Annotated in this window: 222 protein-coding genes, 4 tRNA genes and 4 pseudogenes (2 of these 230 cut by a window edge); 120 read left to right on the top strand and 110 right to left on the bottom strand. The window is 63.2% G+C overall.

Annotated elements, in window-relative coordinates:
• Positions 1-229, top strand: partial view of a RidA family protein gene (locus P6U23_RS33450; protein WP_407176592.1) — the 3' portion only. It extends 158 nt beyond the left edge of the window; only the last 229 of its 387 coding nucleotides appear in the window; its start codon lies off the left edge, out of view; its stop codon occupies positions 227-229.
• Positions 230-238: 9 nt separating this feature from the next.
• Complete coding sequence (locus P6U23_RS33455) at positions 239-931, top strand: glutathione S-transferase C-terminal domain-containing protein (RefSeq protein WP_407176593.1); 693 nt, start codon at positions 239-241, stop codon at positions 929-931.
• A 47-nt stretch (positions 932-978) separates the two neighbouring features.
• Here the strand turns inward: P6U23_RS33455 and P6U23_RS33460 are convergent, their stop codons facing one another.
• Entirely contained in the window at positions 979-1,464 is a 486-nt protein-coding gene (locus P6U23_RS33460; RefSeq protein WP_407176594.1) for a J domain-containing protein, read from the bottom strand.
• 101 nt (positions 1,465-1,565) lie between these two features.
• Between P6U23_RS33460 and P6U23_RS33465 the strand changes: the two genes are divergently transcribed.
• Complete coding sequence (locus P6U23_RS33465; protein ID WP_407176595.1) at positions 1,566-2,333, top strand: SDR family NAD(P)-dependent oxidoreductase; 768 nt, start codon at positions 1,566-1,568, stop codon at positions 2,331-2,333.
• A 9-nt stretch (positions 2,334-2,342) separates the two neighbouring features.
• Here P6U23_RS33465 and P6U23_RS33470 read toward each other — a convergent pair whose 3' ends face one another.
• A complete protein-coding gene (locus P6U23_RS33470) occupies positions 2,343-2,588 on the bottom strand; it encodes a hypothetical protein (protein WP_407176596.1) in 246 nt (81 codons plus the stop codon).
• A 151-nt stretch (positions 2,589-2,739) separates the two neighbouring features.
• Here P6U23_RS33470 and P6U23_RS33475 point away from each other — a divergent pair, with 151 nt between their 5' ends.
• A complete protein-coding gene (locus P6U23_RS33475; protein ID WP_407176597.1) occupies positions 2,740-3,267 on the top strand; it encodes a collagen-like protein in 528 nt (175 codons plus the stop codon).
• 379 nt (positions 3,268-3,646) lie between these two features.
• On the opposite strand, the gene P6U23_RS33480 is transcribed toward P6U23_RS33475, so the two are convergent.
• Positions 3,647-3,913, bottom strand: coding sequence for a DUF2277 domain-containing protein (locus P6U23_RS33480; protein WP_407176598.1), 267 nt, complete (start codon positions 3,911-3,913; stop codon positions 3,647-3,649).
• Between the two features lie 147 nt (positions 3,914-4,060).
• Here P6U23_RS33480 and P6U23_RS33485 point away from each other — a divergent pair, with 147 nt between their 5' ends.
• Positions 4,061-4,306 carry a DUF2188 domain-containing protein gene (locus tag P6U23_RS33485; protein ID WP_407176599.1) on the top strand — a complete coding sequence of 82 codons (246 nt, stop codon included), beginning with the start codon at positions 4,061-4,063 and terminating at the stop codon, positions 4,304-4,306.
• A gap of 116 nt (positions 4,307-4,422) precedes the next feature.
• Here P6U23_RS33485 and P6U23_RS33490 read toward each other — a convergent pair whose 3' ends face one another.
• Positions 4,423-5,112, bottom strand: a complete 690-nt coding sequence (locus P6U23_RS33490) for an ArsR/SmtB family transcription factor (RefSeq protein ID WP_407176600.1) — start codon at positions 5,110-5,112, stop codon at positions 4,423-4,425.
• 143 nt (positions 5,113-5,255) lie between these two features.
• Between P6U23_RS33490 and P6U23_RS33495 the strand changes: the two genes are divergently transcribed.
• Together P6U23_RS33495 and P6U23_RS33500 are read left to right on the top strand one after the other, a co-directional pair.
• Positions 5,256-5,654 carry a nuclear transport factor 2 family protein gene (locus P6U23_RS33495; RefSeq protein ID WP_407176601.1) on the top strand — a complete coding sequence of 133 codons (399 nt, stop codon included), beginning with the start codon at positions 5,256-5,258 and terminating at the stop codon, positions 5,652-5,654.
• A gap of 297 nt (positions 5,655-5,951) precedes the next feature.
• Positions 5,952-6,557, top strand: a complete 606-nt coding sequence (locus P6U23_RS33500) for a pyridoxamine 5'-phosphate oxidase family protein (RefSeq protein ID WP_407176602.1) — start codon at positions 5,952-5,954, stop codon at positions 6,555-6,557.
• 87 nt (positions 6,558-6,644) lie between these two features.
• On the opposite strand, the gene bfr is transcribed toward P6U23_RS33500, so the two are convergent.
• The 3 genes from bfr to P6U23_RS33515 all read right to left on the bottom strand — a co-directional run bounded on the left by bfr (position 6,645) and on the right by P6U23_RS33515 (position 8,122).
• The gene (gene bfr / locus P6U23_RS33505) at positions 6,645-7,133 is read right to left on the bottom strand and encodes a bacterioferritin (protein ID WP_407176603.1); all 489 of its coding nucleotides are present in this window, start codon (positions 7,131-7,133) and stop codon (positions 6,645-6,647) included.
• A 144-nt stretch (positions 7,134-7,277) separates the two neighbouring features.
• Positions 7,278-7,541 (bottom strand): bacterioferritin-associated ferredoxin, encoded by a 264-nt coding sequence (locus P6U23_RS33510; protein ID WP_407176604.1) that lies wholly within the window; start codon positions 7,539-7,541, stop codon positions 7,278-7,280.
• Positions 7,542-7,717: 176 nt separating this feature from the next.
• Positions 7,718-8,122, bottom strand: coding sequence for a hypothetical protein (locus P6U23_RS33515; RefSeq protein WP_407176605.1), 405 nt, complete (start codon positions 8,120-8,122; stop codon positions 7,718-7,720).
• A gap of 63 nt (positions 8,123-8,185) precedes the next feature.
• On the opposite strand from P6U23_RS33515, the gene P6U23_RS33520 reads away from it, so the two are divergent.
• On the top strand, positions 8,186-8,506 hold the full coding sequence (locus P6U23_RS33520; RefSeq protein ID WP_407176606.1) for a hypothetical protein: 321 nt from the start codon (positions 8,186-8,188) through the stop codon (positions 8,504-8,506).
• 235 nt (positions 8,507-8,741) lie between these two features.
• Positions 8,742-9,026 carry a hypothetical protein gene (locus P6U23_RS33525; RefSeq protein WP_024511071.1) on the top strand — a complete coding sequence of 95 codons (285 nt, stop codon included), beginning with the start codon at positions 8,742-8,744 and terminating at the stop codon, positions 9,024-9,026.
• A 195-nt stretch (positions 9,027-9,221) separates the two neighbouring features.
• On the opposite strand, the gene P6U23_RS33530 is transcribed toward P6U23_RS33525, so the two are convergent.
• From P6U23_RS33530 to ettA, 3 genes are all read right to left on the bottom strand, one after another.
• Complete coding sequence (locus tag P6U23_RS33530; protein WP_407181673.1) at positions 9,222-10,451, bottom strand: lytic murein transglycosylase; 1,230 nt, start codon at positions 10,449-10,451, stop codon at positions 9,222-9,224.
• Positions 10,452-10,627: 176 nt separating this feature from the next.
• The gene (locus tag P6U23_RS33535; RefSeq protein WP_407176607.1) at positions 10,628-11,212 is read right to left on the bottom strand and encodes a TIGR00645 family protein; all 585 of its coding nucleotides are present in this window, start codon (positions 11,210-11,212) and stop codon (positions 10,628-10,630) included.
• Between the two features lie 140 nt (positions 11,213-11,352).
• Entirely contained in the window at positions 11,353-13,005 is a 1,653-nt protein-coding gene (gene ettA, locus P6U23_RS33540) for an energy-dependent translational throttle protein EttA (protein WP_024511068.1), read from the bottom strand.
• Between the two features lie 256 nt (positions 13,006-13,261).
• Between ettA and P6U23_RS33545 the strand changes: the two genes are divergently transcribed.
• Both P6U23_RS33545 and P6U23_RS33550 read left to right on the top strand, forming a co-directional pair.
• A complete protein-coding gene (locus tag P6U23_RS33545; RefSeq protein WP_407176608.1) occupies positions 13,262-13,477 on the top strand; it encodes a hypothetical protein in 216 nt (71 codons plus the stop codon).
• A 123-nt stretch (positions 13,478-13,600) separates the two neighbouring features.
• Entirely contained in the window at positions 13,601-14,560 is a 960-nt protein-coding gene (locus tag P6U23_RS33550) for a D-2-hydroxyacid dehydrogenase family protein (RefSeq protein ID WP_407176609.1), read from the top strand.
• A gap of 4 nt (positions 14,561-14,564) precedes the next feature.
• On the opposite strand, the gene P6U23_RS33555 is transcribed toward P6U23_RS33550, so the two are convergent.
• The gene (locus tag P6U23_RS33555) at positions 14,565-15,530 is read right to left on the bottom strand and encodes an NAD-dependent epimerase/dehydratase family protein (RefSeq protein WP_407176610.1); all 966 of its coding nucleotides are present in this window, start codon (positions 15,528-15,530) and stop codon (positions 14,565-14,567) included.
• A 122-nt stretch (positions 15,531-15,652) separates the two neighbouring features.
• Entirely contained in the window at positions 15,653-16,888 is a 1,236-nt protein-coding gene (locus P6U23_RS33560) for a L,D-transpeptidase family protein (protein WP_407176611.1), read from the bottom strand.
• Between the two features lie 366 nt (positions 16,889-17,254).
• Between P6U23_RS33560 and P6U23_RS33565 the strand changes: the two genes are divergently transcribed.
• The gene (locus tag P6U23_RS33565; RefSeq protein ID WP_407176612.1) at positions 17,255-18,259 is read left to right on the top strand and encodes a hypothetical protein; all 1,005 of its coding nucleotides are present in this window, start codon (positions 17,255-17,257) and stop codon (positions 18,257-18,259) included.
• Positions 18,260-18,269: 10 nt separating this feature from the next.
• On the opposite strand, the gene sseA is transcribed toward P6U23_RS33565, so the two are convergent.
• The 3 genes from sseA to P6U23_RS33580 all read right to left on the bottom strand — a co-directional run bounded on the left by sseA (position 18,270) and on the right by P6U23_RS33580 (position 20,981).
• Complete coding sequence (sseA, locus tag P6U23_RS33570; protein ID WP_407176613.1) at positions 18,270-19,127, bottom strand: 3-mercaptopyruvate sulfurtransferase; 858 nt, start codon at positions 19,125-19,127, stop codon at positions 18,270-18,272.
• A 117-nt stretch (positions 19,128-19,244) separates the two neighbouring features.
• Positions 19,245-19,661, bottom strand: a complete 417-nt coding sequence (locus P6U23_RS33575) for a rhodanese-like domain-containing protein (RefSeq protein WP_407176614.1) — start codon at positions 19,659-19,661, stop codon at positions 19,245-19,247.
• A 144-nt stretch (positions 19,662-19,805) separates the two neighbouring features.
• A complete protein-coding gene (locus P6U23_RS33580) occupies positions 19,806-20,981 on the bottom strand; it encodes a vWA domain-containing protein (protein WP_407176615.1) in 1,176 nt (391 codons plus the stop codon).
• Between the two features lie 120 nt (positions 20,982-21,101).
• Between P6U23_RS33580 and P6U23_RS33585 the strand changes: the two genes are divergently transcribed.
• Both P6U23_RS33585 and P6U23_RS33590 read left to right on the top strand, forming a co-directional pair.
• Positions 21,102-21,347, top strand: coding sequence for a GlsB/YeaQ/YmgE family stress response membrane protein (locus tag P6U23_RS33585; RefSeq protein ID WP_407176616.1), 246 nt, complete (start codon positions 21,102-21,104; stop codon positions 21,345-21,347).
• Between the two features lie 103 nt (positions 21,348-21,450).
• On the top strand, positions 21,451-22,293 hold the full coding sequence (locus P6U23_RS33590; protein WP_407176617.1) for an AAA family ATPase: 843 nt from the start codon (positions 21,451-21,453) through the stop codon (positions 22,291-22,293).
• An 814-nt stretch (positions 22,294-23,107) separates the two neighbouring features.
• On the opposite strand, the gene P6U23_RS33595 is transcribed toward P6U23_RS33590, so the two are convergent.
• Positions 23,108-23,875: a ThuA domain-containing protein gene (locus tag P6U23_RS33595; RefSeq protein ID WP_407176618.1), complete on the bottom strand. Its 768-nt coding sequence runs from the start codon at positions 23,873-23,875 to the stop codon at positions 23,108-23,110.
• A gap of 882 nt (positions 23,876-24,757) precedes the next feature.
• On the opposite strand from P6U23_RS33595, the gene P6U23_RS33600 reads away from it, so the two are divergent.
• Complete coding sequence (locus P6U23_RS33600; protein ID WP_407176619.1) at positions 24,758-26,077, top strand: transglycosylase SLT domain-containing protein; 1,320 nt, start codon at positions 24,758-24,760, stop codon at positions 26,075-26,077.
• 47 nt (positions 26,078-26,124) lie between these two features.
• Here the strand turns inward: P6U23_RS33600 and P6U23_RS33605 are convergent, their stop codons facing one another.
• Complete coding sequence (locus tag P6U23_RS33605) at positions 26,125-26,910, bottom strand: hypothetical protein (protein ID WP_407176620.1); 786 nt, start codon at positions 26,908-26,910, stop codon at positions 26,125-26,127.
• 275 nt (positions 26,911-27,185) lie between these two features.
• Positions 27,186-28,406: a lactonase family protein gene (locus tag P6U23_RS33610; protein ID WP_407176621.1), complete on the bottom strand. Its 1,221-nt coding sequence runs from the start codon at positions 28,404-28,406 to the stop codon at positions 27,186-27,188.
• An 845-nt stretch (positions 28,407-29,251) separates the two neighbouring features.
• On the opposite strand from P6U23_RS33610, the pseudogene P6U23_RS33615 reads away from it, so the two are divergent.
• Positions 29,252-29,395 (top strand): annotated as a pseudogene (locus P6U23_RS33615) (formylglycine-generating enzyme family protein); the annotation flags it as partial.
• A gap of 312 nt (positions 29,396-29,707) precedes the next feature.
• Here P6U23_RS33615 and P6U23_RS33620 read toward each other — a convergent pair.
• Entirely contained in the window at positions 29,708-29,956 is a 249-nt protein-coding gene (locus P6U23_RS33620; RefSeq protein ID WP_407176622.1) for a hypothetical protein, read from the bottom strand.
• Positions 29,957-30,061: 105 nt separating this feature from the next.
• On the opposite strand from P6U23_RS33620, the gene P6U23_RS33625 reads away from it, so the two are divergent.
• From P6U23_RS33625 to P6U23_RS33645, 5 genes are all read left to right on the top strand, one after another.
• The gene (locus P6U23_RS33625; RefSeq protein ID WP_407176623.1) at positions 30,062-31,492 is read left to right on the top strand and encodes a DUF5939 domain-containing protein; all 1,431 of its coding nucleotides are present in this window, start codon (positions 30,062-30,064) and stop codon (positions 31,490-31,492) included.
• A 211-nt stretch (positions 31,493-31,703) separates the two neighbouring features.
• Complete coding sequence (locus P6U23_RS33630; protein ID WP_407176624.1) at positions 31,704-32,933, top strand: TAXI family TRAP transporter solute-binding subunit; 1,230 nt, start codon at positions 31,704-31,706, stop codon at positions 32,931-32,933.
• Positions 32,934-32,965: 32 nt separating this feature from the next.
• Positions 32,966-33,625 (top strand): hypothetical protein, encoded by a 660-nt coding sequence (locus P6U23_RS33635; protein WP_407176625.1) that lies wholly within the window; start codon positions 32,966-32,968, stop codon positions 33,623-33,625.
• A gap of 67 nt (positions 33,626-33,692) precedes the next feature.
• Positions 33,693-34,247, top strand: a complete 555-nt coding sequence (locus P6U23_RS33640) for a thioredoxin family protein (protein WP_407176626.1) — start codon at positions 33,693-33,695, stop codon at positions 34,245-34,247.
• Positions 34,248-34,444: 197 nt separating this feature from the next.
• The gene (locus tag P6U23_RS33645; protein ID WP_407176627.1) at positions 34,445-34,807 is read left to right on the top strand and encodes a GlcG/HbpS family heme-binding protein; all 363 of its coding nucleotides are present in this window, start codon (positions 34,445-34,447) and stop codon (positions 34,805-34,807) included.
• A 146-nt stretch (positions 34,808-34,953) separates the two neighbouring features.
• Here the strand turns inward: P6U23_RS33645 and P6U23_RS33650 are convergent, their stop codons facing one another.
• The 5 genes from P6U23_RS33650 to P6U23_RS33670 all read right to left on the bottom strand — a co-directional run bounded on the left by P6U23_RS33650 (position 34,954) and on the right by P6U23_RS33670 (position 39,928).
• On the bottom strand, positions 34,954-36,600 hold the full coding sequence (locus P6U23_RS33650) for a GMC family oxidoreductase (protein ID WP_407176628.1): 1,647 nt from the start codon (positions 36,598-36,600) through the stop codon (positions 34,954-34,956).
• Between the two features lie 18 nt (positions 36,601-36,618).
• The gene (locus P6U23_RS33655; RefSeq protein ID WP_407176629.1) at positions 36,619-37,212 is read right to left on the bottom strand and encodes a GNAT family N-acetyltransferase; all 594 of its coding nucleotides are present in this window, start codon (positions 37,210-37,212) and stop codon (positions 36,619-36,621) included.
• A gap of 169 nt (positions 37,213-37,381) precedes the next feature.
• Positions 37,382-38,308, bottom strand: coding sequence for an SMP-30/gluconolactonase/LRE family protein (locus P6U23_RS33660; RefSeq protein ID WP_407176630.1), 927 nt, complete (start codon positions 38,306-38,308; stop codon positions 37,382-37,384).
• Between the two features lie 235 nt (positions 38,309-38,543).
• Positions 38,544-39,377 (bottom strand): GyrI-like domain-containing protein, encoded by an 834-nt coding sequence (locus P6U23_RS33665; RefSeq protein ID WP_407176631.1) that lies wholly within the window; start codon positions 39,375-39,377, stop codon positions 38,544-38,546.
• 203 nt (positions 39,378-39,580) lie between these two features.
• Positions 39,581-39,928 (bottom strand): hypothetical protein, encoded by a 348-nt coding sequence (locus P6U23_RS33670; RefSeq protein WP_407181674.1) that lies wholly within the window; start codon positions 39,926-39,928, stop codon positions 39,581-39,583.
• 192 nt (positions 39,929-40,120) lie between these two features.
• On the opposite strand from P6U23_RS33670, the gene P6U23_RS33675 reads away from it, so the two are divergent.
• Positions 40,121-40,351: a hypothetical protein gene (locus P6U23_RS33675; protein WP_024512572.1), complete on the top strand. Its 231-nt coding sequence runs from the start codon at positions 40,121-40,123 to the stop codon at positions 40,349-40,351.
• A 444-nt stretch (positions 40,352-40,795) separates the two neighbouring features.
• On the opposite strand, the gene P6U23_RS33680 is transcribed toward P6U23_RS33675, so the two are convergent.
• Positions 40,796-41,452, bottom strand: coding sequence for a glutathione S-transferase family protein (locus tag P6U23_RS33680; RefSeq protein ID WP_407176632.1), 657 nt, complete (start codon positions 41,450-41,452; stop codon positions 40,796-40,798).
• Positions 41,453-41,621: 169 nt separating this feature from the next.
• On the opposite strand from P6U23_RS33680, the gene P6U23_RS33685 reads away from it, so the two are divergent.
• Both P6U23_RS33685 and P6U23_RS33690 read left to right on the top strand, forming a co-directional pair.
• Entirely contained in the window at positions 41,622-42,845 is a 1,224-nt protein-coding gene (locus P6U23_RS33685) for a polyhydroxyalkanoate depolymerase (protein ID WP_407176633.1), read from the top strand.
• A 214-nt stretch (positions 42,846-43,059) separates the two neighbouring features.
• Positions 43,060-43,860, top strand: coding sequence for an extracellular solute-binding protein (locus tag P6U23_RS33690; RefSeq protein WP_407176634.1), 801 nt, complete (start codon positions 43,060-43,062; stop codon positions 43,858-43,860).
• 136 nt (positions 43,861-43,996) lie between these two features.
• Here the strand turns inward: P6U23_RS33690 and P6U23_RS33695 are convergent, their stop codons facing one another.
• The 5 genes from P6U23_RS33695 to P6U23_RS33715 all read right to left on the bottom strand — a co-directional run bounded on the left by P6U23_RS33695 (position 43,997) and on the right by P6U23_RS33715 (position 47,345).
• Positions 43,997-44,272 (bottom strand): hypothetical protein, encoded by a 276-nt coding sequence (locus P6U23_RS33695; RefSeq protein ID WP_407176635.1) that lies wholly within the window; start codon positions 44,270-44,272, stop codon positions 43,997-43,999.
• Positions 44,273-44,296: 24 nt separating this feature from the next.
• The gene (locus P6U23_RS33700) at positions 44,297-45,058 is read right to left on the bottom strand and encodes a TSUP family transporter (RefSeq protein ID WP_407176636.1); all 762 of its coding nucleotides are present in this window, start codon (positions 45,056-45,058) and stop codon (positions 44,297-44,299) included.
• 232 nt (positions 45,059-45,290) lie between these two features.
• Positions 45,291-46,190: a LysR substrate-binding domain-containing protein gene (locus tag P6U23_RS33705; protein WP_407176637.1), complete on the bottom strand. Its 900-nt coding sequence runs from the start codon at positions 46,188-46,190 to the stop codon at positions 45,291-45,293.
• A 52-nt stretch (positions 46,191-46,242) separates the two neighbouring features.
• Positions 46,243-46,545 (bottom strand): hypothetical protein, encoded by a 303-nt coding sequence (locus tag P6U23_RS33710; RefSeq protein ID WP_407176638.1) that lies wholly within the window; start codon positions 46,543-46,545, stop codon positions 46,243-46,245.
• Positions 46,546-46,595: 50 nt separating this feature from the next.
• Positions 46,596-47,345: an ABC transporter substrate-binding protein gene (locus tag P6U23_RS33715; protein WP_407181675.1), complete on the bottom strand. Its 750-nt coding sequence runs from the start codon at positions 47,343-47,345 to the stop codon at positions 46,596-46,598.
• Between the two features lie 247 nt (positions 47,346-47,592).
• On the opposite strand from P6U23_RS33715, the gene P6U23_RS33720 reads away from it, so the two are divergent.
• Positions 47,593-48,786: an efflux RND transporter periplasmic adaptor subunit gene (locus P6U23_RS33720; protein WP_407181676.1), complete on the top strand. Its 1,194-nt coding sequence runs from the start codon at positions 47,593-47,595 to the stop codon at positions 48,784-48,786.
• Positions 48,787-48,809: 23 nt separating this feature from the next.
• Complete coding sequence (locus tag P6U23_RS33725; protein WP_407176639.1) at positions 48,810-51,968, top strand: efflux RND transporter permease subunit; 3,159 nt, start codon at positions 48,810-48,812, stop codon at positions 51,966-51,968.
• A gap of 12 nt (positions 51,969-51,980) precedes the next feature.
• Here the strand turns inward: P6U23_RS33725 and P6U23_RS33730 are convergent, their stop codons facing one another.
• The gene (locus tag P6U23_RS33730) at positions 51,981-53,159 is read right to left on the bottom strand and encodes an MFS transporter (protein ID WP_407176640.1); all 1,179 of its coding nucleotides are present in this window, start codon (positions 53,157-53,159) and stop codon (positions 51,981-51,983) included.
• A gap of 63 nt (positions 53,160-53,222) precedes the next feature.
• On the opposite strand from P6U23_RS33730, the gene P6U23_RS33735 reads away from it, so the two are divergent.
• The 3 genes from P6U23_RS33735 (at position 53,223) to P6U23_RS33745 (ending at position 56,833) form a co-directional block, all read left to right on the top strand.
• Positions 53,223-54,020 (top strand): AraC family transcriptional regulator, encoded by a 798-nt coding sequence (locus tag P6U23_RS33735; RefSeq protein WP_407176641.1) that lies wholly within the window; start codon positions 53,223-53,225, stop codon positions 54,018-54,020.
• Between the two features lie 113 nt (positions 54,021-54,133).
• Complete coding sequence (locus P6U23_RS33740) at positions 54,134-55,489, top strand: malonyl-CoA decarboxylase (RefSeq protein WP_407176642.1); 1,356 nt, start codon at positions 54,134-54,136, stop codon at positions 55,487-55,489.
• A 1,020-nt stretch (positions 55,490-56,509) separates the two neighbouring features.
• Complete coding sequence (locus P6U23_RS33745) at positions 56,510-56,833, top strand: septal ring lytic transglycosylase RlpA family protein (protein WP_407176643.1); 324 nt, start codon at positions 56,510-56,512, stop codon at positions 56,831-56,833.
• A gap of 58 nt (positions 56,834-56,891) precedes the next feature.
• Here the strand turns inward: P6U23_RS33745 and P6U23_RS33750 are convergent, their stop codons facing one another.
• Complete coding sequence (locus tag P6U23_RS33750; RefSeq protein WP_407176644.1) at positions 56,892-57,326, bottom strand: hypothetical protein; 435 nt, start codon at positions 57,324-57,326, stop codon at positions 56,892-56,894.
• Positions 57,327-57,472: 146 nt separating this feature from the next.
• The gene (locus P6U23_RS33755; RefSeq protein ID WP_024512584.1) at positions 57,473-57,898 is read right to left on the bottom strand and encodes a GFA family protein; all 426 of its coding nucleotides are present in this window, start codon (positions 57,896-57,898) and stop codon (positions 57,473-57,475) included.
• 274 nt (positions 57,899-58,172) lie between these two features.
• On the opposite strand from P6U23_RS33755, the gene P6U23_RS33760 reads away from it, so the two are divergent.
• The 4 genes from P6U23_RS33760 (at position 58,173) to P6U23_RS33775 (ending at position 61,338) form a co-directional block, all read left to right on the top strand.
• Positions 58,173-59,075 (top strand): TetR/AcrR family transcriptional regulator, encoded by a 903-nt coding sequence (locus P6U23_RS33760; RefSeq protein ID WP_407176645.1) that lies wholly within the window; start codon positions 58,173-58,175, stop codon positions 59,073-59,075.
• Positions 59,076-59,116: 41 nt separating this feature from the next.
• On the top strand, positions 59,117-59,434 hold the full coding sequence (locus P6U23_RS33765) for an antibiotic biosynthesis monooxygenase family protein (RefSeq protein ID WP_407176646.1): 318 nt from the start codon (positions 59,117-59,119) through the stop codon (positions 59,432-59,434).
• Positions 59,435-59,536: 102 nt separating this feature from the next.
• Entirely contained in the window at positions 59,537-60,445 is a 909-nt protein-coding gene (locus P6U23_RS33770; RefSeq protein WP_407176647.1) for a threonine/serine dehydratase, read from the top strand.
• The gene (locus P6U23_RS33775; protein WP_407176648.1) at positions 60,445-61,338 is read left to right on the top strand and encodes an alpha/beta hydrolase; all 894 of its coding nucleotides are present in this window, start codon (positions 60,445-60,447) and stop codon (positions 61,336-61,338) included. The genes P6U23_RS33770 and P6U23_RS33775 overlap by 1 nt, the downstream gene beginning before the upstream one ends.
• Positions 61,339-61,392: 54 nt before the next feature.
• Here P6U23_RS33775 and P6U23_RS33780 read toward each other — a convergent pair whose 3' ends face one another.
• The 4 genes from P6U23_RS33780 to fliI form a co-directional block, all read right to left on the bottom strand.
• On the bottom strand, positions 61,393-62,340 hold the full coding sequence (locus P6U23_RS33780) for an anti-sigma factor domain-containing protein (RefSeq protein ID WP_407176649.1): 948 nt from the start codon (positions 62,338-62,340) through the stop codon (positions 61,393-61,395).
• Positions 62,341-62,449: 109 nt separating this feature from the next.
• Positions 62,450-62,995: a sigma-70 family RNA polymerase sigma factor gene (locus tag P6U23_RS33785; RefSeq protein ID WP_407176650.1), complete on the bottom strand. Its 546-nt coding sequence runs from the start codon at positions 62,993-62,995 to the stop codon at positions 62,450-62,452.
• A gap of 243 nt (positions 62,996-63,238) precedes the next feature.
• The gene (gene fliJ / locus P6U23_RS33790; RefSeq protein ID WP_024512591.1) at positions 63,239-63,658 is read right to left on the bottom strand and encodes a flagellar export protein FliJ; all 420 of its coding nucleotides are present in this window, start codon (positions 63,656-63,658) and stop codon (positions 63,239-63,241) included.
• 109 nt (positions 63,659-63,767) lie between these two features.
• The gene (fliI, locus tag P6U23_RS33795; RefSeq protein WP_407176651.1) at positions 63,768-65,093 is read right to left on the bottom strand and encodes a flagellar protein export ATPase FliI; all 1,326 of its coding nucleotides are present in this window, start codon (positions 65,091-65,093) and stop codon (positions 63,768-63,770) included.
• 366 nt (positions 65,094-65,459) lie between these two features.
• Between fliI and ctrA the strand changes: the two genes are divergently transcribed.
• Positions 65,460-66,161 carry a response regulator transcription factor CtrA gene (gene ctrA, locus P6U23_RS33800; RefSeq protein ID WP_024512593.1) on the top strand — a complete coding sequence of 234 codons (702 nt, stop codon included), beginning with the start codon at positions 65,460-65,462 and terminating at the stop codon, positions 66,159-66,161.
• A 239-nt stretch (positions 66,162-66,400) separates the two neighbouring features.
• Here ctrA and P6U23_RS33805 read toward each other — a convergent pair whose 3' ends face one another.
• From P6U23_RS33805 to P6U23_RS33835, 7 genes are all read right to left on the bottom strand, one after another.
• Positions 66,401-67,273: a CheR family methyltransferase gene (locus P6U23_RS33805; RefSeq protein WP_407176652.1), complete on the bottom strand. Its 873-nt coding sequence runs from the start codon at positions 67,271-67,273 to the stop codon at positions 66,401-66,403.
• Positions 67,270-68,445 carry a chemotaxis response regulator protein-glutamate methylesterase gene (locus P6U23_RS33810; RefSeq protein ID WP_407176653.1) on the bottom strand — a complete coding sequence of 392 codons (1,176 nt, stop codon included), beginning with the start codon at positions 68,443-68,445 and terminating at the stop codon, positions 67,270-67,272. Before P6U23_RS33810 ends, P6U23_RS33805 begins: the two co-directional genes overlap by 4 nt.
• A 75-nt stretch (positions 68,446-68,520) precedes the next feature.
• Positions 68,521-68,886, bottom strand: coding sequence for a PleD family two-component system response regulator (locus P6U23_RS33815; RefSeq protein ID WP_407176654.1), 366 nt, complete (start codon positions 68,884-68,886; stop codon positions 68,521-68,523).
• Positions 68,887-68,953: 67 nt separating this feature from the next.
• Positions 68,954-69,424 (bottom strand): chemotaxis protein CheW, encoded by a 471-nt coding sequence (locus P6U23_RS33820; RefSeq protein WP_407176655.1) that lies wholly within the window; start codon positions 69,422-69,424, stop codon positions 68,954-68,956.
• A gap of 12 nt (positions 69,425-69,436) precedes the next feature.
• Entirely contained in the window at positions 69,437-72,214 is a 2,778-nt protein-coding gene (locus P6U23_RS33825) for a chemotaxis protein CheW (RefSeq protein WP_407176656.1), read from the bottom strand.
• A 379-nt stretch (positions 72,215-72,593) separates the two neighbouring features.
• Positions 72,594-73,241 (bottom strand): histidine phosphotransferase ChpT, encoded by a 648-nt coding sequence (gene chpT / locus P6U23_RS33830; protein ID WP_407176657.1) that lies wholly within the window; start codon positions 73,239-73,241, stop codon positions 72,594-72,596.
• Between the two features lie 143 nt (positions 73,242-73,384).
• A complete protein-coding gene (locus P6U23_RS33835; RefSeq protein WP_407176658.1) occupies positions 73,385-73,888 on the bottom strand; it encodes a YHS domain-containing (seleno)protein in 504 nt (167 codons plus the stop codon).
• Positions 73,889-73,998: 110 nt separating this feature from the next.
• Here P6U23_RS33835 and P6U23_RS33840 point away from each other — a divergent pair, with 110 nt between their 5' ends.
• The 3 genes from P6U23_RS33840 (at position 73,999) to P6U23_RS33850 (ending at position 76,359) form a co-directional block, all read left to right on the top strand.
• Entirely contained in the window at positions 73,999-74,604 is a 606-nt protein-coding gene (locus tag P6U23_RS33840) for a DUF1134 domain-containing protein (RefSeq protein ID WP_407176659.1), read from the top strand.
• 269 nt (positions 74,605-74,873) lie between these two features.
• Positions 74,874-76,160, top strand: coding sequence for a hypothetical protein (locus P6U23_RS33845; RefSeq protein ID WP_407176660.1), 1,287 nt, complete (start codon positions 74,874-74,876; stop codon positions 76,158-76,160).
• Positions 76,161-76,284: 124 nt separating this feature from the next.
• A tRNA-Val gene (locus P6U23_RS33850) sits at positions 76,285-76,359 on the top strand.
• A gap of 121 nt (positions 76,360-76,480) precedes the next feature.
• Here P6U23_RS33850 and P6U23_RS33855 read toward each other — a convergent pair.
• A complete protein-coding gene (locus P6U23_RS33855; RefSeq protein WP_407176661.1) occupies positions 76,481-76,621 on the bottom strand; it encodes a hypothetical protein in 141 nt (46 codons plus the stop codon).
• 185 nt (positions 76,622-76,806) lie between these two features.
• Here P6U23_RS33855 and P6U23_RS33860 point away from each other — a divergent pair, with 185 nt between their 5' ends.
• Together P6U23_RS33860 and P6U23_RS33865 are read left to right on the top strand one after the other, a co-directional pair.
• Positions 76,807-77,007 (top strand): hypothetical protein, encoded by a 201-nt coding sequence (locus P6U23_RS33860; protein ID WP_407176662.1) that lies wholly within the window; start codon positions 76,807-76,809, stop codon positions 77,005-77,007.
• A gap of 177 nt (positions 77,008-77,184) precedes the next feature.
• Positions 77,185-78,240 carry a sensor histidine kinase gene (locus P6U23_RS33865; protein ID WP_407176663.1) on the top strand — a complete coding sequence of 352 codons (1,056 nt, stop codon included), beginning with the start codon at positions 77,185-77,187 and terminating at the stop codon, positions 78,238-78,240.
• A 104-nt stretch (positions 78,241-78,344) separates the two neighbouring features.
• On the opposite strand, the gene P6U23_RS33870 is transcribed toward P6U23_RS33865, so the two are convergent.
• Complete coding sequence (locus P6U23_RS33870; protein WP_407176664.1) at positions 78,345-78,860, bottom strand: hypothetical protein; 516 nt, start codon at positions 78,858-78,860, stop codon at positions 78,345-78,347.
• Positions 78,861-79,007: 147 nt separating this feature from the next.
• Positions 79,008-80,555, bottom strand: coding sequence for an acetolactate synthase large subunit (locus tag P6U23_RS33875; RefSeq protein ID WP_407176665.1), 1,548 nt, complete (start codon positions 80,553-80,555; stop codon positions 79,008-79,010).
• A 323-nt stretch (positions 80,556-80,878) separates the two neighbouring features.
• Here P6U23_RS33875 and P6U23_RS33880 point away from each other — a divergent pair, with 323 nt between their 5' ends.
• The 3 genes from P6U23_RS33880 to P6U23_RS33890 all read left to right on the top strand — a co-directional run bounded on the left by P6U23_RS33880 (position 80,879) and on the right by P6U23_RS33890 (position 83,724).
• Positions 80,879-81,445, top strand: a complete 567-nt coding sequence (locus tag P6U23_RS33880; protein WP_407176666.1) for a L,D-transpeptidase — start codon at positions 80,879-80,881, stop codon at positions 81,443-81,445.
• Positions 81,446-81,509: 64 nt separating this feature from the next.
• Positions 81,510-82,316: a DUF2927 domain-containing protein gene (locus P6U23_RS33885; RefSeq protein WP_407176667.1), complete on the top strand. Its 807-nt coding sequence runs from the start codon at positions 81,510-81,512 to the stop codon at positions 82,314-82,316.
• Between the two features lie 277 nt (positions 82,317-82,593).
• On the top strand, positions 82,594-83,724 hold the full coding sequence (locus tag P6U23_RS33890) for a patatin-like phospholipase family protein (RefSeq protein WP_407176668.1): 1,131 nt from the start codon (positions 82,594-82,596) through the stop codon (positions 83,722-83,724).
• A gap of 53 nt (positions 83,725-83,777) precedes the next feature.
• Here P6U23_RS33890 and P6U23_RS33895 read toward each other — a convergent pair whose 3' ends face one another.
• Positions 83,778-84,950: an isovaleryl-CoA dehydrogenase gene (locus P6U23_RS33895; RefSeq protein ID WP_407176669.1), complete on the bottom strand. Its 1,173-nt coding sequence runs from the start codon at positions 84,948-84,950 to the stop codon at positions 83,778-83,780.
• A gap of 227 nt (positions 84,951-85,177) precedes the next feature.
• On the opposite strand from P6U23_RS33895, the gene P6U23_RS33900 reads away from it, so the two are divergent.
• The 4 genes from P6U23_RS33900 (at position 85,178) to P6U23_RS33915 (ending at position 89,108) form a co-directional block, all read left to right on the top strand.
• Positions 85,178-86,449, top strand: coding sequence for a cytochrome P450 (locus P6U23_RS33900; protein ID WP_407176670.1), 1,272 nt, complete (start codon positions 85,178-85,180; stop codon positions 86,447-86,449).
• A 28-nt stretch (positions 86,450-86,477) separates the two neighbouring features.
• Entirely contained in the window at positions 86,478-87,752 is a 1,275-nt protein-coding gene (locus P6U23_RS33905) for a cytochrome P450 (protein ID WP_407176671.1), read from the top strand.
• A gap of 214 nt (positions 87,753-87,966) precedes the next feature.
• Positions 87,967-88,518 (top strand): phosphonopyruvate decarboxylase, encoded by a 552-nt coding sequence (locus P6U23_RS33910; RefSeq protein WP_407181677.1) that lies wholly within the window; start codon positions 87,967-87,969, stop codon positions 88,516-88,518.
• Entirely contained in the window at positions 88,518-89,108 is a 591-nt protein-coding gene (locus P6U23_RS33915; protein WP_407176672.1) for a thiamine pyrophosphate-dependent enzyme, read from the top strand. Before P6U23_RS33910 ends, P6U23_RS33915 begins: the two co-directional genes overlap by 1 nt.
• A gap of 200 nt (positions 89,109-89,308) precedes the next feature.
• Here the strand turns inward: P6U23_RS33915 and P6U23_RS33920 are convergent, their stop codons facing one another.
• A complete protein-coding gene (locus P6U23_RS33920; RefSeq protein ID WP_407176673.1) occupies positions 89,309-90,232 on the bottom strand; it encodes a LysR substrate-binding domain-containing protein in 924 nt (307 codons plus the stop codon).
• Between the two features lie 97 nt (positions 90,233-90,329).
• Here P6U23_RS33920 and P6U23_RS33925 point away from each other — a divergent pair, with 97 nt between their 5' ends.
• The 4 genes from P6U23_RS33925 (at position 90,330) to mdlC (ending at position 95,233) form a co-directional block, all read left to right on the top strand.
• Positions 90,330-91,508 (top strand): acyl-CoA dehydrogenase family protein, encoded by a 1,179-nt coding sequence (locus P6U23_RS33925; protein WP_407176674.1) that lies wholly within the window; start codon positions 90,330-90,332, stop codon positions 91,506-91,508.
• 9 nt (positions 91,509-91,517) lie between these two features.
• On the top strand, positions 91,518-92,648 hold the full coding sequence (locus P6U23_RS33930; RefSeq protein ID WP_407176675.1) for a CaiB/BaiF CoA transferase family protein: 1,131 nt from the start codon (positions 91,518-91,520) through the stop codon (positions 92,646-92,648).
• On the top strand, positions 92,645-93,496 hold the full coding sequence (locus tag P6U23_RS33935; RefSeq protein WP_407176676.1) for a MaoC family dehydratase N-terminal domain-containing protein: 852 nt from the start codon (positions 92,645-92,647) through the stop codon (positions 93,494-93,496). The genes P6U23_RS33930 and P6U23_RS33935 overlap by 4 nt, the downstream gene beginning before the upstream one ends.
• 111 nt (positions 93,497-93,607) lie before the next feature.
• Positions 93,608-95,233, top strand: a complete 1,626-nt coding sequence (mdlC, locus tag P6U23_RS33940) for a benzoylformate decarboxylase (protein ID WP_407176677.1) — start codon at positions 93,608-93,610, stop codon at positions 95,231-95,233.
• Between the two features lie 123 nt (positions 95,234-95,356).
• Here mdlC and P6U23_RS33945 read toward each other — a convergent pair whose 3' ends face one another.
• Positions 95,357-96,103 carry an SDR family NAD(P)-dependent oxidoreductase gene (locus tag P6U23_RS33945; RefSeq protein ID WP_407176678.1) on the bottom strand — a complete coding sequence of 249 codons (747 nt, stop codon included), beginning with the start codon at positions 96,101-96,103 and terminating at the stop codon, positions 95,357-95,359.
• Positions 96,104-96,240: 137 nt separating this feature from the next.
• Here P6U23_RS33945 and P6U23_RS33950 point away from each other — a divergent pair, with 137 nt between their 5' ends.
• Positions 96,241-96,717: a MarR family winged helix-turn-helix transcriptional regulator gene (locus P6U23_RS33950; RefSeq protein WP_407176679.1), complete on the top strand. Its 477-nt coding sequence runs from the start codon at positions 96,241-96,243 to the stop codon at positions 96,715-96,717.
• A gap of 9 nt (positions 96,718-96,726) precedes the next feature.
• Here the strand turns inward: P6U23_RS33950 and P6U23_RS33955 are convergent, their stop codons facing one another.
• Both P6U23_RS33955 and P6U23_RS33960 read right to left on the bottom strand, forming a co-directional pair.
• Positions 96,727-97,521: an SDR family oxidoreductase gene (locus P6U23_RS33955; protein ID WP_407176680.1), complete on the bottom strand. Its 795-nt coding sequence runs from the start codon at positions 97,519-97,521 to the stop codon at positions 96,727-96,729.
• A gap of 24 nt (positions 97,522-97,545) precedes the next feature.
• The gene (locus P6U23_RS33960; protein ID WP_407176681.1) at positions 97,546-98,241 is read right to left on the bottom strand and encodes a hemolysin III family protein; all 696 of its coding nucleotides are present in this window, start codon (positions 98,239-98,241) and stop codon (positions 97,546-97,548) included.
• A 182-nt stretch (positions 98,242-98,423) separates the two neighbouring features.
• Between P6U23_RS33960 and P6U23_RS33965 the strand changes: the two genes are divergently transcribed.
• Together P6U23_RS33965 and P6U23_RS33970 are read left to right on the top strand one after the other, a co-directional pair.
• Positions 98,424-99,893, top strand: a complete 1,470-nt coding sequence (locus tag P6U23_RS33965; RefSeq protein WP_407176682.1) for a YcjX family protein — start codon at positions 98,424-98,426, stop codon at positions 99,891-99,893.
• The gene (locus P6U23_RS33970) at positions 99,890-100,918 is read left to right on the top strand and encodes a YcjF family protein (RefSeq protein WP_407176683.1); all 1,029 of its coding nucleotides are present in this window, start codon (positions 99,890-99,892) and stop codon (positions 100,916-100,918) included. Before P6U23_RS33965 ends, P6U23_RS33970 begins: the two co-directional genes overlap by 4 nt.
• Positions 100,919-100,962: 44 nt before the next feature.
• Here the strand turns inward: P6U23_RS33970 and P6U23_RS33975 are convergent, their stop codons facing one another.
• Positions 100,963-102,564, bottom strand: coding sequence for a glycosyltransferase family 39 protein (locus P6U23_RS33975; protein WP_407181678.1), 1,602 nt, complete (start codon positions 102,562-102,564; stop codon positions 100,963-100,965).
• 214 nt (positions 102,565-102,778) lie between these two features.
• On the opposite strand from P6U23_RS33975, the gene P6U23_RS33980 reads away from it, so the two are divergent.
• The 6 genes from P6U23_RS33980 to P6U23_RS34005 all read left to right on the top strand — a co-directional run bounded on the left by P6U23_RS33980 (position 102,779) and on the right by P6U23_RS34005 (position 111,221).
• Complete coding sequence (locus P6U23_RS33980; protein ID WP_407176684.1) at positions 102,779-104,515, top strand: adenylate/guanylate cyclase domain-containing protein; 1,737 nt, start codon at positions 102,779-102,781, stop codon at positions 104,513-104,515.
• A gap of 140 nt (positions 104,516-104,655) precedes the next feature.
• Positions 104,656-105,855 carry a molybdopterin-dependent oxidoreductase gene (locus P6U23_RS33985; protein WP_407176685.1) on the top strand — a complete coding sequence of 400 codons (1,200 nt, stop codon included), beginning with the start codon at positions 104,656-104,658 and terminating at the stop codon, positions 105,853-105,855.
• Between the two features lie 12 nt (positions 105,856-105,867).
• Entirely contained in the window at positions 105,868-106,179 is a 312-nt protein-coding gene (locus tag P6U23_RS33990) for a cytochrome c (protein WP_407176686.1), read from the top strand.
• Positions 106,180-106,446: 267 nt separating this feature from the next.
• Complete coding sequence (locus P6U23_RS33995) at positions 106,447-106,647, top strand: cold-shock protein (protein ID WP_407176687.1); 201 nt, start codon at positions 106,447-106,449, stop codon at positions 106,645-106,647.
• Positions 106,648-106,787: 140 nt separating this feature from the next.
• Positions 106,788-109,877 carry a bifunctional proline dehydrogenase/L-glutamate gamma-semialdehyde dehydrogenase PutA gene (gene putA / locus P6U23_RS34000; RefSeq protein WP_407176688.1) on the top strand — a complete coding sequence of 1,030 codons (3,090 nt, stop codon included), beginning with the start codon at positions 106,788-106,790 and terminating at the stop codon, positions 109,875-109,877.
• A gap of 138 nt (positions 109,878-110,015) precedes the next feature.
• Positions 110,016-111,221, top strand: coding sequence for a CaiB/BaiF CoA transferase family protein (locus P6U23_RS34005; RefSeq protein ID WP_407176689.1), 1,206 nt, complete (start codon positions 110,016-110,018; stop codon positions 111,219-111,221).
• Between the two features lie 74 nt (positions 111,222-111,295).
• On the opposite strand, the gene P6U23_RS34010 is transcribed toward P6U23_RS34005, so the two are convergent.
• The 3 genes from P6U23_RS34010 to P6U23_RS34020 all read right to left on the bottom strand — a co-directional run bounded on the left by P6U23_RS34010 (position 111,296) and on the right by P6U23_RS34020 (position 114,322).
• Positions 111,296-111,463, bottom strand: a complete 168-nt coding sequence (locus tag P6U23_RS34010; protein WP_407176690.1) for a hypothetical protein — start codon at positions 111,461-111,463, stop codon at positions 111,296-111,298.
• Positions 111,464-111,547: 84 nt separating this feature from the next.
• Positions 111,548-113,119, bottom strand: coding sequence for a hypothetical protein (locus P6U23_RS34015; protein WP_407176691.1), 1,572 nt, complete (start codon positions 113,117-113,119; stop codon positions 111,548-111,550).
• Positions 113,120-113,215: 96 nt separating this feature from the next.
• Complete coding sequence (locus P6U23_RS34020) at positions 113,216-114,322, bottom strand: hypothetical protein (protein ID WP_407176692.1); 1,107 nt, start codon at positions 114,320-114,322, stop codon at positions 113,216-113,218.
• A 275-nt stretch (positions 114,323-114,597) separates the two neighbouring features.
• Here P6U23_RS34020 and P6U23_RS34025 point away from each other — a divergent pair, with 275 nt between their 5' ends.
• The 8 genes from P6U23_RS34025 to P6U23_RS34060 all read left to right on the top strand — a co-directional run bounded on the left by P6U23_RS34025 (position 114,598) and on the right by P6U23_RS34060 (position 120,971).
• Positions 114,598-114,972: a Crp/Fnr family transcriptional regulator gene (locus P6U23_RS34025; protein ID WP_407176693.1), complete on the top strand. Its 375-nt coding sequence runs from the start codon at positions 114,598-114,600 to the stop codon at positions 114,970-114,972.
• Positions 114,969-115,784 carry an MBL fold metallo-hydrolase gene (locus P6U23_RS34030; protein ID WP_407176694.1) on the top strand — a complete coding sequence of 272 codons (816 nt, stop codon included), beginning with the start codon at positions 114,969-114,971 and terminating at the stop codon, positions 115,782-115,784. Before P6U23_RS34025 ends, P6U23_RS34030 begins: the two co-directional genes overlap by 4 nt.
• 288 nt (positions 115,785-116,072) lie before the next feature.
• Positions 116,073-116,327, top strand: a complete 255-nt coding sequence (locus tag P6U23_RS34035) for a hypothetical protein (protein WP_407176695.1) — start codon at positions 116,073-116,075, stop codon at positions 116,325-116,327.
• Between the two features lie 237 nt (positions 116,328-116,564).
• Positions 116,565-116,753 carry a hypothetical protein gene (locus tag P6U23_RS34040; RefSeq protein ID WP_407181788.1) on the top strand — a complete coding sequence of 63 codons (189 nt, stop codon included), beginning with the start codon at positions 116,565-116,567 and terminating at the stop codon, positions 116,751-116,753.
• Positions 116,754-116,811: 58 nt separating this feature from the next.
• The gene (locus P6U23_RS34045; RefSeq protein ID WP_407181679.1) at positions 116,812-117,507 is read left to right on the top strand and encodes a hypothetical protein; all 696 of its coding nucleotides are present in this window, start codon (positions 116,812-116,814) and stop codon (positions 117,505-117,507) included.
• A gap of 590 nt (positions 117,508-118,097) precedes the next feature.
• Complete coding sequence (locus tag P6U23_RS34050; protein ID WP_407176696.1) at positions 118,098-118,892, top strand: acetoacetate decarboxylase family protein; 795 nt, start codon at positions 118,098-118,100, stop codon at positions 118,890-118,892.
• Positions 118,893-118,965: 73 nt separating this feature from the next.
• The gene (locus tag P6U23_RS34055) at positions 118,966-120,210 is read left to right on the top strand and encodes an ABC transporter substrate-binding protein (RefSeq protein ID WP_407176697.1); all 1,245 of its coding nucleotides are present in this window, start codon (positions 118,966-118,968) and stop codon (positions 120,208-120,210) included.
• Positions 120,207-120,971, top strand: a complete 765-nt coding sequence (locus P6U23_RS34060; protein ID WP_407176698.1) for an SDR family NAD(P)-dependent oxidoreductase — start codon at positions 120,207-120,209, stop codon at positions 120,969-120,971. Before P6U23_RS34055 ends, P6U23_RS34060 begins: the two co-directional genes overlap by 4 nt.
• 6 nt (positions 120,972-120,977) lie before the next feature.
• Here P6U23_RS34060 and P6U23_RS34065 read toward each other — a convergent pair whose 3' ends face one another.
• A complete protein-coding gene (locus P6U23_RS34065; protein ID WP_407176699.1) occupies positions 120,978-121,757 on the bottom strand; it encodes an IclR family transcriptional regulator in 780 nt (259 codons plus the stop codon).
• 203 nt (positions 121,758-121,960) lie between these two features.
• Positions 121,961-122,809 (bottom strand): helix-turn-helix domain-containing protein, encoded by an 849-nt coding sequence (locus P6U23_RS34070; protein ID WP_407176700.1) that lies wholly within the window; start codon positions 122,807-122,809, stop codon positions 121,961-121,963.
• A 622-nt stretch (positions 122,810-123,431) separates the two neighbouring features.
• On the opposite strand from P6U23_RS34070, the gene P6U23_RS34075 reads away from it, so the two are divergent.
• From P6U23_RS34075 to P6U23_RS34085, 3 genes are read left to right on the top strand one after another with little or no spacing between them, the layout of a single operon-like run.
• Positions 123,432-123,737 carry a PilZ domain-containing protein gene (locus P6U23_RS34075; protein WP_407176701.1) on the top strand — a complete coding sequence of 102 codons (306 nt, stop codon included), beginning with the start codon at positions 123,432-123,434 and terminating at the stop codon, positions 123,735-123,737.
• 45 nt (positions 123,738-123,782) lie between these two features.
• Positions 123,783-124,007 carry a hypothetical protein gene (locus tag P6U23_RS34080; RefSeq protein ID WP_407176702.1) on the top strand — a complete coding sequence of 75 codons (225 nt, stop codon included), beginning with the start codon at positions 123,783-123,785 and terminating at the stop codon, positions 124,005-124,007.
• A 43-nt stretch (positions 124,008-124,050) separates the two neighbouring features.
• Positions 124,051-125,100: an HD-GYP domain-containing protein gene (locus P6U23_RS34085; protein WP_407176703.1), complete on the top strand. Its 1,050-nt coding sequence runs from the start codon at positions 124,051-124,053 to the stop codon at positions 125,098-125,100.
• A 151-nt stretch (positions 125,101-125,251) separates the two neighbouring features.
• On the opposite strand, the gene P6U23_RS34090 is transcribed toward P6U23_RS34085, so the two are convergent.
• The 4 genes from P6U23_RS34090 to P6U23_RS34105 form a co-directional block, all read right to left on the bottom strand.
• Positions 125,252-127,579: a xanthine dehydrogenase family protein molybdopterin-binding subunit gene (locus tag P6U23_RS34090; protein ID WP_407176704.1), complete on the bottom strand. Its 2,328-nt coding sequence runs from the start codon at positions 127,577-127,579 to the stop codon at positions 125,252-125,254.
• Between the two features lie 206 nt (positions 127,580-127,785).
• A complete protein-coding gene (locus P6U23_RS34095) occupies positions 127,786-128,661 on the bottom strand; it encodes a dihydrodipicolinate synthase family protein (protein WP_407176705.1) in 876 nt (291 codons plus the stop codon).
• Between the two features lie 79 nt (positions 128,662-128,740).
• Entirely contained in the window at positions 128,741-131,449 is a 2,709-nt protein-coding gene (locus tag P6U23_RS34100) for a M1 family metallopeptidase (protein ID WP_407176706.1), read from the bottom strand.
• A 144-nt stretch (positions 131,450-131,593) separates the two neighbouring features.
• On the bottom strand, positions 131,594-133,828 hold the full coding sequence (locus tag P6U23_RS34105) for a carboxypeptidase regulatory-like domain-containing protein (RefSeq protein WP_407176707.1): 2,235 nt from the start codon (positions 133,826-133,828) through the stop codon (positions 131,594-131,596).
• Here P6U23_RS34105 and P6U23_RS34110 point away from each other — a divergent pair.
• The 3 genes from P6U23_RS34110 to P6U23_RS34120 all read left to right on the top strand — a co-directional run bounded on the left by P6U23_RS34110 (position 133,803) and on the right by P6U23_RS34120 (position 135,309).
• Positions 133,803-134,096, top strand: coding sequence for a hypothetical protein (locus P6U23_RS34110; RefSeq protein ID WP_407176708.1), 294 nt, complete (start codon positions 133,803-133,805; stop codon positions 134,094-134,096). The two genes, P6U23_RS34105 and P6U23_RS34110, sit on opposite strands and share 26 nt — an antisense overlap.
• 18 nt (positions 134,097-134,114) lie before the next feature.
• Positions 134,115-134,387, top strand: coding sequence for a hypothetical protein (locus tag P6U23_RS34115; RefSeq protein WP_407176709.1), 273 nt, complete (start codon positions 134,115-134,117; stop codon positions 134,385-134,387).
• Positions 134,388-134,523: 136 nt separating this feature from the next.
• Entirely contained in the window at positions 134,524-135,309 is a 786-nt protein-coding gene (locus tag P6U23_RS34120; RefSeq protein ID WP_407176710.1) for a J domain-containing protein, read from the top strand.
• A 5-nt stretch (positions 135,310-135,314) separates the two neighbouring features.
• Here P6U23_RS34120 and P6U23_RS34125 read toward each other — a convergent pair whose 3' ends face one another.
• The 5 genes from P6U23_RS34125 to P6U23_RS34145 form a co-directional block, all read right to left on the bottom strand.
• Complete coding sequence (locus P6U23_RS34125; protein ID WP_407176711.1) at positions 135,315-136,193, bottom strand: SDR family NAD(P)-dependent oxidoreductase; 879 nt, start codon at positions 136,191-136,193, stop codon at positions 135,315-135,317.
• 77 nt (positions 136,194-136,270) lie between these two features.
• On the bottom strand, positions 136,271-136,699 hold the full coding sequence (locus P6U23_RS34130) for an OsmC family protein (RefSeq protein ID WP_407181680.1): 429 nt from the start codon (positions 136,697-136,699) through the stop codon (positions 136,271-136,273).
• A 439-nt stretch (positions 136,700-137,138) separates the two neighbouring features.
• Entirely contained in the window at positions 137,139-137,609 is a 471-nt protein-coding gene (locus P6U23_RS34135; protein ID WP_407176712.1) for a YbhB/YbcL family Raf kinase inhibitor-like protein, read from the bottom strand.
• A 70-nt stretch (positions 137,610-137,679) separates the two neighbouring features.
• Positions 137,680-138,120 carry a CBS domain-containing protein gene (locus P6U23_RS34140; protein WP_407176713.1) on the bottom strand — a complete coding sequence of 147 codons (441 nt, stop codon included), beginning with the start codon at positions 138,118-138,120 and terminating at the stop codon, positions 137,680-137,682.
• A 110-nt stretch (positions 138,121-138,230) separates the two neighbouring features.
• Positions 138,231-139,199, bottom strand: coding sequence for a class I SAM-dependent methyltransferase (locus tag P6U23_RS34145; RefSeq protein ID WP_407176714.1), 969 nt, complete (start codon positions 139,197-139,199; stop codon positions 138,231-138,233).
• Positions 139,200-139,488: 289 nt separating this feature from the next.
• On the opposite strand from P6U23_RS34145, the gene P6U23_RS34150 reads away from it, so the two are divergent.
• Positions 139,489-140,826, top strand: coding sequence for an erythromycin esterase family protein (locus P6U23_RS34150; RefSeq protein WP_407176715.1), 1,338 nt, complete (start codon positions 139,489-139,491; stop codon positions 140,824-140,826).
• Between the two features lie 51 nt (positions 140,827-140,877).
• Here P6U23_RS34150 and P6U23_RS34155 read toward each other — a convergent pair whose 3' ends face one another.
• Positions 140,878-141,375, bottom strand: a complete 498-nt coding sequence (locus P6U23_RS34155; protein WP_407176716.1) for a ferritin-like domain-containing protein — start codon at positions 141,373-141,375, stop codon at positions 140,878-140,880.
• A gap of 227 nt (positions 141,376-141,602) precedes the next feature.
• On the opposite strand from P6U23_RS34155, the gene P6U23_RS34160 reads away from it, so the two are divergent.
• The 8 genes from P6U23_RS34160 (at position 141,603) to P6U23_RS34195 (ending at position 149,078) form a co-directional block, all read left to right on the top strand.
• On the top strand, positions 141,603-142,631 hold the full coding sequence (locus tag P6U23_RS34160) for an SDR family oxidoreductase (RefSeq protein WP_407176717.1): 1,029 nt from the start codon (positions 141,603-141,605) through the stop codon (positions 142,629-142,631).
• Complete coding sequence (locus P6U23_RS34165; RefSeq protein WP_407176718.1) at positions 142,628-143,614, top strand: hypothetical protein; 987 nt, start codon at positions 142,628-142,630, stop codon at positions 143,612-143,614. Before P6U23_RS34160 ends, P6U23_RS34165 begins: the two co-directional genes overlap by 4 nt.
• Positions 143,607-144,257, top strand: coding sequence for a gluconate 2-dehydrogenase subunit 3 family protein (locus tag P6U23_RS34170; protein ID WP_407176719.1), 651 nt, complete (start codon positions 143,607-143,609; stop codon positions 144,255-144,257). The genes P6U23_RS34165 and P6U23_RS34170 overlap by 8 nt, the downstream gene beginning before the upstream one ends.
• 34 nt (positions 144,258-144,291) lie before the next feature.
• Entirely contained in the window at positions 144,292-145,920 is a 1,629-nt protein-coding gene (locus tag P6U23_RS34175; RefSeq protein ID WP_407181681.1) for a GMC family oxidoreductase, read from the top strand.
• 84 nt (positions 145,921-146,004) lie between these two features.
• Positions 146,005-147,255 carry a DUF763 domain-containing protein gene (locus P6U23_RS34180; RefSeq protein WP_407176720.1) on the top strand — a complete coding sequence of 417 codons (1,251 nt, stop codon included), beginning with the start codon at positions 146,005-146,007 and terminating at the stop codon, positions 147,253-147,255.
• Between the two features lie 9 nt (positions 147,256-147,264).
• A complete protein-coding gene (locus tag P6U23_RS34185; protein WP_407176721.1) occupies positions 147,265-147,735 on the top strand; it encodes an NUDIX domain-containing protein in 471 nt (156 codons plus the stop codon).
• Positions 147,736-147,771: 36 nt separating this feature from the next.
• Complete coding sequence (locus P6U23_RS34190; protein WP_407176722.1) at positions 147,772-148,401, top strand: MarC family protein; 630 nt, start codon at positions 147,772-147,774, stop codon at positions 148,399-148,401.
• 92 nt (positions 148,402-148,493) lie between these two features.
• On the top strand, positions 148,494-149,078 hold the full coding sequence (locus tag P6U23_RS34195) for a DUF6496 domain-containing protein (RefSeq protein ID WP_407176723.1): 585 nt from the start codon (positions 148,494-148,496) through the stop codon (positions 149,076-149,078).
• 40 nt (positions 149,079-149,118) lie between these two features.
• On the opposite strand, the gene P6U23_RS34200 is transcribed toward P6U23_RS34195, so the two are convergent.
• Complete coding sequence (locus tag P6U23_RS34200; RefSeq protein ID WP_407181683.1) at positions 149,119-150,318, bottom strand: serine hydrolase domain-containing protein; 1,200 nt, start codon at positions 150,316-150,318, stop codon at positions 149,119-149,121.
• A 254-nt stretch (positions 150,319-150,572) separates the two neighbouring features.
• On the opposite strand from P6U23_RS34200, the gene P6U23_RS34205 reads away from it, so the two are divergent.
• Complete coding sequence (locus P6U23_RS34205) at positions 150,573-150,842, top strand: hypothetical protein (RefSeq protein WP_407176724.1); 270 nt, start codon at positions 150,573-150,575, stop codon at positions 150,840-150,842.
• 870 nt (positions 150,843-151,712) lie between these two features.
• Here P6U23_RS34205 and P6U23_RS34210 read toward each other — a convergent pair.
• The 5 genes from P6U23_RS34210 to P6U23_RS34230 all read right to left on the bottom strand — a co-directional run bounded on the left by P6U23_RS34210 (position 151,713) and on the right by P6U23_RS34230 (position 154,393).
• Complete coding sequence (locus P6U23_RS34210; RefSeq protein WP_407176725.1) at positions 151,713-152,255, bottom strand: CHAT domain-containing protein; 543 nt, start codon at positions 152,253-152,255, stop codon at positions 151,713-151,715.
• Positions 152,231-152,746, bottom strand: coding sequence for a hypothetical protein (locus P6U23_RS34215; RefSeq protein WP_407176726.1), 516 nt, complete (start codon positions 152,744-152,746; stop codon positions 152,231-152,233). The genes P6U23_RS34210 and P6U23_RS34215 overlap by 25 nt, the downstream gene beginning before the upstream one ends.
• A 4-nt stretch (positions 152,747-152,750) precedes the next feature.
• Positions 152,751-152,924 (bottom strand): helix-turn-helix domain-containing protein, encoded by a 174-nt coding sequence (locus P6U23_RS34220; protein ID WP_407176727.1) that lies wholly within the window; start codon positions 152,922-152,924, stop codon positions 152,751-152,753.
• A gap of 1 nt (position 152,925) precedes the next feature.
• Positions 152,926-153,141 carry a hypothetical protein gene (locus P6U23_RS34225; RefSeq protein WP_407176728.1) on the bottom strand — a complete coding sequence of 72 codons (216 nt, stop codon included), beginning with the start codon at positions 153,139-153,141 and terminating at the stop codon, positions 152,926-152,928.
• A 130-nt stretch (positions 153,142-153,271) separates the two neighbouring features.
• On the bottom strand, positions 153,272-154,393 hold the full coding sequence (locus P6U23_RS34230) for an IS630 family transposase (RefSeq protein WP_407181403.1): 1,122 nt from the start codon (positions 154,391-154,393) through the stop codon (positions 153,272-153,274).
• Between the two features lie 43 nt (positions 154,394-154,436).
• On the opposite strand from P6U23_RS34230, the gene P6U23_RS34235 reads away from it, so the two are divergent.
• Positions 154,437-154,694, top strand: coding sequence for a LexA family protein (locus P6U23_RS34235; protein ID WP_407176729.1), 258 nt, complete (start codon positions 154,437-154,439; stop codon positions 154,692-154,694).
• A 23-nt stretch (positions 154,695-154,717) separates the two neighbouring features.
• Here P6U23_RS34235 and P6U23_RS34240 read toward each other — a convergent pair whose 3' ends face one another.
• The 3 genes from P6U23_RS34240 to P6U23_RS34250 form a co-directional block, all read right to left on the bottom strand.
• Complete coding sequence (locus tag P6U23_RS34240) at positions 154,718-154,858, bottom strand: hypothetical protein (RefSeq protein ID WP_407176730.1); 141 nt, start codon at positions 154,856-154,858, stop codon at positions 154,718-154,720.
• A 104-nt stretch (positions 154,859-154,962) separates the two neighbouring features.
• Complete coding sequence (locus P6U23_RS34245) at positions 154,963-155,178, bottom strand: hypothetical protein (RefSeq protein ID WP_407176731.1); 216 nt, start codon at positions 155,176-155,178, stop codon at positions 154,963-154,965.
• Between the two features lie 450 nt (positions 155,179-155,628).
• The gene (locus P6U23_RS34250) at positions 155,629-156,903 is read right to left on the bottom strand and encodes a diguanylate cyclase (protein ID WP_407176732.1); all 1,275 of its coding nucleotides are present in this window, start codon (positions 156,901-156,903) and stop codon (positions 155,629-155,631) included.
• Between the two features lie 854 nt (positions 156,904-157,757).
• On the opposite strand from P6U23_RS34250, the gene P6U23_RS34255 reads away from it, so the two are divergent.
• The 3 genes and pseudogenes from P6U23_RS34255 to P6U23_RS34265 all read left to right on the top strand — a co-directional run bounded on the left by P6U23_RS34255 (position 157,758) and on the right by P6U23_RS34265 (position 158,768).
• The gene (locus tag P6U23_RS34255; protein ID WP_407176733.1) at positions 157,758-157,955 is read left to right on the top strand and encodes a hypothetical protein; all 198 of its coding nucleotides are present in this window, start codon (positions 157,758-157,760) and stop codon (positions 157,953-157,955) included.
• A pseudogene (locus P6U23_RS34260) lies at positions 157,952-158,059 on the top strand (LysR family transcriptional regulator); the annotation flags it as partial. The gene P6U23_RS34255 and the pseudogene P6U23_RS34260, both read left to right, overlap by 4 nt.
• Before the next feature lie 31 nt (positions 158,060-158,090).
• Complete coding sequence (locus tag P6U23_RS34265; RefSeq protein WP_407176734.1) at positions 158,091-158,768, top strand: NAD(P)-dependent alcohol dehydrogenase; 678 nt, start codon at positions 158,091-158,093, stop codon at positions 158,766-158,768.
• 226 nt (positions 158,769-158,994) lie between these two features.
• Here P6U23_RS34265 and P6U23_RS34270 read toward each other — a convergent pair whose 3' ends face one another.
• From P6U23_RS34270 to P6U23_RS34280, 3 genes are all read right to left on the bottom strand, one after another.
• Positions 158,995-159,867, bottom strand: a complete 873-nt coding sequence (locus P6U23_RS34270) for a sigma-70 family RNA polymerase sigma factor (RefSeq protein ID WP_407181684.1) — start codon at positions 159,865-159,867, stop codon at positions 158,995-158,997.
• An 18-nt stretch (positions 159,868-159,885) separates the two neighbouring features.
• A complete protein-coding gene (locus P6U23_RS34275; RefSeq protein ID WP_407176735.1) occupies positions 159,886-160,227 on the bottom strand; it encodes an antibiotic biosynthesis monooxygenase family protein in 342 nt (113 codons plus the stop codon).
• Between the two features lie 206 nt (positions 160,228-160,433).
• Positions 160,434-160,772, bottom strand: coding sequence for a GIY-YIG nuclease family protein (locus P6U23_RS34280; RefSeq protein ID WP_407176736.1), 339 nt, complete (start codon positions 160,770-160,772; stop codon positions 160,434-160,436).
• Positions 160,773-160,885: 113 nt separating this feature from the next.
• Here P6U23_RS34280 and P6U23_RS34285 point away from each other — a divergent pair, with 113 nt between their 5' ends.
• Both P6U23_RS34285 and P6U23_RS34290 read left to right on the top strand, forming a co-directional pair.
• The gene (locus P6U23_RS34285; RefSeq protein ID WP_407176737.1) at positions 160,886-161,359 is read left to right on the top strand and encodes a DUF1330 domain-containing protein; all 474 of its coding nucleotides are present in this window, start codon (positions 160,886-160,888) and stop codon (positions 161,357-161,359) included.
• Positions 161,360-161,377: 18 nt separating this feature from the next.
• A pseudogene (locus P6U23_RS34290) lies at positions 161,378-161,554 on the top strand (alpha/beta fold hydrolase); the annotation flags it as partial.
• Between the two features lie 142 nt (positions 161,555-161,696).
• Here P6U23_RS34290 and P6U23_RS34295 read toward each other — a convergent pair.
• Both P6U23_RS34295 and P6U23_RS34300 read right to left on the bottom strand, forming a co-directional pair.
• Positions 161,697-162,989: an MFS transporter gene (locus tag P6U23_RS34295; RefSeq protein WP_407176738.1), complete on the bottom strand. Its 1,293-nt coding sequence runs from the start codon at positions 162,987-162,989 to the stop codon at positions 161,697-161,699.
• A gap of 68 nt (positions 162,990-163,057) precedes the next feature.
• Positions 163,058-163,930: an NmrA family NAD(P)-binding protein gene (locus P6U23_RS34300; RefSeq protein ID WP_407176739.1), complete on the bottom strand. Its 873-nt coding sequence runs from the start codon at positions 163,928-163,930 to the stop codon at positions 163,058-163,060.
• A 105-nt stretch (positions 163,931-164,035) separates the two neighbouring features.
• On the opposite strand from P6U23_RS34300, the gene P6U23_RS34305 reads away from it, so the two are divergent.
• Both P6U23_RS34305 and P6U23_RS34310 read left to right on the top strand, forming a co-directional pair.
• On the top strand, positions 164,036-164,920 hold the full coding sequence (locus tag P6U23_RS34305; protein ID WP_407176740.1) for a LysR family transcriptional regulator: 885 nt from the start codon (positions 164,036-164,038) through the stop codon (positions 164,918-164,920).
• A 131-nt stretch (positions 164,921-165,051) separates the two neighbouring features.
• Positions 165,052-165,597, top strand: a complete 546-nt coding sequence (locus P6U23_RS34310; protein WP_407176741.1) for a TetR/AcrR family transcriptional regulator — start codon at positions 165,052-165,054, stop codon at positions 165,595-165,597.
• A gap of 221 nt (positions 165,598-165,818) precedes the next feature.
• On the opposite strand, the gene P6U23_RS34315 is transcribed toward P6U23_RS34310, so the two are convergent.
• Entirely contained in the window at positions 165,819-166,283 is a 465-nt protein-coding gene (locus P6U23_RS34315; protein WP_407176742.1) for a nuclear transport factor 2 family protein, read from the bottom strand.
• Positions 166,284-166,676: 393 nt separating this feature from the next.
• On the opposite strand from P6U23_RS34315, the gene P6U23_RS34320 reads away from it, so the two are divergent.
• The 3 genes from P6U23_RS34320 to P6U23_RS34330 all read left to right on the top strand — a co-directional run bounded on the left by P6U23_RS34320 (position 166,677) and on the right by P6U23_RS34330 (position 168,976).
• Complete coding sequence (locus P6U23_RS34320) at positions 166,677-167,666, top strand: LLM class flavin-dependent oxidoreductase (protein WP_407176743.1); 990 nt, start codon at positions 166,677-166,679, stop codon at positions 167,664-167,666.
• Positions 167,667-167,933: 267 nt separating this feature from the next.
• Complete coding sequence (locus P6U23_RS34325) at positions 167,934-168,650, top strand: nuclear transport factor 2 family protein (RefSeq protein ID WP_407176744.1); 717 nt, start codon at positions 167,934-167,936, stop codon at positions 168,648-168,650.
• Between the two features lie 56 nt (positions 168,651-168,706).
• Positions 168,707-168,976, top strand: a complete 270-nt coding sequence (locus tag P6U23_RS34330) for a hypothetical protein (protein WP_407176745.1) — start codon at positions 168,707-168,709, stop codon at positions 168,974-168,976.
• Between the two features lie 298 nt (positions 168,977-169,274).
• Here the strand turns inward: P6U23_RS34330 and P6U23_RS34335 are convergent.
• Positions 169,275-169,349 (bottom strand) — tRNA-Glu (locus tag P6U23_RS34335).
• Positions 169,350-169,587: 238 nt separating this feature from the next.
• Positions 169,588-169,926, bottom strand: a complete 339-nt coding sequence (locus P6U23_RS34340; protein ID WP_407176746.1) for a hypothetical protein — start codon at positions 169,924-169,926, stop codon at positions 169,588-169,590.
• Here P6U23_RS34340 and P6U23_RS34345 point away from each other — a divergent pair.
• Together P6U23_RS34345 and rpoH are read left to right on the top strand one after the other, a co-directional pair.
• Positions 169,925-170,938: an RluA family pseudouridine synthase gene (locus P6U23_RS34345; protein WP_407176747.1), complete on the top strand. Its 1,014-nt coding sequence runs from the start codon at positions 169,925-169,927 to the stop codon at positions 170,936-170,938. The genes P6U23_RS34340 and P6U23_RS34345 overlap by 2 nt on opposite strands.
• A gap of 216 nt (positions 170,939-171,154) precedes the next feature.
• Entirely contained in the window at positions 171,155-172,054 is a 900-nt protein-coding gene (rpoH, locus tag P6U23_RS34350) for an RNA polymerase sigma factor RpoH (protein WP_024507470.1), read from the top strand.
• Positions 172,055-172,148: 94 nt separating this feature from the next.
• Here the strand turns inward: rpoH and P6U23_RS34355 are convergent, their stop codons facing one another.
• The 7 genes from P6U23_RS34355 to P6U23_RS34385 form a co-directional block, all read right to left on the bottom strand.
• On the bottom strand, positions 172,149-173,369 hold the full coding sequence (locus P6U23_RS34355) for a GGDEF domain-containing protein (protein WP_407176748.1): 1,221 nt from the start codon (positions 173,367-173,369) through the stop codon (positions 172,149-172,151).
• A gap of 773 nt (positions 173,370-174,142) precedes the next feature.
• A complete protein-coding gene (locus P6U23_RS34360) occupies positions 174,143-174,529 on the bottom strand; it encodes a response regulator (RefSeq protein WP_407176749.1) in 387 nt (128 codons plus the stop codon).
• Between the two features lie 295 nt (positions 174,530-174,824).
• A complete protein-coding gene (locus tag P6U23_RS34365; protein ID WP_407176750.1) occupies positions 174,825-175,070 on the bottom strand; it encodes a hypothetical protein in 246 nt (81 codons plus the stop codon).
• 550 nt (positions 175,071-175,620) lie between these two features.
• Positions 175,621-177,756, bottom strand: a complete 2,136-nt coding sequence (rpoD, locus tag P6U23_RS34370) for an RNA polymerase sigma factor RpoD (RefSeq protein WP_407176751.1) — start codon at positions 177,754-177,756, stop codon at positions 175,621-175,623.
• Positions 177,757-178,003: 247 nt separating this feature from the next.
• Positions 178,004-179,992 (bottom strand): DNA primase, encoded by a 1,989-nt coding sequence (gene dnaG / locus P6U23_RS34375; protein ID WP_407176752.1) that lies wholly within the window; start codon positions 179,990-179,992, stop codon positions 178,004-178,006.
• Positions 179,993-180,189: 197 nt separating this feature from the next.
• Positions 180,190-180,588 carry a gamma-glutamylcyclotransferase gene (locus tag P6U23_RS34380; protein WP_407176753.1) on the bottom strand — a complete coding sequence of 133 codons (399 nt, stop codon included), beginning with the start codon at positions 180,586-180,588 and terminating at the stop codon, positions 180,190-180,192.
• Positions 180,589-180,757: 169 nt separating this feature from the next.
• Positions 180,758-181,006: a hypothetical protein gene (locus P6U23_RS34385; RefSeq protein WP_407181789.1), complete on the bottom strand. Its 249-nt coding sequence runs from the start codon at positions 181,004-181,006 to the stop codon at positions 180,758-180,760.
• Here P6U23_RS34385 and P6U23_RS34390 point away from each other — a divergent pair.
• On the top strand, positions 180,979-181,770 hold the full coding sequence (locus P6U23_RS34390; RefSeq protein ID WP_407176754.1) for an N-formylglutamate amidohydrolase: 792 nt from the start codon (positions 180,979-180,981) through the stop codon (positions 181,768-181,770). The genes P6U23_RS34385 and P6U23_RS34390 overlap by 28 nt on opposite strands.
• A gap of 29 nt (positions 181,771-181,799) precedes the next feature.
• Here P6U23_RS34390 and P6U23_RS34395 read toward each other — a convergent pair whose 3' ends face one another.
• From P6U23_RS34395 to P6U23_RS34405, 3 genes are all read right to left on the bottom strand, one after another.
• Complete coding sequence (locus P6U23_RS34395) at positions 181,800-182,417, bottom strand: LysE family translocator (protein WP_407176755.1); 618 nt, start codon at positions 182,415-182,417, stop codon at positions 181,800-181,802.
• Between the two features lie 223 nt (positions 182,418-182,640).
• Positions 182,641-183,192 carry a hypothetical protein gene (locus tag P6U23_RS34400; protein ID WP_407176756.1) on the bottom strand — a complete coding sequence of 184 codons (552 nt, stop codon included), beginning with the start codon at positions 183,190-183,192 and terminating at the stop codon, positions 182,641-182,643.
• 11 nt (positions 183,193-183,203) lie between these two features.
• Positions 183,204-184,658, bottom strand: a complete 1,455-nt coding sequence (locus tag P6U23_RS34405) for an LVIVD repeat-containing protein (RefSeq protein WP_407176757.1) — start codon at positions 184,656-184,658, stop codon at positions 183,204-183,206.
• A 120-nt stretch (positions 184,659-184,778) separates the two neighbouring features.
• On the opposite strand from P6U23_RS34405, the gene P6U23_RS34410 reads away from it, so the two are divergent.
• From P6U23_RS34410 to P6U23_RS34425, 4 genes are read left to right on the top strand one after another with little or no spacing between them, the layout of a single operon-like run.
• On the top strand, positions 184,779-185,093 hold the full coding sequence (locus P6U23_RS34410; RefSeq protein ID WP_407176758.1) for an ArsR/SmtB family transcription factor: 315 nt from the start codon (positions 184,779-184,781) through the stop codon (positions 185,091-185,093).
• The gene (locus P6U23_RS34415; protein WP_407176759.1) at positions 185,086-185,574 is read left to right on the top strand and encodes an SRPBCC family protein; all 489 of its coding nucleotides are present in this window, start codon (positions 185,086-185,088) and stop codon (positions 185,572-185,574) included. The genes P6U23_RS34410 and P6U23_RS34415 overlap by 8 nt, the downstream gene beginning before the upstream one ends.
• Positions 185,571-186,038, top strand: a complete 468-nt coding sequence (locus P6U23_RS34420; RefSeq protein WP_407176760.1) for an SRPBCC family protein — start codon at positions 185,571-185,573, stop codon at positions 186,036-186,038. Before P6U23_RS34415 ends, P6U23_RS34420 begins: the two co-directional genes overlap by 4 nt.
• A gap of 2 nt (positions 186,039-186,040) precedes the next feature.
• Complete coding sequence (locus P6U23_RS34425; protein WP_407181685.1) at positions 186,041-186,553, top strand: SRPBCC family protein; 513 nt, start codon at positions 186,041-186,043, stop codon at positions 186,551-186,553.
• A 170-nt stretch (positions 186,554-186,723) separates the two neighbouring features.
• Here the strand turns inward: P6U23_RS34425 and P6U23_RS34430 are convergent, their stop codons facing one another.
• Positions 186,724-188,331 carry an acyl-CoA synthetase gene (locus P6U23_RS34430; RefSeq protein ID WP_407181686.1) on the bottom strand — a complete coding sequence of 536 codons (1,608 nt, stop codon included), beginning with the start codon at positions 188,329-188,331 and terminating at the stop codon, positions 186,724-186,726.
• Between the two features lie 220 nt (positions 188,332-188,551).
• Between P6U23_RS34430 and P6U23_RS34435 the strand changes: the two genes are divergently transcribed.
• The gene (locus P6U23_RS34435; protein WP_407174502.1) at positions 188,552-189,631 is read left to right on the top strand and encodes an IS630 family transposase; all 1,080 of its coding nucleotides are present in this window, start codon (positions 188,552-188,554) and stop codon (positions 189,629-189,631) included.
• On the opposite strand, the gene P6U23_RS34440 is transcribed toward P6U23_RS34435, so the two are convergent.
• Positions 189,628-190,083, bottom strand: coding sequence for a GatB/YqeY domain-containing protein (locus P6U23_RS34440; RefSeq protein WP_407176761.1), 456 nt, complete (start codon positions 190,081-190,083; stop codon positions 189,628-189,630). The two genes, P6U23_RS34435 and P6U23_RS34440, sit on opposite strands and share 4 nt — an antisense overlap.
• 244 nt (positions 190,084-190,327) lie before the next feature.
• Here P6U23_RS34440 and carA point away from each other — a divergent pair, with 244 nt between their 5' ends.
• The 4 genes and pseudogenes from carA (at position 190,328) to tnpC (ending at position 194,138) form a co-directional block, all read left to right on the top strand.
• Positions 190,328-191,518, top strand: coding sequence for a glutamine-hydrolyzing carbamoyl-phosphate synthase small subunit (gene carA, locus P6U23_RS34445; protein WP_407176762.1), 1,191 nt, complete (start codon positions 190,328-190,330; stop codon positions 191,516-191,518).
• Between the two features lie 142 nt (positions 191,519-191,660).
• Positions 191,661-192,113 carry an IS66-like element accessory protein TnpA gene (gene tnpA, locus P6U23_RS34450; protein ID WP_407175595.1) on the top strand — a complete coding sequence of 151 codons (453 nt, stop codon included), beginning with the start codon at positions 191,661-191,663 and terminating at the stop codon, positions 192,111-192,113.
• Positions 192,110-192,460 carry an IS66 family insertion sequence element accessory protein TnpB gene (tnpB, locus tag P6U23_RS34455; RefSeq protein ID WP_407175594.1) on the top strand — a complete coding sequence of 117 codons (351 nt, stop codon included), beginning with the start codon at positions 192,110-192,112 and terminating at the stop codon, positions 192,458-192,460. The genes tnpA and tnpB overlap by 4 nt, the downstream gene beginning before the upstream one ends.
• 53 nt (positions 192,461-192,513) lie before the next feature.
• Positions 192,514-194,138 (top strand): annotated as a pseudogene (gene tnpC / locus P6U23_RS34460) (IS66 family transposase).
• Here tnpC and P6U23_RS34465 read toward each other — a convergent pair.
• On the bottom strand, positions 194,139-194,522 hold the full coding sequence (locus P6U23_RS34465; protein ID WP_407175592.1) for a hypothetical protein: 384 nt from the start codon (positions 194,520-194,522) through the stop codon (positions 194,139-194,141).
• A 339-nt stretch (positions 194,523-194,861) separates the two neighbouring features.
• Between P6U23_RS34465 and P6U23_RS34470 the strand changes: the two genes are divergently transcribed.
• Positions 194,862-195,383, top strand: coding sequence for a cupin domain-containing protein (locus tag P6U23_RS34470; protein ID WP_407176763.1), 522 nt, complete (start codon positions 194,862-194,864; stop codon positions 195,381-195,383).
• Between the two features lie 178 nt (positions 195,384-195,561).
• Here the strand turns inward: P6U23_RS34470 and P6U23_RS34475 are convergent, their stop codons facing one another.
• Positions 195,562-196,089 carry a Dps family protein gene (locus P6U23_RS34475; protein WP_407176764.1) on the bottom strand — a complete coding sequence of 176 codons (528 nt, stop codon included), beginning with the start codon at positions 196,087-196,089 and terminating at the stop codon, positions 195,562-195,564.
• A gap of 126 nt (positions 196,090-196,215) precedes the next feature.
• Here P6U23_RS34475 and P6U23_RS34480 point away from each other — a divergent pair, with 126 nt between their 5' ends.
• Both P6U23_RS34480 and P6U23_RS34485 read left to right on the top strand, forming a co-directional pair.
• Positions 196,216-196,920, top strand: coding sequence for a class I SAM-dependent methyltransferase (locus tag P6U23_RS34480; protein WP_407176765.1), 705 nt, complete (start codon positions 196,216-196,218; stop codon positions 196,918-196,920).
• 67 nt (positions 196,921-196,987) lie between these two features.
• Positions 196,988-197,064, top strand: a tRNA-His gene (locus tag P6U23_RS34485).
• A 210-nt stretch (positions 197,065-197,274) separates the two neighbouring features.
• Here P6U23_RS34485 and P6U23_RS34490 read toward each other — a convergent pair.
• Entirely contained in the window at positions 197,275-197,643 is a 369-nt protein-coding gene (locus tag P6U23_RS34490) for an ArsR/SmtB family transcription factor (RefSeq protein WP_407181687.1), read from the bottom strand.
• Positions 197,644-197,763: 120 nt separating this feature from the next.
• Here P6U23_RS34490 and P6U23_RS34495 point away from each other — a divergent pair, with 120 nt between their 5' ends.
• The 4 genes from P6U23_RS34495 to P6U23_RS34510 all read left to right on the top strand — a co-directional run bounded on the left by P6U23_RS34495 (position 197,764) and on the right by P6U23_RS34510 (position 203,840).
• A complete protein-coding gene (locus P6U23_RS34495) occupies positions 197,764-198,936 on the top strand; it encodes an MFS transporter (protein ID WP_407176766.1) in 1,173 nt (390 codons plus the stop codon).
• 139 nt (positions 198,937-199,075) lie between these two features.
• On the top strand, positions 199,076-202,540 hold the full coding sequence (gene carB / locus P6U23_RS34500) for a carbamoyl-phosphate synthase large subunit (protein ID WP_407176767.1): 3,465 nt from the start codon (positions 199,076-199,078) through the stop codon (positions 202,538-202,540).
• 202 nt (positions 202,541-202,742) lie between these two features.
• Positions 202,743-203,216, top strand: a complete 474-nt coding sequence (gene greA, locus P6U23_RS34505; RefSeq protein WP_407176768.1) for a transcription elongation factor GreA — start codon at positions 202,743-202,745, stop codon at positions 203,214-203,216.
• A 225-nt stretch (positions 203,217-203,441) separates the two neighbouring features.
• On the top strand, positions 203,442-203,840 hold the full coding sequence (locus P6U23_RS34510; RefSeq protein WP_407176769.1) for a DoxX family protein: 399 nt from the start codon (positions 203,442-203,444) through the stop codon (positions 203,838-203,840).
• Positions 203,841-203,879: 39 nt separating this feature from the next.
• Here P6U23_RS34510 and P6U23_RS34515 read toward each other — a convergent pair whose 3' ends face one another.
• On the bottom strand, positions 203,880-204,359 hold the full coding sequence (locus P6U23_RS34515; protein ID WP_407176770.1) for an Lrp/AsnC family transcriptional regulator: 480 nt from the start codon (positions 204,357-204,359) through the stop codon (positions 203,880-203,882).
• 272 nt (positions 204,360-204,631) lie between these two features.
• Between P6U23_RS34515 and trxB the strand changes: the two genes are divergently transcribed.
• The 5 genes from trxB to P6U23_RS34540 all read left to right on the top strand — a co-directional run bounded on the left by trxB (position 204,632) and on the right by P6U23_RS34540 (position 208,463).
• The gene (gene trxB, locus P6U23_RS34520; RefSeq protein WP_407176771.1) at positions 204,632-205,597 is read left to right on the top strand and encodes a thioredoxin-disulfide reductase; all 966 of its coding nucleotides are present in this window, start codon (positions 204,632-204,634) and stop codon (positions 205,595-205,597) included.
• Between the two features lie 8 nt (positions 205,598-205,605).
• Entirely contained in the window at positions 205,606-206,529 is a 924-nt protein-coding gene (locus P6U23_RS34525) for a LysR family transcriptional regulator (protein ID WP_024507443.1), read from the top strand.
• Between the two features lie 488 nt (positions 206,530-207,017).
• A complete protein-coding gene (locus P6U23_RS34530; protein ID WP_407176772.1) occupies positions 207,018-207,959 on the top strand; it encodes a 4-hydroxy-tetrahydrodipicolinate synthase family protein in 942 nt (313 codons plus the stop codon).
• Between the two features lie 99 nt (positions 207,960-208,058).
• Complete coding sequence (locus tag P6U23_RS34535; protein ID WP_407176773.1) at positions 208,059-208,202, top strand: hypothetical protein; 144 nt, start codon at positions 208,059-208,061, stop codon at positions 208,200-208,202.
• 126 nt (positions 208,203-208,328) lie between these two features.
• Positions 208,329-208,463, top strand: coding sequence for a hypothetical protein (locus P6U23_RS34540; RefSeq protein ID WP_407176774.1), 135 nt, complete (start codon positions 208,329-208,331; stop codon positions 208,461-208,463).
• A gap of 95 nt (positions 208,464-208,558) precedes the next feature.
• Here the strand turns inward: P6U23_RS34540 and P6U23_RS34545 are convergent, their stop codons facing one another.
• From P6U23_RS34545 to P6U23_RS34570, 6 genes are all read right to left on the bottom strand, one after another.
• Complete coding sequence (locus P6U23_RS34545) at positions 208,559-209,236, bottom strand: AAA family ATPase (RefSeq protein WP_407176775.1); 678 nt, start codon at positions 209,234-209,236, stop codon at positions 208,559-208,561.
• Between the two features lie 370 nt (positions 209,237-209,606).
• Positions 209,607-209,921, bottom strand: a complete 315-nt coding sequence (locus P6U23_RS34550; protein WP_407176776.1) for a hypothetical protein — start codon at positions 209,919-209,921, stop codon at positions 209,607-209,609.
• A gap of 470 nt (positions 209,922-210,391) precedes the next feature.
• Positions 210,392-210,640, bottom strand: a complete 249-nt coding sequence (locus P6U23_RS34555) for a porin (protein WP_407176777.1) — start codon at positions 210,638-210,640, stop codon at positions 210,392-210,394.
• Positions 210,641-210,899: 259 nt separating this feature from the next.
• Positions 210,900-210,976, bottom strand: a tRNA-His gene (locus P6U23_RS34560).
• 224 nt (positions 210,977-211,200) lie between these two features.
• Positions 211,201-211,635 (bottom strand): phasin, encoded by a 435-nt coding sequence (locus P6U23_RS34565; RefSeq protein ID WP_407176778.1) that lies wholly within the window; start codon positions 211,633-211,635, stop codon positions 211,201-211,203.
• 265 nt (positions 211,636-211,900) lie between these two features.
• Positions 211,901-212,284, bottom strand: a complete 384-nt coding sequence (locus P6U23_RS34570) for a phasin (RefSeq protein WP_407176779.1) — start codon at positions 212,282-212,284, stop codon at positions 211,901-211,903.
• Between the two features lie 359 nt (positions 212,285-212,643).
• Here P6U23_RS34570 and P6U23_RS34575 point away from each other — a divergent pair, with 359 nt between their 5' ends.
• The gene (locus P6U23_RS34575) at positions 212,644-215,946 is read left to right on the top strand and encodes a PAS domain-containing protein (protein WP_407176780.1); all 3,303 of its coding nucleotides are present in this window, start codon (positions 212,644-212,646) and stop codon (positions 215,944-215,946) included.
• 22 nt (positions 215,947-215,968) lie between these two features.
• Here the strand turns inward: P6U23_RS34575 and P6U23_RS34580 are convergent, their stop codons facing one another.
• Complete coding sequence (locus P6U23_RS34580) at positions 215,969-217,168, bottom strand: NnrS family protein (RefSeq protein WP_407176781.1); 1,200 nt, start codon at positions 217,166-217,168, stop codon at positions 215,969-215,971.
• A gap of 163 nt (positions 217,169-217,331) precedes the next feature.
• On the opposite strand from P6U23_RS34580, the gene P6U23_RS34585 reads away from it, so the two are divergent.
• Complete coding sequence (locus tag P6U23_RS34585) at positions 217,332-218,045, top strand: Crp/Fnr family transcriptional regulator (protein WP_407176782.1); 714 nt, start codon at positions 217,332-217,334, stop codon at positions 218,043-218,045.
• 148 nt (positions 218,046-218,193) lie between these two features.
• Here P6U23_RS34585 and P6U23_RS34590 read toward each other — a convergent pair whose 3' ends face one another.
• Positions 218,194-218,394: a DUF1858 domain-containing protein gene (locus P6U23_RS34590; RefSeq protein ID WP_407176783.1), complete on the bottom strand. Its 201-nt coding sequence runs from the start codon at positions 218,392-218,394 to the stop codon at positions 218,194-218,196.
• A gap of 76 nt (positions 218,395-218,470) precedes the next feature.
• On the bottom strand, positions 218,471-219,079 hold the 3' portion of the coding sequence (gene hemN, locus P6U23_RS34595; RefSeq protein ID WP_407176784.1) for an oxygen-independent coproporphyrinogen III oxidase. 744 nt of this gene lie beyond the right edge of the window; the window shows 609 of its 1,353 coding nt (coding positions 745-1,353); its start codon lies beyond the right edge, outside the window — the gene reads right to left on this strand; its stop codon occupies positions 218,471-218,473.

Consider the following 219,079-nt stretch of genomic DNA (forward strand, 5'->3'; position numbering starts at 1 on the left):
CGCGAAGAACATCAGGCGCGTGCTGGATGAGGCCGGCGCGACGTTTCGCGATCTCGTCAAGGTCAATGTGCTCCTGACCCGCGCGTCCGACGTCGCGGCGATGAATGCGCTCTATGCCGGCGCGTTCGGGCCTGCGCCCTACCCCGCCCGCACCACCTGCGTGGTGCACGCGCTGCCTGACCCTAAAATGCTGATCGAGATCGAGGGCTTGGCATCGCTTGTGAAGTGAGTGATCAGGATGCTGACGCTCTACTCCTATCCCCCGCTGTTCGGCGTCGCCGACAACAACGGCTACGGCTTGAAGGTCTTTGCCTTCCTCAAGCTGGCGGGCGTACCCTTCCGGCACGAACACATCTTCGACGCCGCGAAAGCGCCGCGCAGCCAGCTTCCCTATATCGTCGACGGCGCCGATATCGTGGGCGACAGCGACACCATTCTCACCTTCGTCACGGAAAAATACCGCGTGACGATCGATGCGGCGCTGACGCCACCACAGCGCACGACCAATCTGCTGGTCACCCGTATGCTCGACGACCTCTACTGGGTGATGTCGTATTCGCGCTGGAAGGACGAACGCTATTGGCCCGCCTTTCGCGACGCGCTGCTACGCGAGCACCCGAGCCTGACGGCGGAAGGCCTCGCCAACGCGCAGGCGTTCAACGCGCAGCGCTATTACTATCAGGGCATCGGCCGCTACCAGCCCGATGCCGCCATGGCGCGCGGCCTCGCCGATCTCGCGGCACTGGCCGAACTGATGCCGCAGCGGGGATTTCTGCATGGCGCAAAACCCACCAGCATCGATGCCGGCATCTACGGGTTCATCGCCAACATCTATTACTATGACATCGATACGCCACTGAAGCAGTTCGTCGCTGCGCACGACAATATCGTCCGGCACTGCCGCGCGATCCATGCCGCGGTGCGTCGTTGACATCCGGCCGGCCCTGCTGGGGTCGGCAAGACGGCTGGCGGCCGAGGTCAATCCCTGTGGTTTCCGCGATGCATCAACATCTCCTGCGCCGCGATCAGTTCGAGAAAGGCCTGCTCGGTGCCGCCGACATCGGGATGCACCGACTTTGCGGCGCGGCGGAAAGCGCGACGGATATCGGTCACCGCGAGCTGCTTGCCGAGCGGCAGGTCCAGCAATTTGCGGGCGCGCTCCTCGGCGGTGAGCGACTTCGGCGCGGCGCGGCGCATGCCGAACCGCGGCGCCGTCAACCCTTGCAGGACATCGATGATGATACAGAGCCGCCGCTTGGCGCCGAGGCTGACGCTGTCCTCGGCGGCGCCCTGCGCAGCGTTGCGCAGGATCGGAATCGCCTGGGTTGCCGCCTGCCTTAAGATCACGTCGGGACTGCGGCCGGCGATCTCGACCGCAAGCCGCGCCGCTTCCGGCCAATCGATATTCGTCGCTGAAAGCAGGCGCTCCAGCGACATTCTCCAGGATTTGAACTCTTCAAGCATGACACCGCCACGGTGCCACAAGAAGGTGAATGCATGCCATTTTCGGCCATTCAAATTTGAATTAGCTTACCTGCAAAACTGAAAGACCGGGAGGAAACCGCATGCCGCTTCTTGAGAATCATCTTGCCGTCATCACCGGTGCCGCATCGGGCATTGGCCGCGCCATCGCCACCGGCTTTGCCCGCGAGGGCGCGCGCGTGGTGCTGCTGGACATCAACGAACAGGGTGCCGCGGAAGCCGCCAGGGAGATCCGCGAGGCCGGCGGCAAGGCAGAGAGTTTTGGCCTTGACGTGACGCTGCGTGAGGATTGCAGGGCAGTGGCGAAGACGATCGCCGACCGGGTCGGGCAGGTCTCCGTGCTCGTCAACAATGCCGGCATCAATCGCCGCAACGCCTTCACCGCCGAAGCGGACGCCGTGATCAAGGACTGGCAGGACATCATGGCGATCAATCTGAACGGCGTATTCAACGTTACGCATGCATTCCTCGAGCCGCTCCGTGCCAGCAAAGGCCGCATCGTCAACATCGCCTCGATCCAGTCCTTCGTGCATGTGCGCACGCCGAATTCGCCGGCCTATACGGCGTCCAAGCACGGGGTGCTCGGCTTTACGCGCGCCCTCGCCGCCGAACTCGGCAAGCACGGTGTGCGCGTGAATGCGATCGGCCCCGGCCTGATAGAGACGCCGCTCAACGAGCATGTGCGTAACACCAATCCGCAGCTCGTGCAGATCTTCCTCGATCACACGCCGCTCGGGCGCGCAGGCAAACCGGAGGACATCGTGGGGCCGGCGATCTTTCTCGCCTCGGACCTATCGTCCTATGTCACCGGATCGATCGTGATGGCGGATGGCGGATATCGCGCGATTTGAGCCGCCACCTCAATCCGCGCCGCGCAGTCGGGCTCGCAACCAGGCGCCGCACATCACCGCAAGCGCGATTGCGCCGACCCAGCCGCTCGCGAGTTCGATCGCGCGCAGCACGAAAGCGGTCAGCACAGTCCAGGATGACTGCGGCTCCTCGGCGTAGCCGACCGGCACCACATCCGGAACGACCATGCGCGCCGCGACGAAGGCCGCCGCGCAGATGGCGGCGGCAAGCCAGACCATTTTCCATCCCGCGCGCATCGCCTCGCTCCCTCCACCTGCCTTATTGATGACATGCGCGGCGACGCTGTCGATTGATGTTGATCAATCCCGCAAAGCGGCGGCGCCGCAATTGATGCTCCGCGCGCACGTCTGCTAAGATTCACCATTTCAAAACGTGGAGGAGTGGCGCGTGGCGGACAATTCGGCCCCTCGACAAGGACGACAGGGTCCGCCCGGACCGCGTGGCAAGCCCGGCGAACCAGGGCGCGCCGGCCCGCAAGGCCATCCCGGACGGCGCGGTCCCGACGGCGCGCGCGGCAAGCCAGGGCCGCAGGGCAAACCGGGGCCACAAGGCAAACCGGGTCCGCAAGGCAAAGCGGGCGAACCGGGTCCGCGCGGCGAGCCTGGGCCGCAAGGCAAGCCGGGTCCGCAAGGAGCGCCCGGTCCACGCGGCGAGGCCGGACCGCCCGGTCAATTGCCGTCGATCGAGCAGGTGCTACCGTGGCTGCATCTGATCTTCGAGGCCTGGGAAGATTATCGAAAAAAACGCGAGCAGGAGGCCGCCGAACGCGAGCTGCTCGAAGCGCAGGAGCGCGAAGCCATGCGCGTGTTCGAGAGCGTGGACATGCTCGACGAGCTCCATAACGACGATGCTGATCACGACGGCGATCGCAAGAAGAAGAAAAAGAAGAAGCGTAAGAACAAGAAGGACAAATAGGCGCGCGTGACTGCTCTCTCCATCATGCCCGGGGCTTGGCCGGGGCATCCACGAGTGTCACGCACTCCGCTGGGAATGCGTGGACGAGACGAAGCCCGGCCATGACGAGTTAAACGGAGAGAGTCCACAAGTCGCTCCTCACAGATATGGCAGCGCGTTGCTGCCGATTGGCGAGCCAGCAAGAACATCGCGCTTTCCTTCCAGGCATTCGTAAATAGCTCGCGCCGCGCGCCGGCTACCGGCAACAGTCCCTAGATGCGAAACCAAAACACACCTGAAGCATGATCCGGAAAAGTGTGCAGCGGTTTTCCGAAAAGATCGTGCTCAATCAAAAAGCTAAAGCGCGATAGGGATTCAACCCAATCTCATCGCGCTTTAGTCAGCCGAAGCGCAGCCGCGAGCGCTCCTTTGCCTTCTCCGCCTCGATCATGCGGTCGCGTGGTGGCGCCTGCGTATGCAGCGAGGTGAGCAGCCGCCGTGCCGCGTCGGAGACCTCCTCGACCGCGCGGTCGAACGCGGCCTGGTTGGCCTGTGACGGCTTGTTGAAGCCGGAGAGCTTGCGCACGAACTGCAGCGCGGAGGCGCGGATTTCGTCCTCGCTCGCCGGCGGCTCGAAGTTGAACAGCGTTTTGATGTTGCGGCACATGATTGACCTCGCTGGCGCTGAATATGGCGATGTCGGGCTTAATCTTGATGAACGTTCGAGCTCGCCAAAATGCTACATCGTGCAGGGCTTTTGGCCTAGAATGGTATCATTCACTTTCCGCGGCAGTCCAGGGAGCGGAGTGTTTCGATGCCTCACCTGACCTACAAGATCGTCGAGCATGACGGCGGCTGGGCCTACACCGTCAATGGCGCATTCTCGGAAAGTTTTGCGAGCCGCGCCGAGGCGCTCGCCGCCGCCAAACGCGCCGCTGCCGAGCAGCGTACGCCGGGGCGGACCGAAGTGATCGAGTATGAGACGCCGGACGGCAGGTGGCACACCGAAACCGCCGCTGGGAGCGATCGTCCCGAGACCGACGTCGAGGACAAGCGCTAGAGCATGATCCGGAAAAGTGGAAACCGGTTTTCCGAAAAGATCATGCTCAAACAAAGAGAGAGATCATGATCCGATTCCGTCTAATCGGATAAGGATCTAGCGGCACGGGGCAAGGATCAAAACGGAATGTCGACGCCGAGCCGGTCGAAAAAGGCGCGGCCCTTGCGCGTCAACTGCAACGCCCGCGGCACACGGCGTCTGACAAGGCACCGGCTCTCGAGCAGATGGTGCAGCACCGCGTTGGGCAACGGACCGGACAGATGCGGCACGCGCTCGGTCCAGTCGTTGCAGAGACGAACATGCGGCGCATGCGCCGGAATGAAATCGATATCTTCGGCGTGGCACCAGGCAAGCCCCGCCGCGGTGACATGTCCCGTCCGCCCCTCGAGCGCGACCAGCTTGCGGCGGATCATCGCATCGGACAGCAACACGCCGAGCTTGCCGGCAAGATGATGATAGCAGCTACGCGATTGGCGTAACGGCTCCGGCACTGATGCGAGCCGGCGCGCCGCTCCTTCGGCTTTCGTCGCCAGATTGACCAGGCTTTCGACCAGCGATGCCACCTCGTCGTCGGCGATCCGGTAATAGCGAAACCGGCCCTGCGCCCAGACGGCAAGCACGCGTGCGTCCACGAGCTTCTGCAGGTGCGCGCTGGCGCTTTGCGGCGAGATGCCGGCAATGCCGGCGAGCTCGCCAGCCGGCAGCGCCCGGCCATCGGCGAGCGCGCTGACCATGGCTTCGCGCGCGGGATCGCTGAGCGCCTGCGTGATCTTGGAGAAACCCGACTGCACCGGTTGGTCAAGCATTGACGTTGAAACTCCCGCCGGCGGAACTGTTCATCCGCACAATATACCAGGGGCTGCGCGACATGTTTCAGAATTCGATGAAACGTCGCCGCTCCCGCACCTGCGAGTCTTGCCGCTGTCGAACTCATCCAGAGGGAACAGTCATGCAGGACGCCGAGCGCATCTACAAGCTTTGGGACGACGCACTGGGAAAGCGCGACCTGGAAGCTTCCCTTTCACTCTACGCGGACGATGCGTCGATCGAAAGTCCGCTCGTTCAACACCTGATGAACACGTCCGATGGCGTCGTTCAAGGCAAGGATAATCTGCGCGCTTTCATCGGCCGCGTGTTCCAGACCAATCCGGCGCAGCGCAAGCGCTTCCGGAAAGGCTTTTTCACGGATGGCCGCGTGGTGACGTGGGAATATCCGCGGCAAACGCCCGAGGGCGACCAGATGGAGCTGGTGGAAGTGATGGAAATCGAAAACGGGCTGATCAAGCGCCACCGCGTTTACTGGGGCTGGTACGCGCTGAACGTGCTCAGGACCAGCCATCCCAAGTAAGGCGGCGCACGGCAGGACGGATGCGGTTGGTGCACCGTCATCCCGGGGCACGCGAAGCGTGAACTCCGATGTGCAGTTGCATCCGGGAATCTCGGGATTCCGGGTTCGGTGCTTCGCAGCGCCCTGGAATGACGGAGCGTTAAATCCGCAGCCGTGGGCGGGCAGAAGCGACGTGCCGGCCAGGGCATTTGCGGATGCAGGATGATAGGCAAGCCTGCGCTTTCCCCACTCTACGGGATGACGCGATGGCGGGAGGCTGCTAGTCTTGCCGAGAAAAAGAAAAATCGGAGACCCGCCTTGACCGATATTTCCGCCGCCGACCTCGCCACGATCTATCCCAAGCCGACGCCGCGCGTCATCGCCAAGGCACGGCCTTCGATCGATGCCCACGCGAAAAACTTCATCGCGATGTCCCCGTTCTGCGTGCTCGCGACATCAGGCGCGGACGGCAGCGTCGATGCCTCGCCGCGGGGCGGCCATCCCGGCTTTATCCATGTCGAAGGGCCGAACCTGCTCCTGATGCCCGACCGCTCCGGCAACAACCGGATCGACAGTTTCAAGAACATCGTCGAGGGGAGCGGCTTTCTCCAGCTCATCTTCTTCGTGCCCGGCATTGACGAGACGCTGCGCGTCGGCGGCCGCGGCCGCTTGAGCGCGGATCCGCAGCTCCTGGCGAGCATGGTCGAGTTCGGCAAGCCGCCGCGGGCCGTGCTGCGGATCGAGGTGAGCGAGGCCTATTTCCACTGCGGCAAGGCGTTGATGCGCTCGCGCCTGTGGTCGCAGGAGGCGCAGGTCAAGCGCGCCAGCTTTCCGAGCATCAGCGAGGTCATCCACGATCAGACTACGCTTGGGGAGCCGGAGAGCCAGGCCGCGGTGGAAGCGCGCTACAAGACGCAGTTGTAGGATTCCGAGTAGGATGGGTTGAGCGCGAGCGAAACCCATCGCCTCGCGAATGGTGGGTTTCGCGTTGCTCAACCCACCCTACAAACCTCAATGCCCCTCGTCTTCGAGGCCGCCGATATGGCTCTGGGTGTAGAGCTCAAGGCCGATGCGATTGATCAGGTCGAGCTGGGTTTCGAGGAAATCGATATGGTGCTCCTCGTCCTTCATCAGGCTCTCGAACAGATCGCGCGTGACGTAGTCCTTCACACCGTGGCAATGGGTCGCCGCTTCCTGATAGAGCGCACGCGCGCTCATCTCGGCGGCGAGATCGCATTCGATGATCTCCTTCACGTTCTGGCCGATCCGCAAGGGATCCAGCACCTGCATGTTCGGAAAGCCGTCGAAGAAAATGATGCGGTCGGTGATGCGGTCGGCGTGCTGCATCTCCTCGATGGACTCCTTGCGCCACACCTTGGCCATCTCCAGCAGGCCCCAATTGTTCAGGAAGCGATAATGCAGCCAGTACTGGTTGATGGCGGTGAGCTCGTGGCGCAAAGCCTTGTTGAGATACTCGATGACTTTGGCGTCGCCCTGCATGGTGCACTCCGGAGGTTGAAGGCCGAGATGACTTGAGGCCTGGCCAGTGGCCGGCCTGGAACCGTTCTGAATGAGATTCTACGGCAAGACAACCCTTCCGGCGAAAGCCGGAAAAAGCAAAATTTTGGAGGAACGCCAGATGGCTCAGGAGGCGGCGAGCGCGAATTCGGCTTCGGACGGCGTATCCGCGACGGCGTGGCTGTGCGGACATCCGGTCTGGCAGGATCGCGCGCAGGTGCCGAGCGCCTCGTCGATGATGGTCTTGATGGTCCGCGCGCAGCGGCCGCATTCCATGCTGCAGCCAAGGCACCCATAGACCTGCTTGGCATGGCGCAGCACGTCGTCAGCGCTGCTCACGGCGTTGCGGATATCGTGGTCGGTGATGACGTTGCAGGAACAGACGATCATGAAGGGGTCGGAAGCCTTGGTGATGCGTCATCTTCGATAGAGAAGCGTGCGGCGGGAATCAAAAGGAAAAACCCTGATTTGAAGTGATTCCAAAGTGGCTGCCGCAGGCTGGAATCGCTCTAAGGACAGGCTCTTGCGGCAGATCAAGCGCGCACGCGAAGGCGCAAGATCGCGCCTCAATCGCCGCCGCCCCCGCCGCCGCCACCACCTCCGCCCTCGGAACCGCAGCTACCGCCGTCGCCACTGTCGCCCGGATGGCCCGAGCTGTCGCAGGAGGAATGGTGGCCGCCGAACCAGCTCGAGATGGTCCGGCCGTCGTCGCCAGCGGACGGGCCGGTGTCGCCGCCATCGGAGCCGGAACGGTCGCGCGAGAGCTGGCGATTGGCCCGGCGCCTCTCGTGCCGGTTCACCAGCGCGTAGCAGATCGCCGATATCGCTCCGACGGCAAGGAGGATATTGGTCACGGTGCTAGCCAGGGGGCCTCCGGGTCCGAAGCTTGCGCAGATCACCGCCAATTGCGCATCGCGCCGTGTGCGGGCCTGTTCCGCCGATTTGTCGCCAAATATGGCGGTCTCGTTCATTGAACATTCAAGCGTCCTGTGGAACTTTGCTGCCCGTCTTCGCAGAGTTGGAAAGGTATCACGATGAGGAAGACGTTAGTGGCACTCGCTGCCGTCGCCACTTTGGCCGTAGCGGCGGCCTCGCCGGCTTATGCCTGGCGCGGCGGCTGGGGTCCGGGGCTTGCCGCAGGCCTGATCGGCGGGGCCATCATCGGCGGCGCCATCGCCTCGAGCCCGTATTACGACGGCCCAGGATACTACTACGGACCGGGCTACTACCCCTATTATGGTCCCGCCTATGTCGATGCGCCGGTCGGGGTCCCGGTCGGTCCCTGTCATTGGCAGCGTCAACGCTTCTGGGATGGCTACGGCTGGCGGGTGCGCAGCGTCCGCGTCTGTGGTTGACCCCTCATCCGCATTAAATTTGTGGGCAGCGTCCCGATCTCAGTTTCGCCCGGGACGCCGTTCATCTAGTGGCCTGAAAAACACCGCTTTTTGGCGCCACTTGGAAGGCCGTTTACCCGGGGTTGACCGTTTAGGCGTTTTCTTAAGCGCAACGGCCAGTTCCGGACACGGCGTGAAGAGTTCCCCAAACCCGGCGCGGCCTCCAAGGCGCGCCACCCTCAGGAGAGCCTAAGAAATGAAGAAGACAGTTGCCGCGTTGCTTGCGGTTGCAACGGTCGCAGGATCGTTGGTCTCGGTCGCGCCGGCGGCGCAGGCCCATGACGGTGTCGGCGCTGGCATTGCGGCCGGCCTGCTCGGTGGCGCGATCGTCGGCGGCGCCATCGCCGCGAGCCGTCCTGCCTATGGCGGGCCGGTTTACGTGGCGGAGCCGGCCCCGCCGCCCTATGGCTGCTACTGGCAGCGCCAGCGCTATTGGGACGGCTATGGCTGGGTGATCCGCCCGGTGCGCGTCTGCTACTGAGCTGAGCGAACCCATGTTTCAAAAGCCCGGCTTCGGCCGGGCTTTTTCTTTTGGCCCATGTTCGCGCATGTTCGAGTTGGCCTGAAGGACGACCGCCCGGCTCTCACAGCGGGGCCGCTCGTCCTTCGAGACGGCCGCGGCTCGCGGTCTTCTCAGGGATGACGGTCTGGGAGACGGCTCCTCAATCCTTTTCGTTCACCGCGCCGCATTGATCGCGCGCAGCACCGTCTCGCTGGGCCAGCAGTCGACCTTCAGCCCGGCCGATTTCTGATAGGTGCCGAGCGCCGCGCGGGTTTGCATGCCGGCCTTGCCGTCGATCTTGTCCTTGTAGAGCCCGATGCGGGTGAGACCGCGCTGCATCGCTTCGACATCGGCGGTGCGCAACTGCGTGGACGCCGACCACGGCGTCGCAAACGGCAGCGGACTGGTCATCCGGTCGGCCAGATGGCCCACGAACAGCACGTAGAGATCGGAGAAGTTATATTCCTTGATCACGAAATAATTCTGGGTGGTCAGGAAAGCCGGGCCGTAGATGCCTTCGGGCTGCAACAGCGAGGCCGGCTGCGCCTGCTCGGCGGCGCTGAGCTTCTCTCCACGCACCGGCACAAAACCTTCGCGCAACCACTCGCGGATCGGTTTTGTCACCTCCGGCACACCTTGCGTACAATCGACGTTTGCCGGTGCTTTCACTTCATAGGCCCAGCGCACCCCGCTCTGCCAGCCCTTGTCAAGCAACTGCTTGGCCGCGGAGGCGAGCGCATCCGGCACCGAATGCCAGATGTCGGTGCGGCCGTCGCCGTCCAGGTCGACGCCGTGCTTGTAATATTCCGACGGCAGGAATTGCGTTAAGCCCGTCGCGCCGGCCCACGAGGCCGTCATGTCCTTGCGGCTGACGGCGCCCTCGCCGAGAAGCTTCAGCGCCAGGATGAACTCGTTGCGATAGGTGTCCTTGCGCCGGCCGACATAGGCCTGCGTCGCCAACACGCGCAACCCGTCGTAAGGCAGCTTGTAGCGGCCGTAGTCGGTCTCGCGGCCCCAGATCGCGAGCACGATCGGCGCGGGCACGCCGAAGCGGCTCTCGATCACGTTCAGCGAGGGGCGATATTGCTGCAACAGCTTCTGCCCTTCCGCCGCAAGCCGGGCGATGGAAGCTTCCTTGATGTAGTCCGCCGGAACCTGCACGAACTCAGCCTGCGCCGGCGCGCCGGTCGGCGGACGTCCGGGCAGGATCAGGTCGGGCAGCTTGTAATCGGGCTCCAGCCCGCGCGTCTGCGCATCAAACGTCGCGCGCGACACGCCGGCGGCCTCCGCTTCCGGCCAGAGCGAGTCGATGAATTGGGTGAAAGCGGCATCGGCCGCGCAGGCGGGCGCTGCCAGTTGCAATGTCAGGAGCAGGAGGCCGAAGCCGAGCGCGCGGCGAGACATCAACGCGAACCGTCCGGTCAAGCAGCGATCCGATCGGGACGTCGCGCGATCATTTCGGTACGGGCGTCGATCTCGGTCATCTTGAGAAGCTAGCATGGCCGCATAGGGTTGTGAACCGGAACGCCGAGCGACATGCCGCGCCGTTCCCGGTTCGCGAGCGCGCGCCATGAATCGCGTCAATGTGCCGCCGACTGCCTGGCGCCTTCGATCGAAGCATTGGAAAGCCTGTCGACCACGGCAATCCCGACCGCCGACAGGATGAAAACGGCATGGATGATGGTCTGCCACATCACGCCGGTTTCGGTGTAGGCGGTCTTTCCGGAAGTCAGCGCCCCCGCCTCGATGAAGGTCCGCAGCAGATGGATCGAGGAGATGCCGATGATGGCCATCGCCAATTTGATCTTGAGGACGCTGGCGTTGACATGGCTCAGCCATTCCGGCTCATCAGGATGCCCCTGGAGGTTGAGGCGCGAGACGAACGTCTCGTAGCCGCCCACGATCACCATGACCAGCAGGTTCGAGATCATGACGACGTCGATCAAGCCGAGCACCGCCAGCATGATCTGCTGCTCGCTGAAATCAAAGGCATGGGCGAACAGGTGCCACAGTTCCTTGACGAACAGCACGACGTAGATGCCCTGAGCGATGATCAGGCCGACATAGAGCGGCAATTGCAGCCAACGCGACCCGAAGATCAGCATGGGAACTGGGCGCAGCGACATGCTCTTCGGCGGCACGGTTGCGTCGGAAGTCAGGGACATCTGGAATTGCTCGTGGGATTTGATTGCGGAGCGCTATATCTACGCAATCCCCTCGTGCTGTGAAGCGACACGTGGCCGCAGCGCCCGCCACGCAGGCGCTGCCTTGCAAAGCTTTCAGACCAAGCTACGGCCTCGACGCCTCACCGCGTCAGCTTCTTGTACTTCAGCCGGTGCGGAATGATGCTGTCCTGCCCGAGCCTGCGCATCTTGTCCTTCTCATAATCCTGGAAGTTGCCTTCGAACCATTCGACATGGCTGTCGCCTTCGAAGGACAGGATGTGGGTGGCGATCCGATCGAGGAACCAGCGGTCGTGGCTGATGATCACGGCGCAGCCGGCGAAATCCTCCAGCGCCTCCTCCAGCGCGCGCAAGGTGTCGACGTCGAGATCGTTGGTCGGTTCGTCGAGCAGGAGCACGTTGGCGCCGGATTTGAGCATCTTCGCCAAGTGCACGCGGTTGCGTTCGCCGCCCGAGAGCGAGCCGACCTTCTTCTGCTGGTCGGCGCCCTTGAAGTTGAAGGCTGAGCAATAGCCGCGCGAATTGACCTCGCGCTTACCCAGGAGGATCAGCTCGTTGCCGCCGGAGATCTCTTCCCAGACGGTCTTGTTGCCGTCGAGCGAGTCGCGCGACTGGTCGACATAGCCGAGATGCACGGACTCACCTATCGTGATCGTGCCTTTGTCCGGCTTCTCCTGGCCGGTGATCATCCGGAACAGCGTGGTCTTGCCGGCGCCGTTCGGGCCGATCACGCCGACGATGCCGCCCGGCGGCAGCTTGAAAGTGAGATTGTCGATCAGGAGCCGGTCGCCAAAGCCCTTGGTGAGCCCTTCGAAATCGACGACGTTCTGACCAAGCCGCTCGGCCACCGGAATGATGATCTGCGCAGTCTGCGTCGTCTTCTCGGACGCCTTCTGCAACAGCTCCTCATAGCGCTGATAGCGCGCCTTCGACTTGGCCTGGCGCGCGCGGGGCGAGGCCGCGATCCACTCCTGCTCGCGCGCGAGCGTTCGCTGGCGCGCCGCCTCCTCGCGACCCTCCTGTTCCAGCCGCTTCTGCTTCTGCACCAGCCAGGAGGAGTAATTGCCCTCGTAGGGAATGCCGCGGCCGCGGTCGAGCTCGAGAATCCAGCCCGTGACGTTGTCGAGGAAATAGCGGTCGTGGGTAACGATCAGGATGGCGCCGGGATATTGGCGCAAATGGCCTTCCAGCCATGACACCGACTCGGCATCCAGATGGTTGGTCGGTTCGTCCAGCAGCAAGAGCTCCGGCTGGTCCAGCAGGAGCCGACACAGCGCGACGCGGCGGCGCTCGCCGCCGGAGAGTTTTGTCACATCGGCATCATCAGGCGGGCAGCGCAGCGCGTCCATCGCCTGGTCGACCTTGCTGTCGAGATCCCAAAGGCCCTGGGCCTCGATCTCGTCCTGCAGTTTTGTCATCTCCTCGGCGGTCTCGTCGGAGTAGTTGACCGCCAATTCGTTGTAACGATCGAGAATGGCCTTCTGCTTGGCCACGCCCTGCATGACGTTCTCGCGGACCGACAGTTTGGGATCGAGCTGCGGCTCCTGCTCGAGATAACCGACCCGCGCGCCCTCGGCGACCCAGGCTTCGCCGGTGTAGTCCTTGTCGATCCCGGCCATGATCCGCAGCAGCGTCGATTTGCCGGCGCCGTTGACGCCGAGCACGCCGATTTTGGCGTCCGGGTAGAACGAGAGGTGGATGTTCTCGAGCACCTTGCGGTTGCCCGGATAGGTCTTGGACAGACCTTGCATGAAATAGACGAATTGACGCGCCATCGGCGATCCCTGGAAATCCTTCAGATTTGTCGGAAATTTGCTGCGGCTGATGTAGCCGTGGGACCGGCAAAGGGCAACCGCAACCCATGCGTTTTCCGTCTATTCACCACGGGCGAATACGGGGTGCTCACCATCTGTGCGGCGAATCACGACATTTGAAACTATCTTTTAATAAATCGGGCCAAAGCTGGTCTTCGACGTGGAAAACCGCGTCGTACGCGGCCAAAGCCGCCAACGAAAACAGTGAGCCTGCGTCATGGCCATCACAACTTCTGATCGCATCACCCCGGCGGCGAGCCGCAACGGACGTACCGGCCCCTTGGCCGGCCTGAAGAGCTTCTGGCATGAATTCGTGGCCAAGGCCTTCCACCCCTACCGGCCGGAACTGCATTACATGCGCGGTCCCGGCCCGGCATGGCGCGCCAAGCACGGCGAACTGGCCGCCTTCCGGCTGAAGACGACCGATTTCTGAGGCGGATGCCTGTTCAGCGCGTTTTGAAGCCGAGGACCGCTTGCGCGCGTCGAGATTGCGCGCAAGCATGGCACCCCTCCCGGACGGCCCGCGCCGTCACTCTCGCCATGAACGGACCCTCTCATGACGCGGCTGCGCTGTGCAATTCTCGACGATTATCTCAATCTCGCGCTTGATGTCGCCGACTGGTCGAAAATCTCCGATCGCGCCGACGTCACGGTATTCAACCATCACTTTGCATCGCTGGAAGCGGCAAGCTCCGCGCTGAAGGACTTTGAGATCATCTGCGCGATGCGCGAACGCTCGGCGTTTCCGCGCGCGCTATTTGCCGAACTGCCCAAGCTGAAGCTGTTGCTCACGTCGGGCATGCGCAATGCGGCCATCGACATGGAGGCCGCCAAGGAGCGCGGGGTCGTGGTCTGCGGCACGCAGTGGAGCCAGGACCCGACCGCGGCCTTGACGATGGGGCTGATCCTGGAATTGACCCGCGGCATCGGGAGGGAGAACGCACGGATGCACGCGGGCGAACTCTGGCAGACCTTTGCCGGCATCGAAATCGAGGGCAAGACGCTGGGCGTCGTGGGCCTCGGCAAACTCGGCACCAAGGTCGCCGGCCTCGCCAAGGCTTTCGGCATGAACGTGATGGCCTGGAGCCCGAACCTCACGCCGGAGCGCTGCAAGGAGGTCGGCGTCGCTTATGCCGGCAAGGAGGAATTGTTTGCGAACGCCGATATCATCACCATCCATGTGGTGCTGAGCCAGCGCTCGCGCGGGCTGGTCGGCCGCGATGACCTCGCCCGCATGAAGCCGACCGCCTTTCTCGTCAACACCTCGCGCGGGCCGATCGTCGACGAGCAGGCGCTACTGGAGATCTTGCAACAGAAAAAGATCGCCGGCGCGGCCGTCGACGTATTCTCGGTCGAGCCGCTGCCCGTCGATCATCCCTTCCGCAAGCTCGACAACATGGTCATCACGCCGCATCTCGGCTACGTCTCGGTCGATGCCCTGCGCGCCCACTATGGCCAGATGGTCGAGGCAATTGACGCCTGGTTCAACGGCGAGCCGCCCCGCAGGTTGGCCTGATCGCTCAGGCCGCCGATTTCGGCGCTCGCTGGCGCAGCACCTGCGCAAAACCCTCCCGCCAGGACGGATACGCCGGGCGCCACCCGAGTTCACGCCTGGCCTTGTCATTGGCGCCGCCGCGCACCTGCGTCATCATCGCAACCATATGCTCGCCCGCAAGCAGCCGGCCGAGCCAGGCCGGCACGTGCCGCGGCGGCTTCGCGCCCATGATCTGCGCAAGTGTCGGCAGCCAATCCTTCATCTGGGCGGGCTCGTCGTCGACGACGTTGTAGATCTGGCCAGGCTTGCCGCGCTCGATCGCGGCAATCGTTGCGGCCGCGGCATCCGCCACATGAATGAACGACCACCAGCCGCTGCCGTCGCCAATGATCGGCATGCGGCGACGGCGCAATTGATCGACCATCGCCGGCGCAAGCGTCCCGGTGTCCTCGCCGTAGAATGATCCATAGCGCAGCACGATGCCCTCAGGCTGCGATGAGGCCGTTACCGTGCGCTCGAGATATCGGATGGCCTCCAGCGTGCCGCGCAGTTCGCTCGGCGGATTCGGATCGAGCTGATCGGCTTCGGTCTTGATGGCACCGCCGGTGCGGCTGAAAGTCCAGCCGCAAAAGCTTTGTGCGACGAATAGCCTTGCGCCGACGGCACGCGCCGCGGCCAGCAGGATATCGGTGCCTTCGGTGCGCAGCCGGTTGGTGACGGCGAAAGCACGATCGAAATGCCGGAGATCCGTCAAGGCGCCGAGGTCCGTCAGCTCGTGAACAACGACCTCAGCTTCAGCGGCACGAAGGGCGCTCATCATCGCTGCGGCATCGAGCGCGTCGGCAACGACCGGCTGGCCGCCCATGCGCCTGATGGTTTCAGCTTTGGCCGGGCTGCGGGTCAGCCCGGTGACCTGGTGGCCCTTGGAAGCGAGCGCAGGAACGAGTTCGCGACCGATGGCGCCGGTTGCGCCTGCAACAAAGATCCGCATGTTCCAGATCTCCATCCCGTTGCGACGACCGGCACGTAGTCGGATAGCGCGCAAATTCAAGCGCAAAAAAATCGGGCGATGCCTTGGCAATCGCCCGATTCGAAAGAAAATTCGGGATGCGCTTAGCGCACGGTCACCGGGGCCGGCAGCGGCGGCACCACGGTGGGTGACGTGCCAGGCGCACTGGACATCTGCACCGGCTGCTGCGCCGGAGCCTGTCCAGCGGTCGCCGAGGACGATCCCGGCACCTGTTGCGCGGAGGCAGTTGCGGCGGGCGGCGGACCGCCTGGCAGCACCACCACGCGAGTGCCGACCTTCACGCGATCGAACAGATCGGAGACGTCTTCATTGAGCATGCCGATGCAGCCCGAGGAGACGAACTTGCCAATGGTCGACGGTTGGTTGGTGCCGTGGATGCGATAGACGGTGTTGCCGAGATACATGGCGCGCGCACCGAGCGGATTACCCGGACCGCCGGCCATAAAGCGCGGCAGATAAGGCTGACGATCAATCATCTCGCTCGGCGGGTACCAGTCCGGCCATTCCTTCTTGCGCGTGATCTTCTGCACGCCAGTCCAGGTAAAGCCGTCGCGCCCGACGCGGACGCCGTAGCGGATCGCGCGACCATTGCCGAGCACGTAATAGAGGTAGGTGTTGGGCGTATCGACGACGATCGTTCCCGGCGGTTCCTTGGTGACGAAGGAAACCTCCTGCCGGCGCAGATTCGGCGGCAGTTGCGCGGGTGCGGTCTCCGGTTGCTCTTCCGGGGGCAGCGACGCAACCGTCATCGGCCTGCCGTCAGGGCCTGTCGGCGGCTGCAGCGCGCCGGTTACATTGCCATGAGTTCCCACGCCCTCAGGCGGACGCGGTGTGTTGGGATCGGCGCTCGCATAGGGCTGCGGCGCCGCGCCGGCCGGACGATCCGCATAGATCACCGGCGGTGGTCCGGAAGGGCGGCCGTAACGGGGGTCGTCGGGCGAGAGGATCGGACCGGTGGGCTCGCCGCCCCGTTCCGAATAGACCGGCGGTGCGCCAGCCGGACGCCCATAGCGGGGGTCGTCGGGCGACATGACCGGGCCCGTCGGCACGCCACGGTCCGAATAGAGCGGACGGCCATAGCGCGGGTCATCCGGCGACATGACGGGACCGGGCGGCGGCAGCGGCCTCACGGTGGGCTGCGCCTCGTCGTCGTCCAGGGAGTCGAAATTGGGCGCAGAACCAGGCGAATAGGGCTGCGGGGCCGCCGAGTAGACCGGCCCAGGCGACGCGGGATAGGCCTGCTGGGCCTGTGCAAGCGGGATCGTCGCCGCGCCAGCCGTAACAGCGGCGCAAATGGTCAGAATGCGTTTGATCATCATCGCTCTTGTATAGACCCCAAGCCGACAGCGGACCGTTAACGGGCTGATGACCGAAGATAGCGGCGCATTCAAGACAATTCCGCGAAATCAGAGCCCGATTGGCGCGATTTGTGACGATCTTTCAACGGCGTTGCTGGGAAGCCGCAGGTTCCGGAAATAATTCTCTCGCTAGCAGCGGCTCGATCGCGGCGCCCATTTTTTAACAAACGGCGCGAGACGGCTTGCGGTATTCTGGATCGAGCCTGATTCGCTCCGCATCGGCGCCTATCCAGACGCGGAGCGAACGTGGCCGATCCTGTGGTCACCGCGTTCCTGATGGCTCAAAGGCCTTCGCAAGCTTTCTTGCAAGGTGGAATTGCCCTTTCCATGCTTCCCGGCTTTCGTTTCCTGTTCGCGGCGATCGTCGTCTCCACGTCGGTACTGGTGTTCGGACTGGGGGCCGCGGCAATCATGCGGGCCGCGCATGAGGAATTCGCCTCAAGCGGATCGTGGCGGCCCGCGCCCGAAGCTTCCGTTGCGCAGCAGGCCGAGACCGCCAAGCCGGTGATCGCGATGCTGCGGATCGAGCCGACTGGGGCTGAGTCGAAGGAAGCGGATGTTTCCCTTGTTGCCGCCCCCACGCCGGCCGCGGCAAACCCTTCGCCGCAAGCCGCGCCCGAAAAGACCGCCGCGCTTGATCCGCAGGCATCGACACCGAATCCGGTCCAGGCCGAAGCCGCCCAAAGCAGTGACGCGGTAAAGCAGGAGACGGTGACGCCCGAAGTGACCGCCAAGCCTGCAATGGCCGAGGCCAGTGCGCCGGCCGCCGCGTCGATTGCGGTACCGCAAGCCGTGCCAGGACAGCCGGTGCAGGAAACGGTCCCCACGCAAGCCGCGGCGCCCTCTCCCTCCGAAACCAAGACCGCGAGCATCGAGCAGGCCACCACGGCGGCTTCCGCAGCATCGCCCGATATCGCGACTGCAGCGCCGGCGGCGGTGACCCCGGCATCGTCGACCGCAAGCGAGCCGCCGCTCCAAGACACGCTTACGCCGGCCGATGCATCAGCCACCGGCAGGCCTGATCCGACTGCCGGCAACGTCGCGACGCTGGGCGGTGCGCCCGTCGCCATCGACCAGCCCGCGACCGAGACAAAACTCAAGGCCGAGCCGGACCGCAGCGATGCCAAGAAGGACGCCGAGGCCAAGAAGGAAAAGGAGCGCGCGCGGCGTCGCCGCTTGGCGGCCCGGCGCGCGCGGCTGGCTCGGGAGGCCGCCATGGCGCAACAACGACAACAGGCGCTCTATCCGTTTGGACAGCCCAGTCAGCCGATGCCGTTCGCCCAGCCTGCGCAGCCCACGCAATTCGCCCAGCCAGCCGCGGCGACGCGCTGACTTTGCCTCGTCACGCGGGCCCAGTCGCGACCGGTGGCCCCTCGGAGAGGCCCCATTCGGACCAGGAACCGTCGTACAGCGCCGGATTTTCGACGCCGAGGCGATAGAGCGCGAGCGTCAGCACCGCAGCCGATACGCCCGAACCGCAGCTCGTCACGACCGGCGCATCCAATTTGACGCCTGCGGCCGAGAAGGCGGCGCGCAGTTCGGAAAGTGGCTTCATCGTGCCGGTCGCGGCATCGAACAGGTTGTTGTAGGGAAGATTGCGGCTGCGCGGGATGTGGCCCGATCTCAAACCCGGCCGCGGTTCTTGCACGCGCCCCTCGAAACGCTCGCTCGCGCGTGCATCGACCACCTGCTCGGCCTGGCTTTCGAGGTTCGCGACCATCTGCTGCATGGTGCGGACGCGCCTTGCATCGAAGTTCGCCTTAAAGGTCGCCCGCCGAGGCGTCACCGCGCCACTCTCGACGGGACGCCCCTCGGCGCGCCACTTCTTCAAGCCGCCATCGAGCACGCGAACCTTGTCGTGACCGTAAGCGAGGAACATCCACCAGGCGCGCGGACCGGCCACCCAGCCGCCGGCATCATAGACAACGACGGTGTCGTCATTGCCGATGCCGAGCGCACCGACGTCGCGGCCGAACTGCTCCGCGTTCGGAAACATATGCGGCAGCGGATTGGAATGATCCGACACCGCGTCGACATCGAAGAACACCGCGCCGGGAATATGCGCGGCGAGATAGTCGTCCTTGGGCAGCGGCAGCACGCCGGGCATCTTGAACGATGCGTCCAGGATCTTGACGTGGGAGTCGTCGAGATGCGCGGCGAGCCAGTCGGTGGTAACGAGCGTATCTGCGGTGGTGGTCATGCGTGTTCCTTGTTCGGCATTCCGGGCTGCGCGCTTGCGGGCAGACCGGAATCCGGAGGTTGTCTTGCGAGATTCCGGCTTCGCGCGTTTCACACGCGCCCCGGAGTGACGAAGAAGTCATTCATCCTTCTTCTTCGGCTCCCACTTCTCCGTGGGCCCGCCGGCGTCACGCCAGGCAGCAAAGCCACCGGCAATATGGGCGACCGGCTTCAGCCCCATGTCCTGCGCGGTCTTGGCAGCCAGAGCCGAGCGCAGGCCGCCGGCACAGTGGAAGATGAATTTCTTGTCCTGCTGGAAGATCGGCTTGGCGTACGGGCTTGCCGGGTCGATCCAGAACTCCAGCATGCCGCGGGTGCAGGAGAAGGCGCCGGGAATCCGCCCCTCGCGCTCGATCTCGCGGGGATCTCTGATGTCGACGATCACGACCTCCTCGCTCTGCGCCGCCTTGATCGCATCCGCAGCGCTCAAGGTTTCGATCTCGGCATTGGCTTCATCGACCAACGCCTTGATGCCGCGATGAATGGTCTGGGGCATTGCCTTTCCCTCTTGTATGGTCGTTGTCTTGCTCCGTCATTCCGGGGCGATGCGAAGCATCGAACCCGGAATCCCGATCCGCACACGCCATTTCGAGATTCCGGATCAGCGGCTTCGCCGCTGTCCGGAATGACGGTGCCACGCCTATCGCACCAACTCCTTCATCGCCGCTTCCAGCCCCTCGATGGTGATCGGAAACATGCGCCCCTCGAAGATGCGGCGGATGATGGTGGTGGATTCCGAATAGTCCCAGTGTTTCTGTTGCACCGGGTTGAGCCACACCGCGTGCGGATAGGTGCGCGTCACCCGCTCCAGCCACACCGAACCCGCCTCCTCATTGACATGCTCGACCGAGCCGCCGGGCACCATGATCTCGTAAGGCGACATCGAGGCGTCGCCGACGAACACGACCTTATAGTCGTGCGGGTATTTGTGCAGGATATCCCAGGTCGGCGTGCGATCGGTGAAGCGGCGCCGGTTCTCCTTCCACACGCCTTCATAGAGGCAGTTGTGGAAGTAGAAATATTCCATGTGCTTGAATTCGCTCTTCGCCGCCGAGAACAGCTCTTCGACCTGCTCGACATGGGAGTCCATCGACCCGCCGATATCGAAGAACACGAGCACCTTTACCGCATTGCGCCGCTCGGGGCGCATGTGCACGTCGAGATAGCCGTGGTTGGCGGTTTCCTTGATGGTGGTGTCGAGGTCGAGCTCGTCCGGCGCGCCGGTACGGGCGAATTTGCGCAGGCGCCTCAACGCAATCTTGATGTTGCGGATGCCGAGCTCGACATTGCCGTCGAGATCCTTGAACTCGCGGCGGTCCCACACTTTCACCGCGCGGAAATTGCGGTTCTTCTCCTGCCCGATGCGCACGCCTTCCGGGTTATAGCCATACGCGCCGAACGGCGAGGTGCCGGCGGTGCCGATCCATTTGTTGCCGCCCTGATGACGCTCTTTCTGCTCCTTCAGGCGCTGGCGCAAGGTTTCCATGAGCTTGTCCCAGCCCATGGCTTCGATCTGCCTCTTTTCTTCCTCGGTGAGGTACTTTTCGGCCAGCTTCTTCAGCCATTCCGCCGGAATGTCCGCCTTCTCCATCGCGTCCAGCAGGCTTTCGAGCCCCTTGAACACCGTGCCGAAGACGCGATCGAACTTGTCGAGATTGCGCTCGTCCTTCACCAGCGCGGCGCGCGACAGGTAATAGAAGTTCTCCACGGAGTGCTCGGCGAGGTCGGCGTCGAGCGCCTCCATCAGCGTCAGATATTCGCGCAAGGTCACCGGGACCTGGGCATCGCGGAGCGAGGTGAAGAACTGCAGGAACATGGCTTACAGATTGCCCGTCATATCATGCACGTCAAGGGCTTCGCCCGTCGTGACCACGCTGGACCGGTCGGCTTTTTCATCTAGAATTGATCTGGACGAGGTTTTGGCAAGGGCTTTTCAATGGGTATCTTGGCGGCACTGATCATCGGCGCGATTGCGGGCTGGCTCGCGGGACTGATCGTGCACGGCGCCGGTTTCGGGCTGATCGGCAATATCGTGATCGGCATCATCGGTGCGCTGGTGGCAAGCTGGGTGCTGCCGCAATTGCACGTCGAACTCGCCACCGGGACGCTCGGCGCCATCGTCGACGCCACCATCGGCGCGGTCATCGTCCTCGTCATTCTGTCATTGGTCAGGCGCGCCTGACGCATCCCCTTATTCCCTCAATCCATGCTGTTTCCGCAGCGTTTTCCTGCTAAGGCAGGATTGTTCAGCTTGCGCTGCAGCAGAAGGTAAAAGGCAAAGCTCGATGAAATTTACCGGCACCAAAGACTATGTTGCCACCGACGATCTCAAGGTCGCCGTCAACGCCGCGATCGTGCTCGAGCGCCCGCTGCTCGTGAAGGGCGAGCCCGGCACCGGCAAGACCGTGCTGGCCGAGGAAGTGGCCAAGGCGGTGGGCGCGCCGCTCCTGACCTGGCACATCAAGTCCACCACCAAGGCGCAGCAGGGCCTCTACGAATATGACGCGGTTTCGCGCCTGCGCGACAGCCAGCTCGGCGATGCCAGGGTGTCCGACATCAGGAACTACATCAAGCGCGGCAAATTGTGGGAGGCCTTCACCTCCGAGCGGCGCCCGGTGCTTTTGATCGACGAAATCGACAAGGCCGACATCGAGTTTCCGAACGACCTGTTGCTCGAACTCGATCGCATGGAGTTCCACGTCTACGAGACCGGCGAGACGATCAAGGCGAAGCTCCGCCCGATCGTGATGATCACCTCCAACAACGAAAAGGAGCTGCCGGACGCCTTCCTGCGCCGCTGCTTCTTCCACTACATCAAGTTTCCGGATGCGGAGACGATGAGCAAGATCGTCGAGGTTCACTTCCCAGATATCAAGAAGCGCCTGGTGGAGGAAGCCTTGCGGATCTTCTTCGAGGTGCGCGAGGTGCCGGGTTTGAAGAAGAAGCCGTCGACGAGCGAGCTTCTGGACTGGCTCAAGCTGCTGCTGAACGAAGACATCACGCCGGAGATGCTGCGCGAGCGCGATCCGCGCAAGCTGATCCCGCCGCTGCACGGCGCGCTGCTCAAGAACGAGCAGGACGTGCACCTGTTCGAGCGGCTGGCATTCCTGAGCCGGCGCGAGGTTTGAGCGGACGGCCGGGTGCTGTCCCATAGCACCTCGATCGTGGATGAAAACGTCGCCTGAGCTTTCGCAAGCCAACATCTCGCCTTCTCGCGGCGCGCCTGGCGTCCGAGCTTTGCATTGGTCGTAGCCCTCCAGCAGCAGAGGGCGCAGGGAAGGCCGGATGGCTGCATGCACCCGGGGTCCCCGCGCGAAGAAGAGTTGCGCGAGGCGCGTTGACCACAGGTACAGGCGGTAACAACCGGCCTCCCCTGCGCGATGGTTTTACGGCTTACTCCGCGCTCTCCCCGGTGAACCAGCTTGTTGCCACCGTCGCCGGCGCGAGCGTTACGCATCGTCGCCAACTTGGCGCCTGCATGGGCGCGCCAGGACCACACGACTTCGCCGTCCGCAAGTGCACCGCTCGTCTGTCGGCCACTCACGTCCACCGCATTCCGCGCCACGTTCGTGACGATCGCGATACGCCCCTTTCATCGGCGCGGAACGGCACGGTTAAATCATAGATTCGGAAAAAACGAAATCGGATTATTTTTACGCGGAAGTCTTGAACTCCCGATCGCCTTGAAGCGGCTCCTGGAATCCGATTTCTGCCGCGTCAGTTCTCGGACAAGAGAAAGTAGGGATGAGCGGGTCACCGGAGAGATAACGCGACCGATTCGCCCGACGGGCGGTGAATTTTCGTGGCTGCCGGAATCATCCCGTCAACAGAGCCCCGCGCCGGTTCGCTGTCACAGGCAACCGGACCTCTCTCCCCCGATCCTCGACCGCGGCTTGTGACCCGGAGCCGAACATCACGATCGCCGAGTGCCGGTGGTTCGGGCTATCTCGACTCCGAGAGCGGCCTTCGCATGGACCAGAGAATGGCGCCGGTGAGGATTCGCTGGTACCGCGCGTCCTGCCATACCGATGCCTCGTGCCCAAGCGCAGAATAGAATACGCGCCCCTGGCCGTAAGATCGGGTCCAGGCGAGAGGCCAACCATAAAATCGTTGATGCACCCCCGGCTTGCCGAGGTCCACCGAGCTTTGGTCGAGGCGCAACAACACGTGTGATCCACGATAGTCGAAGTCGCTGATTTGGTAGATTTCGTCCTCGACTTGCAACGAATTCCCGAGAAACGCGACAAGTGGATCGCCGGGATCAACCACCTCGATGCTCACGGTCTGATGCCAAGGATGACCATTAAAGTAGCCGCCGATCAGATCAAGATAATCTGACCAAGTATAGAACGTGTCCGTGGCCGAATGAACGCCGAGGAATCCACCGCCCGACCGTACAAAGTCGAGAAGAGCGGCCTTTTCAGCGCCGCTCATCGGAAGTTCTCCGCTTGTGTAGAACATCACTGCGGCGTAGCGCTTGAGCGCTTCGGGCGAAAATTCAGACGTGTCCTCCATGGCAATAACTTCAAAAGCACCCGAATTCCTTCCAAGCTCCGTCATGATGGCCTTGGAAAGAGGTATGACTTCATGCCGGTACCTAGCCGAGCGTGTGCAATAGAGGAGTCGTTCTGGCGAGCGCTCTGCACGCGCGCCAAGCGGCCGGATTGTCGCCGCGCTCCCGAGGAGCGCGATGAACTCGCGTCGCGTCATACTCCTCTCCCGCCTGACCAACCGCATCCTGAAAGAGCCTAGCACACATCGATCGAGTGCTGTTCCTTCGGTCCTACCAAAATGGCTGGTGCAAACATGCTTCTATTTTCGAGTGAATAGCTGGTCCGACTTCGTTCTGGTTGAAAACGTGCGCGAAGCTCGCCACTCAATTGATCGTCTTCGCACATCCGCAAAACCACATTCATTTCGTCGTCGCGAGCGCAACCGCTGGCGCAGTATTAGGTGGAATCTTCGGCTTCTGCTTTCGGAGATTTGACGTGGCATATCTGGCAAGAGGAACCGAAGCAGCCGCTTAGCCGGAATGGTGGAGCGGTACACGCAACCGCAGTCAGAGCCGGAAGGCTGAGCGGCGGCCTCACTACCGTCACCTTCTGGCCCCAAAGCCGACTTCGCGCTTTTGCGAGTCAAGCGTCCGGCAGCTCGGAGGGGTGAGAGTTCCATTTGTCACCTCGCCATGCGGAGCTTCGCGTCGATCCTGGCGGCGGCGAGATCGGCGCCGGCTTGACCTCGCCGCCGCGGGCGAGTGATTGAACGGCTTATGCAGCGACGAGCTTCGCCGGTTGCTTGAGTGAGACAGCGGCGGGGTAGCTGCCCGCTCGTGAAAAAGGCACCTCAGACTGGTAGCGTGATAACTCAACGCCAGCGTGATCGCGCGTCCGAAACTCCCCCTGCATGCTTCCGTCCGAGGATGCGCAACAGCTCGCTCGCGGTTGCGAGTTGCATTCAAGCAACACCGCTTGAAAAAATCGATGACCTGCAGTTTTCCGCCCTTGGACGGTCATATCGTGATCGCAGGGTTCAGCGGCGCCGCATGCTTGGCGGTTCAATCCGGCTCAGGCGGAGCGTGGGGAGGCTACGATCATGAACCCGCGGCGATTGGCGATAGTGCCAGCGCTAACCGTAGTTCTCGCGGGTTGCGCTGTCGCCTGGGTCGCTGCCTTCGGTTCGGGCGGCATCGAAGACACCGCTGCAGCGCCAATCGTCGACCGTGCCCCGCCATCTCTCACTGCCGACGCCGAGGTCGCGGAGCCCCCGCAGACAACCGTGTTGGCCAACGTCGCTGTCGATAGCGCCGATACGGCGGCGCCCGCCGCAGTGGTGACGACAACCGACCCGAGGGCGGTGTCAGAGCCGGAACCAATCGCCGAGTCCGCCGCGACTTCGCTTGCCGCGATCGATCAGATCGCGTCATCGCGCCCGAGCATCACAACGCCGAATGCGAGGGTTGCCGATGCATTCAGCGCTATCCCGCTGAACGGGACCACGGCCCAGACGAGCGTCCGCGCAGCATCGCCGGCCGCGGTCATCGAGGCGAAATTCGATACAAGATCATCGGCTAACGCGATTGTTGCGGCAGAATTCAGCGACGCGGCGCCGGACGCGGTGATGCCGTCCGATGTGACCCGTTCGCTGCAACAAGGGCGAATGTTGCAGCCCCCTGGCAGCGTTGACGCTGCGCCACCCGAGAACGAAGCAAGGTCACAGCAGGACGCTCCGCCCGCTGTTTCGCTCAATCCGGACGAAGGCGAACTGCGATACCTGAAATACTACGTCTACTCGGAAACTCCGCCGCCGGAGAAACCCGCGAAGATCGCCTTGGCCGCCTTGCGCGACGTTCCGCTCGGAACGCCCGTCCAGGAGATCGAACGTGCGGCCAAAGCGTTCGGTGTCGATGCCAACTTCATGAAGGCGGTCGCCAAAATCGAATCCGATTTCAACCCTAAGGACCGCACCGGCTCCTATATCGGTCTGTTCCAGCTCAGCAGGTCTGAGTTCAGCCAATACGGGTCGGGCGACATCCTCAATCCTCGCGACAACGCGATCGCTGCCGCCTACAAGTTCATCAGCGAGGCTGCGCTATTCGAGGCAATAACGCATATGGAGCTGACGTTCGCCAATCTCTATCTGATCCACCAGCAGGGCTGGGAGGGAGCCGCTGAACACCTCAGCCATCCGCAGCAGATTGCCTGGAAGTCGATGTGCGCGACCCGCGAGGGCATGGCGAAGGGCGAGCGATGGTGCAAGCGCGCCATCTGGGGCAACACGCTGCCGGCGGTCAAACGCGAATGGAAATCGGTCGATCGCCTGACCTCGGGCGCGTTCGTGGCGATGTGGCGGGACCGCGTCGACACGCTCTATGCCCGCTACCCGGCGTCAACGCCGCGGCGGCCGGAGGCTTGAGATCGATCGAAGCGCGTCTTTTCGAAATCGCGGTTGCTGCGCCCGCATCAACCACCCGCCAGGCCGGGCATGACCTGGAGCAGCGGCTGAGGCCCGACCGAGACCTGCCCTATAAATGGTTCGTCGTGGGCCAAGATCAGAAGGACGGATGCGGCAACGCCAGTCGCGAAAGCTCCCATACTGATCGCCGAGGCGAGCCGGTTGTCGCTGTGGACGACCGCAATCGCGAGCAGCGCGCAGGCCGCCTGCAGGAAAAGACAAGCCCATTTTGTCAGATTGACATGAGATCGGCTGACCAGAATGCGCTGGCGGCGCGCTTCCAATGCATTTTCAAGCGACATCGCGATCTCGCGTTGTGCAATTTGCTGACCTGGGTTGTTCGGCGACAAGGCAAGTGTTTGCTGGAGGGCTTCGGTGAGCGGTGCAGGGCTGATGCTCAGTGTAGCCACATGCCGAACCATCATCGGCCATTCCTTGTTGGCGGTCTCTTCAATGTGACGCTGAATGAGGCTTCGCAGGTGCGCCTCCGGCTCTCCCGGAAAGACAGCCGCAAGAACCAAAGCTGATTTCAGGGCGCTGGCCTCGCGATTCACTGCAGCACTTGCGTGATCGTTGTCACTCCAGACCTGCGCCGCTGTAAACGCCACAAAGAGGCCGAAGATGATGCCCAGCGGCGGGAGCATTCCCGGCGAGACAGCCTTGAAGGCGCGCACACGTTCGCCGGTCGCCAGCATCCCGACGATTGTCTGTACCAGGACCGCAAGGAGATAGGTGGCGCCGAAGACAACGAGTGCCATCCATATCACTGGAAGATTGTGAAGCCAGTCGCTCATAGTCTGTCTCCCGCCCGCATTTTGGCGCCGTGGATCCATCTAGGCTCCGTCTATCAATTTAGGATCAGGCGACCTGACGAACATAGATCGGAAAAACTGTATCCGCGGACAAAGTCTGGATTGCCTCGCGGAGCCTGTCATCGGGCCGCGCTTCGCGCGGACCCATTGGCTCGCAGTGACTGCGGAGCCCGCGCGCCCTCCGATTCGCTCAGCTCGGCGACTGCTCTAAGCCGCGCTTTTGGCCCAAAAGCGGACTTGGGGCGGCACGCTCGGGGCTACGCGACGGCGAAGACGATCGTGCACGGGCTGCTGGTCTTGATGACCTGGCCGGTTGGCGTCAGCGTCCCGTCCGCCTGGTTGATCCTGAACGCCACGATGGTGTCGGTGTTCTGCTCAACGCTGAAGCCCTCGTCGGCGTTGGCTGCATAGAGGATTTCGCCTGCCGGATCGAGGCAAAAAAAGCGGGGGGATTTCGCGTGGGTCGGCGCCCAGCCCACCGGTGTCAGGGTCCCCTCGCGCCGATCGACCGCAAAAATCGCGATGCTGTCGTATCCGCGGTTCGAAGCGTACACGATGCGGCCGGAGGGCGCGACGACGATCTCGGCGCCGGTGTTGTTGCCGGTGTAGCTCGCCGGCAGCGACGGCAGGATCTGGATCGGCTGCAAGGCACCCCGCTGCGGATCGAAGCGGTAGGTGACGACGCTCGAACTGAGTTCGTTGATGACATATGCAAATGGCATCTGCGGATGAAACGCGATGTGCCTGGGGCCCGCGCCAGCGCGCGTGGCGACGAAGGGTGGGTCGGCCGTTACGAGTTTTCCACTCGTCGCGTCGAGGCGAAAGACAAAGATCCGGTCAAGCCCCTTGTCGGGCACGGCGATGAACCGGCCGCTCGGATCAAAAACAACATCGTGGGGATGCGAGCTGGCCTGCTGTTTGCGATCCGGACCTGGTTCGCCGAGCAGGTTCACCAGATCGCTGCGCGGCCCCAAACTTCCGTCCTTCTCGATCGGCACCACGCCGACGGACCCGGCGCCGTAATTGGCGGTGACGATCCAGCGGCCCGTTGGATCGATCGACAGGTGCACCGGGTTCTTTCCACCGCAGGACTGCCGGTTCAGCGCCGTTATGCGCCCGCTTTGCTTGTCGATCGCGTACGCGCTGACCTCGTCGAGGTCGGCATGCACCGCATAAAGAAAACGCTGCGCCCGATCGAGCGTCAGGAACGAGGGATTGACGGTCTCAAGGAGCTGTTCGTGGGTCCAGACGCCCGAGGTCGGGTCCACCCGATAGACGTTGATGCCGCCACCATGCCCCTTGCGTTCCGCCGTGGTGAAGGCGCCGACATAGGCGAACAGCGCCGTTTTACGGTCGGCTCGCGGCTGCGCTTCGGCATGTCCCCTGCGCAAAAGTGCCGGACCTGCCGCGGCAAGCGCCGTCCCGGCCTTCAAGATGATACGCCTGTTGATGCGCTTGTCTGGTGATGCTTTGGCCATTTCCCACCCCACCTCGCTTTGAGATCGCGCTTGTCGTTTTGGGGCCCAATGTCGCGTTTCGTACGCCTACTCGCAGTCGCACCGAAGCATCGAAAAGGGCCTATGTCGGGCGATCCACCAAATATGCCAGCAAAATGGTGTGCCCGGAAGGCGTGTCACAAGCCGACGTTTGCTTTCGGCGATAGCGGAAGCAGCCGGACGATCTTTCGAACGGCGGGTTTGACCCGTTGCAGATATCGGCTGGCCTTCCGGAGCGACGTCGGTCGATGCGTAGCAAGTTCGAGGCCGCGTGCATTTGAGCTTATTTTTCTGGGTGTCGGCGACGCCTTGCCGCAACCGCACCGGGTCTCGCGATACTTGCCAATTCTCAATTTTCTACCTAACGTAATCGCCCTGTCAGACGGATCAAACGTCGAGTGGAACGTTTCCTTCAAAGCGATCGAGTGATCGCGGAAAGTGAAGGTGATCATGCGACAAGCCGGAATATCGGCTGAGTTGATCCGCCGCGCGTAAGCGCCGATCGCAAGAACGGATCCGACGGACCGAACTCCAGAGACTGTAGAAAGGCCCAAACTATTGCCTGCCTGATTTCTCGGGCCGGCTTGAGCGCCTTGAGGGCACGCGTTTTTCGTGGGCCGGACGAGCGCGGCTATTCAAAACAACACTTGCTAAGAACCGGAGCAACCGAAATGCCTGATTTCGTCCCCCCAAAGCGTCCTGCCGCGATAGCCATTAATTACTCCCCGCAATAGCGACGCAACGCGCGGGGGCCAAATCACGATGTCGCAGCGGGAGACCGAGCGGGTCGAACAGGACAGTGAGGCCGACACCTCCGAAATGGCTTGGGCGGCACGTTCCGCATCGGCTCCGACCATCATTATCCCGAGGAAGCCCCTTGCCATCGCGTTTCGGTCGACGGTTTCTGGATCGACCGGACGCCCGTGACAAACCGACAGTTTAAGGCCTTCGTCAAGGCGACGGGCTATGTCATGAAGGAGCGGAAGGAATTGGCTGGAAGCATCGACGTCGAACGCATCCGCGGGAAGTTGAATGAGATGATCCAGCAGCAGATTGAGCAGAGAGCCAGGTAGGATGCCCCGCGCCGGCCGGTCGCGACTGCCGCTTGCGCGGGGGTGTTGGGCGAGCTTCATCCATGTCCGTCTCCGAACGTCTTCAGGGGGCGGCCAGGATGACAACCATCGCGGGCGATCAAGACCGGAAGCGCGGGTAGCGGCCGGAAGTCGGGCGCCAGCGCTTCTCCGCCTTTGGTGCAACCCATCCGGCCGCGAGGCACGAGGTCGTTACCGGAAGAGCGGAGGATCTTGAAATTTATAGTAGCGCAGCCGGGCCAGGCTCGCTCGGGCCATGTCGGCCTTGATATGATTTTTGAGGGTGTCGAGCCGGATGCCCCCACCTTCCAAAGATCTAGTCAACTGTTCCGGCGCAACGTGCATTCGAGAGCACATCTCTGCGAAGGCGTTGTCGACCTTAGCGTTTGTCAGATCAACACCGGATTTCTCAGCCTCCTTGATCCTGTCCTTGTCGTCCACGAGCTCCTTTATCACGTCCTGCCGCGCGGACTGCTTGTGAGTGCGAGCTCATGAATTGTGTATTTGGGTTTGACGGAGCGCGGAGTAATGCGATGATGTAAGGCGATGATCGACGAAAAAAAGCTCGAAGAGCGCTTGGTCGCGCTCGAAGCCGCCAGATCCTGGAGTCCGCGCGTCGTCTCGCGGCTGGAGATGCTGCTGCGCTCGGGCACGGACGAGGCACTTTACCGCATCAATCCGATCCAGTTCGCCACGGAGAAATCGATTGCCGAAGCTGAAGCGATCGATCTTTTCCTCCACGCCTGTGTGGTGGGCCTATTCGACATGGACTGGCTGCTCGTTTGTCCGATGTGCTCCGACGTTGTCGAGAGCTTCCGATCCTTACGCAAACTGCACACGCATTTCCACTGCCACCTCTGTCAAAGCGACTACGACGCCGCGCTCGACGATTACATCACGGTGACGTTTACGGTTTCGCCCGCCGTGCGCAGCATCCGCTTCCATAAGCCGGAGGCGCTTTCGGCCTGGGATTACGTCTTCAATTATAAAATGACGCCGGGCGGCGTCATGCCCGACGGCGTGCCATGGAGCGAGGCTGCCAAAGGGCTGGTGAAGGCACTCACCCGCATCGAGCCAGGTTCTGCGGCCAATCTCGAGGTTGATGCCGCCGAAGGCGCGCTCCTGGGCCAGGATTTCGACAGCGACGCCCAATTTCTTTTCCCCGTCGCAAGGGGGGCGGCTGTGCCACCACACGAGCCGGTCATACTCGACTGCGGCAAGTGCGTGGCCGCCACGGCAGATATCGCACCCGGCAAGGTCGTGTTCGAAGTTCGCAACGCCGGCGAGCTGCCGGCGGTATTCGGAATCCTGCAGCTTCCGACCGCGACGTTTCAGCGCCCGAAGCTTCACTTCGCGCCATCCTTATCCGGCAAGCGACTGCTGATGACGCAGACCTTTCGCGACTTCTTCCGCTCAGAGGTGATCAGCGCGACGGAGGGCATTGCGGTTCTAGACGTCACTCTCGTATTCACCGATCTCAAGGGCTCGACAGCGCTCTACGAGCGGATCGGCGACCTTAACGCCTACATTCAGGTGCAGCGGCACTTCCAGCATCTTCTCGATGCCACTGTTCGGCACAATGGCGCCGTCACCAAGACGATTGGTGACGCCGTGATGGCGGCGTTTTCGACTTCGGCCGATGCGGTGCAGGCGGCGCTTGATATGCGCGAGGCCGTGGATCAGCTCAATCGGGACCGCCCGCAGCGGGATTTCATTCTAAAAATCGGCGTGCATCGGGGAGCCTCGATCGCGGTCACGCTCAACGAGCGGCTCGATTATTTTGGCCAGACGGTGAATATCGCGGCGCGGGTGCAAAGCCTTGCCGATGGCGATGAGATTTGTATCACCGAAGAGGTTCACGGCGCGCCGGCTGTGGCGGAAATCATTGCGCCATACCCGGTGGCAAAGAGCGAGGCGCAACTCAAGGGCGTCAGCAAGGCCATGCCGATCTATCATCTGGCCCGAATGGCATTCTAGCCGGCGCAACTGGCTGCACGATCAAGCCCGCTTCGAGAGCCCATTCCTGCCGCGACCGGTCTTCCCGAATGGGGTCAAGTTCGCCACCCATATGGAACATCCTCCCTCCGGGTACGTTGGAGGGGGCGCGACGATTTCATTCCGCCCGGTCGTGCCTCGGCTACGGCGGATCACGACCAGTCGGCTCAAGCATTCCCCTGACGGTGAGAGCATGTCACGCCAGGAAAGGGCCGGTTGCCGGCGCAGCTTTGAAACGGGAAGATGCGGACCGGCTCGGGTCGGCTTCTTCGCTGTGGTCGTTGCCGCGGTCTTGTTCGGCGCAGAAATCGGGGCGCCCGCGCAATCGGGGCCATCCTACTCGGTGGGCGGACGGGCGAATGTGCGCGCGCCTTTGCACGACCTGGGCGTTCCAAGTAAGCAGACGTCCGAGAATCGGTATGCGGCCGGTTTCGTCACCGGACCGCCCTACAGCACCGAATTCACTATGGTGCAAGACATCGCAACCGTGCTGGCCAGTGGGCAGGAGACCGGTCCTCACGGCGAGATGGCGTTGCGGGTGCTGCCCATGGTGGGGACCGGCGGGACCCGCAACATAACGGACGTACTCTCCCTGGCGGGTGCGGACATGGCAATCGCGCCGGTGGTTCTGGCTGAACGGCTCCGCGACGCAAAGACCTTTGGGGACATCCGCCGCAGACTTGTCTACATCGCCCTCCTTCACACCGAGGAGTTCCACCTTCTCGTTCGGCCGGAGATCGGAAGCCCCGCGGATCTCGCAGGCAAGACGGTCAGTCTGGGCGAGGACGGCAGCGCCGCAGACACGCTGGGGCGCGAGGTGCTCGACGCCCTGGGCGCGAAGATCAACGCCGTGAATCTGGGCCTCAACGCTGCACTGGACGGCATGAAGCGCGGGCAGATATCGGCCGCGCTGCTATTGTCGGGGAAACCGCTCAAGCCCCTGCTGGACCTCAACGCGCGGCTCGAGGGCATCCGTTTCCTGTCGATCCCCTATTCGCAGGCGCTCCAGCGCGATTACCTGCCGTCGACGCTGCGTTACGCAGACTATCCCAACATCATCGCGGACGGCGAAAGCGTCGACACGGTCGCGATCCAATCCGCTCTTTTCGCCTACAACTGGCCGGCGCGAAGCGAGCGGTTCGAACTGCTGGAGTCCTTCACCCAGAGCTTGTTTTCGCGCTTCTCCGAATTTCTTGGAGACGCCCATCATCCGAAATGGCACGAGGTGAACCTGGCGGCTAAACTGCCGGGCTGGCAGCGATTCCGGCCCGCGGAGCGCTGGCTCGACCGCCGACCGGCCGGAGAGGCCACCGCCGACAGCGGCACCGGCAACCAGCGGAATCCCACCCGCGTTTCGCCCGGCCAGGAAGAGAGGCTCTTCAAGGAGTTCCTCAGATGGCGAGAACGGCAGCAGGGCAAGTGAGCGCAAACGGACGCATCTTCGCGCGCGCCCGGATGCTGGGCGCGGCGTTGATCGTCGCGCTGGCGCCGGTCGCCGACGTGCTTCCGGCTGCTGCGCAATCCGCTCCTGCGGGGGGCGCGCAGCAGGCGCCGTTCTCCCCTTTCGCGCCGTTTCCATCCCCCACGCCGTCTCCGGCTCCGGCCGCGAGGCCCGCGACCCGCCCGGTGGAGCGCGCCCATGTGAAACCTCACGTTGCTCGGCCGCATCCGAGTCGGCGAAAGGTCGTCGAGAAAAAGAAGGTGGTCGAGAAAAAGAAGCTTGCCGAGAGAAAGGAGAGCCGGAAGAAGCTCGCCGAGAGCAAGGAAAACCAGCGGGAGATCGCCGAGAGCAAGGGGTACAAGCGGGTCAGCGACCTCGTGAACTTTCCCAAGTTCTTTCCTGGACTGGGTATCATTTTCGTCAGGCCGGACACCTTGCCCACGGGGCCGTTCCTGTGTTTCGACCGGAAGGACCACCTGGTCGCGACGGTGTACATGATCCCGACGAAGGACATCGACGACCACAAGACGCTTGAAGCCGCGGGGTCTAGCGGCGGACCGGTCGATCACGTCAGCTTCTACTTCAACCCGGGCCATCCCGGAGTGGACGTGCCGCACTACCATTTCGTGATCTGGCACGTGCCCAAGAAGGAGGAGGCGCGCGTCGCCCAGTGACGCGCCAGGATGCCGTCGTGCGCCGGCAGGCGGTCTCGGCATATGTTTGGGCCCAAGGAGGTGCGATATGGCCGCAATAGCTACACAAGTCGTTCTCGATACGCAGGCGCCGGAATTTCGGCTTCCGGCCACCGACGGCAGGACTTACGCACTGGGCGACGTTGCGGGCGAAAAAGGCACGGTCGTCGTCTTCATCTGCAACCATTGCCCCTATGTCAAAGCGGTGATCGACCGCATGGTTGCGGACGCCCGTGTGCTGATGTCGGAGGGCGTAGGCTTTGCGGCGATTTGCTCGAACGATGCGGCGAGCTATCCCGAAGACTCGTTTGAGAACATGAAGCGTTTCGCGAAGGCTCACGATTTCCCGTTTCCCTATCTTCACGATGAGTCGCAGACAGTCGCACGGGCGTATGGGGCGGTCTGTACGCCTGATTTCTTCGGTTACAATGCCGACCGCAAGCTCAAATATCGCGGCCGGCTCGACGAAGGCCGCACAAGCCCGCCTCGCGCGGGGGCGCCCCGCGAGCTTGTCGAGGCGATGCGTGCGATTGCGAGCACCGGTGTGGCGCCGGCTGACCAAAAGGCGTCTATCGGCTGCTCGATCAAATGGAAAGACGCATAAGACCAAGCCGTTGTGCAATTCGTTCAGCGGCGAGGTTCAAGGAGGACAACAACATGAGGACGCAGGGCAAGACGCTAGCCACCTCCATCTTGGTAGCAGTGATGCTCACGGCAACAGCCAGCGCGCAACAAGCGCCGTCCCCACCTCCGATAACACCTTATGGAGCACCACTAAGCCTCGAGGCATCCAAGAAAATCATGGCTGCCGCCGAAGCGGAGGCCGTAAAGAACAACTGGGCGATGGCCATCGTCATCCTCGACAGCACGGGCCACATGGTGATGCTGCACAAGCTCGACAACACCCAATACGGCTCTCTCATGGCTGCCGAGGACAAGGCACTCAGCGCGATCAACTACAGGCGTCCTACCAAGGTGTTCGAGGATCTGGTGGCGCAGGGCGGCATCGGTTTGCGTTCATTGGCGCTCCGTGGGGCATCACCGCTGGAAGGCGGCATTCCCATCAATGTGGATGGTAAGATTGTCGGGGCGATCGGCGTCTCTGGCGGGACGTCAGTTCAGGATGGCCAAGTCGCGAAGGCAGGTGCCGACGCAGCGAAGTGAGGTGCTCGCGCAAGCGAGCCTCGAAGGGCGACGGCCCCGCTGCAGTTCCCGGGCCATTCATCCTTCGAGGCCGCCGCTTCGCGTCGGCGCCTTAGGATGACGGAGCGACATGGGAGCTCGCGTCAGCCCAAACCAAACCACCGGACTTAGCCAGCCGCGCTGCTCATCATTGGAGCCCCTGCCGCGCTCCTGCCGCGGATCAGGTCGCTCGCCTTGTCGGCGATCATCATCGTTGAGGCGTTGAGGTTGGCCGAGATCATGCGCGGCATGACCGAGGCATCGATCACGCGCAGGCCTTGCAGGCCGTGAACGCGAAGCTGGTCGTCGACCACCGCCCAGGTGCTGTCGGCCGGTCCCATGCGGCAGGTGCAGCCGGGATGAAAGGTCGTGGTGCCGCGCGCGATGGCGGCCGCCAGGAACTCGTCGTCGCTCTGCACTTGCGGTCCCGGGTAATCCTCGTAAGCGTAATAGGGCGCGAGCGGCTCGGATTTGAGCAGACGCCGCGCGAGCTTCATGCCGGCGACGATGACGCGACGATCGAGCTCGGCTGCGAGATAGTTGGTCTGGATGATCGGCGGATCGAAGGGATCGGCCGAACGCACACGGACATAGCCGCGGCTCTCCGGGCGCTGCTGCCAGGAGGCGACCGTCATGCCGGGCTCATCCTCGAGCTGGCCCTGCACGCCCTCCTTGTAACTCGCCGGCGTGAAGGTGAGCTGCAGGTCCGAGCTCTCGGTGGTCTCGCCGGAGTGCCAGAAGCAATAGACCATGGTGGGCGACAGGGAGAGCAGGCCCTTCCTTGTGGTGACCCATTTCAATGCTTCGGCCCAGAGATGCCAGCCGCGGCGCAGTTCATTGATGGTCCTGATGTTCTTCACCCGCGCGACCGAGCGCGGCGCGTAGTGGTCCTGCAGCCCCTCCCCGACGCCCGGCAGCGCGTGGCGCACCGGAATGCCGAGCGACTGCAGGAGTTCGGGCGCGCCGACGCCGGACAATTGCAGAAGCTGCGGCGAGTTGTAGGCGCCGCCCGCAAGGATCACTTCCTTGTTCGCGCGCACCTCGCAAGCCGCCCCGCCCCGGCCGCCCTTCACATAGCGAACGCCGACCGCGCGCTTGCCCTCGAAGATGATCTCCGTCGCATGCGCATGGGTGCGCACATGAACGTTCGGCCGCTTGCGTGCGGGATGCAGAAACGCCGTCGCCGCGCTGACGCGGCGGCCTTTGAAAATCGTGCGTTGGGCGTAGGAGACGCCTTCCTGGATCGCGCCGTTGTAATCCGCGTTGCGCGGGATGCCGAGACTGATCGCGCCCGCCATGAACGCCTCGCACAGCGTGTCCTTCCAGTCCATGGTGGTGACGGTGAGATTGCCCTCGCGTCCGCGATATTCGTCCTCGCCCTCGCCGACCCGTTTCTCGAGCCGCTTGAAATAAGGCAGGACGTCCGAATAGCTCCAGCCGCGGTTGCCCATCTGCGCCCAGGTGTCGAAGTCCTGGCGCTGGCCGCGGTTGTAGATATGGCCGTTGATGGAGGACGAGCCGCCCAGCGTCTTGCCGCGCGGCGCGTAGATGCTACGGCCGCCGGTATAGGGCCCGGGCTCCTGCTGATAGGCCCAATTGACGCTTCGCATGTGAAACGTCTTGATGAAGCCGGCCGGCAGATGGATGTAGGGATGCCAGTCCCGCGGACCTGCCTCCAGCACGCAGACGGATGTGTTTGGATCTTCGCTGAGCCGGTAAGCGAGCACGCAGCCGGCGGAGCCCGCGCCCACGATCACATAATCGAACGTTTCCATCGCCTTGCTTTCACCGCGTTAACGCGGCTTGTCATTGAGTTGATACGTCAAATGAGCCTTCACCGTCGGCCATTCGGACGCGATGATGCTGAAGACCACAGTGTCGCGCAGCGTGCCGTTCGGCGCAACCTGGTGGCTGCGCAAAATACCGTCCTGCTTGGCGCCCAATCGTTCGATCGCGCGGCGGCTCTGATGATTGAAGAAGTGCGTCCGGAACTCTACCGCAATGCAATCAAGGCTCTCAAAGGCATGCGTCAACAGCAGCAATTTGCAGTTGGTATTGAGAGGTGTGCGCTGCACGCGCTTGGCGTACCAGGTGGAACCGATCTCGACCCGGCGGTTGGCGGCATCGACGTTCATGTAGGTGCTCATGCCGGCGATGCGGCCATCCGCGTCGAAGACCGTGAACGGGAGCATCGAGCCGGCAGCCTGCAGGCCGAGACGGCGATCGATCTCCTTCGCCATGTCCTCGGGCTTCGGCACCGAGGTGTACCAGAGCTTCCAGAGTTCGCCATCTCGCACGGCCTCGACAAGTCCCTCGCGGTGCGCCGGTGACAACGGCTCAAGGCGCGCATGCTCGCCACGTAAGGTGACCGGTTCAAGCCAGGGCATTCGTCGTTCCTTTCACTCTGCTTGGCAGCGAGGCAATTGCGTAGTCGGGACCCCGTCATTCCGGGGCGCGCTAACACGCGAACCCGGAATCTCGAGATTCTCAGATGTGCAATTGCACATCAGAGTTCGATGCTTGGCATCGCCCCGGAATGACGGCGGCAAGCAACTTTCACTTATTCAAAAAATTCAGCGGCAGGCCGGGACGCGGCCAGTCCATCGCGATCAGCTCGCCCTTGCCTGAGAGCGTGATGTAGGCGGTCTTCAGCTCCGGCCCGCCGAAGCAGATATTCGTCGTCACGCGATCACCGGTCGGCACCTGCTCAACCAGCGACCCGTCGGGCGCGATCACCGAAATGCAGCCCGAGACCAGGGTGGCGACGCAGACATTGCCGTTCGCCTCCACCGCGAGCGAGTCGAACATCTGATAGCCGCCGAGCCCCGCGATCGGTTTGCCCCGCTCACCACGATAGATCACATCGCGCGGGCGAACCGTGCCCGGCTCCGACAGATCATAGGCCCACAGCCGCGCCGTCGGCGTCTCCGCGATGTAAGCGGTGTTCTCGTCCGGCGACAGGCCGATGCCATTGGCCGGCAGCATGCCGAACACGCCTTCGACGATCTCTTTCATGCCGGGCTTGATGTAATAGAAGGCTCCGACATCCATCTCGCGCGCGCGTCGCTTGCCGAGATCCGAGAACCACAGGCCGCCATGCCTGTCGAACACCAGGTCGTTCGGCCCCCGCAGCGGATGCTCGCCGCATCTGTCGACGACCGTCTCGACCGTGCCGCTCTGCAGGTCCACACGCTGGATCGAACCGCCGATGTAGTCGTCCGGCTGCGGCCCCGGCATGATGGTGTTGCGGGTGGGAATCCAGGAGAAGCCGCCATTGTTGCAGATGTAGCACTTGCCGTCGGGCCCGATCGCCGCGCCATTGGGGCCGCCGGGAATCTTCGCAACGATCTCCTTGCGCCCGTCCGGCCAAACCCTGGTCAACCTCTGGCCGCGGATTTCAACGAGCAGCACGCTGCCGTCCGGCATCGCCACCGGCCCTTCCGGAAATTCGAGATCGGTGGCCAGTACACGGATATTCGACATCGGAAAACCTCCCGCTTGATATTTGAGCTGCAGGCGGATTCCAAAGCTTGATCCCGCACGCGCAACATTCGTTGCGCAACGTTATGGCAAAGTCATCAGCGCTTGCCAAGCAAGCGCGGCCCACGGCCGGCGCACGGCAGCGCTGCAGCGCGGCTTGAGGTCCGGGCCGTTTTCTTGACGCGAACCGCTGCTCGCCCGGATCAAGTCCGCGTCAGAGTTCACGCAAGGCGCCTGGTCAGGCCTCGATCGGCAGCCAGATCTCGAAGCCGCCATTTCCGGTCGACGGATCGAATTTCTCGTCATAGCGCTCGAAGACGGGCGCATCGGCAATCCTGAAGCCCGATTGTGGCAGCCATTGATTCCAGATGGTGTTGAACGTACGGCGGACCGAGGCGACGTGGTCGCGGTGGGTGAACACGGCATATTTATGCTCGGGGATCCGTACACGGCTGAACGCGCGCGGCAGGTCGGAAAAGTCGGCCACTTCGGCGCCGGCGATGTAATCGAAATTTCCGGCATCGTCGCCATTGCAGCAGACGCCGTAAGCGACCTGCCCCACCCGGTTGGGGATGTCCTCGACCTCGCGGTGATAGCGTTGCCAGAGCAGCGGAATGCCGGCACCATTTTCGTGGGTGAAGCGGTCGCCGACGCCGGCGACGAGAAAGGCCCTGGCTGTTTCAAAGCGCGGCGGGGCGAGCGTGTCGAGCGCGGTGGAATCCATGAGGATCGGCTCCTGAAGCTTGAGATGGTCGAGGCACGTCGCCGCTCTGACCGCTTCCGGCGTCACACCGAAATGGTCGCGGAACGCGCGGGTGAACGCTTCGTGAGAGCCGTAGTCCGCGTCCAGCGCGAGGGTGAGAATGTCAGGCGCGCCGCGGGCGAGCGCACGCGCCGCCTCGCTGAGGCGCCTGGCACGCACATAGCGCATCACCGAAAAGCCGGTTGCGGCGGCAAACGCCCGCACCATGTGGAAGCGCGAGACCCCCGCCACGGAAGCAATCTCCTCCAGCGTCAGCGGCGCTGAAAGGTGGCTCTCGATGTACCAGAGCGCCTTTTGCGCGGGATTCATGGATTAACGACCCTCATCCGAAGCACGCCCATGATGTGCCGTTTGCGCGCGGTGCGTTTGATCGTGGTTGCGCTTCGCAAGGGCGAGACCGTCATTTCGGGGCGATGCGAAGCATCGAACTCTGATATCCAATTGCACATCTGAGAATCTCGAGATTCCGGGTTCGCCTCCTTCGAGCCGCCCCGGAATGACGGCGGGTTTGCTCACTTCCCGCCCCCCTTCGGCGCAGATGCGCCTTCCTTGGCCGCCGGTGCATCAACCTTCTTCTTCAGATCTTCGGCCATCTGCTTTTGCGCAGTCTGCAGGTCAGCCACGACCTTCTCGAGGCCCGCAACCGTTGCCTTCAGGCTTTCAATCTGACGATTAGCCGCATCCAGCTTCAGTTGGTGATCGGCGGAAAGCTTTGTGATCGTCTTCTGCAGGAAATCGACATTGCTCTGCAGGCAGCTCGTTCGCCGCTCCATGGTCTTTTCGACCGTGCAGATTTCGATGCCTGGAATGTCTTGGGCGCGAAGTTCCACCGAAATCGGCAGCAACATGGCACCCGCCATGCATGTGGCAATGGCAATCTTTACCTTCATCGAACCCTCACCTCGCATCACGTCAAATTGCTTTGAGAGCTCGGCGACGCATACCACACTGATACCTCATTCCGGCGCTCTTGATTTGCGGAGGCTGGGTGCATCAAGCGGGCGGGGATCCACGAACGGCGCGTCCGCGCCGCTGAAAGCGGGGAAGATGACATGGCAACACGCGAGCGACGACTGGCTGAATTCGATGGCGCGGGCGAACCGCCACCGGGGTTGCCGGTCCAGGTGCTGTGCGAAGACCAAAGCGGGACCTACCAGCTACCGTTTCCCTGTTATTATCTCGACGGCCAATGGCGTAACCACGAATCCGGCGGTGCACTCGAAGCAACCGTAATCGGCTGGCGCCTGCCGAAATTCGCCAATGGCCACAAGTCGTTTCGTTAAGCGTCCTCCTGCCGCGAATGCGGCTGGGATGGAAGATTGAGCATCGTGATAGGGCCAGCAAGAACCTACGGATGCCGATCGCAGGAATCGCCACAGGCCAACTCCACCGCGCCGTCTCGGACGGCGCGGTAAATCCTGGGTGCGCCCCCATCTGTCTCAAAACGCGACGCAAGGCAGAGGCCATCTTAACGTCTTGAACGCGGGGCGAACGAACAGCGTCCGAATCAGCGCTTGCGCCGGGTGAGCAGTTTGTTCACGGCTAGATATCGGCGCGGCTCCGGCGCGGCGCACCATATCCAGACACCTCACCGCGCCACAATGAGGGCCAGCGACTGGCAAAGGTTAATCTTGCCGCTCGGCGCACCGCCCGACGCAATCCACTGATATGAAATTGTGCAACCTGCCTACTAACTGAGCCGATAGGCGGCCACCGCGGGCGGCTGGCTAATATTCGACCTCCAGCTCCTCAATCTCGGCGGGCTCGGCCTTCGCCGCCGCGATCCATTCGACCATCTCCGGCATGGACATGATCACCTCGGCATAGGCCTCAAGCCGCGGCGGCAGCTTGACGTCGTAGGTCCGAAAGCGCGTCACCACCGGCGCATACATGGCATCCGCCATGGTCCGTTGCGCGCCGAACAGATACGGCCCGCCGGACTTCTCCAGACACTCGCTCCAGATGATGCAGACCCGGTCGATGTCGGCTTGCGCGCGAGTCCAGATCTTAAAACCCGGGAAATGACCTTTCAGATTGACGGGCAGCGACGCGCGCAGCGTAGCGAAGCCGGAATGAATCTCGCCGCAGATCGAGCGACAATGCGCGCGCTCGATCCGGTCGGCGGGCAAGAGCTGCGCCTGCGGCACGGTCTCATTGAGGTATTCGCCGATCGCAAGCGTATCCCATATGGTCGCTCCCTCATGGCGCAGGCACGGCACCAGGATGGTCGGCGACAGCAACAGGATTTCAGCCCGCGCCGACGGATCCTCCGGCGCGACGACGATTTCCTCGAACTCCAGCCCGGAGAACTTGGCGAGCAGCCAGCCGCGCAGCGACCAGGAGGAGTAATTCTTGCTGCTGATGGTCAGCGTCGCCTTTGCCATGTGGCCTACCTCACGCCTCTTTTGCACTCTGCCAGCGCGGAGCCCGGCCGCGCCCCATTTGCCCATGCTTTTCCGCGAATTACGCAGCAAGCGACGTGCCAATTGCTGAGTTATCTGACCCCCGCCTTGGCTTCGATATTGCATGTCGATACAGCCAAGGGCGGATGTAATGATGTCGATGCTGTATCAGGCCTTCCAGAACCAGATGGACCTGACTGAGCCATGGCGGGCGGGAGCTGCGTCCGCGCTCAAAGTTCTCAATCTCGTTCCGCAGGGAATGTCAGACAAGGTGGTCGGGCGCTTGGCTGCCGCACTCGAGCTGATCACACGCGCCCGGCTGACCTATACACGCCCGCCTTATGGCATCCACAGCGTTCAGGTGGGAAACCGCGAATTCAAGATCACCGAAGAGGTCACCTACGCGACGCCCTTCGGCTCGCTGCTGCACTTTAGGAAGGACGATGGGCCGGAACAGCCGCGCATGCTGCTGGTCGCGCCGATGTCGGGCCATTTCGCCACGCTGCTGCGCGGCACGGTGAAAACGCTGCTGCAGGATCACGACGTCTACATCACCGACTGGCATAACCCGCGCGATATCCCGCTTCAGCACGGCCGCTTCGGCCTCGACGATTACACCGACCACCTGATCCGCTTCCTCGGGCAATTGGGGCCGCGCCCGCACATGGTCGCGATCTGCCAGCCCTCGGTGTCGGCGCTCGCCGCCGCCGCCATCATGTGCGAGGACAACCACCCGTCGCGCCCCGCGACACTGACCTTGATGGCAGGGCCGATCGACACGCGGATCCAGCCGACCAAGGTCAATGAATTTGCGAAAAGCCGGCCCCTGAAATGGTTCGAGACCCATCTGATCAACTACGTGCCGGTTCAATGCAAGGGCGCGTTCCGAAAAGTCTATCCCGGATTCGTGCAGCTCACGGCTTTCGTCTCGATGAATCTCGAGCGCCATATCAAGCAGCACATGGACCTGCACAACCATCTCATGAAGGGCGAGAAGGAAAAGGCCGACCTCATCAAGACGTTCTACGATGAATATTTCGCGGTAATGGATTTGACCGCGGAGTTCTACATCGAGACCGTGCGCGACGTGTTTCAGGAGCATTTGTTGCCGCTCGGCAGGATGAAATTTCGCGGCCGCAGCGTGAACCCGGCGGCGATCCGGCGGATGGGGCTGATGACGGTCGAAGGCGAGCGCGACGATATCTGCTCCATCGGCCAGACGCTGGCGGCGCAGGAGCTCTGCACCAATGTGCGTGCCTATCGCCGCGTGCATCACATGCAGGCCGGCGTCGGTCATTACGGCGTGTTCAGCGGCAAGAAGTGGAACAATGAGATCTATCCGCTGTTGCGCGATTTCGTGCACGTCAATTCGTAGCCCCCGTTATTCGGGGCGCTCGCGAGAGCGAGCGAACCCGGAATCCGAAGGAACGAGTCCCGATCCGTTTCGAGATTTTCGGATCTGTCCGCGTTGCCGACTGAAATTCCCTGCCGCGCGATTTCGTTGCATCCTGACCCACCCCTCCCGTTTGCTTTGTACGCTCGTACAAGATAAGAGGAGCGCACAATACGCATGCTCGGGAGAAACGACCATGAGACCGCGATCCGCCGCATTCCGCAGCCTGTTTGCCGGCTTGGCAGTCCTGCTGCTGTTCACGGGCGCGGCGACCGCGGCCGAAGTTCGGGTCATGATTTCCGGCGGACTGACGGCTGCCTTCAACGCGCTGGCGCCCGAGTTCGAGCGGCAGACGGGCAACAAGGTTATGGTCGCCTACGGCCCTTCGATGGGCACCACCGCCAACGCTATCCCTGTGCGGCTCGAGCGTGGCGAGCCGGCCGACGTGTTGATCATGGTCGGCTATGCGCTCGGCGACCTTATCAAGAAGGGCAAGGTGGTCGAGGCCAGCCGCGTCGATCTCGTCAAATCGCCGATCGGCATTGCGGTGAAGGCCGGCGCGCCGAGGCCGGACATCAGCTCGGCCGATGCGGTCAAGCGCGCGCTGCTTGCGGCCAAGTCGGTCGCATACTCCGATAGCGCCAGCGGCGTCTATATCTCCACCGAGATGTTCGGCAAGCTCGGCATCGCCGACCAGATGAAGGACAAGGCCAGGATGATCCCGGCCACGCCGGTCGGCGAGATCGTCGCCAAAGGCGAGGCCGAACTCGGCTTTCAGCAGATCAGCGAACTGAAGCCGGTGAAGGGCATCGACATCGTCGGCCCGCTCCCTCCCGAATTGCAGAAGATCACGGTCTTCTCCGCCGGCGTCGTCACGAGCGCAAGAGAACCCGAGGCCGGCAAAGCGCTGATCAAATTTCTGACGACATCGCCGGTCGCCAAGGATGAGATCATCAAGAGCGGCCTGGATCCCATCCCGGGAGGCACGACGAACTAGCTCGATGACCCGAAGGCGGCTCGGCTGCAAGCAACTGCGCGCTCCAACACGGGATAAGCGGCCGAGCACTTCGGCAGCGGCCATCTCCGCCACGCGCACCTGCGTGGCGTTCGGCAAGCGCTTCTTCTCCAATCGCTTAGGCACGTGCGTCGACCGGTTTGGCTTCTCCTGGACGGAGAACTGCCCCGCAACGGGCGCCCTGACCAGACCGATCGATAAGGTTGCCATCGAACAGACCCGGTTGCGTCGGCGTCACGCCGTCCCACCACAAAAGTGATTTGATAGCGCTTGCATCTAACCGACGTACTTCAGCCATCATGCCTAGTTGCACGAGAAAATAAATGACCATGAGCTGTGCGACTGTCCTAGTTTCGCTAGTCATTCTTGCCTCGATTTTTCTATCCTTGATCATCGTATGGTCCTTAGGTCCCGTGACTTATCTTCCGCCGCCGCAGGCCTGAATCACGAGCAATGCTCCCCCAAGGACGACTACGCCGTCGAGAATGCTGGTGTGTACGTGGATCGGCAGACCGGCGGTAAGCCTTCTTGCGAGGAACGCGCCTGGTGTGGCGCAACAACCGATCACTATCGCCATGATCCAGGCGGACGCTGGAAGCGCGCCGGCGGTCTGAAAGACAGCCGTCTTCGCCAGCCCGAGAAGCAATGAGATGCCAGCGTCGGTCGCAATGACCGCCGCACCTCGAAGACCGGCAGCGAGAAGGATTGAAAGCAGGACGATGCCGGATCCTGAGGTTGCTCCAACGAGAAGCCCATATCCACTTCCCGCCACTGCCAGTCCGGACGTCGGCAACGTCCATTGAGCCCTGCTCGCTATTCGGCGTAAAGGAACCAGGACGATAAGCGCCAGACCAGTGACAATCGTTACGGCCTTTCCGCTGAGTGCTGTGTAGATGTAAGCGCCCGCAACACAGGTAGGTAGCGCACAGCCTGCCAACATGACGGCATGTCGGACGTCGAATTTGTCTCTGAAAACAATCAGCCGGCTTGCATTCGTCATAAGCGCGGAAAGGCTGATGACGGGAACTAGCGCGGCCGGACCCACGATGGGCAGGAGGACAGGCGGAAGGATTAACCCCGTGCCGTATCCCGTGATACCACCGACAATGGCTGCGATGAATGAGAGCGCGGCCACAAGGCAGTATTGTTTGAACGTTACGAGATGAACGGCCACATCCATCAGTGCTGCCTCCAACGCTGCTTCTAGCGTTGGTAAGCCTTTCTCGATGTCACCACCAACAGAAGAGACTGATGGCGTTATCCGTAATTTTTGTAAGCCGGCGGTTGTTCACGCCGATGTTCGCCTGCAGCCGTGTCAGCGCGCATGTTGCCGAGCAAATCAAGGACAACCGGCTTATCCGCCCGAAAGCGAAATATGTGGGGCCTGAGTATCGACGCCTTGGGTAGTGTCGTTAGGCTATCGATCCCTGTACGATCGATACGAACTCATTAAGCATAGGGGCCGCGGACCCATTTTGCGGCCTCACAACATAAAAGTCGCGGGTCAGATCAAAGCCATCGATTCTCTTCAGCACCAAATCGTGCGAGGAAATGCCGTGGCGAGCGCGGAGGTTGGAGAGTATCCCCACTCCCACGCCAGCTTGAGCCGCCATCTTTACAGCCTCCGGGCTACCGACGACGAGCGCGATTTTCAGGTGATTGAACGACAAGCCCGCAACAGAAAGCCGGCGCTCGAGGATCGCTCGCGTTCCGGACCCTTTCTCCCGCATGATGACCGGGGTGGCCAATAGGTCATCTATCGAAAGTTCTTTTCGAAATGCCCAGGGATGTTCATGCGAGACGACGAATGCGATCTGCTCCCGCCAAAGCGGCGTTACGCGGTAATTCGAAGAAAACGGCACGCCATCGCTAACTAGCGCGGCATCGACGACACCTTGATTGAGATATTCAATGACGCACGTGCTATTCCCGATCTCAAGCACGATCTGAATTTTCGGATGTCTGCTTTGAAAGGTCCGAATTGCCGCGGGCATTGCATATTTTGAGATGGAATTTGTCGCGGCTATTCGCAGACGCAGGGTGCTCTCTTCCCGGAGCTCCGCCAATGAGCGGGAGGCTTCTCCATAAAGCTCGAGGATTTTTTCCGCGTGTGCAAACAGGATTGTTCCTGCTTTTGTTAGTTGCACTGAATGATGGTTGCGGTTGAAAAGCGGAATGCCGAGCTCCTGTTCAAGGGAGCGAATGTGGAAAGAGATTGCTTGTTGGGTGAGGTTAAGATCGTGACCGGCATCGGTGAAGCTTTTCCTCAAAGCTACCGCGTGGAACGCCCGCAACCTCTGGTCACGTATCAACGACATTGCTTCGTACAGGTTTTAACCACAGTAACAACACCAGGAACTGGCGTCAAACACAGGTCCTTGTGGCGATCATGCCGCAGTTTGCTCGTCGTCGTTCGGTAGCGCAATGGGCGGAAACTGTCCTTCGGGTGTTGGGAAGAACATCGCACCGGCCGGCGATCTCCTCATCAGCGAGAACAACAAATTGGGGCCACCCTTCTTTGGTGTTGCTCAAAACACAAAGTCGCATTTTCTGAAGTGGAGGCGCTTCTAAAAACGAAAGGACTTTCTGCTCCCGAACAACCGCATCCAGCGTTGCGCGGGAAACCGGAACATGATGCTCGGCGATCGGCCTGATTTCATAGGTCATGATGACCTCGCTCCCCGACGTGCCAATCTTCTTCATCAGATACGACCTAGCTACTCGTTGCGGATCGGCGCGCCCTTCAGGCCATTGTGGTCATACGCCTGCCGCAACACGCCGTTCGTTCTGGCCTCCGTCATGAACTTGGTGACGAACGCGAGCGACAGCGGATGATCGAGTGGCACCGCGACGGCCGTGACGGTCTTCTTGAATGTCTCGTCCAGCACCCTTGTCCCTGGAATCTTTTTGGCCATGGCATTGAGCTGGTCGCGGGAGAGCGCAAAGGCGTCGACCTCGCCGTTGTTCAAGAGGCCGAAGATCTCGTCATAGGTCTGGTAGCCGATCACCGTGGCGTTCTTCAGGTGCGCCTGTGCGCCACGCATGGTCGTGGTGTTGTTGACGGCCGCGACCTTGACGCCCGGCTGATCGAGGCTTGCGAAGCTCGTGACGGTCGAGCCCGGCTTGACGATGTAGGTCGCGTCCGCAACCTCATAAATCGGGCCGAACGACATCTTGGTCTCGCGCGCCGCATCCTTGGGCAGAAAGGTGATGTCCCAGGTGCCCTTGCCCGCCGCATCCGTGATCTGTCCCGAATTCTGATGCACGACATACTCCACCGGCACGCCTAGTTGCGCTGCCATGGCCTTGCCGAGATCGACGGGGACCCCGGCGTAGCCGCGCTCGGTCCTGGTGCACCAGAACGCGCCGCCCGCCGGGCTGATCGCGATCGCCACCCGCAGTTTGCCGGTGGGTGCGATCTCGTCCTTCAGGCCGTCGGCAAAGATCGGCATCGTCATCATGGTCATCCCGAGGGCAAGCGCCGCCAAGCACGGCAGGAGTGGATTGAACACTGATTTCATTCCCGAGGGCTCCAGGCTGGATGCTTGAAAGCTCGCTCCCCTTGAGCAGGCAATGAATCAAATTGTCACTACCATAATCTTGTTGCGTCGCAACGGATCGTGAAAGTGTTGACCGGTTTCAGGTTTCGCTCAAGACGGAATATTGCTATGCAAGGCGCGACGAGAGGCCTGCTCGCAGAGCATTAGACGAATGGTGACTGCCATGAAGCCTGCGCGTCCGTTTCACTTCAGGCCGATTGATGGTGGGCATCTTGGACGCGCGGCGGCTGCTCTCCTGGCGGTGATCGCGCTTGCAGGCTGCGAGCAGAATACCTTCGTCGCGCCGCCGCCGCCCAAGGTGGATGTCGCGCTTGCCGTGCAGCGCCCGATCACCCGCTATCTCGAGGCCACCGGCAATACCGCGCCGATCAAGCAGGTCGACCTGGTGGCACGGGTGCAGGGGTTCCTGCAATCGATCGACTACACCGACGGCGCCTTCGTCAAAGAAGGTACGACGCTGTTCACCATCGAGCCGGAGACCTACAAGCTGAAGCTCGATCAGGCGCAGGCGGCGCAAGCCGGCGCGCAGGCCACGCTCAAGCAGGCGGAGCTCGATTTTCAGCGGCAGAGCGATCTGGTCGCGCGGCAGGCGGTGTCGCAGGCCACTCTCGATACATCCACCGCCAACCGCGACAACGCCCGGGCCAGTCTGCAGCAGGCGCAGGCCAATACCAGGATCGCCGAGGTCAATTACGGCTATACCAAGGTCGCAGCTCCCTTTGACGGCGTCGTCAGCGCGCATCTCGTCTCGGTCGGCGAGCTCGTGGGCGTCTCTTCCCCGACCCAGCTTGCGACCATCGTGGCGCAGGATCCGATCTATGTGAATTTCACGGTCAACGAGCAGGACGTGCTGCGCATCCGCGCGGAAGCCCGGCGCAGGGGGCTCACGTCGGCCGACCTCAAGCAAACGCCGGTCGAGCTCGGCTTGCAGACCGAGCAGGGCTATCCGCACGCCGGCAAGCTCGACTACGTGGCGCCCACCGTCAATCAATCGACCGGAACGCTCGCCGTTCGCGGCATCATACCCAATGTGGACCGCGTGCTGCTGCCCGGCCTCTTCGTCCGCGTCCGCGTTCCCGTCGAGAAGCAGGACAACGCCCTGCTCGTTCCCGACACCGCGCTCGGCAGCGACCAGAGCGGCCGCTATTTGCTCGTGGTGACCGGCGACAACATGGTCGAGCAGCGCAAGGTGACAACAGGGCCGCTCGATAACGGGCTGCGCGTGATCGAAACCGGCCTGAAGCCGGAGGACCGTATTGTGATCGCGGGCCTGCTCAGGGTCATTCCCGGGCAGAAGGTCGATCCGCAGGTGCAGAAGATCGTCGAGCCTCAAGCATCGGCCAAATAAGCGTCCCTCAACTGGAGCGGGCCATGATCTCCAAGTTCTTCATCGAGCGGCCGGTCCTTTCCAACGTCATCGCGCTGTTGATGATCCTGATCGGCGCGGTGGCCCTGCTCAACCTTCCGATCGCGCAATATCCGGACGTGGTGCCGCCGACCGTGCAGGTCACGACGCGCTATCCCGGCGCCAGCGCCAAGACCGTCGTCGATACGGTAGCGCTGCCAATCGAGCAGCAGGTCAATGGCGTCGAGGACATGCTCTATATGCAGTCCTATAACGGCGCCGACGGCACCTATACGCTCACGGTCACGTTCAAGATCGGCACCGACCTGAACTTCGCGCAGGTGCTGGTGCAGAACCGCGTCTCGAGCGCCTTGTCGCAATTACCGCAGGCGGTGCAGAACCAGGGCGTCACCGTGCAGAAGCGATCGACATCGATCCTACTGTTCGTGACGCTGACCTCGCCCGACAAGACATACGACAGCCTGTTCCTCAGCAACTACGCGACCATCAATCTGCGGGACGAGCTGTCGCGCCTGCCCGGCGTCGGCAATGTCACGGTATTCGGCGCCGGCCAGTATTCCATGCGGGTCTGGCTCGATCCCAACAAGCTGCAGGCGCGCGATCTGGTGCCGCAGGACGTGATCCAGGCGATCCAGCAGCAGAGCCAGCAGGTCTCCGCCGGCCAGATCGGCAGTCCGCCGACGCCGCCGGGCCAGGCCTTCCAATACACCCTCAACGTCAACGGCCGGCTCGATGACGCCAGCCAGTTCGAGAACATCATCGTCAAGACCGGCGACAATGGCGACGTGACGCGGGTGCACGATGTCGGCTGGGTCGAGCTCGGTGCGCAAACCTACAGCCAGATCTTCTCGCTCAACAACCAGCCCGCCACCGGCATCGGCGTGTTCCAGTCGCCCGGCGCCAACGCGCTGCAGGTCGAGCAGGCGGTCGAGAAGAAGATGGCGGAACTGGCGCACGCCTTCCCGCCCGGGATCAAGTACGACACGCCCTTCGATACCACCAAATTCGTCTCCGCCTCGGTCCACGAGGTCTACAAGACGCTGATCGAAGCCGGCCTATTGGTGTTGATCGTGATCCTCCTGTTCCTGCAGGACTGGCGCGCCATGCTGGTACCGGCGACCACGGTGCCGGTCACCATCATCGGCGCGTTCGCTGCAATGGCGGCGCTCGGTTTCACCATCAATCTCTCGACGCTGTTTGCCATCGTGCTCGCCATCGGCATCGTGGTCGACGACGCCATCGTCGTGGTCGAGGGCGCCGCCCACAATATCGAGCAGGGCATGAACGGCCACGACGCCGCGATCAAGGCGATGGACCAGCTCTTCGCGCCGATCGTCGGCATCACGCTGGTGCTGATTTCCGTGTTTCTGCCGGCGTCATTTCTGCCGGGCCTGACGGGGCGCATCTACGCGCAATTCGCGCTGGTGATCGCGGCAACCGCGCTGCTCAGCGCGATCAATGCCGCGACCCTGAAGCCGACGCAATGCGCGCTGTGGCTGCGACCCGCCGTGCCAATGGAACGGCGCAACTGGTTCTATCGCGGATTCAACAACCTCTACAACCGCCTGGAAGGTCGCTATGCCGCGCTGATCGGCGGTATCGTCCGGCATGCCGGCCTCTCCGCCATCATCGCACTGATCCTGATCGGCATCGGCTTTTATGGGCTAGCCCGCGTGCCGACAGGTTTCCTGCCGATCGAAGATCAGGGCTATCTGATCGCCGCGGTCCAATTACCTGACGGCGCTGCGCTCGACCGGACGCAGAATGTTCTGGAGAAGGTCGCCGATATCGCCGGCAAGACGCCGGGCGTCGCGCAGGTCACCACGATCGCCGGCATCTCGGCGCTCGACAACAGCGCGAGCCTTGCCAATGCCGGCGTCGCCTACATCGTCCTGAAAGACTGGGACTCCCGTGGCCCGGGCGAGGATCTGCGCTCGCTGGTCTATGGGCTGAACGACAAGCTTGCGACGATCATGGAGGCGCGGGCGCTGGTGTTGCCGCCGCCGCCCATTCAGGGCATCGGCAATGCCGCCGGCTTTGCCATGCAGATCGAACTGCGCGACGGCAACAACGATTACGCCAAGCTGCAGGCGATCACCAATGCCATGGTGGAGAACGCGCAGAGCCAAAGCGCACTGCAGCGCGTTCAATCACCCTTCCGCGCCAACGTGCCGCAGTTCGACGTCGAGATCGATCGCATCAAGACCCAGACGCTGCACGTCACCACCGACCAGGTGTTCTCCGCGCTCTCCACCTATCTCGGCTCCTCCTTCGTCAACCAGTTCAATAAATTCGGCCGCGTGTTCCAGGTCTACACGCAAGCGGAATCGCAATCCCGCCTGACGCAACGTGATATCGAGAACATGATGGTGCGCAACCAGAACGGCGACATGGTCCCGATCGGCACGGTCGCCAAGATCACGCCCTCAGTCGGCCCCTCCCTGATCAGCCTGTACAATCTCTATCCCTCCTCGACCATCGTTGGAATCCCGGCGCAGGGCTACAGCTCCGGCCAGTCATTGAGCTTGATGGAGCAGATCGCGGCCAAGACCTTGCCGCCCGGCACCGGCTATGACTGGACGGCGATGTCGTACCAGGAGAAGGCCGTCAGCAATCAGATCTACTACACCTTCGGCCTTGCGATGCTGCTCGTCTATCTCGTGCTCGCGGGACAGTATGAGAGCTGGTACACGCCGCTCTCGGTGATCCTGGCCGTGCCGCTGTCGCTGCTCGGGCCGATGATCGTCCTTCAAGCCCTGAAGATCGACAACAATCTCTACGTCCAGATCGGCCTGATCCTCCTGATCGCGCTCTCGGCCAAGAACGCGATCCTGATCGTCGAGGTCGCGGTCGAGCTGCACCGCGAAGGCAGGTCGCTGATCGAATCCGCCATTGACGCGGCGCGTGCGCGATTCCGCCCGATCCTGATGACCTCGTTCGCTTTCATCCTCGGCGTCGTACCGCTGGTGCTGGCGACCGGCGCCGGCGCCAGCGCGCGCAAGTCGATCGGCATCACCGTGTTCTCGGGCATGCTGGCCTCGACCTGCCTCGCCGTGCTGTTCGTGCCGGCCTTCTTCGTCGTGGTGCAACGGTTCGAGAATTGGCGCGGTGCGCGAAAGAAGGTGATGCCGGCGGCGACAAGCGCGCCGCAGGCCGGAGGCTGAAACGCGGCGGCCTCACGCGGCGTCGGCCGCCTTTGTCCTGATCTCGTGCGGCAGGATGAGCGCGGCCGCGATCACCAGCAGGCACAGGCCGGCAAAGGCGTGCAGCATCGTCGCAAAGCCGCCATGCTGATAGAGCCAGGCCACGAGGCCGACGGACGCGCCGGCCGCGGTGAAGCCGACGAAATAGCGCACCGCATAGGCGCGCGAGCGCCATTCCTCGGCCGTGTATTTGCCGACCATGGCGTCGTTCACCGTGACCTGGCCGAACGCGCCCATCACCATGCCGATCGAGACCACGATCAACGGCAGGTTGGACAGATTGGCCGCGAGATAGAGGAACGGCGCCAGCATGAAAGACAGCGGCAGGGCCACCGTTTTCAGCGAATGGCGGTCCAGCAATTGGCCGATGGTATATTGCGTCATGGCGCCGAACACATAGACGCCGGCCGCGATCAGGCCGAGCAGCGCCGGGCTGCTGGTGAGGCCGGCGAGCCGCTCGGCGAACAGTTTTGGCAGCGCGACGGTCACCGCATTGAATGTCGTCGAGATCGCAATCACGACGATCAGGAGCGCGACGATCACCCGCCACATATCCTGTTTCGCGACGCGCGCCTGCGCCGCCGCCTGCTTGGAGCCTTTGCGGTCCTCATGCACCACCGTCAATGCGAAGGCCGCACCGAGCAGGATGGTGGCGATGCCTGGGATGATGAAGGCGAAGCGCCAGCCGAGATATTGCGCGATCACGCCGGTGACCAGCGCCGACGAGGCAACCCCGAGATTGCCCCAGACGCCGTTGAGCCCCATCTCGCGGCCGAGCCTGTCGGCATAGGACACGATCATCGCGGTGCCGACCGGATGATAGATCGAGGCGAACACGCCGATCGCGAGCAGCGCCGCCGCTAGCTGCAACGGCGTCTGCACGAAGCCGACGGCGATCATCGAGGCACCGATGCCGACAAAGAAGATCACCATCATATGACGGCGGCTCCAGCGGTCCCCTAACCAGCCGGTCAACAGCGAGCCCGCGCCGAAAGCGACGAAACCGGGCGTCGCATAGGGCAACAGTTCCGAATAGGCCATGCCCAGCGCCGGCCCCATGACGATGACGGCGGCGGCAAAGATCAGCATGGAATAGTGATCGATGAAATGAGCGGCATTGACGAAGCCGATCACCCGTCCTGGATTATTCATCCGTCGTATCCTCTTCCTCCCCGAAAATGCGTTATAGGTTGTTGCTGTGACGGGATGCCGCCAATGACTATCGTCGAAACGCCAATCCACACCATCCCCGACGATCGCCGCAGCGCGCAAGACGGCGTGCATCTGGTCGCGCGCCATTACAAGAAAGGCGTGCGGCTGCACCCTCACATGCACCGCGAGGGGCAGCTCGTTTATGCCGCCAAGGGGACGATGCAGGTCACCACACCCAAGGGGCGCTGGCTGGTGCCGCCGGACCGCGCGGTCTGGGTCCCTGCCCGGCTGGAGCACGCGATCGACGTGCTCGCGGATATCCAGATGCGCACACTGTATTTCGACGTGGCCTGGCTGCAGCGCGAACCGCGCGCCGAGAGCCTGCAACGGGAATTCGTGGTGCGGGTCTCGCCCTTGCTGCACCAGGCGATTCTGGCGCTGTTCGACGGCGGCGACCGGGAGCGCACCGCGCTCTTGGTCAGGCTCACCATCCTCGAACTGCGGCGGGCCGATGACTCCGCGACCTACATCCCCCTGCCCCAGGAGCCACGCTGCCGGCGCGCGGCCGAACTCGTGCTCGGCGATCCCGCCGGCTCCCACGAGATCGATACGCTGGCCGAGAGGGTCGGGACCTCGGCCCGAACGCTGTCGCGGCTGTTTTCGGCGCAGACGCAGCTCAGCTTCAAGAGCTGGTGCCAGCGTGCGCGAATTGCCGCAGCCGTCGAAAGACTCTCGACCGACGCCAATGTGTCGATCAAGCAGCTCGCCGCCGAACTCGGCTATGCCAGCATGCCTGCATTTTCGCATGCTTTCAGGCAGGTTACGGGCAGGACGCCAACCGAGTTTGCAGAAAAGGAGTAACTGCTGACGCAAATCGCCGGCCAGCGTGACGAATTGTTGTGCTTGATTGTGGCTCACTTCGCCTTAAATCCATGTAAGATTCCGCCGACCCACACGGATTCGACCCGGTACAGATGGCCAACGCGTTCTTTACGGACCTGCTTTCCACCATTTCCGAGCGCGGGCGCACCTTGCTGCGGCGCGCCAAACCGGCTGACGGCAAGGAAGACGCCGCCGGCCTGATCGAACTATGCGAAGCGCTGTTGTCCGGGCGCGGCGAGGCCTCCGGTACCGCCATGGCGCGCGAGGTGCTGGACCGCTATCACGACCTTGACCCCGCCGAGCGGCGCGCCTTCTTCGAGGCTTTGGCGCGCAATTTCGGCCCCGACCGGGAGAGGGTCGCCAAGGCTATCGAGGCTTGGCAGAAGGAGCCGGGCGACGGCAATGGAGGCCTGCTCCATTTCGCCTCCGAGCCGCGACGCCAAGAACTGATTCGCCGGCTGAACCGCGCGCCCGGCGGAACGGAAGATCTGGTGGCGATGCGCGCGGACCTGCTTTCGCTTTTGAACGGCCACAAAGATCTGGCGTCGCTCGACCGCGACATCGTCCATCTCTTGGGTTCGTGGTTCAACAGGGGGTTTCTCGTGCTGCGCAGGATCGACTGGTCGACGCCGGCCAATATCCTGGAACAGATCATCCGCTACGAGGCGGTGCATGAGATACATGATTGGGATGATCTGCGCCGCCGCATCGATCCGGTCGACCGCCGCTGCTACGCGTTCTTCCATCCCGCCATGGCGGACGCGCCCTTGATCTTCGTCGAGGTGGCGCTGACGGAAAACATTCCGCCTGCGATCGCGCCGCTGCTCGCCGTGAACCGCCAGCCGGTAGGAATCGAGCGCGCGCGCACCGCGGTGTTCTATTCAATCTCCAACACGCAGCGCGGGCTGGGCGGCATTTCCTTCGGCAACTTCCTGATCAAGCAGGTGGTCGAGGAATTGCGCCGCGAGCTGCCCAAGCTCGACACCTTTGTCACGCTGTCGCCGGTGCCCGGCTTCATGTCGTGGCTGAAGCAAGGCAAGGACCTGCCGCTCTCCGATGAGGACCGCGCGCTGCTCAAGCATCTCGACGAACCCAACTGGTTCGAGGACACCGAACTCGCCTTGCAGCTCCGCCCGGTAATCGAGCCGCTCTCGGCCTATTATTTCCTCAAGGCGCGCACGCCCAAGGGCAAGCTCATCGATTCGGTCGCGCGCTTCCATCTCGGTAATGGCGCGCGGCTGGAGCGGATCAACTGGCTCGGCGATCTCTCGCCAAAGGGCATGCGCGAATCCGCCGGCATCATGGTCAACTATCTCTATCGCCTCGACGACATCGAGAAGAACCACGAGGCCTATGCCAATGAAGGCGAGGTCGTCGCATCGAGCGCGGTGAAGAAGCTGTTGAAGAACAACGAAGGCCGCAGGCTTTTGGACATGCGGCTGTCGTAGGGATCGACAGCTATCGTCAGCACGATATCATCCTGGCGAAAAGCCGCGCCCCATACCGCAGAATTGTCCGCAGCGTCGGCTGGCAGCGTTGTGACTCTGACAATCCATTCCGTCATTCCGGGGCAGCCCGCAGGGCTGAACCCGGAATCTAGAGGTTGTGGCGCGAGATTCCGGGTTCTCGCTTCGCGAGCCCCGGAATGACACCGAGTGAACAGATGTCAGAGACACAACACTAGACGTCGTCGTTCGCAGTCACCAATCCGTTGTGGGTCCGGATCTACGCTCGCTATCGTGAGCTTGTCGGGGACGACATGCGGTCGCTTAGGATTCAACTGTCAAACCGCATACGCCGTCATTTCGACCGCAGGCGAAGCAATGCGGACTTTTCTCCACAGATGCAGTCTGGATTGCGTCGTCGCTTCCGCTCCTCGCAATGACGTCGAAGAAACATCCGTTCGCATTCCCGCGGCGCCTTTTCCAAGCTTCCACCACGAGCTGCAAAGCAGAAGCGCACTCCTTAGCAAGTTACCAGCAAAGAAAGTTCCATGCATTGTTGCATGTCCAAACGGGCAGCTAGGAGGAACGCTGCCCCGAACAGGGTCGTTTGTAGCCTGCAAAAGAGGGACGACGACCATGAAGACATTGTCGGGCGTTCATGCCGAACGCCGCAACTCTGAGCGAAGACCTTGCCGCCCTGGAAAAGCAAATTCAGCGCAATCCCAACGACAACCGATCTTATCAACAGATACGACGTGCAGCGAAACGAAATAAGCGTTTTTGACCCTGTAGCAGCAGCGCCAGAGCATGATCCGGAAAAGTGTGAAGCGGTTGTCCAAAAAGATCATGCTCAAACAAGAATCTAAAGCGCGATGGCGATTCGACCCAATCCCATCGCGCTTTAGACACAAGCGGTCCGATATGACTTGCGCGGCTCCGCAGCGGCGGCCGCTGGCCATCCGTTCATGATGTTCTCGTCCGGTGCCGGAAAAATTCGATGTTCAGGTTCTTGGGAGTGGGAGAATGGTAGGTCCGCTATGTGCCGCCTTAGCCGTCGCTTGTTTAGCCACTCCTGCCTTCGCTGAAACTTGTATCGCTTCCCGTTACGGTTACAGCGGGGGCCGAACCTCATCTGGCGAACGGATGAACCCAAGCGCGATGACCGCAGCGCACCGTTCCAGACCATTCGGCTCTCACGTCACGGTCACCTCACAATCAACCGGGAGAAGCGTTACGGTTCGGATCAATGACCGTGGCCCATTCGTGAAGGGACGCTGCATAGATCTATCGGATGGAGCGGCCCGTGTGCTCGGCATGGACGGGACTGCAACGGTCTCACTCCGCTGACGCAGGAAATGAGCATAGGCGCGCGAAGTCATTGTGCGCGGTACCCGCCTCGGATGTGCTAACGCAGGCCGTGAGCGTGACGCTCGGTTGCGAGCCGATGAAGGGCGTGCGCGAACATCGGAGCGTGAGCGGCGCCGGCGCGTGCTTGTTTCCGCCTCAAGGCCCGTTCGATCACGGCGAGGTGCTTTTGATATCTCCTTCCCCTGTCCTCATGATCGAAGCCTCGCCGACAAGCACCCGCATGCGCCCTCGAGAAGAAGCGATCGAGCACCCGGTCCGTGTGTTGCCTGCGTTGCTCCATCGGTTTCTCAAAGGGAACGCGCATCAGCGCATCGACCGCCGTATCGACGAGCCACTCGGTGAGCGCGTTATCCGCATCGAATTCGGCTTCGAGAAACAACTTGGCCGACGCCTTGACGAGATCGCCCGCGCGTGAGCGCAGTGAAGGGACGAAATATGGGACGAGGATCGCGGCCAGGCCGAAGCCCGCCAATGGGAGCGTGCCTGTTTCGCCGATTTCAAGGAGGTCTTTCACGCGCATCGAAGAACTCCGGCAACAGACATGGATTGATCGTGATCGCCGGCGGGGGCAAACGGTGCGCCTCCGCCGTATCTTCCGCTAAGCCACAGGCCTCCCCGCTACTCCGAAGCCATCTCGCCCGATCCGCCGAATTCCTTCGGAAAATCCTTGAACTTCGGCAAGCCGTCCTTGATGGGTAGAACGGTCTCGCCATAGTTCACATGCACGCCCGGCTTGAAATCGAGGGTCGGGATCGTCGCTGCAAAGACGTCGATCAGCCCCAAAGGCGGATGATTGGTCATGACGTGGCCGCCGCATGTCTTGCAGTATTGGCGCTGACTGACCGGCGTTTTCTGATACATCGCGAGTTGGTCGGAGCCGGCCGTCACGCGGACAGCGTCCGGCTTCCACAGCGAGAAGGCATTCACCGGGCCGCCCGACCACGACCGGCATGAGCGGCAATGGCAATAGCCCATGCCTTCCGGATCGCCTGATACCTCGATCTTCACGGCGCCGCAGAAGCATTCCCCGTGATGTGTTGCCATCCGAACCTCCCTGTTTTCGTCGTCGTTCACGCCATGCCCGCATTGTGGCGAGCGCGGTCCACCAAGTGTCGCCGAAGCGGTAGCCAATTAAACTGACTTCCACGTCCGGAGTCGAGGGCGAGTAGTATGCATGAACAACGCGACGTGTGGGGCTGAGGGTGCGATCAAGTGCCGGATTTCGCAACGCCCATCCCCGCTGCGCTTGCCGACGGCCAACTCCGGCAGGAACGGCTCTTCGCTTGACAGAGTAATACTCTGGAGTAATGCTCTTGTGATGAGCGGCCGTGATCCGAAACAGGTGATCCTGGACGCAGCGCTGGCGGTGTTTGCGAAAGTCGGCTTCGATCGCGCGACGACGGCGCAAATCCAGGCGCGGGCCGGCATCAGCAATGGGGCTCTGTTCCATCACTTCCCGAGCAAGGAGGCGATTGCGGAAGCGCTCTATCTGCGCGGGATCGCCGCGTATCAGAGCGGGCTGGTCAAGGCGCTGGAGCAGCACTCCGGAGCCAAGGCGGCGCGCGCCACCATCCACGCGGCGGTGCAGCATCACCTCGCCTGGGTCGAAGCGAACCCGGATCTCGCCTGGTTCATGTACGAGCGCGGCCGACCGGACTGGCAGCCGTCGCACGGGAGCGAAGTGCGAAAGCTCAATCGCGCGACCGCGGGTCATATTCGCGACTGGATGGCGCCGCTGGTGAAGGCCGGCATCGTGCGCGACCTGCCGCTCACGGCGCTGGCGGCACTGGTCAACGGCCCGGCCCATTTCGTCGCAAGACGCTGGCTGTCGGGACTGACCACGCAGCGGCCGACATCCTTCGCGGAGATTCTCACTGATGCGGCCTGGGTTGCCATTGCGCCGCATAGAAGACGTCCCTCGCCAACGCCGCTGCCGCAGCTTTCCCTATCGGGCTTGATCGAGACCGCGGCGCTCGATGCGGTCAGCTCAATTTCGCCGCCTTCGCCGCGCGGCGCCTGGTCGGTCGTTCAGCTAACGATGAACAGCACCGCGCAGACGGTGCCGGTCCGCGCCAAAGCGGCCGCGGTGCGATCGACCCGAAGCCACGGCGATGGACGCCTCGTCACCATCGAAATCGATGTCGTTGACACCGACGCAAGCGTGACCGCGCACGGAACCGTGATCTGCCTGTGGCGCGACAGCGAGACCAGCACGGAGTGAGATGCCAGGCGGAGGCAATATCAGGAAATGGGAGGAAAATCGTGATCGCACGCATTTGGCGCGGAGAGACGACAGCGGAGAACGCACCTCACTATCAGGACCATGCGACGCACCGCGTGTTCCCCTCGCTGGCCTCGTTGCCCGGTCATCGCGGGGCCTACCTCTTGAAGCGAAACGCCGGCGGTGACGTCGAATTCCTGGCAGTGACGTTGTGGGACAGCATCGAGGCGGTCAAGGCATTTGCCGGGGCGGCCCCGGAGGTCGCCGTGGTCGACCCCGAGGCGCGCGCGGTATTGTCGCGTTTCGACGAGTTCGTGTGCCACTACGACGTGCTCGCCCCGTCGTGGCCGGCGCGCTGAGCCCTGCTGGGGAGACGTGCGGTGACCGGTACAAGGGAAACTCCTATCCCAGAGGCCGCGGCCGAGCCGCTCGATCGGACAAGGATTTGCGCGGTCGAGCGAATGATCCGACCGTATATCCGGACGACGCCGGTCGTGACGGCCGATCTCGCCGATTTCGGGCTTGGCTCCGGACCGCTGCACTTCAAGCTGGAGTTCCTGCAGCATGCAGGCTCGTTCAAGACGCGTGGCGCCTTTGCCAATCTGCTGTCGCGCAACGTGCCTTCCACAGGTGTGGTCGCCGCTTCCGGCGGAAATCACGGCGCCGCGGTCGCCTATGCCGCGCGCAGCTTGCGCGTGCGTGCGAAAATCTTCGTGCCGAGCGTCGCCTCGCCAGCAAAGCTCGCGCGCATCCGTACCTACGGCGCGGATCTCCGCGTCGTCGGCGAGCGCTATGCCGACGCTTTGGCGGCGAGCCAGGCCTGGGCGGCGCAGTCGGGCGCGATGACGATCCATGCCTTCGACCAGGCGGAAACCATGCTGGGCCAGGGGACCATCGGTCTCGAGCTGGAGGCGCAGGTGCCGCAACTCGACACGCTCCTGGTGTCGGTCGGAGGCGGCGGGCTGATCGGCGGAATCGCTGCCTGGTACGCGGGGCGGGCGGCCGTGATCGGCGTCGAGCCGGAGTCGGCGCCGACCCTGACATACGCGCTGCGCGCAGGCGCGCCGGTGGATGCGCCGGCGGGCGGGATCGCGGCGGACTCGCTGGCGCCGCGGCGGGTCGGCGAGCGGGTATTCCCGATCGCGCGCCGCCATGTCCGGTCGGTCATATTGGTCAGCGACGAGGCGATCGGAGAGGCGCAGCGGCGGCTCTGGGAGATTTTACGCGTTGCCATCGAGCCGGGCGGAGCCGCTGCGGCCGCGGCAGTCCTTTGCGGCGCATATCGGCCGCGTCCCGGCGACCAGCTCGGCATCGTCTTGAGCGGCGCGAATACGGATGCTGTCGCGTTCGCAGCACAGGAGCCGCGATAATGTTCGACCAATTCTCCCGTGAACACGTGTCCGTCGGCGAGGTCGCGATCGATTGCGTGATCGGCGGCAGCGGTCCGCCGGTGCTTCTGCTGCACGGCTTTCCGCAAAACAAAGCCATGTGGGCGCGGGTCGCCCCGCAGCTTGCCGAGCATTTTACGGTCGTCTGTGCCGATCTGCGCGGCTATGGCTATTCCGACAAGCCGCGCTGTCTGCCTGATCGCTCGAATTATGCGTTCCGGACAATGGCGGAGGATCAGCTCCGCCTGATGCGACATTTCGGGTACGAGCGCTTCCACCTGATCGGACATGATCGCGGCGGCCGCACCTCGCATCGCATGGCGCTCGACCATCCCGAGGCCGTTCTCTCACTGACGGTGATGGACATCGTGCCGACCTACGCCATGTTCATGGATACCAACCGCAAGGTCGCCGGCAGCTATTGGCACTGGTACTTGCTCTCGCAACCGGAGCCCTTTCCGGAGCGGCTGATCGGCAGCGATCCCGATTTCTTTTACGAGACCTGCCTTGTCGGCTGGGGAGCCACCAAGACGTCGGACTTCGATCCGGACATGCTCGCGGCGTATCGCCGCTCCTGGCGCGAGCCCGCCATGATTCACGGCTCGTGCTCCGACTATCGGGCGGCTGCCAGCATCGACCTCGGGCACGATGCAGCCGACATCGACCGCAAGGTCAGTTGCCCGACGCTGGTCTTCTACGGCGCCTCCGGTGTGATCGCAAAACTGTTCGATATTCCGGCGGAGTGGCGCAAACGGTGCGCGACGGTGACCGAGGCCTCCTTGCCAGGCGGCCATTTCTTCGTCGATCAGTTTCCGGACGAGACGGCGCGCATTCTGATCGCGTTCTTGCGGAATGGCCGATTGCCGGGCGGATAAGCATCGGCCCCTTGCAGGATTTGATGCCGCTCACGGCGGCCGGTCGCACCTGCGCTACCGTTTCTGCGACTGCCCTTCCGCCGCCGCCCCCGCCGGCACCGTCTCGATCAGCTTGCCGGAGTACACCGGGTCCGAATGCGGCGTGCCGTCGGGCGAGCCGCCGGCCTGCTCCACCGTCACCGCGTAGGTCGCGTTGTTGATGACGTCGGCATCATAGGACGACGGCAGCGGACGCGTGGTGAACTCATCGCTGCCGATGACGCCGAGCGAGCGCGGCCGATCGAGCTTGTCCGAGATCAGCCAGAGTTCATAGGACTTGCCGGCTTCGACGTCGCCGGCGCCGACTTTACGCACGGTGAAATTCCTGGTCGCAGCATCGACCGTCAAAATGAAAGCGGGGCCGCCGCCCTGCCCTTGCAGCAGCGCGACGTATTGCGCAGCCGGTTGCGGCGCGGCGGCGGAAGGCTTCGCCTCGACGACTTTCGTTTGCGGCGGCGGGCGCAGCGCGTCAGGCAACAGGCCCGGCGCAAAGACTTGCAGGCAGAGAAGCGCAACCAGCGCGGCTGCGATCGCCGTGACCGCGCTCGCGATGCCGCGCCAGCGCCGTGCCTGGCGGGCGAGGCGGATGACATTGGAATCGTCGGCGGCCGGCGTGACGGTTGCCGCCGGCGGTGTGCTGCTCGCCTGAGGTGGCGGAGCACCGGCCTCAGCCGCCGGCTCGGCCGGCGCAGGCTGAACCTGCGGCGCTTCGGGCAGGATCAGCGGCGCCTGCGGCTCGGCATGGCGGAGGGCATTTCTGATGTTCTCCCACACCACCGGGCGCGGCTCGACCAGGCCGACCATCTGGTTCAGCGCGCCAAGCCGCAACCGCCAGGCCTCGACCAGCGCCGCGAAATCCTTGTCCACGGCCATCATGGTCTCGACCTGCACGCGCTCGTCGGCGTCGAGCGTCCCGAGCGCATATTCCGCGGCGAGCGCGATATGGTCCTCGCTATAGGGCATCAGCGCCGGTTGTTCGCGTTCGGTTCAATGGGTTGCCGCAGATCACCTCTCCACGCTGGGGGCAGGTCGACCTCCGATCCCGTGAGAACTGCGGCTGATTTCATCGTAGTCAAAGTCCAAGGCACTCGCGGATATCCAGGAGGCTGCGGCGCAGCCAGGTCTTGATCGTGTTCACAGGCGCTTCGAATTTCGCCGCCAACTGCTCCCGGCTCCAGCCGTTGTAATAAGCGAGCAGGACGAGCCGCTGACGGTCCGGCTGCAGGCGGCCGATGCATTCTAACAGACGCTTCAGCTCCTCGGTCATGTCCCGGCGGGCCAGCGGATCCGGGGTCTCCGCGGCGACCTCCAGCGCCCCCTGCTCCTCCTCGATCGCGATTTCGCCCTTTCTTCGCACGATGTCGATGGCGCGGTTGCGGGCGATCGAGGCCATCCACGTGATCGGCGAGGCGCGCGCCGGATCGAATTGGCCGGCGCCGTTCCAGATCCTGACGTAAGTATCCTGAATGACGTCCTCCGCGAGATCCTGCCGTCGCAAGATACGCAGCACGACGCCGTAAAGTTTCGCCCGCGTCGCGGCATAGAGGCGCTCGAACGCCTCCTCATCGCCCTTGGCCACCGCGGCGATCAGCCAGACCAGCTCAGGTGGCGTCAGCATCTGGCGTCCCCCAAAACGCGGCCCTCTTGCGCTCATCGGGCCACTCTTCGCGCGGACCCGGCGGCTCGCGCCCCGGGATGACGGTTCGAGAGCGCGCCCTAATCAAAAAACGATAGTAACATGGTCCCCGACCACGCTGTCCACCAACCGCTTCGCTCGCCGCCGTCGCCAGCAACAGCAGAACGCCCGGGGCCGCGCGCTCCGGGTCGGTTGGCGACCAAACGCCCGTACGCCGAGCGGCGATCAGGCGATGACGCCGAGACGCGCGCGCATCAATCCGATGCTGTCGAGATCGGCCTGTTCGCGCGCGTTTTCCTCGGCGCGCTCGCGCGCCTGGTCGCGCTCGTCCAAGAGCTCGACCTTCTTCAATTCTTCGAAGGCTTCGGCTAGATGTCCCTTGGCGTCTTCGAGCTGGCCCTTCAATTCTTCCGCCGAGCGCAGCAGGTTCTCGCGGCGCTGGATCGCGGCTTTGGCGTAGGTCGGATAGGCGAAATGCGAGGGATCGTTGATCCCGGCGCGCTCCTGCTCGCTTTGAATTTCGCGCTCGAGCTCGGCCGACATACGCTGGAAGTCGGCAATCATGCCTTCGATCTGGGCGACTCTCCGGCGCTTCTCGTCGACCTGAAATTTCTTCAGGCGGATCAGCGTTTCGCGTGACTTCATCGACTCATACTCCCCAGAAGTCCCGTTTCAGATGCGGGACCGAGCGGGCATGCCTTTGGGGGACCCGCCGGTGTCGTTAATAGCTGGAGCGGATGATGGCCCGACAAAGTTAGCTTTCCGTTGCCAAATCCTTTAGGATTTGTTCAAGCGCCCGGTAGCCGTCGGCGAGGCTCGATGCCTCGTCCTTGCGCTGGCGCAGGAATGCCTCCAGCGGTTCATGCAGCCGGATCGCAAGGTCGACCTCGGCGCTCGAGCCCGGCCGGTAGGCCCCGAGGCGGATCAGTTCCTCCATGTCGGCGTAGGTCGCCATCACCTGGCGCGCCCTGGTGATGACAGGCAGAAATGCCGGATCGGCCGATTTCGGCATCGTGCGCGAGACCGATTTGAGGATGTTGATGGCGGGATAGCGGCCGCGCTCGGCGATCGACCGCTCCATCACGATGTGGCCATCGAGGATGCCGCGGACCGCGTCCGCGATCGGCTCGTTGTGATCGTCGCCGTCGACCAGCACGGTGAAAATCGCGGTAATGCTGCCCTCCCCGGTGCCCGGCCCCGCACGCTCCAGGAGCTTCGGCAGCTCCGTGAATACGGTCGGCGTGTAGCCCTTGGCGGTCGGCGGCTCGCCGGCGGACAGCCCGATCTCGCGCTGCGCCATGGCAAAGCGCGTCACCGAATCCATCAGGCAGAGCACGTCCTTGTTCTCGTCGCGGAAGTACTCGGCGATCGCGAGCGTGAGATAAGCGGCCTGGCGCCGCATCAAGGCCGGCTCGTCCGAGGTCGCCACCACCACCACCGACCGTGCCAGGCCCTCCTCACCCAGGTCGTCCTGCAGGAATTCCTGCACCTCGCGGCCGCGCTCGCCGACGAGGCCGATGACAGAAATGTCCGCATCGACATTGCGGGCCAGCATCGACAGCAGCACCGACTTGCCGACGCCGGAGCCGGCGAAAATGCCGAGCCGCTGGCCGCGACAACAGGTGAGAAAGGTATTGAGCGCCCGCACGCCGAGATCGAGCGGGGCGCCCACGCGCTTGCGCGAATGCGCCGGCGGCGGGTTGTTGCGAAACGGCATGGGGGACGTGCCCTGCGGCAGCGGCCCCTTACCGTCGATCGGCTCGCCCATCGCGTTGATGACCCGGCCGAGCCAGGCAGCCGTGGGCCGCACCTGGTTGCCCGCGTTGGCAATGACGGCGCGGCAGCCGCGCCGCACGCCCTCCAGCCCTGCGAACGGCATCACCACCGCATTGTTGCCGGAAAAGCCGATTACCTCGCAGGGGATGAAACGATTGCCGCCGGTCTCGACCACGATGCGGGCGCCGACCGACATCGCGTGAATGGGCCCGGCGATCTCGACCATGAGCCCGCGAACGCCCACAACTCGGCCATAAATATTGACGCCGTCGATGTCGCCGATCTGTTCGGCCAATGCTTTCATCGGCGAAACCTTAAGTTTCGGCGAAGGGAGTTGCAGAGCTTAACTTCGTGTTTACCCGCATCATTAATCATTGCGTCACTGTCTTTGGTGACTGGAGACGCTCGCCTGCTCAGAAGAACAGCGAGTCGAGAGAGTCGGTTAACCCCGTCTCTTAAACTGGAACTTGAACGAGGACGGAGACGAAAAGCTGCTTCGACGCAATATCTTAGGGCGATTCGACAAAAATTGCACCGTGGGACCTTGCGGATCAGAATCAGTTTTTGTTAACCATGAGTCGTCAGGATCCGAATCAGTTGTTCAAAGGCGTTTTGTGTGCCGCAAGTGCGGCCGACCTGACGCCCGGAGGGGCGACTATGGGGAACTGGCATGCGCGTTTTGCTGATTGAAGATGACAGCGCCGTCGCGCAGTCGATCGAATTGATGCTCAAATCCGAGAGCTTCAACGTCTATACGACGGATCTCGGAGAGGAGGGCGTCGATCTCGGCAAACTTTACGACTACGACATCATCCTGCTCGACCTGAACCTGCCCGACATGTCCGGTTACGACGTGCTCAAGCAGCTCAGGGTCTCCAAGATCAAGACTCCCATCCTGATCCTGTCGGGGCTGGCCGGCATCGAAGACAAGGTCAAGGGTCTCGGCGTCGGCGCCGACGACTACATGACCAAGCCCTTCCACAAGGACGAGCTGGTCGCCCGCATTCACGCCATCGTACGCCGCTCCAAGGGCCACGCCCAGTCGGTGATCCAGACCGGCGATCTCGTCGTCAATCTCGACACCAAGACCGTCGAAGTCGGCGGCCAGCGCGTGCATCTGACCGGCAAGGAATATCAGATGCTGGAGCTGCTTTCCTTGCGCAAGGGCACCACGCTCACCAAGGAAATGTTCCTGAATCATCTCTATGGCGGCATGGATGAACCGGAGCTGAAGATCATCGACGTCTTCATCTGCAAGCTGCGCAAGAAGCTCGCCAATGCCTCCGAGGGACGCAACTTCATCGAGACCGTCTGGGGCCGCGGCTATGTGCTGCGCGAGCCGCACGATCTGGACGAGCGCATCCCCGCCTGATCCGCTTCTTCCGTGAGCCGGACGTCCGGCTCGTCCTCCCGGACTGGACCCCGCCGCCAATGGCGGGGTTTTTTATTGGGGATTGATCCGGTAGCGAAAACCCGATCACCGGCAACGGTTCACCCCTCCGGCCGCGCGCGATTGTACAGCAAGAGCAATATCGTCCAGGACCGACGTGGCTTCGAACTCTCACCGTCTGAGGATGATGGGCAGAGAGTATCGCGTGCTTTGACCGCAGCTCAGCGTGCGGCTGCGAGCTTCATCACCTGCGGCATCGCACCGAACGCCGGCGGCACGCCGCGCAGCGGGTTCGGCTGGTAGAGGCCGCGGCGGTCCGGATAGGGCCTGAACGCGTCGGTGATGCCGACCACGGATTCGGCCGCGCCGAGCATCAGCATGCCGTCGGGCTCGATCACCTTCAGCAGCCGCTCGAAGATCGACGCCTTGGTCTCCTGATCGAAATAGATCAGGACGTTGCGGCAGAAGATCGCGTCGAACTTGCCGAGATGGGAAAAGTCCTGCAGCAGGTTCAATTGCCGGTGCTGCACCATGGCGCGGATGTCGGGATTGACCTGCCACATCTCGCCCATTTGCGTGAAATACTTGACCAGGAGCTGGATGGGCAACCCGCGTTGCACTTCGAACTGGCTGTAGATGCCCGATCTCGCTTTTTCGAGCACCTCCTGCGACAGGTCGGTCGCGACGATCTCGATGCGCCAGTTCGAGAGGAGATGCGCCATCTCCTTCAGGCACATCGCGATCGAATAGGGCTCCTGCCCGGTCGAGCAGGCGGCGGACCAGATGCGAATCGACTTGCGGGCGGCGCGCGACTGCAGCAAGGCGGGCACAATGGTGTCGCGCAGATGGTCGAAGGGAATCCTGTCGCGAAAGAAGAAGGTCTCGTTGGTGGTCATCGCCTCGACCACGTTCACGATCAGCGCCTCGGCTCCGCCCCTCATCTTCACGACCAGATCGGGAATGTCGGAAAGTCCCGCGCGTCGCGCCAGCGGAATCAACCGGCTCTCCACCAGGTATTGCTTGTCGGCGGAGAGGTCGAGGCCGGAGCGCTCCTTTAAGAGCTTGCGCAGGAACTCGTAGTCTGCCGGCGTCACGATCGATCCCCCGCAAACAAGCGAACCAGCTTCGGTGCGATCTGGTTGAGCGGCAGCACGGCGGCGCAGATTCCGGCATTGGCCGCGGCACCCGGCATGCCCCAAACCACGCTGCTCGCCTCATCCTGCGCGATCACGCTGCCGCCGGCCGCGACGACGTCCTTGCCGCCGCGCATGCCGTCCGAGCCCATGCCGGTCAGGACCACCGCGAGCGTGCCGCCCTGCCAGAACTCGGTCGCGGACGTGAACAGCGGATCGACGGCGGGCTTGCAGAAATTCACCGGCGGGCCATCGTCGAGCGCGATCACGGCATCCACTCCGTGACGCACCACGCGCATGTGGCGGCCGCCCGGCGCCAGATAAATCCGGCCGGCCCTGATGACCTCGCCGTCGATCGCTTCATGCGCCGGCCTTTTGCTCGAACGCGCCAGATGTTCGGCCAGGATCGTGGTGAAGGTCGGCGGCATGTGCTGGGTGATCAGCACCGGAAAGCGGTCGATCACCGGGGTGAGATCGGTGACGACCGACATCAGCGCCTGCGGACCGCCGGTGGACGATCCGATCAGCAGCACACGCGGCTGATGCAGGCTGAAAGCGCGAGTCTTCAACGGCGGATGCGCCACCGCCGGCCGCGCCGTCGCGTCGTGGAGCTTGTCGAGCGCCGGCGCCAGCGGCGCGGGGTGAACGAGCGGGCGCACCGGCGAAGCCGCCGCCCGGCGAACCTTGGCCCCAAAGGTGCGGATCTTCTGGATCAGGTCGTGATGAAAGATCTCGGCGGCGGCCGGCTCGCGGGTCGTCTCGGGCTTCGGAATGTAATCGGACGCACCGAGCGAGAGCGCCTTGAAGCTGATCTCCGCGTTGCGACGGGTGAGCGTCGAGGCCATGATGACGATGAGATCGCGCTTCTTCGCAAGCAACTGCGGCAGCGCGGAAATGCCGTCGAGCTCCGGCATCTCGATGTCGAGCACGGCAACGTCGGGCTTGACCTTATCGAGCTGGTTGACCGCCTCTAACCCGGTGCGCAGGGATGCCGCGACCACCATGTCGGGCTCGGCGCCGATCCAGCGGGAAATCAGACCTCTGATAACGACGGAATCATCAACCACCATGACCCGCAACGGCTCTTGCTTGGCCGAACTCAGGGTCGAAATACTCGCTAACGCAACACTCATTCATCACCAGCTATGACTGACGGCACAACACAAACGCGACGCCGAAGGCCGTACAGCCGCCGGATCGAAGCAAAATCAGATGAGGCCGACTTCCTGGAACTTCGCCGTGACGATGTCCTTGTCGAAGGGCTTCATAATGTATTCATTGGCGCCCGCATGCAGGGCGCGCGCAATGTGGGCAACATCGTTCTCGGTGGTGCAGAACACCACCTTGGGCGCATCGCCACCGGGCATGCGGCGCAGATTGCCGAGGAACTCGTAGCCGTCCATGATCGGCATGTTCCAATCGAGCAGCACCGCGTCCGGCATGCTGCGCTTGCAGGCCTCGAGCGCCTTCTCGCCGTCCTCGGCTTCGACGATCTGGAAGTCCAGCCCTTCCAGGATGCGGCGCGCGACCTTTCGGATGACGCTCGAGTCATCGACGACCAGGCATGTTCTCATGTGAGCCTCCTACTTCCGGTGCCCTCAAAGCATATTTGTTTCGCAACGATATGCGATGCCATCTTCGCTACGCCGCCTTTGCGTCGGGCGCCATTTCGAGGACGCGGTCGACGTCGAGGACGACCATGAGCTGGCCGTCGAGGCGATGGACGCCGCCGGCGAGCTTGGCGAGGCGCGGATCGAGGTTGACGGGGTTGTCCTCGCGGCCGTCCTCGGGCAGGCGCAGCACCTCGCCGATCTGGTCGATCAAAAGCCCGTAGGACTCGCCGCGCAGGTCGACGCCGACCGCCATCGGCGGCTTGCCGTCGGAGGCCCTGGGCAGGCCGAGCCGGGCGCGCATGTCGATCACGGTGACGATGCGGCCGCGCAGGTTGAGCACGCCGGCGATCTCGACCGCCGCCAGGGGCACCCGCGTCAGCCGCTCCGGCATGAACACGTCCTGCACGCGGGAGATCGGCAGCCCGAAGAGCTGGCCGCCGATCACGGCGGTGACATATTCGGCCATCGCGCCTTCGCTCGTTTCCGTCTTGCTGGTCATCTCGCTCATCCTTTACGCCGCCCGGCTCATCTCGTTGTGGCTGGCATGGGCGGTCTGCTCCTTCAGCGCCGCGATCAGGCCGGGCCGGTCGAACTTGGCGACATAATCGTGGAAGCCGGCGAGCTTGCCGCGCTCGATCGCCGCCGGCGACACCAGCGAGGACAGCGCGATGATCGGCATCTGCGCGAGGTGCTGGTCGCCGCGGATCACCTCGGCGAACTCGAACCCGTTCATGTCCGGCATCTCGATGTCGGTCAGCACCACGTCGAAGCTCTGGCCCGAGCGCAGCGTCGCGAGCGCCTCCTGCGCGTTCGGCGCGGTCCGCACCTTGTAGCCGGCGGCCTTCAAGACCGGCGCCAGCATGTTGCGGAAGAAGGCGCTGTCGTCGACCAGCAGCACCGATTGGGTGGCCATCGACGGGCGCATCTCCTTGCGGGTGAACCAGTCGGCAAACGCCATCGGCAGGAAATGGCCGACGTCGATCACCTCGGTGGCCTGGCCCTTGATCACCGCCGAGCCCAGAATGCCCGAGCTCGAGCCGGCGACCTCGATGTGCAACCGCTCCTCGACGATGTCGATGATCTCGTCGACCACGAGCCCCATCGAGCGGCCGTCGTCGGCGAACACCAGGATCGGCTGCGCGCCGCTCCCGCGCACCTCCACCCCCTCCATCTGCACCAACGGCATGAGCTGGTCGCGGTACTGCACCATGTAGCGGCCGTTGCTCAGCTCGATCTTGTCGGCGGCGATCTCCTCGAGCCGGGTGACGAGGCCGAGCGGCACCGCCTTGGGCTGGCTGGTGCCGGCGCGGAACACCAGCAGCGAGGTCATCTGCTCGCCGCTTGCCGCATGATGGCCGGCGCTGTCGTCGGCGAGCTCGCGGCTGGCATTGCCGGCGGCGCCGAGCGCTTTGGCGATGCCGTTGGGGTCGATGATCATGATCACCGCGCCGTCGCCCAAGATGGTGTTGCCGGAGAACATGTCGATGTGGCGCAGCTTGGTCGACATCGGCTTGACCACGATCTCCTCGGTGTGGAACACGCCGTCGACCACGATGCCGAAGGTCTGGCTGCCGACTTGCGTGACCACGATGAAGCCGTTCTCGGGATCGGATGAAGAGCCGTCGTCGATCATCAAGAGCTTCTTCAAGTGCATCAGCGGCAGCAGCTTGTTGCGCAGCCGCAGCACCGCGGTGTCCTTGATGCGCTCGATGCGGTGCTCGGAATTGGCCCGCGCCCGCACCAGCTCCACCACCGAGAGCTGGGGAATGGCGAAGCGGTCGCCGCCGGCCTCGACGATCAGCGCCGAGACGATGGCGAGCGTCAGCGGGATCTTGATGGTGACCGCGGTGCCCTCGCCGGCGACCGACTTGATGTCGATGGTGCCGCCGATCTGGTCGATGTTGGTGCGCACCACGTCCATGCCCACCCCGCGGCCCGACACCGAGGTGATCTGCGCGGCGGTGGAGAAGCCGGGGGCGAAGATGAACTTGTGGATCTGCGGCTCGGTCATCTTCTCGAGCTCGGCCTCGGTGACGAGGCCGTTCGCGAGCGCTTTGGCCTTGATCCGCTCGGTGTTGAGGCCGCGCCCGTTGTCGGCGATGCAGATGATGATGTGGCCGCCCTCGTGATAGGCGGACAGGCGGATGGTGCCGGTCTCCGGCTTGCCGGCGGCTTGCCGCTCGGCCACCGTCTCCAGGCCGTGGTCGGCGGAGTTGCGCACCATATGGGTGAGCGGGTCCTTGATGAGGTCGAGCACCTGGCGGTCGAGCTCGGTGTCGGCGCCGTGCATCTCGAGCTCGATCTGCTTGGACAGTTCGCTCGAGAGGTCGCGCACGATGCGCGGCAGCTTCTGCCAGGCGTTGCCGATCGGCTGCATGCGCGTCTTCATGACGCCCTCCTGCAGCTCGGCGGTGACGTTGGAGAGCCGCTGCAGCGGCACCTTGAACTCGGTGTCCTCGTTGCGGCGGGAGATCTCCAGGAGCTGGTTGCGGGTCAAGACCAGCTCGGAGACCATGGTCATGAGATGTTCGAGGGTGTCGACATTGACCCGGATCGACTGGTTGGCGACGCGCTCGCTCTCGGACGCCTCCTCGCCGGCGGCGGCCGCCCGCTTGGCCGGCTTGGCCGCCTCCTTCGGCTTGGCGGCCGGTGCGCGCGGGGCGGCTTTCGCCGCGGGCGGCGGCGGCGCCGCTGCGGGCGGGGCCTCCTCGACCGCGGTCTCGCGGAAGGCGCGCTCGAGCTCGTCCAGCGACACCTCGCCCGGACGCAGCGGCCGCTCCAGGGTCTGCGCCACCAGCGTGCCCGCGGTGACGCCGGCAGCGGCGGCCGGCGCGGCGTCCGGCGGCGGCGCTGACGGCAGCGGCGACGCTGCGCCGGCCGCGATCAGCGGAGCTGACGCTGACATCGCCGCCATGCCCTGCTCGACCATCGCCTCGAGCTGATCGATCAGGTCGCGGTCATTGCCCTCCGGCTCGGCCTCGGTGGCCTCGAGCCCGGCGAGGATTTCCTTGATGCGGTCGATCGAGGACAGGATCACCGTCACCGCCTCGGCCCGCACCGGCATGCCGTCGCGGAACTTGCCCATCAAGGTCTCGCCGGCATGCGCCAGCGCTTCCAGCCGCGGCAGCCCCAAAAAGCCGCAGGTCCCCTTGATGGTGTGCACCAGGCGGAAGATGTTATCCAGGATCTTGGCGTTGTTCGGCTCCTGCTCGAACTTCACCAACTGATTGTCGACGGTGTCCAGGCTCTCGCTGGTCTCCGTCAAAAACTCCCGCAACAGATCATCCATGAAACTGGCCTTTGTACGCGACGGCGCGCGAACTCGGCGCGCCACTCAGGAATGCGGCCAGCTTCTCCGCAAAGCGTTTAATATTGGTTGAGTAACCGGAAACGAATGGGCTCAATAAAGAGATAAGATCGCCGCAGCAAATCTGCGGGGATTTCTCAACCTCTGATTAACCCTTTCCCGGCGTTCCGGACTCGGCGACCTCCCGAAGTGAGAGGTCGATTTGGTCCTGGCGATGCGAAGCATCGTCCAGCGCAAATCGGGTAAGGGGCTAAGGTCTCTCGATAGAGCTGAGGCCCTCACCCGGATTGCATCTACCGATGCAATTCGACTTCTCCCCCGTTGGGGAGAGGTGAAACACCGCCTTTTGCGCGCAGTGATCCTAAGAGGCGGTGACCGCCACCGCCTCGCCCTCCGGCGCGAGCTTGACGCTCAAGCCGCAAGCCTGCGCCAGCAGTCGCGTGTAATAGGGCTGCACCGCGTGCGCGTCAGCGGCCGGCGCTTGGCTCGCGCTCAAGAGTTCAGCGATGTTGTGCGGCAGTCGCGCGTTGAGGCCCGACGCGGTCACGCGAAAGCTCATCGTATCGCCCTCGCCGATCGGATCGACGGTGAGCGTGCCGCCCCGCGGTATGGTCTGCTGCGCGATGATCAGCATGTTGAGCAGGAGCTTGACCCTGTTCTTGGGAAGCAACAGCCGCGGCAGGTTCCAGACGATGCTGGTCTTGCCGTCCTCGATGTGACCACGAGCCATCGCCTGGGCATCGCCGAGATCGATCTGGGCGCCGGCGGATCCGGCCGCGCCGAACGCCAGGCGACAGAACTGCAGCCGCGCCGAAGCCGTCTTGGCGCTCTTGCGAATCAGATCCAGCGCGAAGTCGCGATCCTCGGGCTTGGGGTCGTCATCCAGCACCTCCAGCCCGTTGACGATGGCGCCCACCGGGCTGATCAGGTCGTGGCAAACCCGCGAGCACAACAGTGCGGCGAGTTCGAGCGCGTCGGGAGCGGGACCGGGTGTCGAAGGGCCAGACATGAGATTCCCCAAAGCTTTTCCCAAGAGATCCGCGAGCGAGATCCGCGGGCGACGAATCGCGCGAAGCTTCGGGCTTGATACACTGGGGCCGCGCGGGCTGCCAACCCGCCCCGATCATCGAATCGGCCGATTCTGCCGGCGCGCTACTGCGCGAGTTGCCGCTTGAGCGAGGGCCAGCGCGCTTGCGCTCTGCCGATGAAACCTTTCGGGTCGGCGGCGAAGGCCGCGCGGTTGGCCTCAAAACCGAACAGGTAGAGTCGTTCACCCGCGATCAGCCAAAACCGCGGATTGCCGGCCACCGCAACACCGCGCGCGACGTCGACGGGATCGTAGCCGCCGAACTGGGGCCCGTAGATTTCCGGATGAGCGAGGAAGGAGGCGCGGTTGCCTTCGTTATGAAAACGCCAAACCACGCCCTCTTCCCAAGCTTCGAACTCCGGCAGGCCGAGCACGGAACGGCCGTCGACGAAATAGGCGACAGGATCGAAGCCCTCGATGGCGAGCCCGCTGAAGCGATTGGTGATGATGCGCTCGGTGGTTGCTGCGCCGCTTGCGACGTCGTTGTATGCAGCACAGAAGAGCGCCAAAAGCGTGATAACGGCGATTCCGGGGCGCCAGACGTATCTTTCTTGCCGTTGTGCCGTCATAGTTCGTGCCGATAAAGTCTTGTCGTCTAGGGGAGACCGTGTCGCAAGCTAGAGCCTTGCTGTTGGCGTCAGGTTAAGGCGGCGACCGGTATTTCAATGGGGTCTTCTTCATGAGCTTGGTTTCACGCCTGGCCGCGGTGACGCTCGCGGCGTTGATGTGCTGGGTGGCGCCCGCATCTGCCCAGCAAACGGCGCCGTCCGACCTGCCACCGCCTCAACGCACGCCGGGTCCGAACACTTATGGCCCGGACGAACTGGTCTCCGCCGGCCATCGATTCTTCGGCAATGTCTCGCGGGGACTGGCATCCGTCATCGAGCGTGCGGTCAGCCAGTGGGGTCTGCCGAACGGCTATGTGCTGGGTGAGGAAGGCTCGGGCGCCTTCGTCGCGGGCTTAAGGTATGGCGAGGGCACCCTCTACACCAAGAATGCCGGCGACCTGAAGGTCTATTGGCAAGGGCCGTCGGTCGGCTTCGACTGGGGCGGTGACGGCGCCCGCACGATGACGCTGGTCTATAACCTGCCTTCGACCGGTGCGATCTACCAGCGCTTCGTCGGCATCGACGGCTCCGCCTACATCGTCGGCGGCTTCGGCATGACCGCGCTTACCGCGAACGGCATCGTGCTGGTGCCGATCCGCTCGGGCATCGGCCTGCGCCTGGGCGCCAATGTCGGCTATCTCAAATATACCCCGCGCGCGACCTGGAACCCGTTCTGACCGGGCTTCGGCCCAACGCGTATTTGGCGGGCGATCAGGCTGAAGCGCCGCTGCGCTCCGGCTGTTGACCGGACATCATCCGTGCACGCACGCTTCCGCGTTTGTCGTGACGGAAAGCTGTTTGCATCTTTGCGGCTTCACGCGACGAGGGCCAAGAATCCTGCCGAGAACCCTGGTCGGACGTTCACGTTAATGCGCCAACGGGCTGGCGTTTTGCGCCTCGCTTGTGCATTGTGATTTCGTAAATCTCCTTTTGCGAGGACGTGTTCATGATCGAACCGATCATGTATGGCGCGATCGGTTTCCTGATCTCGATGCTGTGCGGGCTGATGATCGTGCCGCTGGTGCACAACCGCGCGGTGCGGCTGACCACGCGCCGGCTCGAGGCGGCCACTCCCCTGTCGATGGCGGAAATCCAGGCGGACAAGGACCAGTTGCGCGCGGAATTTGCGATGTCGGCGCGGCGGCTGGAACTGAGCGTCGAGCAGCTCAAACACAAGACGACCAGCCAGCTTGCCGAACTCGGCAAGAAGACCGATGCGATCAACCGCATGAAGATCGAACTCGGCGAGAAGAACGCCATGATCTTCGCCCTCGAAGCGCGCGAGAAGGCGCTGAAGGATCAGTTGCGCGCGACGGAAGAGGAATTTGCGGGGCGCAGCGAGGCGCTGCGCCAGGCCGAGAAGGCCCTCGCCGACAAGCAGAACGAACTCGCCAAGCTCACCACCGAATTGAGCGATCGTTCGATGGTGGCGGATACCCGCCAGGTCGAGCTGGTCGCGGTACGGGCACAGATCGAGGAATTGAAGAGCCGCGTCGGCGACGCCGAGAAGGAGTTTGCCGCAACGCAAGCGCGGCTCACGCGGGAGCGTTCCGATTCGGAAACGGCGACGCGGGAACTGGTCGAGGCGCGCGGCCGTGTCGAGAATTTGAGCCAGCGCGTCACCGACCTCGACCGCCAACTGGTCGCCCAGGTCAAGGAAGCCGAGATGCTCTCCAATCGCGTCAACGATCTGGAGACCCGCCTCGCCGCGCAAGGCAAGCTGCTCGCCGAACGCGATTATGAGAACAACCAGTTGCGCAAGGCCAACGAGATCGCCGAACGCAGCCTGGCCGAGCTGCGCGAGCAGGTCAGCCAGAGCGGCAGCGGCCAAGGGCCGGCCCTGGAAAAGCTGAAGACGGAAAAGGCCGCCCTCGAGGAGCAGTTGCGCATCGCCCGCGACGAGCGCGCCAAGTTGCAGCGCGACATCAACACCATTCAGCAGCAGGCCGAAAGCTCATGGGCGACCGAGCGCATGGAAAATGCGCTGCTGCGCGAGCGCATCAACGACATCGCCGCGGAAGTCGCCAAGCTCGCGATGCAGCTCGAGGGGCCGAACTCGCCGATCGAGGCCATGCTGGCCGCCGAGCCGGCCAAGCAGCCCAAGCAGACCAATGGGACGGCTGTCGCCAACGGCGCGGCCCCCGGCGCCGGCGCACCGCAGGGCGGCACACTGGCCGAGCGCATCCGTGCGCTGCAGGCCCACGCCTCCCGCGCCCGCCAGCAGGGCGCGTGAGGCAGCTTTGGGCGTATTTGCCTTGACACTGACGGGTCGGGCTTCGTAAATCGCGGGCTCTGATTGTTGCCGTGCATGGTTTGCCGGCCTGTCTGCCAGGCCTTTGACAATGCACAACATTCCCGGGCGCATAGCTCAGCGGGAGAGCGTTCCCTTCACACGGGAGAGGTCCAAGGTTCGATCCCTTGTGCGCCCACCAGCCTTCGCTCGCTTCGCGAGCTATGGCTGGGCAAGCCACGCCCTGCTCTGCCTAGCGAAGTGAGCGAAGGCTGCCCCGCCGAAGCCTTTGGCGTAGGCGGGCTGGCGGTCGCGCCGCCCCCTCAGAGCGCAAACAGCCAGACCACGATGATGGTGCCTAGCGTTGCCAGACCGCTGATCGTCCAGCCGGCGGCATAGGCCATGTCATCCTCATGCGTGGTCGGCGGCGGATCGGTGCGGACCATTGCCGGTCGCCAATCCATGGCAATCCTCTCGGGGCCCTGCCCGCAAAGGTAATTCCGTCAGGGCTGGCCGGTTCCCAAGTGGCTCCAAATCAAATGCACGGCAAATCATCTCACAAATATCTGATTGCGTGATTGGAACTCTTCCGCTTCGGGTTCCATTAAGGTTCGCCGGCGCGAAACTGAAACCCACGGAGGAATTTTGTATGCGCAAACTGATCATCGTCGCGGCCGCCCTCGCTTTCGTCTCCTCGACGTCTCTCGCGCCCTCGATTGCGTTCGCCCAGGGTGCTGCGACGAGCACCGACACCACCAAGAGCGATACGACCAAGATGAGCAAGAAGAAGACGACGAAATCAAAGAAGTCGGCCAAGAAGTCCGGCGAAGATACCATGCAGAAGCAGTGACCAAGACCAGGTCTCGACGACGCGGCCGCCTCTCCAGGCGGCCTTTTCGTTTGGGCCTGTTCGTTTGGCCTTGGTCCGGACCGCCGGACCCGTAACTGTCCGCCCCGTCCAAAGTCTGGAGGAACCAGAAACAATCCCGCGGATTTCCATTCTGGTGCCGACGATTCGAGGAAGCGGATGCTGGACCTATTTGGGCGCGCGGACGACGCCGATGTTGAACGAATCCTTGCCCAGCATGCCGAGCTCGCGCAGCACGCAGCGGACGCAACCGCAGCCTCTCGCGAAAAGCAGTTTCGCGATCTGCTCGAGGCACTGCCCGCGGCCATCTACACGACCGACGCCCAGGGCCGCGTCACCTTTTTCAATCATGCCTGCATCGAATTCGCCGGCCGCACGCCGAAAATCGGCGACATGTGGTGCGTCACCTGGAAGCTCTACCATCCGGACGGGCGGCCGCTTCCCCACGAAGAATGCCCGATGGCGATTGCGCTCAAGGAGAACCGGCCCGTTCGCGACACCGAGGCGATCGCGGAGCGGCCGGACGGATCGCGCATCTGCTTCATGCCCTATCCGACGCCGCTGCGCGACCATCGGGGCAAGCTGATCGGCGCCGTGAACATGCTGGTCGACATCACAAGCCGCAAACAGGCCGAAGAGCGCATGATGCTCCTGACCCGGGAGGTCGACCATCGTTCGAACAACCTGCTCGCGGTGATCCAGGCCATGCTGCGCCTCACCAAGGCGAGTACGGCGGAGGAATTTCAACGGGCTTTCGAGGGGCGCTTGAGCGCGCTTGCCAATGTGCAGCGACTGTTTTCGGTCTCGCGCTGGACAGGCGCGAGCATCCGGACCATCGTCGAAGAAGAGCTTCGCCCCTATGCCGCCGGCGAAACCAGGCGGATCAGGATCGCCGGCGACGACATCCGGCTGCCCTCGACGCTGGCGCAGGCCATCGCGGTGACCGTGCACGAGCTTGCGACCAATGCAGCAAAATACGGCTCGCTTTCACGCCCCTCCGGCAGGATCGACGTCCGTTGGCAAACGGACAAGGCCGACAATCTGTCGCTGCTTTGGAGGGAATCGAACGGGCCAACGATCGCCCCGCCCACGCGACGGGGATTTGGCGTCGGCGCGATCGATGGTCTGGTGCGCACCTTGAGCGGCACGATCCGGCGCGAGTGGCGATCCGACGGGCTGATCTGCGAATTGTCGTTTCCGAGCACCGCGATTTAGATGATTTAGATCATGATCCGATTAGACGGAATCGGATCATGACTCATCTCTTTGTTTGAGCATGATCTTTTCGGCAAAGCATGCTCTGGCCCCGACGGGCGTGATCACGACGCGCCCAAACCTTGATCCTTCAGCCGCCCGGCCAGCCAAGCCGTCAACGCGCGGTCGATCTCGCCGCCGACATAAACCTCGCTGGCCATGACGTTTCGCCTGGCCAGGATCAGGAGCACGCCGAACCAATAAGCGAACCACAGATGTGGATCGGTCAACGCCTTCAGCTTGTGCTGGTCGTGCGCGAGCGACTGGTGGTTGGAGGCTTTGCGGACCTCTATCGCGAGCAGGTTTTCCGGAACCTCGCGCTGATGCACGACGATATCGGGGTAGATCGACTTGCCAAGCGTGTCGTCGGTGGAGATGATCGTGCCGTGTGGCAGCAACAGGGTTCGCTCACCCAGCCGGTTGTAGTCGCAATCGATTTGCCAGGTCGGGTATTGCCTCTCGAGATACACGGCGAGCCGATGCGTCAGCGCGCGCTCGCCCGCATCCTTTTCCAGCAGAAATCTCTCCTGCGCGTAAAATTCCTCGAGCGCGGCGACGAGCTTGTCCAGTTCGGGCTGCATTCAGGCTCCGACCAAATGCACCCTCGTCATTGCTGGGCGTAAAAGCTCCGAAGCAATCCGGGGTTTTCCGGTCAGACTCTGAATTGCTTCGCTTGGGCTCGCAATGACGTTCTCGTCGTTGTCGACCGCAATTCGCGGCCGGCATCGCTACATCTGCACTTCGATCAGACGCGGTCCGGGCTCGCGGACCGCTTCCTCCAACGCCTTGTTGAACTCGTCCGCCGTCGTCACCGCGCGGGCCGGAACGCCCATGCCCTTGGCGAGTGCGACGAAATCCAGCGCCGGCCTGTCGAGCTTGAGCATGTCCTGCGCCCGCTTGCCGGGCTCGCCGGCGCCGACGCCGTCGAACTCGCCGCGGAGGATCTGGTAGATCTTGTTGGCAAAGACGACGGTGACGACATCCAGTCCTTCGCGCGCCTGGGTCCACAGGGACTGGATGGTGTACATGGCGCTGCCGTCGCCGACCATGCAGATCACCTTGCGGTCCGGGCAGGCCACCGCGGCCCCCGTGGCGACCGGCGTCGAAAAGCCGATCGAGCCGCCCATGTTCTGCAGCCAGTCGTGCGGGGCGGACGCCGCGGTCGGCGGGAAGAAGCCGCGCCCGGTGGTGATGGATTCGTCGACCACGATGGCGTTTTCGGGAATCGCGCAGGCGATCGCCTGGGCGATCGAGGTCAGCGTCAACGCGCCGCTCGGCTTGATGAGGTCGGTGAGCTTCTGCGGCTTGACGTCATGGGGGCTGGCGTGAAGCGCGGCGGCAAGCGCTTCCAGTGCCGCAACCGAATTCTCGCCCCACGCCGTCATGCGATGCGCCTCGCAACCCTCGGGCTTGAGCATGCTCGGCTTGTTCGGATAGGCGAAGAAGGCGACGGGGTCGTTCGCCTCGACCAGCACGATGTGCTTGAAATCCTTTAAGATCGGCAGCGCGCTCTCGATCACATAAGGGATGCGGTCGATCGAGAAGCGGCCTCGGCCGCGCGCCATGCGCGGGTGATAGGTCTGGCCCATCACCTTGCAGCCGGTCTTGCCCGAGATCTGCTGGGCGAGCGCGAGGCCATGCTCGGTGAGCGCGCTGCCGGTCATGAGCAGAAGCGTGTGGGCGCCGTCCCCGTGCAGGATCCTGGCCGCCTGCTCCACCGCCTGCGGCGAATAGCTGACGCGCTGATTGCTCTCGGGCACCTGCGCGATACCCTCGGCCTCGTTCCAGGCGGTGTCGGCGGGCAGGATCAGGGTCGCGATCTGCGGCGGCGAGCTCTTGGCGGCGGCAATCGCCGCGGCGCCGTCGGCCGCCACCGATTTCGCGTCCGGCGAGGTGCGCACCCAGGCCGACATCGGCCGCGCCAGCCCCTCGATGTCGGAGGTCAGCGGCGCGTTGTAGCCGATGTGATAGGTCGCATGCTGGCCGACGATGTTGACGATGCCGGAATGGGCCTTCTTGGCGTTGTGCAGATTGGCAAGGCCGTTGGCGAGGCCGGGCCCGAGATGGAGCAGCGTCGAGGCCGGCTTGCCCTTCATCCGGAAATAGCCGTCGGCCGCGCCGGTCACCACGCCCTCGAACAGGCCGAGCACGCAGCGCATGCCCTCGACCCGGTCGAGCGCGGCGACGAAGTGCATTTCGGAGGTGCCCGGGTTGGTGAAACAGACGTCGACCCCGCCTGCCACCAGGGTTCTGACCAGACTTTCCGCACCGTTCATTCGTTCCACTCCCGTTCGCGAGGCGCTTGCCGACTTCGCCGACGATCAACCACTGTTCGCAGCTTTCGTCAAAGGGGGCGCGGGCATTGCAGCCCAACGGCGGCGAACTGCTTCTCATTTTAGCTAACGCAATCTGGGAGAAACTGGTCAGGCGGAGAAGAGCTCACCGCGCCGTGCAAGCGCGGGATGCGCGTGCACGCCGACGCGTTGTCGGCGCGAATTAACGGCAATCTGCGAAATTTTCGTTCTCACGCGGCCGTGGCTTGCGGACGGCGCGCGATTATGGCCTTTTTTTCCGCACCGGAGTTTTCAAGGGGCGAGTGATGCGGATTCATGTCGGAATCGTTGCGGCGCTGCTCTTGGCGGCGACCAGTCATGCTCAGGCTCAGTGGGTCGACTCACGCGATATCATGGGCGGCGGCCCGAATTTCTTCGGCGGAGGCGCGAGCGCAATCCCGCGCGAGACCGTGTACTACCCGACGCACTACGCGCCGGGCACGATTATCATCAACACCCCCGAACGGCGGCTTTACCTGATACTGGGCGACGGCCAGGCGCTGCGCTACGGCATCGGTGTCGGCCGCGACGGTTTCCGTTGGGGCGGGGTGCATCGCATCTCCGCGAAAAAGGAGTGGCCGAGCTGGACGCCGCCGCGGCAGATGCTGGCGCGCCGGCCCGACCTGCCGCGTCACATGGTCGGCGGCATCGAGAACCCGCTCGGCGCACGCGCGCTCTATCTCGGCTCGACGCTCTACCGCATTCATGGCTCCAACGAGCCGGAAACCATCGGCCAGGCGGTCTCCTCCGGCTGCTTCCGAATGACCAATGAGGACGTGGTTGATCTCTATAGCCGCGTCTCCGTCGGCGCCACGGTCATCGTCAAGAACTGACCGCGCTGCGATGCGCGAGGCCTGCCTTGCGTGCAGACCTCGCTTGCGGCAGCGTGGCCGGGCTATGAGCGTTTCCTCCCCCAGCCTGCGCCGCCTCGCCACCGCCCTGACCGCGATCGCTTTCGTCGCCGCAGCGGATTTGCCGGCGCGTTCAGCCGAGAACGCCACCGTCGCCGCGAAAAAGCGTGCTGAGCGAACGAGCTTCAGCGATGTTGAGATCGTCGAGGGATTTTTCAGGACGGCCTTCGGCGCCGAATTCCACATCGCCGGCCGCGTCGATCGCATCCGCAGATATGCCGGGCCCGTGCGGGTGTTCGCGGAAGGCGCCAGCACCGAGCGCAAGGCGGAGCTGGCCAGAGTCGTCGCCGACATCGCCGCCCACGTTCAACATCTCGATATCGCGATGGCCGCGAGCCGCGCGAGCGCGACGGTCGAGGTGCGCCTGGTGCGTGACCGCGACCTTTATCGCACCCTCGCAAGCCTCTACGGCAATGAGCGGGCGCACGAGATCAAGACCTCGCTCGATCCGCAATGCCTCTCCGGATTCCGCAAGAATGAGAACTACGAAATCGAGCATTCGGACGTGATCCTGACCGTCGACAACGGCGACTTCGTCTTTCTCGACTGCGCCTATGAGGAGCTGTTGCAGGCGCTGGGACCGATCAACGACACCGGCTCGGTGCCCTGGACCATGTTCAACGACAAGGTGTCGATGGGCTTCTTCGACGTCTACGACCAGTACATCCTCAATCTGCTTTACGATCCGCGCATCAAGCCCGGCATGACGATCGCAGAGGTCAAGGCGGTGCTGCCGGACGCGCTCACGGACGTGCGCGCCTTTGTGAGCAGGGTTAACAACCGGCCTGAATGATACTGACCGGAAATTGCCTGCAGATCGGGTTGAGCGCAGGGCGGCAAACGCCTCCGCAATAAAACGTCCTCGCCGCCAACGACAATGTGGCCGAGATAAGGCGCGCAGCCCTCTTGCCTTCTTAATCAAAACGAAACAGTATAGTTCTATTAGTCCCGCATCTGCCGGACTCGAATCTGCCCCGGCCCCCGTCAGAGCTGATTCGAGTCCGGAATCTTTTCGGCAGCGCCGGTCCCGATGGGTCGTGGCGCCTGCCCCGCAGAGATACGCAACGACAATGAGTTTTCGCCTGGTTCGGCCGGCTGCGTTGGCCTCTGTCCTTGCACTCACCCTGACGGGCTGCGCATCACTGCCCAGGACTCCCTACACAGCCTCCGAGGCGGCCGTCTCCCATGTGCTCGATGTCGACGGCCTGCGCCGCTACACCGATGAACCGGTCTCAAAGTTCATCCCGGACAAAGAGAATCCCGCCGTCACCGAAACCTATCTGGCACTCTCCGGCGGTGGCGCCGACGGCGCCTACGGCGCAGGTGTCCTCGCCGGCTGGACGGCCGCCGGCACCCGCCCGACCTTTACCATCGTCTCCGGTGTCAGCACGGGCGCCCTGATCGCACCCTTCGCCTTCCTCGGCCCGCAATATGATGACACCCTGCGCGAGGTCTACACCAGCGGCATCGCCGAAACCCTTCTCGAAAGCCCCAAGATCTTCCAGGCCCTGTTCGGATCGGGCCTGTTCGGCAATGCGCGCTTGCGCGAGCTGATTGCCCGTTATGTCGGGCCGGACATGCTCGCCGCCGTCGCGCGCGAATACGCGAGGGGCAGACGGTTGCTCGTCGTGACCACAGATCTCGATACGCAGCGAACCGCGATCTGGGACATGGGGAAAATCGCCGAGATCGGCTCGCCCGAGGCGCTGAACCTGTTTCGGGACGTGATGGCGGCATCCGCGAGCATCCCGCTGATGTTTCCGCCGATTCTCATCGAGGCCGAGGCGCAAGGCAGGCGCTTTCAGGAGATGCATGTCGACGGCGGCGTCACGGCCCCGGTCCTGACGCTGCCTGACGCGCTGCTGTTTCAGGGCCACGCCTTGCCCAGAAGCCGTCGTCTCAAAATCTACATCCTCGTGAACAACAAGATCGAGCGCGATTTTGCCGTTGTCCCTGACGGCACGCTCGATGTCGCCTCGCGCAGCATCGGCCTGATCACCAAGTCACAAACGCGCTCGATCGTCTTTTCGACTTACGAATTCGCCCGGCGCAATCGCGTCGGCTTCAATCTGTCTTATATTGAGCGCGACTACCCGACGTCCAATTCGTCGGGATTTGATACGGCCTATATGCGCGCGCTTTATCAGTATGGTTATGAAAAGGCTGCAACCGGGCACGCCTGGACCGCGACGCCGCCGTAGGGCAGTCGCCGGTCTGAGCGAACCGAGGGGCGCGCGCCCAACCTCCGGCACGCTCACGCCGTCTTTTCGAACAGTTCGCGCCCGATCAGCATGCGCCTGATTTCGCTGGTGCCGGCGCCGATCTCGTAGAGCTTGGCGTCGCGCAGCAGCCGTCCCGTGGGATAATCGTTGATGTAGCCGTTGCCGCCGAGCAACTGAATCGCATCGAGCGCGCATTGAGTGGCCTTTTCCGCGGCATAGAGAATGGCGCCGGCGGCGTCCTCGCGCGTGGTCTCGCCGCGGTCGCAGGCCTTTGCCACCGCATAGACATAGGCGCGCGAAGCATTCATCGTGGTGTACATATCGGCAAGCTTGCCTTGCACGAGCTGGAAGGCGCCGATCGGCTGGCCGAACTGCTTGCGCTCGTGCACGTAAGGCAGCACCACGTCCATGCAGGCCTGCATGATGCCGATCGGCCCGGCGGCGAGCACCGCGCGTTCATAGTCGAGGCCCGACATAAGCACATTGACGCCGCGACCGACCTCGCCGAGCACGTTCTCCTCCGGCACCTCGCAATCGTCGAACACCAATTCGCCGGTGTCGGAGCCGCGCATGCCGAGCTTGTCGAGCTTCTGCGCGGTGGAAAATCCCTTCATGCCCTTCTCGATAATGAAGGCGGTGATGCCGCGCGGCCCGGCATTGGGATCGGTTTTGGCATAGACAACCAGCGTCTCCGCGATCGGACCGTTGGTGATCCACATCTTGGAGCCGTTCAGCACGTAGCGGTCGCCCTTCTTCTCGGCGCGCGTGGCCATCGACACCACGTCCGAGCCGGCATTCGGCTCCGACATCGCGAGCGATCCGACATGCTCGCCGGAAATCAGCTTCGGCAGATATTTGCGCTTCTGCGCCTCGCTGCCGTTGCGGCGGATCTGGTTGACGCAGAGGTTGGAATGCGCGCCGTAGGAAAGTCCCACCGCGGCGGACGCGCGCGAAATCTCCTCCAGCGCGACGCAGTGCTCGAGATAGCCGAGCCCTGACCCGCCATATTCCTCTTCAACCGTGATGCCGTGCAGGCCGAGCGCCCCCAATTTCGGCCAGAGATCGCGGGGAAACTCGTTGGTCCTGTCGATCTCGGCCGCGCGCGGGGCGATCTCGTTGCTCGCGAAATCGTGCACGGTCTCGCGGATGGCGTCCGCGGTTTCGCCGAGATCGAAGTTGAAGGTCCGATAGGCGTTGGGGATCATGGTCGGCCTGCCTCCCAGCAAAATTCGTCAAGCGTTGCCACAGGCTTATTCCCTCCATCGGCGCTTGTCACGGGTGGAAATTCCGTGGCCTGGGAGCACCGATAAGCAGCGCCTAAACACAACCCGAATGCGGCCAAATGCAGCTTGCCCCAAGGCCCGCAACGGGCTGTAATTCGCTCAAAATACCGCCCCTTGAATCGGCGGTCGACAAAGTGAGGGAGGCGGCCATGCAGGGGATGATCGATCTCGCGCATAAGACGCGGCTGGAGGCGGCGCGCGAGCGCGCGCTTTCGCTGCCGCTGGACAAATTCGATCCCGGCGACCCCGAACTGTTCCGGACCGACACCCACTGGCCCTATTTCGACCGGCTGCGCCGCGAAGATCCGGTGCATTACTGCAACGACAGCATGTTCGGCCCGTACTGGTCGGTGACCAGGTACAACGACATCATGGACATCGAGACCAATCACGCGGTGTTCTCCTCCGCATCTGCGCTCGGCGGCATCACCATCCGCGACGTCGCGCCCGATCTGCGCCGCGAAAGCTTTATCGCGATGGACCCGCCCCGCCACAGCGCGCAGCGCAAGACCGTGGCGCCGATGTTCACGCCGACCCATCTGGACGAGCTTGCCATCAATATCCGCAAGCGCTCCGCCGAATGCCTGGACAATCTGCCGGTCGGCGAGGCGTTCGACTGGGTCGACCGGGTCTCGATCGAACTGACCACGCAGATGCTGGCGGTGCTGTTCGATTTCCCGTGGGCCGACCGCCGCAAATTGACGCGCTGGTCCGACATCGCGACCACCATTCCCGGGCCGGGCGGACTGGTCGAGACCGAGGACGCCCGCCAGGCCGAGCTGATGGAATGCGCAAACTATTTTTCGGAGCTGTGGAAGGAGCGCATCAAGCAGCCGCCGAGGAGCGACCTGCTATCGATGATGGCCCACAGCGAGGCTACGCGCGACATGGATCCGAAAAATTTCCTCGGCAACCTCGTGCTCTTGATCGTGGGCGGCAACGACACCACGCGCAACACCATGTCGGGCTCGATCTATGCGCTGAACCAGTATCCGCAGCAGTATCGCAAGCTGCGCGACAACCCGGCGCTGATCGACAGTTTCGTCTCCGAGGTGATCCGCTGGCAGACGCCGCTCGCTCATATGCGGCGAACAGCGCTCGAGAACATCGAATTCCACGGCAGGAAGATCAAAAAGGGTGACAAGGTCGTGATGTGGTACGTATCAGGCAATCGCGACGACGGTGCGATCGACCGCCCGTACGACTTCATCATCGACCGCGCGCGGCCACGGCAGCATCTGTCGTTCGGATTCGGTATTCATCGCTGCGTCGGCTTGAGGCTTGCCGAATTGCAGCTCAAGATTATCTGGGAGGAAATTCTCAAGCGCTTCGAGAATATCGAAGTGGTGGACGAACCCAAGCGGGTCTATTCGAGTTTTGTGAAGGGCTATGAGACCCTTCCGGTCCGCATCGCGGCGTGATCGGACTGACGAACAACGGGAGTTGAAGATGAACGTGCAGGCTCCCATCAACGTCGACAAGGCCGAGCGCCTTCGCCTGGCGCGCGAAGAGGCTTATTCGACGCCCTTGAAAGACTTTCATCCCGGCGCGCCGCGTCTGTTCCAGAACGACACGCTGTGGCCGTGGTTCGAGCGCCTGCGCAAGGAAGAGCCGGTGCATTACTGCACCAATGCCCCGATCGAGCCCTATTGGTCGGTAGTCAAATATCACGACATCATGCATGTCGATACCAATCACGGCATCTTCTCCTCCGATGCCAGGCTGGGCGGCATTTCGATCAAGGACGCTCCGCCCGGCTATGACTGGCCGAGCTTCATCGCGATGGACCAGCCGAAGCATGCCGAACAGCGCAAGACCGTGTCGCCGATGTTCACGCCTGGGCATCTCGACGAGCTTGCGGGTCTGATCCGGCAGCGCTCGGCCAAGGTGCTGGATAGCCTGCCGCGCAACGAGACCTTCAACTGGGTCGAAAAGGTCTCGATCGAGCTGACCACCCAGATGCTGGCCACGCTGTTCGATTTCCCGTTCGAGGAGCGCCGCAAGCTGACGCGCTGGTCGGACGTCTCCACTGCGCTGCCCAAGAGCGGCATCGTCGAAACGCCCGAGCAGCGGCGCAAGGAGATGGACGAGTGCCGCGCGTACTTCGCGAAGCTCTGGAATGAACGCGTGAACAGTGAGCCACGCAACGACCTGCTCTCGATGATGGCGCACAGCGATGCAACGCGGTACATGGATCCCGACAATCTGATGGGCAACATCATCCTGCTCATCGTCGGGGGCAACGACACCACACGTAACACCATGAGCGCTTCGGTGCTGGCGCTGAACGAGAACCCCGGCGAATACGAGAAGCTGCGCGCGAATCCTGAGCTGATCGACTCCATGGTGCCGGAGGTGATCCGGTGGCAAACGCCGCTCGCGCATATGCGCCGCACCGCGCTCGAAGATACCGAGCTTGGCGGCAAGACGATCAAGAAAGGCGATCGCGTCGTGATGTGGTACGTCTCGGGCAACCGCGACGACGAGGTGATCGACCGGCCCAATGAGTTCATCATCGACCGCCCGCGCCCGCGCACGCACCTGTCGTTCGGCTTCGGCATTCATCGCTGCGTCGGCATGCGGCTCGCCGAGCTGCAACTCCGCATCGTCTGGGAAGAGATCCTCAAGCGCTTCGAACGCATCGAGGTCGTCGGCGAGCCCAAGCGCGTCTACTCCAGCTTCGTGCGCGGGATCGAATGGCTACCGGTGCGCATCCCGGGCTGAGCGAACGGCAAGGCAGCCGCAAACTCCGTTCACCTCTCCCCGCTGGGGCGAGGTGGACCGAATTCGCAGATGGACTGACTCGTCAACAAACCATGTCCTTCAGCCTATAGAATTCCGGCATGGCTGGGTGAACCAGATGCGAAGGGAAGCGGGCTGGCTTTTCCTCTAAAGGCCTCGAGGCGCGCGCCAGGCGCGAACGAACCCCGGGGAGATGATGGTCGATCTTGCGACAACGGACAATGTAACAAGCCGCGACTGGCCGCTGGATATCTACAAGGCGCTGAAGGCGGCCGGTGTGTCGCAGGTCTGCTACGTCCCCGATGCCGGGCATTCACGGCTGATCCACTTGTCGCATGGCGATAGCGCCATCAAGACCACGGTGCTGACCACCGAGGAAGAAGGCGTGGCGCTCTGTGCCGGCGCCTGGCTCGGAGGGAATCGCGCCGTGCTGTTGATGCAGTCGAGCGGGGTGGGCAATTGCGTCAACATGCTCTCCCTGCCCGCGAGCTGCCGCCTGCCGTTTCTCACCTTCGTTACCATGCGCGGCGAATGGGCCGAGTTCAACCCCTGGCAGGTCCCCATGGGAAAAGCGACGCCAGAGGCGCTGGAGATCATGGGCGTGACCGTGTTGCGGCTGGAGCGGCCCGAAGATGCCGAGGAGGTGACCTCCGCCGCTGCCTCCCTTGCCTTTGACAGCGATCAGCAGATCGCCGTGTTGATCTCGCAGCGCATGATCGGCCGCAAGAAGTGGACGGAGACGAAGTAATGACGACCAATTCCCACCTCCTGGATCGCCGCGAGGCGGTGAAGGCGCTGCTCGAGGAGCGCGGCGATCTCCTGGTCGTCACCGGCCTCGGCTCCTCGTCTTACGACGTGTTCGATGCCGGCGAGAGCCCCGCCAATTTCTATCTGTGGGGCGCGATGGGCGGAGCCGCGATGATCGGGCTCGGGCTTGCGCTGGCGCAGCCCAGGCGGCCCGTTGCCGTGATCACCGGCGACGGTGAGCAGTTGATAGGGATCGGCAGCCTTTTGACGATCGCGGCGAAGAAGCCCGGCAATCTCGCAATCATCGTGCTCGATAATGGCCATTTCGGCGAAACCGGCATGCAGATGAGCCATTCCGGCCTCGGTTCCCGGCTCGAGGTGATCGCCGGCGGCGCCGGCTTTCACTCGGTCAGCGACATTGCCGATTTCGAAGGCATCGCCGCATTGCGTCGCAAGCTGCAGAACTTCGACGGTCCGCACTTCGCGCGCATCCGCATCAGTACGGCGCATGTCGCGCGTGCATTGCCGCCGCGAGATGGCGTGTTCCTGAAGAACCGCTTTCGCGGGCATTTGGGGCTGCCGGTGAATTAGGAACGCAATCATGTTTCAAAGCGCTCCAAAGTACCCCGTCTCGAAGGGCCCGGCTGCTGCAGCGGGGCCGTTCATGCTTCGAGGCTCGCGGAGCCCGTCGTCGGGCCGCGTCTTGCGGACTCGGTGGCTCGCACCTCCGGCGACAAACGGCGAAGCCGTTTGCGCTGGGGATGACGGGGTGAGATGGGCGCTCACTTTAGTCAGGCCAGCTTGATGTCCCACAAGCCTTCATCGCGGCACGCCTCCGTTTCACTGCGCAACAGCGCGGTGACGGCAGCGATCGCGGCGGAGCCGGGATGGTCGATTGGGGATGCGATGATCAATTCGCGCATCGGACCGAGCTTGGCAATCGCCGCGGTTTCGAGCTTGCCGCCCGCAACCTCATCCCGCACAGACGATGGCGGCAGCAGCGCAAGACCGAGTCCCTCCTCGACCAGGCTGGTGAGCACGCGAAAGGAATCCGCCTCCACCTGGATGTCGAGCTTCAGCTTCTTCTTTGCAGCGGCATGCTCGATCAGGGTGCGGAGCCCGTGCGAATGACTGGGCAGCACGAGCTTCTGGCGCAGCAGCCAATCCATGTCGACCTGCTTCTTGCGCGACAACCCGGAGCCGCGCGGCCCCACTGCCACCACCGCGTCGCGCCCGAGATTTTGCACCGAGAGGTGCAGGTCGGCCGAGGGACCGTAGATCACGGCAAGGTCCATCTCGCCGCGATGCAGCCACTCGATGAGATGACCGCTGTAGCTCTCCACGATGCAGAGGGAAATGCCGGGGTAGCGTTCCACCGTGCGGCGCGCGAGCCGCGCCGACAGCACGCAGCTCACGGTTGGAACAAGCCCCAGCACGACCCGGCCCGACGGCGCGCCGGCCTGCGACTGGATGTCATCGCGGATCTGGTCGATCTGCCTCACAATCCCCGCGGTGCGCGCCAGCAGCAGGCGGCCGGCTTCGGTCAGCACCATGCCCCGGCCATTTCGGGTGAACAGCTCTGCGCGCAGCTCATGCTCCAGAAGCTTGATCTGGCGGCTGAGCGCCGGCTGCGCTATCCGCAGCGTGTCGGACGCCTTGGACAGGCTGCCGAGCTCGGCCACGCAACTGAAGGTCTTGAGCTGGCGGAAATCCATACTTGCCAATCTTGGAATGCTACTTCATAGGCTATAGCAATTCAGCATAGGGAGCTCGCGGCGGTTTCACAACCAAAAGCCCGCCGCCATCAATCGAATGACGCAAGAACAAGCCCACGAACAACAAGACGAATATGCTGACATCCGCGAGCAGGTGGCGAAACTCTGCGCGCAGTTTCCCGGCGAATATTGGCGCAAGCTCGATCGCGAGATGGCCTACCCTTCCGCCTTCGTCGATGCACTGACGCAGGCGGGCTATCTCTCGGTGCTGATCCCGGAAGAATATGGCGGAGCGGGTTTGAAATTGTCGGCGGCGGCGGCAATCTTGGAGGAGATCCAGCGCGCGGGCTGCAACGGCGGCGGCTGCCACGCCCAGATGTACACCATGGGCACTTTGCTGCGGCACGGCAGCGCCGAGCAGAAGGCAAAATGGCTGCCGAAGATCGCCAGCGGCGAATTGCGCCTGCAGGCGTTCGGCGTCACCGAACCGACCAGCGGCACCGACACTTCGTCGCTGAAGACCTTCGCACGGCGCGAGGGTAACGACAGCTACATCGTCAACGGCCAGAAGATCTGGACCAGCCGCGCCGAACATTCCGACCTGATGATCCTGTTGGCGCGAACCACGCCGAAGGACCAGGTGAAGAAGCGCACCGACGGACTGTCGGTGTTCATCGTCGACATGCGGGAAGCCAAGAAGGCGGGGCTCACCATCCGCCCGATCCGCACCATGATGAACCACTCCACGACGGAAGTGTTCTTCACCGACATGAAAGTGCCGGCGGAGAATCTGATCGGCGAGGAAGGCAAGGGCTTTCGCTACATCCTCTCCGGCATGAATGCCGAGCGCATCCTGATTGCTTCAGAATGCATCGGCGACGCCAAATGGTTCATCGCGAAGGCGACCAACTATGCCAAGGAGCGGGCCGTGTTCGGCCGGCCCATCGGCCAGAATCAAGGCATCCAGTTTCCGATCGCGAAGGCCTATGCGTCGATGCGCGCGGCGGAGCTGATGGTCAAGGAAGCCACGCGCAAATATGAGGCCGGGCTCGATTGCGGCGCCGAGGCCAACATGGCCAAGATGTTGGCGGCCGATGCCTCCTGGGAAGCGGCGAATGCGGCCATCCAGACCCATGGCGGCTTCGGCTTTGCGGAGGAATATGACGTGGAGCGCAAATTCCGCGAGACGCGGCTCTACCAGGTGGCGCCGATCTCGACCAATCTCATTCTCTCCTACATTGCCGAGCATGTGCTCGGCATGCCCCGCTCTTACTGAGGCCTACTGATGCTGCCGCTCCAAGGAATCAAAGTCATCGCGGTCGAACAGGCGGTCGCCGCGCCGTTCTGCTCGTCACGCCTGGCGGATGCCGGCGCGGAGGTGATCAAGGTCGAAAGACCTGAGGGCGATTTCGCTCGCGGCTATGACGCGGCAGCGAAGGGCCAGAGCAGCTATTTCGTCTGGCTCAACCGCGGCAAGCAGTCCATGGTGGTCGATCTCGCCACCAAGGAGGGACGCGAACAGCTCGAGGAGTTGATCGCCGGCGCCGATATCCTGTTGCAGAACCTGAAGCCTGGCTCGATGGACAAGCTCGGCTTTTCGCTTGAGCGCCTGCGCAAGGATTATCCAAAGCTGATTTGCTGCACCATCACCGGCTATGGCGACAGCGGACCATATGCGCACCGCAAGGCCTATGATCTCCTGATCCAAGCCGAAAGCGGGCTTGCCTCGATCACCGGCGGCGCGGATGGCCCCTCGCGCGTGGGCTTATCCATCGTCGACATCGCAACCGGCGCCACCGCGCACGCCGCGATCCTGGAGGCGCTGATTGGGCGCGGACGCACCGGACAAGGCGCCGACATCAGGATTTCGATGTTCGACGTCATGGCCGATTGGCTCACGGTGCCGCTGCTCAATTCGGAAGCCGGCAATCCGCCCAAGCGCATGGGCCTCGCCCATCCCTCGATCGCGCCTTACGGCGTGTTCCGCTCCAAGGACGGCAAGGACATCCTGATCTCGATCCAGAGCGAGCGCGAATGGAAGAAGCTTTGCGCCGAGGTGCTGGGACAGCCTGACCTGCCCAACGATCCGCGCTTCGCCAACATGGTCGAGCGCGTGCGCAATCGCGCGCTCACCGACAAGATCGTCGGCGACAGCTTTGCCACGATGACGCGGGACGAGTTGCTCAAGCGCCTGTCCCACGCCGACATCGCCTTTGCCGAGGTCAACACCATGGCCGACCTCACCGTGCATCCGCATCTGCGCCGCATCGAGGTCGACACGCCCAAGGGCGTCGTCACCTATCCCGCGCCAGCCGCGATTGTCGTCGGTGAAGAGCGGCATTACGGGGCCGTGCCGGCCATCGGCGAACATAAAGATACATCCGAAGCTCCTCGCGCCCGGGCAAAATCGTCATGACGGAAAAGCTCGATCTCGATCATCTGCGGCAATGGATCGGCCGCACTCAGGAGGCGTCCGACATCGTCACCGCGCAGCTCGTGAAGGGCCTGCGCGCGACGCTGTTCCAGGAGATCGGCGAGCCGAAGCTTGGCGACGCCGCACCGTTCACGGTGCATTGGTGCCTGGCGCAGCCGGTGTTTCCAATGTCGCAGCTCGGCCCCGACGGCCACCCCGCCCGCGGCGGCTTTCTGCCGCCGGTGCTGCTGCCGCGCCGGATGTGGGCCGGCGGCGAACTCGCGTTTCTTGATAGTTTGCGCGTCGGCGACGAGGCGACACGCACGTCGCGGATCGCGGACGTCACATTGAAGAGCGGATCGACCGGCCAATTGTGTTTCGTCTCGGTCGAACACACGGTGACGACGCCGCGCGGCGTTGCCATCCGCGAGCGGCAGGACATCGTCTATCGCGAGATGAGCGGCGCACCCGCGGCAGCCCCCGCGAAACCCGCGCCGCCGCCGCCGACGCAACATCGAGAGACCCATGTCTCCGATCCGGTGCTGCTGTTCCGCTATTCGGCACTCACCTTCAACGGCCACCGCATCCATTACGATCGCGACTACGTCACCAAGGTCGAGGGCTATCCCGGGCTGATCTTCCATGGGCCGCTCCAGGCAGCGCTGATCGTGGAAATGGCGGCGAAGCTGCGGGGCGGCCGGCCGCCGAAAAAGTTCGTCTATCGCGGGGTGCAGCCGCTGTTCGAAGGCAGCGAGTTTTCCATCAATGCCAACGAGAACGGGTCGGCCATGGAGCTGTGGACCGCGAACGCCGCCGGCCAGCCCACGATGAAGGGCACGGCGACGTGGTGATGTGTCAGCCGTCATTGCGAGGAGCGAAGCGACGAAGCAATCCAGAACCTCGCGCCTGGCTCTGGATTGCTTCGCTTCGCTCGCAATGACGGCGAGAGGATGGAGCCGCCAGTGCCCCCCAAATCCGCCAAACCCACCTCCCTCACCGTCAAGCACGCCACGCTCGACCTGCTCCGCGCCTTCGGCATCAAGAAAGTGTTCGGCAATCCCGGCTCGACCGAGCTGCCGTTCCTGAGCGACTGGCCCGACGATATCGATTATGTGCTGGCGCTGCAGGAGGCGAGCGCGGTCGGCATGGCGGATGGTTATGCGCAGGCAACGCGCAATGCCGGCTTCGTCAATCTGCATTCCGCGGCCGGCCTCGGCAATGCGCTCGGAAACATCTACACCGCCCATCGCAACCAGACGCCGCTCGTGATCACCGCGGGCCAGCAGGCGCGCTCGATCCTGCCGCTGCAGGCGTTCCTCTATGCCGAGCGCGCCTCCGAATTTCCGCGGCCCTACGTGAAATTCAGCGTCGAGCCGGCGCGCGCCGAAGACGTTCCGGCCGCGATCGCCCGCGCCTATTACGTCGCGATGCAGCCGCCCTGCGGCCCGACCTTCGTCTCGATCCCGATCGACGACTGGACGCATCCGGCAGAGCCGGTGCAGGCCCGCAGCGTCAGCCGCGAGATCGGGCCCGAGCTTGATGCGATGCGCGCGCTTGCTGCGGCGCTGGCGAACAGCGAGCGGCCCGCCCTCGTCGTCGGCCCCGCGGTCGACCGCGCGGAAGCCGTTGCGCTGATGGTTCAGGTGGCGGAAAAGGCCAAGGCACCGGTCTGGGTCAGCCCATTCTCTGCGCGCTGCTCCTTTCCGGAGCGGCATCCGCAATTCGCGGGCTTCCTGCCGGCTTCGCCCGGCCAATTGTCGGAAGCGTTGCGCGGCTACGATCTGGTCGTCGTCATCGGCGCGCCGGTCTTCACCTTCCATGTCGAGGGTCACGCCTCGATCTTCGACGGTGCGACCACGCTGTTCCAGATCACCGATGATCCCGATGCGGCCACGGTGACGCCGGTCGGCAGCAGCATCATCGCGACCATGAAGCCGGCGCTATCGATGCTGCTCGAACTGCTGCCGGACACAAAACGCGCGGCGCCCGAGGGGCGCAAACTGCCGCCAGCCCCGGCGGCGGCCGATCCGATTCCGGTGGAATTCCTGCTCCACACGCTGCGGACCGCGATGGGCGAGGATGCCGCACTGGTCGAGGAAGTGCCGTCGCATCGACCGGCCATGCACCAGCACATGCCGATGCGTGGACAGGACAGTTTTTATACCATGGCGAGCGGTGGGCTCGGCTACAGCCTGCCGGCATCGGTCGGCATGGCGCTCGGCCGCCCCGAGCGGCGCACCGTCTGCCTGATCGGCGACGGCTCCGCCATGTATTCGATCCAGGCGCTGTGGACCGCCGCACAGCGCAAGCTGCCGCTCACCGTGGTCGTCATCAACAATGCGGGCTACGGCGCGATGCGCTCGTTCAGCCAGGTGATGCAGGTGCGCAACGTGCCCGGCCTCGATCTGCCCGGGATCGACTTCGTCAAGATCGCGGAAGGGCACGGCTGCGACGCGGTGCGCGTCACCAAGGCCGCCGACCTTGCGCCGGCGCTCAAACGCGCGCTCGCGCATGGTGGCGCGAGCCTGGTCGAGGTGATCGTAGATTCGTCCGTGCCGCTGCTCTATGCGCAGAGGGGGCGGAGTTAAGGCACCTTCGTCGTTCCGGGGCGATGCGACAGCATCGAACCTCAGATACGCAATTGCGCATCGGGGGGACCTCGAGATTCCGGGTTCGCGCTCGCGCGCGCCCCGGAATGACGGTGCCTCGATCTACGACGCCAGAAAACCGCCATCGGCGGCGAGCACATGGCCCACCACATAGGACGCCGCATCCGAGAGCAGCCAGACCACGGCTTCGGCGACTTCCGCGGGCTCACCCATCCGCCGCAGCGGCAGCCCTGCCGCGACGGTCGCTACGTCGCCGACGCCCGCGCGCAGCATCATGTCGGTGACGACGCGGCCCGGCGCGATGGCGTTGATTCTCACCCCGCGCGGCGCGGCCTCCATCGCGGCAGAACGCGTCAACGAGATCACCGCCGCCTTTGAGGCGGAATAGAGCGAAAACCCGGCATTTGGATTGCGCACGCCGCTGACCGAAGCGTTGATGACGATGCGTCCCGCGCCGCGGGCGAACATCGCCGGTAGCTGATGGCGCAGGCACAGATAGACCGAGCGCACATTGCCGTCGAAGACCTGATCATAGACGGTGCTGTCTTGCGTCTCGAGCACAGCGCGACGCTCCTGGAAACCGGCATTGTTGAAGGCGACGTCCAGCCGCCCGTAGCACTCAAGCGCCGTCGCGACCAGGCGCGCGACATCGTCCTCGCGCGTGACGTCGGTTCTTAGTGCGAGCGCCCGGCTGCCGAAACGCTCGCACGTCGCTGCTGTGTCCTCAATTTCGGCTTCACGGCGGCCGGCGATCACGACGGCCTCGGCACCCTCTTCCGCCATCTTGAGCGCGGTCGCGCGGCCGATCCCGCTGCCGCCGCCGGTCACCAGGCAGACCTTTCCGCGCATGCGGCCTGCAGCCCTCTCCAGTACTCCTTCAGTCGGCAATGCTTCACTCACAACACCGGACATCAGACCACCATCGCCGCCGCCTGCACCGTTGCAGGGCATACAGTTGTATGATACAACTATTTTCCGGAGTCAAGATGAACCCGCTCGACCTCATTCTGATCGACGATATTCGTGCTGCCTCCCGGCAGATGGTGCGCGAGCTCGGCTTCATGGACGCCACCGTGGCGGCGACGGACTATCCGCCCTCGGCGGTGCATACGATCCTGGAGATCGGCATCCGTGGACCAATGACCGCGGGGCAGCTCGCGGATTTCCTGCATCTGGAGAAATCGAGCGTCAGCCGCATGGTACGCAAGCTGATCGTGTCAGGTGAGCTCAAGGAAATGAACGATCCTGATGACGCGCGCTTCAAGCCGCTGGCGCTGACGGCCAAGGGGCATCGCACACTCGCCGCGCTGCATGCGTTCGGCCGTCGCCAGGTGTCCGGCGCCCTGGCGCGGCTGAGCGAGGCCGAGCAGCGGACCGTGCGCGAGGGATTGATGCTTTATGCCCGCGCCTTGAAGGCCGATCGCGCGGCCAATGCCGCAGCGGCGCTGCAGTCGGTCGCCTGAAAGGGCGACTTACTTCCCGTACTCTTCCCGCATCTTGGCCTGGATCTTGGCCATGCCGGCGATCCAACGGTCGTAATTCTCGGTCTTCTTGCGCATGTAGCCGAGCACCTGCGGATGCGGGAGGATCAGGAATATCTCCTGCTCGATCCCGGCGAGCGCGTCCCGGGCCACCTGTTCCGGCGAGAGATCGCCGTCGCCGGATTGCGGTCCCTTCGGGATCGAACGCAGCATGTTGGTGTCGACGCCCTGCGGGCAGAGGATCGAGACCTTGATGCCGTCGGCCCGGTGCGAGATTGCGAGATTTTCGGCAAAGCCGACCGCGGCATGTTTGGTGGTGGAATAAGCGGGGCTGCCAACCTGCGACAACAGGCCGGCGGCGGAAATCGTGTTGAGAAAGTAGCCGCCGCCGCGCGCCTTGTAGCGTGGGATCAGGTGCCGGGCGGCATAGACATGGGCCATGACATGGATCGCCCAGCTTCGCATGAACGGCTCGTCCGACGTGCCGCCGGCGTTGACGGAGAGCGGATCGAAGCCGCCGCCGATGCCGGCATTGGAACAGAACAGCGCGATCGGGCCGAATTGCCGCTCGGTCTCTTCGATGACGTGCAGGATGTCCTTTTCTTTCGCGACATCGCATTGGAACGCCGCACCGCCGATCGCCGCTGCAACCGTCCGCGCGCCACCGCCATCAACGTCGGTGACCACCACCTTGGCCGCGCCGGCACCGTGAAAGGCCTCGCACAACGCCTTGCCGATGCCGTTGGCGCCGCCTGTCACAACCACGACCTTGCCCGCCACCTGCATCGACAGACCCCTTTTTGAAAACCGTCAGGCCAGAACCACATCGAGCACCGCGGAATAATGGCAGGCCGCGCCGAGCAACACGAAACAATGCCAGATCGCGTTCTGGAAGCGCAGCCGCCGCCACGCGTGAAAGATCACGCCGAAACTATAGAGCGCGCCGCCGGCGAGCACCAGCCACAGCGCGAGCGTCGGCAGGGCCGCGACCACCCAATCGTAGAGCATCGCCCCGCTCCAGCCGAGCGCGAGATAGAGGCCGATCGAGAGCCGGTCGAACCGGCCGGGCCAGCCGAGCTTGAGCACGATGCCGAAGATCGCCACGCACCAGACGCCGACGAGAAGCGCTACCGAGAACACGCTCGGCTCCAGTTCCATGATGAACGGCGTGTAGGTCGCCGCGATCAGCACGTAAATCGCCGAGTGATCGAAGCGCCGCAGCACCCACTTGGCGCGCGACACCGGCCAGAGATTGTACGTCGCCGACAGCACCAGCATGGTGAGAAGCCCGGCGACATAGATCGACACGCCGACGATATCGAGCGCGGTGGCATAGACGGCGGTCAACACCACCAGCGCGGTGGCGGCGATCAGCCCTAGGATGATGCCAATGGCATGGACGATGCCGTCGGCGATCAGTTCCGCGCGATCATAATCCCAGCCGACCGCCCCCGCCGCCGCATGGACGGAGGTCGAGGCCAGTTGTTTCAGCTTGAAGATCGTCATGGCTTGGTCCGAAAAACCTTCTGCTAGAGCGGTAGAATTAGGTGTCGACTGGTGAACGAAGGGTTCAAGCCACCTTAACCCTGGTTCACCTGCGGCAGTGTGAAGCTTGATTTCGGCTATGCAATGGCCACCTTTGCCCTAGCGTTCCCGCCCGTGCTCCTGCCCCGAGTTTCCGTTTCCTTATGGCCCTCAGCCTGTCCGATATCGTCGAGGAAGCCCGCCTCTCGGCGCGGGCGCTGCTGGACTATGGAGAGCACTTCTTCAACCCGACCGTACGGCTCGGCGTTACCGGCCTGTCACGTGCCGGAAAGACTGTGTTCATCACCGCGCTGATCCATGGGCTCACACGCAGCGGCCGCTTTCCGGTGTTCGAGGCCTATGCCTCCGGGCGGATCGCCCGCGCCCAGCTCGCGCCGCAGCCTGATGATGCCGTGCCGCGCTTTGCCTATGAGAGCCATTTGCAGACCTTGATCGAGAAGCGCGGCTGGCCGAACTCGACCGTCGACATCAGCGAGCTCCGCCTGGTGATCGACTACCAGCGACAAAACAGCGCAGAGCGGACACTGACGCTCGATATCGTCGATTATCCCGGCGAATGGCTTTTGGATCTGCCGCTCCTCAACAAGAGCTACGAGCAATGGGCGCGAGAGAGCCTTGAGCTATCCCGGGAAAAGCCGCGGGCGCGGCTCGCGGCCGCCTGGCATGCGCAGCTCGCCACGCTCGAGCCCAGCGGCCGGGAAGACGAGCAGGCGACGCTCGTGGCGGCGAAACTCTTCACCGACTATTTGCGCGCCTGTCGCGATGAGCAGTTTGCCATGAGCCTGTTGCCGCCAGGACGCTTCCTGATGCCGGGCAATCTTGCGGGTTCGCCGGCGCTCACCTTTGCGCCGCTGGACGTGCCGCCAGAGGGCGCGGCGCCCGAAGGCTCGCTGTGGGCGATGATGGTCCGCCGCTACGAGGCCTACAAGGACGTGGTGGTGCGTCCCTTCTTCCGCGATCATTTTGCAAGGCTCGATCGCCAGATCGTGCTGGTCGATGCGCTCGCTGCCTTCAATTCCGGCCCCGAGGCGCTGCACGATCTCGAGGCGGCACTGGCCGGAATCCTCGACTGCTTCAGGGTCGGCCGCTCGACGCTCTTGTCCGCGCTGTTCCGGCCGCGCATCGACCGCATTCTGTTCGCCGCCACCAAGGCCGACCATCTGCATCACTCGAGCCATGATCGACTTGAGGCCATCTTGCGCCGCTCGGTCGCCAAAGCGGTCGCGAAGGCCGAGAGCACCGGCGCCACCATCGACGTCGTGGCGCTGGCGGCAGTCCGCGCCACGCGCGAAGCCATGGTCTCGCGCGGCCACGACAAACTGCCCTCGATCCTCGGCACCCCGTCGCCCGGCGAGACGGATGGCGGCGAAACCTTTGACGGCGAGACGGAAGTCGCGACCTTTCCCGGCGACCTGCCCGCCGATGCCGAGGCGCTGTTCAATGGCGAAGCGTCCTTTCGCGGACTTTCCAGCACGGCGGCCGAAACATCGGACTTCCGTTTCCTGCGTTTCCGCCCGCCGCCGCTGGAGCGCGATGGCGACGGCGCGCCCGCGCTGCCTCACATCCGCCTTGACCGCGCGCTGCAGTTCCTGATCGGAGATCGATTGCAATGAGCGAGCGCCAGCAACCGCGCAAGCCGCAAACCTTCCGACTCGACGATCCCGGCGTTGTCGTGGTCGATGAAAAGGACGCGCCTCGACCGTCGCGCGGCACCATCCAGATCGCTCCGGAAGCCGAGCCGGCGTCGCTGCCGGTGCCGATCGAAGCACCAGTCTTGGAGCGGCGCGGCTTCCGCTGGGGCACGCTGTTCTGGGCCGCAATCGCCGGACTCGTACTGCTCGGGCTTGGGCTCGGCGTCACGCAGTTGGTGCAGGATCTGTTCGCGCGCAGCGAGAGCCTCGGCATCCTCGGCCTCGTCCTTGCCTTCGCGGCGGCACTCGCGCTTGCTGCCGTCACCGCGCGCGAAACGGTCGGCCTGATGCGGCTCGCCGCGATCGAAAGGCTGCAGGCCCGCGCGGCCTCAGTGCTGCTCAGCGACGACCGCGCCGAGAGCCGCGACGTCGTGCGGCAGCTTCTGAAGCTCGCACACCAGAACCCGCAACTCGCCCGCGCCCGCCTGGCGCTGCAAGGCCATGTCGACGACATCATCGACGGCGCCGACATGATCCGGCTGGCCGAACGCGAATTGATGACGCCGCTGGACCGCGAGGCGCGCCGCCTGGTGTCCTCGGCCGCGCAACGCGTATCGATCGTCACCGCCGTCAGCCCGCGCGCCATGGTCGACGTGCTGTTCGTGTTCGTGGCCTCCTTGCGGCTGATCCGGCAACTGGCGCGGCTCTATGGCGGACGGCCGGGCGCGCTCGGCATGATCAAACTCTTGCGTCATGTCATCGCACATCTTGCGATCACCGGCGGCATGGCGGCGAGCGACAGCCTGGTGCAACAAGTGCTCGGCCATGGCATCGCCGCAAGGCTGTCGCAGCGGCTTGGCGAAGGCGTGCTCAACGGCCTGCTCACCGCGCGTCTGGGTCTTGCCGCGATCGAGGTGACACGTCCGCTACCTTTTGCGGCGCTGCCGCAGCCCGTGTTGGCCGATCTCGCCAAGGATCTCGTACGCAAGCGAGACGGCGAGGAGTAATTGCAACGAGCATGCAATGTTGAACCGTCACCTTCAGGTGCTCGCTACGCTCGCGCCTCAGGATGACGGTTTGACATGGGAGCGTCGAAGCGGAAATTCCCCGCCAGCACGCGCCAGCGGAAGAAGGGCGAGTCAGGCGGCGGATTAAGCTGTGGCGTCCAGCCGGTGAGCTTTTCGAGCGAATAGGTATCCATCACGCTGCCACGCCAAATGCGATCAACGCGCTCCAGCGGCTCGCGCTTGGCCGTGGTCAGGTCCCAGAGCGGCAGCCTGTTGTCGGGCTCGCGCGCGACATAGAGACCGGTATGCCCCTCGATCCTGTCCATGCCCGGATCGGCAAAACCCTGGAAGCGGCCGCGCTCGTTGATCTGGATCACCGGCACCCGGCCGTTGAAATACCAGCGCATCATTGCATAGGTGCGGTAGTCCGTGGTCGCGATCCAGCTCGCGCCGGTCTTGTCCAGTTGCGCTTGCACCCGCGCCGCCACCGGTCCATAGCCTGCTTCGCCGCCGATCGGATCGGCGCGGCCGATCAGATTCCAGGGGCTCGCGACGGCGTAGAGAAAGACCAGAACGACCGTCACGAGACCCGACACGACCGCCGTATTCGCCCACCAGATCGTCGATCTGATCATCCAGGCCGGCCAGCCTTCGCGCGGCAGCATCGCGATGTTGATCGCGGCAGCGGCAAAGCCGACCGGCCACATGAACATCGGCCAGGTATCGCCGACACGAAGCGTGAGCGACTTCCAGAGAAAATACAGGAACGGCACGATTACCGCGGTCGACAGCAGGATCGCGACCGGCTCGCGCCCGAGATAGCCGCGCCGCGCCGTCAGAATGAGGCCCGACAGCACCACCGGCAGCACCACGAAACCGACCTGCCCGAATTGCAGGCCGATATAGTCGGCAACTGTGCGGAGCGTGATGTCGTGGTTGGCCGTCGCCCGCACCAACTGGAAGCGGAACGAGGCGAAGTCATGCTGCACGTTCCAGATCAGGACGGGCGAAAACAGCGCGAGCGCGATCAGCGCCGCAAGCAACGGATATGGGCTCTTCAGCCAACGCGCCCGCCAGTCCGGCACCAGCATGAAGGCGACGATGGCCGGCACGAACATCACCACGGTGAACTTCGATAGCAGCGACAGGCCGCCGAAGGCCCCCGCGGCGAGCCACCAGCGCGGATCATTGCTCTCCACCAGCCGCACCAGTGCCCAGACCATCGCGACCGAGAACGGGATCAGCGCCACGTCGGGCGCAACCTTTGCCATCAACAGCCCATAATAGACCGTGGCCTCCGGCAGCAGCAGCGCGAGCACGATCGCGCGAATGTCATGCGTCACGCGTCTTGCGATATCGGCGAGCAAAAGCTGCGTCACCAGCATCGCCAGGATGCCGCCGAAGCGGACGCCCAAATTGGTGTCGCCGAACATCGCGGTGCCCAGCCGGATGAACCATGCGATCATCGGCGGGTGATCGAGAAAGCACAGCACATTTTCCTTTGACCAGGTCCAGTAATAGGCCTCGTCGGTGCGCGGATCGATCAGGCAGGCATAGGCGACGCGCAAGGCGGTCATCGCGGCGATCACGACGACGGCGACCAGCAATGGCCGATGGGAAACGGGATCCGGCTTGCCGCGGATCATCTCGGGCGGGGCAGTTGTCACGGCGCGCTTTTCCACGACTGGAACGGGGGTGTCAACGCCGGCAGGCGCAGCGCCGCGACTATGCACTATCCCCTCGCCCCGAGGTGCTCGGGAGGTGTAAAGTTCCGTCGGCCGGCTTGCCGGGATGACCCGCGAAGCGGTATCCACGCGAGGAATAAACGTCGCGCCGGCGGGTCATGCTTCCATGGATCACATGGCCATCAGCTATCGAGAAAGGCTGCAGGACTGGTCGCGCGGCATCGGCGCACGCCAGGTCCGTCTCGTTTGCGGGCTGATCCTGTTCGCCTATCTGATCAGCCATTTCCTCAACCACGCGCTCGGCAACATCTCGGTCGAGGCGATGCAGACCGGCGTCTATTATCACACGCTGTTCTGGCGGTTCCTCCCCGTCGCCGTGGTGTTCTATACGGCAGCGCTGCTGCACATGGGTCTCGGCATCTGGGCACTATACCAGCGTCGGGAATTCCGCTGGAAGGCGATGGAGCCGCTGCAGCTCGCGCTCGGCTTGAGCATTCCGCTCCTGGTCATGAGCCATATCATCGGCGTGCGGCTCGGCCAGACCCTGTTCGATCACCAGAAGCTCTATCCGCAGGAGCTTTACGCCTTCTGGGTTGGCCACCCGGGCAAAGGCTTGCAGATCACGGTGGTTCTTATCGTCGCCTGGACGCACGCGTCCATCGGACTGCACTTCTGGCTGCGCATGAAACGATTCTACGCATGGGCGGCACCGTTCCTGCTCGCCGCCGCCGTGCTGATTCCCGCGCTTGCCCTGCTCGGATTCTACCAGGGCGGTCGGACCATCGTCGCAGAGAGTGCAAGCCCGCAATGGCGGGACGATAATCTCTCCGCGCAGAAGGTGGGGACGCCGGCGCAGGGGGATGTGCTGGACGCCATCACCGATTACGCGCTGCTCGCCTATCTCGGCCTGATCGGGCTTGCCGTGCTGGCAAGGGGCGCCCGCGAGTTGCACGAGCGACGCGGCGGCATGATCACGCTGTCCTACGGTAACGGCAAGACTGTCCGCGTGCCGAAAGGCCTCAGCGTGCTGGAAGCGAGCCTGCGCCACAACGTGCCGCATGCGAGCGTCTGCGGCGGCCGAGCGCGCTGCTCGACCTGCCGCATCCGCGTGATCGGCGATTGCAGCACCCTGCCTGAGCCTTCGCAGCGCGAAGCCTTCGTGCTGAGCCGGGTCGGTACGGCCGACCCTTCGATCCGCCTGGCCTGCCAGCTCCGCCCCACCGCCGACCTCTCCTTCTTTCAGTTGTTCACCCCGAGCACGATCTCGGCGAACGCTCATGCCGCCCATCCTGCGCGGATCGGCCAGGAGCGTTATCTCGTCAGCCTGTTCGTGGACATGCGCGGCTCGACCCAGCTTGCCGAGCACCGATTGCCTTTCGACACCGTCTTTATCGTCAATCGCTTTCTTGCCGCGGTATCGCAAGCCGTGATCAGTTGCGGCGGGCAGCCGAACCAGTTCGTCGGCGACGGCATGCTGGCCCTGTTCGGGCTTACCACCGATGCTGGAACGGCGAGCCGCCAGGCGCTGCGCGCGGCAGCAGCGGTCGCCGCCAATGTCGAGGAATTGAACCAGTTTCTCGCGCACGATCTGCGCGAGCCGATCCGCTTCGGCATCGGCATTCATGGCGGTGAAGTGATCGTTGGGGATATCGGCTATCGCGATCACATGGTGTTCACGGCGCTTGGCGATGCCGTCAATGTCGCCGCACGGCTGCAGGACATGACCAAGAGCCTCGCCTGCGAGGCCCTCGTCTCGGAGGAAGTGTGCGCCACCGCGAGCGTGACCGCCGACGACCTGCCGCGGCAGGACGTGGCCATTCGCGGACGCGCCGAGCCGATGACGGTCCATGTCGTTGCAAATGCGAAGACGCTGCTCGACCTCGTCGATCGCCTGGACGCCGTTGCGGCGTGAGCGGCATCACGCGACCGCGTTGCAGCGCAGCAGCAGCCGGGCGCTGCCAAAGCATGAATTGACTTCGCCCGAGGCGACCGCGAAACATGATGCACCGGTGATGACCGGCGACAGAAAATGCTTCGGAGGAAGCCAACAAAATGCTCGACAGACGAGAATTGATGAAGCGCGCCGGCCTCGCCGCCCTTGCGACAGGATTGGGCGTGGCGAAAGCCTTCGCGCTCGATACGGTGACCCTGCCCTTCGAGAATGGCGAACGGCCGCTGTTGAAATATCCGCAGAAGCGGCCAATGATCGTCCTGACCAGCCGGCCGCCGCAGTTGGAGACTCCGTTCTCGGTTTTCAATGATGGCCCGATCACGCCGAACAACGCGTTCTTCGTGCGTTATCATCTGGCCGGCCTGCCGCTCGACCTCGACCCGGACAAGTTCACCTTGCAGGTGAAGGGCAAGGTCGACAGGCCGCTCAGCCTCTCGCTCAAGGACATCAGGAAGCTCAAGGCGGTCGAGATCGTCGCCGTCAATCAATGCTCTGGCAACAGCCGCGGCTTTTTCGATCCGCGCGTCCCCGGCGGGCAACTCGCCAACGGCGCCATGGGCAATGCGCGCTGGCGAGGCGTGCCGCTCAAGACGGTCCTGGATATGGCCGGAGTGCAGCAGGGCGCCAAACAGATCACCTTGAACGGCATGGACGGGCCGGCCAGCGACAAGACCCCCGACTTCGTCAAGGCGCTCGACATCGAGCACGCCCGCGACGGCGAGGTGATGCTGGCCTATGGCATGAACGGCGATGACCTGCCGTTCCTCAACGGCTTTCCGCTGCGGCTGGTCGTGCCCGGCTACTACGGCACCTACTGGGTCAAGCACCTCAACGAGATCACCGTCATCGATAACGAATTCGACGGCTTCTGGATGAAGACCGCTTATCGCATCCCGGACACGCCCTGCGCCTGCGTCGAGCCGGGCACCGCGCCGAAGGCGACGATCCCGATCAACCGCTTTGACGTGCGCTCCTTCATCACGAACATCAGTGACGGCGCCAGGCTGAAAGCCGGCACCACAAGGCTGAAGGGCATCGCCTTCGATGGCGGCAAGGGCATCAAGGAGGTCGCAGTCTCGACCGACGGCGGCAAGAACTGGACTCCGGCCAAGCTGGGCAAGGATCTCGGCAAATATTCCTTCCGCGAATGGAAGCTGCCGATCAAACTCGACGCCGGCAGCTATGAACTGAAGGTGCGCGCCACCAACACTGCAGGCGAAACCCAGCCAATGGAGCCGCGCTGGAATCCGGCCGGCTACATGCGCAACGTCGTCGAAACCGTTCGCGTCAATGTGGCTTGAGGAGCGATGAACATGATGCGCTCTTTTCTCCTCACGCTCGCTTCGATTGCGGCGCTTGGCCTGATCGACTCTTTTGCGGCGCCGATCGCCTATCAGTTGCCGGAAGAGACCGCGGCCTTCAAACCGGGGCCAAACCTCGATGTGGTCAAGAACAACTGCACCGGCTGCCACTCCGCCGATTATGTCGCCGTTCAGCCGCGCAACGTGAAATCGAAGAAGGACTTCTGGCAGGCCGAAGTGACCAAGATGATCAAGCTCTATGGCGCCCCGATCGACGATGCCGATATCGGCAAGATCCTCGACTATCTTGTGGCGACCTATTGAGGGCAGGCGAAGCGCATCCGCCTCCTCTAGGCGGGCGCGCTTTGCTTGATCGACGGCAGTTCAGCGCGGCCGATACGGTCCATGAAATGACCGCGAAACAGGCAAAATGCTTAAAATGCGCCTCGATATCGAACCTTTCCGGCAACAATCTCGCCGTTGTTTACGCTACCATGAAACCTATAATCCGCGTATTCTTGCAGGTCCGAGACGATGGCCTGCGGGGGCCGTCGGCTTATTTGATTTTTTTGATCCCGCGGAGACGACGTAATGGCTAAAGGTACGGTCAAGTGGTTCAACCCGACTAAGGGCTACGGATTTATCCAGCCCTCGACTGGCGGAAAGGACGTGTTCGTTCACATTTCGGCGGTGCACAAGGCTGGACTGACCACGCTCAATGAAGGGCAGAACATTGAATACGAAGAGATTGCCAATCGCGGCAAAACCTCGGCCGAGAACCTGAAGGTTTAGCTCCCCGGCCGCGCACTCCAGCCGAGCTGCGCGGGCGATTTTCCGATTTTCAACATTGCATTTGGCGGGAACGGATCGCGTTCCTGCGCTAAAGCGGTTTTTCCTGCGAAGTCCGGTTGCGTGCTAAAATTGCGCACGCCATGACCGATTCCGCACCTCTAGCGCCGTTCACCGCCGCTTACACGGCGGACGATGTCCCGATTGCGAGACAACTGCTCGCAATCGCGCGCCTGGATTCGGAGCAGGAGCGACGGATCGATGGCCTCGCCACGCGCCTGATCGAGGCCGTCAGGACCAAGGACGATCGGCTGGGCGGCGTCGAGGACCTGCTGCGCGAGTTCGCGCTTTCCACCAAGGAGGGTCTGGCACTGATGGTGCTGGCCGAGGCATTGCTGCGCGTGCCTGACGCACGCACCGCCGATCAGTTCCTCGAAGACAAGCTGGGCGAAGGCGACTTCATCCATCATGAAACCAAATCCAGCGCCTTCCTCGTCAATGCCTCGGCCTGGGCGCTCGGCATGTCGGCGCGCGTGATCCAGCCGGGCGAGACGCCGCAAGGAACGATCGGGCGCCTGGCGAAGCGACTGGGGCTGCCTGCCGTCCGCGCCGCCACGCGGCAGGCGATGCGGCTGATGGGCAGCCATTTTGTGTTGGGCGAAACCATCGAAGCGGCGCTGGCGCGGACGCAACCGCATTCGGAGCGGCCCTCGCGCTATTCCTTCGATATGCTGGGTGAAGGCGCACGCACCGCGACCGACGCGGAGCGCTATTTCAACGCCTATCGAAGCGCCATCGATGCCATTGGTCACACCGCGCGCAACCGCCCCCTGCCCGACCGCCCGGGCATTTCGGTCAAGCTATCGGCGCTGCATCCGCGTTTCGAGGCCATCAGCCGCGCACGCGTGATGGACGAACTGGTGCCGCGGCTGATCGGTCTGGCACGCCAGGCCAAGGCCTATGATCTGAATTTTACCGTCGACGCCGAAGAAGCCGACCGGCTGGAATTGTCGCTCGACGTGATCGACGCGACCTTTTCCGATCCCTCGCTTGCCGGTTGGGACGGTTTTGGGCTCGCGATCCAGGCCTATCAAAAGCGCGCCGCCGACGTCATCGAGCATATCGATGCACTGGCGCGTGCGCTTGGCCGACGCATGATGGTGCGGCTCGTCAAAGGCGCCTATTGGGACACCGAAATCAAGCGCGCGCAGGAGCGCGGCCTGTCCGGCTATCCCGTCTTTACGCGCAAGGCGATGACCGATCTCAACTACATCGCCTGTGTGCGAAAGCTGCTCGATCTGCGGCCGCGGCTATTCCCGCAATTTGCCACGCATAACGCGCTGACCGTCGCGACCGTTCTCGAGCTCGCCGGCGCGAGCCGCGATTTCGAATTCCAGCGCCTGCATGGCATGGGCGAAGCGCTGTACGAGCGCTTGAGCGAGGAACGCCCCGACATCGCCTGCCGCACCTATGCGCCGGTCGGCAGCCACCGCGACCTGCTCGCTTATCTGGTGCGGCGTCTTCTGGAGAACGGCGCCAACTCCTCATTCGTGGCGCTGGCGGCCGACGACGCGGTCCCGCTGAAAATGCTGCTACGCCGGCCCGCCGACATCATCGGCGCGCCCGAGAAAGCGCGGCATCCGAACATTCCCTTGCCGCGCGACCTGCTGTTGCCGCAGCGGAAGAATTCGCGCGGGATCGAATTTGGCGAGCGCGCGGCCCTGCGGGGACTGCTCACCGCGATCGCTGGCGAAGCCGCGCCGGTCAACGCGGCGCCGCTGATCAATGGCACGGCGGCCACAGGTCCGGCGCGGTCGCTGGTGAGCCCTATCGATCTGCAGACATCGATCGGGAGCGTCATTGAAGCCTCACCCGAAGAGGTCGACCAGGCAGTCGCGGCCGCCCGCACAGGTTTTGCACGCTGGAACGCGACCCCGGCGCAGGCGCGTGCCGCAATCCTTCAGAAGGCCGCCGATCTCCTGGAGCGCCGGGCCGCTCATTTCATCGCGCTGTTGCAGCGCGAGGGCGGCAAGACGCTCGACGATGCCCTCTCCGAAGTGCGCGAGGCCGCCGATTTCTGCCGCTACTATGCGAGCGAGGGTCGCAGGCTGTTTGGCGAAGACCAGCCGATGCCGGGCCCGACCGGCGAGAGCAATGTGCTGCGTCTGCGCGGCCGTGGCGTGTTCGTCGCGATCTCGCCCTGGAATTTTCCGCTCGCGATCTTCACCGGCCAAATCGCGGCGGCGCTGATGGCCGGCAACAGCGTGGTCGCAAAACCGGCCGAGCAAACCCCGCTGATTGCGGTAGAGATGATCCGCTTGCTCTTTGAGGCCGGCGTTCCTCCGTCCGCCCTGCAGCTCTTGCCCGGCGACGGCGCAATCGGCGCCAAGCTCGTGGGCCACCCTGACATTGCCGGCGTCGTCTTTACCGGCTCGACCGAGGTCGCGCGCGCCATCAATCGGGCACTCGCCGCAAAAGATGGACCGATCGTGCCGCTGATCGCCGAGACCGGTGGCATCAACGCGATGATTGCCGATGCGACCGCGCTGCCCGAGCAGGTCGCTGACGACGTCGTCACATCCGCATTCCGTTCCGCCGGCCAGCGCTGCTCGGCCTTGCGGCTGTTGTTCCTGCAGGACGACGTCGCCGATCGCATGATCGAGATGATTGCCGGCGCGGCGCGAGAGCTGAAAGTCGGTGACGTCCGCGACGTCGCGACCCATGTCGGCCCGGTCATCGATGCGGAAGCCAAGCAGCGGTTGGATGCGCATATCGCGCGCATGAAGAGGCAGGCGCGGCTCCATTTTGCAGGAACGGCGCCGCCTGGCAATTACGTTGCGCCGCATATTTTCGAACTGTCCGATGCCTCGGAGCTCACGGAGGAGGTGTTCGGGCCGATCCTGCATGTGGTCCGCTTTGGCGCCGACCGGCTTCAGAATGTGCTGCGCGCGATCCAGGCGAGCGGCTATGGGCTGACGCTCGGCATTCACTCCCGCATCGACGACACCGTGGAAGCCATGATCGATGCGCTCTCGGTGGGCAACGTCTATGTCAACCGCAACATGATCGGCGCCGTCGTTGGCGTGCAACCATTCGGCGGTTTCGGCTTGTCCGGCACCGGACCCAAGGCAGGCGGGCCGCATTATCTCGCGCGCTTCGCAACCGAGCAGACGGTGACGATCAACACCGCCGCTGCCGGAGGCAACGCCGCGCTGCTTTCCGGCGAGGAATAGTTCACCCTCTCTCCGCAGAGGGTGAAAGCGCCGTTGCATCCCCGGGCAAACTCGGTCAAATGACATCTGATCTGCGCTATCCAGCATCGATATTCCATCGCGCGGGAACAACAGCAAGAAACGGGAGCGACGCCAGACATGGAAAAAGGCATCTTCGAAGGGCTGAAGGTTTTGGATTGCGCGAGCTTTATCGCGGCGCCCGCGGCCGCGACCGTGTTGTCGGATTTCGGTGCCGATGTGATCAAGATCGAACCCCCAGGCTCGGGCGATCCCTATCGCAACCTGCCGAACCTGCCCGGCTATCCCCACAGCGAGCACAATTTCGCTTGGATGCTCGAGGCCCGCAACAAGAAGAGCATCGCGCTCGATCTCAGCAAGGCGGAGGCGCAGGCGGTGCTGTATCGCCTTGTCGCGGAAGCCGATGTCTTCATCACCAACTTTCCGCCCAATGTGCGCGAAAAGCTCGGGCTGACCTACGACAAGCTCGCGCCGCTCAATGATCGGCTGATCTACGCGTCCTTCACCGGCTATGGCGAGAAAGGCGAGGAGGCCAACAAGCCCGGCTTCGACAGCAATGCCTATTGGGCGCGCTCGGGCCTGATGGATCTCGTCCGCGCCGATGAAGAGACCACGCCGGCGCGCTCCGTCGCGGGCATGGGCGACCACCCCTGCGCGATGGCGTTCTATAGCGCGATCGTCACCGCGCTCTACCGGCGCGAACGCACCGGCAAGGGCGGACATGTCAGCACCAATCTGATGGCGAACGGCGTCTGGGCCAACGGCGTGCTGGCGCAGGCCAAGCTTTGCGGCGCCAAATTCTCGCGCCGGCGGCCGCGCGAACAGGCGCTCAACGCCGTGACCAATCACTACAAATGCAAGGACGGCCGCTGGATCATTCTCTCGCTCTTGAACGAGGAGCGGCAATGGCCAACGCTCGCGCGCTGTCTCGGCCGCGAGGAACTCATCACGGACGAGAGATTTGCGACCAAGGCCGATCGCCATGCGCGCTCGGTCGAGTTGATCCGGATTTTTGATGAAGTGTTCGCGACCAAGACGCTGGCCGAGTGGCGCAAGCTGCTCGACGGCAGCGGCCTGGTGTTTGGCGTGGTCGGCATCCTCGACGACATTCCGAACGATCGGCAGATGCTGGACAATGGCGTGCTGGTGCCGTTCGAGAACGACACCATGCTCACCGTGAGCAGCCCGATCTGGATCGACGGCGAGAAGAAAGTGCAGCCGCGCAAACCGCCGGGAGTCGGCGAGCACAGCACGGAGATCCTGCGCAAGGCCGGCTACGATGAAGCGGCGATCGAAAACCTGCGGGCGTCGGGTGCCGTGGGATGAGGGTCGTCATCGCGAGGCAGACGGGCTTGGTTGAAGGCGCTCGCCCCGGCCCCGCAACTTGATCGGTGGATGCGCTAGCGATTGAGCCAGGCCCACACGATCAAGAGCGCGATCACGCCGATGATGATGGCAAAAGCGATGGCCCAGCCGCTCACCCTGATATCGCCGATGGTCTGGCGCTCGGCCTCGTTCTTTGCGATCACACGATTACGCTCTCTGTCATCCTTGCCGACATCGTTCATCGCTTGCCCCTGAGCTAAGCTCCCGACTTCCGTCGCTCCTGAGCTTAGCGCCAAATGATGTCGGCTGCTCAACGATGTCGGCGCTTACCGGTTTTTGACGAAGCACATGCCCATCCGGCTTGCCGGCGTCATCGCCTGGCAGGCGAGGCCTTCGGCGCAGTTCCAGGAGCGGAAGCTGGGGTCGTTCTCGCTCGCCTTGGAGGACTGCGCATAACAATGCGCACCCCAGCCGTCTTCATATTCGGTGCCGGCGAGCTCGGTCGAGCCGCGCAGTTGCGGGCGGCTGGAGAAGCCGCGGGAGAAATCGGGCTCTCTGCCGTCGCGGAACGCGGCGAGAATATCGCGCCGCCTGACCTGGTCGCCAAAGAAATGCGGTGATGCCGGGACGACGATGGTGTTGGAGGGCTTTGCCGCCATCCAGTCGACGCCGGGGAAATGGAAGCCGCCGATGCCACGCGTCTGGTGACAGCCGGCGCAGGTGATGTCGTTCAGCCGGCGCTCGAACCCCGCGACCGAGCGAATGTTCTGCAGCTTTATGTCGCGCTCGGCGGCCTCTCGCAACGCGCCGACGACATCGCCCTCGCTGAAGATCGGATCGCTCGTGCCGTCCTCGCCCGCGACCAGTCCGAAGGCCGGCTGCAGCTCCGAGACCACAAAGCCGACCGGTGTCGGCGCGATTGCACCCTTGGCCAGGAACTTGTCCGGGATCAGCAGCGTGCCGCGGTCGAGCTCGCCGAAATGCGCGGGGTTCAGCAGCCAGTCCTTGAACTCGCGTCGCAGATCCTTGTCGGCCAGGAGCCGCGCGCGGTCGATCTCGTCCTCCAGCGGGGCCTCCTCGAAGGCGCGCGTATTGGCGTCGTAATCGAACACCTTCATCAGGTAGTCGGTACGAAAATCGCGCACCGCCGATTTCGGCGCATGCGCGATCTGCAGATTGGTCTCGATGCGCAGGATGTTTTCCGGCATGACGGAATCGAGCGCGCCGCCCTTTGCCGTGAGTGCCGCCGCAAGTTCGGCGCCCGTGATCCGGAGATCAGCGGTGGCAAGCCAGCGGCGGGCGATCTCGCCGCAGGTCATCGCGGCACCATTGGCATCGGCCTGGCCGTCGCGCTTCGCCTTGAGCACGAGGTTCAGCGTCATCGGCAGGCGAGGTGAAACGGAGGCTTCACCGATCTCGGCCGCTTTCGTCTGCGTCAAGCGGTAGATCAGCCTGATCTCGCCGCAGCCGGCAGGATCGACATAGGCGCGGTCCATCCGGTTGACGATGCCCGACAACACGAAGCGGGTATCTGGCGAGGTCAGTGCCGCGCGATCGAACAATTGAAAATCGAACGATGGTCCGACGCCGATGCTCTCATTGGGAAGCTCGGCCTTGTGACGCGCGATGTAGCGATCGAACTCGTCATCCAAGGCCTTGCGCAGCGGTCCCATTGCGGGCAGCGCGAACAGTTCAGCATTGGTGAGCGGGCCGGTTTCGGCGCGCGCCGGCGCTAGCATCCGCGCAAGGCCAAAGCGGCCGCCATCGAGCGCACGCAAGGCGAAGGGATCGATGATCGCGGCCCCGCGCTCGAGCGGAGGATTGTCGGCCGCGCGCGAGGCAGGCGTGCCGCCAAGCAGAAGGGCGAGAAGCAGCAGCGAGCGGATGAGGTGGCCCATGCCCGCAGTAACACCGCAACAAGGGGCCTATTCAAGGACGAAGGCGCTTCACGTTGGAGTGAAGCGCCTTCGCAACAGCAATTTGTGAAGTGCGGATTACCTCGCCACGATCAGGCCGCGCGAGGTGACCACAACCCAGCGACCGTCCTGGCGGCGGATTGCATCGATGCGCCCGAGCCCCGGCACCGGATCGCCGGCATAGACCTCATAGAGGCCACTCCGCCCCTCGATCAGCGCGCCGCCATGGCCGACCTCGCGCAGCACCCAGCCGTCAACTGTCGGCAGCCGGGCGACCTCGGTCTTCGGGGCGGCGGCGTTGGCGGAGGCTTGCGGCATCGGCAGCGATTGCGCGCCCGCGGGCGCCGTCACCGAGCCGGTGGTCTCCTTCGCAGCGGCCGGGGTCGCGGAGGCCACCACCTGACCGGCGGCGGGAGCCGCGCGCAGCTTATCGATGGCTTCGCTGAGTTTGGCGAGCTTTGCAGTCGGCTCAGCCTGTGCCTTCTCGATACGGTCGAGCCGATCGTTCGTCTTGTTGAACTGGCTCTGGCTCGCCTTGGAGGTCTGCTCCAGGCCGGCTTTGAGCGACGCAATATCGGAATCGATCCGTGCCACCGAAGCCTCGAGCGCCGCATTTGGCGACGGCGCCGGGGCCGCTTGCGTAAAGTGCGCCACGCCGACGGTGGCCAGAGCTCCGCCGGCCGCGCCGGCAATCACCCCCAGCACCAGCATCGCGGCCATCGCCGCGAAGCGGCCGCTGCCCGATGTTTTGGAGGGCGTTTCAGCATCGCGCTTGGGTTCGGCCGTTTGGCTCTCCCAGGAATGCTCGCTCCGCTCCCAATTACGCTCACGGGGCGACATGATCAGAAGCTCGCGCGAGACGCGCGGCGCTTCCACCGCAGTGGTGGCCTTTGAAGAATCAGTCCCGAGACCTTCGACCTTGAACGGTTCGGCCTTCGGCATTTCAGATTTTGCCGCCTCGACTTTCGCCGGCTCGACCTTGGTCTCGTCGGTCTTGGGTGGATCGATCTTGGGCTGATCGATCTTGGGCAGATCGATCTTGGCGTCCGCCTTCGGCGCCTCGTGATCGGGCGCAATCAGCGGGGAGTCGATCGTGGCGGGCTCTTGGGGAGTAGCGGACTCATGACTCCCCGCGCCGAGGGAGCCGGATTCGTCGCCGTTCTGCCGCGCTTCAATTTCGCTCACGTCAAAAATCTCCCGCAAAGATTGACCATTTGCTAACTTTCATTGCTTGCCAATTCGTTACCGCCGCTCCAACGGCGGCCGCCTTACTGAAATTTTAGGGAATTATCCGGGGCGGATTTGGGTCCAGACCATGGAGGCGCTGTGGCGGCGCCTGCCTCAATCTCGGCCATGTTGCTCTGCGGTAAAGGGATCGCCCCGCTCAGGGCGTCGTTTGCGCGCCTCTGATTCCGGACTAACATGGCCTTGCAGGACGGGAGCCAGGAGGCCGGCGAGCCATGGCGATCGAGAAATGCATCCACGAGTTCGGCGTCGGCGACGTCATCTTTGAGGAAGGCTCCACGGGCCGCGAATTGTTCGTGGTGCTCGACGGTCAGGTCGAGATCGCCAAGATCAGGGGCGATACCAAGACCGTGATCGTCACCCTCGGCAAGGGCGAGTTCTTCGGCGAGATGGCCGTCATCGACGGCTCGGCCCGTTCGGCAAGTGCGATCGTCGCGGCGCCGAGCACGCGCGTGATGCGCATCAATCATGCCCGCTTCGTCTATCTGGTCAGCCAGCAGCCGGCCTTTGCGCTGATGGTGATGGATGCACTCAGCAAGCGCTTGCGTGCCTCCAACGATCGCACCTACCGGGCCGCGGCAAACGCATGAGCGACCGCCGGCCCAGCCCGTTCAAGACCCTGCTCGAAGACGAGGTCTGCGCGCTGATTCTGGCCGCGCCTGACGTCTACCAGGTCCGCTTCAAGAACCGCGCAGCCAACAGCTACCTCGTCGTCGGCAGCAAGCGGACTATCATGATCGATGTCGGGCTGTCCTCGAACTATCCGCATCTCCTGGCCTGCCTCGACCATGTCGGCGTAACACCTGACAAGATCGACATGGTGGTGCTGAGCCACGAACACCTCGATCACATCGGCGCGGCCTACCATTTCAACAACAGCCGCACCTACATCGCCGCGCACCGGCTGGCCGCGAACAAGATCATGCTGCGCGATGATTTCTCGATGCTGCGCAAGATGTTCAACGAGCCGAACGTGCCGATCGATATCGACATCTGGCTCGAAGAAGGCAACATGATCGATCTCGGCAATTTCCGTCTCGACGTCATGTATACGCCGGGCCACACCTCGGCCTGCATATCCCTGTTCGATCCCGACAAGGGCCTTCTGTTCGCCGCCGACACTCTCATGCCCGGCGGCGTGATGGGCGGCGTATTCGGCTCGGGCTCGATCTCCGACTACATCCAGTCGCTGGAGCGACTCAAGGGCCTGAACTCGAAGATCCTGCTGTCCGGCCACGGCCGGCTCTCCGACACGCCGCAGGAGGATGTGCGCATCGCGATCCAGCGCAGCCATGGACTCTTGTCCGATACCGCGCAACTGTTCGATGCCCTCGACGCACGCGCCAATTTCGAACCGATCATGCAGTCGGTGCGCGACCTCAACAAGCTGGATGATAGCTGAGGCTTTTGGCAGGCCTGCCTTGTCATCGATTGTCGCTTTCGTTTCTCGCAACGACAACCCGCGCGGCGATGAAAAAAACACGGCCCCGTCTCGCATCACTAAGACGGGACCGTGTCTGGGCCACGGGGCAGGGGGGAATGTGGCCCGTCGCGTAACTGCGGGCGCATGCAGATGGTTCCATCGGGCCTCGTCCACAATCTGCTCGCCAGGAAATATCGCAGGTTAACGCGCGCGCCGAAAAACTGGGTCACGCTTAATGAAGTTCGATTCCCGGCGAAGGGTTCGGTCATGCCCTTGCAGTTCAACCGTACCATCGAGCGCATTGAACTATGGAGCGCCAACAGCGATGGCTTTTCCTTTGTGATCAGCCATGACGAAGCGGCTGGCCCCGGATTTCGGGGACGCTCCGGCTATACGGCCTCATGGCGTCCGCTCGACTTCAACAGAGGCGCAATCAGGATCGGCGGCTCGCCGTTCAATACCTTCGCGAGCGCGGAGGAAGCCTGCAACACGATGCTTGGACATCTAAAGGACTATCGCTGAATGCGTGCGGAGGGGCGAAACAGCCACAACAGAACCGCCGCAGTCGCCACCTCGGCTTCACCGATTGAATAGCGTCGTCTCCCACCTGTGTCATATCTGCCGCACTACAGACCTATTGCTCGACCGCGTCACATTTGCCGCACTCTGGACGTATTCCGGCGGTCATGGTTACGGCGGTATCGACGGGAAAACTCAGCAGCTAACTGCTTGTTTCTTCTAACCTAAAGGAGAAGTGCCGTGGTGAAAGTCATGATTGTCGCGGGTGCAACGCTTGCTATGGTGAGTGCCGCTTGCGCTGCCGACCTCCCGCACCCGCAGCCCATCCCGCCTCAGCCTGCTCCCATCGGCAAGATGCCCATCGGCAAAGGCCCGGTCGGCAAGGGCCCGATCGGCAAGGCCCCGGGCCCCGTCGTGTCACGCTACTGATACGCGATTTGGCCTAAGGTCTCGCCGAATCTTGTTGCCGAGAGTTGAGGGGCGAAGCGTGGCAAATAAAGCGAAGACGTTAGGCCTGCTTGCGGGATTGATGCTCGCTGTCCTGCTCCCCTGCAACATCCAATCAGCTTCGGCGCACGAGGCTGATGCGCGTGCCGGTTCGGAACGCCTCAATTCCCAGAGCCGGGAGGTCCCCAAGCGCACCGCTGACGCGAATGCGCTTGCTTCCGGTGAGGCAGCCCTTCAGTCGAAACCGGCGCCACGCTCTGCTCGACGAATGGGCTCGGCAAAGGGCCCGTATTACGTGGACTTCAGAGCCCGAACCGCAGCGAGTTGGGGACACGCTTTCGTCTGGTATGGAAAGACGAGCCAGCGAGAGGTTGAAGTCGCGGGTCTGACCCCTGCGGGAGATACGCTCGCTTACATGCTCGGTTACGTGATGTGGGTCCCGTCCGAAACCGGCGCGAGCTACGGCGATCTTGATCCACAATATCTGACTGCCAGTTACCGGGTCTACTTGAACGAGGCGGACGCCAAAAAGGTTTTCGCCTATATCAAGCAATTGCAGGCGAACTCACCGGTCTGGAGCGCCGAAATATCCAATTGCACTGCGTTTATCGGCAGCATCGCAGAATACATGGGATTGAAAACGCCTGTTCGCTGGACGCGTCCCGAGGAGTACGTCAACCAGCTCAAGGAAATGAATGGCGGCCGACAGTTCGTCCGGCTCACGCCGGAGCAATAGCCGGCGTTCGATCAATACCGCGGGGCGGCAGCCCCGAGAACTTGCGCCTGCCCTGTCATTGCTGAGCCGATCTCCATCGTCAGGATGACGCTGCGGATACGTGCGCTTCGCGTTCCGCGTGGCCGCGATCGGTCTTAGGCGGGCGGGTATTCCGCGCCGCTGGAGTTGATCAGCAACGCCTGCAATGCGGCAGAGAGCGGCCGCGCCTTTGCGCTAGTGGATTGCCCGCGTAGGCAAATCGAGCTCGACCGCACGGACGCAACTCGCGTGAGCGCAGCGAGCGAATGGGGCCCGGCCGGTTAGACGAGGCTCGCAACGATCCCCCAACGGCCGGACGCAAGCGTCTGGCGAGCTTGGGACGACCGCGAGGCACTTCTACCTTCGGCGGCCCGCGCGCCGTCTCGCTTCCTCCGAGATCCGAACGAGTAAAAATCCATCGACCTACGCCGGCAGCGAGGCCGGGCCGCTTGACTCGTGCCTGGAATCTGATTTCATAGATGCAATTCTAACATCATATATGAAATCACGCGCCAACGCGCGAGCCGGCGTGATCCACCGAGCGTCCCCGAGGACCAAGAGAAAGAGTTGCAATGACGGAGTTCGACGATCCCAAGACATACATGTTCGGCAAGTACCGGCTGAAGCCGAACAGCGGCGTCAATCCGCCCTATTCGCCGGCCTATCCGGTGGAATGGGGCTGCACGCTGCGCACCGTCGAGATCATGACGCGCGTCGCGCCGTCGAAGGTGCAGGCTCTGCTTTCGGATACGCCGTTCGAGATCGTCAACGACCGCGTCGCCTTCCGCTTCATGATCTCGCCCGGCCATTCCCTGGCGCTGCATGCCGGGCAGATGTTCGACCTGATGATCTCCGTTCCGGTCCGCTACAAGGGGCTGTTCACCGAGACGCACATCTTCATGTATTGCAGCGACCCCATGGGCATCTGCGCCGGTCGCGAAGTCTTCGGCTACACCAAGAAGGATGCGAACTACACGTTCGACGAGCGACCCGACGGCTCGATCGTCGGATCGGTCACGCGGCGCGGCATCTCGCTGGCCGCGTTCAGCTTCACGCCCGATCCCGCGGCGCCGGTCGTGCGCATCGTCGACGGCGCGGAGCAGCCCGGCGGCGAGATCCACGTGCGCCGTTTGCCGCACCCCGAGCGGCTGGAGACCGCCTACGCCGACATCGCCTATCGCCGCACGCCGCTGAAATATTCACCGCCAAAGCCGGGCCACGCGGCGATGGCGTTGCATCATTCCGACTACGATCCGATCGCCGATCTGAAGCCGGAGATTTTGGGCGCGCAATTCATGGTGTCGGATGTCTATGGCGGCGGCTTCGAGGTCGAGGATCGCCGGCTGATCGAACGCTTGATTCCGTAGCGGTCCGCGCGAGCGAAGTGCGGGCAAAAGGATCGGCCATGCGAAGGTCGGGCCGAACAACAGGGAGGAGTTGATGAAGGATGCGGTTTTCCCGCTGAGCCGCCGGCATTTTCTGGCCGGCGCCGGCGGACTTGCACTGTCGATGGGCGGCCTCACCGCGCGGGCGGATGATACCATCCCGCTGCGGCTCGGTGTGCTCACGGACATGTCGAGCCTTTATGCCGACGTGAGCGGCCCGGGTTCGCTGGCGGCGGCGAAGATGGCGGTCGAGGATTTTCTCGCCGGCCCGCACAAGATCAAGCGGCCGATCGAGGTGATCAGCGGCGATCACATGAACAAGGCCGACCTCGCCGCGAACATCGCCCGCGAATGGATCGATCGCAACAATGTGGACGTGATCATCGACGTGCCGAACTCCGCGGTCGCGCTCGCCGTGCGCAACGTGGCGCAGCAAAAGAACAAGGCGATCCTTGTCACCGGCGCCTCCTCTTCGGATCTCACCGGCAAGGCCTGCTCGCCCAATCTGGTGCACTGGACCTACGACACCTACGCGCTCTCGACCGGTGCGGCGCGCGCGATCGTCGCCGAGGGCGGCAAGACTTGGTTCACGCTGACGGCCGATTACGCTTTCGGCCACGCCATGGAGCAGGACATCAAGACTGTGGTGCAGAAGCTCGGTGGCAGCGTTGTCGGCGGCGTGCGCACGCCGATCAACACCCAGGACTTCTCGTCCTTCCTGCTGCAGGCGCAAGCCTCCAAGGCGGAAATCATCGCGCTGATCAACGCCGGCGGCGACACCATCAATTCGATCAAGCAGTCGGTCGAATTCGGCATTTCGCGCGGCGGCCAGCGCGTGGTCGCCACCGTGCTCTATCTGAGCGATGTGCATTCCCTCGGCCTGAACACGGCGCAAGGGCTGCAGTTCACCGAATCCTTCTATTGGGATCTGAACGAAGGGACGCGCGCATGGACCAAGCGCTTTGTCCCGCGCAACAACGACAAATATCCGACGGCGCTGCATGCGGGTGCTTACGCGGCCACGCTCCATTACCTGAAAGCGGTCGATGAACTCGGCGCATCCGCCGACGGCAAGGCGGTCGTGGAGCAGATGAAGAAACTGCCGACGGACGATCCGCTGTTCGGCAAGGGCACGATTCGTGCCGACGGCCGCAAATTGCACAACATGTATCTGTTCGAGGTGAAGAAACCGCAGGACTCGAAATATCCTTGGGACTACTACAAGCTGGTCAAGACGATCGCGCCTGACGAGGCTTGGCGGCCTCTCGAGGAAGGCGGCTGCGATTTCCTCAAATCATGAGCCCGTCGGCTGACGTGGATCGGCCGGTGGCGCTCGTCACCGGAGGCGGCGGCGACATCGGCCGCGCGATCGCGCTACGCCTGGCGGAGAGCTGCAGCGCGGTTGCGATCGTCGATATCGACGAGACAGCCGCCGCGCGCACGGCGGGCCTTGTGGAAAACAAGAGCTGCAAGGCGATGGCGCTGGCTGCGGATGTCTCCAGCGCGATGGAGACCGCAGGCTTTGTCGATGCGGTCGAGGCGCGGCTCGGACCGATCGGCGTCTTTGCCAACAATGCCGGCATCGAAGGCGTGGTCGCGCCGCTGCACGTGTATCCCGACGAAACGTTCGATCGCCTGCTTCAGGTCAACGTCAAAGGTGTGTTCCTTGGCCTGAAGCATGTGCTGGCGCGGATGATTCCGCGCGGGCGCGGTGCCATCGTCAACACCGCCTCCACCTCGGCGATCCGCGGCCGCGCCAACCTTGCCGGCTATGTCGCCTCCAAGCACGCCGTGCTCGGGCTGACGCGGACGGCGGCGCTGGAGGTGGTGGGCACGCAAATCCGGGTGAATGCCGTCCTCCCCGGCCCGACCGAATCGCGGATGATCCGCGAGCTCGATCGCCAAAGCAACGCCACATCTGACGGCTTGCGCCGGGCGGGATCGGCGCCCCTTGGGCGGCCGGAGGACGTCGCGGAGGCCGTCGCTTTTTTGGCTTCCGATGCGGCTGCGCATGTCAACGGCGCGGCATGGGTCGTCGATGGAGGAATGACAGTCGGTTAGCCCAAATCACGCCTTCGGGCTGCCGCCGATTTTTTCCGAAACGATCCGCGCGGCCTCGCGCAGCTCGCCAGCGATCGTCGCGGCCTCGCTCGCCGGGATCTTGTCTTGCCGCACCAAGGGTACGGTCAGCGCCGCCACCGCGCGGCCGGAGGCCTCGACGATAGGGCAGCTATAGGCCAGGATGCGGGTATAGCCGTCGTCTATGGAGAAATTCCCGCCCTCCTCCGATATGCGATCCAGTGCCGCCAGCGCCTTCCTGGCGCTGATGTGATCATTGGCGGCGATGACCTCGGCCAGCTCCTCGCGCCGCCCCTCCAACTGGAAGGCGGCCAGCACCTTGGCCGAGGCATATTGCTGGGTGAGTGGAAAGACCGCGCCCGCTTTCACCGACCAGCCCATCAGCCATTCCGGCTCGATCCGCGCGATCACCATGAACTGCTCGCCATGCAGAACGGCCAGATGACATGAGAGCTGCACGCGGCCGGCCAATCGCTCCATGACGGGAAGCGCCGCCTTCAAAAGCCGCTCGGTCGGCGGATATTGCGAGGCGATCCGAAACAGCTTGAGCGTCAGCGTGTATTCCGCCGTCGACGGATCACGCGCGACATAGCCGCGGCGCTCAAGGGCCGCCAGCATGCGAAAAATCTCGCCGACCGAGCGGCCGACCCGTTCGGCAAGCTGCTTCTGGGTCAAACCCTTCGCCTCGGCGGCAAGGGCCTCCAACAGGTCGAGACCCTTCTCCAGCGCCGGAGCTCCCGGCTGGGCGATCTTGCTTGCTCTTTTCATCTCTGTCGTGTGCATCGGCAACTCTGGAGCGGCGCTGCGCATCGCGCAGCCCTGCTCTCGCCTTTACCCGATGCGCCGCCCGATTTGAATATACGCCGGATGCGCTCGACGAGCCCCGCTTCCATCGGCTTTCACGTTCGCCACCCGGCGCGGCCGATCGACCTCGTCCTGCACAAGCTGATTTCCCGCCTGGGAGATGCCGCTCAAGCGCTGCGGGCTCGTGCGAGTGTTTCCGAAGGTGTTTCGCCGAACTGGACGCGGTAGCTGTGTGAGAAATCGCCGAGGTGCCAGAAGCCCAGGGCGAGCGCGGCGGCCTTGACGCTATGGGTGCCGGCGCGGAGCCGCTGCCGCACCAGCCACAACCGTCGCAAGCGCAGGTAACGATGCAGGCTCATGCCCCGATACCTCAAGACCGCATCATGGATCGTGCGCACGGATACGCCGAGTTGTCTTGCAAGGTCCCGGCTGTAGATCGGGCCCGCAATATTGGCCGATAAGGCCTCCCGCACCGCCTGAAAGGTCTTGAACTGGCGGACCGAGTTCGCCCGCGATGCCCAGCGTGCCGGTACCACGTCCGCGAATGCGGCATCGATGCTGCCGACCAAGGACTCCCGCATGCCGGGCGCGGCATCAGCCAGTTCGGCCTCCGAGAAGCGGCAAGCTACGGCGAGGATTTCCGCCACCAGCGTGCGCAAACGCCGCTGGGCCGGGGCGCTGGTTTCGAAGATCCTGAAGTTTGGACCGGCCTCCGGCCAGCCGCGCCCCTCGATCTGCGGTGTGAAGACGATCAGCGCGAATTGTCGCTCCACACGTTCGACCGCATTGTAGGCAGCCCCATTGTTGCCGATCATGATGAAGGGCTGATCCTGCTCGACACCGTTGAAGCGAGTCGGAATGCCCTCATCCATCGTCACGCCGATGGCGGTGCAGTTGGGGGCGAGCCGCGCGTCGACGATACGTGGAAAGGATTTGATGAAGTTGATGGACCAGCCGGGCAGATTGAGGATCACCTGCTCGGCGGAGATTTTTCGCACCAGCGGCGTGAAATCCACATCGACGTTTCGAATCCAACTGCGAAACTCATCGATATCGGAAAACCGGAAAACCTTTGGTGCCAGGCTTGGCGACTGCGAAATATTGCTCGTTGGCAATGCGGCGGTGTCCCCTTGACTGCCGGTAATGAAATACTCTTCGGCTTCCCAATCTCCTGAAATGCGCTCGTCTATGGTCACGAACGATGGCCGTGAATCTTGCCCATCCTTTGGACGGGCTCCGGCGCGTTGCATGCGACGAGGGTGCGCTCGAAACTTCCTCTGCCAAATTTCGATATACTTTTAGGCGATTCCAGAGGTAGCCCGCAACCTGGATGCAGTAGGTTTAATAAATTCCATTAATATTTGCATCGTGAAATTCCGTTGCTGAGACCTGATGTTTCACAATGGAATTTGCGGGCCATGGCTGCCGTCGCTTCCGCCGAACTCGTTGCCGAGGTTGCGTCCGCCGCTCGAGGCGGTTCGCCCGAACGGCGCGTGCGCATGTTGGAGCCCGGCAGGACGCTCTTCAAGACGCTCTCCGTGCCGGCGGCGCAATACACCATGCGCTTTGAGCCGCCGATGCCCTCCTCAGCCCGGACATTCAAACTCGAGACACCCTCCCGACCGAGGAGGTCAAGCGATGAAGGGTGAAAATCGAAAGTCGAGTCGCGTGCGCCTGGAGCACAAGCATCCCGTCAACCTGATGGGCGTGGACGGCACATGGCGGCGCAGTTGTGTCCTGCTCGACGTCTCCGCGACCGGCGCGAAAGTCGAGGTCGAAGGCTCGATCGACGTGCTGCGGGCCCGCGAGTTCTTCCTGCTCCTCTCGTCCACTGGCCTCGCATTCCGCCGCTGCGAACTGGTGTGGATCGACGGCGCCATGGCCGGCGTTCGGTTCGTCAAGGCCAAGCCCCTCAAACACGGCCAGCAGGCGGCGAAAGTGTAATGATTTATTCCAATGGTTTGATTGTTAGATCCAAGAGCGATTTCGATGCAACTGATCTCTTCACGGACAATTGCCGGACCTGAGGGCGAAGCCCTCTCCACAAGCCAGGCTCGCGAGGCCTTGTTTCGAGACGATCGCGGCGACTTCATCCTTTATCGCGGCGATGGCGATGCAGCTCTTGCAGGGGAGGAGAGAATAGTCCGCCTCAGATTGCGCGAGGCGCTGATCTGGCTGAACGAACCGGACGACTGTGGCTCGTGGTGGGAGTGAGGCGATGGCTTTCGTACGCCGCTAGCGAGAGGCTGCGACACTGATGCCAGTTCACCTGCTCGCCGACAGCCCGGCCAAGCTCACCGCCCTCCGCACCATGCTGGAGCCGAAGTTTGCCGTGACCTCGGAAATGCTCGGCGGCGCAACTGTCCAGCGCGGCGACGTGCAGGCGCTTGTGGTCAGAGCCGACCTGCGCACCATCGAAAACATCTGCGCGCTCAAGAAAATCCTCAAGACCTTGAGCAAGGTGCGCAGGCGCATCTTTCTTGTCGACGAGACGGCGCATTTGCACGTCTCGCAAGCCTACGCGCTCGGCGCGACACGCGTCTTGCTCGGGCCGGTCAATCAGGCAAGGCTGCTCGCGGAATTGGCCGAGCATGCGCCATGCGGGTCCGCACCGAGCGCGGATGCGCGCGGCGTGCAGGCCGCTGCTTCCATTGGCGAAGCGGCGCTGGCTTCGATGTTCACGGCGGTGGCGACCGGCATGCCGATCGACGCCGCGAGCGCCAAGAGCGCCGGAAGCGCGATCGCAGACTCGATCGCCGAACACGGCCTGAGCGACTGGCTGGCAGCGGTGCGGCGTCACCATGAGGGCACCTATCAGCATTGCCTCCTGGTCACCGGCGTCGCCGTCGACTTCGGGCTGAGCCTTGGCGTGCCCAAGGCCGACATCGAGCGGCTGTCCTCGGCCGCCATGTTTCACGATGTCGGCAAGGCCAAAATCCCGCTCGCAGTGCTCGACAAGCCCGGGCGTCTCGACGCTTCCGAACGCGCGCTGGTCGAAACGCACGCGGTGGCCGGCTACGACGTGCTCAAGGGCAACAGCCTGATCTCGGCCGAGATTCTCGACGCGGTGCGGCACCACCACGAATTTCTCGACGGCAGCGGCTATCCCGATGGTCTCTGCGCCGAAACTATTTGCGACCTCGTCCGCATCCTCACCATTTCAGATATCTTTTCCGCGCTGATCGAGCACCGCCCCTACAAGGCGCCGATATCGCGCGAGGACGCCTTCGCCATTCTTCAGGGCTTGCACGGCAAGCTGGAGAAGCCGCTCGTCGCCGCCTTCCGCGACGTGGCGCTGAACAGGTGATCATCTTCGGGGGCGCACCTCGCGCTCGCGCGGGTTCAACAGGGCACCGTCATCCGGGGCGCTCGCGAAGCGAGCGAACCCGGGATCTCGCGCCGTAACCTCTGGATTTCCGGGTTCGCGCTCACGCGCGCCCCGGAATGACGGGGCAATATCAAGCGCTCGCCGCCCTGGCGTCTTGAATGGCCTTCCAGATCTTTTGCGGCGTCAGCGGCGTGTTAAGCTGGGTGATACCGAGTTCGCTCAAGGCATCCATCACCCCGTTGGTGACACAGGGCGGCCCGCCGATCGCCCCCGATTCGCCGCAGCCTTTCGAGCCGAGCGGATTGGTGCGGCACGGCGCGGAATCATCCAGCGTTACCGTAATCGGCGGAATGTCCGCCGCGCGCGGGATGCAATAGTCCTGATAACTCGCGGTCAGGATCTGCCCTTCGGCATCGTAGGCTACGCCCTCATAAAGCGCCTGGCCGATCCCTTGCGCGACGCCGCCATGGATCTGGCCCGTCACCAGCATCGGATTGACGGCGACGCCGACGTCGTCGACCGTGGTGTAGCGCACGACGCGGCTCTCGCCGGTCTCAGGGTCGATCTCGACCTCGCAAATATGCGTACCGTTCGGCCAGCTCGGACCGTCGACCTCGCCCTCGCTGTCGACCGAGAGCCGCGCGCCGCCCTCCTTCTTGGCGATATCGAACAGGCTGATGCGGCGGTCGGTGCCGACCACCGTGAGAAAGCCGTCGCGATACTCGATGTCCTCGACCGAGGTCTCGAGCAGGTTGGAAGCTTTCTCGCGCGCCTTGGTGATCATGTCATTGGCCGAGACCGCGACCGCCGTGCCACCGACGAACAGCGAGCGCGAGCCGACGCTGCCGAAGCCGGTGGCAAGATCGGTGTCGCCCTGCACGACATCGATCTTGTCGAGAGGAATGCCGAGCGACTCCGAGATCATCTGGGTGTAGGTGGTCTGCAGCCCCTGCCCCATCGCCATGGTGCCGGAATGCAGGATCACGCGTCCTTCCGCCGTCGCATGCAGCGAAACCTTTTCGGTGTGCGCCCGGCCACCGGTCCATTCGATATAGCTGGTCAGCCCGCGGCCGTAGAGCAGGCCCTTTTTCTTCGCCGCCCGCTTGCGCGCATTGAATCCGTCCCAGTCGGCGAGCTTGGCGGCGCGGTCGAGCATATGGGCGAAAGCGCCGGAATCGTAGACCTGGCCGACCGCGTTGGTGTAGGGCAGTTGCGACGGCTTGATGTAGTTCGCTTTCCGGATCGCGCGCGGGTCCATGCCGATTTTTCGCGCGGCCGCGTCGAACAATCGCTCGACAATGAAGACCGCTTCCGGCCGGCCGGCGCCGCGATAGGCGCCGACGGGCGCGGTGTTGGTGATGACGGTCTTCACCTCGAAGTGCACCAGCGGCAGGTCGTAAACGCCGGTCTGCACGAACGGTCCGAGCACCAGCGGAATGATGTTCGCCGTACCCGACATATAGGCGCCGGTGCCGCCGACCGAGCGCACGCGATAGGCGAGCACCCTGCCCTTTTCGTCGAGCGCGAACTCGCCGGTCGAGGTGAGGTCGCGGCCATGAGTGCCGCCGACGAAATCGTCGGTGCGATCGCCACGCCAGCGGATCTTCCTGGCAAGCTTCACAGCGGCGTAAGCGACGATGCCGTCCTCGGGGTAGACATTGGTCTTCTGGCCGAAGCCGCCGCCGATATCGCCGACCAGCACACGCACCGAATCCTTCGGCCGCTTCAACACGGCTTCCGCGAGCACGTCGCGGGTCGAACCCGGCGTCTGCGATTGCACGTAGAGCGTCAGCCGGCCCGATTTCTTGTCGACCTCGGCAATGGTCGAGCGCGGCTCCATGGCGGAGGGCACCAGGCGCTGGCTGACGAGATCAAGCGAGACCGTATGCGCCGCCTTCGCGAAAGCTTCCTCGACCTTGGCCGCGTCGCCATAGCTCATGCTGGCGACGACATTGTCCGGCGCCTGCGGCCACACCACGGGCGCGCCGGGCTTTAGCGCCTCCAGCGGATCGACCACGGCCGGCAGGACCTCGTACTCGACCGCGATCGCTTCCGCAGCTTCCTGGGCCAGCGCGCGCGAGCTCGCGATGACGGCGGCGATCGGCTCGCCGGCGAAGCGTACCACCTCATGCGCGAGGAGCCGCCGCGGTGGGACGGTCATCGGCGAGCCGTCCGGCCGCTTGAAAATGGCAAGCGTCGGGATGGTGCCGACATCGTCCTTGATCAGGTCTTCGCCGGTGAACACGGCCTCGACGCCGGGCATGTCGGTCGCCGGCTTGGTGTCGATCGAAACGATCTTGGCGTGGGCGTGCGGGGAGCGCAGCACATGCAGCCACAGCGCGCCCTCGGCGGGCTTGTCGTCGATGAACTGTCCCTTCCCGGTGAGCAGTCTCTGGTCTTCCAAACGCTTGATCGGCTGGCCCGCGCCAAAACGTAAATTGCCGGGAAGAATATTCATCAGTTCGACCTCAAGTCTTTTTAGGTTGCGGGGGTTTTAGCGGATCGAGGTTCCAAAGGCCAACCCGCGTTTTGCGCGGGTGCCGCACAGGAAATCGTCATCATGCCCGGGCTTGACCCGGGCATCCACGCTTAATGGCGCTGACAGTTGAGACGTGGATGGCCGGGTCAAGCCCGGCCATGGCGACCGTCGAAAGATCTGACGCCTTACCCCAACTCACGCAGCACCGCCTCGACGACCTTGCGCGCATCCGCGGTGAGCGGGGCCTGCGGCGGGACGGGGTCGCCGACGTCGTAGCCCTGGATCGCGAGCCCCGCCTTGATGCAGGCGGCGAGATTGTAGCGCGCAAAGGCCTCGTTGACGCGCCACAGCTTGCGCTGGAGCGCCATCGCGTCATCCCAGCGTTGGGCCTTACAGAGGTTATAGAGCTCGACGCTGTGCCGCGGGATGATGCAAGCCGGCCCCGCCATCCACCCCACGCCGCCGATCAGCATCACCGCGGCAGGAATATGGGCGGACGCTGAGAACACGCGGATGTTATCGCCGCAACGGTTGATGATCGACAACAGCCGCCCGGTATTGGTGGAGGCATCTTTGATGTAGCCGATGCGCGGATGGGTCGACAGCCGCGCGATCACGTCGAGCGACAGATCAGAGCGCTGGAATTGTGGATTGGTGTAGATCACGACCGGGATGTCGACGGCATCCGCAATGCTGCGAAAATAGGATTCGACCTGCGCATCGCCCAAGGGGAAATAGGCTTCCAGGATCGCCAGGATGCCGTCGGCCCCACACTCCTGATAGCTGCGCGCCTGCGCCACCGCATCCGCGATTGCGGTCGAGACCACGCCGGCAACGACCGGCACGCGGCCCTGCGCGGCCTCGATCGTGGCCTGCACCACCACCCTGCGCTGCGCATTGTCGAGATAGGCAAACTCCCCGGTCGAGCCGAGCGGCGTCAGCCCATGCACGCCCGCCTTGATGAGATCGTCGCAGAGTTGGCCAAGCACGCCGCTGCGGATCCTGCCGTCGGCATCGATCGGTGAGACGAGATAGGGAAAGACACCGTGGAAGTCGGGCATGGCGGGATGGAGCCTTAACTTGAGAGCGCCGGCGTCTCTTCGCCCGCGGCGCCATCGAAGTCAATCGCGGCCCGCTGCCTCATGGTCGCGCGTTCGCCTGCTCCTTGATCCACGCGTCCATCGCCGGCAGCGCGCGGGCCTTCAGATCGGCGGAGATCGCGATCGTCTCGACGGCGCGAGCGGTGGTCACCTTTCCGCCGTTGGTCGCCTGCGCCGGCGCGAATTGCAGAAGTTCGGCGGCATAGGCGCCGTCGCTGAAATTGGTCATCAGATGCGCAATGAACTCGTCGCGAAAGGAAGGGCCTAGCTTGGCGAACAGAGGATCGTAATGCTTCTGCACGAAATGCCAGGCAAGCTCGGGCTGCTCGCCGAAAGAAGCCACCGTGTTGATCATGCCGGGAATGATGGTGATCGGCAGCTCGCCATTCAGCGCCAATTTGAGCGTATCGCGTGCGAGCACCGGATCGTGCGCGCTCGCCGCGGCGTAATAATAGCGCAGACGCTCGTCGGTCGAGGTCGCCTTGCGCGCAAGCGACAGCAGCGTGTCGTAGGTCGGCCGATCGGCCGATATGCCGACCACATGGGCGACCGGCTCGCGTAGCGCAACCGGCAGCGAGGCGGGATCCTGCAGGAAGCGCTCGAACCTGCGCTTGGCTTCCGCGATGATATCCGCATCACCGAATTCGCCGAGCGTCTTGATCAGGCTGGCGCGCAACAGCGTATCGTCATCGTCGGCCGAGCCCGACCCCTCCCAACCGAGGCGGTCGAACACGGGACGCAAGATCGTTCGGGCAAAGGCCTGCAACGCCGGCCGCTCGGCGCGATCGCGCGCAAGGCGATTAAGGTGCGCCAGCGCCCCGAGCACCTGGTCCCAGATCGCGCGCTGGTCGTTGGTCGCGATCCTGCCAAGCAAGGAGAGATAGCTCGGCGGCTCGGCGCGACCGGCCTGGACGAGCGCCCAGTCATCGGCGAGAAAGTTGAGGCGATCCTCCGGAGCCATCGCATTGAGCGCTTTCGTCAACGCGGATAGGTCCTTCGATCCATACTCGGTGCGGTAATAGCCGATATCGCCGAGATTGACCTTGATCGGCGTTCCGCATTTGCCGGCGGCGATCTCGGCATTGCCGTCGAGCAGGAGATTGCTGCGCGGCCCTCGGCCGATCGGACCGACCGCGACCGGAATCTGCCAATGCCGCGGCGGCAGAGCCGCGGTGTCGCTGCCGGCGGATCGCGTCGGCACGATCACGAAGCGCTCCTGCCGCAGTGTGAGCCGTTGGGCCCTGCCGTTGCAGTTTGTCTCGGCGATCACCAGCGGCACGCCGTCCTGCTCCGTAAACGATGCGGCAACCGTCGACACCGCCTTGCCGGCGGCGAGCTCGAGCGCCTGCCAGAGATCCGCGGTGGTCGCATTGCCGTAGGCGTGCGCGGCCATGTATCGCCGGATGCCGTCGCGAAACGTGGTCTCGCCGAGCCAGTTCTCCAGCATGCGGATGAAGGCCTGGCCCTTGCTGTAGGTGATGCCGTCGAAGGCGGTCATCGCCTCGCTCTCGTCGCCGACCTTTTGCTGGATCGGATGCGAAGTGCGGCGCGCGTCGAGCGCCATCGCATATTGCTTCTGGCCGTAGCCGTTGAACCAGGCCTTCCACTGCGGATAGAAATGCTCGGCCGCCTTTTCCTGCATCCAGCTCGCAAAGCCCTCATTGAGCCAGAGATTGTCCCACCAGCCCATGGTGACGAGATCGCCGAACCATTGGTGCGCCATTTCATGCGCCAGGATGCTGAAGATGCCGCGGCGAAGGCTGTCGGCGCTGGTTGCGGGATCGAACAGCAGCCGGCTTTCGAAAAAGGTGATGCCGCCCCAATTTTCCATGGCGCCGCCGAAGCCGCCGGGCACCGCGATCAGGTCGAGCTTGGGGAGCGGATATTTAATGCCGAAATAATCGTTGTAAAAGGAAAGCAGTTTTGTCGCGTTCTCCAGCGCAAATCGCCCCTGCTCGCTTTTTCCCGATGTCGTCACCACGCCGACCGTGACGCCCTCGACAACCGCCGTGATCCGCTCAAGCTCGCCCGCTGCGAACACGAACAGATAGCTCGACATCTTTGGCGTCGGCGCAAAATCGACGCGTTTCAGCTCCGTCGAGACAGCTTGTTCGCGCATGACCGGCATATTGCCGACGGCGAGAAATTTCTGCGGGACGGTCGCCGTGAGCGTGAACGTCGCCTTGAAGGCGGGCTCGTCCCAGCACGGGAAAATGCGCCTCGCGTCAGCCGGCTCGAGCTGAGTTGCGATCATCCGCTTGACACCTTGGCCGGTTGGATAATCCGCGTAATAAAGCCCGCGCGCGAACGGATTGATCTTCGCGGAAAAGGCGATGTGCAGATGATGCACGCCGGCGGCAAGCGGCTCGCGCAAGGACAGCGTCGCGGTCTCGGCGCCGGCATCGAGGCTGACGTCGGGACGCAGCTTGTCGTCGATGCTCACCTCGCTCAGGCTCATATTGACCGCATTCAGAACGACCCGTGTCGTGGGCTCGCGCACCTCGATGTCGACGAGTTCAGTGCCTGACAGCGTCAGCTTCTGCGGATCGGGGTTCAGGTCGATGCCGTAGTGCGTGGGAACGACGGTCTTTGGCAGCTTGCCCGGCGTCGTCTCAAAGGAATACGTCGCCTCGGCGCGCGCCGCGGAGACCAGCGCAAGCGGCAACGCGAATGCCAGGACCGCCACGGCGGCGGCATGACGCATATTGAGCATATTGAAAGGGATTTTCTGCGAAAGCACTGTGGTCATCAGCCGAGAGCCCCAACGTTACCAGCATCTCAGGCTGGGCCGTTTGCGACAATAGCCGATGTTGCGTCGCGCCAACAGGCGCACGATTCCGGCCGAAAGCATCAACTCCCGGCTGACCAAATAGTGTCACATTTAGTGAGTCAGCTAGTGAGACAGCGGATCGGGGCGGAGCTGAAAATGAACGACCAGCGGGCTGGACAGGCTACGCGCGGTCTTGCCGGGCGCACCGGGTGCTGCTGCGTCAATGCTCTCGATGTGAAACGGCGTGCGATTGCCTGACGTCACCCAGAGCCCGCGCCCTTTCCAGCCCGCATTCGGATCATCGATGCGACCGTCGATCCCCTTGGCAAAAAAGCCCATGGGATAGGGAACGCGCAATTCGACGATACGGCCGCCGACCAGCGCATGCAGAGAATCCGACTGATTGCCGGTCGCGATCGGCGTATCCGCACCCAAGCCCAGAATGTTGTGCTGATCGACCCAGAGATAATACGGATTCTCCGCCGCGCCCGACGAGCCCTGGAAGGCCGGCCCCAGCAATGGATAGAAGTCCCAGCCTTCCGGGCATTTGTTGCCCTGCTCGGCGCCGGGTCCATTGAGCGGTGCACGGCATTTGCGCCGATCGAAACTTGCGATATGCCCGCTGTCGAGCGGTACCCAGACCACGCCCTTGCGGTCGATATCCATGCCGCGGATACCGTAGCCGGGCATCGGCACTTTGTAGACCTCGGCAAGCGCGGTCGCGGGCGGATCGGATCCGGGATCGAGCCGGATGATATAGCCGGGATGTTGCAGGCTCGATCCCCAGATCGAGCCATCGAGCGGGCTCCAGGAAATGCCGTAGATGCCGAACGGCACGCGCGTGTCCTTCTTCGGGTCCACGGGTTGACCGGGCTCGTTGTAGCCTTCGTCGCGCCTGCCGTTGCCGTTGGTATCGACAATCAGCGGCGTCCAGCCCTGCGCCGCGCCGGCATCGCCGGTCTGCCAGTATGTCTTGGTGTCGACCCAGCCGATGACCGCAAGCTTGCCCGACGTGTTGGTTCCCATCCACAACGTCTCTTCGGCATCTTCCGCGAAATTCAAATGCTGCGTGCCGAAGCAGGTATCGATGAAGGAGAATTTCTGCGTTTTGGGATCGTAAACCGTGAGCTGCCTTGCGTTCTGGAAAAAGCCCTCGTGCTGTACGGTGAGAGGATAAAGCTGCGCGGAAGCCAATGCAGACTCCTTGCCGCAATAGCGAGGCTGATTGTTGGGCGCGCGCATCTGCGCTGTGAAATAGACGCGTCCCTCGTGATCCATGGTCGGGGTGTGCGCATTGGCGCGGCTGTCCCAGACCTGCTCGGTGCCCCAATAGGGTGACGGCGCGAACACCGGATTGGCCTCCGCCGAGCTTGGCGTGTCCTCGGGATCGCGCACCGGCATCTTGATCTCGGATTTCGTGTTGTGAACCGGATCGAGGATCGGACTCTGGTCGACCGAAAGCTCCGTCGCGCCATAGAGCGGGCCGAACGTATTGACGGTCGGATCGCGTTTGTCGGTGGCCGAAAGGTCGTGCAGATAATGCTTCGGATCGAGCCAATCGCGCACGGTGACCACGAGATTGCGTTCGACGCCGACGGGACGCGGCGGGCTTTGGCTCGGCAGTTCGCCTTTCTTGATGCGATCCGACCAGTCCGCCAGCGCCGCGAGATGTCCGCCATCCGGCGTCAACAGGCGGCCCATGGTGCGCACCATCGTGGTGCCGCCCGGCCCGGATTGCAGGCGCTGCGCCCAAGCCGCGATCGCGTTCTCCGAGTGGCTGAACAGCTCCGGCATGGTACGCGTCGCGTAGTTGCCGATCTGGTGGCAATTGCCGCAGCCATTGGTCTTGATCACGTCCAGCCACTGATCCTGGGTTTTGAACTCCACCGGAATGCCGTTGCCGTTGGCGCCCGTACCCGGGAATTTGCTGGTGTCGGGAATCCGCAACAGCGAGAACCAATAGATTGCCGGGTAATATTGCGCGGCGGCGGCGAGATTGGGCGCGATGTCGGCTGCGAGGCTGTGCCGGCTGCCGGGATCGGCCGCGATCTTCTTGGAATCCACCAGGCCATAGCCGCGCACCCAGAGCTGGTAATGCGCCTTCGGCAAGTCCGGAATGAGGAAGCGACCGGCATCATCGGTGACCACGATCTTCGCAAAACGCGTGCCGAGGTCCCGCGTTTCAGCAATGACCCAGACGCCGGCTTCCGCGCCAAAGCGGCTGGTGACAACACCGCCGATGTCGTTGGCGCCGATCTCGATGCCGGTCGGATTGGGCTGCGAATGCAGGCGTGCGCCGGCAATGGCGGCGACCAACGCAACCGCGAAGCAGATGACGACCGTCGAACGCAAGCGCATCCGCGCCTCACTTTTGGCTGGCGAGATAAGCAATGATGTCGTCGCTGTCCCGGTCGGCCACGCCCTGGAATACGCCCATGGCGGTGCCGGGCACCATATGAGCCGGTCCAAGATCCAGGCCTTGAGCGTCTCGGCATTCCAGTCCCACTGTGCCGTCGACCGGAATGCCTGCGAATATTTGAAGCCAGGGACGCTGCCCGCCCTGCGGTTCAGGATGCCGAACAGATTCGGCCCGAAGCGGTTGGAGTCGTCTTTGGCGACCGTGTGACAGAGCACGCATTGGCGCGTGAAAGCGGCCTCCCCTTTCCTGAAGTCAGAGCCGCGGCTGTCCTTTGTGCCGATGGCGAGCAATGCAGCAGCCGTCACGGTGAAAAATTTCGCCGCGCGGGCCGCGCTGCGCCGCACAGATGAAGGCTGCAATGGGACCCGCAGTGTTCGCTCGGTCATCGGGCCAGCCTCGGCTGGACACGGGCTCGGTTTTTCGCAACGCGAATTGATTCGATCGGTTCCAACGCGGCGCACGGCATACACGGCAAAAGCGGGCGATGATGCGGCATGAATGGTTCGGCTTCCGCACAATTCAGTCATTCTTTTGCCGGGCTGGAAAAACACTATCGCGACACTGGCGCCTGTCCCTGCTTAGGACGAATTCGCGGCGCCAATTCGAGCAGGAGAAGACCGACCGCGAGCGAAGGATGGAGACGCTTTACGATCTGCTCGGCGCACTTCCGAACGACGATGCCGAAGAATTGAGGTCCGCTTTCCGTCGCGCCGTCAAGGGAGCTCATCCCGACCTCAATCCGGGCGATCCGGACGCCGGCTTGAAATTCCGGACGATCGTGCGCGCCAACCAGATTCTCAGCGACGGCGAGCAGCGCGCGGTTTACGACCATTTGCTCGAGCTCGCGCGGCGCGAGCAGCGCGAAGCCGCAAGGCATGCCGCGGCGAGCCGGACGTACAAGATCGCCTCCGTCGTGATGGCGCTGACCACGCTCCCGGCGGCGGCGCTGGGCGGCTATGCGCTGCTCCTGCATCTGTCGGCGCAGGCCGCTGCGCCGGCGAGCAATGCGGCGACCGAAACCGCCCTTGCAACCGCCGCACCCGCGGCAACGACCCCTGGAGCAGGATCACCCAATACGTCTGCGCAGGCCGAGCTTGCCGCCCTGACAGTCGCGGCTGCGGCCGCAACCGAGCCCGCCGCAGCCGCGGATGCGCCGGCCGCAAGCATCGGGCCGCCGCTCGATATCACGCCCACCGGCGTGAAATCCCGCCGCGCGACGGCGGAGGCAGTCAACCGCAACGGCAGTCCGAACGGCGCCGTCGCAAGCTTGCGCCAGTTCGGGCGCGCCTTTGCCGGCATCGGCCGCGAAACGAACCGCCCCGTACATGGCCCGGCCACCGCAAGGAAGAAGCCCCCGCGCCAAGCGGCCGAAGCGGATCTGTCGCGGCAGGAGGGCTTCTCCTCCTCCGCGCAGCCATAGTGGGCTCAGTGCATTCGGTTGGCGACCGGCTTGCCTTTCAAGCCGTCATGCGAATGCCGGAGGTCAAGGGTCGGCGGCGGCTGCTCCTTGACGAAGTCTTGCGTCATCTCGCCGGGGCCGCCCTTGGCAATGGTGGTGCCGCCGTCAGCAAACAGCAACGCGCCGGTCACAAAACTCGCCTCGTCGGATGCGGCGAATGCGAACACGTTGGCCATCTCTTCCGGCGTGCCGCGCCGGCCGAGCACGGTGCCGGCCAAGGTCTGCTTTTCCATGCGCGCATCCATCGGACCGGTTTCCTTGCGAGTCCAGGCGGTGTCGATGGGTCCGGGGCAGACGCAGAGCGCGCGGATGCCGTATTTGCCCTGCTCGTAGGCCACGCCGCGCATGAACGCGTGCAGGAATCCCTTGGAACCGCCATAGGCCGCCGCAGTGGGCTCGCCGACCTCGCCAGCTTCCGAGCCGGTTGAGATCACCACCCCGCGCGATTGCTGCAGATGGGGCAGCGCGAATTTGGTCATCAGGAACGCCGACCTGATGTTGTTGCGGATGATGTAATCGAAGCTCTCGATCGAGTGGTCCTGACACTCGGCGATTTCAGGAAATACGCCGGCATTGTTGATCAGGATGTCCAACCTGCCGAATACGTCGACCGCCATGGTGACGCAGGCCTTGGCATCGGTCTCGTCCGCGAGGTCGCCGAGGAACGGCTCGGCTTGGCCGCCACGCATCTTGATGTGATGCACCACATCCTCGATCGGATCGTCGGGCAATCCCGCGACGACGAGTTTCGCGCCTTCGTTGGCAAATTTGTGCGCGATCGCTTCACCGATGCCGGTGCCCGCGCCCGTGACAATGGCAACTTTTCCCTCGAGCCGACCGGCCATGACAAGTCTCCGCAGTGCATGGGTTGAGATGCGCGCCCGGGCAAGCTCTGCTCCGTCGCGCTTTGACGACAAGTCCCCTAAACGTGCCGTGCGTTCACGGTGATCTTCGTGCCCGCAAGCGCGCGCGACACCGGACAGTTGCGCTTGGCGTTTTCGACCTCCTCGCGGAATCTCGCCTTGTCGATGCCGCGCACGTCGACATCGGTTTCAAGCGCGACCTCCGTGATGGCAAATCCTTCGCCTACCTTCTCGAGCAAAGCCTTCGCGTGCGTGCGGATGCTTTCAGGTTTGAAGCCGGCACGCTCCAGCCCGGCCGACAGCGCCATGGAGAAGCAACCGGCATGCGCCGCCGCGATGAGTTCTTCCGGATTCGTGCCTTCGCCCGTCTCGAAGCGCGAGCCGAAGCAATAGCCGCCTTCGAAGGCGCGGCTGCCAAGCTTGACGGAGCCGCGGCCATCGCGCAGCCCTCCTGTCCACTCCGCATCTGCCGTTCGCTCCGCAACCATGGAACGCGTCCCATCATGACGCGCGGGCTCACTCTGCCGTTTCAGTTCCTGGTCGATGATCTCGCGCGAGCCTTCGGCCGGATCCATGTGGGTCGGAAAATGCGCCATCGTTTGCTCCTGCGGGTCCTGGAGGAGGCGGCTTTCGAAAAATGGCGTGACGCGCCGATGTGCCGCAGGTCGGGCCAAACAAGGACCCCGTCAGTTACCGAAGTAATCTGACGGGGCTTGTAAGCTGATCGATGGCGTGGCTCGCCATTAAAACTTTCGGTTTTGGCTCGCTCTTCCATTGACCGCTTACTGACCGGCAAAACCCCGCATGACCGCTAACGTTCCATTGCCATGTGGTTTTAATCTTTGTGCGGACGCACGTCCCGACCGCTCCGGCGCAACGCTGGACGGAACCCGCCCCGTGCGAAGCTGATGGCTCCGGAGCCCCGCCTCAGCGGCTGTAGATGCCGACGAGTTCGGCCTGCCCGAGCATGTGCTTCTCGGCCTCCTTCCAGATGTCGGTGACAGCCAGCTTGGGCGCTCGCGAAAGCGCTTCCACATCCAGGGCCGCCAGCTTGAAATGATAATGGTGCGTCCCGTGTCCCCTCGGCGGTGCGGGTCCGCAATAGCGCGGCTCGCCGAAATCGTTGACGCCCTTGCCAAGACGTTCCGTCTTGGCACCGCTGCCACGGTCGACACCCTCCGGCAACAAGGTCCGTTCGCCCATGATGTTGTAGAGCCCCCAATGGCGGAACGTACCCGAGGGGGCATCCGGATCTTCCACAATCAAGGCAAAGCTCTTGGTGCCTTCCGGCGGATCCGACCATTGCAACGGCGGCGAGAGGTTTTCGCCATCCGCTGTGTATTTTGAGGGAATGGGATCGCCATCCTGAAATGCGGAACTCTTCAAACTGAAGGTCATATCCAACCTCCTAATCATTGCTGATATCGGCCGCGGTCTCGCCCCGCGCCGCGGCCGCGTACGAGGCACGCTAGCCGCGACCGGAACGGCGTTCCCCGTCGGTGGGCTCGGAGATACCCTGCAGAGCATCCTGCGCTGCGCGCCCTTCCGACCGGCCGAGATCGGCGAGCGCGATCACAGCGACAAGCCGCCTGTCGCGGTTGAGCACCGGCAAGCGGCGGATCTGGTCCCTGGCCATGATCTGGGCCGCCGCTTCGGCATCATCATCCTCGAAGCAATAGCTCACGCCTTCCGACATCACGTCGCGGACGACCGTGTTGCCGGGCGTGCGGTTGTCGGCGACGGCCCGCATCACGATGTCGCGGTCGGTGACCACGCCGACCAATCGATCATTCTCTCCGACAGGCAGTGCACCAATGTTGTCGGCGCGCATTTTGCGCGCCACGTCGCGTATGGTCATGTTCGGATCGGCGATGGCCACTTTCCGCTGCATAATGTCCTGGACCTGCATCTGTCTGCTCCTGAAACCTGCATCGCGCGATTTCGCCCTGGCAGACCAACGGCGAGTGGGCCGACCGGTTTCTATGGAAAGCCGCCTAAGCGGAACAGGGTAGCCGCCGCTCAGACGCTCTGCACGAGCCCGTAGATGACGTTCCGGTTCGCATCCCTAAACAGCCGCCGCGAGGCAATCGCCTGCCCCGGCAAGTCCGACCAGATTTCCTCGATCTCACCCTCGTCACGGAAAAGCAGCCGCCAATCCATGAAAGTCTCCATGTATCCGGCATCATGGATGCCGCGCGCAAAGTTCGCAAACAGGAGCTCGCCTCCGGGATGGAGCATCGCGAAAGCGGTTTCGGTCAGTCGTTTGGCCACGCGCTCGGAGACATGATCGTAGACGCCCGCCGCATAGATGACATCGAAGCTGCCAAGCTCGTGCTGGCCGGCGATCAGGCTTGTGACCGACCCCCCAACCGGTCGGATCGGTGACTCGGAAAACGTCCGCGCCAGGTATGCGAGGGCCTCCTTGTCCTGATCCACCGCCATCCAGCGCGCGACATTGCCTTCGGCCAATGCTCGAGATCGCGCCGCCTCGCGCAGATGTCCGGCGCCGATGGAGAGGACCGAGATCTGGCGTCCACGTTCGTGGGCTACGCGATCGACCAGCTTCGCGACGATGCCGCGGCGCTCACGAATAGCGGCTGCGCACGCCATTTCGGAGGTGAAGCCGTAGATCTCGCGGCCGAGCCTTGTCGCGCTGGAGACCTGCGCCGCGATGTTGGTCTCGCCATAGATAAAATCCAGCAGCCGCGCGTCGCCCGGATAACCCCGCGGCTTCCGGTAAGACCAGCTCGTTAGGGGATCCTGATGAACGACCCGCGCCAGCGGATGATGCATCCACTCGCTTCTGAGCAGCCTCCACTCGTGCCCATCCAGCCGCTCTCGCAGGTCGCAAAGACCCGATACCAGGCACGACATCGCGTCTGCCGCCGGCTGGGTCGAGAACATTTGCGAGACTTCGTCCAGCAAGGCGAGCGCATCATCGTAGCGACTGCGGCGATGCGAAAAAGGCGTGACTTGCGTGTCCATCATCGCGTTTCCAACCCTGGCCGCCCGAGCGACCCCTCCGTCCATTTCGAGGACGCAGAGGCTAGCCAGGCCGAATGAAACCGGCATCACCCAAATGGGCTATGAGCCAGGCCATGTCTATGAAATCACGATCAAACTCACCGACCGGGGCGGTTCACCATCGAAACCGTTACGGAGCCATCAGCCCGTTGTTGGGGGGACTGACGCGGCCGACGGCGGTAGCCTGGAACGTCGGGATGCCGAACGAGTTTGCGTCGCTGCGGACGTCGTCCGAGAGCAAGGAGCCCGCCCAATGGCTCTATCCCCCGAGGCCGAGCGCGCTCGCGCGCAGGCAAACCACGAGTTGATCGCCTTGTTGCGTGGCGCCGGCGAACATCTGCCCGCGCCGGAGCGGGACGATTTTGGTGCCTATTTCGACCGCTTCGCCGCCGCGAAGCTCGTGCTGCTCGGCGAAGCAACCCATGGCACGTCGGAGTTCTACCGGGCGCGCGCCGCCATCACGCGCCAATTGATCGAACATCATGGCTTCAACATGGTCGCCGTCGAGGCCGATTGGCCTGACGCCGCGGCGATCGATCGCCATGTCCGGCAACTGCCGGCCGCGTCCGGCGCCGAGCCGCCGTTTGAGCGTTTCCCGACCTGGATGTGGCGCAACGTCGAAGTGCGCGAGTTCGTGGATTTCCTGCGTCAGCACAATGACGCTTTTGCGATGGACAAGCGGGTCGAATTTCGCGGCCTGGATGTCTACAGCCTGCGCCGCTCCATTGCCGCCGTCATTGCCTATCTCGAAAAGGTCGACCCCGAACGCGCCCGCGCGGCGCGCCAGCGTTACGGCTGCCTCACGCCCTGGCAGGCCGATCTCACCGCTTACGGCCTCGCCATGCTATCCGGCCGCGACACCTGCGAGGATGACGTCGCCGCGCAACTGCATGATCTGCTCAAGCATCGCCTGGCCTATGTCGCGCGCGACCCGGAAGCGTTCTTCAGCGCCGCTCAGAACGCGCGCGTCGTCCGCGCCGCCGAGCGCTATTACCGATTGATGTATCGCGGCTCGACCGAGTCGTGGAACCTGCGCGACCGGCACATGTTCGAGACGCTGCAATACGCGATGCAGCGGCGCGGTGCGGACGCAAAGGCCGTGGTCTGGGCGCACAATTCCCATATCGGCAATGCATCGGCGACATCGATGGGCTGGGCCGGCGAGTTCAACATCGGCGAGCTTGTCCGCGACGCCTATGGCGAGGATGCACGCCTGATCGGCTTCGGCACGGACCGCGGCACGGTGGCGGCGGCATCCGATTGGGACGGCGAGATGGAGATCAAATCGGTGCGGCCCGCGCGTGAGGATTCCTACGAATCGCTGTTTCGTCACAGCGGGCTTGCGCGATCTCTCACCGATCTGCGGCCGCCCGGTCGGCACGACCTGCGCGAGGCGCTGACCGGCCCGCGGCTCGAACGAGCGATCGGCGTCGTCTATCGCCCGGAGACCGAATTGCTCAGCCATTATTTCGAAGCGGTGTTGCCGGACCAGTTCGACGCCTTCATCTGGTTCGAGGAAACGCGCGCGGTGACGCCCCTCGAAGCGCCGAAGGTCGCCGCAAGCGCAGACACCTATCCGTTCGGATTGTGACCTTCATGCGCGTCATTGCAATGGTCAAGATTGCAATGACCAGCACCTGCCCTACGCCGCGGCCAGCGCATCCTGGTTGATCTCGCCCTTGGCGAGCGAGGTCAGAAGTTCATCGGTGCGCTTCTCTTCTTCGAGACTCTCGTGCAGCAGACGCTGATCGTCGCGCAGCTCAAGCTGGCCCGCGAGCGCCGCCACGCTGCCGTAAGCGGCGATCTCGTAATGCTCGAGCTTCTGCGCCGAAGCCAGCAGCCCGGCATCACGCAGGTCGTCGCCCTTGAGCATACCGATCATCTTCTCGGTTTCCTTGATCATCGCCTGGAGCGCCTGATCGGTGTGCGCATCCGCCTCCGCCTTGTGCTTTTGCAGGATCGAGCCGAGACGATCACATTGCGTCGCGGTCTGCCGCCGGTGCTTCTCGAAGGCATCCTTCAATGACGGATGCGACGCCACGCCGGCCATCCGCCCTAGGGCTTTGCCCAGTTGCTGTTCCACGCTGACCAGTTCCTGAAGCTCCGCGATGTACATGTCTTTGAAGTTGGTGATCTGCATGGCGATTACCTTTCGTTTGCTGGCACCGTCGTTCCCGCGTAGGCCAAGGCGACATCCGTACGGCCTCCGCTCTTCAACGATGCGAGGACGACCGCGTTCCCGACGCGACCGCGCCGGCTGTGCTTCGCAGAAAATACCGGGAACGAAGGTGGCGCGTTTGCGATTGTCCGAATGACCGAGCCACTTGACCGCGAAACCAGCGCGTCATGTCCTTCGGAAAGGCGTGAATGCCCAACATCGTCGTAACAGGTGCAAGCGCAGGGGTTGGCCGTGCGATCGCGCTCGAATTCGCACGGCAAGGCGCCGATGTCGCGCTGCTGGCGCGGGGGCGGAAGCGGCTCGACAGCGCAGCCGGCGAAATCGGGCAGCTCGGCCGAAGGGCTCTTGCGATCTGCGTCGATGTCGCCGACCCAGCCGCAGTCGAACAGGCGGCCGATCAGATCGAGCGTGAACTGGGCCCCATCGATATCTGGATCAATAACGCGATGGTGACGATCTTTGCGCCGGTGCACGAGATCACACCGGAGGAATTTCGTCGCGTCACCGAGGTCACCTATCTCGGACAGGTCCATGGAACTCTTGCCGCCTTGAGGCGGATGCGCCGACGCGACCGCGGAACAATCGTCCAGGTCGGCTCAGCGCTCGGCTACCGCGCCATTCCGCTGCAGTCCGCCTATTGCGCCGCGAAATTCGCGGTGCGCGGTTTCACCGATTCCCTGCGCACCGAACTCATCCATGAGGGCAGCAGCATCAGGCTCACCATGGTCCAGCTCCCGGCGGTCAATACACCGCAGTTCGACTGGGCACGCAGCCGCATGAGCAGGAAAGCCCAGCCGCTGCCGCCGATCTTTCAACCCGAGGGAATCGCGCGCGAGATCGTGCGCGCGGCCCATCTGGCGCCGCGCGAGCTGTGGATCGGCGCACCCACGTTGAAGGCGATCGCCGGGAACATGATCGCGCCGCATGTCGTCGACGACATTCTCGCGCGCAAAGGCTATTCGGGCCAGCTCGCCGACGAACCGCGCGATCCAGATACATCCGATAACATGTTTGCGCCGCCGCCCGGCGATACCGGCGCGCACGGCCGCTTCGATGCGCAAGCCAGCGAGGAGGTCAGTAGTTTCGATCCGCATTGGTTGCGGGCCGCCGCCCTGCTTGGAATTGCAGCTCTGGGACTTGCGACCTTGCTGGGCAGCCAGCGCGGCCGCGATCTGCGGGATTTGGAGCGAGTACGGCGATTGAGCAGGAACGCATGACCATCACCTCAGGGCGCCAGATCGGCAGCGATATGGTTGCCGCGGGGGTTGGCGCGGCGCTCACGGCCGTTTGCGGGGCCGCCTTGCTGGCCCCGCGGAGGCGACCGGCATTGTCCCGCAGGGCTCGTCCCGGGCGAGGGACCATTTTTCGCCGAAAGGAAAAGCCGGCCGTCACGGCGGCGCGGCGGCTGAACTGCGCGGCCGGCGTGCTGGCGTTTTCGGTGCTCGCCGACAGCGCGATCGAACATTACCGCGGCTCGTTCTGCAATCCGGCGATGTATGTGCCGCTGGCCGTATCAAGCCTCGCGCTCATGACGAGCGGCCACGGCATCATGGACCGACGCGCCACAGCCCATCGCATCCGCGACGCGAGCTATGGCGCGGCGCTGTTGACGGGGGCGGTCGGCACCGGCTTTCATCTCTACAACGTTCTCAAACGTCCGGGCGGGTGGCGCTGGGAGAATCTTTTCTATGGCGCGCCGCTCGGTGCGCCCAGCGCACTGCTGTTGTCCGGCCTGTTCGGCTTCATGGCCGAGCGCGTACGCGATGCGCGCTCGGGTCAGCGGCCGCGTTTTCTCAAGCTTCCGATCGGCCGGCTGACCGCCGCACTCACCGCTGCAGGTCTGCTGGGCACCGTGGGCGAAGCCGGTCTCCTGCATTTTCGCGGCGCCTACCACAATCCATTCATGTTCGTTCCGGTGACGCTGCCGCCGGGAGCAGCGCTGGTGATGAGCGAAGTCGCGCTCGGTCCAAAGCGCCCCCGCCGCGCCTTCTCGCGCTGGTGGCTGCGGCTGACCGCCGCGATCGGTTTTGCCGGCGTCGCCTTTCATGCCTACGGCGTTCACCGCAACATGGGCGGCTGGCGCAACTGGCGACAGAACATACTCAACGGCCCCCCACTGCCGGCACCACCGAGCTTCGCCGGCCTGGCGCTCGCGGGACTGGCCGCCCTCTCCTTGCGCGAGGAGGCAAGAGATGCGTGATCTCTATCCCGGCTATGACGTGCTCGCCAAACGCAACACGCCGTCCTGGAACGACATGACGCGCCGGGTGATCGACGAGCGGCTTGGCATCGATCCGGCGGCGCACAGCTTCTTCTCCGACGCGGAATGGACGACGCTGTTGGCCCTCTGTGATCGCATCATCCCGCAACCGCCCGAGCGATCCCGGCCCGTTCCGATTGCCGCCCTGCTCGATCGCAAGCTCTCGCGCGGTTTGCATGATGGCTATCGCCATGCGCAATTGCCGCCGGCGCAAGAAGCCTGGAAGCGCGGGTTGTTCGCGATCGACAGGGAAGCCGCCGCTCTCCATGACGTCCTGTTTGCCAAGCTCGCCGCGGATCAGCAGGACGCACTCCTGCGCCAGATGCAGGACGGCGAACTCGATGACGCCGCTTGGCGCGACATGCCCTGTGCACTGTTCTTCAAGGCGCGGCTCCTGCCCGACATCGTCAAGACCTATTACGCTCATCCGACCGCCTGGAACGAAATCGGCTGGGGCGGACCGGCCAGCCCACGCGGCTATGTGCGGCTGCGCGCCGATTTCCGCGATCCCTGGGAGGCCGCGGAGTCAAAGCCAGGTCGCGCGGCGCAAGCTTTGCGGGAGAACCGTCGTGTCGGCCGGTGAGCCCCGCGTCAACGCCCTGGCTCCTGATGACCCGATGACCACGCCGCGGGCGCGCAACGGCCACGCGCCCGATGTGTTTCGCATCAGTGCCTGGATGCCGATGCGGCAATATGCCGATAGTGACGCGGTGGATTTTGCCATTGTCGGCACCGGCGCGGGCGGCGGCACGCTTGCCTGCAAACTCGCGGAGGCCGGCTTTTCGGTGGTCGGCTTCGATGCCGGACCGTTCTGGCGGCCGCTGGAAGATTTCGCCTCCGACGAGGAAGCACAGACCAAGCTTTACTGGACCGACGAGCGCATCGTCGACGGCGAAAATCCGCTGCAGCTCGGCTCGAACAATTCCGGCCAATCCGTCGGCGGCTCGACCGTGCATTTCGCGATGGTCTCGCTGCGGTTTCGGCCCGAATGGTTCAAGTCGCGCTCGCTGCTCGGCTACGGCGCGGACTGGCCGGTCGATTGGCGCGAGATGTGGGACTATTACGAGCAGGTCGAACAGGCGCTGAAGATCGCAGGTCCCGTGAGCTATCCCTGGGGACCGGAGCGGCCGCGCTATCCCTATCGCGCCCATGAACTCAACGCGCCGGCACTTTTGTTGGCGCGCGGCGCCGAAGCACTCGGCATTCAATGGACGCCGACGCCGATCGCCACGCTCTCCGCGCCGCGCGGCGCCTCGCCGCCTTGCGTCTATCGCGGCTTCTGCGTGATCGGCTGTTCCACCAACGCCAAGCAGAGCGCGCTCTTGGTCTGGATACCCAGGGCCATCCAGGCGGGCGCCGAAATCCGCGATCTCGCCATGGTCGGCCGCATCGAGGTCAACGGCGATCGCGTCAGCGGCGTGCACTATTATCGCGAGGGGGAGTGGCGTTTTCAGAGGGCAAGGAACGTGGTCGTGGCGGGCTACGCGATCGAAACACCGCGCCTGCTCCTGATGTCGGCCACACCGCGCTTTCCGGATGGGCTTGCCAATTCCTCCGGGCTGGTCGGCAAGAACCTCATGGTGCAGGCGAACCAGGCGGTGTGGGGCGTGGTCGATGAAGAGGTCCGCTCCTACAAGGCGCCGCCGTCGCTCGCCCTCACCGAGCACTGGAATTATGAAGACCGCGGCAAGGATTTTTTCGGCGGCTACGCCTATATGAGCCAGGGTCCGCTGCCCGTGCTCTGGAGCAACACGCTCGCCACCGCGCGCGGGCTGTGGGGCCAGGCGCTGGTCGACGAGATGCAGCGCTACAACCACACGGTCGGGCTCAAGATCGTCGGCGAATATATGCCGCAGGAGCGCAACCGCGTGACGCTGACGGACGAGAAGGACCGTTTTGGCCTGCCGGTTCCACGCGTCACCTACTCCTGGTGCGACAACGACAAAAAGCTCAATCGCCATGCGCTCGCCTTCATGCGCCAGGCGCTTGAGGCCGTCGGCGCGCGCGAGATCTGGGACCAGGAGGATGACACCGCCCATCTCAACGGCACCGCGCGCATGGGCGACAATCCCAGGACCAGCGTCGTCGACGCCGACTGCCGAAGCTGGGACATCCGCAATCTGTGGATCTGCGACGGCTCGGTGTTCCCGACGGTCGGCGGAGTCAATCCCTCGCTGACAATTCAGGCGATCGCCTGCCGCACCGGCGATCGGATCAAGGAGATGGCACGGCGCGGCGAGCTGTGAGCGCCGCAAAACAGTTGCCCCGCCCACCGCGAAGGGCGATGAATGGCACTCGAACAGAATCGTCCAACGCAGCTCGGCAAACCCATGGCCAGACGCACCGGCAGCGCCGACCTTCCGCTCCACACCGGGCGCGTTCCGCCCTGGCTGGCCAGCCGCATGGCGCAGCTCGGTGCCATCGTCACCCAGGCGATCGTGCATCACTACGGGCGGGACGAGTTCCTGCAGCGGCTTGCACATCCCTTCTGGTTCCAGTCGTTCGGCGCCGTCATGGGCATGGACTGGCACTCCTCGGGCATCACCACCAGCGTGATCGGGGCGCTGAAGCGCGGGCTGAAGCCGCTCGAAAGCGAGCTCGGCATCCATGTCTGCGGCGGGCGCGGCCAGCACTCGCGCAAAACGCCGGACGAACTGCGTCAGCTCGGCGAGCGCGTCGGCTTCGACGGCGCCAGGCTGACCCGCGCCAGCCGCCTGGTAGCGAAGGTCGACAGCGCGGCGGTTCAGGACGGCTTTGACCTCTACCTGCACGGCTTCTTCGTCACCGATGACGGCAAATGGACCGTGGTGCAGCAGGGCATGAACGGCGACAAGCGGCAGGCGCGCCGCTACCACTGGCATTCGCAAGCGCTGCAGGATTTTGTCGACGAGCCGCACAGCGCGATCGATGGTCCGCGCCAAGGCGAGATCGTCAATCTCACCGATCACCGTGCGAAAATGTCGCGCGGCGCGCAGCTCGAGCTGCTCAGCGAACTCGGCCCCGACCGCATCGTCTCCGAGTTCGAGGCGCTGACCGACACTACCCCGAAGCAAGCACTGCTGCCGCATCTGATCATGCCGGCACATCACGATGTGCGACCGAAGGACGTGTTCGCGCGGCGCCTGCATGCGACCCTGACCGCCGCGGAGCAGCAAGGGCCGCAGGATTTCGCCGAGCTGTTGCTGACGCCCGGAGTCGGCGCGCGCACCGTGCGCTCGCTTGCGATGGTGGCGGAAGTCGTGCACGGCGCGCCCTACCGCTTCCAGGATCCGGCGCGCTTCTCGCTCGCTCATGGCGGCAAGGACCGGCATCCCTACCCCGTGCCGATCAAGGTCTATGACGAGACCATCCGCGTGCTGAAATCCGCGGTACAGGGCGCGAGGCTCGGCCGCGAGGAGGAACTTACTGCCATCAAGCGCCTTGACGATCAGGCGCGCCGGCTCGAGCGCCATGCAAGGGGCCCCTCCCTCGAGACCTTCATCGCAACTGAACGCGCCGCATCGGCTGAGCTCGACGGCCGCTCCGTGTTCGGTTGGGAGCGCGACATCGCCGCCGCTGCGAAGGCCGAACGGTCCCGGTGAGCGGCGGTCGTGCCGGCGAAAAGCGCAGGGGTGCTCGCCTTCAGGACCAAGGGCCGCCGGCTGGAAGTGCTGCTGGTGCATCCGGGCGGACCGTTCTGGCGCAACAAGGATCTTGGTGCGTGGTCGATCCCCAAAGGCGAATTCGGCGCGCACGAGCAGCCCGAACAGGTGGCGCGCCGGGAGTTCTGCGAGGAACTCGGCATCGAGCTTTCCGTGCCGCTGGTCTCCTTGGGCGAGATCCGCCAGCGCGGCGGCAAAGTCGTCACGGCCTTTGCCGCGGATTGCGATGTGGATGTCGATGCCATCCGCAGCAACACGTTCGACATCGAATGGCCACCGCGCAGCGGCAGGCGGCAGACATTTCCGGAAGTCGACCGCGCCGAATGGTTCGACCTGCCGACCGCGCGCGCCAAGATCAACGAGGCCCAGCGCGAATTGCTGGACCGGCTCGAAACCAAATCCAACGAAGCGAAGCGCTAGGCGACTTTGCCCTGATGTCACTGGGGGTGCCGATCCATGCTCAATTATGTGACGTCCTCCGTCGTGACACTGGCCCTGGTCATCGATCCGATCGGACTTGCGCCCGCCTTCATCGCCATCACCCAAGGTCTCGATTTCGCGCAGAAGCGCGTGCTGGCGGTCCGCGCCTCGTTCATTGCCGGCGTCATCCTGATCGTGACGGCGCTGCTCGGAAACTGGTTCCTGGCCCAGCTTCGGATCGGGCTGTCGGCATTCCAGATTTCCGGCGGCATATTGCTGTTCAGCGTCGCCACGCGGATGATCTTTGGCGAACGCATGCGGCAGGAGAGCCGTGATGCCGAGACCGCGGCGCGCGAGAAGGTTGCCGATCTCGCGGCCTTCCCGCTCGCCATTCCGCTGATCGCAGGCCCTGGGGCGATCACCGCGACGCTCCTGCTCGCAAGCCGCACCGGCGGCGATCCGCTATGGCTGCTCGCCTTGGTGCTCATCATCCTTGTTGTTGCGATCGCCTCGGCCATCTCCTTTCTGCTGGCCGGCCAGCTTGCCCGGATCTTGGGGCGCACGGGCAACATCGTGCTTGCCCGGCTGCTCGGGATTTTGCTTGCCGCCTTCGCGACGCAGTTCGTGGTGGACGGCATCAAGGACGCCTTTCATTTCGGCGACTGAACGAGCCCGAGCTTGCCGCTGCCGGGATCATTTGGCGAGTCAATGCGTTCCTTAAGGACAATCGTCTCGCTGAGATCGAAAGGAGCAGCGCGATGCCACGAAAGCAGACCATCAGGAAGGCCCAGCAGGACAAGCGCCAGGGCAAATCGGCGACGACGCAGGCCGGCGAGTTCGTGCGCGAGGAGATGGACAAGATTCGCGAAGGCGAGCATGGCGCGAGGTCGCCGCAGCAGGCGATCGCCATCGGCCTCTCCGAAGCGCGCCGCGCCGGCGTCGACCTGCCGCCGCCACGCAAGGGCAAGGCGAAGGCCAGCACCCGCCGCAGCGCCAAATACGCCTATGAGGCCGGCCAGGGACGGCGCAAGACCAAACGCCAGCCACGCGTGTCGCGCGCAGTGAAGGGCGTGCTGAAGCGCGAGCCGCGGAGCTCCGCATCGCGCAGCGCGCTGTCGAAGCAGGCCAAGCGCGCAGCCGGCCGCCGCAGCGCCGCCTCACGCTCGGCCGCAGCGCGAAAGGCTGCGCGGACCAAGGGCGCACGCGGCCGCTCGGAAGCCGCTCGCAAGGCCGCCCGCACCAAGGGCGCGAAGGGCCGTTCGGCGGCGGCCAGGAAGGCTGCGCAGACGCGGACGAGACGGACACGCACACGCAAGGCGGCGCGGCGCACGCGGCGGAAGTAGGAATCTGGTCGCGCGGGCGCGGCGTCCCATTCACCGTCCGTCAGGCCTGCCCGAAGTCGCGATAAATGCCGCGCTCGAAGTGTCGATAGGCCACGAGCGCATGCGTATCGGCGAAGGGCAGGATCTGCATCATGATCACGCCCGCGATCCGCATCGTCGGGTCGATCCAGTAATAGGTATTGAACAGGCCGGCCCAGGTGAGACTGCCCGCCCGGCGGCCCTCGCGCACGGGATCGAGATTGATCATGTGCCCGAGGCCCCAGCGCAGACGCGTGCCGGGGAAGAAATCGACGTCGTTGGACAGCGCCGGATTGGTGGTCTTGAGCACGCCCGCCTGCAGATTGCCGATCTGGTTGACCGACATCAGGGCCACGGTTTCGGGGCGCAGGATGCGTGCACCGCCGAGGCTTCCGCCGGCAAGCAGCGCTTGCGTGAGCGTCAGATAATCCGGCGCCGTGGAATAGATGCCTCCGCCCCCTGAAAACGTCGTCGGCATCGCCTGCCTTTCCAGGGGCTGCGGCACCAGCGCGCCATCCGCCTCGCGCACATGCAGGCTGGCCTCACGCGCGCGCTGCTTCTCGCTCAGCGAGAACGCCGTGTCGTCCATGCCAAGCGGGCCCGTGATGTGGTCGCGGAAATAGCGATCGAGGCTTTGGCCGCTGGCGATTTCCACCATGCGGCCGACATGGTCGATGCTGTTGCCATAGGCCCATCGCGTGCCGGGCTCGAACATCAGCGGCTTGCGCGGCAGATGCGGATGATGGCGCGCGGCCTTCAGATAGCGCACCACGTTCGGATCCCACAGCACATAGCTGAAGCCAGAGGTGTGCGACAGGAGCTGGCGCAGCGTGATCGGCTTTTGCGCGAGGCGCAGCCGCGGGACGCCTTTCGCGTCGAACCCGGCGAGCACCTGCTCGGCGGCGAGCGAGGGGTCGACGGCGGCGGCCGGCTCATCGAGCCGAAGCTTGCCTTGCTCGACGAGCTGCAGCGCCGCGACTGAGGTCAGGAGCTTCACCATGGAGGCGATGCGGAACACCGTGTCAGTCGACATGCGCGCGCCATCGGCCATGTTACGGAAGCCGAACGCGCCCTGATAAAGCACCGAGCGCTCGTTCGCGGCCATGGCAACGATGCCAGGTATCTCTCCGGCGGCGACCTTCGCCTGCAGGATGCGATCGATGTCGGCGCGCTCTGCCGCCTCGGGCGGCGGCGCGGCAAGGCTGGATCGACGCGGAAGCATGCCTGCTGCCGCAAGCCCGGCTGTCCCGAGCAGCGCGTCACGCCGTGTGAGCAAGCCCATGCGATCCCCCTGCAGGCCGACTCCGTGCGGGTCGCAGTCTAGACCTCCGCGCCCAGCCCTTGAAGTCCCTTGTGCATAGCGTGGCGGAACGGTGGACAGCGAGGGGCTCCGCCACTTGCGAATCCCTGCCCCGTGCTAGCAGCCGGAACAAGCGAAGGGGACGGCGGATTCGTCCGGGCGCGGGAGCGATCTTGATGCTGGTGATGAAAGGGCGGCGGCAGGCGATCCGGACGCTGCAGGGCTGGGTAATCTCGGTGCTGCTCGAGGCCGGCGCCATCTGCGAATGCGAGGCGCACGGCTGGCTACAGGATCGCGCCGATCCAGAGGCCCGCGCCCGCGCGCTTCTCATGGCGCGCGAGCGGCCGCCGGCGGGCGTCTCGGCGGAGGAAGCAGTCGCCGCGATGATGGAGGTCTTGGAGGGCATCGGCGATGCCTGCCCCGAGTGCGCGGCGGAAGGCGCGTAAGCCACGCAGTCCGCCACCACGGCCGGTACCGGTTCAACCAAAAATTCATCTCGCTCTGGATTGTCGCATCGCCCGCGCGCCTCGCGCTGGCGGTAGCAAAAAAACTTCGGATTCAATTTTCAAAAAAGCCATGCGATATGCGTCCGCATTCTCGCGGCGCGCCGGCGCCCGAGTTGTGTCGCGAACCTTGACCCTCCAAGAGCAGAGGGCGCAGGGAAGGCCGGGTGCCCGCCGCACCCGCGGCCCCGTGTGCAAGAATTGCGCGAGAAGCGCACACGGGAGTAACCACAGGCAAGGCGGAATCACACCGGCCTTCCCTGCGCAATGGTTTTACGGCTTACTCCGCGCTCTCCCCGGTGAGCCAGACTTTGTTGTCACCGTCGCCTTGCGACGTCAGCGCTTCACAGCCCGGTCGGACTCCGCGCGACATCCGCAAACCTTAGCGCCAGCCTTGGGGCGCCGGGACCACACGACTTCGCCGTCCGCAGCGCATCGCTCGCCTTGCGCGCATCGATCGCTCACGAAAAACAGCCCTGCAATCGAAAAGCGCGCGCGATGTTGCCGCGTCCATCGCATTCCGTCTCACGTTTCGTGACGATGGCGACACGCCCCTCTGCTTGAGGCGGAACGCGGGAGAACATACACCGGAATTCAGTTCGGAAAAACAGAAATATTTTTGACGCGGGGGATTGACGGAAATTTGCGGAGCGCGCTCGTCGGGCAAATCACTTTCGAGGAAAGAAGTAGTCGGCATACACGGTGAGTAGCCGCGTGAGCGCAGCGACACGCGGGACCAAAGCCCGACCAATCGCCGAATCTCGCTTCGCTCATCCGGGCTACGCTCGGTGCTAGTGAGTGAGGTTACTTCTCTCAAGTCAGAATCATTTTTTTTGGATTGATGTCTTTAGCGACGATGAGTTGTGGCGTCGCGGCCTCGTTGATGGACGCTTCTGCAACGGCGACCGCGCCTTGGTTGAAAGCGGCCTGCAGCGACTGACCCGCCGCGATGGCCGCATAAAATTTGACCGCAAAACTCGTGGCCGCGATATCGCTGATGGAATCTTGCATCACAACAATGGCCTGAGCCGGGGGCAGCAGAGCGCTGCGTGCTCTGGCGCTTTCGCAAGCGTTGAGCACGATGACGTTAGGCGGAGTGTCTGTCGCGGCAAGTGCCTTCGAGAGAATATTGAAGGTCATCACGCGTCCACTTTTCGGACGCTTGACTTGGGGGTGGTCCACGGCGACACCGCCCCTATAGCCGTGCCCTGAGAAGTGCACGATGCGCGGCCTGTGGTCGTTCAGCCCCTCGATGAGCGAGTCCAGATCCGCCGCAGGCGATTGATGGATGGTGATGTTGTCGCGCAGTTTCGAACCGCGTACTGCGTTCATCACCTGCCGGACCTCGACGTCCACGCGCAGCGCGTGCCGCTTGTCTGGGTTTGCGGTGAGATACAGAACATTAAGGTGGTCCCGTTTTCGCAGGGCGCGGACCGTGACTTGTTTAGCGCTCGTGACTTTAACTGCAGGCCTGCGTTTAGTCGGTACTCTCGCGGCCAGTTTTGGATTGTCGGCATATTCAGGATGATTTTGCGGTGAGCACGGACGTTCGGGTCTTTGCTATACAGGTAGCGGCTACCATCGTTAACGGTCCCGTCGTTATCCTGCCGGCGGATCAACCCATATCGTGCCAGATGATCAAGCTCGTTCTGAGCCTGCTGTTCGTCGCCCGGACGCAGCCCGGCGGCAACGCGCATCTGTTTGCGGGACCGCGGCGTTGATACCCGTCCGTAGATGGCGTCGAAAAGTCTACGTCGAATTTTGCTGTTGCCGAGATGCTTGGCCAACTGCAGGCACGTTTCTTCGTAGTTGCCGGACCAGTCGACGACCGACGTTCTCTCCTTCATCGGGCTAGCCTTTCTTGAGCGCGATCTTCGGCATCATCCGGCTGACGGTCGGCTGGCTAACACCCAGAACCTGCGCGAGCTGGCCCTGCGAGTACCCTTTCTCGAACATCTCAAGCATTTTTAGCTTGCGCAGCATCTCTAACTCATTGAGGATCTGATCCGCCTGTTCGTCGGTCATTTCATGCCTCCGTTTCGGAGCTGAACCGACGTTCGGCGATCTTCGCGATTTCCTTGCCGAAGCCTTTTGGGAACATGCGCGAGAGCGTCGCATCGCTGACGCCCAGGGCGGCCGCGACGTGTTTCTGCTGACACCCGAGTGCCATTGCCTGAAGGATGAGGAGCGACTTCACGGCGCGCATCTCTTCGAGGAGTTCGTTTTCGGTATCGCCGGGCATCTGATGATCACCTGCTTGCTTTGGATTTGTCGGACTTCGTGGGTTTGCGCCCCTTGGACAAGGCGACCCTGACATGGTTCGAGGTCGTTCCGAGGATGTCGGCGATCAGGCTAGTACCTCTGCACAGAGATTATGACTCTTTGGAAGTGTCTGGGTAGGCTCGCCCCATTTTTGCGCGGGCCTTTTCCGTCGTGAACATCCATTTGATGCGGGAGCGGGCAGCATTTCTTTGCCGTTCCCAAGCGGTGATTTCGCGACGCAGTCGCTTTGGGTCGTCGATCCTGCGAGCGAGGCACTGACCGCGCAGGACGCCGATCTCGATCTCAACCATGTTGAGCCAGCTTGCGTGCTTTGGGGTGTAGTGGAACTCGATCCGCCGCAAGATCCGTCTGGCTTCGGTGGGCGGGAACGTTTGATACAGGGCGCCGGCGGAGTGGGTCGATAAGTTATCCTGCACAACGCGGATGGTCTCGGCATCGGGATAATGGATGTCGACGAGGTCGCGGATGCATTGGGCGTAATCTTCTGCCGCTCGCCGCTCAGTGACTTTGACCTTGCGCCAGGGACGATGCACGTCGAGGAGAACGAAGAGATTGATCGTACCATTGCGACGATACTCGTAATCGTAACGTTCGAGCTGACCCGGCCTGGCCGGGATGGACTGACGGACCTCGCCGATGAGTTGCACCGGGCTTTCGTCGAAGCACACGACCGGCCGCTTGGGATCGGGCGCTTCGGCATAGAGATCAAGCACGTCCTCCATCCTGGCGACGTATTCGCCATCGACCTGCGGAATGCACCACATGTCTTTGCGCCAGGGTTTGAGGTCATTTTCGGCCAAGCGCCGCCGAACCGTCTCCTGCGACAGGCTCTTGTGTTCGGTGAGTTTGACCATCGCGCCTGCCAGCAGCTTGAGCGTCCAGCGGGCACGGCCCTTTGGGGGGCTGGCACAGGCGGTCGCCACCAGCAAGGCTTCTTCCTTGCCAGTGAGTTTGCGCTCCGCTCCGGGACGCGGCTCTTCGCTCAGCGCCCGCTCCAGATTGCCTTCCACGAAGCGTCGCTTGGTCCGATACACGGTCGAGCCGCTCACGCCAACGCTCCTGGCGATCTCTTCGTCGCCGGCCCCGGCATCTGCAGCCAGCAAAATCTGCGCTCGCTTGAGCTTGCGGGACGCATGCTTGCCGCCGCTGAGTAGCGCCCTCAGTTCGGTGCGCTCGATTTGGCTGAGTTCGACCCGATAGCGTACATTCATGGCGTGCCTCCTCGTTCGAGGCACGCACGAACAACTGAATCGGATGGCCGGCGTGAGTCCTTCGACAAAACCCTTCACGCCCACGCAGGGGCAGTATCTGGCTTTTATCCACCTCTATACCCGGCTGCATCGCAGGCCCCCGGCCGAAACCGACATGCAAGAATATTTCCGCGTCAGCCCGCCTTCGGTCCACCAGATGGTGCTGACGCTCGAACGCGCCGGCCTCATCAGACGGCAGCCAAGGACCCCTCGCAGCATCGAGGTCCTCGTTGATCCGAAAGACCTGCCGGAGCTAATTTGACCGCCGCACCCAACCCGTCAAAATCACTGTGCTGAGCCACTAGGGCGAAGGCCCGCCTTGGACAGGAATTCGATTTTGTCCTTTGTTGCATTCATCGAGGCGGTCAGAGCGGCGGCCTGAAGCCTGATCAAGATGTCGAGTTTTGCGGACAGATCTTCGCTCATAATTTCCTCATACCGGCTGCGGCCCTGCCATTGGTAGGCGCCGGCGGGTACACGTGGACAGGCAGGCGTTCGCTACGGACACGGATGACTACACCGGGCCCAACTCAACGCGCCAAGGCGCGGCTGAAATTGCCTTTGCCAAGCTTGGACGTTTTGCAGATTTCCGCCTGTGGGGTTTCGCCGTCGCAGAGATTGCAGGCACCGAGCTGCTTTTCGCTTCCGGCAGTAGGCGCAACAATCTTCAGCAGAACGTCGAGCGGAAAGGCCGAACGGGCAACGATTGCGAGGGCGCCCTTCAGCAAGGCTTCGGTGGTGTTCATAGCTCCTCCCCCTGAATAACAGGAGCTAAATAGGTGCAATTTTCTCGAGGAAACAAGAGACGAGATCTACGCAGGAGCACACAACGGTAAGATTTCCTATTTTAAAAAAGCAGAACAAGTCCTTGTTTTATAGGGCATAAATTTCATGCTGCGCATTTGGCATTACCCCATCCTGTGAAAATGTGTGGAAAATGCAGGGATGCAGCCCCCGATAGTTCGGTACCGCGGGGAAGCGATTCTCTAAGTCGCTTGCCACCTTCGCTCGTTGAGCTATGGCGGCGTTGCCTAAACCGCTTTTGCTCGGTTAGCCTATCACCGACAAACGTTGCATGAGCTGCCTTCTTCCCTTGAGAAGCTTTTCAGCCTCGACTTGAAAGGCGAACGACTCGGCATCGCGAGCGCGAGCGACGCAATCCAAGGCCTCCCAAGGAGCCCGCCGGCCCTTAACCCTCACGCCGCCATCTCGACGCGATTGCGGCCGTTCTCCTTGGCGCGATAGAGCGCATCGTCCGCTCGCTTCAGGACGCCGGCCAAATCCGTCCCCTGCTCGCCCGTGGTCGCCACGCCGATGCTCACCGTCAGCGGCTTGCCGCCGATTGCGGGGACGGGTAGCGCCTGGACCATCGCCCTCACCTCCTCGGCGAAGTCTCGCGCCTCAGTGGAGGACGCGCCTTCGAGCACGAACACGAACTCTTCGCCGCCTATTCTTGCCAGGAGCTGATCGGGCGGGACCGCCGAACGGAGCAATCTCGCCAGGCTCCTCAACACCTCGTCCCCGACATCATGACCGAAGCGGTCGTTGATCGACTTGAAGTGATCGATGTCCACCAGCAGCGCGGCATAGGATCGCCTCAAGCAATCCAGCTCCTCGACGAAGGCGCCGAGCTGGCGACGGTTCGGAAGCCCGGTCAGTTCGTCGGTGGTCGCCTGCTCCTCGAGCAGCTCCGTCAGGCGCACCTGCTCGGATATGTCCCGCACGATCGCCGTGAACTCGACCAGTCCCCCGTTGTTGATCTTCGATATCGCGATCTGCAGCGGTACGGTGCTTCCGTCGCGGCGTCGCCCATAGACCCGATTTCGCTCCTCCATCTGCCGCGATTGGATGGGCGAGGTGGCGAAGCGATTGACGTGGGTCCTGTGACGTGCGCGGTTCGCTTCAGGGATCAGGATCTCGATCGACTGTCCCAGTATTTCCTCCCGGCTGTAACCGAACAGGATTTCGGCGGAACGATTGAACAGCACGATGCGCTGCTCGTGATCGATCGATATGATTGCATCATATGCGGCATCGACGACGAGGCGGAAGCGGGAGGTGCTGACTTCGAGATCCTTCAAGAGGCGCATCTTCGTGGTGATGTCGATCCCGCTCAGAAGCACCTGATGTTGGCCTTGCGCGATGGCATCGACCCTGAATGGCTTCAACGACAGCCGCCACCAATGCGTCTGGTCCGAGAAATCGTACGCCTGCTCCAGCTCCATGGGCTCGAGCGTGGCGAAGCACTGTTCGATTTTCGAAACCAGTTCGCGCCGGGCGTAGGTCGGAAACAAGGTCTCGACGTATGGCGGCCCGACCCGGCCGAGCCGCGGCCGCCCGACCATCTCGATGAAGTTTGGATTCCACGCCGTGATCGGAAATCCCCGATCCGTCGCGGGCGCAATGACCGCTACGCTTGATGAGATACCGTCAACAAACTGTTGAAGGCTCCCTACCCACTCATTGTTCATTGACCATACCAACGGCAATTGCACCAAACGCAAGCAGAGCGAAATGCCGTTCACCGGCCGATGCCTCGAATTGCCCTCGAACGCTCGAGTTGGGCGCCCGGCAGGAGCTGCATCTGCAATGTCTCGGCATGACGAATTAGGATCGTTTCGCGAACCTGCACTGAAATCGGGGATCGTCGCCGCAGCGACTTAGGAACTATCCTGCCGAGTTTTCGTAAAGCTTTGCTTTATCGGCCAAGCGGGCATGCTGTCCGCCCGCTCGAGCAATGCGAGCACCGCAGTCGATTTGCGCGTTGAATGCCGGCCGCTGTCGCGGGTCTGTTGCAGGCGGCCGTAAGTGTCGCGGTTCTGAGCGTGATCATCCAGCTTTTTTCGCAGCGTGAGCCACGCAAGCAAGACGATGGCAGGCTTGATCTTCGGTTGGTGCTTCTAGCCGCGGGCAAGTGTGCATCGAGTGCACGGCGGTCGCCGTCGTCCATGCGGGTCGCACGGGAATTCGATCACGCCATCCTGGTTGTAGGAGCATTTGCCGATCGACATCCGCAATCGGCGAAGATTCAAGGACGTGATCAGTGAAACGCGGGCACCTTGCCCATGAGCTAGTCGAATAGAATTGACATGTCGGCTTTTGGCCCATCGACACCTGCGCAACAGGTCTATGTTGTACAGGTATTAAGGGAATGGAGGACATCAGACTGAACGCTGCTTGTGTGCAAGAGGCGCTGCCGTTCTGCGCGGGCACTGCGGAACACGTGGACAAGCCCTTGTCCTGCCGATTGCGAATCTCTGACCCGTGCTAACCGCCCGGACCGAAAAAATGGGCAGAAGGATTCGTCCCGGCAGGAGTGATCTCAATGCTGATGAAGGGAACGACGGCCAGCGCTACAGGCGTTTCGGGAATGGGCGCACCGATTTTGCGGATCGATCTCGAAGTGCTGATGCAAGCCTTCGCCAACCGGACAGCTATTTGTCTATATTGGTGCATTACGATCATCGTAAGCGGAGTTTGCTCGATTGACAGAGTAGTTTTTGTCACCAATATCCAGGCATGATCTCAGATGGGCTACTCAACGGCATTCGCACCTTCGTCTCCGCGGCAGATGCCGGGAGCTTTGCAATCGCATCGGAGCGGCTCGGCTTATCGCGTTCGGCAGTCAGCAAGAGCATTGCCAGGCTCGAGGAGCGACTTGGCGTGCAGCTATTCAACCGCACCAGTCTTCCGCGCACAAGAAGTGATGAGGATCCCCGATGCCCTCAGTTTCGCCGAAGCATCAACCTTGCCGATTGCCGGGCTGACGGCCTGGAATGCGCTCGCTTATGGCGGACTTAAGGCTGGCGACACAGTTCTTCTCCACGGTACGGGCGGCGTTTCGATCTTCGCGCTTCAGTTTGCCAAAGCATCGGGTGCAAAAGCCATCATCACGTCGAGTGATGATGCCAAGCTCGCACGTGCGACAGGGCTTGGCGCTGATGCTGTGATCAATTATCGGACCAGCTCTAGTATCAGCGAAGAAGTGGCGCGATTGACTGGCCATCAGGGTGTCGACCTTGTCGTCGAAACAGTCGGAGGCTCCAACGTGGAGGAAAGCCTGAAGGCACTGCGACCCCAAGGAAGCATATCGATTGTCGGCTTCCTGGATGGCGTGGAAGCGAAGATCAACCTGATCACTCTGAATCTGAGGCGCGTCGCGATTCGGGGCGTGTCCGTGGGCAATACGGACGACTTCGAGGATATGCTCGCATGCATCGCCGAAAACGAGATCAAGCCGGTGATCGACGCCCAATTCGACCTTGCGGAGGTCGGCGATGCCTTCAGGTATCTTGAGGCCGGAAAGCATTTCGGGAAGGTTGTCATTAGCCTTTGATGAGACTCCGCGGAGTTCGAATGCTTATGCGGGCATGAACCAGGCTACGTATCTGCATCGAAATGGCACTTGTTCACAGAAAGCGGAGGTGGAATTCGGTTAAGAGGCTGCGAAAGTCATCCCAGACTCGGCATGGAGCGTCGTCGTGTCGAATACGGGGACATCGAGATCTGCGGTCCAATGGAGGGTCACGGGGCGGTTAACCAGCAAGATTCACGCGCCCTCGTCAATGGATCGGATCAGTCATCACACGTTGCAGCTTGTCTGGGTTGCGCGTGACATAGATGCCGATAATTTTACCGTCGCCGATATGTAGCGCTGTCGTCTGCACCACATTGCCACTCTCGATCGTGACGAAACCGGGCAAGCCATCGATGAGCACATAGCGAACCAGTCGCGAAGGATGCTCGATAAAGGTCGCAGCCATTTCGGCGTGGCGGGCGATCACGGCTTCGATCCCCACTAGAGGTTCGGGTGTCGCTGGAACCTTGCCCCCGCCATCGGCATAAGCAACGACATCTTTCGCCAACATCGCCCTTAGCGCCGTCATGTCTCCGGTTCTCGACGCCGTGAAGAACGCTTCGGCGAACCGAAGTCCCTCTTCCTTCCCGAGCGCAAAACGGGGGCGCGCCTCGTGAATATGCGTGCGAGCCCGGCTGGCGAGCTTACGGCAGGTCGCAGGCTCGCGCCCAATCGCCTCAGCGACCATGTCGAAGGTCATGCCGAACACATCGTGTAAAAGGAATGCCGCTCGTTCGAGCGGCGAGAGGCGTTCTAGTGCCACCATCAGTGGCAACGTCACGTCATCGGCAGCATCTGCATCGTCCGGATCGAAGATCGGCTCCGGCAGCCATGGGCCGATGTAGGTCTCGCGGCGACGCCGCGCCGACTTGAGTTGGTTGAGGCAGAGCCGCGTGACGATGGTGCGCAAAAAGGCCGTCGGCTCGCGCACCGTTTCCTTGTCGGCGGCGAGCCAGCGAAGCCAGGCATCCTGAACCACGTCTTCCGCATCCGCGACCGATCCCAACATGCGGTAGGCGAGCCGAACGAGGCGTGGACAAAGATCTGAGAAGAGTGGTTCGGATTGCTCGTCAATCATCACGTTGGCAGCGCCCCCTCATCCTACAGTGTGAACTGCATCGACTTTGTAGAGTGCCGGTGAAACCGACTTGGCCAGCGCAGCGAAGCGTTTCAACTGGTCCTGCGTTCCAGGCGCCTTCATGAAATTCTCGAAGTCCGCCTTTGAGGCCCATTGGGCGTAGTTAACGACATGCTTGCCGTCGAAGCTGCTGTGGACACTGACCGAGATGAATCCCGGCCGGTTGCGGATTGCGGCCTCCGTGACTTCGGAAAGCAGCCGTGCCAGTTCGGCCTGTCTCTCTGGGTCCACCTCATAGATGTTGATGAGCGTAATGGCGTCAGCACCCGCCTCGATCTTTGCGACATCATGCCTTTTCATCGTCGTCTCTCCTCTGGAGTTTCTCTGACGAAGAGCATGACAGGGCGGACTGCCGAAATGTGACATGGCGCCCGAGTTAAACCGTGTGTTATCGCGAGCTGGTATGTCAGTTTGGACGGTTGCACGCACGCGCGAGGCTCTCAAATTGCCTCCGCAGCGTCGACGCGAATGTCGGCACGTTTGGCCGAGCCGAACAGGCTCGCCGCCTAAACAGCTTCCGCGTCCAGCTCTTTTTCCCAGTATGCGAGGCGCTCCTTCAGGGCACGATCTCGTGCATACGAAAGGCTTTCGTCCTCCTCGAACGTTTCGACGGCGGCGAACGAAAAGGCCTCGGCACCGTGCTCGTGCCAGGCCGCCTGTAAAGAGCGATGCGGACTGCTGCCCTGCCGCAGCATGAACCACAATCGGGTCTGGATGGTCGCCAGGTTCAGCGCGCGGCCGACCCAACACTGCCCCGTCGCTGCGCAGCGAACGACATAGATCCCGACCGCCGGCTTTCTTTCCTTGTAGGCCCGAACAGCAGCCTTTCTTTCCTCGTATTTCACGCAAATCGCCCCCGGCAAAGTCGCAGTGACAACTCATGTGCAGATTTATACCCGGATAGTATTGACGGCGCAAATTTTGTCCGGGTAATAATGATGCGCAAGATATCCGTCCCATGCCCACCAGCTTGCCTTCGGCACGTCCAGCAAAACGGGAGAAACGAGTGACCAACTACTTAGAACCGACGCAGCAGGCTGGCCGCGCCTTCATGAGGCGCGATCTCCGCGGCCCGATCGTGATGCTCAATCTCCTGCGCTTCCGCAACGTTGCCGACTATTCGGCCAACCCTGAACTGGCACCCTCCATGCCAATCAGCGGCGCGGAAGCGTTTGAGCGCTACATCACGCATACGCTGCCCCATCTGCGCGAGAGTGGCGGCGATCTGCTGTTTCTTGGCACTGGTGGCCCGTTCCTGATCGGTCCAGAAAGTGAGAAGTGGGACATGGCGATGCTGGTTCGTCAAAGCAGCGCCGCGTCCTTCATCGCCTTCGCCGGCCATGAGCCTTATCTCGCGGGCATTGGACACCGTACGGCGGCGGTCGAGGACTCGCGCCTTCTTCCCCTGGTTGAACTCCAGCCTCCAGCTTGATCCGGACGAGCCACACCCATGAACACCGTGCAAGCCAATGGCATTGAGCTGGCCTATGACAGCTTCGGCGGGGAAACCAACGAAGCGATCCTGCTGATCGCCGGGTTAGGCACGCAGATGATCCGATGGACGAGCCCGTTCTGCGAAGAACTGGCCGCGCGCGGCGACCGCGTGATCCGTTTCGACAACCGCGATGCGGCGATCTGGATTCCGCCACGCCCGACACTGCTTGATGCCGCGATCATGATGATGCTGCCGTTCATCACAGGCTTCCTATATCTCGCGTCTCGTCGATTGTTCGCTTTGCGCCGTCAGACGGGCGCATGAGCCGCTTGAGCTATTGACGTTGGATTGATCTGAAAGTGCTGAGCAGGAATGCCGCAATGGAAAAGGCCAATCCAAGAGCGCTGACGTCCGCCCACCCACCCCGCATCCACGCCGTCCCGGCAAGGGCTGCGCCCGCCGATCCACCAACAAAGAAGACGCCGGTATAGAGCGCGTTGATACGCCCGCGCGCTTCGGGCCGCACTGTATTGATGGCGATGCGTCCGAGTACCTGGTCGGTGACAACGCCGAGATCCAGAAGCACTGCACCTAGCAGCAATACCGCGAGCGATGCTTGTGTGTGACTTGCGGTTGCCCAGATCGACCAGCCACCGTCGGCCGCAAGTCCGATCAGCACAAAACCGAGAATGGCCGAAGCGTGCGCCAGCAATGTTACGCGGTTAGTCCATCCGCGATCGCCGATTCGGCCGGCGAAAGGTGCTATCAGCGCGCCGGAGATCCCTGCAAATGCAAACAGCGCTATCCCGAGCTGCCCAAGGTTGAAGAGTGCAGCAGAAAGACGAAGCGCCGCGGCTGTCCAAAAGACGCTGAACCCGCCCATCAACAGAAACTGGTAGGCGGCATGTCTGCGCAACGAAGACTCCTGAATGAAGAGTCTGCACATCGAACCGATGAGTGCGCCGTAGCTTGTTTCCGTTGTTGGCCGCTTTTCCTTGATTACGCTCGACAGGATGAAGGTGATAAATGCGATTAGGACTGCGATGGCGCCATAGTGGATACGCCAGTCAAAAAACTGCGAGACGGTGCTGGCCAAAGGACGGGAGACAAGCACGCCCACGATGATGCCACTTTGCACCGTCCCCACGATGCGCCCACGATCGTGGTCCGATGCAAGGCCGGCGACGATAGACACAAGCATTTGCACGACGGTGGATGTGAAGCCGACCAGCGCCGAGGCGACGAAGAGGAGTGTTGGCGTCGGCGCCAGCGCCACGCCCGTAAGGGCGATCGTCATGAATGCCATTGTAGTGATCACGAGGCGTCGATTCGGAAGAAGGTCAATGGGAGGGACGAGGAACATCAGGCCAACTGCATAACCAAGAAGCGTGACGGTCGGAACGAGGGCCGCCGTGGAAGGAGGGAGGTGGAAAGAAAGGCTGATCAAACCGATCAGCGGCTGCGACGCATAGAGACTGAGGACCACGATGGCGATTGTGGTCGCAAAGAACAGGACGCGGGCTCTCCCAATGCGGGCGCCCGGCGGATTAGCTGCTGGAGTGACGATAGCCGGCACGGAAGCGGCAACGTTATCGCCGGATCTGAAATGTTCGGTTGTTGTCGACATGGACCGCTCCGCGGCAAAGCGCAGCCGGCCCGATCGGGCCGGACGCTGTCGCCTACGTGTTGGGGTTTTCAGGCGTTGGCCACAGCCAATTGTTGGAAATATTCTTTCAGGGCCCTCGGCTCTCGGCCGAGTATGGCCCGCAGCGTCAGGCTGTTGCCGGGCGAGCCGTAGAGCGAATAGGACTCGTAGACCCGTTCGAGCTCTCTCAACTGACGCTCGTCGAAGGGAAGTTGCGCCTGCGCAGCCCAGCTTTGAAAGCTCGGGACTGCGACAGAGATCAGCTTGCCCAACACCTCTGACATCAGCCGCGCGATCTCGCCCCTATCGGGCATGCCATCGGCGGCGAGCTCAAATGAGCCATGGGAGAGACGTCTGTCCAGGAACGCGATGGCAACGACTTCTGCGACATCACGATAATCGACGCGAGCGAGGCGCACCTCTTTGCCATAGGGCTCGGCGAACACGCCCGTTTGGGCGATGGTTTTCCAGCCGGCGGCGAAATTCTGGAACAGGGTTGCGGGATAGAGGATCGTAAAGTCGAGCCCAGACTTCAGGATGGCGGCCTCGACCGGCAATTTGCTGGTGTGGTTTGCGAGGCCATTGGCGGGATGGATGACGCTCGAGAAGACAAATTTGCCGACTTTCGCCCGCCTTGCGGCCTCCACCATAGCGACGCCGAGCTCTGCCTCATCGGCGACGAAGGGGGGCCCGACATGATAGACGCCGTAAACACCATCCAGCGCCTTATCGAGCGTGGCCGAGTTGCGCAGGTCGCCGATGGCGACCTCTGTCGCCCCATTCGCCCGCGCCCTATGTTCACCCGCGTGATCCCGAACGAGCGCCTTAACCGTGAAGTCCCGCTTGGCGAGTTCCTGTGCGACCAAACCACCGCTGCGCCCGCTCGCACCGACGACGAGTATGGATTTCCCGAGTCCAGTCATTGCTCCGCTTCTCGATAGCTTCGATAGGCGCACTATCGGTCTTCCGCTGTGCGGAGTATAGGTGCGGAGACCGGCATAGGATCTATCGAGATTCGAGAGACCGTAATGGAGCGTATTCGAGACATCGAGGCCTTTCTTGCGATCGTTGAGCGCGGCAACCTGTCGGCCGCGGCGCGGCATCTGCATCGGTCGCTGCAATCGATCAGCCGGTCACTTGCCTCGTTGGAGCTGGATATCGGAGTTGAGCTCATCACGCGTACTACCCACCTCGCCCATCCAACGGACGCTGGCCTGGAGTTTTATCGGCGTACGAAGCCGGCACTATCGGAAATACGTTCGGCGAAGGACGACGCCCGGGCGAACGCGGTAGAGCCATCCGGAACGATCAGGATCGGTGCTCCCGTTCAACTTGGGCCCGACCATCTCGTCCCCGCTCTCGCACGTTTCATGGAGCAGTATCAAAAGATCGACATCGAGCTGGAGCTGGAGGATCGCTTCGTCGATATCGTCGGCGCGGGTCTTGATCTTGCGGTCCGTATCGGCGAGATACCCGCGTCGGACTTGAAGGCAAAACGTTTGGGAATGGCCAGACGGGTCGTGATCGGCGCGCCGAGCTATTTCGCGAGGCACGGACGACCTGATCACCCGAATGATCTTGTGAGACACCAATGCGTCTTCCGCAGTACGGACACCAACGCTGGCGTGTGGCGCTTTCGGGTCAATGGCAAGGCGCATAAGGTCAGGGTACAAGGGCGGTTAGGCGTTCAAAACGCTGCCACAAGTCACGCGGCGGTCGCGGAGGGGATGGGAATTGGATGGGTGCCGCTCTGGCAGGTCCAGCGGCTTGTGGAGAGTGGCAGGGTTCAGATTATTCTGGCGTCCTTCGAGGAGGCCCCCGTCCCGATACAGATTGTCCGGCCGATGTCACGGTTTTTGCCGGCAAGAACCCGCCTGCTTATCGACCATCTGGCCGAACGCTTGTTGTTCTAGGTCAACTTGAAATCGTACGACCGAACGTATAGTTAGTTGAACCTATGACGGAAGCAGCTATCAAAAATCCGAAGCCGGATGGTCGGCGAGCTAGGGGAGATCGGACCCGAGCGGCAATTCTTGAACAGGCCATGCATATAGCGGGGGTCGAAGGGCTCGAAGGCCTAACTTTTGGTCGCGTGGCGCTTGCCGCTGCCGTACCCAAGAGCACGTTGGCTGCGCTGTTCAAGGATCGTGAAGAGCTTCAGTTGCAAACCTTGCGTTATGGCGCGGAGGCGTTTGCCGATGCTTTGCGGGGGCGTTTACGCACTCGTTCGGGCGCGCTGGGGCGACTACGAGGGCTGTGCGATGCCTGGTTCGAGCTACTCGAAGAAGATCAGTTCCCAGGAGGATGCCTCGTAACCGCCGTATCCGCAGAGTATCGGGCACGCCCCGGTGCCATCCAGCAACTCGTTGCTGGATATCGAGAGGCCTGGCGGAAAACGCTCTTTTCTGCTGCTCAAGAGGCGCAGAAGGAAGGTGGTCTTGAGCCACACGTTGATCTGAGGCAGCTCACCTTCGAAATACTCGCCTTCCAAGAGGCTGCGCATGTAAATGCGGCCGATCGTCGGCGAGCCGGGCGGGCTATCGATATGTTACTGGATCGCGTGCAGCGAAAACCTTCAAGGAGAGCCTAGGCATTCGATAGCCGGCATTCGATAGCGTAGGCGCTTCGTCGTCCTGAATGCTATTTCAGCCAAGGTATTGCACGTTTCTCAGATGTTCCTTTAAGCACGCCTCCCAATCGATACTGAGTGGAAGCCTTCATCTAGGCACGCTCCTCGGAGGATGCGCTTGTCCGCTGACGCGGCAAGTCGGTATGCGATTTAACATCGAGATAACGAAAGTGCCGGAATGCCTATGCCGACGCGGCAGGCCCCGCCTTCTGAGCAGCAGCTATCGCCATGCGCTCAGCGAGACCGCGCGTGTCCCAGTACACCCTGGCTTCGTACATGCGGTCTCCCCGGACATTGAAGCGGTCCACACCTGTCCACGAAAGCGGCTGACCGGCTACGGTTGCTGTTGCCTTCCATTCGATCATAACGGCGTCGCCCGTCGGAGCCCAACGAACGACCTGAATGCGAAGATCAGGAAGCATCTTTAGAACACCCCTGAAGTGCTCAACGACTGCTTCGCGATCGCCCGGGTGCGCCATCGGCGGAATGAGGTTTTGGGTGTCGGGATGCATAAGGTCGCGGAGCGAGTCGGCGTCAGGCTTGTCCCAGCGCTGGGCGAAGCGACCCACAATATCCTTTGCGCGTGCGAGCTGCTCTGCGTTTGGCGCTACATATGCGTTCTCAGCGTGAAGACGAACTTCAGACACTGGGCTCTCCTTTTGCCAACAATATATACGATCGTACGTATATATTTGTAGGCAGTCAAGGGAGTACGTACGATCGGTCACTTTTTGAATAACGAGACTTCGCGGGCCAAAATGGGTAAAGCTGGAAAAGCGCGTCGGCGCGCGTCAAATCTTCAGAGATCCAATCGCCGCGAGCACACTCCATTCAAGCCGCGCCTCGGTAGGGTGCCGGACCGCCCGTTACCCCATCTACGCGCTACGCCGTGGTGTCAAAGCCGCCGATCGCATTGACCCGACGCAGATGGTCTCCATATAGCATCGAGGGAGGTGGAGAACGTCTCCGCTTTCCTTAGGGGTGCGCGGCTGACTTCCTCAATCGCTTCGCCCATGCAGGGCTTCTTCCGGGAGTACGCCATGACACCTCTGTCGATCCTCGACCTCGTCCGCGTTACCGAGGACACGGATGCGCGCGGCGCGCTCGACAATGCCCGCGATCTCGCCGTTCATGCCGAGGCCTGGGGCTATCGCCGCATCTGGGTCGCGGAGCATCACAACATGCCGGGTATTGCCAGCGCCGCGACGTCGGTCGTGCTTGCCCATATCGGAGGCGGGACAACCAAAATTCGGATCGGTGCCGGCGGCATCATGCTGCCCAACCACGCGCCCTACGTCATCGCTGAGCAGTTCGGCACGCTGGCACGGCTGTTTCCGGGCCGCGTCGATCTGGGTCTCGGACGCGCACCGGGCACCGACCAGCTCACGCTGCGCGCCTTGCGCCGCACGCCGGAAGCGGCCGAGAACTTTCCGCAGGACGTTCTGGAAGTGCAGGCTTTCCTGGCACCCGTCGGTCCCAGCCAGCGCATCCAGGCCGTGCCGGCGGCGGGAACGGAAGTACCGCTCTGGATTCTCGGATCAAGCCATTTCGGCGCAATGCTGGCCGCCGAACTCGGCCTCCCATATGCCTTCGCGTCGCATTTCGCGCCGGACGAACTCATTCCGGCGCTTAAGATCTATCGCAGCCGCTTCAAACCCTCCGAACAGCTTGACCGGCCCTATGCCATGGTCGGCGTCAACATCATTGCCGCCGGCAGCGACACCGAGGCACGCCGCCTCGCCACGACTCAGCAGATGTCGTTTACGAACATCTTTCGCGGCGCGCGCGGCTTGAGCCGGCCGCCGATCGACGACATCGAAACCTACTGGTCGCCCATGGAAAAGGCGCAGGCGATGCGCATGCTCGCACGCTCCATCGTCGGATCTCCCGATACGGTTCGTGCAGGGATCGACGCGCTCGTCAAGGAAACCGGCGCCGACGAGCTCATTGTCGTGTCCGATGTCTACGACCATGCCACGCGGCTGCGCTCCTTCGAACTGATCGCCGAGGTCGCCGGGATTCGGTCGTAGTCGCCTATTGCGCCGCCGAGACCGCGCTGCATGTTCTCAAGCAGTGGCCTCACTTGCACTTTTGCGCCGCCATGATTTCGCGGACGGCTTTTGTCGAGGAAGTTTCGGTATATGTCCAGAACGAGTCGTCTATTTGAACTGATCAGCGTGCTGCGCGCACGCAGGATGCCCGTTACGGCCCTTGGTGGCTTTATCGATCTCGGTTTCTGCACAAGCAGCTCCGGATCCGACTAAAAGAGGAACATCAGTTATGACTAATCACGAAGCTTGGAAAATATACGAGAAAATCTAAGCGCATGGAATACAACCTCGATTGAGCAGCGCTTGGAAATCGCCAACGAAGTTTTGAGTGAGAACATAGAGTATCAGACCGCTAGACATGATTTGTGCACTGGTCGAGCGCAAGTCATTGAAGATATGGCCACGTTTCATGAGAGATTCCCGGGACGCCATTTTGAAATAGGCGGTGTCTCTTCGCACCACAACGTGGCCTTATTAACTTGGGTTATCATTCAGGCCGATGGCAAGGAGTTTGCTCGCGGACGTGACCAAATCACCGTCGATCGCAACGGAAGGATTTCGAAAATTACTACCTTTGCGCCATCTGCAAATTTGCGTTTGGAGCTCACTTCGGTGAGCTCCTTTTTTTTGCACACTACACTGGAATCCGCTCTTGTCCGGCAAGCACGTGACTTCGAGCTAGGGACAAACGGCCCGATTGGAGCCGACGCGCTCGCGTGGCTCAAGACTTATCCGGCCGCGAATGAATACAGCTTCGGCACGAGCCCCCGATCGATGCACGCTTGGGTAATCTCGGATGCAGAAGGAAAAGACCTACAGCCACCCTTCTGGATTTGGTTGCGCCCGAAGATCGACCGAGTCCACACAGCACAGCCGGGGCGACGAGACAGCACGATCTGCCAAAAATGGATGCGTCGAACCTTCAGACTGTTCACCGAGGACATGGTCACGCAAACGAAATGAAGGTAGCTCCCCAACCGGAGGAGGCGCGTGCTCGCCTTTACCCCAGATTCGCCGAGATGCGCGCCGACGGCGTGTCCTGGGTGCTGGTCTACTGCGCCGACTACCGCGGCAGCCACTGGACGCGCCTGGACGCCAGCCGGTACGCCGATGATGTTCGGCTGTCCGACATCGAGCCGCGGTTTGTCTGCGAGGCATGCGGCCATCGCGGCGCCGACGTCCGGCAGGATTGGCAGACCGTCAGAAAAAGCCCCGCCGCAGTTGTGGGGGCGAGCGGGGCCAAAGTTGCGTCGCTCTGGGACTCGAACCCCCGATTCCTGGTTGTCTGATGTGACTAACGCCAAGTGGGGTATTCGCTTGTGCTCGGCTCGTCCAGCGCGCGCCGTGCATCAAGGATTCTGTTGCCCCGCTTCGGGCCTTCTGCCGAAGTGAAGCAGAGCCCCCCATCTAGCGCTGAGCCGGATCGGGTGATTGACCTTGGGGTCCTGCCACGGACACGATCGCAACCGGAGAAGACTAATGCTCACCAACCGCTCCATAGCCACGGCCGAAGGGGCAACGAGACGCGGTGGACGAGTCACCAACTGGACACCGCTTGGCTTCCCCGCACCTAAGTCGTTGAAATGGTGGCGCTCCCAAGGGGAATCGAACCCCTGTTTTGGCCTTGAGAGGGCCACGTCCTAACCGCTAGACGATGGGAGCGGAGGGCTCAGGGAATAGCCTTGAAATGCGTCGGCCGCAAGGTCGGCGAGGATCAAACCGGGCGGGAATGGGAGGCGGCGGGGCCGTTCATCCTTCGAGGCCCGGCTTGACGAGCACCTCCGGCGACAAGCGGCAAAGCCGCTCGCGCGGGGACGACGGAACTGGCGGCTGATCAGACCGCAGGGGCAAAGGCTTGCCGGAGGTTTCTCTGACTCGCCAAGTCCAGGCTCACTCGTCCCTACGGCTCATTGGCAAATTTCAGCCGGCCTGTCGGTTTCAGCGTCCGCGCGTCGAAGGTGCGGATTTCGGTCGTCCCGCCCACGTCGAGCGTGACCACGAGCTGGTCGCCGGCGACCGCCGTGGAGGTGATTCGGGCGCCCTTGGGCAGGACGGCGGTCACATCGGACGTCGTGGTGACGCTTCCCCCGCCGCGGAAAAGGCGGTAGCCGATGGCGATCAGAACGGCTGATATCGCGATGGCCGTGGTCAGGCCCGCGATCAGCATCATCCGCCTGACCCGTGCGACCAGCGCGGCCTGTTCGGGGGTCTGTCCGGGGAGTTCAGTCGTATCGGTCATGCAAGGCTCAATCGCTCACACCGCGCAAAAACTAGAGGTCACCGTCGCAGGCGACGAAGGATCGGCCCGGCTCGATCGCGTGCTGGCGCAGCGCGTGCCGGACCTGTCGCGGTCCCGGCTGAAGGCGCTGATCCAGCAGGGGCAAGTCGCGATCGGGGCCGTCCCCATCCGCGACCCCGCTTATCACGTGAAAGAGGGCGATACGATCACAATCGACGTGCCGGAGGCCACCGATCCCACGCCCAAGGGCGAGATCATCGCGCTTCGCATCGCCTACGAGGACGACGACATCATCGTCATCGACAAGCCGGCCGGGCTCGTCGTGCACCCGGCCGCCGGCCACGAGACCGGCACGCTGGTGAACGCGCTGATCGCCCATTGCGGGGCAAGCCTCTCGGGCATCGGCGGGGTGCGCCGGCCCGGCATCGTGCACCGGCTGGACAAGGACACCTCCGGCCTGATGGTCGTGGCCAAGAACGACCTCGCCCATCAGTCGCTGACGGCACAATTCGCCGATCACGGCCGCACCAACGAAATGGAGCGCGGCTATCTCGCCTTCGCCTGGGGCGTGCCCAACCGCGCGCGTGGCACCATCGAGGCGGCGATCGACCGCCATCCGTACGCGCGGGAGAAGATGGCGGTCCGCGCCGGCGGCCGCGCTGCGGTCACCCACTATGAGGTGCGCAAGACCTTTGCAGGCCGCGACGGCAAGCCGGTGGCCTCGCTGCTGGCCTGCCAGCTCGAGACCGGACGGACCCATCAGATCCGGGTGCATCTTGCCCATATCGGCCATCCCCTGCTGGGCGATGCCGTCTATGGCCCGCATTTCAAGACCAAGGCGAGCCAGCTCGGACCGGAGGCGCAGGCCGCCTTGGCCGGCCTTGGCCGTCAGGCACTCCATGCATACCTCTTGGTATTGGAGCACCCCCGCACGGGGCAAGTTTTGCACTGGGAAGCGCCGCTGCCGGAGGATTTGCTTCTCCTGGAGCGTACGCTGGAGGCGGCGAGATGACGCAGGGCCTTTAGAAAACGTAAGCTATCCCAATATGTTATATCTGCCACACGGGGACGTGACCCCCACTATCCTTCCCTGAGGGGGTCGTTTCGTTGTAATGTTGCAATGCGTTGAATGAGCAACGCGGAACATCGCAAGATGACTGGCTTTAACCAAGCGGTCACCTGCCTGGCCCGCCGCTATCGGGGGCCTGAACAATCTGGAGGGCGCTAGATGGCCCGTGCAGCTACATTACCGGTTCTCAACGGAGAATCCGGACTTTCACGATACCTCGCCGAGATCCGTCGGTTCCCCATGCTGGAGCCGCAAGAGGAATATATGCTCGCCAAGCGTTGGCGCGAGCATGACGATCGCGACGCGGCACATAAACTCGTCACCAGCCACCTCAGGCTCGTGGCCAAGATCGCCATGGGCTATCGCGGCTACGGCTTGCCGATATCCGAGGTCGTCTCGGAAGGCAATGTGGGCCTGATGCAGGCGGTGAAGCGGTTCGAGCCCGAGAAGGGCTTCCGCCTCGCCACCTACGCAATGTGGTGGATCAAGGCGTCGATACAAGAGTACATCCTGCGTTCCTGGTCGCTCGTGAAAATGGGCACCACCGCGAACCAGAAGAAGCTGTTCTTCAACCTGCGCAAGGCGAAGAGCAGGATTTCCGCCCTGGACGAGGGTGATCTGCACCCCGACCAGGTCAAGACTATCGCCAAGCGCCTCGGCGTGACCGATCAGGACGTGATCGACATGAACCGCAGGCTGGGCGGCGATGCCTCGCTGAACGCGCCGATCCGCGACGACGGCGAGGCCGGCGAATGGCAGGACTGGCTGGTCGACACCACGCCCAACCAGGAAGCCATGATGGCCGAGCACGAAGAATATGACCACCGCCGCGAGGCGCTGAACGGCGCAATCGGCGTGCTCAACCCGCGCGAACGCCGCATCTTCGAGGCGCGGCGGCTCGCGGACGAGCCGATGACGCTGGAAGACCTCGCCGCCGAGTTCGGCGTATCGCGTGAGCGCGTGCGCCAGATCGAGGTGCGCGCCTTCGAGAAGGTGCAATCGGCGGTGAAGGGCGCGATCGCCCGCCAGGAGGCGGCCGCGCTCGAGGCCGCGCACTGACGCGAAAGTCAAAGGGCTCGTCGCACCTTCGGGTGCGAAACATGGCGGATCGAAACGAGACGAAAAAGCCGGCGGCAACGCCGGCTTTTTTGGTTTAGGCCGGCTTGCGCACGGCCTTCGCGTCCGCCGGCTCGGGCTCCGGCACCAGGCTCGGGGCGAGCGCGCTGGCCGCGTAGCGGTTCTTGCCCTCCTTCTTGGCCGCATAGAGCGCCTCGTCCGCGGCCGCGATCAAGCGGTCGGGGAAGTTGCCGATCTCGCGCGTCCATTGTGCGACCCCGATCGAGACCGCGATCGGAATGTCGGCGCCGACACAGCCTTCGGCATCCTGGCGGCAGACGTCGAGCACCCGACGCGCGATCATGATGCCTTCGCGCAAGCTGGATGACGGCAGCACGATGCAGAACTCGTCGCCGCCGGTGCGGGCCAAGAGGTCGCCCGGCCGCAACCGGGTCTGCGCCATCAGGGTGAAGTGCTGCAGGCAGGCATCGCCCGCGGCATGGCCGTGGGTGTCGTTGATGGATTTGAAGCCGTCGAGATCGATCACCAGAAGCGCGAAGGGCTCGCCGCTGCGCTCGGAGCGCGCGCATTCCTCGGATAACCGCTGCACCAGATGCCGCCGGTTGGCGACGCCGGTCAGATCGTCGATCAGCGCGAGGTCGGCGACCTCGTTGCGCAAGCGATCCATCGCCATCAGCAGGTAACCAAAATTCAGCGCCATCGCCAGGAACACCTGGACCAGGATCAGCGCGGCCTGAGGTGCGTTGAAATTGATCACCGTCAACGTGCCGGCAACCGGCGAGAGCGCCCAGATCGAACGGATGACATGGACGCCGATGATGAGGCAGCCGATGATGCCGGCCAGACGCGCGCCGGGATTGTCGCGCGCCTCCCGACGCATCAACAGCAATGGCAGCGTCGTGGCGAGCGGGATCGACTGTCCGAGCGAATAGACGGCGATGCGCATCGCCATGTTGTCGTCGACGACAAGAAAGAAGGTAAGGCACGCGCAGCTCGCCACCAGAACCAGCACCGCGGCAAGCCAATTGACGCTGAGGTCGTAAAACCGCCTGACGCCCATCACGGCAAGAGACATGGCGAAGATCATCAATCCGCCGCCTCCGACCAAAGGAAGCAGCGGGTCCATCGTGCCCCGCAGCATGCTCACGGCGGCGCCGAGAGTGGCCGAGAGCGAGGCCCCAGCCCAAAACCTCGCCGCGGTGAATTTGGGATAGCTTCTCGCCACGTAGGTCCAGACCAGGGCCATGGCGAGGAAATTGAGAACGATGGTCACCCACAGCGTCGGAACACTCAACATCGCGGCAGCAGAACGCGCATCGCTCTGTCCCCTGTGTACGCAAACAGCCCCATGGTTTACCCCGTTATCTTGCGGGCAAGATGCGACGGGCTGGCTTAACGGACCCTCAATCGCCAGGGCCGAATGCATCCTGTGGTTTTGAATTGATGAAGAGCGGATTGGTGCAGCATTAACCCTGACGAGGCCTTGCATCGCCTCGCCCGCCTCTCGCGATCACGAGAAAGCGCCGGCACGCTTCGGCGAAGAACTCTCGCAAAAAGCACGTCGCTTTGCATATGAACTGTGGATAACGCGATGACAGCGGCGTGACAGCGCGGGGCAGCGGCCCGCGAATCTGTTGAGCTTGGTTTTCGAGGATGATGCGAGGCTGGCCCTCCGCCGAGCATGCCTCTCGTATCGCGTTTCAACCATTCTAACCCTTACGAGGATACTATGGCTAAGAAAGCGAAGAAGGCGAAGAAGGCGAAGAAGGCCAAAAAAGCCAAGAAGAAGTAACCTTCAACGCCCGGGTGGAGCCGCGGCTCTGCCCGGGCGTCCGGGACGATTTTTGCGATGACTGTTTGAGAGGACGTCGGCGGGCTTGGCCCGCTGTTTTCATATCTCGAGTTGTCGTCGCCCGCGAAGACGGCCGACCCAGCATTCGACGGACGCAATTGGGACGCAGAGTCTCACGCCGGCCGCGCGTTACTGGATGCCCCGCCTGCGCGGAGCACAACGTTCGAGTCGACCCCGCTCGTGAACGCCGCGAAACCCGGCTTCAATATGCACTGACCCTATTCCCTCCCCGCAAGCACTTGCGCCATGGTCGCCTCGCGCAGCACGTCGAGCGGAGCCCAGGGTTTGGGCCAGAACTTGGTGCCTTCGGGAAGCGGCTGCGGCAGCGGCCTGCCTGAGGTGACGACCACGTCGAGCCCCGGATGATGCTGCTTGGCAATATGGGCGAGCTCGACGCCGCTCATGTGGCCGGCAAGGCTGACATCCGTCATCATCAGCGCCAGATCGCCGGCCGCCTTTTGCAACACCCGCTCGGCCGCTTCGGCGCTCTCGCATTGAATGACGTCGTAGTCGCATTCTTCCAGCAACACGCAAAGCATCTCCCGCTGCATGGCATCATCCTCGACGACGAGCGCGGTTGAACGAAGCGGTTTGGATTGTCCCACGTTGCGCCTCCCGGAAATTTGCAGTTCAAAAGTAATTCACGTTAAGGCCGGAGGCTGCTGGATGGTTCGGTTCCATCCGAAAAATTGCTGAAAAATCGCAAGTTCGGAACTCCTGCATCATCGTTGCTCGGATGGAGGCGCCGTCATTTCCGGGATGTGGCTGCAGACACTTCGCTTCGCCGGCGACCCTCGCGCGCCTCCGCGCCACAAACACCAGCGGCCCATCGACCAGGCTGACCAGCGTGTAGCTCGCGAAAAAAATGGCCCCTCTGCGGGGCCATTCTCAATTTAGGAGTTAGTACTCATCCGAGTAGTAATGGCGCCGGATGATGACGTCGCGGTCGCGATCGTGGTGGTACCAGCCGCGATGCCAGCCGCGGTCATGTTCATAGAACTCAGCACGCGGCCCTCGGTAATCTCGATCGCCGTAGTAGTCTCGGTCGCCACCGATGTGAACGCCAAACTCCGTAGCACTGGCTATGGTCGGCGCTCCAACCGCAATCGTCGCCAATGCGGCCAGCACGTAAGACAGTTTCTTCATGTTCCTCCTCCGTCAGTTGCGCAGGGGAAACGAATTCCGATGGCACCAGTTGCAGAAACCAACGAGGAACTTTTTTGAATATATGTTCACCATCATTGCTTAGTTCATTGGCGCACGACAATGGTGGGCGCAAATCGAAACTGCGAAAAGAAGCGGTTGCCGTCGCGGCGAGATTCGCGGCTTCATAGTTTACGGCTCTTGCTTCGATAGATGGTGATACGACGCGCGTAGGGCGCGATCTGACTCGGCCGAAACAGGCTTCTCGACCCGTTGCCGTCGCCCTGAGGAGGCCGCGAAGCGGCCGTCTCGAAGGGCGACGGCCCGCCTCTCACAGCGGGGCCGTTCATCCTTCGAGGCTCGCTTGCGCGAGCACCTCCAGCGACAAACGGCAAAGCCGTTTGCGCGGGGATGACAGATTGAGATCGGCGGCGGGCCTGGTTGGGGACGGCTCCCGGCATAAAAACGGCGGGCTTTCGCCCGCCGCTTCGGTTTGGATGGTTTGCCGAGTCCCGCCTTCGCTAAAGCTACGGCGGGAATGCGAGCCGGGCGATCAATTATCCAAAAAGCTCCGCAGCTTCCGCGACCTCGACGGATGCTTCAGCTTGCGCAGTGCCTTTGCTTCGATCTGGCGGATGCGTTCGCGGGTGACCGAGAACTGCTGGCCGACTTCTTCCAGCGTGTGATCGGTGTTCATGCCGATGCCGAAGCGCATGCGGAGCACGCGTTCTTCACGCGGGGTGAGCGAGGCCAAAACGCGCGTGGTGGTTTCGCGCAGGTTGGACTGGATCGCGGCGTCGATCGGTAGGATCGCGTTCTTGTCCTCGATGAAATCGCCGAGATGGGAGTCCTCCTCGTCACCGACGGGCGTCTCCAGCGACAAGGGCTCCTTGGCGATCTTCAGGACCTTGCGCACCTTTTCGAGCGGCATGCCGAGCTTTTCGGCGAGCTCTTCCGGGGTCGGCTCGCGGCCGATCTCGTTGAGCATCTGGCGCGAGGTGCGCACGATCTTGTTGATCGTCTCGATCATGTGCACGGGGATGCGGATGGTGCGCGCCTGGTCGGCGATCGAGCGGGTGATCGCCTGCCGGATCCACCACGTCGCGTAGGTCGAGAACTTGTAGCCGCGGCGGTATTCGAACTTGTCGACCGCCTTCATCAGGCCGATGTTGCCTTCCTGGATCAGGTCGAGGAACTGCAGGCCGCGGTTGGTGTATTTCTTCGCGATCGAGATCACGAGGCGAAGGTTGGCTTCCACCATCTCCTTCTTGGCCTGGCGCGCCTCGCGCTCGCCCTTCTGCACGCCGTGCACGATCTTGCGGAACTCGCCGATCTCGAGCCCGGTGAGCGCGGCCAGCGACTGGATCTCGTGGCGCAGGTCCTTGATGCGGTCCTTCTCGTGGTGGACGAAATTCTTCCAGCCCTTGGCGGAGAGCTTCGAGACGCGGTTGAGCCAGCGCGGATCGAGCTCCGAGCCCTGGTAGTTGCGCAGGAAGTCGTCGCGCGCCACGCCATGGCTGTCGGCGAGCCGCATCAGCCGGCTCTCGAAGGAGACCAGCTTCTTGTTGATGTCATAGAGCTGCTCGACGAGGGAATCGATGCGCGCCTGGTTCAGCCGCAGCGACTTCACCTCGACGATGATCTCGTCCTTCAGCTTCTTGTACTTGCGCTCCTGCGAGGGCGTCAGCGAGTCGTTCTGAAGCTGGTTGGCAATGTCCTGCTCCTGCAGCTTGCGCAGCTTCTTGTAGTTGTCGGCGATCTTGTCGAAGGTCTCCACCACCTTGGGCTTCAGCTCGGCCTCGATCGCGGCGAGCGACATCTGGTTTTCGAACTCGTCGTCGTCCATGTCGGCTTCGGCCGCGGCCTCCGCCGGATCCTTTTCCTCATCGCCCTCGCCGGCGCCGCTAGGTGCGGCACGGAACGGCGTCGGCGCGGGCGGAGCCGCGGGCGGCGCGACATGGGCCGGCGCAGCCTCGCCGTTCACCGCAGCGCCCTCGGCCTCGACCACCGGCTGGCCGTCAGGCCCGACCGGCGCGCCGACGATGCCGGGATTGCTCTTGGCGTCGGGACCGGCATAGGTCGCTTCGAGATCGATAATGTCGCGGAGGAAGATCTTGCCTTCGTTGAGCTCGTCGCGCCAGATGATGATGGCCTGGAAGGTGAGCGGGCTTTCGCACAGGCCCGCGATCATCGCCTCGCGGCCGGCCTCGATGCGTTTTGCGATGGCGATTTCGCCTTCGCGCGAGAGCAGCTCGACGGTGCCCATCTCGCGCAGATACATGCGCACGGGATCGTCGGTGCGCTCGCCGGGCTCTGATTTCTTGACCTCGGTGACGGCCTTCTGCGTGACCTCGACGAGCTCGTTGTCGGTCTCGTCTTCGCCCTCGTCCTTGTCCTCCTCGCCCTCGACGTCTTCCGCCTCGGTGACGTTGATGCCCATGTCCGAGAGCATCGACATGATGTCCTCGATCTGTTCGGGCGAGGTGGTGTCGGAGGGCAGCACTTCGTTGAGCTGATCAAAGGTCACGAAGCCGCGCTTCTTGGCCTGCTTGATCATCTTCTTGACCGCCGCGTCGGAAAGATCGAGCAACGGCGAGGGCGCGTCGGCTGTATCCTTTTCAGGAGTATCCGCTGCCTTGTCCTCTTTTTCCTTGTCCTTCACTTGCAGCGTCTTTGCCTTCGTGGCCATTCATTGCTCTCCAACGGCGCATCACGTAAATGCGTGAGCGGCGCCAGTCCTGATTCCGTTAAAAACAATCTTGACGCAGAAAGGGCGGCGCAAACGCTGTCGCCACCCCTGCGGTCCTCTTTTCTGGCTCGTCCGTTCTGGCGTTACAGCCGTTAAACTTCGCTTAACCCTGTTTATTGCCGCCAAACCTTGGATTTGGCGAGTCTTTTTGCGGGTTCCGGCCCCGGCCGTCCGCAACCAATTTCGATCAAACGCTTCGCTGGAACCGGCCCGAGAGCTGCCCGAACCCTTCGATCAGGGCCTCGGTCCCGTCCACCTCCGCCATCCGCGCCTTGACGTCACGCAGCCACGCCAGATTGGCCTCGGAGGCCTCCTCGCCTAACGCCAGCTCGGCGTCCTTCAGCTCCCTAAGTAGTGAATGCCACTGCCGATGCAAGGAGACGAGCTGGTGCCAGGTGGAAAGAACGTCGTCCCGCGCGGCCCCCTCGCGAGCGCCCCACACCGCAGCCGTTGTGATCGCCCGCTCAACCCTCTGAAGAAGCGCCAAAAATCCAGCCGCTTCCAGGTCCGAGCGCATCTTCTCGGCCTGCTCGTCAGGGTCAGGCGAATGGTGGTGATCGTTGGCGAATGCCGCAATGATGCCGGCGCGCAATTTGTGCGCTTCGGGGTGGGCCATTTCCAGCGCCGCCACCTCTTCGAGATGATCGTGCAAAAGCCAGGGGTGGTTAATGAGGCATTGCAGGATCAAGGCCTCCCTCCGGGACAGGCTCGCGCGTTGGCCGCGCAGCAAGGGACTGACCGCGAGCTGGGGGCTGGCCGGCTGGTAGGGTCCACGAGGGAGGGCCGCCCCGGGAGCCGGCCCGCGGCCGAAACGACCGCCACCACCCCCCGAACGGGGCCCGAAACTGCGGGGTGATTCGCGCCCCGGCCGGCCTCGCCCGCCCCCGCCGAAGCCGCGGATGGTTTCGGGCGCAAAGGCGCGCGCGATCCGCTCCGACAGATCCTGCCGATAGTAGCGCCGCACCACCTCGTCGCGGATGCCATTCGTGAGTTCGCCGATCCGCGCCTCCAGCGCAGCGCGGCGCTCGGGCGTTGAAAAGCTGCCGCCCTCGATCTCGCGCGACCAGATGACATCGGCGAGCGGGCGCGCCACGGAGATCACCTCCTCGATCGCCGCCCGGCCGCCGGCGCGGGCGAGATCGTCGGGGTCCTGCCCCTCCGGCAAGAGCGCAAAGCGCAGGCTCTTTCCGGGCTTTAAGTGCGGCATCGCCAGATCGGCGGCGCGCCAGGCCGCCTTCTGCCCGGCCCTGTCGCCGTCGAAGCAGAGGATCGGCTCGTCCGCCATCTTCCAGAGCAGCGCGAGCTGGTTTTCGGTGAGCGCGGTACCAAGCGGCGCGACAGTGCCCGCGAAACCTGAGGTGACCATGGCGATGACATCGACATAGCCCTCGACCACGACCAGCGGCGCGCCCTTGTGCGCGGCCGCGCGCGCGGTGGCCAGATTGTAGAGATTGTTGCCCTTGTGAAACAGTGGGGTTTCCGGCGAGTTCAGATATTTTGCCGGAACGTCCTTCTCCAGCGCGCGCCCACCGAAGGCGATCACGCGGCCGCGCAAGTCCGTGATCGGAAACATCACGCGGTCGCGGAAGCGGTCGTAAGGAACGGGAATGTCCTCGCCACCGATCAAAAGACCCGCTTCGACCATGTCCTCGACGGGAATGCCGTGGCCGCCCAGATGCTCCTTCAGCGCGAAGCGATCGGGCGACGCGTAGCCCAGGCGAAACTGCACTTGCGTGCCCGGAGAGATGCCGCGGTCGGCGAGATAGCCGCGCGCCTTGGCGCCGTTTCGCGAGGCTAGCGTGTCTGCGAAAAATTTCGCCGCCAGCTCCATGACGTCGTAGAGCGTCTTGCGGCGCTGCTCATGGCGCTCGGCATCAGGCGTTGCCGCGGGCAACGGCACGCCGGCCATCGCGGCCAGCCGCTCCACCGCTTCGATGAAGCCGACGCCCTCGGTCTCCATCACGAAATCAAAGATGTTGCCGTGCTTGCCGGAGGAGAAGTCGTGGTAAAATCCCTTTTGGTCGTTGACCGTGAAGGAGGGCGTCTTCTCCTGCTGGAACGGCGATAGCCCCTTCCATTCCCGCCCCGCTCGCTTCAGCTTGACGCGCTTGCCCACGACCTCCGACACCGGAAGCCGGGCGCGGATCTCGTCAAGGAATTGGGGGGTGAAGCGCATGAGCGGGATTAGAATCGAGTCGCGGCCAATCGGCTAGGCATATCGGGGTGAGGCGCGAAAATACGGGGATTGTCGGTGTTTTCCCGCTTATCCGCACGATTCACAGCCCTCACTGCGTCATGGCCAGGCTTGTCCCGGCGCGAAGAAAGCCGTAGTCATGCCCGGGACAAGCCCGGGCATGATGAATTTGCGGGGGGCTAGTGCTCCAGAAAGCGCCCCGACGCGATCCGCGGCAAGTCGGTGACCGGCCAGTTGTAGACATATGTCCACGCCTCGCTCGCGGTGCCGTCTGCGAGCGTCAGCGGAATCATCTGCCGCAGATATTCGGTGGGCTCGGGAAAACCTTCGCCGCAGGCTTCGTACATATCGAACTCGCGCAACAGCGCCTCGCGCTCGCGCAAGCGGAAGAGTTCGCCGTGCACGATGTCGGCGGCATCGTCCGAGAGCACCAGCCCCGGATAATGCTTCACGAGGTAAAGCCGACCCTGGCATTTTGCCTCGCCGAGAAAGTCGGCATTGGCGCCGAGCAGCCTTGCCATCGGGTGCTCGAAGCCGCGCATCAAGGTGCCGTAGACGAAGAGATGATCTGAGGGCATGGGATCTTGTTCGCACCTGTCATTCCCGGGCGCTCACATCCAGCGAGTGAACCCGGAACCTCGAAAAAGATGTGCAATTGCACGTCAGAGCTCGATGCTTCGCATCGCCTCAGAACGACGGCAAGAGAAATCGCGGAGGGAAATCGAGGAGACAAATCGCGGAGAGAAATCAACGCGCGCCGTTGAATACGCGCCGATCGTGGCCATCGTGCGGGCCACGCATGATGTTGTGTGCTCCAAAAGCGTCGGGGCGGCAATGCCGATATTCAGCCTTGTGATGAATCGTCAGTAACGGCATCGTCAAATCAACCACCATGATTTGGGCGATCTCATTTCGTGGGATAACCGCCCATTTCCACCTCGATCTGCTGCTTCGATAGGCAACAAACAATGGCTTCTGACGTTGCGGGCGCAACATCCTTGCTCCTCGAAAGTGGGGACCTGCCGCCGGTGCACGAATATAACCCCGCGGGCGCCTCGCCGTTTCTGCTCACCTGTGACCATTACGGACGGCTGTTGCCGAAGCGGCTTGGCGATCTCGGCCTGCCCGAGAGCGAGCTTGTCCGCCACATCGCCTGGGACATCGGCATTGCCGGCGTGGCCGAGCGGCTCGCGACGCTGATCGATGCGCATCTCGTCGCGCAACGCTATTCGCGGCTGGTGATCGACTGCAACCGCCCGCCAAGCGTCGCGAGCTCGATCCCGCGCCTGTCCGAGGCCACCCTCATTCCCGGCAATGAGGCGCTGCCGTCCGAGGCGATAAGGATGCGGCGGCGCGAGATTTTCGATCCCTATCACCAGCGCATCGATGCCATCATCGATCGGCGGCTGCATCAACACCGGCCGACGGTGCTGGTGTCGCTGCACAGCTTCACGCCCATCTATGCCGGCGTGGCGCGGCCCTGGCACATCGGCACGCTCTATCACCGCGACCGCACGCTGCCGCCGCTGCTCTTGAAAGCCTTGCGCGCCGAAGGCGATCTCGTGGTCGGCGACAACGAGCCCTACGCGGTCTCCGACCTGACCGACTACACCATCCCGGTACATGGCGAAGCGCGGGGCCTCGTCAACACCGGCATCGAGATCCGCCAGGATCTGATCGCCGATCAATCCGGCCAGCGTGAGTGGGCCGAACGGCTGGCGCGGATTCTCTCGGCAATAGAGGCGCAGTTGACGGGCTGAGATCGGCGCCCGCTATGCGATAGACTCTCTCACCTCGCGCGCGTCAGCGCGAGCCAGATGCCGCCGCCGATCATGAAGCCGCCGGAGACGCGCGAGAGCAGGCGCGTGCGGCGGGCGGAAAAGAACTTGCGGGCCCGGCCGGCCAGCAGCGCATAGGTCGCATCCGTCATCGCCGCGGTCACCATGAAGGTGACGCCAAGCAGTGCGACCTGCGAGACGTGGTCGCCGTTCATGTCCATGAATTGCGGAATGAAGGCGCCGAAAAAGATCAGCACCTTCGGGTTCGAGAGCAGCACCAGAAGGCCCTGCAGGAAGAAGCCGCCGCGCGGCGGGGGCGGCGCCTCCTCGGCGTGAATGCCTTCGACGGGAGAGCGGACCAGCTTGATGCCGAGCCAGACGAGATAGGCGGCGCCAGCAAAACGCACCCAATCGAACCAATAGCCCATGGTCGCCATCAGCGAGGTGAGCCCGACGGCGACGATGCCGATCACGATTGCAAGTCCCGCCTGCGCACCGAGGATGTTGATCAGCGCCGCACGGGTGCCGTGGCGAAGGCCGTTGGCGATGATCAGCGTGACGATCGGACCCGGCAGCAGCGCAAGCGCGATGCAGGCGGCGACGAAAGCGAGATAGGCTTGGAGGGACATGGGAGGGCTCGCGAAGCAGGTGAAGCGTCCATTATGCACGACAGAGAAGGAACCGGAAGCGGAGCCGCAAAACTGCCGTCGTCGGCCAGGCGATGCGCTGAGCCGGGGCCCGGCTTGCTGCGAAGAAAGCGCAACGACCACCTCGCGTCGCAACTCAGGCCTGTGGTTATGGGTCCTGACTTTCGTCGGGACGACGGTGGGGACCATGGCGCGATGAACCCATCTAACGTCCGCCCAGCGCAGCCATCATCCAGTGCTTCATGTCGCCGGTCTGAAGGAACTGCAACGCCGCGCGCTGCAGTTCGTCCGTACGCGCCCTCCCCTGCACCACCGCAACCAACACGTCGCAGCGATGCGACACGGCGATGCCGACCGCGCGATGCCGCACCCCACCGGCCATATCGAGATCATAGGCGCGCGAGCGCCCGGACATGTCGGCGACGCGGATGACCTTGCCCGGCGCGAGCGGCGCGAAACGTTCGCTGATCAGATCGAGATCGGCGACGCGGTCGACCTCGTCATCGTCGGCCACCCCGGTGTCGCAATTGCAGAAGCCGATCTTCGGCCGGACGTAGAGCTCGATGTGATTGCCGCAATCATCGCAGCGGAAGGCGCGGCCCGCCGGCCAGCCGTCGCGCGGATACGGCCAGGCGATTTCCTGCCAATGATCCCCGCCGGCGCCGGCCGCTTGCGGCCGCATCTTCTGGTAGGCGGCAACGCCTGACAATGCGCCAAACGCCAGGGCCGCGATCACAATGGCAGAGAAGCGCCGCATGGCCTTTGCCTTCACGGCAGGCCGGCGATCGCGCGCGCTTCGCCGGTCAATTCCAGAATGTGCAGGCCGGTGTTGGCGCGATCCACCGCGTAGACATAGCCGCGGTCATCGGTTTCGACATTGTTGGTCTGGATCGCGACCTTGCAGCGCTCGCCGCCCTCGACGGTGACGCAGCGCTTGTCGGTGGCCGGCGTAATCGAGGGGATGAAATAGCCGACCTCCTTGGGGTGATAGGGATCGCGGATGTCGAGCGCGCGCACCCCGGCATTGAAGAAGGCGATGAAGGCGAGCTTCTTGTAATAGACGCCTGCCATGCTCTCATTGGAGGAATGTGAGCCGAAGCGGCCGCCGCGTTCGCAGAAATTGCCGCTCGCCTCCGGCACTGTGTAGCTCGAGATCATCATCGGCCGCGTCTCGGTGGTGACGTCGGCAAACCAGACCATCTGCCGCGGCTCGCCGCATTCGTTCTGGATCGCCTCATCCACGATCATGACAATGTCGCGCTTCTGACCGTCGTTGTCGTGCGCGAATTCGCCGATCGACATGCCCGGCATCGGAAACGTCGTGTGCGCGCCGTTGAAGGCACTCATCGTGAGGCGCGAAATCTCGGGATAGCGCAGGTTCTCCGGCGTCGGCTCCTTCGGCCCATGCAGAAGCTTGTCGCGGTCGACGATTTGCATGATGCCGCCCTTATCGGTGCCGTAGCCGAAATAGACACGGTTGCCTTGCGGCCCGGTCGAGATCGGGCCGTGCAACTCGGTCGGCACCGGGCCGGTCGAACCCGGCTCCTGCCCGACCAGGCCAAAATCCCTGATCTTCACGGGGTGCGCCGGATCGGAGAGATCATAGACCTGCGTCATGCGGCGCACGCGCCAGCCCGGCGCGCCCGAAACCAGATAGGCAATGCCGGTGTCGCATTCCCACCAGTTCTTGTGCGTGTCCTTCAGGTCTTCGCCGATCCGGCTCACCAGCACGGGATTGGCGGGATCGGCGACGTTCCAGATCTCATGGCCTTCGCTGCCGACCGCGCGCAGCATGTAGACCGCGTTCGGATCGCCTTTCGGCAGCGTCTTGCCGTCGCACACCCGCACCATCTGCGCCCCGCCGGATTCGTATTTGCCCTCCTGCCCCGGAATATGATGCAGATATTTCGGATGGGCGGGATCGGTGACGTCGACGATCGAGGTGCCGTTGGGCTCGGCCTTGCCGGTCATCGGATTGACGGGATCGGGCACAGCGTCGGTGCCGCCGTGATGGCCGATATAGGCGATCCAGCGCTCGCCCTGATGATGAATGGTCGGCTGATAGGCGCTGCGCGCCTGCAGATCGTTGTACCCGACCAGGCGCATGTTGGAGGCTTCCGGCGGCGCGCCGATCACCTGCTGCTGCGCCGCCGCGACACCGGCGTCCAAGAAGGCAATCAAGAAGGAAACGGCGAAACACAATGCGACGGCAACGCGAGGCATCTTTCCACCCACCCTTTGCGAACCAATCTTCGTTGGCTGACGTGGAACCTAACACGGTCATATGCATGCCCAAAGACACGCTATTGACATGCAACCATTTGGTTGCCTATTATCCAAGCCATGGATGAGGTCTTCAAAGCGCTGGCCGACGCTTCGAGACGGTCGCTGCTCGACAGGCTTCACGCCAGAAACGGACAGACGCTGAACGAACTCTGCGAAGGGCTCGACATGACGCGCCAGGCCGTGACCAAGCACCTTGCGATTCTCGAAGAGGCAAACCTCGTGACCACGCTGCGGCATGGGCGGGAGAAGCTGCACTACCTCAACCCGGTCCCGATCCATCAGATCGGCGAACGCTGGATCAAGAAGTTCGAGCGCGCCAAGCTCGTCGCGCTCAGCGAATTAAAAAAGCAACTGGAGAAACGCGATGAGTAAACCGCAATTCGTCTATGTCATCTATATCGCGTCGACGCCGGAGAAGGTGTTTGAAGCGCTGACCAGCACCGAAGCATCGCGGCGCTATTGGCACGGAAATTTTGTCGAGTCGGACTGGAAGGTCGGCTCTCCATTCGCGCTTCGGCTGGTACGGCATGAAAAAGACGACATCACCGGCGAGGTCCTCGAATGCGATCCTCCAAGGCGCCTGTCTTACTCGTTTCGTGCGCAAGACAATTTGGACGGCGGGAAGCCTTCGCGCGTGACCTTCGAATTGGAGCCCCAGCGGGATCAGGTCAGACTGACGATGATACACGACCAGTTCGAGCCCGGAAGCGAAGTGCTCGAAAAGGTCAGCCAGGGCTGGCCGCTGGTTTTGTCCAGTCTGAAGAGCTATGTCGAATGCGGCAAGGTGCTGTACGCGCCCTGGTATGAGGACCAGCCGGTTGTGCCGGAGAAGGTGGCGGGAGCGGTACGATGAGCAGGCCGGAATTCGTCTACGTCACCTATATCGAGACCACGCCGGAAGATTTGTGGGACGCGCTGACCTCCAGCGAGTTCACGCGGCGTTACTGGTTCGGCGCGGAAGTACGCTCCGACTGGAAGGTGGGCTCCTCCTTCGCGCTGATCATGGATGGACAGACAACCGATGAGGGCGAGATCCTCGAGGCCGATCGGCCGCGCCGGCTGGCCTACACGTTCAAACATGTTCTGAAGGAAGACCTGCGCAAGGAGCCGGCATCGAAAGTCGTCTTTACGATCGAGCCCCACGGCAAGGTAACGAAGCTGACGCTCACGCATGACGGCTTCACCGAAGGCAGCAAATTCCTTGACGGCACCTCCAAGGGATGGCCGGCCATTCTGTCCAACCTCAAGAGCCTGCTGGAGCAGGGCGAAGCGCTGACGATTCCACTGTCCGCGCTTGGCATCGAGGGAGTCGGCTGATGATCGATATCACCCAGTTCAAACCGGCGATCGTCTACACGATCTATATCGCCTCCACGCCAGAGAAGGTGTGGGAGGCGCTGACGAGCGCCGAGTTCAGCCGCCAATATTTTAGCGGCAATGCGGTCGAGGTGGACCCGCGGATCGGCGGCGCCTTCATCGTGCGCGCGCCCGACGGCTCGCTGCATATCTCGGGCGAGGTGATCGAATGCGTGCCCTACCGCAAGCTGACCGTCACCTTCAACGTCAACTGGCCGGCGCTGATCGAAAAGCTGGGACCGACGCTCGTGACTTACGAGATCGAACCGGCCGACGATGTGGTGAAGCTCACCATGCTGCAGTCGCACGACCGTCCGCTGAGCGACGACATCCTGTCCGGCGGCCGCCAGGGCTGGCCCGCGATCCTCTCCAGCCTCAAGAGCGTGCTGGAGACCGGCAAGCCGCTGGTGATCAAGATGGCCCCACCGCAACGCATGCTGGACGCGCTGAAAGCGCTGGGGATTGCGACGCCGTAGTTCGCACCGTCGTTCCGGCCAGGCGAAGCGCGAGCCGCGACCTATAATCACAGGAGGCGATGGAGCGGGACATCGCCAACCCCGGGCATGACGGTGGAGAGAGCTTCGCGATACCGCAAGGCTGTGGTTATGGGCCCCGGCTTTCGCCGGGGCGACGGCCGGATTTGTTGCTACCCCCTCGCCCGCAACTCCCGCCGCAGCACCTTGCCTGTCGCGGTCATCGGCAGGCTGTCGGCGAACTGCACGTGGCGCGGATATTCGTGCGCGGCGAGTTTGACCTTGACGAAATCCTGGATCTCGCGCGCGAGCTGCTCGCTCGGCGCAAAGCCCGGCCGCAGCACGATCCAGGCCTTGACCGCTTCGGTGCGGATCGGGTCGGGAACGCCGACCACGGCCGAGAGCGCCACCGCCGGATGCTTGAGCAGCGTGTCCTCGATCTCCGAGGGCCCGATGCGATAGCCGGCACTGGTGATGACGTCGTCTTCGCGGCTCATGTACCAGAAGTAGCCGTCCTCATCCTGGCGGCCGAGATCGCCGGTGAGCAAGAATCCACCGGCATATTTTTTCGCCGTCGCTTCCGGATTGCGCCAATATTCGATCATCGTCACCGGGTTTGGCTGGCGTACTCCGATGATGCCGCGTTCGCCGCGCGGCAGCTCGTTGCCCTTCTCGTCGATGATGCGGACCTCGAAGCCGGGCGTCGCCTTGCCCATCGAGCCCGGCCTGATCGGAAACAGCTTTGCATTGTTGCCGATGACGAGATTGCATTCGGTCTGGCCGTAGATCTCATGGGCTTCGACAGCGAAAGTCGCGCGGACCCAGTCCAGAAGCTCGGCCCCTAGCGACTCGCCGCCGGAAAAAATGCTGCGCAGCTTCACGCCGGCGTGCTTCACGTCCGCCTGCCGCAGCAATTTCAATGCAGTCGGCGGCAGGAACACGTTGCGGATCGCATAGCGGGACATCAGCTCCATGGCCGCCTCCGGCTCGAACTTCTTGGCGCGATGGCCGACCACGGGCACGCCGTGATAGAGCGCCGGAAACAGCGCATCGAACAGGCCGCCGATCCACGCCCAGTCGGCCGGCGTCCACATCACGTCGCCTGGCTTGGGAAAGAAATCATGTGCCATTTCGACGTTCGGCAGATGTCCCAGCAGCACGCGATGGGCGTGCAGCGCGCCCTTCGGATTTCCCGTCGTGCCGGAGGTGTAGATGATGATGGCGGGATCGTCGGCCGCGGTGTCGACAGTGGGGAAATGGTCGGAGGCGCGCTCGATCTCGGCCCAGAACGATTTCGCACCGGCTGAGCCACGGCCGGCGACATAGACGCTTTTCAGCTCGGGCAGGCGATCGCGAATCCCGGCGATCTTCTGCAAGCCGGCTTCGTCGGTCACCACCACTTTGGCGCCGGAATTCTGCAGCCGAAATTGCAGTGCGTCTTCGCCGAACAGCGAGAACAGCGGCACCGAGATCAGCCCGGCGCGAAACGCCGCGAGATGGACGACCGGCAGCTCCAGCGATTGCGACAGAAACACCGCGATGCGATCGCCACGGGCAAGGCCATCGGCTTTGAGGACATTGGCGAAGCGGCTTGAAAGGCCGCGCAGTTCGTCAAACGACGTTCGCTGCGCAATGCCGTCCTCGTCGACATAGATCAGCGCGAGGCGGCCGGAGCCGTCGGCGTAGCGGTCGCAGCAGGCAGTGGCGATATTGAACCGCGCGGGAATGTCCCAGCGGAAGTTGCGATAGAGTTCGTCGTAGCTCGATGTTTCCGTCAGCATGGCGAGCTTTTCCTCCGTCATGGCCGGGCTTCGTCCGGGCCATCCACGTCTTTCTTGATTACCGCCAGTTTTAAAGCCGTGGGTGCCCGGGACAAGCCCGGGCATGACGATGCGGATAGAGAGTGCCTCTATCCAGCGGTGCGCACGAGCAACGTGGCCCCTAGTGTTCCGTCACTGACAGACGATTCACAAATCGGCGCGAACCTGCAAGTCTGCGCCGATGAGGAAGATCGAACAGATTGCGGTCGGCGCGACCGATCGTGAGCGACTGGAGCGGCTGGTCCGGGGCCGGAACACGCCGCAGAAGGTGGTTTGGAGAGCACGGATCGTGTTGCTGGCAAGCGATGGACTGACGGCGGAGGCGATTGCGGCGGCGGTTGGCAAGAGCCTGCTGACCGTGCGCCGCTGGCGTCAGCGCTACTTGGCGAAAGGCGTGGACGGGCTGCTGAAGGACGCGACCCGGCCATCGCGCGTCAAACCGTTGTCGCCCGAAAAGATCAAGCAGGTTGTGCACATGACGCTGCACGAGAAGCCGCCAAATGCGACCCATTGGAGCGTGCGCAGCATGGCGAAGGCGGTGGGCCTCTCCTACAGCAGCGTCCAGCGTATCTGGCATGCGCACGAACTGAAACCGCATCTCGTCGACACCTTCAAAGTCTCGCGCGACAGGAACTTCGCTGCCAAGGTGGAAGACGTGGTCGGGCTCTATCTCAATCCGCCGGACAAGGCGCTGGTCCTCTGCGTCGATGAAAAGAGCCAAATCCAGGCTCTCGATCGTACCCAGCCCGGTCTGCCCATGAAGAAGGGCCGCGCCGGCACCATGACCCACGACTACAAGCGCAACGGCACTACGACCTTGTTCGCGGCACTCAGCATGCTGGACGGCAAGGTGATCGGGACGTGCATGCCACGCCATCGGCATCGTGAGTTCCTTCGCTTTCTCAGGCTGATCGACCAGCAGACCCCGCCCGGCCTCGACCTGCATCTGGTCGTTGACAACTATGCGACCCACAAAACGCCGGCCGTAAAGCGTTGGCTCAAGGCGCATCCACGCTTCCATTTGCACTTCACTCCGACCTCGGCCTCTTGGCTCAACATGGTGGAGCGCTTCTTTGCCGAGATCACTCGAAACCGCATCCGCCGCGGCACCTTCGAGAATGTCGCCGAACTGAAAAGCGCGATCATGGAATACCTGGAAAACCACAATGCCGATCCAAAGCCCTTCATCTGGACCAAGTCCGCAGGCGAAATCCTCGAAAAAGTCGCCCGTGCGAAACAAGCGTTAGAGTCACAACACTAGCCCGTCAATGCGGCCTTCACCAGGCCGCTTGCCTTGGCAAAATCCATCTGCCCGGCATATTTCGCCTTCAGCGCGCCGATCACCTTGCCCATGTCCTTGACGCCGGCCGCATGGGTCTCGGCGATGATGGCGGCAATCGCCGCTTTCACCTCCTCCTCCGACATCTGCTTGGGCAAATAGGCCGAGATGACCGCGATCTCCTCGCGCTCTTGCGCGGCGAGCTCCGCGCGCCCGCCCTTGTCGTAAAGCTCGACCGCCTCCTGGCGCTGCTTGATCATCTTCTGCAGCACCGAGAGCAGCTCGGCGTCCGACAATGGCGGCTTGCCCTGGCCGCGCGCCTCGATATCGGCATTCTTGATGGTGGAATTGACCATGCGCAACGTGCCGAGCTTGCGCTCGTCCTTGGCCTTCATGGCCTCCTTCACCGCGTTATTGATGTCGTCGCGCAGCATCGGCTTGTCCTCTTCAGGCTTTTCGAGTGAGCGGGATCTTTTCGGAAAACCGGTATCCACTTCTCCGGATCATGCTCCAGGGTCCCTGATCTAGGCCGTTCGCCTTCCCGAAACAACCAAGTTCCATGGCCGGCGGCCCGCTCGCAAAACCCCGCCATTGGGCCCTCCAATATGCGGAAAACGCATGTGAATCGGCACCCTTTGCTTTGACGCCGGCGGAAGCGGGGACTATGTAGGGTGCATCATGACCCCGATCGATAACGATGCCGCCTGGCCGGACCACAAGCCGACCGCGCTGTTAGTGCTCGCCGATGGCACGGTCCTGGAGGGCTTTGGCCTTGGCGCCGAGGGCCACGCCGTGGGCGAGGTCTGCTTCAACACCGCCATGACCGGCTATGAGGAGATTCTCACCGATCCCTCCTATGCCGGGCAAATCATCACCTTCACCTTCCCGCATATCGGCAATGTCGGCACCAACGAGGACGACATCGAGACGGTGAACATGGCGGCGACGCCCGGTGCGCGCGGCGTGATCCTGCGCACCGCAATCACCGATCCGTCCAACTACCGCGCCACCCGCCATCTCGACCAGTGGCTGAAGGCACGCGGCATCATTGGCCTGTCCGGGATCGATACCCGTGCGCTGACCTCGCTGATCCGCAGCAAGGGCATGCCCAACGCCGTAATCGCGCATGCAAAGGACGGCAAGTTCGACCTGCACGGGCTCAAGGAAGAAGCACGGGAATGGCCGGGGCTCGAGGGCATGGACCTGGTGCCGATGGTCACCTGCGGCCAGCGTTTCACCTGGGACGAGACGCCCTGGGTGTGGAATGAAGGCTTTGGCCGGCAGGAGAATCCCGAGTTCAACGTCGTCGCCGTCGATTACGGCATCAAGCGCAACATCCTGCGGCTGCTTGCGGGCGTCGGCTGCAAGGTCACCGTGGTGCCGGCCACCACATCGGCCGAAGACATTCTGGCGATGAAGCCGGATGGCGTGTTCCTCTCCAACGGCCCCGGCGATCCCGCCGCGACCGGCAAATATGCGGTGCCGGTGATCCAGAAGGTGATCGAGTCGGGCACGCCCACTTTCGGCATTTGCCTAGGCCATCAGATGCTGGGCCTCGCCGTGGGTGCCAAGACCAAGAAGATGCATCAGGGGCATCATGGCGCCAACCACCCAGTGAAGGACGAGACCACCGGCAAGGTCGAGATCACCTCGATGAACCACGGCTTTGCCGTGGACCAGGCGACGCTGCCCGCCGGCGCCACGCAGACCCACATCTCGCTGTTCGACGGCTCCAATTGCGGCATCGCGCTCGAGGGCAAGCCGGTGTTTTCCGTGCAGTATCACCCGGAGGCCTCGCCGGGCCCGCGGGACTCGCATTACCTGTTCCGGCGTTTTGCCGATCTGATGCGGGAAAAGAAGCGGGCGTAACGGACGCTCCTGGCTTTCGCTCGACTTGGGGCGGACCGAACCCGGAACCTCGAGATTCGTGAGCGTCATCCAGGGACCACGGGCTGAGGGCTGATCTGGTCGGCTAGGAAGATCTCGTGGAATGATTTGTCACGAGGTCACCATGTCAAAGGATAGTCGTAAGGATGGCGATAAGGATAGGCATACGCCTATCCTCGAGGACGGCTCCGACACACTGCAGCGTGTCGAGATCATCACCGGGACCGGCCGGCGCCGGCGCTGGTCGACCGATGCGAAGGCGGCGATTGTCGCGGAGAGTTTTGCGCCGGGTGCAAGCGTGTCCGCGGTGGCACGACGACACGACATCAGCCCAAGCCTGTTGTTTCTGTGGCGTCGTCAGACAACGCGGGCGAAGGTCGCGGCGTGCGGGGACGGAGCCGTGCCACCTGGCTTTGTGCCGGTCGCGATCACCGGCTGCGGAGGCAAATTGCCGTCGTGCGAGGAGCAGGCGGCGATCGAGATCGAGGTCGGCGCGGTTCGCATCCGCGTCAGGGGGAGGGTCGACCGGCGGGCGCTGTGCGAGGTGCTGGCGGCAGTCGGGACGGTTGGCCGATGATCGGGCTGCGACCCGGGTTGTCGATCTGGATCGCGACGCAGCCGGTCGATTTCCGTCGCGGCATGGACTCGCTTGCGATGCTGGTGAGCGAGGCGTTTGGAGCCGATCCGTTCGACGGCGGACTTTACATCTTCCGCTCCAAGCGCCGAGATCGCGTGAAGATCCTGACCTGGGACGGAAGCGGCCTTGTCCTTTACTACAAGAGAATCGAGGGGCAGTTCACCTGGCCGCCGATCAAGCAAGGCGTCATGCCGCTATCTCATGCTCAGCTCTCGGTGCTGCTCGATGGCTCAGACTGGAAGCGTGTGCCGATGCGGGTTGTGGATCAGCCAGCACGAGCTGGTTGATCCGTATCAAAGTAGTTCGTCACTCATGCGGAGCTGTTGTAGAACCACTCTGCATGAGTGATTTGCCTTCCGATCCAGCATTGCTTCGACAAACCGTGACGACGCTGTCGTCACGGCTTGCGGCGTTGTCGGCGGAATGCAGCACGCTTTCGGCCGAGCGTGATGCGGCGATCGCCCAACGCGACGCTGCAGTCCAGGAGAACGACAAGCTTCTGATGATCCTGTCCCAGTACCAGCGCACGATCTTCGGTCCCCGCTCCGAGACACTGGATCCCGGACAACTGTCTCTCTTCACCATCACGGCACAGGTGGCTCGTGCCGCCAACGACGACGTGACCGGAGGCAGGCTGCCTGACGGAGCGGAGGGCCGTGGAAAGCGACCGGCGCGACGCAACCGGGGACGCTCCCGGAGCATTTGCCGCGCATCGATGTCGTGATCGATATCGAGAGCCACATCTGCCCCTGCTGCGGCGAGCGGCTGCACAAGATCGCGGAGACCGTCAAGGAAGCCTTCGACGTCATTCCGATGCAGTACCGGGTCAAGCGCATTGTGCGTCCGCGGTACGGCTGCCGGGGATGCCGCCAGGGTGTGCTGCAGGCACCCGCGCCGGCCCAGGCGATCGATGGCGGGATGGTGACGGAAGCCTTGCTGGCCCACATCGCGGTGATGAAATACGGCTACCAGCTGCCGCTGTATCGGCAGGAACAGATGTTCGCCGCGCAAGGCATCACGCTCGACCGGCAGACGCTGGCCTCGTGGATGGGCCGCGTTGCCTGGTGGCTGAAGCCGCTTCACGCGCTGTTGCGCGACACGATGATGTCCTATCCACGGCTGTTTGCCGATGAGACGCCGCTGCCGGTTCTCGATCCCGGCCGTGGCAGGACCAAAGTCTGCCAGTTCTGGGCAATCGCCATCGATGACCGGTCGTGGGGCGGCCCGGCACCGCCGGCGGTGGTCTACGTGTTTGCCGAGGATCGCAAGGCGATCCGCGCCAAGCAGCTGTTCGGGGACTACCACGGCATCCTGCAGGTCGATGGCTATGCCGCCTACAAGGGCCTGATCAAGAGCGGCGGCCGTCTGATGCAGCTGGCGTTCTGCTTCGCGCATGCGCGGCGGAAGTTCTGGGACGTTCACGTCGCGACCAAGTCGCCGATTGCCGCGGAAGCGCTGCAACGGATCGCGATGTTCTACGCTATCGAGGATCGCATCCGCGGTCTGCCGGCGGCGCATCGGGCTGCAGTGCGGCAAAGCGATACCAGGCCGTTGATCGAGGACTTCAAACCCTGGCTCGAGGCGCGGCTGCTGGAAGTCTCGAAGAAATCCGGTCTGGGCAAAGCCATCCGCTACACCCTCAACCACTGGGACGGCCTGACGCGCTTCATCGATGACGGACGCATTGAAATAGACAACAATACGGTCGAGCGCAGCATCAAGCCGATAGGGCTTGGAAAGAAGAACTATTTGTTCGCGGGCAGCGAAGGCGGCGCCGAGACATGGGCCATTCTCGCGTCGCTCATCAACTCGGCAAAGCTGCAAGATATCGACCCACGGCACTATCTGACCGACGTTCTTGAGCGCATCGTCTCTGGACGCACAAAGATCAATCAGCTGCACACGCTGCTGCCGTGGAATTGGAAGGCCGAGCGCGATGGTTCGGAGACAAAGCTCGCCGCCTGATCAGTTCGACGGCAGAGCATCTGGAACTTCCTGCGCGTCGCTGGTGTCGTCATAGATTTCCTCGCGGATCACGCGCAGCGTCACCTCGTGTAGATAGACTTGCAGCGCCCTCTCCAGCTCGGTGAACTCCGGCAACAGAATCTTGTCGACGAAGCCCCGCGACGCGCGGACCATCACCGTGTTGCGTCGCTGGCGGTGGTAACGAAACGGCCGTAGCCCGTACCGGCGGCAAAGCGCCAGAAACAGATGCCGCGACCATTGGTCAGGAAGTGAGAATTGCTGCTCGATCGGCGGATCGTGACGCGCCAGCTCCTCGACCCGGGCGCGCACCCGCTGCAGCGCAGCTTCCGCCGCAAGGCGCTCACCAGCAGTTCCAGCACCCACGAACAACGCCTCGATCTTCCGAAGCGCTTCTCGCGCAGCTGAGAATCGCTGGTCATTCTGATGCCCCGTTGCCCGCTCCAACCCGGGATCACCCCATCACCGCGCAACGGTAGCGTCAATCACCCTGACTGCGCTATCCAGAGCATTCCGCGCTAGTCAAGGCCGGACACGGCGATCCTCCCATGACGCTCACCGAGATTCCGGGTTCGATGCCGTTGGCATCGCCCCGGAATGACGGTGCAAGAGAATCGGCATTCTGAAACCTACGACTGGTCCGGTGGAACATCGGCACCCGACTTCGGGTTGACGCCGCGAATGGTCTTTCGCTGGAGCCGAGCCATGGCAGTCAAGGAAAAGATCGAGCCACTCACAATCGCCTTTCAGGACGACGGGCTCGTTCCGAACAATCGCCTGCCGTTCCTGATCTACAAGCATGCCGTCGACGTGGTCAAAGCGGAGCCCGAGCGCGCCATCGAGGAACTGTTCGGCGCCAATCGCTGGGGCGACATGTGGCGCAACGGCATCTTCGGCTATCTGCACTATCACTCGACGGCGCATGAGGCGCTGGGCGTTGCGCAGGGACATGCGCGGGTGCGCTTCGGCGGCGACCGCGGCAAGGAGATCGAGGTCTCCGCCGGCGACGTCGTGGTCCTTCCGGCCGGTACGGGCCATCAATGTATCCTGGCGAGCCGCGACTTTTCCGTGGTCGGCGCCTATCCGCCCGGACAGAAGATGGAGATCACCCGTCCCACACCGGAGAATCACGCCAAAGCCTTGAAGACGATCCCGCAAGTGGGCGTACCGGAGACGGATCCGGTGATGGGTAAAGACGGACCACTGGTGCGGCTGTGGAGGCGCTAAAGCGCGATGGGATTAGGTCAAATCGCCATCGCGCTTCAGATTCTGGTTTAAGCATGATCTTTTCGGAAAACCGCTTCACACTTTTCCGGATCATGCTCTCGCAAGACCGCCGTCGTCCCGGCTCCGCGCTTGCTTGGCCGGGACGAGGGAGGCTTCTGTTTCGCTAAGACACCCTGCCCTAGGCCGCGTTGCTGCCTTCCTGGCGGCTGGCCTCGAACAGGAACCAGGTGCGCCGCTCGGTCTCGTCGATGAAGGTCTCAAGCAGGCCAGCGGTGCCGGAATCCTCGTTTTCGTCGCATAGCTGGTGCGCCTTGCGCATCGCGGCCGCGATGTGTTTGTTGTCCTCCATCAATTCGCGCAGCATCTCGCGCGGCGGCACGTAATCGTCGTTGTTGTCCTTGATGGTCTGCAGCCTCGACACCTGACCGATCGAGCGTAGCGTGATGCCGCCGAGCTTGCGCACGCGCTCGGCGAGTTGGTCGGTGGTCGCGAAGATCGCGTCCGACTGCTCATCCAGCATCACGTGATAGTCGTGGAAATGTCGGCCACTGATATGCCAGTGGAAATTCTTGGTCTTGAGGTAAAGCGCGAAGGCGTCGGCCAGCAGCGTGTTGAGGGCTGCCGAAATCTTCTCAACCGCTTCCTTCGGCATGTCGGTGGGGGTGTCGAGATCGGGCGATATTTTATCTTGCTTGGCTTTGCTCACGTTACACCTTCCTGTTAGGACCTGCTGTTGGGACCTGGCGATGGACACGGGTGGGCGAACCCGTTAACGCATCATGCATACGCCGGTTCCGTGACAGGAACTCACATTCCCGAACTTCGAGACGCCATGGAAGATTGGATCGATTATTACGATTCCACGCATACGATTTATGCAAGCAAGCGGCATCGCGACCTGCATTTCAAACTGATTGCGCGTGACATCATCGGCTACATCACCGCGAAGGATCAGGTGGTGCTGGACTATTCCTGCGGCGAGGCCTTGTTCGCCGCCAAGGTGGCGGAAGCCTGTGGCCTCTTGATCCTCGCCGAGCCGGCGCCGGGCGTGCGTGGCCGGCTGATCGCGCGCTTTGCCCCAAACACCAAGATCCGGGTGCGCTCGCTGGAAGACGTGCGCAAAATGCCGGAAAACTCCGTCGATCTGGTGGTGATGAATTCCGTGGTCCAGTACATGACGCCGGAGGAGCTGGATTCCGCGTTCGACGTCGTTCGCAAGCTGCTCAGACCATCAGGGCGGCTGGTCATCGGCGATGTGCTCCGTCCCGAGGTCGGCATGCCCATGGATGTCTACGCGCTGCTGCGCTTTGCGGCGAGGCACGGCTTCTTGAAGGATGCTCTGATCGGGCTGCTGGCGACGGCGTTGTCGGACTATCGGCAATTGCGCTCACGCGTCGGGCTGCAGCGCTACAGCGAGGCCGACATGATCGCCAAACTCGCCAAACGCGGATTTTCCGCTACGCGCGCCGGCCACAATATCGGCCACAACCCCTGGCGCATGACGTTCGTCGCGCACCACGCCTTGGCGCGGACCTGATCACGCCCATTAGGGTTAATGTCCGGTTAGGGTAGCGGGCTCCGGCTGGATCGGCGATGATCGCTGCGGCCCGGTGGCGGAACGCGTCAACGCGAGGGCGGTGCATCGTCCTTTATCCTGGTTCAAATCCAGGCCGGGCCTCCAGCCTTCGCTCGCTTCGCGAGCTTCGGCTGGGCAAGCCAGCCCCTACTCTGTCGTAGCGAAGTGAGCGAAGGCTGCCTCGCCATAGCCCGAAGGGCGGAGGCGGGCTCCATCCGTAAATCTCGATTTCTCGTTCGCTTCGCGAGCTACGGCTGGGCGAGCCAGCCCTACTCCGTCGTAACGAAGTGAGCGAAGGCTGCCTCTTGCTGGCGCTCAGTCGGCGGCGACCAGCTCGCATTCAGGGAATTGCAGTCGCTCGGCATCGCGGGCGGCGGACGTGATGATCGCATCGATCAACCCGGGGAAACGCGCGTCCAGATCCTTACGGCGCAGCCGCATATAGCGCGTGGTTCCTACGATGCGGGTCTGTACCAGTCCCGCTTCGCGCAGCTTCGCGAAATGATAGGCGAGGTTCGATTTGCCGCTGAAGGCATTGAAGTCGCCGCAGCGCAGTTCCTGCGCGCTCTCATCGTGCTTGGCGAGATTGTAGACGATCGCGAGCCGGGTGGGATCGCCGAGGCAATCCAGCACAATCGGCAGCTCGATCTGTTCGCGCGTGGGGTGCAGCGGGGCCCGGCTCATGCCCCAGACATAAACAATATTGGCCGCAATGTTCAATGGTTATTGAACCAATTGACAACATCAGAGGCGTCCAGTAGTTCAACAATCATTGAACTTCGAATCCACTTATCCGGGGGCGACATGAGCGTGTTTTGGCTGGCGTTGGCGGCTTTCGCGATCGGCACCGAGGCCTTTGTGATCGCCGGGCTGTTGCCGGCCATCGCCGCCGACCTGCAGATTTCTGCCCCCGCCGCGGGGCAACTGATGACTGCCTACGCGCTCGCTTATGCCTTGGGCTCGCCGATCCTTGCGGTGACGTTCAATAACGTCGACCGCAAGACGGTGCTGACACTGGCGCTCTGCTGCTTCATCCTGAGCAACCTTCTTGCCGTCGTCGCGCCCAGCTTTCCTGTCCTGATGGCATCCCGCATTCTGATGGCGCTCGGCGCTGGGCTATGCACGCCGACCGCACTCGGCGTCGCTGTTGCGATCGCGCCGCCCGAACGGCGCGGCCGCGCGGTGGCGCTGGTCACCTCTGGCCTGACGGTCGCGACTGTTGTTGGCGTGCCGATCGGTACCATGATTGGCAACCAGATCGCCTGGCGCGCCACTTTCGTCATGGTCGCCGCGCTAGGTGCGATTGCGCTCGCAGGCCTCCTGCTGCGCCTGCCGCGCGGACTGCCCACGGGCACGGGGACGCTGGCCGAACGCCTTGCGGTGGCGCGGCACCCCGACATGCTCTATGCGCTGGCGACCACCACGCTCTGGGCTATCGGCGGTCTCACCGTGTTCACCTATCTGGCAATCCCGCTGCGCGGGATCGGCTTCGCCGCGTCGGAAATCGGTCTGGCTCTCTTTGTCTTCGGCTCGGCGGCTGCGATCGGCAACATCATGGGCGGCCATCTCGCCGACCGGCTTGGCAACGAGCCAACCGCCACGCTCGGTCTCGCCGGCATGGCGACGGCACTGATTCTGCTCTCGGCCGCGCTGAAATTCGCGAGTCCCGACCATGCCCGCATCATCGTGCTCCTGATGATGTTCTGCTGGGGCATCTGCGGCTGGGGATTCTATCCGGCCCAGATCGCAAGCATCATCCGGATCGAGCCGAAGGCTGCCAGCATCGTCGTGTCGCTCAACGCCTCCTTCATGTACCTCGGCTTTGCGATCGGCGGGGCGTTGGGCGGTGTCGCGCTCTCCAGCCTTGGCCCAACCGATCTGGGCTTCGTCGGAGGCGCCAGCGTTGCCGCTTCGCTGGCGGTGCTTTTGCTTCGCAGGCGGCGGGAACGGCTCAAACTTTATAAAATTGCCGGTTGACGGGCGGCTCAAAGCCCTTTCGCGGCTGCAGAAACTGGTCTAAAGACCAGCCGCGCGCGACGACCACGCGCCTTGGCTGTAAGGGACGCGCGACAGGCGCGCCCTTTTTTTGTGCCTATCCAAAGCCTCGCGAGACTTGATGCCCAAACGAACCGACATCTCCACCATCCTGATCATTGGCGCCGGCCCGATCGTGATCGGCCAGGCCTGCGAATTCGACTATTCGGGTACACAGGCGGTCAAGGCGCTGAAGGAGGAAGGCTATCGGATCGTCCTCGTCAATTCCAATCCGGCCACGATCATGACGGATCCGGAACTGGCGGACGCGACCTATATCGAGCCGATTACGCCCGACATCGTCGCGAGGATCATCGAGAAGGAGCGCCACGTCATTCCCGGCGGCTTCGCGCTCCTGCCGACGATGGGCGGTCAGACCGCGCTCAACTGCGCGCTGTCGCTGCGCCGCCAAGGCACGCTCGCCAAATTCGATGTCGAGATGATCGGCGCCACCGCCGATGCCATCGACAAGGCGGAGGACCGCCAGCTCTTCCGCAACGCGATGGAAAAGATCGGCCTGCAGACACCGAAATCGCGGCTGGCCAACGCCTCCGCTCTCAAGAAGGCAGATCGCGACAAATATCTGGCCGACCGCGCCAAGCTCTCGGGGGCGGAACTTGAAGAGTTCGAGCGGCAATGGACGCTCGGCGAGGGCGAACGGCGCAAGCGCTACCAGCAGCAGGCGCTGGCCGAGGCGCTGATGGCGCTCAACGACGTCGGCCTGCCCGCGATCATCCGCCCCTCCTTCACCATGGGCGGCACCGGCGGCGGCATCGCCTACAACAAGGAAGAGTTTCTCGACATCATCGAGCGCGGCCTCGATGCCTCGCCCACCAATGAGGTTCTGATCGAGGAATCCGTTCTCGGCTGGAAAGAGTTCGAGATGGAGGTGGTGCGCGACAAGAAGGACAATTGCATCATCGTCTGTTCGATCGAGAACTTCGATCCGATGGGCGTGCACACCGGCGACTCCATCACGGTGGCGCCCGCGCTGACGCTCACCGACAAGGAATACCAGATCATGCGCGATGCCGCGATCGCGGTGCTGCGCGAGATCGGCGTCGAGACCGGCGGCTCCAACGTGCAGTTCGGCGTCAATCCGGTCGACGGGCGCATGGTCGTGATCGAGATGAACCCACGGGTGTCGCGCTCCTCCGCGCTCGCCTCGAAGGCGACGGGCTTTCCGATCGCCAAGGTCGCCGCGAAACTTGCGGTCGGCTACACGCTCGACGAGATCGCCAACGACATCACCGGCGGGGCAACGCCGGCCTCGTTCGAGCCGACCATCGATTACGTGGTCACCAAGATTCCGCGCTTTGCGTTCGAGAAATTTCCGGGTGCCTCGACCACGCTGACGACCTCGATGAAATCGGTCGGCGAGGTGATGGCGATCGGCCGCACCTTTCAGGAGAGCCTGCAGAAGGCGCTCCGCGGCCTGGAGACCGGCCTCACCGGCCTCGACGAGATCGAGATCGGGGGCTTGGGGCGCGGCGACGACAAGAACGCGATCCGCGCCGCGCTCGGCACGCCGACGCCGAACCGTATCCTGCAGGTGGCGCAGGCGATGCGGCTCGGATGGTCCAACGAGGACATCTTCAATTCCTGCAAGATCGATCCATGGTTCCTCTCGGAGATGCGCGGCATCGTCGAGATGGAGCAGAAGATCCGCAAGCACGGCCTGCCTGATAACGCTCATGCGATGCGCATGCTGAAGGCGATGGGCTTTTCCGATGCGCGCCTTGCGGTCTTGAGCGAGACCACCGAGGCCGAGGTCAGGGCAAAACGTCACGCACTCGACGTTCGCCCCGTTTTCAAGCGCATCGACACCTGCGCGGCCGAGTTCGCCTCGCCGACCGCCTATATGTATTCGACCTATGAGGCGCCTTTCGCGGGCCAGCCGAGCGACGAAAGCGCGCCGTCGGACAAGAAGAAGGTCGTCATTCTCGGCGGCGGTCCGAACCGGATCGGCCAGGGCATCGAGTTCGACTATTGCTGCTGCCATGCCTGCTTCGCGCTGCATGACGTGGGCTTCGAGTCGATCATGATCAACTGCAATCCGGAAACGGTCTCGACCGACTACGACACCGCCGACCGCCTGTATTTCGAGCCTCTGACCTCGGAAGACGTGCTCGAGATCATCGCGACCGAGCGCAAGAGCGGCACGCTTGCCGGCGTGATCGTGCAGTTCGGCGGCCAGACGCCGCTCAAGCTCGCACGGGCGCTGGAAGCCGCCGAAGTGCCGATCCTCGGCACCTCGCCGGATGCGATCGACCTCGCCGAGGACCGCGACCGCTTCAAGCGCGTGCTCGACAAGCTGCATCTGAAACAGCCGAAGAACGGCATCGCCTATTCGGTCGAACAGGCGCGCCTCGTCGCCGCCGATCTCGGCTTTCCCTTAGTGGTGCGCCCCTCCTACGTGCTCGGCGGCCGCGCCATGCAGATCATCCGCGACGAGGGCCAGCTCTCCGATTATCTGCTCGGCACGCTGCCGGAACTCGTGCCGGCCGATGTTCAGGCGCGCTATCCGAACGACAAGACCGGGCAGATCAACACCGTTCTCGGCAAGAACCCGCTGCTGTTCGACCGTTATCTGTCCGACGCCACCGAGATCGACGTCGATTGCCTCTGCGACGGCAAGGATACCTTTGTCGTCGGCATCATGGAGCACATCGAGGAGGCCGGCATTCACTCCGGCGACTCCGCCTGCTCGCTGCCGCCGCACTCGCTCGATGCCAAGACCCTCACTGAGCTCGAGCGGCAGACCCGCGAACTCGCGCTTGGGCTGGACGTGGTCGGCCTGATGAACGTGCAATATGCGATCAAGGACGGCGAGATCTATGTGCTGGAGGTCAACCCGCGCGCCTCGCGCACGGTGCCCTTTGTCGCCAAGGTGATCGGCACGCCGGTGGCGAAGATCGCGGCCAGGATCATGGCCGGCGAGAAGCTCGCCGACTTCAAACTGAGGAAGCGCGAGCTCAAGCATGTCGGCGTCAAGGAATCCGTCTTCCCCTTCGCCCGCTTCCCCGGCGTCGATACCGTGCTCGGGCCGGAGATGCGCTCCACCGGCGAAGTGATGGGCCTCGATCGCTCCTTCGAGGTGGCCTTCGCCAAGAGCCAGCTCGGCGGCGGAACCCGCGTGCCGCGCAAGGGCACCGTGTTCGTCTCGGTGCGCGACAGCGACAAGCACCGAATCACGGATGCGGTGGGGCTGCTGCACTCGCTCGGCTTCAAGGTGATGGCGACCTCCGGAACCCAGCGTTACCTTTCGGACCGCGGCGTTCCGGCCGAAAAGGTGAACAAGGTGCTGGAGGGGCGGCCGCATATCGTGGACGCCATTACCAACGGCGACATCCAGCTCGTCTTCAACACCACGGAGGGCCCGCAGGCGCTGGCCGACAGCCGCTCGCTGCGGCGCGCTGCCCTCTTGCATAAAGTGCCTTATTACACCACTCTCTCAGGCGCCGTTGCGGCGGCCCAGGGCGTCCGAGCCTACCGCGATGGGGACCTTGAGGTCCGTACGCTGCAGAGCTATTTTTCCGAAACCTGATTGCTGGCCGGGTCGGGCGCCCCGCTAAGTGATTGGTAGCAAAGGCGAAGTTGGCCGGAACCTCCCGGCCACGCGGCTGTTTTGTTTCGGCTCCGAGTGGGGAAGGGTCCGGCGCCGCGTCGCAGGTACGGGCCATTCTGATGAAAATGCGTCTCATGCGGGCCTGCGATGGTTCCCGCATGACTGAAGGACAGAAAAGACGATGGAAAAGGTTCCAATGACTTCGGTCGGCTATGCCGCGCTGTCGAACGAGTTGAAGCAACGCCAGTCGGTGGACCGTCCGCGCATCATCCAACATATCGCCGAAGCCCGTTCGCATGGCGACTTGTCGGAGAATGCGGAGTATCACGCCGCGAAGGAAGAGCAGTCGCACAACGAGGGCCGCATCGCTGAGCTCGAGGACAAGCTCGCGCGCGCCGATGTGATCGACATTTCAAAACTCTCCGGCGACACCATCAAATTCGGCGCCACGGTCACCTTGGTGGACGAGGACACCGAGAAGAAGCAGGTGTGGCAGATCGTCGGCGAAGTCGAAGCCGATGCCAAGAAGGGCAAAATCTCCATCACCTCGCCGCTCGCGCGCGCGCTGATCGGCAAGGCGAAAGGTGCTTCCGTCGAGGTGAACACGCCTGGCGGCGCCAAGGCCTATGAGATCACCAAGGTCGAGTGGCGGTAACCGGGCGTCATCGCGCATCATCGCCACGCTCTCCTGCAAAGGCCGCGTCTCAACGCGGCTTTTTTGCTGCGCCGCAATCAGCAACTGCCTCACTTGGCAAGTGTCGTGGCCGACGCAGTGGTCGGAACGGTTGAATTTGCAGGCCTCGACGGGGGCAGACCGATGACCGGCAGCCGCGATTGCGCTACTGCTTAGCTCGCACATGTCAAACAGGGGATGACCGACATGGACCAGATCTTTTCAAAATGGCAGCCGCAGGCGCTCAGCCTGTTGCGTTTCATCACCGGACTGTTGCTGTTTCAGTACGGGGTTGCCAAGCTTCTCAAATTCCCGCCGGACTCGCCTTTTGCGAAGGTCCAGCTCGTGTCGTTGTTTGGAGCCGCCGGCACGATCGAGCTGATCTTGGGCGGCCTGCTGCTGCTTGGCCTGTTCACGCGACCGGTCGCATTCATTCTGGCGGGTGAGATGGCCTTCGCCTATTTCATCGAACATTTCCCGAGGAGCTTCTTCCCCGTCATCAATGGCGGCTCGCTCGCAATTGCGCTCTGCTTCACCTGTCTGTTTCTGGCAACCGCGGGCGGCGGCCCGATCAGCCTCGACGCAATGATGGGCAGGAAAAGCTGACGCACTCGGATCGAGGCCGGCGCCTTGAGCGACAGGCCGTCACCCGCGCGTCTTGAGCTCCAGCGGCACGGCGGCGTCGTACTTGGAATTGTGCAGCACCAAGGAGGTCCTGACGTTGCGGACATGCGGCGCCGCCGTCAGGTGCGTGACGAAATTCTGAAACGTCGCCATGTCCGGGGCGACGCATTTCAGGATGAAATCGACCTCGCCTGACAGCATCCAGCATTCCCGAACCAGGGGCTCGGCGCGCACGAACTCCTCGAACGCCCTCAGATCGGCATCGGCCTGGCTCGACAGGTGCACCGATGCAAACACGGTGACGTCGAAGCCGAGCTTGCCCGGATCCAATAGCCCGCGATAGCCTTGGATATAGCCCTCCTCCTCGAGCGTGCGCACGCGGCGCAAGCAGGGCGGCGGCGAAATACCTACGCGCTTGGCCAGTTCGACATTGGTGATTCGGCCATCGGCCTGGATCTCGCTCAGGATTTTGAGGTCGATCTCGTCTAAATTCTTCGACACGGGATTTAGGGTTCCTGGAACTCGCAAAGCCGGCCTTGCCGGCGGCAACACTCTGTAGCGCAGCTTCGGCCCTTTGCGCAATTTTATTGCGCGTGCACTGCGCAATCTCGGGCTCGTGAAGGGAAAATTCGCCGAGTTGGATTGCAATTCTTGCATAGCTTGCCAGATGTCCTAGACTTGGATTTGACACTTTCGGCGCTGCCGCGACGCCGTTCCTGGCGCTCTTCCGCTCAAGTGCTGATCAACCCCGCATCGCAAGAGATATCCGCCTCATGTCCGCGCCCATTCATGCCAAGGTCGTCATCATCGGGTCCGGTCCGGCCGGCTACACGGCGGCGATCTACGCGGCGCGCGCCATGCTGGAACCGGTGCTGATCCAGGGCATTCAGCCGGGCGGGCAGCTCACCATCACCACCGATGTCGAGAACTATCCGGGCTTCGCCGACGTCATCCAGGGCCCCTGGCTGATGGAGCAGATGGAGAAGCAGGCGCGCCATGTGGGCACAAAGGTCGTCACCGATCTTGTTACCAAGCTGGAGACGACCCGGCGGCCATTCCGCCTGACCTGCGACAGCGGCGACGTCTATCTCGCCGAGACCGTGGTGCTGGCCACCGGCGCGCAAGCCCGCTGGCTCGGCCTGCCGTCGGAGGAGAAGTTCAAGGGCTTTGGCGTCTCGGCCTGTGCGACCTGCGATGGTTTCTTCTATCGCGGCAAGGACGTGGTGGTGGTCGGCGGCGGCAATACCGCGGTCGAAGAAGCGCTGTTCCTCACCAATTTCGCCTCCACGGTCACGATCGTGCACCGGCGCGATCACTTCCGCGCCGAGCGCATCCTGCAGGAGCGGTTGTTCAAGCATCCCAAGATCAAGGTGGTCTGGGATAGCGTCATCGACGAGATCTGCGGCGAGGAAAACCCCGCCAAGGTCACGCATATCAGGTTGAAAAACGTGAAAACCGGCGCGCTCAAAGAATTGCGCGCGGATGGCGTGTTCATCGCCATCGGCCACGCGCCCGCGACCGAACTCGTCCAGGGCCAGGTCAAGCTGAAACCGTCAGGTTACGTTGAAGTGGCGCCGAACTCGACCGCCACGTCCGTGCCGGGCCTGTTCGCCGCCGGCGACGTGGCCGACGAAACCTATCGGCAGGCGGTCACGGCCGCCGGCCTCGGCTGTATGGCCGCCCTTGAAGCCGAGCGCTTTCTGGCCTTGCGGGCCAGTGAGCGCGCCGCGGCGGAATGAAGACGAACATGGCGAAGACACGAGACGGATTTAGCGATATGGACTGGGATAAGCTGAAGGTGTTTCACGCAGCGGCGGAAGCGGGCAGCTTCACGCATGCCGGCGAACAGCTCGGACTGTCGCAGTCGGCTGTATCGCGCCAAGTCAGTGCGCTGGAGCAGGAGCTCTCGGTCTCACTGTTCCATCGCCATGCACGCGGCCTCATCCTAACCGAGCAGGGCGATCTTCTGTTCCGCACCGCGCATGATGTTTTCATGCAGTTGCAGGCGGCGCGCGCCAAGCTCACCGACAGCCGCGAGCGCCCGAGCGGCGATCTGAAGATCACGACCACGCCGGGCGTCGGCATCAACTGGCTGATCCCGCGGCTCGGCGAGTTCACCGCGCTCTATCCGGAGATCCGGATCCAGCTCATCGTGACCGACGAGGAGCTGGATCTCTCCATGCGCGAGGCGGATGTCGCGATCCGCACCCGCAAGCCGACGCAGCCGGACCTGATCCAGCGCAAGCTGTTCTCGATCGGCTTCCATGCCTATTGCTCGCCCGAATATGTGAAGCGCTTCGGCACGCCGCGCACGCTCGATGATCTCGACTCGCACCGGATCATCACGCTCTCCGACGGCCAGGTCGCGCCGCATCTGCAGAACCGCAACTGGCTCGTGGAAGCAGGTCGCAACGGAAGCGGGCCGCGCGAGGCCTTCTTCAAGGTGAACAACATTCTCGGCCTGGTCCGCGCCTGTCAGCAGGGGCTCGGGATCGCTGCGCTGCCGGATTATCTGGTCGAAGACAATAATCGGCTCGTACAACTGTTTGGCGAGTCCGATTCCATCCAGCTCGACACCTATTTTGTCTATCCGGAAGAGCTGAAGACAGTGGCGCGGGTGCAGGTGTTCCGTGACTTTGTCGTGAGCAAAGCGCAGCGCTGGCCGTCCTGATTTTGCGCATGTCTGACATGCGACCTCAATGCTTGCTGGCAGGCGGTGGCGGGGACCATAATGTTTCTACGCTGAGCATTCGCGTTGCGCATTTGTCCCCCTCCTCCAGTGGCGCGAACGCTCAGTAATCCCTCTTGGAAGGTGATTGTGTCGGCCTCACGTGGCCAATACCTCAAGCCGGGCTCGCTCGAGCCCGGCTTCTTTTCATTTACTCATCTGCACAAGATTTCGTGACAGACGATTTCAGGTGACACGACAATGTCGGTGACGCAATTGGCCGCCGTTGACAGTTGGACACGTCGCCTTCATCATTCGTGCATGGTCGCAAATTCGTGCAGAAATATGCAGTCGAAAAAAGCTCCCCATCCGGGGAGCTCCGATCGACGCGCGCGCTAGACCGTAACGCCACACCGATCCGACAACCCCGCCGCGAGCTGCGGGGTTTTTTATTGCTCCGTCTCCGGCACTCAACCTCAAGGAGATGGACTATGAACGACCTTGGAAGCCGCTTAGAGGGCCTTTGGCTGCCCCTGATCACGCCGTTCCGCGATGGCGGGATCGACCAGGCTTCGCTCTTCCGGATGGTGCGGCACTACGCTGCAGGACCGGTCGACGGACTCATCCTGGCGGCGACCTCGGGCGAAGGCCTGCTGCTCTCGCCAAACGAACTCGAGCAGCTCGTGCACCAGGTGCGGACGGCGCTGGAGCAGACGGGACGCTATCTCCCCATCTGCCTCGGCCTCGCCGGCGCATCGACGGCCGAGATGCTGGACAGGCTCGACGAGACGGCAGCATGGCCGATCGACGGTTATCTGATCTCGAGTCCCTATTACCTGCGCCCGTCGCAGCGCGGGCTGCAGCAGCATTTTGCCGCGCTCGCCGATCACGCCTCGTGGCCCGTCGTGCTCTACAACATTCCCTACCGAACCGCGGTCGGCCTTGCCAACGAGACGCTGCTCGCGCTTGCCGAACACCCCAACATCGTCGGCCTCAAGGATTGTTGCGCCGAGCGCGCGCAATCGATCGCACTGCTGCGCGACAGGCCCGCCGGATTTCGGGTGCTGACCGGCGACGATGCGCAATATTACGACGCGCTGTGCGATGGCGCCGATGGCGCGATCCTGCTCTCTGCCCATGTCGAAACCGAGACCTTTGCAGCCGTGCGCACGGAACTGAAGGCGGGCCGGCACGAGGCGGCGAACGCGGCCTGGGAGCATGTGGCCGGCTTGACCCGGCTGCTGTTTGCAGAGCCCAGTCCCGCGCCTGCCAAGTATTGGCTGTGGCGAACGGGACTGATCGACAGCGCGCAGGTGCGCTCGCCCATCGTGGAGGTCAGCGGCGAACTCGCAGTGCGCCTCGAACGTGAAATCGCCCGCCGCGTCCTCGCAAGCGCAAGCACAAGCGCAAAGGGTCTGGTTAATGTGAGGTGAGCAGCACGGCGGCAAGGCGATCGAGCGCGCTGCGGCCTGCTTAAAATCTCGCGTGTATGAATCTCCCGGCCAAAACAAAAACCAAAGGCCGGGGGAAACATGAGCACTGACACGTTCTCGCGAAAATTCATCGCGCGCCAGGAAACGGTTCGAGACCTTGTGGTGGTGGCAACGTTCGGCTTCTGGGCGCTGCTGCTCGGCCTCGCGCCCGTGCTCGCGCTTACCACCCTGCTCAGGTCGTGAACGCGCACGGCGTGCAGTTGGTTAAACCGCGGTAGCGACCGCGCCGAAATCGAAAACGAAGGCACATCCGTTTTTTAACGCCTGTCGCATATGACGAACCCATAAAGACAAAAACGCGGGGGCGTTATGAACAGGCAGGACAACCCGGTTCGCGAGCCGAAGGCTTTCACGACCGAAGACATTCTTTGGGCGCTTGGGATCTGGTCGGCGATCATTTGTCTCTCGCCGGTGATCGTTTTCTACATGCTGATGGTGGCGTAGGCCTGCCCCGTTTTGGGGATGCGAGCCGGCACTCAACAAGCTAAACGCGCGGGGACCGCGCGTTCTCTGTAACTCGTCAGGGCGAGGCGGCGAAATTACGCCGCCTGCTTGTGCATGGTGCCGTTGGCGGACGCGCTGCCGCGGATGGCCTTCACCGAGCGCTCGATCGCAGCCCAGAGCCGTGCGATCTCCGCCGCTGCACGCCCTTCCGCATAATATTCGCGCACGCCTTCGCCATGGCCGAGCGCCATCAGCAAGTCGGCGCGGTTGGTGATCTGGCCGCCCCACACCGGCGCGCGAAATTTGGCGAGCGCTTCGCGTGCGATGGTCACGATCGGGCTTTCGGCATCGTCGCGGCGGGCCGGCGCGCCGTTCAGCACCACGGCGTAGGGCTTGCGCGCGGCGCGGCAGGTCTGGATCGTTTCCTGCACCGCGTTGACGTCGAACACGCCCGGCCGCGCCGGGATGATCACCATGGTGGCGTTCTTGATGGCATCTTCGACAACAGCCGAGGTGTTCGGCGGCGTGTCGATGAGAACCCATTCGACTCCGTCGCGCCTTGCGGCAGCAACGATACCCGTCACAGAATTGATGGCCGCCTTGATCGGCGGCTCGTTGGTGCCGCGCAGCTTGTGCCACAACGTCAAGGAGCCTTGCGGATCCGCATCGATCAACAGACAGGGCTTGCTCGCCTTAATTTGCGCGGCGAGATGTGCGGCCAGGGTACTCTTTCCCGAGCCGCCTTTACGTGATGCAAAAACAATAACGTTCATACCCTTGGCCTCCAGATTGACCCCAGAAGCCAAAAATGAATCAGCGCGTTGATTCGCGAAAGAAAAATATGGCACCATTTAAGGCGAAACCACTCATTGCCGAAACGATTGGCTTTTGAGTCACACCGGCTGGAAGCAGCGATCAACAGGCCATTCGCACACGCACTGGTTGTCGCGGACCAAGAGGCGCTCCTGCACCGCCCGCACGGGATTTCGCAAGCGATGTCGCGGCCTTGCAAAACCGGCAGGCGCCGCTCTTTCGAACAAAACGAGTCCGCGCTCTTGCGAGACGTGGCGTGACAAGGGCAACAGGATACCAGGAGTTATCTCGCGCCCGCGCAAGATCGATCGTCGATCGCGCTGAGCGGGTTTAGCTCGCGTCCGCCCTTGACCTCTTGATCCTGTGTAACCTCGGCCTGCTGGACGGATCGACTTCGCCGGCTTCGCGACCGTGCTTGAAGAACACCCGGCATTCCGGCGAAAGCTGCGATCTGTTGCGGATCATGCAGGCTGTGATGCGCTCGACATCGGGAATCTCGGAGCTACACAAACGAAACGCGTCAGGGGTGCAGGCCTGCTGCTGCTCCAGCGAGTAAGCGTAGCCGCTCGTCGGTGCCATCGAAGCCACAAGCCCGGCGGCAAGCAGCATGGCGAGTTGAAGCCTCGGGTGCGAAATAACGGACATGGAATTTCCCCTGAGAGCGCGCAACAGAAATTGTGGGTGAAGCCCGAAGGCTTCGCAAGCGCGCCTGCAGGTTCCTCGCGCGAACTTCAACGTTCGTGGCTTTGCTACAACAATCGGTGGAACTCGCACCGCTCGCATTCGACGTTGGCTCGCACGCTTGCGCGTCGATGTCTCGAGCGAGAAACGATCGGACGCACCATGCCTGCCATAACGGCTACAAGCGAGGCGGCGTGAAATCGAACGCCGCTCGAGCAGAGCGGATCGGGTCGAGCAATCACGCAACACATGCGGCCGACAAGGCGCCCGTGAGCCTTTGCCCGAATGCCGCCACAGTTGGCGGAACGCACCTGTAAAGCGCGATGAGATTCAACTCAATCTCATCGCGCTTTAGAGCGGGCATAAGGGCACCCACGCAGGCCCATCGGAGTTCTGTCCGCTGCGCTGAGGACGGTGGCAACGCGTTCGAGGACTCATCGCGCCCTGGCGGCGCCGCCGACATCAACGCTAAACGCACCTCCGACCTTCACGCAGGTATCGGTGCCCGCCACTCTCACAAAGCCAGCACCGAACGCGGCACAGGGATTGGCGGCAGCGCTCTTCAAGGGCGGAAGCCGATCACGAGGTGTGGCGTAGTTCAGCTTCGTGCGGTTGGCCGGATCAGCCAGAGCCGCTGAACCCGACAGGGCGGCGATGATCATGGCGAGGAAGAAGGTCTGCATCCTCGTTTTTTATCGGCCACCGGCTCATTTGGCTAGGCGGCCCGTGCGCGCAGTTTGGGCTCCCTTTTGGATGGACCTACCGTTCTCCGCAGGCCGGCCACCCCGATTTCAAATATCGCGCTTACCCCTACGGGCGAACCACCGACCGGCCTTAGCTCGACCCAACGCGACCATGCGTAACGCCTTTTGTATTTTTAGGCGCGCAAATAGGTCTGGTCTATCGGTAAGTTGCTGAAGATGTGGGGTAATTCAGATGCCGTGGTACAGTTGGGTGGATTCGAACCACCGACCTCCTGATCCACAGTCAGGCGCTCTAACCAACTGAGCTACAACTGCATCCTTGTCCTGGCCTCCGGGGGCCGGACGGGGCGGAAACTAGGTGCAACGGCCTATTTTGGCAAGGCCGTAACGAGGGCAGATTTGACCTGCCGACACTTGTTCGCCGAAAGCAAAACCCGGGCGGATCGCCCGGGTTTTTCTCCAAATCAAAAAGCCGTCGCCGGTCTCGGATACGCACACCCTAAACAATTCAAGTCCGAGGCCAGCAGCCCGCGTAGGAATCAGGCGGCGGGCTTATAATATTTCGCGGCGTTCTGCTTGATCGGCTCGGCGGTTTCTGCCGCAACCTTCTGCGTCAGCTCGACGAGCTCCTTGGTTTGGGCCGACAGGGTCTCGAACGCCTTGCGGGCGTGGGAGGTCCAGAGCTCCATCGCCTCCGAGGGCGACTTGATGGCGAGCAGATCCTGGGCGAAGTCCAGGTTGGCGGTGGTATTGGCCTTCACGAACTCCATCAGCTTGGCGGTGTAGGCGCTTACGCCCTTGCTCGCGCTGGTGAATACAGCCTCGATCGTGCTGTTGTGGGTCTCGGCTGCATCCTTGAACTTGGCGTAATTGTCGCGGGCCTGCGACACGCCCTTTTCGGCGAACGCACGTACCTGCTCGGGAACTTCAAACGGAATGATTGAGGCGGAGAACGGATCGGTGGCGTTGGTCATGGCATGCTTCCTTCGCGGCGGAGATGAAGCGAGTGACCCTCTTAAGCGCGCCCGGCGGCCAAGACGCCGGGTACGTCGAATTGGATCACGCGGTGGAGATCCCTCAACGGGCTTGCCCAATGAAGCGCCATATAATGTCAATTTTGTGCATCGCAATGCAATTTAAGGTGCGACGCCAAATTTTAAGACCCGACGCTGATGCGCCGGGCCTTTGAAAACACTCGGTTTTTTAATGCCCTAGGAACCGCGCGAGATATCGCGGGCCTTAGACTTTAGGTTTAGCGGCATCCATCGCGGCGCGGCTGACGATCTGGCCCATCTCGCTCGCCTGCTCCGTCAGCGCCCGCATCTGGGCCTGAACATATTCGCTGTGCAGCCGCATCACCTCGGCGAGATCCTTGGCGTGCAGGAGCGACTGCGCGTAGTCGAGCGAGGCCTGCATATTCTTTTCCGCATAGGCGATGGCCTTGGCGCCGATGTCCTTGGCCCCGGCCCTCACCGTGGCGCCGCGCTCTTCCAGCGAACCCGCGGTCGCCTGCGCGCTTTCCAGAAATCTCTCAAAGGTCTTACGGGCCTGCTCGACGCTGGCTTCGGCCATGGCGCGCATTTCCTTGGGGATTTCGAATCGCTCGCGTACCTGTTCGTCCATGAACCCTCTCCTTTGCGTGCTAAGAACTCGTATTTTCCGCCCATTGCCCCGGCGGCAATCCAGTATCGGCGAAACACTTCGGCGATGTGACGCAAGAACACGGCCCGCCCGCCTTTCTCGCGCGGAACCTTTGATTGTGTTCTGCAACACCCTCAACGCCAGAGGCGCAGCCGGGGTTCGACGAGACCGATGAATTAAGGTTATCGCCGCTTGGCGCAGGGGGCGGAGGCGACCGGCCGTGGACCTGACATTCCCGCCGGGCGATACTAACCTTGCGTTAAGGCTGTCACGCGCGCGGCCGATTCACCATTGCTTCCCACCAAGGCCAAAGCCGCAGATCAGCCGGTCCAGTCGTCACGATGAACACTACGGAATTCCAGTTGCAGGGCCTCAGCGATCCCCGGCTCGCTGTGCATGCGACCAGCCCGCTGCCGGCCTGGCTGTGGTCGACGGACGGCACGCGGGTTCTCTGGGCCAATCCCGTCGGCGCACAACTGTTCGGAGCGGCCAACGGAGTTGAACTTGCAAAGAAGCCGTTTGGACCGGCGAATGTGCACCGCCGCCAGATCGTCCAACTCGTGGGCAAGCTGCCGCCGAATGGCGCGACTCGGCTGCAGCGGTTGCGCGGTTTTGGCGCGCGCCCGGGCATGCTCGTCACTTGCGCCTGCAGGCGGATCGATTTCTTCGACGGCAGCCATGGCGTGCTGATCGCGCCCGTCGAGTCGCACCAGCGCACAATGCCGCTGCTCGATCGGCTACAGCGCCTGATCGGGGGTATCGACACGCCGATCGCCGTGTTCGCACGCGACGGCATGCTGGTCGCGGCGAGCGCGGCGGCGCAGGCGCTGAGCATTTTCCGCAATCTTGCCGAGGCCGGGCTCGAGCAGGCCGGCGGCGCCGCACTCGCCGCGGGCCGCTTTGAGACAGTGACCGCGATCGGCCATATTGTGCTGCAGCGAGTCGGCTTCGGCACCGATGCCGCCCTTGTGGCGTTGATGACATCATCACGCGTAGCCGCGCCAGCCGAGCCAAGCGAACCGGTCGAGCCGCCAATGCAGACACCGCCCTATGAACAGCCGGCCCTGTCCGGCGAAGCGCCCGCAGAATTTGCCTTGATCGAGGCCGCCGCAGACACCCAAGGCGCGGACACCGCTCCCGCGCCAAATCCGGCGACGGAGCCCGCGGGAACGGATCCCGAGCCTTCGCCTTACGTCGCGGCCGTTGCCGATGAGCCGGCAGACGAAAGCGATGCACCATCGCCCGACCAAGCCGCGGCGGCGCCGAGTGGGCCCGAGGCGGCGGCCGCCGCATGGCTCGATCACCCCGCGGTGGAGCCGCGCGCGCATCCGCTGCGCTTTGTCTGGCAGATGGATGCCGAGGCCCATTTCACGGTGACCTCGGAGGAATTCATCGCGCTCGCGGGTGCCCCGACTGCGGCCGTGCTCGGCCAGAGCTGGCCGGAGATCGCACGCACGCTGGGCCTCGATCCGGACGGCCGGGTCATGACGGCATTTGCGACGCGCGACACCTGGAGCGGCATCATCCTGAGCTGGCCGGTCGAGGGCGGCGGCAGCCTGCCGGTCGAGCTCGCAGGTCTTGCCACGTTCAATCGCAACCGGGATTTTGCCGGCTTCCGCGGCTTTGGCGTCTGCCGCGATCTCGATGCGCTCGCGCGCCTGGCGGCGTTTCGCCACTACGAACGCGAGCATCCCGCGCAAACCGCCAAGCCGCTTTCGGCCGACATCGTCCCGACCAATTCAGGGCACGCCAGCGCCGCAGTTCCGCCCGCCGAACGCGATGTGATGTCCGAATCATCGATCGAATCCGCGACGGCCGCCACCGACGAGACTTCACCACCAACCGATCTGGATGAGCCTGTGGAAACCCCGCCAAACGTCGTGCCGTTCCGCCCCTTGGGAGGCGAGCCGAAGTCGCCGGCGCTCTCTGCCATCGAGAACAGCGCGTTCAACGAATTGGCCCGCCAATTGTCGGCGCGTCTGGAGCGTGACGCCGCCGCCGAGCCGGAGCCGCATGGCAGCGAGACCACAGGCGGCGGGGGACAGAACGTCGCGGCCGAGAGCCCCGAATCCGTGCAGGAGTTGCCGGCACCGCCTCAGGCGGAATGGCTGATCACGCCCGAGCCGCCGGCGCAAGGCGAGACCGGGCGCGACCGCACGCTGCTCGATCTCTTGCCGACCGGCGTCTTGATCTACCGGCTGGACCGCCTGCTCTACGCCAACCCGGCGTTCCTCGAGCGGATGGGCTATGCCAGCCTGCATGAACTCGAACAGGCCGGCGGGCTCGATGCGCTCTATGTCGATCCGGTGGTGTCCGCGCCGAGCAGCACATCGCAAGCCGGCACCCCGGTCACGATTGCGGCCAACCAGGCGACGGGCGAGCACACGGCCGCCACGACCGCGCGGCTGTTCACGATTTCCTGGGACGGCGAGTCCGCCCTCGCCCTGATGTTCACCCCGGGACTGGGCGTGCAACCTGATACTGAACCACCGGCGCCCCCACCCGCTGCCGCAAACCCGCCGGCCGAAATCGGCCACGCCAGCGCCGAGGATTTGGCCGCCATTCTCGACACTACCGCCGAGGGCATCCTGATGTTCGATGCGGCCGGCAATATCCACGCCTGCAACCGCAGCGCCGAGGCGCTGTTCGGCTATGACGGCGACGAGCTCGTCAAACGCAATCTCGCCGATCTGTTCGCGCCGGAAAGCCAGCGCGAGGTGCTGGACTATCTGCAGAGCATCACGGATGCCGGCGCCGCCATCGTGCTCGATGCCGGCCGCGACGTGCTCGGCCGCGTCATCCGGGGCGGCATCATCCCGCTGTCGATGACAATGGGACGGACCCGCCCGGAGGGGCCGAACTTCTTCGCGGTGTTCCGCGACCAGCCGCAGAGCAAGAGTGACGGCGAATTGCGCGAGGCGCGGCGAATGGCCGAGCGCGCGGCGAGCGCCAAGGCGGACATGCTGGCGCGGATCAGCCACGAGGTCCGCACGCCTCTCAATGCCATCATCGGCTTTGCCGAGGTGATGATCGGCGAGCGTTTCGGGCCGCTCGGCAATGAGCGCTATCTCGAATACCTGAAGGACATCCGCGCCTCCGGCGAGCGCGTGATCGCCATCATCAACGATCTCACCGAGCTCTCGCGCATCGAGACCGGCAAGCTCGACCTCGCCTTCACCAGCCAGAACCTCAACGAGCTGGTCGAAAGCTGCGTCTCGGTGATGCAGCCGCAGGCCAACCGGGAGCGGATCATCATCCGCACTTCGCTTGCGCATCTGTTGCCGCCGGTGGTGGCGGACGCGCGCTCGCTCAAGCAGATCACCATGAACCTGATCGGCAATTCGATGCACCTGGCCAATCCCGGCGGCCAGGTGATCGTCTCCACCGCGCTATCGGACTACGGCGAAGTGGTCTTGCGCGTGCGCGACACCGGCAACGGGCTCAACGACAACGAGGTTGTCGCCGCGCTCGAGCCGTTCCGCACGCCGCCACCATCGGACAAGGCGAGCGACATTTCGCCGGTGAGCCTGTCGCTGACCAAAGCGCTGGTCGAGGCCAATCGCGCGCAATTCCACATCAAGACCGGGGGGCGTTCCGGCACCCTGGTCGAAGTGGTGTTCGCCCGCGCGCTGGCACGGGCGTAAGGCATGATTCGAATCGGGAAGCTCAGGCCGGCGCCCTGCGCTCGGCCGCGCGACGGCGGCTGCCGAGCAGGAGCGGCCCGTATGCGAGGGCAAAACCGAAGAATGCCGCCGCCCAGGCAAAGCCCGCGATGTGCAGCAGGGCGTCACTCTGCGCCGGGTGAAGCACCGCGCAGATGCGTGCGATCGCGGCGATGATGATCGCGAGATAGATCGCCTGTGTCGTGCGGGTGGCCGTGAGTTCCTGGCCGGTATGGCCGAGGCTCGCGCGCGTCATCACCGCAAGCGTCATCACACCCGCGCCGCCCGCCATCCAGGCGTGGATCCCGGCACTGATCGGAACGATATCGAACGCGGCCGCCGCATTGAGCAGGAAGCCGAGCGGGATGAAGGCATAGCCGACATGGAGGATCAGCAGCAGCCGCTCGCGAAGCGTGCGCCCGCCTGCCCAGCGGGCCAGCCGCAGCAAGTGCAACACGCCGGCCACGCCCAGCACGACGCCGGCAACAGGATGATCCGGAGCGATCATCCAGGCGAGCAGCGCAAGCGCGCTCAGCGCCAGCGTGACCCTATCGAAGCGGCCGAACGGCGCGGGCAGCCGACCGGGATTTTCGCGCACCAGCCAGTTGCGCGTGAAGCTCGGGATGATGCGCCCGCCGATCAGCGAGATCAGCAGCACCACGACCGCGATCCCGATGCGGATGGCGTAATCGGCGCCGCCGGCGAAATGCGCCTCCAGATGAAACGCGACGTTGCCGGCCAACAGGACCGACACCAGCGCAACCACGGTCAAGTTGCGCCAGTTCTTGCCCGCGACGATTTCCCGCGCCGCGGCCGCAGCGACCAGGGCCAGGAAGCTCGCATCCACCAGCATTGCGAGCCAGCAGCTTGTCCCGGCGGAGAAGGCCACGAAGATGCGGCCGGCGATCCAGACCAGGACGAGGCTCAAGAGCGGCAGGCCCTGGATCGGCAGCCGCCCGGTCCAGTTCGGGATTGCCGTGAACAGGAAGCCGGTGATCACCGCGGGCAAATAGCCATAGAGCATTTCGTGCACATGCCAGTCGCGCGGCGCAAAGGCGCTTGTGAGCCGCAATTCGCCATAAAACACCGGCAACCAGATCAGGATCGCGAGGCCGGCCTGGACCGCGCCAAGCAGGAAGAACGGGCGAAAGCCGGCCGCCAGCACGGGCCAGCCCCGATAGTCGCGATAGCGTGGAACCGCCATGTAAGCTTGCTCCAAAATGATTGTCGCGCCCCGTCGTGGGGCTATTTGCTTTGATTTATGCAGAACAGATGGGGGCAATTGTTGTGCCCGGTCAAACTTCCGCTTGATCGGGGGGCACCGGCGCGGTCTACATCCTACCGACACCGCCCTGCGGAGCGAGGACATGGCCACAGTCGACAGTTCGCTGGTTGCGCATTTGCCGCTGTTTGCCGGCTTGGGAGGCGAGGATCTCGCCGAGGTGCTGCGCGAGGCCCGTTCCACCCGCTACCCCAAGAACAGCGCAGTGTTCGAGCAGGGCGCCGACGCGACCTCCTTCTTCCTGCTGCTGCACGGACATGTCCGCGCCAGCAAGACCACGCCGAGCGGGGAGCAGATCGTGGTGCGCTATGTCGGACCCGGCGAGATCTTTGGCGTGGCGCCTGCGATCGGCCTGCAGCACTATCCGGCGACGGCAACCGCCGTCGACGAAAGTGTCGTGCTGGCCTGGCCCTCGGCGGCCTGGCCGCGGCTGGTGGCGAGGTTTCCGCAGCTCGCCGCCAATACGCTGCAGACGGTCGGGAACCGGCTGCAGGAGACGCATACGCGCGTCATTGAAATGTCGACCCAGCAGGTCGAGCAACGCATCGCGCATGCGCTGCTGCGGCTCGCCAAGCAATCCGGGCGCAAGCTCGAGCATGGCGTCGAGATCGATTTTCCGATCAGCCGCCAGGACATCGCGCAGATGACCGGAACCACGCTGCACACGGTCAGCCGCATCCTGTCGGGATGGGAGCAGGCAGGGCTCATCGAAGGCGGACGCCAGCGCATCGTGCTGCGCGAGCCGCACAAGATCTTTCTGCTCGCCGAGCAGGCCGCCGGCGACAACGGCAGCTCCTAATCTTACTGCGTTACAAGCGGCTCTATCCCCTTATCCCGAGGAGCTTGCGCAGCAAGCGTCTCGAAGGATAAGGCCGGTGTCGGGGCCTCATGGTTCGAGATGGCGCTTTCGCGCCTCCTCACCATGAGGGTTTACTGACACAGTAAGACTAAGCCGCGAGGCTGGCACCGCGGAGCGCGCGCAGGAAGGCATCTGGGTCGACGCCGTGCTCGCCGCAGGCATCTTGGACCGTGTGGAAGCTCGCGATCGGGCAGCCGACGCAGCCCATCTTGAACTGCAGGAACACGCGGATCGTCTGCGGCGATGCACGCATCACGTCGTCGACGAGATCGCAAAGCGAGAAAGCCATGGTCGCCTCCGTTCGGAAGCGAACGCTACCGCCACTGCGCTCCGGCCTGTTTGTCCGGGCGCAAGCTTGCCGGCTACTACACCGCGCGGCTGTGCAGCCGCTTGGACTGATCGAGATGCGCATCGAAGGCCGCCGCCACGCTGCGTACCAGAAAGCGCGAGTTCTCCGCCACCTTCAGCGAAGTGCCGTCGAGTTTCACGACGCCGTCGGAGACCAATTCCTTCAGCCGCGGCGTAGCGTCCAGCATCGCGTCCGCGCCTGATCCATGGCGCGCGCAGATGGCGCCGAGATCGACGCTGAAATCGCACATGATACGCTCGATGATCTCGGCGCGCAGCCGGTCGTCCTCGGTGAGGGCATAGCCCTTGGCGGTCGCGAGCTTGCCTGACGCGATCGCGTCGGAATAGGCGCTGATCCGGACCTCGTTCTGCACATAGCCTTGCGGCAATTGTCCGATGGCGCTGGCGCCGAAGCCCAGCAGGACGGTGCTGTCGTCCGTGGTGTAACCCTGAAAGTTCCGGTGCAGGCTGCCTTCGCGCAGCGCCATCGCCATGTCGTCGGACGGCAGCGCGAAATGATCCAGCCCGATCTGGATGTAGCCGGCTTCCTTCAGTGCGTTGGCGATCGCGCAAGCCTGATTGTAGCGCTCGACGCTGTCGGGCAACCAGTCGTCCTGGATCTTGCG

Source organism: Bradyrhizobium sp. STM 3562, assembly GCF_045571435.1.
Lineage (GTDB): Bacteria > Pseudomonadota > Alphaproteobacteria > Rhizobiales > Xanthobacteraceae > Bradyrhizobium.

Excerpts from the sequence above, each read along its gene's own strand:
- P6U23_RS33455 (WP_407176593.1), top strand. The coding sequence starts at position 239 with ATGCTGACGCTCTACTCCTATCCCCCGCTGTTCGGCGTCGCCGACAAC.
- P6U23_RS33460 (WP_407176594.1), bottom strand. The coding sequence starts at position 1,464 with ATGCTTGAAGAGTTCAAATCCTGGAGAATGTCGCTGGAGCGCCTGCTT.
- P6U23_RS33465 (WP_407176595.1), top strand. The coding sequence starts at position 1,566 with ATGCCGCTTCTTGAGAATCATCTTGCCGTCATCACCGGTGCCGCATCG.
- P6U23_RS33470 (WP_407176596.1), bottom strand. The coding sequence starts at position 2,588 with ATGCGCGCGGGATGGAAAATGGTCTGGCTTGCCGCCGCCATCTGCGCG.
- P6U23_RS33480 (WP_407176598.1), bottom strand. The coding sequence starts at position 3,913 with ATGTGCCGCAACATCAAAACGCTGTTCAACTTCGAGCCGCCGGCGAGC.
- P6U23_RS33485 (WP_407176599.1), top strand. The coding sequence starts at position 4,061 with ATGCCTCACCTGACCTACAAGATCGTCGAGCATGACGGCGGCTGGGCC.
- P6U23_RS33490 (WP_407176600.1), bottom strand. The coding sequence starts at position 5,112 with ATGCTTGACCAACCGGTGCAGTCGGGTTTCTCCAAGATCACGCAGGCG.
- P6U23_RS33495 (WP_407176601.1), top strand. The coding sequence starts at position 5,256 with ATGCAGGACGCCGAGCGCATCTACAAGCTTTGGGACGACGCACTGGGA.
- bfr (WP_407176603.1), bottom strand. The coding sequence starts at position 7,133 with ATGCAGGGCGACGCCAAAGTCATCGAGTATCTCAACAAGGCTTTGCGC.
- P6U23_RS33510 (WP_407176604.1), bottom strand. The coding sequence starts at position 7,541 with ATGATCGTCTGTTCCTGCAACGTCATCACCGACCACGATATCCGCAAC.
- P6U23_RS33515 (WP_407176605.1), bottom strand. The coding sequence starts at position 8,122 with ATGAACGAGACCGCCATATTTGGCGACAAATCGGCGGAACAGGCCCGC.
- P6U23_RS33520 (WP_407176606.1), top strand. The coding sequence starts at position 8,186 with ATGAGGAAGACGTTAGTGGCACTCGCTGCCGTCGCCACTTTGGCCGTA.
- P6U23_RS33525 (WP_024511071.1), top strand. The coding sequence starts at position 8,742 with ATGAAGAAGACAGTTGCCGCGTTGCTTGCGGTTGCAACGGTCGCAGGA.
- P6U23_RS33530 (WP_407181673.1), bottom strand. The coding sequence starts at position 10,451 with ATGTCTCGCCGCGCGCTCGGCTTCGGCCTCCTGCTCCTGACATTGCAA.
- P6U23_RS33535 (WP_407176607.1), bottom strand. The coding sequence starts at position 11,212 with ATGTCCCTGACTTCCGACGCAACCGTGCCGCCGAAGAGCATGTCGCTG.
- ettA (WP_024511068.1), bottom strand. The coding sequence starts at position 13,005 with ATGGCGCGTCAATTCGTCTATTTCATGCAAGGTCTGTCCAAGACCTAT.
- P6U23_RS33545 (WP_407176608.1), top strand. The coding sequence starts at position 13,262 with ATGGCCATCACAACTTCTGATCGCATCACCCCGGCGGCGAGCCGCAAC.
- P6U23_RS33550 (WP_407176609.1), top strand. The coding sequence starts at position 13,601 with ATGACGCGGCTGCGCTGTGCAATTCTCGACGATTATCTCAATCTCGCG.
- P6U23_RS33555 (WP_407176610.1), bottom strand. The coding sequence starts at position 15,530 with ATGCGGATCTTTGTTGCAGGCGCAACCGGCGCCATCGGTCGCGAACTC.
- P6U23_RS33560 (WP_407176611.1), bottom strand. The coding sequence starts at position 16,888 with ATGATGATCAAACGCATTCTGACCATTTGCGCCGCTGTTACGGCTGGC.
- P6U23_RS33565 (WP_407176612.1), top strand. The coding sequence starts at position 17,255 with ATGCTTCCCGGCTTTCGTTTCCTGTTCGCGGCGATCGTCGTCTCCACG.
- sseA (WP_407176613.1), bottom strand. The coding sequence starts at position 19,127 with ATGACCACCACCGCAGATACGCTCGTTACCACCGACTGGCTCGCCGCG.
- P6U23_RS33575 (WP_407176614.1), bottom strand. The coding sequence starts at position 19,661 with ATGCCCCAGACCATTCATCGCGGCATCAAGGCGTTGGTCGATGAAGCC.
- P6U23_RS33580 (WP_407176615.1), bottom strand. The coding sequence starts at position 20,981 with ATGTTCCTGCAGTTCTTCACCTCGCTCCGCGATGCCCAGGTCCCGGTG.
- P6U23_RS33585 (WP_407176616.1), top strand. The coding sequence starts at position 21,102 with ATGGGTATCTTGGCGGCACTGATCATCGGCGCGATTGCGGGCTGGCTC.
- P6U23_RS33590 (WP_407176617.1), top strand. The coding sequence starts at position 21,451 with ATGAAATTTACCGGCACCAAAGACTATGTTGCCACCGACGATCTCAAG.
- P6U23_RS33595 (WP_407176618.1), bottom strand. The coding sequence starts at position 23,875 with ATGACGCGACGCGAGTTCATCGCGCTCCTCGGGAGCGCGGCGACAATC.
- P6U23_RS33600 (WP_407176619.1), top strand. The coding sequence starts at position 24,758 with ATGAACCCGCGGCGATTGGCGATAGTGCCAGCGCTAACCGTAGTTCTC.
- P6U23_RS33605 (WP_407176620.1), bottom strand. The coding sequence starts at position 26,910 with ATGAGCGACTGGCTTCACAATCTTCCAGTGATATGGATGGCACTCGTT.
- P6U23_RS33610 (WP_407176621.1), bottom strand. The coding sequence starts at position 28,406 with ATGGCCAAAGCATCACCAGACAAGCGCATCAACAGGCGTATCATCTTG.
- P6U23_RS33625 (WP_407176623.1), top strand. The coding sequence starts at position 30,062 with ATGATCGACGAAAAAAAGCTCGAAGAGCGCTTGGTCGCGCTCGAAGCC.
- P6U23_RS33630 (WP_407176624.1), top strand. The coding sequence starts at position 31,704 with ATGTCACGCCAGGAAAGGGCCGGTTGCCGGCGCAGCTTTGAAACGGGA.
- P6U23_RS33635 (WP_407176625.1), top strand. The coding sequence starts at position 32,966 with ATGCTGGGCGCGGCGTTGATCGTCGCGCTGGCGCCGGTCGCCGACGTG.
- P6U23_RS33640 (WP_407176626.1), top strand. The coding sequence starts at position 33,693 with ATGGCCGCAATAGCTACACAAGTCGTTCTCGATACGCAGGCGCCGGAA.
- P6U23_RS33645 (WP_407176627.1), top strand. The coding sequence starts at position 34,445 with ATGGCTGCCGCCGAAGCGGAGGCCGTAAAGAACAACTGGGCGATGGCC.
- P6U23_RS33650 (WP_407176628.1), bottom strand. The coding sequence starts at position 36,600 with ATGGAAACGTTCGATTATGTGATCGTGGGCGCGGGCTCCGCCGGCTGC.
- P6U23_RS33655 (WP_407176629.1), bottom strand. The coding sequence starts at position 37,212 with ATGCCCTGGCTTGAACCGGTCACCTTACGTGGCGAGCATGCGCGCCTT.
- P6U23_RS33660 (WP_407176630.1), bottom strand. The coding sequence starts at position 38,308 with ATGTCGAATATCCGTGTACTGGCCACCGATCTCGAATTTCCGGAAGGG.
- P6U23_RS33665 (WP_407176631.1), bottom strand. The coding sequence starts at position 39,377 with ATGAATCCCGCGCAAAAGGCGCTCTGGTACATCGAGAGCCACCTTTCA.
- P6U23_RS33670 (WP_407181674.1), bottom strand. The coding sequence starts at position 39,928 with ATGGCGGGTGCCATGTTGCTGCCGATTTCGGTGGAACTTCGCGCCCAA.
- P6U23_RS33675 (WP_024512572.1), top strand. The coding sequence starts at position 40,121 with ATGGCAACACGCGAGCGACGACTGGCTGAATTCGATGGCGCGGGCGAA.
- P6U23_RS33680 (WP_407176632.1), bottom strand. The coding sequence starts at position 41,452 with ATGGCAAAGGCGACGCTGACCATCAGCAGCAAGAATTACTCCTCCTGG.
- P6U23_RS33685 (WP_407176633.1), top strand. The coding sequence starts at position 41,622 with ATGATGTCGATGCTGTATCAGGCCTTCCAGAACCAGATGGACCTGACT.
- P6U23_RS33690 (WP_407176634.1), top strand. The coding sequence starts at position 43,060 with ATGAGACCGCGATCCGCCGCATTCCGCAGCCTGTTTGCCGGCTTGGCA.
- P6U23_RS33695 (WP_407176635.1), bottom strand. The coding sequence starts at position 44,272 with ATGATCAAGGATAGAAAAATCGAGGCAAGAATGACTAGCGAAACTAGG.
- P6U23_RS33700 (WP_407176636.1), bottom strand. The coding sequence starts at position 45,058 with ATGGATGTGGCCGTTCATCTCGTAACGTTCAAACAATACTGCCTTGTG.
- P6U23_RS33710 (WP_407176638.1), bottom strand. The coding sequence starts at position 46,545 with ATGACCTATGAAATCAGGCCGATCGCCGAGCATCATGTTCCGGTTTCC.
- P6U23_RS33715 (WP_407181675.1), bottom strand. The coding sequence starts at position 47,345 with ATGACCATGATGACGATGCCGATCTTTGCCGACGGCCTGAAGGACGAG.
- P6U23_RS33725 (WP_407176639.1), top strand. The coding sequence starts at position 48,810 with ATGATCTCCAAGTTCTTCATCGAGCGGCCGGTCCTTTCCAACGTCATC.
- P6U23_RS33730 (WP_407176640.1), bottom strand. The coding sequence starts at position 53,159 with ATGAATAATCCAGGACGGGTGATCGGCTTCGTCAATGCCGCTCATTTC.
- P6U23_RS33735 (WP_407176641.1), top strand. The coding sequence starts at position 53,223 with ATGACTATCGTCGAAACGCCAATCCACACCATCCCCGACGATCGCCGC.
- P6U23_RS33740 (WP_407176642.1), top strand. The coding sequence starts at position 54,134 with ATGGCCAACGCGTTCTTTACGGACCTGCTTTCCACCATTTCCGAGCGC.
- P6U23_RS33745 (WP_407176643.1), top strand. The coding sequence starts at position 56,510 with ATGGTAGGTCCGCTATGTGCCGCCTTAGCCGTCGCTTGTTTAGCCACT.
- P6U23_RS33755 (WP_024512584.1), bottom strand. The coding sequence starts at position 57,898 with ATGGCAACACATCACGGGGAATGCTTCTGCGGCGCCGTGAAGATCGAG.
- P6U23_RS33760 (WP_407176645.1), top strand. The coding sequence starts at position 58,173 with ATGAGCGGCCGTGATCCGAAACAGGTGATCCTGGACGCAGCGCTGGCG.
- P6U23_RS33770 (WP_407176647.1), top strand. The coding sequence starts at position 59,537 with ATGATCCGACCGTATATCCGGACGACGCCGGTCGTGACGGCCGATCTC.
- P6U23_RS33775 (WP_407176648.1), top strand. The coding sequence starts at position 60,445 with ATGTTCGACCAATTCTCCCGTGAACACGTGTCCGTCGGCGAGGTCGCG.
- P6U23_RS33780 (WP_407176649.1), bottom strand. The coding sequence starts at position 62,340 with ATGCCCTATAGCGAGGACCATATCGCGCTCGCCGCGGAATATGCGCTC.
- P6U23_RS33785 (WP_407176650.1), bottom strand. The coding sequence starts at position 62,995 with ATGCTGACGCCACCTGAGCTGGTCTGGCTGATCGCCGCGGTGGCCAAG.
- fliJ (WP_024512591.1), bottom strand. The coding sequence starts at position 63,658 with ATGAAGTCACGCGAAACGCTGATCCGCCTGAAGAAATTTCAGGTCGAC.
- fliI (WP_407176651.1), bottom strand. The coding sequence starts at position 65,093 with ATGAAAGCATTGGCCGAACAGATCGGCGACATCGACGGCGTCAATATT.
- ctrA (WP_024512593.1), top strand. The coding sequence starts at position 65,460 with ATGCGCGTTTTGCTGATTGAAGATGACAGCGCCGTCGCGCAGTCGATC.
- P6U23_RS33810 (WP_407176653.1), bottom strand. The coding sequence starts at position 68,445 with ATGAGTGTTGCGTTAGCGAGTATTTCGACCCTGAGTTCGGCCAAGCAA.
- P6U23_RS33815 (WP_407176654.1), bottom strand. The coding sequence starts at position 68,886 with ATGAGAACATGCCTGGTCGTCGATGACTCGAGCGTCATCCGAAAGGTC.
- P6U23_RS33820 (WP_407176655.1), bottom strand. The coding sequence starts at position 69,424 with ATGACCAGCAAGACGGAAACGAGCGAAGGCGCGATGGCCGAATATGTC.
- P6U23_RS33825 (WP_407176656.1), bottom strand. The coding sequence starts at position 72,214 with ATGGATGATCTGTTGCGGGAGTTTTTGACGGAGACCAGCGAGAGCCTG.
- chpT (WP_407176657.1), bottom strand. The coding sequence starts at position 73,241 with ATGTCTGGCCCTTCGACACCCGGTCCCGCTCCCGACGCGCTCGAACTC.
- P6U23_RS33835 (WP_407176658.1), bottom strand. The coding sequence starts at position 73,888 with ATGACGGCACAACGGCAAGAAAGATACGTCTGGCGCCCCGGAATCGCC.
- P6U23_RS33840 (WP_407176659.1), top strand. The coding sequence starts at position 73,999 with ATGAGCTTGGTTTCACGCCTGGCCGCGGTGACGCTCGCGGCGTTGATG.
- P6U23_RS33845 (WP_407176660.1), top strand. The coding sequence starts at position 74,874 with ATGATCGAACCGATCATGTATGGCGCGATCGGTTTCCTGATCTCGATG.
- P6U23_RS33855 (WP_407176661.1), bottom strand. The coding sequence starts at position 76,621 with ATGGATTGGCGACCGGCAATGGTCCGCACCGATCCGCCGCCGACCACG.
- P6U23_RS33860 (WP_407176662.1), top strand. The coding sequence starts at position 76,807 with ATGCGCAAACTGATCATCGTCGCGGCCGCCCTCGCTTTCGTCTCCTCG.
- P6U23_RS33865 (WP_407176663.1), top strand. The coding sequence starts at position 77,185 with ATGCTGGACCTATTTGGGCGCGCGGACGACGCCGATGTTGAACGAATC.
- P6U23_RS33870 (WP_407176664.1), bottom strand. The coding sequence starts at position 78,860 with ATGCAGCCCGAACTGGACAAGCTCGTCGCCGCGCTCGAGGAATTTTAC.
- P6U23_RS33875 (WP_407176665.1), bottom strand. The coding sequence starts at position 80,555 with ATGAACGGTGCGGAAAGTCTGGTCAGAACCCTGGTGGCAGGCGGGGTC.
- P6U23_RS33880 (WP_407176666.1), top strand. The coding sequence starts at position 80,879 with ATGCGGATTCATGTCGGAATCGTTGCGGCGCTGCTCTTGGCGGCGACC.
- P6U23_RS33885 (WP_407176667.1), top strand. The coding sequence starts at position 81,510 with ATGAGCGTTTCCTCCCCCAGCCTGCGCCGCCTCGCCACCGCCCTGACC.
- P6U23_RS33890 (WP_407176668.1), top strand. The coding sequence starts at position 82,594 with ATGAGTTTTCGCCTGGTTCGGCCGGCTGCGTTGGCCTCTGTCCTTGCA.
- P6U23_RS33895 (WP_407176669.1), bottom strand. The coding sequence starts at position 84,950 with ATGATCCCCAACGCCTATCGGACCTTCAACTTCGATCTCGGCGAAACC.
- P6U23_RS33900 (WP_407176670.1), top strand. The coding sequence starts at position 85,178 with ATGCAGGGGATGATCGATCTCGCGCATAAGACGCGGCTGGAGGCGGCG.
- P6U23_RS33905 (WP_407176671.1), top strand. The coding sequence starts at position 86,478 with ATGAACGTGCAGGCTCCCATCAACGTCGACAAGGCCGAGCGCCTTCGC.
- P6U23_RS33910 (WP_407181677.1), top strand. The coding sequence starts at position 87,967 with ATGGTCGATCTTGCGACAACGGACAATGTAACAAGCCGCGACTGGCCG.
- P6U23_RS33915 (WP_407176672.1), top strand. The coding sequence starts at position 88,518 with ATGACGACCAATTCCCACCTCCTGGATCGCCGCGAGGCGGTGAAGGCG.
- P6U23_RS33920 (WP_407176673.1), bottom strand. The coding sequence starts at position 90,232 with ATGGATTTCCGCCAGCTCAAGACCTTCAGTTGCGTGGCCGAGCTCGGC.
- P6U23_RS33925 (WP_407176674.1), top strand. The coding sequence starts at position 90,330 with ATGACGCAAGAACAAGCCCACGAACAACAAGACGAATATGCTGACATC.
- P6U23_RS33930 (WP_407176675.1), top strand. The coding sequence starts at position 91,518 with ATGCTGCCGCTCCAAGGAATCAAAGTCATCGCGGTCGAACAGGCGGTC.
- P6U23_RS33935 (WP_407176676.1), top strand. The coding sequence starts at position 92,645 with ATGACGGAAAAGCTCGATCTCGATCATCTGCGGCAATGGATCGGCCGC.
- P6U23_RS33945 (WP_407176678.1), bottom strand. The coding sequence starts at position 96,103 with ATGCGCGGAAAGGTCTGCCTGGTGACCGGCGGCGGCAGCGGGATCGGC.
- P6U23_RS33950 (WP_407176679.1), top strand. The coding sequence starts at position 96,241 with ATGAACCCGCTCGACCTCATTCTGATCGACGATATTCGTGCTGCCTCC.
- P6U23_RS33955 (WP_407176680.1), bottom strand. The coding sequence starts at position 97,521 with ATGCAGGTGGCGGGCAAGGTCGTGGTTGTGACAGGCGGCGCCAACGGC.
- P6U23_RS33960 (WP_407176681.1), bottom strand. The coding sequence starts at position 98,241 with ATGACGATCTTCAAGCTGAAACAACTGGCCTCGACCTCCGTCCATGCG.
- P6U23_RS33965 (WP_407176682.1), top strand. The coding sequence starts at position 98,424 with ATGGCCCTCAGCCTGTCCGATATCGTCGAGGAAGCCCGCCTCTCGGCG.
- P6U23_RS33970 (WP_407176683.1), top strand. The coding sequence starts at position 99,890 with ATGAGCGAGCGCCAGCAACCGCGCAAGCCGCAAACCTTCCGACTCGAC.
- P6U23_RS33975 (WP_407181678.1), bottom strand. The coding sequence starts at position 102,564 with ATGATCCGCGGCAAGCCGGATCCCGTTTCCCATCGGCCATTGCTGGTC.
- P6U23_RS33980 (WP_407176684.1), top strand. The coding sequence starts at position 102,779 with ATGGCCATCAGCTATCGAGAAAGGCTGCAGGACTGGTCGCGCGGCATC.
- P6U23_RS33985 (WP_407176685.1), top strand. The coding sequence starts at position 104,656 with ATGCTCGACAGACGAGAATTGATGAAGCGCGCCGGCCTCGCCGCCCTT.
- P6U23_RS33990 (WP_407176686.1), top strand. The coding sequence starts at position 105,868 with ATGATGCGCTCTTTTCTCCTCACGCTCGCTTCGATTGCGGCGCTTGGC.
- P6U23_RS33995 (WP_407176687.1), top strand. The coding sequence starts at position 106,447 with ATGGCTAAAGGTACGGTCAAGTGGTTCAACCCGACTAAGGGCTACGGA.
- putA (WP_407176688.1), top strand. The coding sequence starts at position 106,788 with ATGACCGATTCCGCACCTCTAGCGCCGTTCACCGCCGCTTACACGGCG.
- P6U23_RS34005 (WP_407176689.1), top strand. The coding sequence starts at position 110,016 with ATGGAAAAAGGCATCTTCGAAGGGCTGAAGGTTTTGGATTGCGCGAGC.
- P6U23_RS34010 (WP_407176690.1), bottom strand. The coding sequence starts at position 111,463 with ATGAACGATGTCGGCAAGGATGACAGAGAGCGTAATCGTGTGATCGCA.
- P6U23_RS34015 (WP_407176691.1), bottom strand. The coding sequence starts at position 113,119 with ATGGGCCACCTCATCCGCTCGCTGCTGCTTCTCGCCCTTCTGCTTGGC.
- P6U23_RS34025 (WP_407176693.1), top strand. The coding sequence starts at position 114,598 with ATGGCGATCGAGAAATGCATCCACGAGTTCGGCGTCGGCGACGTCATC.
- P6U23_RS34030 (WP_407176694.1), top strand. The coding sequence starts at position 114,969 with ATGAGCGACCGCCGGCCCAGCCCGTTCAAGACCCTGCTCGAAGACGAG.
- P6U23_RS34035 (WP_407176695.1), top strand. The coding sequence starts at position 116,073 with ATGCCCTTGCAGTTCAACCGTACCATCGAGCGCATTGAACTATGGAGC.
- P6U23_RS34050 (WP_407176696.1), top strand. The coding sequence starts at position 118,098 with ATGACGGAGTTCGACGATCCCAAGACATACATGTTCGGCAAGTACCGG.
- P6U23_RS34055 (WP_407176697.1), top strand. The coding sequence starts at position 118,966 with ATGAAGGATGCGGTTTTCCCGCTGAGCCGCCGGCATTTTCTGGCCGGC.
- P6U23_RS34060 (WP_407176698.1), top strand. The coding sequence starts at position 120,207 with ATGAGCCCGTCGGCTGACGTGGATCGGCCGGTGGCGCTCGTCACCGGA.
- P6U23_RS34065 (WP_407176699.1), bottom strand. The coding sequence starts at position 121,757 with ATGAAAAGAGCAAGCAAGATCGCCCAGCCGGGAGCTCCGGCGCTGGAG.
- P6U23_RS34075 (WP_407176701.1), top strand. The coding sequence starts at position 123,432 with ATGAAGGGTGAAAATCGAAAGTCGAGTCGCGTGCGCCTGGAGCACAAG.
- P6U23_RS34080 (WP_407176702.1), top strand. The coding sequence starts at position 123,783 with ATGCAACTGATCTCTTCACGGACAATTGCCGGACCTGAGGGCGAAGCC.
- P6U23_RS34085 (WP_407176703.1), top strand. The coding sequence starts at position 124,051 with ATGCCAGTTCACCTGCTCGCCGACAGCCCGGCCAAGCTCACCGCCCTC.
- P6U23_RS34090 (WP_407176704.1), bottom strand. The coding sequence starts at position 127,579 with ATGAATATTCTTCCCGGCAATTTACGTTTTGGCGCGGGCCAGCCGATC.
- P6U23_RS34095 (WP_407176705.1), bottom strand. The coding sequence starts at position 128,661 with ATGCCCGACTTCCACGGTGTCTTTCCCTATCTCGTCTCACCGATCGAT.
- P6U23_RS34100 (WP_407176706.1), bottom strand. The coding sequence starts at position 131,449 with ATGACCACAGTGCTTTCGCAGAAAATCCCTTTCAATATGCTCAATATG.
- P6U23_RS34110 (WP_407176708.1), top strand. The coding sequence starts at position 133,803 with ATGACGACCGTCGAACGCAAGCGCATCCGCGCCTCACTTTTGGCTGGC.
- P6U23_RS34105 (WP_407176707.1), bottom strand. The coding sequence starts at position 133,828 with ATGCGCTTGCGTTCGACGGTCGTCATCTGCTTCGCGGTTGCGTTGGTC.
- P6U23_RS34120 (WP_407176710.1), top strand. The coding sequence starts at position 134,524 with ATGGAGACGCTTTACGATCTGCTCGGCGCACTTCCGAACGACGATGCC.
- P6U23_RS34125 (WP_407176711.1), bottom strand. The coding sequence starts at position 136,193 with ATGGCCGGTCGGCTCGAGGGAAAAGTTGCCATTGTCACGGGCGCGGGC.
- P6U23_RS34130 (WP_407181680.1), bottom strand. The coding sequence starts at position 136,699 with ATGGTTGCGGAGCGAACGGCAGATGCGGAGTGGACAGGAGGGCTGCGC.
- P6U23_RS34135 (WP_407176712.1), bottom strand. The coding sequence starts at position 137,609 with ATGACCTTCAGTTTGAAGAGTTCCGCATTTCAGGATGGCGATCCCATT.
- P6U23_RS34140 (WP_407176713.1), bottom strand. The coding sequence starts at position 138,120 with ATGCAGGTCCAGGACATTATGCAGCGGAAAGTGGCCATCGCCGATCCG.
- P6U23_RS34145 (WP_407176714.1), bottom strand. The coding sequence starts at position 139,199 with ATGATGGACACGCAAGTCACGCCTTTTTCGCATCGCCGCAGTCGCTAC.
- P6U23_RS34150 (WP_407176715.1), top strand. The coding sequence starts at position 139,489 with ATGGCTCTATCCCCCGAGGCCGAGCGCGCTCGCGCGCAGGCAAACCAC.
- P6U23_RS34155 (WP_407176716.1), bottom strand. The coding sequence starts at position 141,375 with ATGCAGATCACCAACTTCAAAGACATGTACATCGCGGAGCTTCAGGAA.
- P6U23_RS34160 (WP_407176717.1), top strand. The coding sequence starts at position 141,603 with ATGCCCAACATCGTCGTAACAGGTGCAAGCGCAGGGGTTGGCCGTGCG.
- P6U23_RS34165 (WP_407176718.1), top strand. The coding sequence starts at position 142,628 with ATGACCATCACCTCAGGGCGCCAGATCGGCAGCGATATGGTTGCCGCG.
- P6U23_RS34170 (WP_407176719.1), top strand. The coding sequence starts at position 143,607 with ATGCGTGATCTCTATCCCGGCTATGACGTGCTCGCCAAACGCAACACG.
- P6U23_RS34175 (WP_407181681.1), top strand. The coding sequence starts at position 144,292 with ATGACCACGCCGCGGGCGCGCAACGGCCACGCGCCCGATGTGTTTCGC.
- P6U23_RS34180 (WP_407176720.1), top strand. The coding sequence starts at position 146,005 with ATGGCCAGACGCACCGGCAGCGCCGACCTTCCGCTCCACACCGGGCGC.
- P6U23_RS34190 (WP_407176722.1), top strand. The coding sequence starts at position 147,772 with ATGCTCAATTATGTGACGTCCTCCGTCGTGACACTGGCCCTGGTCATC.
- P6U23_RS34195 (WP_407176723.1), top strand. The coding sequence starts at position 148,494 with ATGCCACGAAAGCAGACCATCAGGAAGGCCCAGCAGGACAAGCGCCAG.
- P6U23_RS34200 (WP_407181683.1), bottom strand. The coding sequence starts at position 150,318 with ATGCTTCCGCGTCGATCCAGCCTTGCCGCGCCGCCGCCCGAGGCGGCA.
- P6U23_RS34205 (WP_407176724.1), top strand. The coding sequence starts at position 150,573 with ATGCTGGTGATGAAAGGGCGGCGGCAGGCGATCCGGACGCTGCAGGGC.
- P6U23_RS34215 (WP_407176726.1), bottom strand. The coding sequence starts at position 152,746 with ATGAAGGAGAGAACGTCGGTCGTCGACTGGTCCGGCAACTACGAAGAA.
- P6U23_RS34220 (WP_407176727.1), bottom strand. The coding sequence starts at position 152,924 with ATGACCGACGAACAGGCGGATCAGATCCTCAATGAGTTAGAGATGCTG.
- P6U23_RS34225 (WP_407176728.1), bottom strand. The coding sequence starts at position 153,141 with ATGCCCGGCGATACCGAAAACGAACTCCTCGAAGAGATGCGCGCCGTG.
- P6U23_RS34230 (WP_407181403.1), bottom strand. The coding sequence starts at position 154,393 with ATGAATGTACGCTATCGGGTCGAACTCAGCCAAATCGAGCGCACCGAA.
- P6U23_RS34235 (WP_407176729.1), top strand. The coding sequence starts at position 154,437 with ATGGCCGGCGTGAGTCCTTCGACAAAACCCTTCACGCCCACGCAGGGG.
- P6U23_RS34240 (WP_407176730.1), bottom strand. The coding sequence starts at position 154,858 with ATGAGCGAAGATCTGTCCGCAAAACTCGACATCTTGATCAGGCTTCAG.
- P6U23_RS34245 (WP_407176731.1), bottom strand. The coding sequence starts at position 155,178 with ATGAACACCACCGAAGCCTTGCTGAAGGGCGCCCTCGCAATCGTTGCC.
- P6U23_RS34250 (WP_407176732.1), bottom strand. The coding sequence starts at position 156,903 with ATGAACAATGAGTGGGTAGGGAGCCTTCAACAGTTTGTTGACGGTATC.
- P6U23_RS34255 (WP_407176733.1), top strand. The coding sequence starts at position 157,758 with ATGCTGATGAAGGGAACGACGGCCAGCGCTACAGGCGTTTCGGGAATG.
- P6U23_RS34270 (WP_407181684.1), bottom strand. The coding sequence starts at position 159,867 with ATGATTGACGAGCAATCCGAACCACTCTTCTCAGATCTTTGTCCACGC.
- P6U23_RS34275 (WP_407176735.1), bottom strand. The coding sequence starts at position 160,227 with ATGAAAAGGCATGATGTCGCAAAGATCGAGGCGGGTGCTGACGCCATT.
- P6U23_RS34285 (WP_407176737.1), top strand. The coding sequence starts at position 160,886 with ATGCCCACCAGCTTGCCTTCGGCACGTCCAGCAAAACGGGAGAAACGA.
- P6U23_RS34295 (WP_407176738.1), bottom strand. The coding sequence starts at position 162,989 with ATGTCGACAACAACCGAACATTTCAGATCCGGCGATAACGTTGCCGCT.
- P6U23_RS34300 (WP_407176739.1), bottom strand. The coding sequence starts at position 163,930 with ATGACTGGACTCGGGAAATCCATACTCGTCGTCGGTGCGAGCGGGCGC.
- P6U23_RS34305 (WP_407176740.1), top strand. The coding sequence starts at position 164,036 with ATGGAGCGTATTCGAGACATCGAGGCCTTTCTTGCGATCGTTGAGCGC.
- P6U23_RS34310 (WP_407176741.1), top strand. The coding sequence starts at position 165,052 with ATGCATATAGCGGGGGTCGAAGGGCTCGAAGGCCTAACTTTTGGTCGC.
- P6U23_RS34320 (WP_407176743.1), top strand. The coding sequence starts at position 166,677 with ATGACACCTCTGTCGATCCTCGACCTCGTCCGCGTTACCGAGGACACG.
- P6U23_RS34330 (WP_407176745.1), top strand. The coding sequence starts at position 168,707 with ATGCGCGCCGACGGCGTGTCCTGGGTGCTGGTCTACTGCGCCGACTAC.
- P6U23_RS34345 (WP_407176747.1), top strand. The coding sequence starts at position 169,925 with ATGCAAGGCTCAATCGCTCACACCGCGCAAAAACTAGAGGTCACCGTC.
- P6U23_RS34340 (WP_407176746.1), bottom strand. The coding sequence starts at position 169,926 with ATGACCGATACGACTGAACTCCCCGGACAGACCCCCGAACAGGCCGCG.
- rpoH (WP_024507470.1), top strand. The coding sequence starts at position 171,155 with ATGGCCCGTGCAGCTACATTACCGGTTCTCAACGGAGAATCCGGACTT.
- P6U23_RS34355 (WP_407176748.1), bottom strand. The coding sequence starts at position 173,369 with ATGTTGAGTGTTCCGACGCTGTGGGTGACCATCGTTCTCAATTTCCTC.
- P6U23_RS34365 (WP_407176750.1), bottom strand. The coding sequence starts at position 175,070 with ATGAAGAAACTGTCTTACGTGCTGGCCGCATTGGCGACGATTGCGGTT.
- rpoD (WP_407176751.1), bottom strand. The coding sequence starts at position 177,756 with ATGGCCACGAAGGCAAAGACGCTGCAAGTGAAGGACAAGGAAAAAGAG.
- dnaG (WP_407176752.1), bottom strand. The coding sequence starts at position 179,992 with ATGCGCTTCACCCCCCAATTCCTTGACGAGATCCGCGCCCGGCTTCCG.
- P6U23_RS34380 (WP_407176753.1), bottom strand. The coding sequence starts at position 180,588 with ATGCCCTCAGATCATCTCTTCGTCTACGGCACCTTGATGCGCGGCTTC.
- P6U23_RS34390 (WP_407176754.1), top strand. The coding sequence starts at position 180,979 with ATGGCTTCTGACGTTGCGGGCGCAACATCCTTGCTCCTCGAAAGTGGG.
- P6U23_RS34385 (WP_407181789.1), bottom strand. The coding sequence starts at position 181,006 with ATGTTGCGCCCGCAACGTCAGAAGCCATTGTTTGTTGCCTATCGAAGC.
- P6U23_RS34395 (WP_407176755.1), bottom strand. The coding sequence starts at position 182,417 with ATGTCCCTCCAAGCCTATCTCGCTTTCGTCGCCGCCTGCATCGCGCTT.
- P6U23_RS34400 (WP_407176756.1), bottom strand. The coding sequence starts at position 183,192 with ATGCGGCGCTTCTCTGCCATTGTGATCGCGGCCCTGGCGTTTGGCGCA.
- P6U23_RS34405 (WP_407176757.1), bottom strand. The coding sequence starts at position 184,658 with ATGCCTCGCGTTGCCGTCGCATTGTGTTTCGCCGTTTCCTTCTTGATT.
- P6U23_RS34410 (WP_407176758.1), top strand. The coding sequence starts at position 184,779 with ATGGATGAGGTCTTCAAAGCGCTGGCCGACGCTTCGAGACGGTCGCTG.
- P6U23_RS34415 (WP_407176759.1), top strand. The coding sequence starts at position 185,086 with ATGAGTAAACCGCAATTCGTCTATGTCATCTATATCGCGTCGACGCCG.
- P6U23_RS34420 (WP_407176760.1), top strand. The coding sequence starts at position 185,571 with ATGAGCAGGCCGGAATTCGTCTACGTCACCTATATCGAGACCACGCCG.
- P6U23_RS34430 (WP_407181686.1), bottom strand. The coding sequence starts at position 188,331 with ATGCTGACGGAAACATCGAGCTACGACGAACTCTATCGCAACTTCCGC.
- P6U23_RS34435 (WP_407174502.1), top strand. The coding sequence starts at position 188,552 with ATGAGGAAGATCGAACAGATTGCGGTCGGCGCGACCGATCGTGAGCGA.
- P6U23_RS34440 (WP_407176761.1), bottom strand. The coding sequence starts at position 190,083 with ATGCTGCGCGACGACATCAATAACGCGGTGAAGGAGGCCATGAAGGCC.
- carA (WP_407176762.1), top strand. The coding sequence starts at position 190,328 with ATGACCCCGATCGATAACGATGCCGCCTGGCCGGACCACAAGCCGACC.
- tnpA (WP_407175595.1), top strand. The coding sequence starts at position 191,661 with ATGTCAAAGGATAGTCGTAAGGATGGCGATAAGGATAGGCATACGCCT.
- tnpB (WP_407175594.1), top strand. The coding sequence starts at position 192,110 with ATGATCGGGCTGCGACCCGGGTTGTCGATCTGGATCGCGACGCAGCCG.
- P6U23_RS34470 (WP_407176763.1), top strand. The coding sequence starts at position 194,862 with ATGGCAGTCAAGGAAAAGATCGAGCCACTCACAATCGCCTTTCAGGAC.
- P6U23_RS34480 (WP_407176765.1), top strand. The coding sequence starts at position 196,216 with ATGGAAGATTGGATCGATTATTACGATTCCACGCATACGATTTATGCA.
- P6U23_RS34490 (WP_407181687.1), bottom strand. The coding sequence starts at position 197,643 with ATGAGCCGGGCCCCGCTGCACCCCACGCGCGAACAGATCGAGCTGCCG.
- P6U23_RS34495 (WP_407176766.1), top strand. The coding sequence starts at position 197,764 with ATGAGCGTGTTTTGGCTGGCGTTGGCGGCTTTCGCGATCGGCACCGAG.
- carB (WP_407176767.1), top strand. The coding sequence starts at position 199,076 with ATGCCCAAACGAACCGACATCTCCACCATCCTGATCATTGGCGCCGGC.
- greA (WP_407176768.1), top strand. The coding sequence starts at position 202,743 with ATGGAAAAGGTTCCAATGACTTCGGTCGGCTATGCCGCGCTGTCGAAC.
- P6U23_RS34510 (WP_407176769.1), top strand. The coding sequence starts at position 203,442 with ATGGACCAGATCTTTTCAAAATGGCAGCCGCAGGCGCTCAGCCTGTTG.
- trxB (WP_407176771.1), top strand. The coding sequence starts at position 204,632 with ATGTCCGCGCCCATTCATGCCAAGGTCGTCATCATCGGGTCCGGTCCG.
- P6U23_RS34525 (WP_024507443.1), top strand. The coding sequence starts at position 205,606 with ATGGCGAAGACACGAGACGGATTTAGCGATATGGACTGGGATAAGCTG.
- P6U23_RS34530 (WP_407176772.1), top strand. The coding sequence starts at position 207,018 with ATGAACGACCTTGGAAGCCGCTTAGAGGGCCTTTGGCTGCCCCTGATC.
- P6U23_RS34535 (WP_407176773.1), top strand. The coding sequence starts at position 208,059 with ATGAGCACTGACACGTTCTCGCGAAAATTCATCGCGCGCCAGGAAACG.
- P6U23_RS34540 (WP_407176774.1), top strand. The coding sequence starts at position 208,329 with ATGAACAGGCAGGACAACCCGGTTCGCGAGCCGAAGGCTTTCACGACC.
- P6U23_RS34545 (WP_407176775.1), bottom strand. The coding sequence starts at position 209,236 with ATGAACGTTATTGTTTTTGCATCACGTAAAGGCGGCTCGGGAAAGAGT.
- P6U23_RS34550 (WP_407176776.1), bottom strand. The coding sequence starts at position 209,921 with ATGTCCGTTATTTCGCACCCGAGGCTTCAACTCGCCATGCTGCTTGCC.
- P6U23_RS34555 (WP_407176777.1), bottom strand. The coding sequence starts at position 210,640 with ATGCAGACCTTCTTCCTCGCCATGATCATCGCCGCCCTGTCGGGTTCA.
- P6U23_RS34565 (WP_407176778.1), bottom strand. The coding sequence starts at position 211,635 with ATGACCAACGCCACCGATCCGTTCTCCGCCTCAATCATTCCGTTTGAA.
- P6U23_RS34570 (WP_407176779.1), bottom strand. The coding sequence starts at position 212,284 with ATGGACGAACAGGTACGCGAGCGATTCGAAATCCCCAAGGAAATGCGC.
- P6U23_RS34575 (WP_407176780.1), top strand. The coding sequence starts at position 212,644 with ATGAACACTACGGAATTCCAGTTGCAGGGCCTCAGCGATCCCCGGCTC.
- P6U23_RS34580 (WP_407176781.1), bottom strand. The coding sequence starts at position 217,168 with ATGGCGGTTCCACGCTATCGCGACTATCGGGGCTGGCCCGTGCTGGCG.
- P6U23_RS34585 (WP_407176782.1), top strand. The coding sequence starts at position 217,332 with ATGGCCACAGTCGACAGTTCGCTGGTTGCGCATTTGCCGCTGTTTGCC.
- P6U23_RS34590 (WP_407176783.1), bottom strand. The coding sequence starts at position 218,394 with ATGGCTTTCTCGCTTTGCGATCTCGTCGACGACGTGATGCGTGCATCG.